The 220,282-nt window shown below is 63.6% G+C and carries 214 protein-coding genes, 4 tRNA genes, 2 pseudogenes and 1 riboswitch (1 of these 221 cut by a window edge); of the genes and pseudogenes, 133 read left to right on the forward strand and 87 right to left on the reverse strand.

Annotated features, from left to right (window positions below; all coding sequences use genetic code 11):
* From ftsY to Q1A71_RS00020, 4 genes are all read left to right on the forward strand, one after another.
* On the forward strand, positions 1-1,047 hold a 1,047-nt coding region (gene ftsY / locus Q1A71_RS00005), incomplete at its 5' end, for a signal recognition particle-docking protein FtsY (protein WP_299670424.1).
* A complete protein-coding gene (locus Q1A71_RS00010) occupies positions 1,037-1,432 on the forward strand; it encodes a GNAT family N-acetyltransferase (protein ID WP_299670426.1) in 396 nt (131 codons plus the stop codon). The genes ftsY and Q1A71_RS00010, both read left to right, overlap by 11 nt.
* On the forward strand, positions 1,429-2,331 hold the full coding sequence (locus tag Q1A71_RS00015; RefSeq protein ID WP_299670428.1) for an EamA family transporter: 903 nt from the start codon (positions 1,429-1,431) through the stop codon (positions 2,329-2,331). Before Q1A71_RS00010 ends, Q1A71_RS00015 begins: the two co-directional genes overlap by 4 nt.
* 9 nt (positions 2,332-2,340) lie before the next feature.
* Entirely contained in the window at positions 2,341-2,955 is a 615-nt protein-coding gene (locus tag Q1A71_RS00020; RefSeq protein WP_299670430.1) for an inner membrane-spanning protein YciB, read from the forward strand.
* Here the strand turns inward: Q1A71_RS00020 and Q1A71_RS00025 are convergent.
* Positions 2,927-3,661: a cyclic nucleotide-binding domain-containing protein gene (locus Q1A71_RS00025; RefSeq protein WP_299670432.1), complete on the reverse strand. Its 735-nt coding sequence runs from the start codon at positions 3,659-3,661 to the stop codon at positions 2,927-2,929. The genes Q1A71_RS00020 and Q1A71_RS00025 overlap by 29 nt on opposite strands.
* Before the next feature lie 152 nt (positions 3,662-3,813).
* Entirely contained in the window at positions 3,814-4,815 is a 1,002-nt protein-coding gene (locus tag Q1A71_RS00030; protein ID WP_299670434.1) for an alpha/beta hydrolase, read from the reverse strand.
* A 116-nt stretch (positions 4,816-4,931) separates the two neighbouring features.
* Positions 4,932-5,009, forward strand: a riboswitch (SAM riboswitch).
* A gap of 61 nt (positions 5,010-5,070) precedes the next feature.
* Between Q1A71_RS00030 and metZ the strand changes: the two genes are divergently transcribed.
* The 5 genes from metZ to Q1A71_RS00055 all read left to right on the forward strand — a co-directional run bounded on the left by metZ (position 5,071) and on the right by Q1A71_RS00055 (position 11,042).
* Entirely contained in the window at positions 5,071-6,252 is a 1,182-nt protein-coding gene (gene metZ / locus Q1A71_RS00035) for an O-succinylhomoserine sulfhydrylase (RefSeq protein ID WP_299670436.1), read from the forward strand.
* A 153-nt stretch (positions 6,253-6,405) separates the two neighbouring features.
* Positions 6,406-7,509 carry a GTP cyclohydrolase FolE2 gene (folE2, locus tag Q1A71_RS00040; protein ID WP_299670438.1) on the forward strand — a complete coding sequence of 368 codons (1,104 nt, stop codon included), beginning with the start codon at positions 6,406-6,408 and terminating at the stop codon, positions 7,507-7,509.
* Between the two features lie 160 nt (positions 7,510-7,669).
* Complete coding sequence (locus Q1A71_RS00045; protein ID WP_299670441.1) at positions 7,670-7,909, forward strand: hypothetical protein; 240 nt, start codon at positions 7,670-7,672, stop codon at positions 7,907-7,909.
* A 57-nt stretch (positions 7,910-7,966) separates the two neighbouring features.
* Positions 7,967-9,415 carry a TrkH family potassium uptake protein gene (locus Q1A71_RS00050; protein ID WP_299670443.1) on the forward strand — a complete coding sequence of 483 codons (1,449 nt, stop codon included), beginning with the start codon at positions 7,967-7,969 and terminating at the stop codon, positions 9,413-9,415.
* A gap of 1 nt (position 9,416) precedes the next feature.
* Positions 9,417-11,042, forward strand: coding sequence for a thiamine pyrophosphate-binding protein (locus Q1A71_RS00055; protein ID WP_299670445.1), 1,626 nt, complete (start codon positions 9,417-9,419; stop codon positions 11,040-11,042).
* Positions 11,043-11,048: 6 nt separating this feature from the next.
* Here the strand turns inward: Q1A71_RS00055 and Q1A71_RS00060 are convergent, their stop codons facing one another.
* On the reverse strand, positions 11,049-11,330 hold the full coding sequence (locus Q1A71_RS00060) for a hypothetical protein (RefSeq protein ID WP_299670447.1): 282 nt from the start codon (positions 11,328-11,330) through the stop codon (positions 11,049-11,051).
* 136 nt (positions 11,331-11,466) lie between these two features.
* Positions 11,467-13,272: a serine protease gene (locus Q1A71_RS00065; protein ID WP_299670449.1), complete on the reverse strand. Its 1,806-nt coding sequence runs from the start codon at positions 13,270-13,272 to the stop codon at positions 11,467-11,469.
* A 163-nt stretch (positions 13,273-13,435) separates the two neighbouring features.
* Between Q1A71_RS00065 and Q1A71_RS00070 the strand changes: the two genes are divergently transcribed.
* From Q1A71_RS00070 to glmM, 8 genes are all read left to right on the forward strand, one after another.
* A complete protein-coding gene (locus Q1A71_RS00070) occupies positions 13,436-14,377 on the forward strand; it encodes a glycine--tRNA ligase subunit alpha (RefSeq protein WP_299670450.1) in 942 nt (313 codons plus the stop codon).
* Positions 14,374-14,895, forward strand: coding sequence for a DUF6446 family protein (locus Q1A71_RS00075; RefSeq protein ID WP_299670452.1), 522 nt, complete (start codon positions 14,374-14,376; stop codon positions 14,893-14,895). The genes Q1A71_RS00070 and Q1A71_RS00075 overlap by 4 nt, the downstream gene beginning before the upstream one ends.
* Positions 14,895-17,123, forward strand: coding sequence for a glycine--tRNA ligase subunit beta (glyS, locus tag Q1A71_RS00080; protein WP_299670454.1), 2,229 nt, complete (start codon positions 14,895-14,897; stop codon positions 17,121-17,123). Before Q1A71_RS00075 ends, glyS begins: the two co-directional genes overlap by 1 nt.
* A gap of 55 nt (positions 17,124-17,178) precedes the next feature.
* Positions 17,179-19,743, forward strand: a complete 2,565-nt coding sequence (locus tag Q1A71_RS00085; RefSeq protein WP_299670456.1) for a putative PEP-binding protein — start codon at positions 17,179-17,181, stop codon at positions 19,741-19,743.
* Between the two features lie 180 nt (positions 19,744-19,923).
* Complete coding sequence (locus tag Q1A71_RS00090) at positions 19,924-20,538, forward strand: cell wall hydrolase (protein ID WP_299670458.1); 615 nt, start codon at positions 19,924-19,926, stop codon at positions 20,536-20,538.
* A 93-nt stretch (positions 20,539-20,631) separates the two neighbouring features.
* On the forward strand, positions 20,632-21,555 hold the full coding sequence (locus tag Q1A71_RS00095; protein WP_299670460.1) for a dihydroneopterin aldolase: 924 nt from the start codon (positions 20,632-20,634) through the stop codon (positions 21,553-21,555).
* 3 nt (positions 21,556-21,558) lie between these two features.
* On the forward strand, positions 21,559-22,572 hold the full coding sequence (folP, locus tag Q1A71_RS00100; protein WP_299670462.1) for a dihydropteroate synthase: 1,014 nt from the start codon (positions 21,559-21,561) through the stop codon (positions 22,570-22,572).
* Entirely contained in the window at positions 22,565-23,911 is a 1,347-nt protein-coding gene (gene glmM, locus Q1A71_RS00105) for a phosphoglucosamine mutase (protein ID WP_299670464.1), read from the forward strand. Before folP ends, glmM begins: the two co-directional genes overlap by 8 nt.
* A gap of 2 nt (positions 23,912-23,913) precedes the next feature.
* On the opposite strand, the gene Q1A71_RS00110 is transcribed toward glmM, so the two are convergent.
* Complete coding sequence (locus Q1A71_RS00110) at positions 23,914-24,834, reverse strand: DMT family transporter (protein ID WP_299670467.1); 921 nt, start codon at positions 24,832-24,834, stop codon at positions 23,914-23,916.
* A gap of 78 nt (positions 24,835-24,912) precedes the next feature.
* Here Q1A71_RS00110 and Q1A71_RS00115 point away from each other — a divergent pair, with 78 nt between their 5' ends.
* Complete coding sequence (locus Q1A71_RS00115; protein WP_299670469.1) at positions 24,913-25,083, forward strand: hypothetical protein; 171 nt, start codon at positions 24,913-24,915, stop codon at positions 25,081-25,083.
* Between the two features lie 45 nt (positions 25,084-25,128).
* Here the strand turns inward: Q1A71_RS00115 and ilvC are convergent, their stop codons facing one another.
* Positions 25,129-26,151 (reverse strand): ketol-acid reductoisomerase, encoded by a 1,023-nt coding sequence (ilvC, locus tag Q1A71_RS00120; RefSeq protein ID WP_299670471.1) that lies wholly within the window; start codon positions 26,149-26,151, stop codon positions 25,129-25,131.
* A 134-nt stretch (positions 26,152-26,285) separates the two neighbouring features.
* On the opposite strand from ilvC, the gene Q1A71_RS00125 reads away from it, so the two are divergent.
* The 3 genes from Q1A71_RS00125 to Q1A71_RS00135 all read left to right on the forward strand — a co-directional run bounded on the left by Q1A71_RS00125 (position 26,286) and on the right by Q1A71_RS00135 (position 28,450).
* Positions 26,286-26,741: an Lrp/AsnC family transcriptional regulator gene (locus Q1A71_RS00125; RefSeq protein ID WP_299670473.1), complete on the forward strand. Its 456-nt coding sequence runs from the start codon at positions 26,286-26,288 to the stop codon at positions 26,739-26,741.
* The gene (locus Q1A71_RS00130; RefSeq protein WP_299670475.1) at positions 26,738-27,196 is read left to right on the forward strand and encodes an Lrp/AsnC family transcriptional regulator; all 459 of its coding nucleotides are present in this window, start codon (positions 26,738-26,740) and stop codon (positions 27,194-27,196) included. The genes Q1A71_RS00125 and Q1A71_RS00130 overlap by 4 nt, the downstream gene beginning before the upstream one ends.
* 126 nt (positions 27,197-27,322) lie before the next feature.
* Positions 27,323-28,450: an aminotransferase class V-fold PLP-dependent enzyme gene (locus Q1A71_RS00135; RefSeq protein WP_299670477.1), complete on the forward strand. Its 1,128-nt coding sequence runs from the start codon at positions 27,323-27,325 to the stop codon at positions 28,448-28,450.
* Here Q1A71_RS00135 and Q1A71_RS00140 read toward each other — a convergent pair.
* The 3 genes from Q1A71_RS00140 to Q1A71_RS00150 form a co-directional block, all read right to left on the reverse strand.
* Complete coding sequence (locus Q1A71_RS00140) at positions 28,438-29,658, reverse strand: UbiH/UbiF family hydroxylase (protein ID WP_299670479.1); 1,221 nt, start codon at positions 29,656-29,658, stop codon at positions 28,438-28,440. The genes Q1A71_RS00135 and Q1A71_RS00140 overlap by 13 nt on opposite strands.
* 62 nt (positions 29,659-29,720) lie before the next feature.
* Positions 29,721-29,969 carry a hypothetical protein gene (locus tag Q1A71_RS00145; RefSeq protein ID WP_299670481.1) on the reverse strand — a complete coding sequence of 83 codons (249 nt, stop codon included), beginning with the start codon at positions 29,967-29,969 and terminating at the stop codon, positions 29,721-29,723.
* A gap of 78 nt (positions 29,970-30,047) precedes the next feature.
* Complete coding sequence (locus Q1A71_RS00150; RefSeq protein WP_299671927.1) at positions 30,048-30,692, reverse strand: pyrimidine 5'-nucleotidase; 645 nt, start codon at positions 30,690-30,692, stop codon at positions 30,048-30,050.
* 107 nt (positions 30,693-30,799) lie between these two features.
* On the opposite strand from Q1A71_RS00150, the gene Q1A71_RS00155 reads away from it, so the two are divergent.
* The gene (locus tag Q1A71_RS00155; RefSeq protein WP_299670483.1) at positions 30,800-31,453 is read left to right on the forward strand and encodes a GntR family transcriptional regulator; all 654 of its coding nucleotides are present in this window, start codon (positions 30,800-30,802) and stop codon (positions 31,451-31,453) included.
* Here Q1A71_RS00155 and Q1A71_RS00160 read toward each other — a convergent pair.
* Together Q1A71_RS00160 and carA are read right to left on the reverse strand one after the other, a co-directional pair.
* A complete protein-coding gene (locus tag Q1A71_RS00160) occupies positions 31,450-33,342 on the reverse strand; it encodes a glycosyltransferase family 2 protein (protein ID WP_299670485.1) in 1,893 nt (630 codons plus the stop codon). The two genes, Q1A71_RS00155 and Q1A71_RS00160, sit on opposite strands and share 4 nt — an antisense overlap.
* Before the next feature lie 103 nt (positions 33,343-33,445).
* Positions 33,446-34,606, reverse strand: a complete 1,161-nt coding sequence (gene carA / locus Q1A71_RS00165; protein ID WP_299670487.1) for a glutamine-hydrolyzing carbamoyl-phosphate synthase small subunit — start codon at positions 34,604-34,606, stop codon at positions 33,446-33,448.
* 218 nt (positions 34,607-34,824) lie between these two features.
* On the opposite strand from carA, the gene Q1A71_RS00170 reads away from it, so the two are divergent.
* Positions 34,825-35,283 (forward strand): GatB/YqeY domain-containing protein, encoded by a 459-nt coding sequence (locus Q1A71_RS00170; RefSeq protein ID WP_299670489.1) that lies wholly within the window; start codon positions 34,825-34,827, stop codon positions 35,281-35,283.
* Here the strand turns inward: Q1A71_RS00170 and Q1A71_RS00175 are convergent.
* Complete coding sequence (locus Q1A71_RS00175) at positions 35,280-35,429, reverse strand: hypothetical protein (protein ID WP_299670492.1); 150 nt, start codon at positions 35,427-35,429, stop codon at positions 35,280-35,282. The genes Q1A71_RS00170 and Q1A71_RS00175 overlap by 4 nt on opposite strands.
* 101 nt (positions 35,430-35,530) lie before the next feature.
* Here Q1A71_RS00175 and Q1A71_RS00180 point away from each other — a divergent pair, with 101 nt between their 5' ends.
* On the forward strand, positions 35,531-36,232 hold the full coding sequence (locus Q1A71_RS00180; RefSeq protein ID WP_299670494.1) for a YafY family protein: 702 nt from the start codon (positions 35,531-35,533) through the stop codon (positions 36,230-36,232).
* Here the strand turns inward: Q1A71_RS00180 and Q1A71_RS00185 are convergent.
* The 4 genes from Q1A71_RS00185 to Q1A71_RS00200 all read right to left on the reverse strand — a co-directional run bounded on the left by Q1A71_RS00185 (position 36,229) and on the right by Q1A71_RS00200 (position 38,963).
* Positions 36,229-36,711, reverse strand: coding sequence for a DUF2244 domain-containing protein (locus tag Q1A71_RS00185; protein ID WP_299670496.1), 483 nt, complete (start codon positions 36,709-36,711; stop codon positions 36,229-36,231). The two genes, Q1A71_RS00180 and Q1A71_RS00185, sit on opposite strands and share 4 nt — an antisense overlap.
* 428 nt (positions 36,712-37,139) lie before the next feature.
* Positions 37,140-37,721, reverse strand: coding sequence for a peptidoglycan-binding domain-containing protein (locus Q1A71_RS00190; protein WP_299670498.1), 582 nt, complete (start codon positions 37,719-37,721; stop codon positions 37,140-37,142).
* A 161-nt stretch (positions 37,722-37,882) separates the two neighbouring features.
* Complete coding sequence (locus Q1A71_RS00195) at positions 37,883-38,125, reverse strand: hypothetical protein (protein ID WP_299670499.1); 243 nt, start codon at positions 38,123-38,125, stop codon at positions 37,883-37,885.
* Between the two features lie 91 nt (positions 38,126-38,216).
* Positions 38,217-38,963 carry a LuxR family transcriptional regulator gene (locus Q1A71_RS00200; RefSeq protein ID WP_299670501.1) on the reverse strand — a complete coding sequence of 249 codons (747 nt, stop codon included), beginning with the start codon at positions 38,961-38,963 and terminating at the stop codon, positions 38,217-38,219.
* Positions 38,964-39,178: 215 nt separating this feature from the next.
* Here Q1A71_RS00200 and Q1A71_RS23630 point away from each other — a divergent pair, with 215 nt between their 5' ends.
* Positions 39,179-39,514, forward strand: a complete 336-nt coding sequence (locus Q1A71_RS23630; RefSeq protein WP_366140204.1) for a ClpX C4-type zinc finger protein — start codon at positions 39,179-39,181, stop codon at positions 39,512-39,514.
* A gap of 164 nt (positions 39,515-39,678) precedes the next feature.
* Here the strand turns inward: Q1A71_RS23630 and ctaD are convergent, their stop codons facing one another.
* Positions 39,679-41,349, reverse strand: coding sequence for a cytochrome c oxidase subunit I (ctaD, locus tag Q1A71_RS00210; protein WP_299670503.1), 1,671 nt, complete (start codon positions 41,347-41,349; stop codon positions 39,679-39,681).
* Between the two features lie 295 nt (positions 41,350-41,644).
* Here ctaD and Q1A71_RS00215 point away from each other — a divergent pair, with 295 nt between their 5' ends.
* Positions 41,645-42,907, forward strand: coding sequence for a PAS domain-containing sensor histidine kinase (locus Q1A71_RS00215; RefSeq protein WP_299670505.1), 1,263 nt, complete (start codon positions 41,645-41,647; stop codon positions 42,905-42,907).
* Positions 42,904-43,341: a response regulator gene (locus Q1A71_RS00220; RefSeq protein WP_299670507.1), complete on the forward strand. Its 438-nt coding sequence runs from the start codon at positions 42,904-42,906 to the stop codon at positions 43,339-43,341. Before Q1A71_RS00215 ends, Q1A71_RS00220 begins: the two co-directional genes overlap by 4 nt.
* A gap of 336 nt (positions 43,342-43,677) precedes the next feature.
* Here the strand turns inward: Q1A71_RS00220 and lipB are convergent, their stop codons facing one another.
* A complete protein-coding gene (lipB, locus tag Q1A71_RS00225) occupies positions 43,678-44,376 on the reverse strand; it encodes a lipoyl(octanoyl) transferase LipB (RefSeq protein ID WP_299670509.1) in 699 nt (232 codons plus the stop codon).
* A 157-nt stretch (positions 44,377-44,533) separates the two neighbouring features.
* On the opposite strand from lipB, the gene Q1A71_RS00230 reads away from it, so the two are divergent.
* Positions 44,534-45,844, forward strand: coding sequence for a peptidoglycan-binding domain-containing protein (locus Q1A71_RS00230; protein WP_299670511.1), 1,311 nt, complete (start codon positions 44,534-44,536; stop codon positions 45,842-45,844).
* Positions 45,845-45,967: 123 nt separating this feature from the next.
* Positions 45,968-46,053, forward strand: a tRNA-Leu gene (locus Q1A71_RS00235).
* 394 nt (positions 46,054-46,447) lie between these two features.
* Here the strand turns inward: Q1A71_RS00235 and Q1A71_RS00240 are convergent.
* Positions 46,448-46,873 carry a hypothetical protein gene (locus Q1A71_RS00240; protein WP_299670513.1) on the reverse strand — a complete coding sequence of 142 codons (426 nt, stop codon included), beginning with the start codon at positions 46,871-46,873 and terminating at the stop codon, positions 46,448-46,450.
* Between the two features lie 370 nt (positions 46,874-47,243).
* On the opposite strand from Q1A71_RS00240, the pseudogene Q1A71_RS00245 reads away from it, so the two are divergent.
* A pseudogene (locus Q1A71_RS00245) lies at positions 47,244-47,417 on the forward strand (IS5/IS1182 family transposase); the annotation flags it as partial.
* A gap of 31 nt (positions 47,418-47,448) precedes the next feature.
* Here Q1A71_RS00245 and Q1A71_RS00250 read toward each other — a convergent pair.
* A complete protein-coding gene (locus tag Q1A71_RS00250) occupies positions 47,449-48,219 on the reverse strand; it encodes a glucose 1-dehydrogenase (protein ID WP_299670515.1) in 771 nt (256 codons plus the stop codon).
* A 59-nt stretch (positions 48,220-48,278) separates the two neighbouring features.
* Here Q1A71_RS00250 and Q1A71_RS00255 point away from each other — a divergent pair, with 59 nt between their 5' ends.
* A complete protein-coding gene (locus tag Q1A71_RS00255; RefSeq protein WP_299670517.1) occupies positions 48,279-49,232 on the forward strand; it encodes a helix-turn-helix domain-containing GNAT family N-acetyltransferase in 954 nt (317 codons plus the stop codon).
* A gap of 366 nt (positions 49,233-49,598) precedes the next feature.
* A complete protein-coding gene (locus tag Q1A71_RS00260) occupies positions 49,599-49,919 on the forward strand; it encodes an ASCH domain-containing protein (protein ID WP_299670519.1) in 321 nt (106 codons plus the stop codon).
* 79 nt (positions 49,920-49,998) lie between these two features.
* On the opposite strand, the gene Q1A71_RS00265 is transcribed toward Q1A71_RS00260, so the two are convergent.
* From Q1A71_RS00265 to Q1A71_RS00290, 6 genes are all read right to left on the reverse strand, one after another.
* On the reverse strand, positions 49,999-51,186 hold the full coding sequence (locus Q1A71_RS00265) for an NAD(P)/FAD-dependent oxidoreductase (RefSeq protein WP_299670521.1): 1,188 nt from the start codon (positions 51,184-51,186) through the stop codon (positions 49,999-50,001).
* A 65-nt stretch (positions 51,187-51,251) separates the two neighbouring features.
* Positions 51,252-51,974 (reverse strand): isoprenylcysteine carboxylmethyltransferase family protein, encoded by a 723-nt coding sequence (locus tag Q1A71_RS00270; RefSeq protein WP_299670523.1) that lies wholly within the window; start codon positions 51,972-51,974, stop codon positions 51,252-51,254.
* A 128-nt stretch (positions 51,975-52,102) separates the two neighbouring features.
* The gene (locus tag Q1A71_RS00275; RefSeq protein ID WP_299670525.1) at positions 52,103-52,831 is read right to left on the reverse strand and encodes a hypothetical protein; all 729 of its coding nucleotides are present in this window, start codon (positions 52,829-52,831) and stop codon (positions 52,103-52,105) included.
* 184 nt (positions 52,832-53,015) lie between these two features.
* Complete coding sequence (locus tag Q1A71_RS00280) at positions 53,016-54,512, reverse strand: cytochrome c peroxidase (protein ID WP_299670527.1); 1,497 nt, start codon at positions 54,510-54,512, stop codon at positions 53,016-53,018.
* Positions 54,513-54,618: 106 nt separating this feature from the next.
* Positions 54,619-54,801, reverse strand: a complete 183-nt coding sequence (locus Q1A71_RS00285) for a DUF1127 domain-containing protein (protein ID WP_299670529.1) — start codon at positions 54,799-54,801, stop codon at positions 54,619-54,621.
* 68 nt (positions 54,802-54,869) lie between these two features.
* The gene (locus Q1A71_RS00290; protein WP_299670531.1) at positions 54,870-55,811 is read right to left on the reverse strand and encodes a homocysteine S-methyltransferase family protein; all 942 of its coding nucleotides are present in this window, start codon (positions 55,809-55,811) and stop codon (positions 54,870-54,872) included.
* A 118-nt stretch (positions 55,812-55,929) separates the two neighbouring features.
* On the opposite strand from Q1A71_RS00290, the gene Q1A71_RS00295 reads away from it, so the two are divergent.
* On the forward strand, positions 55,930-56,979 hold the full coding sequence (locus tag Q1A71_RS00295) for a helix-turn-helix domain-containing protein (RefSeq protein WP_299670533.1): 1,050 nt from the start codon (positions 55,930-55,932) through the stop codon (positions 56,977-56,979).
* A 103-nt stretch (positions 56,980-57,082) separates the two neighbouring features.
* Here Q1A71_RS00295 and Q1A71_RS00300 read toward each other — a convergent pair whose 3' ends face one another.
* Positions 57,083-58,018 (reverse strand): LysR family transcriptional regulator, encoded by a 936-nt coding sequence (locus tag Q1A71_RS00300; RefSeq protein ID WP_366140216.1) that lies wholly within the window; start codon positions 58,016-58,018, stop codon positions 57,083-57,085.
* A 67-nt stretch (positions 58,019-58,085) separates the two neighbouring features.
* Here Q1A71_RS00300 and Q1A71_RS00305 point away from each other — a divergent pair, with 67 nt between their 5' ends.
* The 3 genes from Q1A71_RS00305 (at position 58,086) to Q1A71_RS00315 (ending at position 60,611) form a co-directional block, all read left to right on the forward strand.
* Positions 58,086-59,069: an aldo/keto reductase gene (locus Q1A71_RS00305; protein WP_299670535.1), complete on the forward strand. Its 984-nt coding sequence runs from the start codon at positions 58,086-58,088 to the stop codon at positions 59,067-59,069.
* Positions 59,066-59,254, forward strand: coding sequence for a hypothetical protein (locus Q1A71_RS00310; protein WP_299670536.1), 189 nt, complete (start codon positions 59,066-59,068; stop codon positions 59,252-59,254). The genes Q1A71_RS00305 and Q1A71_RS00310 overlap by 4 nt, the downstream gene beginning before the upstream one ends.
* Positions 59,255-59,669: 415 nt before the next feature.
* On the forward strand, positions 59,670-60,611 hold the full coding sequence (locus Q1A71_RS00315; protein ID WP_299670538.1) for a tyrosine-type recombinase/integrase: 942 nt from the start codon (positions 59,670-59,672) through the stop codon (positions 60,609-60,611).
* Positions 60,612-60,698: 87 nt separating this feature from the next.
* Here the strand turns inward: Q1A71_RS00315 and Q1A71_RS00320 are convergent.
* Positions 60,699-60,772, reverse strand: a tRNA-Cys gene (locus Q1A71_RS00320).
* 146 nt (positions 60,773-60,918) lie between these two features.
* Between Q1A71_RS00320 and Q1A71_RS00325 the strand changes: the two genes are divergently transcribed.
* The 3 genes from Q1A71_RS00325 (at position 60,919) to Q1A71_RS00335 (ending at position 63,735) form a co-directional block, all read left to right on the forward strand.
* Positions 60,919-61,572, forward strand: a complete 654-nt coding sequence (locus Q1A71_RS00325; RefSeq protein WP_299670540.1) for a protein-L-isoaspartate O-methyltransferase — start codon at positions 60,919-60,921, stop codon at positions 61,570-61,572.
* Between the two features lie 45 nt (positions 61,573-61,617).
* Complete coding sequence (locus tag Q1A71_RS00330) at positions 61,618-63,060, forward strand: TolC family outer membrane protein (RefSeq protein WP_299670542.1); 1,443 nt, start codon at positions 61,618-61,620, stop codon at positions 63,058-63,060.
* A gap of 69 nt (positions 63,061-63,129) precedes the next feature.
* Entirely contained in the window at positions 63,130-63,735 is a 606-nt protein-coding gene (locus Q1A71_RS00335; RefSeq protein ID WP_299670544.1) for a hypothetical protein, read from the forward strand.
* Positions 63,736-63,772: 37 nt separating this feature from the next.
* Here Q1A71_RS00335 and Q1A71_RS00340 read toward each other — a convergent pair whose 3' ends face one another.
* Positions 63,773-65,242 carry a cobyric acid synthase gene (locus tag Q1A71_RS00340; protein WP_299670546.1) on the reverse strand — a complete coding sequence of 490 codons (1,470 nt, stop codon included), beginning with the start codon at positions 65,240-65,242 and terminating at the stop codon, positions 63,773-63,775.
* Positions 65,243-65,305: 63 nt separating this feature from the next.
* Here Q1A71_RS00340 and Q1A71_RS00345 point away from each other — a divergent pair, with 63 nt between their 5' ends.
* Positions 65,306-65,884 carry a cobalamin biosynthesis protein CobQ gene (locus tag Q1A71_RS00345; protein WP_299670548.1) on the forward strand — a complete coding sequence of 193 codons (579 nt, stop codon included), beginning with the start codon at positions 65,306-65,308 and terminating at the stop codon, positions 65,882-65,884.
* A 57-nt stretch (positions 65,885-65,941) separates the two neighbouring features.
* Here Q1A71_RS00345 and Q1A71_RS00350 read toward each other — a convergent pair whose 3' ends face one another.
* Positions 65,942-66,262, reverse strand: a complete 321-nt coding sequence (locus Q1A71_RS00350) for a DUF6280 family protein (RefSeq protein WP_263844874.1) — start codon at positions 66,260-66,262, stop codon at positions 65,942-65,944.
* Between the two features lie 220 nt (positions 66,263-66,482).
* Here Q1A71_RS00350 and efp point away from each other — a divergent pair, with 220 nt between their 5' ends.
* Positions 66,483-67,046: an elongation factor P gene (efp, locus tag Q1A71_RS00355; RefSeq protein ID WP_299670551.1), complete on the forward strand. Its 564-nt coding sequence runs from the start codon at positions 66,483-66,485 to the stop codon at positions 67,044-67,046.
* Between the two features lie 9 nt (positions 67,047-67,055).
* On the opposite strand, the gene Q1A71_RS00360 is transcribed toward efp, so the two are convergent.
* Complete coding sequence (locus Q1A71_RS00360; RefSeq protein WP_299670553.1) at positions 67,056-67,796, reverse strand: folate-binding protein; 741 nt, start codon at positions 67,794-67,796, stop codon at positions 67,056-67,058.
* 81 nt (positions 67,797-67,877) lie between these two features.
* Between Q1A71_RS00360 and Q1A71_RS00365 the strand changes: the two genes are divergently transcribed.
* Together Q1A71_RS00365 and Q1A71_RS00370 are read left to right on the forward strand one after the other, a co-directional pair.
* Entirely contained in the window at positions 67,878-68,552 is a 675-nt protein-coding gene (locus Q1A71_RS00365; RefSeq protein ID WP_299670555.1) for a TIGR04283 family arsenosugar biosynthesis glycosyltransferase, read from the forward strand.
* An 86-nt stretch (positions 68,553-68,638) separates the two neighbouring features.
* Positions 68,639-69,853: an aminotransferase class V-fold PLP-dependent enzyme gene (locus tag Q1A71_RS00370; RefSeq protein ID WP_299670557.1), complete on the forward strand. Its 1,215-nt coding sequence runs from the start codon at positions 68,639-68,641 to the stop codon at positions 69,851-69,853.
* On the opposite strand, the gene Q1A71_RS00375 is transcribed toward Q1A71_RS00370, so the two are convergent.
* Entirely contained in the window at positions 69,843-70,058 is a 216-nt protein-coding gene (locus Q1A71_RS00375; RefSeq protein ID WP_299670559.1) for a hypothetical protein, read from the reverse strand. The two genes, Q1A71_RS00370 and Q1A71_RS00375, sit on opposite strands and share 11 nt — an antisense overlap.
* A 54-nt stretch (positions 70,059-70,112) precedes the next feature.
* The gene (locus tag Q1A71_RS00380) at positions 70,113-71,216 is read right to left on the reverse strand and encodes a pyridoxal phosphate-dependent aminotransferase (protein ID WP_299670561.1); all 1,104 of its coding nucleotides are present in this window, start codon (positions 71,214-71,216) and stop codon (positions 70,113-70,115) included.
* Positions 71,217-71,329: 113 nt separating this feature from the next.
* Between Q1A71_RS00380 and Q1A71_RS00385 the strand changes: the two genes are divergently transcribed.
* On the forward strand, positions 71,330-72,118 hold the full coding sequence (locus Q1A71_RS00385; RefSeq protein WP_299670563.1) for a crotonase/enoyl-CoA hydratase family protein: 789 nt from the start codon (positions 71,330-71,332) through the stop codon (positions 72,116-72,118).
* A gap of 7 nt (positions 72,119-72,125) precedes the next feature.
* Here Q1A71_RS00385 and Q1A71_RS00390 read toward each other — a convergent pair whose 3' ends face one another.
* On the reverse strand, positions 72,126-72,455 hold the full coding sequence (locus Q1A71_RS00390) for a DnaJ family domain-containing protein (RefSeq protein WP_299670565.1): 330 nt from the start codon (positions 72,453-72,455) through the stop codon (positions 72,126-72,128).
* Positions 72,456-72,464: 9 nt separating this feature from the next.
* A complete protein-coding gene (locus tag Q1A71_RS00395; RefSeq protein ID WP_299670567.1) occupies positions 72,465-75,719 on the reverse strand; it encodes a valine--tRNA ligase in 3,255 nt (1,084 codons plus the stop codon).
* A 142-nt stretch (positions 75,720-75,861) separates the two neighbouring features.
* Between Q1A71_RS00395 and Q1A71_RS00400 the strand changes: the two genes are divergently transcribed.
* The 3 genes from Q1A71_RS00400 to Q1A71_RS00410 all read left to right on the forward strand — a co-directional run bounded on the left by Q1A71_RS00400 (position 75,862) and on the right by Q1A71_RS00410 (position 80,060).
* Positions 75,862-78,159, forward strand: a complete 2,298-nt coding sequence (locus Q1A71_RS00400; RefSeq protein WP_299670569.1) for a xanthine dehydrogenase family protein molybdopterin-binding subunit — start codon at positions 75,862-75,864, stop codon at positions 78,157-78,159.
* 16 nt (positions 78,160-78,175) lie between these two features.
* A complete protein-coding gene (locus Q1A71_RS00405; RefSeq protein ID WP_299671931.1) occupies positions 78,176-79,216 on the forward strand; it encodes a DUF2235 domain-containing protein in 1,041 nt (346 codons plus the stop codon).
* A 106-nt stretch (positions 79,217-79,322) separates the two neighbouring features.
* Positions 79,323-80,060 (forward strand): hypothetical protein, encoded by a 738-nt coding sequence (locus Q1A71_RS00410; protein WP_299670571.1) that lies wholly within the window; start codon positions 79,323-79,325, stop codon positions 80,058-80,060.
* Positions 80,061-80,172: 112 nt separating this feature from the next.
* Here Q1A71_RS00410 and Q1A71_RS00415 read toward each other — a convergent pair whose 3' ends face one another.
* Entirely contained in the window at positions 80,173-80,376 is a 204-nt protein-coding gene (locus Q1A71_RS00415; protein ID WP_299670573.1) for a hypothetical protein, read from the reverse strand.
* A 367-nt stretch (positions 80,377-80,743) separates the two neighbouring features.
* On the opposite strand from Q1A71_RS00415, the gene Q1A71_RS00420 reads away from it, so the two are divergent.
* Positions 80,744-81,271 carry a flavodoxin domain-containing protein gene (locus tag Q1A71_RS00420; RefSeq protein ID WP_299670575.1) on the forward strand — a complete coding sequence of 176 codons (528 nt, stop codon included), beginning with the start codon at positions 80,744-80,746 and terminating at the stop codon, positions 81,269-81,271.
* A 39-nt stretch (positions 81,272-81,310) separates the two neighbouring features.
* On the opposite strand, the gene Q1A71_RS00425 is transcribed toward Q1A71_RS00420, so the two are convergent.
* Both Q1A71_RS00425 and metF read right to left on the reverse strand, forming a co-directional pair.
* A complete protein-coding gene (locus Q1A71_RS00425) occupies positions 81,311-81,790 on the reverse strand; it encodes a PaaI family thioesterase (protein ID WP_299670577.1) in 480 nt (159 codons plus the stop codon).
* A 69-nt stretch (positions 81,791-81,859) separates the two neighbouring features.
* On the reverse strand, positions 81,860-82,729 hold the full coding sequence (metF, locus tag Q1A71_RS00430) for a methylenetetrahydrofolate reductase [NAD(P)H] (RefSeq protein WP_299670579.1): 870 nt from the start codon (positions 82,727-82,729) through the stop codon (positions 81,860-81,862).
* A gap of 87 nt (positions 82,730-82,816) precedes the next feature.
* On the opposite strand from metF, the gene Q1A71_RS00435 reads away from it, so the two are divergent.
* Positions 82,817-83,722: a LysR family transcriptional regulator gene (locus Q1A71_RS00435; RefSeq protein WP_299670581.1), complete on the forward strand. Its 906-nt coding sequence runs from the start codon at positions 82,817-82,819 to the stop codon at positions 83,720-83,722.
* A gap of 17 nt (positions 83,723-83,739) precedes the next feature.
* On the opposite strand, the gene Q1A71_RS00440 is transcribed toward Q1A71_RS00435, so the two are convergent.
* Genes Q1A71_RS00440 through ccmI form a run of 4 tightly spaced genes read right to left on the reverse strand, consistent with a single transcriptional unit; the run spans position 83,740 to position 86,135 of the window.
* Positions 83,740-84,132, reverse strand: a complete 393-nt coding sequence (locus Q1A71_RS00440) for a tautomerase family protein (protein ID WP_299670584.1) — start codon at positions 84,130-84,132, stop codon at positions 83,740-83,742.
* Positions 84,133-84,183: 51 nt separating this feature from the next.
* Positions 84,184-84,414, reverse strand: coding sequence for a DUF1289 domain-containing protein (locus tag Q1A71_RS00445; protein ID WP_299670586.1), 231 nt, complete (start codon positions 84,412-84,414; stop codon positions 84,184-84,186).
* Between the two features lie 3 nt (positions 84,415-84,417).
* The gene (ruvX, locus tag Q1A71_RS00450) at positions 84,418-84,906 is read right to left on the reverse strand and encodes a Holliday junction resolvase RuvX (RefSeq protein WP_299670588.1); all 489 of its coding nucleotides are present in this window, start codon (positions 84,904-84,906) and stop codon (positions 84,418-84,420) included.
* A complete protein-coding gene (ccmI, locus tag Q1A71_RS00455; RefSeq protein WP_299670590.1) occupies positions 84,903-86,135 on the reverse strand; it encodes a c-type cytochrome biogenesis protein CcmI in 1,233 nt (410 codons plus the stop codon). The genes ruvX and ccmI overlap by 4 nt, the downstream gene beginning before the upstream one ends.
* Before the next feature lie 218 nt (positions 86,136-86,353).
* Here ccmI and Q1A71_RS00460 point away from each other — a divergent pair, with 218 nt between their 5' ends.
* Positions 86,354-87,598: a sarcosine oxidase subunit beta family protein gene (locus tag Q1A71_RS00460; RefSeq protein WP_299670592.1), complete on the forward strand. Its 1,245-nt coding sequence runs from the start codon at positions 86,354-86,356 to the stop codon at positions 87,596-87,598.
* A 158-nt stretch (positions 87,599-87,756) separates the two neighbouring features.
* On the opposite strand, the gene Q1A71_RS00465 is transcribed toward Q1A71_RS00460, so the two are convergent.
* Positions 87,757-87,942 carry a hypothetical protein gene (locus tag Q1A71_RS00465; RefSeq protein WP_299670594.1) on the reverse strand — a complete coding sequence of 62 codons (186 nt, stop codon included), beginning with the start codon at positions 87,940-87,942 and terminating at the stop codon, positions 87,757-87,759.
* Positions 87,943-88,085: 143 nt separating this feature from the next.
* On the opposite strand from Q1A71_RS00465, the gene Q1A71_RS00470 reads away from it, so the two are divergent.
* The 9 genes from Q1A71_RS00470 (at position 88,086) to rarD (ending at position 95,505) form a co-directional block, all read left to right on the forward strand.
* Positions 88,086-88,268 carry a hypothetical protein gene (locus tag Q1A71_RS00470; RefSeq protein WP_299670596.1) on the forward strand — a complete coding sequence of 61 codons (183 nt, stop codon included), beginning with the start codon at positions 88,086-88,088 and terminating at the stop codon, positions 88,266-88,268.
* A gap of 216 nt (positions 88,269-88,484) precedes the next feature.
* Complete coding sequence (locus Q1A71_RS00475) at positions 88,485-88,694, forward strand: hypothetical protein (protein WP_299670598.1); 210 nt, start codon at positions 88,485-88,487, stop codon at positions 88,692-88,694.
* 90 nt (positions 88,695-88,784) lie between these two features.
* Positions 88,785-89,114 carry a sarcosine oxidase subunit delta gene (locus Q1A71_RS00480; protein WP_299670600.1) on the forward strand — a complete coding sequence of 110 codons (330 nt, stop codon included), beginning with the start codon at positions 88,785-88,787 and terminating at the stop codon, positions 89,112-89,114.
* 61 nt (positions 89,115-89,175) lie between these two features.
* Entirely contained in the window at positions 89,176-92,190 is a 3,015-nt protein-coding gene (locus Q1A71_RS00485; RefSeq protein ID WP_299670602.1) for a sarcosine oxidase subunit alpha family protein, read from the forward strand.
* Positions 92,183-92,752, forward strand: a complete 570-nt coding sequence (locus Q1A71_RS00490; RefSeq protein WP_299670604.1) for a sarcosine oxidase subunit gamma family protein — start codon at positions 92,183-92,185, stop codon at positions 92,750-92,752. The genes Q1A71_RS00485 and Q1A71_RS00490 overlap by 8 nt, the downstream gene beginning before the upstream one ends.
* A 118-nt stretch (positions 92,753-92,870) precedes the next feature.
* Positions 92,871-93,209 carry a hypothetical protein gene (locus Q1A71_RS00495; protein ID WP_299670606.1) on the forward strand — a complete coding sequence of 113 codons (339 nt, stop codon included), beginning with the start codon at positions 92,871-92,873 and terminating at the stop codon, positions 93,207-93,209.
* A gap of 124 nt (positions 93,210-93,333) precedes the next feature.
* Entirely contained in the window at positions 93,334-93,741 is a 408-nt protein-coding gene (locus Q1A71_RS00500; RefSeq protein ID WP_299670608.1) for a hypothetical protein, read from the forward strand.
* Between the two features lie 141 nt (positions 93,742-93,882).
* Complete coding sequence (locus Q1A71_RS00505; RefSeq protein WP_299670610.1) at positions 93,883-94,482, forward strand: superoxide dismutase; 600 nt, start codon at positions 93,883-93,885, stop codon at positions 94,480-94,482.
* A 102-nt stretch (positions 94,483-94,584) separates the two neighbouring features.
* Positions 94,585-95,505 carry an EamA family transporter RarD gene (gene rarD / locus Q1A71_RS00510; RefSeq protein WP_299670612.1) on the forward strand — a complete coding sequence of 307 codons (921 nt, stop codon included), beginning with the start codon at positions 94,585-94,587 and terminating at the stop codon, positions 95,503-95,505.
* Here rarD and Q1A71_RS00515 read toward each other — a convergent pair.
* Positions 95,445-95,996, reverse strand: coding sequence for a TIGR00730 family Rossman fold protein (locus Q1A71_RS00515; protein ID WP_299670614.1), 552 nt, complete (start codon positions 95,994-95,996; stop codon positions 95,445-95,447). The genes rarD and Q1A71_RS00515 overlap by 61 nt on opposite strands.
* 135 nt (positions 95,997-96,131) lie before the next feature.
* Between Q1A71_RS00515 and Q1A71_RS00520 the strand changes: the two genes are divergently transcribed.
* Together Q1A71_RS00520 and Q1A71_RS00525 are read left to right on the forward strand one after the other, a co-directional pair.
* Positions 96,132-97,586, forward strand: a complete 1,455-nt coding sequence (locus tag Q1A71_RS00520; protein ID WP_299670616.1) for a LysM peptidoglycan-binding domain-containing protein — start codon at positions 96,132-96,134, stop codon at positions 97,584-97,586.
* 69 nt (positions 97,587-97,655) lie between these two features.
* Positions 97,656-99,497, forward strand: a complete 1,842-nt coding sequence (locus Q1A71_RS00525; protein ID WP_299670618.1) for an ABC transporter ATP-binding protein/permease — start codon at positions 97,656-97,658, stop codon at positions 99,495-99,497.
* A 127-nt stretch (positions 99,498-99,624) separates the two neighbouring features.
* Here the strand turns inward: Q1A71_RS00525 and Q1A71_RS00530 are convergent, their stop codons facing one another.
* From Q1A71_RS00530 to Q1A71_RS00545, 4 genes are all read right to left on the reverse strand, one after another.
* Complete coding sequence (locus tag Q1A71_RS00530; protein WP_299670620.1) at positions 99,625-99,903, reverse strand: hypothetical protein; 279 nt, start codon at positions 99,901-99,903, stop codon at positions 99,625-99,627.
* A 126-nt stretch (positions 99,904-100,029) separates the two neighbouring features.
* Positions 100,030-100,485, reverse strand: coding sequence for a DUF302 domain-containing protein (locus Q1A71_RS00535; protein ID WP_299670622.1), 456 nt, complete (start codon positions 100,483-100,485; stop codon positions 100,030-100,032).
* A gap of 80 nt (positions 100,486-100,565) precedes the next feature.
* Entirely contained in the window at positions 100,566-104,378 is a 3,813-nt protein-coding gene (locus Q1A71_RS00540; protein WP_299670624.1) for an efflux RND transporter permease subunit, read from the reverse strand.
* Positions 104,375-105,646: an efflux RND transporter periplasmic adaptor subunit gene (locus Q1A71_RS00545; RefSeq protein ID WP_299670626.1), complete on the reverse strand. Its 1,272-nt coding sequence runs from the start codon at positions 105,644-105,646 to the stop codon at positions 104,375-104,377. Before Q1A71_RS00545 ends, Q1A71_RS00540 begins: the two co-directional genes overlap by 4 nt.
* Positions 105,647-105,862: 216 nt before the next feature.
* Here Q1A71_RS00545 and Q1A71_RS00550 point away from each other — a divergent pair, with 216 nt between their 5' ends.
* From Q1A71_RS00550 to der, 3 genes are read left to right on the forward strand one after another with little or no spacing between them, the layout of a single operon-like run.
* Complete coding sequence (locus tag Q1A71_RS00550; RefSeq protein ID WP_299670628.1) at positions 105,863-106,540, forward strand: hypothetical protein; 678 nt, start codon at positions 105,863-105,865, stop codon at positions 106,538-106,540.
* A gap of 60 nt (positions 106,541-106,600) precedes the next feature.
* Positions 106,601-107,950, forward strand: coding sequence for a PQQ-like beta-propeller repeat protein (locus tag Q1A71_RS00555; RefSeq protein WP_299670630.1), 1,350 nt, complete (start codon positions 106,601-106,603; stop codon positions 107,948-107,950).
* Positions 107,951-108,001: 51 nt separating this feature from the next.
* On the forward strand, positions 108,002-109,480 hold the full coding sequence (der, locus tag Q1A71_RS00560; RefSeq protein ID WP_299670632.1) for a ribosome biogenesis GTPase Der: 1,479 nt from the start codon (positions 108,002-108,004) through the stop codon (positions 109,478-109,480).
* 86 nt (positions 109,481-109,566) lie between these two features.
* Here the strand turns inward: der and Q1A71_RS00565 are convergent, their stop codons facing one another.
* Positions 109,567-110,286: a tryptophan-rich sensory protein gene (locus Q1A71_RS00565; protein ID WP_299670634.1), complete on the reverse strand. Its 720-nt coding sequence runs from the start codon at positions 110,284-110,286 to the stop codon at positions 109,567-109,569.
* 111 nt (positions 110,287-110,397) lie between these two features.
* On the opposite strand from Q1A71_RS00565, the gene Q1A71_RS00570 reads away from it, so the two are divergent.
* On the forward strand, positions 110,398-111,546 hold the full coding sequence (locus Q1A71_RS00570; protein ID WP_299670635.1) for a DUF2235 domain-containing protein: 1,149 nt from the start codon (positions 110,398-110,400) through the stop codon (positions 111,544-111,546).
* 33 nt (positions 111,547-111,579) lie between these two features.
* Positions 111,580-112,071 (forward strand): hypothetical protein, encoded by a 492-nt coding sequence (locus Q1A71_RS00575; RefSeq protein ID WP_299670636.1) that lies wholly within the window; start codon positions 111,580-111,582, stop codon positions 112,069-112,071.
* Here the strand turns inward: Q1A71_RS00575 and Q1A71_RS00580 are convergent, their stop codons facing one another.
* Genes Q1A71_RS00580 through Q1A71_RS00590 form a run of 3 tightly spaced genes read right to left on the reverse strand, consistent with a single transcriptional unit; the run spans position 112,072 to position 114,802 of the window.
* A complete protein-coding gene (locus tag Q1A71_RS00580; RefSeq protein ID WP_299670637.1) occupies positions 112,072-112,638 on the reverse strand; it encodes a hypothetical protein in 567 nt (188 codons plus the stop codon).
* Positions 112,638-113,213, reverse strand: a complete 576-nt coding sequence (locus Q1A71_RS00585) for a TadE/TadG family type IV pilus assembly protein (RefSeq protein ID WP_299670638.1) — start codon at positions 113,211-113,213, stop codon at positions 112,638-112,640. The genes Q1A71_RS00580 and Q1A71_RS00585 overlap by 1 nt, the downstream gene beginning before the upstream one ends.
* The gene (locus Q1A71_RS00590) at positions 113,210-114,802 is read right to left on the reverse strand and encodes a TadE/TadG family type IV pilus assembly protein (protein WP_299670639.1); all 1,593 of its coding nucleotides are present in this window, start codon (positions 114,800-114,802) and stop codon (positions 113,210-113,212) included. The genes Q1A71_RS00585 and Q1A71_RS00590 overlap by 4 nt, the downstream gene beginning before the upstream one ends.
* Before the next feature lie 344 nt (positions 114,803-115,146).
* On the opposite strand from Q1A71_RS00590, the gene Q1A71_RS00595 reads away from it, so the two are divergent.
* The 9 genes from Q1A71_RS00595 to rpoD all read left to right on the forward strand — a co-directional run bounded on the left by Q1A71_RS00595 (position 115,147) and on the right by rpoD (position 126,950).
* On the forward strand, positions 115,147-116,565 hold the full coding sequence (locus Q1A71_RS00595; RefSeq protein ID WP_299671933.1) for a Glu/Leu/Phe/Val dehydrogenase: 1,419 nt from the start codon (positions 115,147-115,149) through the stop codon (positions 116,563-116,565).
* A 78-nt stretch (positions 116,566-116,643) separates the two neighbouring features.
* Complete coding sequence (locus tag Q1A71_RS00600) at positions 116,644-117,228, forward strand: DUF6151 family protein (RefSeq protein WP_299670640.1); 585 nt, start codon at positions 116,644-116,646, stop codon at positions 117,226-117,228.
* A gap of 97 nt (positions 117,229-117,325) precedes the next feature.
* Positions 117,326-118,579, forward strand: coding sequence for a sarcosine oxidase subunit beta family protein (locus Q1A71_RS00605; RefSeq protein ID WP_299671935.1), 1,254 nt, complete (start codon positions 117,326-117,328; stop codon positions 118,577-118,579).
* Between the two features lie 62 nt (positions 118,580-118,641).
* Positions 118,642-118,914, forward strand: coding sequence for a sarcosine oxidase subunit delta (locus Q1A71_RS00610; protein WP_299670641.1), 273 nt, complete (start codon positions 118,642-118,644; stop codon positions 118,912-118,914).
* Positions 118,911-121,850: a sarcosine oxidase subunit alpha family protein gene (locus tag Q1A71_RS00615; protein ID WP_299670642.1), complete on the forward strand. Its 2,940-nt coding sequence runs from the start codon at positions 118,911-118,913 to the stop codon at positions 121,848-121,850. Before Q1A71_RS00610 ends, Q1A71_RS00615 begins: the two co-directional genes overlap by 4 nt.
* Positions 121,843-122,388 carry a sarcosine oxidase subunit gamma gene (locus tag Q1A71_RS00620; protein WP_299670643.1) on the forward strand — a complete coding sequence of 182 codons (546 nt, stop codon included), beginning with the start codon at positions 121,843-121,845 and terminating at the stop codon, positions 122,386-122,388. The genes Q1A71_RS00615 and Q1A71_RS00620 overlap by 8 nt, the downstream gene beginning before the upstream one ends.
* Positions 122,389-122,424: 36 nt before the next feature.
* Complete coding sequence (locus Q1A71_RS00625) at positions 122,425-122,730, forward strand: hypothetical protein (RefSeq protein ID WP_299670644.1); 306 nt, start codon at positions 122,425-122,427, stop codon at positions 122,728-122,730.
* Between the two features lie 66 nt (positions 122,731-122,796).
* Complete coding sequence (dnaG, locus tag Q1A71_RS00630) at positions 122,797-124,740, forward strand: DNA primase (protein ID WP_299670645.1); 1,944 nt, start codon at positions 122,797-122,799, stop codon at positions 124,738-124,740.
* Between the two features lie 227 nt (positions 124,741-124,967).
* Positions 124,968-126,950, forward strand: coding sequence for an RNA polymerase sigma factor RpoD (gene rpoD / locus Q1A71_RS00635; protein ID WP_299670646.1), 1,983 nt, complete (start codon positions 124,968-124,970; stop codon positions 126,948-126,950).
* Between the two features lie 23 nt (positions 126,951-126,973).
* On the opposite strand, the gene Q1A71_RS00640 is transcribed toward rpoD, so the two are convergent.
* Positions 126,974-127,432 carry a hypothetical protein gene (locus Q1A71_RS00640; RefSeq protein WP_299670647.1) on the reverse strand — a complete coding sequence of 153 codons (459 nt, stop codon included), beginning with the start codon at positions 127,430-127,432 and terminating at the stop codon, positions 126,974-126,976.
* A gap of 233 nt (positions 127,433-127,665) precedes the next feature.
* On the opposite strand from Q1A71_RS00640, the gene Q1A71_RS00645 reads away from it, so the two are divergent.
* The 4 genes from Q1A71_RS00645 (at position 127,666) to ribD (ending at position 130,051) form a co-directional block, all read left to right on the forward strand.
* Complete coding sequence (locus Q1A71_RS00645) at positions 127,666-127,935, forward strand: HlyU family transcriptional regulator (RefSeq protein ID WP_299670648.1); 270 nt, start codon at positions 127,666-127,668, stop codon at positions 127,933-127,935.
* Between the two features lie 11 nt (positions 127,936-127,946).
* Positions 127,947-128,357, forward strand: a complete 411-nt coding sequence (locus Q1A71_RS00650; protein WP_299670649.1) for a secondary thiamine-phosphate synthase enzyme YjbQ — start codon at positions 127,947-127,949, stop codon at positions 128,355-128,357.
* Positions 128,358-128,486: 129 nt separating this feature from the next.
* Positions 128,487-128,954: a transcriptional regulator NrdR gene (gene nrdR, locus Q1A71_RS00655; protein ID WP_299670650.1), complete on the forward strand. Its 468-nt coding sequence runs from the start codon at positions 128,487-128,489 to the stop codon at positions 128,952-128,954.
* Positions 128,951-130,051 (forward strand): bifunctional diaminohydroxyphosphoribosylaminopyrimidine deaminase/5-amino-6-(5-phosphoribosylamino)uracil reductase RibD, encoded by a 1,101-nt coding sequence (gene ribD, locus Q1A71_RS00660; protein WP_299670651.1) that lies wholly within the window; start codon positions 128,951-128,953, stop codon positions 130,049-130,051. Before nrdR ends, ribD begins: the two co-directional genes overlap by 4 nt.
* Here ribD and Q1A71_RS00665 read toward each other — a convergent pair.
* The 3 genes from Q1A71_RS00665 to Q1A71_RS00675 all read right to left on the reverse strand — a co-directional run bounded on the left by Q1A71_RS00665 (position 130,048) and on the right by Q1A71_RS00675 (position 134,636).
* On the reverse strand, positions 130,048-132,066 hold the full coding sequence (locus Q1A71_RS00665; RefSeq protein ID WP_299670652.1) for a capsular polysaccharide biosynthesis protein: 2,019 nt from the start codon (positions 132,064-132,066) through the stop codon (positions 130,048-130,050). The genes ribD and Q1A71_RS00665 overlap by 4 nt on opposite strands.
* A gap of 8 nt (positions 132,067-132,074) precedes the next feature.
* Positions 132,075-133,208 carry a polysaccharide biosynthesis/export family protein gene (locus tag Q1A71_RS00670; RefSeq protein ID WP_299670653.1) on the reverse strand — a complete coding sequence of 378 codons (1,134 nt, stop codon included), beginning with the start codon at positions 133,206-133,208 and terminating at the stop codon, positions 132,075-132,077.
* Positions 133,209-133,322: 114 nt separating this feature from the next.
* A complete protein-coding gene (locus Q1A71_RS00675; protein WP_299670654.1) occupies positions 133,323-134,636 on the reverse strand; it encodes a capsule biosynthesis protein CapA in 1,314 nt (437 codons plus the stop codon).
* A gap of 130 nt (positions 134,637-134,766) precedes the next feature.
* Between Q1A71_RS00675 and Q1A71_RS00680 the strand changes: the two genes are divergently transcribed.
* From Q1A71_RS00680 to Q1A71_RS00705, 6 genes are all read left to right on the forward strand, one after another.
* The gene (locus Q1A71_RS00680; RefSeq protein WP_299670655.1) at positions 134,767-135,360 is read left to right on the forward strand and encodes a riboflavin synthase; all 594 of its coding nucleotides are present in this window, start codon (positions 134,767-134,769) and stop codon (positions 135,358-135,360) included.
* A 75-nt stretch (positions 135,361-135,435) separates the two neighbouring features.
* Positions 135,436-136,560: a 3,4-dihydroxy-2-butanone-4-phosphate synthase gene (gene ribB / locus Q1A71_RS00685; protein ID WP_299670656.1), complete on the forward strand. Its 1,125-nt coding sequence runs from the start codon at positions 135,436-135,438 to the stop codon at positions 136,558-136,560.
* A gap of 3 nt (positions 136,561-136,563) precedes the next feature.
* The gene (locus Q1A71_RS00690) at positions 136,564-137,115 is read left to right on the forward strand and encodes a 6,7-dimethyl-8-ribityllumazine synthase (RefSeq protein WP_299670657.1); all 552 of its coding nucleotides are present in this window, start codon (positions 136,564-136,566) and stop codon (positions 137,113-137,115) included.
* Positions 137,112-137,594 (forward strand): transcription antitermination factor NusB, encoded by a 483-nt coding sequence (nusB, locus tag Q1A71_RS00695; RefSeq protein ID WP_299670658.1) that lies wholly within the window; start codon positions 137,112-137,114, stop codon positions 137,592-137,594. Before Q1A71_RS00690 ends, nusB begins: the two co-directional genes overlap by 4 nt.
* A 44-nt stretch (positions 137,595-137,638) precedes the next feature.
* Positions 137,639-137,944: a hypothetical protein gene (locus Q1A71_RS00700; protein ID WP_299670660.1), complete on the forward strand. Its 306-nt coding sequence runs from the start codon at positions 137,639-137,641 to the stop codon at positions 137,942-137,944.
* 487 nt (positions 137,945-138,431) lie between these two features.
* A complete protein-coding gene (locus Q1A71_RS00705; protein WP_299670662.1) occupies positions 138,432-138,890 on the forward strand; it encodes an MmcB family DNA repair protein in 459 nt (152 codons plus the stop codon).
* Here Q1A71_RS00705 and Q1A71_RS00710 read toward each other — a convergent pair.
* The gene (locus Q1A71_RS00710) at positions 138,887-139,084 is read right to left on the reverse strand and encodes a DUF6324 family protein (RefSeq protein ID WP_299670664.1); all 198 of its coding nucleotides are present in this window, start codon (positions 139,082-139,084) and stop codon (positions 138,887-138,889) included. The two genes, Q1A71_RS00705 and Q1A71_RS00710, sit on opposite strands and share 4 nt — an antisense overlap.
* Before the next feature lie 81 nt (positions 139,085-139,165).
* On the opposite strand from Q1A71_RS00710, the gene Q1A71_RS00715 reads away from it, so the two are divergent.
* The 3 genes from Q1A71_RS00715 to Q1A71_RS00725 all read left to right on the forward strand — a co-directional run bounded on the left by Q1A71_RS00715 (position 139,166) and on the right by Q1A71_RS00725 (position 140,522).
* Complete coding sequence (locus Q1A71_RS00715; RefSeq protein WP_299670666.1) at positions 139,166-139,648, forward strand: GNAT family N-acetyltransferase; 483 nt, start codon at positions 139,166-139,168, stop codon at positions 139,646-139,648.
* A 43-nt stretch (positions 139,649-139,691) separates the two neighbouring features.
* A tRNA-His gene (locus tag Q1A71_RS00720) sits at positions 139,692-139,768 on the forward strand.
* 355 nt (positions 139,769-140,123) lie between these two features.
* On the forward strand, positions 140,124-140,522 hold the full coding sequence (locus Q1A71_RS00725; RefSeq protein WP_299670668.1) for a DUF4149 domain-containing protein: 399 nt from the start codon (positions 140,124-140,126) through the stop codon (positions 140,520-140,522).
* A gap of 57 nt (positions 140,523-140,579) precedes the next feature.
* On the opposite strand, the gene Q1A71_RS00730 is transcribed toward Q1A71_RS00725, so the two are convergent.
* Positions 140,580-141,149 (reverse strand): hypothetical protein, encoded by a 570-nt coding sequence (locus tag Q1A71_RS00730; RefSeq protein ID WP_299670670.1) that lies wholly within the window; start codon positions 141,147-141,149, stop codon positions 140,580-140,582.
* 351 nt (positions 141,150-141,500) lie between these two features.
* Positions 141,501-142,262: a helix-turn-helix domain-containing protein gene (locus Q1A71_RS00735; protein WP_299670672.1), complete on the reverse strand. Its 762-nt coding sequence runs from the start codon at positions 142,260-142,262 to the stop codon at positions 141,501-141,503.
* Positions 142,263-142,417: 155 nt separating this feature from the next.
* Here Q1A71_RS00735 and Q1A71_RS00740 point away from each other — a divergent pair, with 155 nt between their 5' ends.
* From Q1A71_RS00740 to Q1A71_RS00755, 4 genes are all read left to right on the forward strand, one after another.
* Positions 142,418-143,797 (forward strand): FAD-binding oxidoreductase, encoded by a 1,380-nt coding sequence (locus Q1A71_RS00740; RefSeq protein ID WP_299670674.1) that lies wholly within the window; start codon positions 142,418-142,420, stop codon positions 143,795-143,797.
* 46 nt (positions 143,798-143,843) lie between these two features.
* Positions 143,844-144,488 (forward strand): hypothetical protein, encoded by a 645-nt coding sequence (locus Q1A71_RS00745; RefSeq protein WP_299670676.1) that lies wholly within the window; start codon positions 143,844-143,846, stop codon positions 144,486-144,488.
* A gap of 24 nt (positions 144,489-144,512) precedes the next feature.
* Complete coding sequence (locus Q1A71_RS00750) at positions 144,513-145,097, forward strand: hypothetical protein (RefSeq protein WP_299670678.1); 585 nt, start codon at positions 144,513-144,515, stop codon at positions 145,095-145,097.
* Positions 145,098-145,223: 126 nt separating this feature from the next.
* Positions 145,224-145,997, forward strand: coding sequence for a class I SAM-dependent methyltransferase (locus tag Q1A71_RS00755; RefSeq protein WP_299670680.1), 774 nt, complete (start codon positions 145,224-145,226; stop codon positions 145,995-145,997).
* A 160-nt stretch (positions 145,998-146,157) separates the two neighbouring features.
* Here the strand turns inward: Q1A71_RS00755 and Q1A71_RS00760 are convergent, their stop codons facing one another.
* Both Q1A71_RS00760 and Q1A71_RS00765 read right to left on the reverse strand, forming a co-directional pair.
* Entirely contained in the window at positions 146,158-146,367 is a 210-nt protein-coding gene (locus Q1A71_RS00760) for a helix-turn-helix domain-containing protein (protein WP_366140207.1), read from the reverse strand.
* Positions 146,292-146,810, reverse strand: coding sequence for a cyclic nucleotide-binding domain-containing protein (locus tag Q1A71_RS00765; RefSeq protein ID WP_299670684.1), 519 nt, complete (start codon positions 146,808-146,810; stop codon positions 146,292-146,294). The genes Q1A71_RS00760 and Q1A71_RS00765 overlap by 76 nt, the downstream gene beginning before the upstream one ends.
* Before the next feature lie 306 nt (positions 146,811-147,116).
* On the opposite strand from Q1A71_RS00765, the gene Q1A71_RS00770 reads away from it, so the two are divergent.
* The 7 genes and pseudogenes from Q1A71_RS00770 to narI all read left to right on the forward strand — a co-directional run bounded on the left by Q1A71_RS00770 (position 147,117) and on the right by narI (position 151,947).
* Positions 147,117-148,478 carry an MFS transporter gene (locus tag Q1A71_RS00770; RefSeq protein WP_299670686.1) on the forward strand — a complete coding sequence of 454 codons (1,362 nt, stop codon included), beginning with the start codon at positions 147,117-147,119 and terminating at the stop codon, positions 148,476-148,478.
* The gene (locus Q1A71_RS00775) at positions 148,475-149,287 is read left to right on the forward strand and encodes a 4Fe-4S dicluster domain-containing protein (protein WP_299670688.1); all 813 of its coding nucleotides are present in this window, start codon (positions 148,475-148,477) and stop codon (positions 149,285-149,287) included. The genes Q1A71_RS00770 and Q1A71_RS00775 overlap by 4 nt, the downstream gene beginning before the upstream one ends.
* Positions 149,260-149,784: a hypothetical protein gene (locus Q1A71_RS00780; protein WP_299670690.1), complete on the forward strand. Its 525-nt coding sequence runs from the start codon at positions 149,260-149,262 to the stop codon at positions 149,782-149,784. Before Q1A71_RS00775 ends, Q1A71_RS00780 begins: the two co-directional genes overlap by 28 nt.
* 12 nt (positions 149,785-149,796) lie before the next feature.
* Positions 149,797-149,994 carry a hypothetical protein gene (locus tag Q1A71_RS00785; protein ID WP_299670692.1) on the forward strand — a complete coding sequence of 66 codons (198 nt, stop codon included), beginning with the start codon at positions 149,797-149,799 and terminating at the stop codon, positions 149,992-149,994.
* Positions 149,994-150,326: pseudogene (locus Q1A71_RS00790) on the forward strand (molecular chaperone TorD family protein); the annotation flags it as partial. The gene Q1A71_RS00785 and the pseudogene Q1A71_RS00790, both read left to right, overlap by 1 nt.
* Positions 150,327-150,516: 190 nt before the next feature.
* Positions 150,517-150,699 (forward strand): hypothetical protein, encoded by a 183-nt coding sequence (locus Q1A71_RS00795; RefSeq protein ID WP_299671969.1) that lies wholly within the window; start codon positions 150,517-150,519, stop codon positions 150,697-150,699.
* A 12-nt stretch (positions 150,700-150,711) separates the two neighbouring features.
* Positions 150,712-151,947: a respiratory nitrate reductase subunit gamma gene (gene narI, locus Q1A71_RS00800; protein ID WP_299670694.1), complete on the forward strand. Its 1,236-nt coding sequence runs from the start codon at positions 150,712-150,714 to the stop codon at positions 151,945-151,947.
* On the opposite strand, the gene Q1A71_RS00805 is transcribed toward narI, so the two are convergent.
* A complete protein-coding gene (locus tag Q1A71_RS00805; RefSeq protein ID WP_299670696.1) occupies positions 151,833-152,258 on the reverse strand; it encodes an Rrf2 family transcriptional regulator in 426 nt (141 codons plus the stop codon). The genes narI and Q1A71_RS00805 overlap by 115 nt on opposite strands.
* Before the next feature lie 105 nt (positions 152,259-152,363).
* Between Q1A71_RS00805 and Q1A71_RS00810 the strand changes: the two genes are divergently transcribed.
* The gene (locus Q1A71_RS00810) at positions 152,364-153,578 is read left to right on the forward strand and encodes a GTP-binding protein (protein WP_299670698.1); all 1,215 of its coding nucleotides are present in this window, start codon (positions 152,364-152,366) and stop codon (positions 153,576-153,578) included.
* Positions 153,575-154,210 carry a DUF1826 domain-containing protein gene (locus tag Q1A71_RS00815; protein ID WP_299670700.1) on the forward strand — a complete coding sequence of 212 codons (636 nt, stop codon included), beginning with the start codon at positions 153,575-153,577 and terminating at the stop codon, positions 154,208-154,210. The genes Q1A71_RS00810 and Q1A71_RS00815 overlap by 4 nt, the downstream gene beginning before the upstream one ends.
* Before the next feature lie 607 nt (positions 154,211-154,817).
* Here Q1A71_RS00815 and Q1A71_RS00820 read toward each other — a convergent pair.
* The 7 genes from Q1A71_RS00820 to Q1A71_RS00850 form a co-directional block, all read right to left on the reverse strand.
* Positions 154,818-155,933 (reverse strand): serine hydrolase domain-containing protein, encoded by a 1,116-nt coding sequence (locus tag Q1A71_RS00820; RefSeq protein ID WP_299670702.1) that lies wholly within the window; start codon positions 155,931-155,933, stop codon positions 154,818-154,820.
* Between the two features lie 579 nt (positions 155,934-156,512).
* Positions 156,513-156,587, reverse strand: a tRNA-Gly gene (locus Q1A71_RS00825).
* A 75-nt stretch (positions 156,588-156,662) separates the two neighbouring features.
* Positions 156,663-157,061, reverse strand: a complete 399-nt coding sequence (locus Q1A71_RS00830; RefSeq protein ID WP_299670704.1) for a VOC family protein — start codon at positions 157,059-157,061, stop codon at positions 156,663-156,665.
* A 15-nt stretch (positions 157,062-157,076) separates the two neighbouring features.
* A complete protein-coding gene (locus Q1A71_RS00835) occupies positions 157,077-158,474 on the reverse strand; it encodes a potassium transporter TrkG (protein WP_299670706.1) in 1,398 nt (465 codons plus the stop codon).
* A 116-nt stretch (positions 158,475-158,590) separates the two neighbouring features.
* Positions 158,591-159,430 carry a cobalamin-dependent protein gene (locus Q1A71_RS00840; protein ID WP_299670708.1) on the reverse strand — a complete coding sequence of 280 codons (840 nt, stop codon included), beginning with the start codon at positions 159,428-159,430 and terminating at the stop codon, positions 158,591-158,593.
* 160 nt (positions 159,431-159,590) lie between these two features.
* Positions 159,591-163,031 carry a pyruvate carboxylase gene (locus tag Q1A71_RS00845; protein ID WP_299670710.1) on the reverse strand — a complete coding sequence of 1,147 codons (3,441 nt, stop codon included), beginning with the start codon at positions 163,029-163,031 and terminating at the stop codon, positions 159,591-159,593.
* A gap of 138 nt (positions 163,032-163,169) precedes the next feature.
* Positions 163,170-164,315: an alpha-hydroxy acid oxidase gene (locus Q1A71_RS00850; RefSeq protein WP_299670712.1), complete on the reverse strand. Its 1,146-nt coding sequence runs from the start codon at positions 164,313-164,315 to the stop codon at positions 163,170-163,172.
* Between the two features lie 149 nt (positions 164,316-164,464).
* Here Q1A71_RS00850 and Q1A71_RS00855 point away from each other — a divergent pair, with 149 nt between their 5' ends.
* Positions 164,465-166,816 (forward strand): UvrD-helicase domain-containing protein, encoded by a 2,352-nt coding sequence (locus Q1A71_RS00855; RefSeq protein WP_299670714.1) that lies wholly within the window; start codon positions 164,465-164,467, stop codon positions 166,814-166,816.
* A 242-nt stretch (positions 166,817-167,058) separates the two neighbouring features.
* On the opposite strand, the gene Q1A71_RS00860 is transcribed toward Q1A71_RS00855, so the two are convergent.
* Positions 167,059-168,309: a Hint domain-containing protein gene (locus tag Q1A71_RS00860; protein ID WP_299670716.1), complete on the reverse strand. Its 1,251-nt coding sequence runs from the start codon at positions 168,307-168,309 to the stop codon at positions 167,059-167,061.
* 522 nt (positions 168,310-168,831) lie between these two features.
* Positions 168,832-169,068, reverse strand: coding sequence for a DUF1127 domain-containing protein (locus Q1A71_RS00865; RefSeq protein ID WP_299670718.1), 237 nt, complete (start codon positions 169,066-169,068; stop codon positions 168,832-168,834).
* Positions 169,069-169,292: 224 nt separating this feature from the next.
* Between Q1A71_RS00865 and Q1A71_RS00870 the strand changes: the two genes are divergently transcribed.
* Positions 169,293-170,366 (forward strand): Mrp/NBP35 family ATP-binding protein, encoded by a 1,074-nt coding sequence (locus Q1A71_RS00870; RefSeq protein WP_299670720.1) that lies wholly within the window; start codon positions 169,293-169,295, stop codon positions 170,364-170,366.
* Here the strand turns inward: Q1A71_RS00870 and Q1A71_RS00875 are convergent.
* Positions 170,363-171,133 (reverse strand): hypothetical protein, encoded by a 771-nt coding sequence (locus Q1A71_RS00875; protein ID WP_299670722.1) that lies wholly within the window; start codon positions 171,131-171,133, stop codon positions 170,363-170,365. The genes Q1A71_RS00870 and Q1A71_RS00875 overlap by 4 nt on opposite strands.
* Before the next feature lie 104 nt (positions 171,134-171,237).
* The gene (locus Q1A71_RS00880; RefSeq protein ID WP_299670724.1) at positions 171,238-171,999 is read right to left on the reverse strand and encodes a hypothetical protein; all 762 of its coding nucleotides are present in this window, start codon (positions 171,997-171,999) and stop codon (positions 171,238-171,240) included.
* Positions 172,000-172,702: 703 nt separating this feature from the next.
* Here Q1A71_RS00880 and mraZ point away from each other — a divergent pair.
* From mraZ to murD, 9 genes are all read left to right on the forward strand, one after another.
* Positions 172,703-173,206: a division/cell wall cluster transcriptional repressor MraZ gene (gene mraZ, locus Q1A71_RS00885; protein ID WP_299670726.1), complete on the forward strand. Its 504-nt coding sequence runs from the start codon at positions 172,703-172,705 to the stop codon at positions 173,204-173,206.
* Positions 173,207-173,209: 3 nt separating this feature from the next.
* Entirely contained in the window at positions 173,210-174,190 is a 981-nt protein-coding gene (gene rsmH, locus Q1A71_RS00890) for a 16S rRNA (cytosine(1402)-N(4))-methyltransferase RsmH (RefSeq protein WP_299670728.1), read from the forward strand.
* A gap of 3 nt (positions 174,191-174,193) precedes the next feature.
* On the forward strand, positions 174,194-174,544 hold the full coding sequence (locus Q1A71_RS00895) for a cell division protein FtsL (protein ID WP_299670730.1): 351 nt from the start codon (positions 174,194-174,196) through the stop codon (positions 174,542-174,544).
* Positions 174,541-176,325 carry a penicillin-binding protein 2 gene (locus Q1A71_RS00900; RefSeq protein ID WP_299670731.1) on the forward strand — a complete coding sequence of 595 codons (1,785 nt, stop codon included), beginning with the start codon at positions 174,541-174,543 and terminating at the stop codon, positions 176,323-176,325. Before Q1A71_RS00895 ends, Q1A71_RS00900 begins: the two co-directional genes overlap by 4 nt.
* Before the next feature lie 295 nt (positions 176,326-176,620).
* The gene (locus tag Q1A71_RS00905; protein WP_299670732.1) at positions 176,621-178,102 is read left to right on the forward strand and encodes a UDP-N-acetylmuramoyl-L-alanyl-D-glutamate--2,6-diaminopimelate ligase; all 1,482 of its coding nucleotides are present in this window, start codon (positions 176,621-176,623) and stop codon (positions 178,100-178,102) included.
* On the forward strand, positions 178,099-179,535 hold the full coding sequence (gene murF, locus Q1A71_RS00910; protein WP_299670733.1) for a UDP-N-acetylmuramoyl-tripeptide--D-alanyl-D-alanine ligase: 1,437 nt from the start codon (positions 178,099-178,101) through the stop codon (positions 179,533-179,535). Before Q1A71_RS00905 ends, murF begins: the two co-directional genes overlap by 4 nt.
* Before the next feature lie 3 nt (positions 179,536-179,538).
* Positions 179,539-180,660 carry a phospho-N-acetylmuramoyl-pentapeptide-transferase gene (gene mraY / locus Q1A71_RS00915; RefSeq protein WP_299670734.1) on the forward strand — a complete coding sequence of 374 codons (1,122 nt, stop codon included), beginning with the start codon at positions 179,539-179,541 and terminating at the stop codon, positions 180,658-180,660.
* 230 nt (positions 180,661-180,890) lie between these two features.
* Positions 180,891-182,228: a tetratricopeptide repeat protein gene (locus Q1A71_RS00920; protein WP_299670735.1), complete on the forward strand. Its 1,338-nt coding sequence runs from the start codon at positions 180,891-180,893 to the stop codon at positions 182,226-182,228.
* 237 nt (positions 182,229-182,465) lie between these two features.
* On the forward strand, positions 182,466-183,854 hold the full coding sequence (gene murD, locus Q1A71_RS00925) for a UDP-N-acetylmuramoyl-L-alanine--D-glutamate ligase (protein WP_299670736.1): 1,389 nt from the start codon (positions 182,466-182,468) through the stop codon (positions 183,852-183,854).
* A gap of 62 nt (positions 183,855-183,916) precedes the next feature.
* On the opposite strand, the gene Q1A71_RS00930 is transcribed toward murD, so the two are convergent.
* A complete protein-coding gene (locus Q1A71_RS00930) occupies positions 183,917-185,092 on the reverse strand; it encodes an NAD(P)/FAD-dependent oxidoreductase (RefSeq protein ID WP_299670737.1) in 1,176 nt (391 codons plus the stop codon).
* 136 nt (positions 185,093-185,228) lie between these two features.
* Between Q1A71_RS00930 and ftsW the strand changes: the two genes are divergently transcribed.
* The 14 genes from ftsW to Q1A71_RS01000 all read left to right on the forward strand — a co-directional run bounded on the left by ftsW (position 185,229) and on the right by Q1A71_RS01000 (position 201,131).
* A complete protein-coding gene (gene ftsW / locus Q1A71_RS00935) occupies positions 185,229-186,398 on the forward strand; it encodes a putative lipid II flippase FtsW (RefSeq protein ID WP_299670739.1) in 1,170 nt (389 codons plus the stop codon).
* A complete protein-coding gene (locus Q1A71_RS00940; protein ID WP_299670741.1) occupies positions 186,395-187,498 on the forward strand; it encodes a UDP-N-acetylglucosamine--N-acetylmuramyl-(pentapeptide) pyrophosphoryl-undecaprenol N-acetylglucosamine transferase in 1,104 nt (367 codons plus the stop codon). Before ftsW ends, Q1A71_RS00940 begins: the two co-directional genes overlap by 4 nt.
* Positions 187,495-188,901: a UDP-N-acetylmuramate--L-alanine ligase gene (murC, locus tag Q1A71_RS00945; protein WP_299670743.1), complete on the forward strand. Its 1,407-nt coding sequence runs from the start codon at positions 187,495-187,497 to the stop codon at positions 188,899-188,901. Before Q1A71_RS00940 ends, murC begins: the two co-directional genes overlap by 4 nt.
* Entirely contained in the window at positions 188,901-189,149 is a 249-nt protein-coding gene (locus tag Q1A71_RS00950) for a DUF2484 family protein (RefSeq protein WP_366140208.1), read from the forward strand. Before murC ends, Q1A71_RS00950 begins: the two co-directional genes overlap by 1 nt.
* On the forward strand, positions 189,146-189,397 hold the full coding sequence (locus Q1A71_RS00955; RefSeq protein ID WP_299670747.1) for a DUF2484 family protein: 252 nt from the start codon (positions 189,146-189,148) through the stop codon (positions 189,395-189,397). Before Q1A71_RS00950 ends, Q1A71_RS00955 begins: the two co-directional genes overlap by 4 nt.
* Positions 189,394-190,323, forward strand: a complete 930-nt coding sequence (murB, locus tag Q1A71_RS00960) for a UDP-N-acetylmuramate dehydrogenase (protein ID WP_299670749.1) — start codon at positions 189,394-189,396, stop codon at positions 190,321-190,323. The genes Q1A71_RS00955 and murB overlap by 4 nt, the downstream gene beginning before the upstream one ends.
* A 120-nt stretch (positions 190,324-190,443) precedes the next feature.
* On the forward strand, positions 190,444-191,364 hold the full coding sequence (locus Q1A71_RS00965; protein WP_299670751.1) for a D-alanine--D-alanine ligase: 921 nt from the start codon (positions 190,444-190,446) through the stop codon (positions 191,362-191,364).
* Positions 191,352-192,227: a cell division protein FtsQ/DivIB gene (locus Q1A71_RS00970; RefSeq protein WP_299670752.1), complete on the forward strand. Its 876-nt coding sequence runs from the start codon at positions 191,352-191,354 to the stop codon at positions 192,225-192,227. Before Q1A71_RS00965 ends, Q1A71_RS00970 begins: the two co-directional genes overlap by 13 nt.
* A gap of 30 nt (positions 192,228-192,257) precedes the next feature.
* A complete protein-coding gene (gene ftsA / locus Q1A71_RS00975; protein WP_299671937.1) occupies positions 192,258-193,562 on the forward strand; it encodes a cell division protein FtsA in 1,305 nt (434 codons plus the stop codon).
* 354 nt (positions 193,563-193,916) lie between these two features.
* Complete coding sequence (gene ftsZ / locus Q1A71_RS00980; protein WP_299670754.1) at positions 193,917-195,536, forward strand: cell division protein FtsZ; 1,620 nt, start codon at positions 193,917-193,919, stop codon at positions 195,534-195,536.
* Between the two features lie 207 nt (positions 195,537-195,743).
* Positions 195,744-196,667, forward strand: a complete 924-nt coding sequence (gene lpxC / locus Q1A71_RS00985; RefSeq protein WP_299670756.1) for a UDP-3-O-acyl-N-acetylglucosamine deacetylase — start codon at positions 195,744-195,746, stop codon at positions 196,665-196,667.
* 168 nt (positions 196,668-196,835) lie between these two features.
* A complete protein-coding gene (locus Q1A71_RS00990; protein ID WP_299670758.1) occupies positions 196,836-197,702 on the forward strand; it encodes an outer membrane protein assembly factor BamD in 867 nt (288 codons plus the stop codon).
* Positions 197,703-197,728: 26 nt separating this feature from the next.
* Positions 197,729-199,378, forward strand: a complete 1,650-nt coding sequence (recN, locus tag Q1A71_RS00995; RefSeq protein WP_299670760.1) for a DNA repair protein RecN — start codon at positions 197,729-197,731, stop codon at positions 199,376-199,378.
* A gap of 67 nt (positions 199,379-199,445) precedes the next feature.
* Positions 199,446-201,131 (forward strand): chloride channel protein, encoded by a 1,686-nt coding sequence (locus Q1A71_RS01000; protein ID WP_299670762.1) that lies wholly within the window; start codon positions 199,446-199,448, stop codon positions 201,129-201,131.
* On the opposite strand, the gene Q1A71_RS01005 is transcribed toward Q1A71_RS01000, so the two are convergent.
* The 6 genes from Q1A71_RS01005 to Q1A71_RS01030 form a co-directional block, all read right to left on the reverse strand.
* A complete protein-coding gene (locus Q1A71_RS01005; RefSeq protein ID WP_299670764.1) occupies positions 201,132-201,476 on the reverse strand; it encodes a DUF427 domain-containing protein in 345 nt (114 codons plus the stop codon).
* 73 nt (positions 201,477-201,549) lie between these two features.
* Positions 201,550-203,340, reverse strand: coding sequence for an aminopeptidase P family protein (locus Q1A71_RS01010; protein WP_299670767.1), 1,791 nt, complete (start codon positions 203,338-203,340; stop codon positions 201,550-201,552).
* 49 nt (positions 203,341-203,389) lie between these two features.
* Positions 203,390-205,267 carry a cobaltochelatase subunit CobT gene (gene cobT, locus Q1A71_RS01015; RefSeq protein WP_299670769.1) on the reverse strand — a complete coding sequence of 626 codons (1,878 nt, stop codon included), beginning with the start codon at positions 205,265-205,267 and terminating at the stop codon, positions 203,390-203,392.
* The gene (locus Q1A71_RS01020) at positions 205,267-205,968 is read right to left on the reverse strand and encodes an aspartate/glutamate racemase family protein (RefSeq protein ID WP_299670771.1); all 702 of its coding nucleotides are present in this window, start codon (positions 205,966-205,968) and stop codon (positions 205,267-205,269) included. The genes cobT and Q1A71_RS01020 overlap by 1 nt, the downstream gene beginning before the upstream one ends.
* A gap of 21 nt (positions 205,969-205,989) precedes the next feature.
* Positions 205,990-206,976 (reverse strand): cobaltochelatase subunit CobS, encoded by a 987-nt coding sequence (gene cobS, locus Q1A71_RS01025; RefSeq protein WP_299670773.1) that lies wholly within the window; start codon positions 206,974-206,976, stop codon positions 205,990-205,992.
* 125 nt (positions 206,977-207,101) lie between these two features.
* Positions 207,102-207,728 carry a J domain-containing protein gene (locus tag Q1A71_RS01030; protein ID WP_299670774.1) on the reverse strand — a complete coding sequence of 209 codons (627 nt, stop codon included), beginning with the start codon at positions 207,726-207,728 and terminating at the stop codon, positions 207,102-207,104.
* A 74-nt stretch (positions 207,729-207,802) separates the two neighbouring features.
* Here Q1A71_RS01030 and Q1A71_RS01035 point away from each other — a divergent pair, with 74 nt between their 5' ends.
* On the forward strand, positions 207,803-208,060 hold the full coding sequence (locus Q1A71_RS01035) for a BolA family protein (protein ID WP_299670776.1): 258 nt from the start codon (positions 207,803-207,805) through the stop codon (positions 208,058-208,060).
* A 9-nt stretch (positions 208,061-208,069) separates the two neighbouring features.
* Here the strand turns inward: Q1A71_RS01035 and Q1A71_RS01040 are convergent, their stop codons facing one another.
* From Q1A71_RS01040 to Q1A71_RS01055, 4 genes are all read right to left on the reverse strand, one after another.
* Positions 208,070-208,498 carry a DUF4177 domain-containing protein gene (locus Q1A71_RS01040; protein ID WP_299670778.1) on the reverse strand — a complete coding sequence of 143 codons (429 nt, stop codon included), beginning with the start codon at positions 208,496-208,498 and terminating at the stop codon, positions 208,070-208,072.
* A gap of 139 nt (positions 208,499-208,637) precedes the next feature.
* Positions 208,638-210,149 carry an Asp-tRNA(Asn)/Glu-tRNA(Gln) amidotransferase subunit GatB gene (gatB, locus tag Q1A71_RS01045; protein ID WP_299670780.1) on the reverse strand — a complete coding sequence of 504 codons (1,512 nt, stop codon included), beginning with the start codon at positions 210,147-210,149 and terminating at the stop codon, positions 208,638-208,640.
* Positions 210,150-210,233: 84 nt separating this feature from the next.
* Positions 210,234-210,716: a hypothetical protein gene (locus Q1A71_RS01050; RefSeq protein ID WP_299670782.1), complete on the reverse strand. Its 483-nt coding sequence runs from the start codon at positions 210,714-210,716 to the stop codon at positions 210,234-210,236.
* A gap of 26 nt (positions 210,717-210,742) precedes the next feature.
* Complete coding sequence (locus Q1A71_RS01055) at positions 210,743-212,014, reverse strand: hypothetical protein (protein ID WP_299670784.1); 1,272 nt, start codon at positions 212,012-212,014, stop codon at positions 210,743-210,745.
* 220 nt (positions 212,015-212,234) lie between these two features.
* Between Q1A71_RS01055 and Q1A71_RS01060 the strand changes: the two genes are divergently transcribed.
* On the forward strand, positions 212,235-212,885 hold the full coding sequence (locus Q1A71_RS01060) for a transglycosylase SLT domain-containing protein (RefSeq protein ID WP_299670786.1): 651 nt from the start codon (positions 212,235-212,237) through the stop codon (positions 212,883-212,885).
* A gap of 137 nt (positions 212,886-213,022) precedes the next feature.
* Here the strand turns inward: Q1A71_RS01060 and Q1A71_RS01065 are convergent, their stop codons facing one another.
* Genes Q1A71_RS01065 through pepN form a run of 3 tightly spaced genes read right to left on the reverse strand, consistent with a single transcriptional unit; the run spans position 213,023 to position 216,743 of the window.
* Complete coding sequence (locus Q1A71_RS01065) at positions 213,023-213,490, reverse strand: hypothetical protein (protein ID WP_299670788.1); 468 nt, start codon at positions 213,488-213,490, stop codon at positions 213,023-213,025.
* On the reverse strand, positions 213,450-214,190 hold the full coding sequence (locus Q1A71_RS01070; RefSeq protein ID WP_299670790.1) for an SDR family oxidoreductase: 741 nt from the start codon (positions 214,188-214,190) through the stop codon (positions 213,450-213,452). Before Q1A71_RS01070 ends, Q1A71_RS01065 begins: the two co-directional genes overlap by 41 nt.
* Positions 214,191-214,193: 3 nt before the next feature.
* Positions 214,194-216,743 carry an aminopeptidase N gene (gene pepN / locus Q1A71_RS01075; protein WP_299670793.1) on the reverse strand — a complete coding sequence of 850 codons (2,550 nt, stop codon included), beginning with the start codon at positions 216,741-216,743 and terminating at the stop codon, positions 214,194-214,196.
* A 105-nt stretch (positions 216,744-216,848) separates the two neighbouring features.
* Here pepN and Q1A71_RS01080 point away from each other — a divergent pair, with 105 nt between their 5' ends.
* From Q1A71_RS01080 to Q1A71_RS01100, 5 genes are all read left to right on the forward strand, one after another.
* The gene (locus tag Q1A71_RS01080; protein WP_299670795.1) at positions 216,849-217,040 is read left to right on the forward strand and encodes a hypothetical protein; all 192 of its coding nucleotides are present in this window, start codon (positions 216,849-216,851) and stop codon (positions 217,038-217,040) included.
* A gap of 5 nt (positions 217,041-217,045) precedes the next feature.
* Positions 217,046-217,207: a DUF2256 domain-containing protein gene (locus tag Q1A71_RS01085; protein ID WP_299670797.1), complete on the forward strand. Its 162-nt coding sequence runs from the start codon at positions 217,046-217,048 to the stop codon at positions 217,205-217,207.
* A gap of 85 nt (positions 217,208-217,292) precedes the next feature.
* Positions 217,293-219,434, forward strand: coding sequence for a malate synthase G (locus tag Q1A71_RS01090; protein WP_299670799.1), 2,142 nt, complete (start codon positions 217,293-217,295; stop codon positions 219,432-219,434).
* Between the two features lie 47 nt (positions 219,435-219,481).
* Positions 219,482-219,907 (forward strand): heme-binding protein, encoded by a 426-nt coding sequence (locus Q1A71_RS01095; RefSeq protein WP_299670801.1) that lies wholly within the window; start codon positions 219,482-219,484, stop codon positions 219,905-219,907.
* Between the two features lie 99 nt (positions 219,908-220,006).
* A protein-coding gene (locus Q1A71_RS01100; protein ID WP_299670803.1) for a gamma-glutamyl-gamma-aminobutyrate hydrolase family protein crosses the window boundary here: on the forward strand, positions 220,007-220,282 show its 5' end (the start). 501 nt of this gene lie beyond the right edge of the window; the window shows 276 of its 777 coding nt (coding positions 1-276); the start codon lies at positions 220,007-220,009; its stop codon lies beyond the right edge, outside the window.

Below are 220,282 nucleotides of genomic sequence, written 5' to 3' on the forward strand. Positions count from 1 at the left end.
GAACCCGAACCCGAACCCGAACCCGAACCCGAACCCGAACCCGAACCCGAACCCGAACCCGAACCCGAACCCGAACCCGAACCGGTCGTGCTGCCGCGCACTCCGGCGCCCGTTGCGGAGGATCTGACGGAGCCGGAGCCGAGCCCAGGCGCGGCCAAACCCGGCCTGCTGGGGCGGTTGCTGGGCCGGTCCGGCGAGCAGACCGTGGTGCGCCGCGTTCTCGATGATGCGATGCTCGAACAGCTCGAAGAGCTGCTGATCACCGCCGACATGGGCGTCGATACCGCGCTGCGCGTGGTGGCCAATATGGCCGAGGGGCGGTTGGGCCGGAAGCTTTCGGTTCAGGAGATCAAGGAGCTGATGTCCGCCGAGATCGCGCGGATCATGGAGCCGGTCGCCAAACCGTTGCCGCTTTACCCTCAGACGCCGCAGGTGGTGCTGGTGGTGGGCGTGAACGGATCGGGCAAGACGACGACCATCGGCAAGCTCGCGAGCCAGTTCCGCGCGGCTGGCAAGAAGGTTGTGATTGCGGCGGGCGACACCTTCCGCGCCGCCGCCGTGGAACAGCTCCAGGTCTGGGGCGAGCGCGCGGGCGTGCCGGTGCTGACAGCCCCTGAAGGCTCTGACCCCGCGAGCCTTGCCTTTGACGCGATGACCCAGGCGCAGGCCGATGGCGCGGACCTGCTGTTGATCGACACCGCGGGCCGGCTGCAGAACCGCACCGACCTGATGGAGGAGCTCGCCAAGATCGTGCGCGTGATCCGTAAGAAGGACGAGAGCGCCCCGCACAACACCCTGCTGGTGCTGGATGCGACCACCGGGCAGAACGCGCTCAATCAGGTCAAGGTCTTCAGCGATATCTCGGATGTGTCGGGGCTGGTTATGACCAAGCTCGACGGCACCGCCAAGGGGGGTGTGCTCGTGGCCCTGGCCGACAAGTTCGGCCTGCCGATCCACGCCATCGGTGTGGGAGAACAGATCGACGATCTGGACGCCTTCGATCCGGATGACTTTGCCAAAGCGCTCATGGGCCTTGATGCGGCCTGACTTCTCCGCGCAGGCGCCGGACCTGGCGGCCTTTCGAGCTTTGCGCCGGGCGGCGGGCCTCAGCGTTGTCGGGGAGGAGGCCACGCGGATTGCGCTGCGCAACACGCTTCACGGTGTCTGGCTCTGGGAAGGTGATCAACTGGTCGGCATGGCCCGGCTGATCGGGGACGGCGGCAGCTTTGCCCAGGTCACGGATGTGGCTGTGCATCCTCGCCTGCAACGCCAGGGATGGGGCCATCGGATCATGGCGCGGCTGATGCGCTGGGCCGATGACACGCTCCCCAGTGGCTGCTACATCAGCCTGATTGCGGACCCCGGGGCAGAAGCGCTCTATGAAAGACACGGCTTTGCCCTGCGCACCGGCATGGCGCGCCGGGTCCCATGACCGAGTGGCTGCTCTCCATCGAAGGCACCGAGGTTGGCCACCAGGTGGCGCTTGGCCTCGCGCTGATGGCCGCTTTTCTGCACGCGGTTTTCGGTGCGCTGCAGAAGGGGCGGCACGATCCGTGGCTCACGCGGGGGGCCATCGACATCAGCTATATGGTGATGGCGATCCCCTTCGTGCTCTTTGTGGTGCCCTGGCCCGAGCCGCATATGTGGCCCATCTTTGCCGCGGTCTGGGTGATCCACGTGATCTACAAGCTGCTGCAGGCCTGGGCCTACAGCAAAGGCGCCTACACGGTCGTCTACCCGGTGGTGCGGGGCACCGGGCCGCTCTTTACGGTGATCGGGGCCCATCTGATCTTCGGCGAGACCTTCACCGGCGCGCAGTGGGTCGGCGTCGCCGTCCTGCTTGCGGGCATCTTCGGCCTTGCGATTTACAACATGATCTTTCTGGTCTCGGAGCGCGAGACACTGCATGCGGCTCTGGGTCTTGCAGTGCTGACCGGCCTTTTTGTGGCGCTTTACACCACCTATGACGCCTATGGCATCCGCGCCACGGCGGACCCGTTCACCTTCCTTGCGTGGTTCTTCATGATCGACGGGTTTTTCATGCCCATTGTCGCCGCAGTCCGCTGGTCCCGTCTGGCGCAGCGCCCGGCGTTGGGCCCGCTGATGGCACGCGGTGTGATCGGCGGGCTGATCGCGCCGCTCAGCTTCGGGGCGATCATGCTGGCCACGCGGCTCGACAAGGTGGGCGAGGCGGCGGTGCTGCGCGAGACCTCGACGGTCTTTGCGGCCATCATCGGATGGCTGTTTCTGAAAGAGACCGTGGGCCCGCGCCGGATCGCACTTATGGCATTGATTGCACTGGGGGCCGTGATAGTTGAGAAGGGGGGCTAGGAAGAGACGATGTCAGACACGAAACCGATCAATCCGATTGTAAAACAGGTCCTCGAACTGGGGCCCACAATCCTGTTTTTCCTGATCTATCTGCGGATCAAGGACGACAGCTTCGTCATTGGCGGCGTGGAGTACACGGGCTTCATCGTTGCGGCTCTGGTCTTTGTGCCGATCCTGCTGGTCGCCATGGCAGTGCTGTGGCGGCTGACCGGACAGTTGAGCCGGATGCAGGTCTTCACCGCCTTCATGGTTGTCTTCTTCGGCGGGTTGACGGCGTGGTTCAACGACGAGCGCTTCTTCAAGATGAAGACCAGCATCGTCTATGGGCTGTTCGCGGTGCTTCTGGGCATCGGGCTGCTGCGCGGGCAATCCTATCTCGCCTATGTGATGAACGAGATGATGCCGATGCGTCAGGAGGGCTGGATGATCCTGACGCGCAGGCTGTGTGCTGCCTTTGCCGCCCTCGCGGTGGCGAATGAGATCATCTGGCGGACCATGTCCACCGATGCCTGGGTCAAGATAGAGACCTTCGGGTTTCCGATCGCGTTGATGGCGTTTCTGATGTGGCAGTTCACAACGCTGCAGGGCTATCTGATCAGCGACGAAGACGAAGACCGGAGTTGACGAGCTCGGGCGGCTGCGCGCGGTCGGGTGGCCGCGGGCGGACCGCGTTCGGCCCGACGGCGCGCGCCACTTTGCGTGCCAGATCGACGGAAATGGCCGCCTCCAGCGCCAGACGAAACCGCGTGCTGCGTTTGCATTTGCGGTGCAGGTCGTCGAACCGCCATTCAAGGACTTCAGCGCCGGGCTCCAGCCAGGTCGATGCGGAGCTGGGCTCTCCGATCAGGAAGGCGATCTCGCCCAGAAAGAAATGCGGGGGCAGGATGAACTCATTGTCCCCCTTCTGGACACGGGTCGCACCGGAGATGACGTAGTAGAGGCGCTCGCCCGCCTGCCCCTCGACCGTGAGTTGCCGTTCGTCGTCGACCCGGTAGCGGTGGGCGAGCTTCATCAGCCCCCGGAAATCGCCCGGTGGCAGCGGCGGAAAGTCGGCGTAGAGATCGGCGTAGGCGCGCGGGATGGCCAGGCGTGATTTGCGGGCGAGCAGGCTGCTGAGGCCGATCAGATTCGCCGTTCCGATCAGAACGCTGACGTAGATCGCCTCCCAGAGCGGGCTTTGCGCGACGGTGGAGTAGTAGATGATATAGACGCACGTGCCGCTGAGGATCAGCAGGCGTAAGAGGATCTGATTGATCGTGATCAGCCCGAAGACGTAGAGGGCGCCCGCAACATACACCAGCACACCGGGCGAATACAGATACTCAGTCATGGTCAACGTCAAAAAATCCCTTACGCGCGCGGAGTTTGCGCGAGATGCGCGGCGTTATGCAAAGAAAATCACGCTTGCCTCCGCATTTTAGGGCGATGTCGCGCGGTGCGTGTGTCATAAGGGCGGCTGATGGGGCCGCCCGGCCGCGCCTTTCAGTAGGCCGGCGTGTTGCGCTTCGGGTCGACCGGGGCGCCTGTGAGCAGCGCGGCCTTGCGTTTCAAGACGCGGGGGGCCTGCGCCAGTGTGCTCGACGCCCTCTCCCACAGTGAGATGACGGACGGTGGCTGTGGCAGGCGCGACCAGCGCGGGTCCATGCGGTCGGGCAGGGCGCGGCGAAGCGCGTCGAGCGGCAGGCTCTCGGGCCGGCGGAGCATCTGCGCATAGAGCGCCATCACGCCCGGTCTTTTGTAGCTGGACCAGTGGCAGATGCGCCGCTCTGCCGCAGCGATGTGCACATCGTACCGGGCCAAAGCTGCGAGGGTCTGATCACAGTCGAGCTGGAGGTTGGTCACGTTTGCCGCCCGGATCCCCTGACCGATTGCGCGGTCGCCGGGACGTTCAGGGCGGACCAGCGTTTCGAAGGCCAGATCGAAGAGATCGTTTTCGCGGCTGACGATGTTGAAGACATCGGCGGTCCGCCCCGCGGGGCTCGCCAACATGGCCTCGGCGTGTCCGGTGAAGCTCGCACCCGTGAGCAAAAGCATGCGGTCGATGGCCCGGCATGGCAGATGGGGAAGCGCGGAGAGCGCGATTTCCGATCCCAGCGAATGGGCGATGACATGCACCGGGCGGCGCGGTGCGGCGGTTTTCAGGCGGCACAGCAGCCGCGCCAGGGACGGGCCGAGGCCGGAGGCGCGGCGGTGAATGCGGTGCAGCGGCCCGCGGGCGGACCAGCCGAAGGCCACGCCGAGGCCTTCGGACGGCAGGGGCCCGCCGTAGCCCAGGGCGCGCGGCCAGTCGGCCCCCGCCGGGCCGAAGAGTTTGGCATGCGGGCAATGGAGCGGGTCGCCGGGGCTGTACTTGTAGCCATGGATCATGACGATGGTGGGGGCATTGCCGTTGTCGGTGGCCCGGGCCACCCGCGGCAGCGCGTCGGAACGGTCATGATGAAGCAGCAGGCCACTGTCGGTTGCGTTGATCCTGAGCAATGGCATCCTCTGCCCCTTCTACAAGATGTTGTGGCTGTGCTATCTCAAAGACATACGACGAGAGGATGAATTTAGTGTTACAGCACCGTGACGGTGTTGACGCGCAACACACGTTGTCTTAACGGTTCGCGCGTGGCGATTTGTTACCGGATTGCGGGCCACGTTAAAGATTCCGCTAAAGAGGTCACCGATGAGGAACCCCCGTCGCGTTGGCCGCGTCTGGGGTTTTTTTTGTGCCCGCTGGGGCTGGAGAAGAGAAGAATGACAGGTCAGTTGAAACCACGCACCCGCGCCGTGCATGCCGGCACCCGCCGCAGCCAATATGGCGAGGTCTCGGAGGCGATTTTCCTCACGCAGGGCTTTGTGTACGAGACGGCCGAGGCAGCCGAGGCGCGCTTTGTCGAAGCCGGGCCGGATGAGTTCATCTATGCCCGTTACGGCAACCCGACGGTGGCGATGTTCGAAGAGCGTATGGCTGCGCTGGAGGGTGCGGAGGATGCCTTTGCCACGGCTTCGGGCATGGCGGCGGTGTCGGGCGCGCTGATGTCCATGTTGAAGGCGGGCGATCATGTGGTCTCGGCCCGGGCGCTTTTCGGCTCCTGTCTTTACGTGCTGGAGGAGGTGCTGACCCGGTTCGGCGTCGAGGTCACCTTTGTCGACGGCACTGATCTGGAGGCCTGGGCGGCAGCCATCCGCGATGACACCGCGGCGGTGTTCTTCGAATCCATTTCCAACCCGACGCTGCAGGTGGTCGACATCGACGCGGTGTCGAAACTGGCCCGTGACAAGGGCGCCAAGGTGTTGGTCGACAACGTTTTTGCGACGCCTGTCTGGTCAAAGGCACTGGTCCAGGGGGCGGATGTGGTGATCTATTCGACCACCAAACACATTGACGGGCAGGGCCGGGCGCTGGGGGGTGTGATCCTCGGAACGCAGGAGTTCATCCGCAAGACGGTTGAGCCCTACATGAAGCACACGGGCGGGTCGATGAGCCCGTTTACCGCCTGGGTTATGCTGAAGGGTCTGGAGACGCTGGATTTGCGCGTGCGGGCGCAGACCGCCAATGCCACGGCGATTGCCGCAGCCTTGGCGGAGCACGAGAAGATCGCCCGCGTGATCTATCCCGGATCGAACAACCATCCGCAGCACGCTCTGGTCGCGCGTCAGATGGGACAGGGGGGCACGGTTCTGTCGATTGATCTCAACGGCGGGAAGGACGCGGCCTTCCGGTTCCTCAACGGGATCGAGGTCGGTGTGATCTCGAACAATCTCGGCGATGCGAAGACGATCATGACACATCCGGCGACGACGACGCACCAGAGGCTGCCGCAGGATCAGAAAGATGCGCTCGGGATCAGCGACGGGTTGGTCCGCATCAGTGTCGGGATCGAGGATGAAACCGATCTCGTCGCCGACATACTGCGCGCGCTGGAGCGTGTCTGAGGCGCGGGTGGCGCGCGCGTCTGGTCGGCCGGCTTGCGCACTTTTGTCAAAGACTGATCCTGTTCCGGTCGTCTGACGTATCTGTGAGAGGAGTTGGTCCGGGCCACCGCGCGCCCTATCTGACACCTGCACGCCGTCATGAGGGACATAGCGATGAACATCCACACACCCGTACTTGATGCCACGCCAGACCGCGAGGAGGCCGAGACAGCGCTCGCGGTTCTGCGCAATTGGGCAAAAGGCGCGACTGCAACAGAGATTCTTGAGCTGGATCCGTCGGTTGCCCGGCTGATCCCCGGCGACGCCGCCGTCGATTATCCGGCATTCTGCCGCGACTATCCGGAAGATTTTTTCACGGATGAAGGCTACAAGGCGACCCTGCCCGATCTGCAGAACGGGCCGTCCAGCCTGATCCGCGGGGCCAAACAGCAGATCCAGCATGTGGGTATTTCAAACTTCCGGCTGCCCCTGCGGTTTCAGACGCGCGACAACGGACCGCTGACGCTTGAGACGTCGATCACCGGTTCCGTCAGCCTCGAGGCCGACAAGAAGGGCATCAACATGTCCCGGATCATGCGGTCGTTCTACAAGCACGCCGAGGAGACGTTCAGTTTTGGCGTGATCGAAGCGGCGCTGGACGACTATATCTCGGATCTCGAGAGCTTTGACGCGCGTATTCAGATGCGGTTCAGCTTTCCGATGAAGGTGGACAGCCTGCGCTCGGGACTGTCGGGTTATCAGTACTATGACATCGCGCTGGAACTGGTGGAACAGTCCGGTGTGCGCAAGAAGATCATGCACCTCGATTATGTTTATTCCTCCACGTGCCCCTGCTCGCTGGAGTTGTCGGAGCATGCGCGCGCGACCCGGGGGCAACTGGCGACACCGCATTCGCAGCGCTCTGTGGCGCGGATTTCGGTGGAGATCGACGAGGACGCCCAGTGCCTGTGGTTCGAGGACCTGATCGAAGCCTGCCGCCGCGCTGTGCCGACAGAAACACAGGTGATGGTCAAGCGCGAGGACGAACAGGCCTTCGCCGAGCTGAACGCCGCCAATCCGATCTTCGTGGAAGATGCCGCCCGGCTGTTCTGCGAGCAGTTGCAGGCCGATGTGCGGATCGGTGATTTCCGCGTGATCGCCAGCCATCAGGAGAGCCTGCACAGCCATGATGCGGTGAGTGTTCTGGTCGAAGGCGAGACCTTTGCCACTGAAAGCCTGGACCCGCGACTCTTCAACACCTTGTTCCACGTCGGTTAAGAAAAAACGTTAACAAACCATTGAAAGCGCTGCATTTTGCGGCGCTTTTTATGCTGTGGTGCCCATAGCGGCCATGCAGAAACTGCAATTCTCATCCGGCGCGCCATGCCCTATGTAAGGGACGACGGGAGGAGATGGACGTTTAACGTAAGGATCTCCGATGGCTTACCATTCTACTGAATTCGACACCGGCCTTGGCCGGTTTGCCCACCAGATCTTCGGCGCTGTGCGCGGCTTTCTGTCCTCGATCATGAAAGCGATGATCGTCTCCAGTTCCTACACGGGGCGCGTGCAGAGAGTGCAGGCGCTTCAGGCGAAATCCGATGAGGAACTGGCCGCTATGAACATCAAGCGCGACGACATCGTGCATATCGTCTTCCACGATCTCTATTACGTCTGAGCCCGCTCTGACGCCACCTGCTTGACAGCGGCTGGGCGCGCGGCCAACCCTGCGCCCATGCTGGACTTGCGCCCTGTCGGATATGTGATCGGATTGCTGGTATCCGTTCTGGGTGCCACGATGCTGCTGCCGATGCTGGTCGACATCGCCGAAGGGCGGGAGCACTGGCCGGTCTTCATTCAATCGGCGTTGATCACCGTTCTGTCCGGGAGCCTGATCGCGCTGGCCTGTGCCAACGGTGTCAAGGAAGGTCTGACGATCCAGCAGACCTTTCTGCTGACCACGGGCGTGTGGGTGGCCTTGCCGCTTTTCGGCGCGCTGCCCTTTATCTTCGGGGCGACGGAAGCCCGGTTTGTCGATGCGTTCTTCGAGGCGATGTCGGGCCTGACCACAACCGGCTCGACGGTTCTGTCCGGCCTTGAAGAGCTGCCCAAGGGGCTGCTGTTGTGGCGCGGTATCCTGCAATGGCTGGGCGGCATCGGGATCATCGTGGTCGCGATGGTCTTTCTGCCCGAACTGCGCGTGGGCGGCATGCAGATCTTCAAGTCCGAATCCTTCGATACGATGGGAAAGATCCTGCCGCGCGCGGGGCAGATCGCGAGCCAGATCTCCAGCATCTACCTGGGCCTGACCATGGTCTGTGCGCTGACCTATCTGGCGCTCGGGATGAACGCCTTTGACGCCACGGTGCATGCGCTCACGACCGTTTCGACTGGGGGGTTTGCGAACTACGACGCCTCTTTCGGGGTGTTCAAGGGCAATATCGAGGTTGCGGCGGCCTTCTTCATGGTCCTCGCGGCGTTGCCTTTCGTGCGCTATGTCCAGCTGATCAACGGCCAGCCCAAGCCGCTCTGGCGCGACAGCCAGATCCGGGTCTTTATCCTCACTCTGCTGGCCATCGTGACCATCATGGCCGTTGCGCTCTTCCAGCTGTCCCCGCAGGCGTGGGGCACGTCTTTGCGCGAAGCGCTATTCAACGTCACCTCCATCATGACCGGGACGGGATATGCCTCGGCCAACTACATGACCTGGGGGCCACTGCTGATTTCGATGTTCTTCTTCATCGGTCTGATCGGCGGCTGTGCGGGTTCGACCACCTGCTCGATCAAGATTTTCCGCTACCAGCTGCTCTTCGCCTCCATCCGGATGCAGCTGCGGCGCATCCGCTCGCCCAATGGTGTGTTCGTGGTCCGCTATGACCGCCGGCCGGTGAGCGAGGACGTGTTGAGTTCGGTGATCTCGTTTTTCATGTTTTTCGTGGTGACGCTTGGCCTGCTGGCCGTTGCCCTCAGCCTGACCGGCCTTGATTTCATCACCTCGCTTTCGGGCGCCGCCACGGCGCTGTCCAATGTCGGGCCCGGACTGGGTGACGAGATTGGGCCAGCGGGGAACTTCGCAGGGTTGAACGACACCGCGAAATGGCTGTTGTCGGCAGGCATGTTGCTGGGACGGCTTGAACTGCTGGCCGTTTACGCCATCCTGACCGTTAATTTCTGGAGAGACTGAGATGCAGCGACCCCTGGGTGCACAGATTTCGCATATGCTGAAGGATCGGGGGGTCGACGTGATTTTCGGCATCCCGGGTGTGCACAATCAGGAACTGTACCGCGGGATCGAGGAGGCGGGCATCACCCATATCCTGGCGCGCCATGAGCAGGGCGCGGGCTTTATGGCGGACGGCTATGCCCGTGCGACCGGCAAGCCCGGCGTGGCCTATGTGATCACTGGTCCGGGGCTGTGCAATATCATGACGCCCATGGGGCAGGCCTATTCGGATTCCGTCCCGATGCTGGTCATCTCAAGCTGTCTCGACGATGTGGCCGCGACCAAGGGGCAGCTGCACCAGATGCAGGATCAGCGCGCGGCGGCGGAAACGGTCTGCGACTGGTCCGAAGAGGCGCGGTCCGCAGCGGCGGCCTACAGGCTCATCGACAGGGCCCTGGTCGAGTTTTTGACCAACCGCAAACGGCCAAAACACATCCAGGTCCCGATTGCGTTGCTGGAGGGCCATGCGCCGCCCGCGACGGCGCGCCCGACACCGAAGACACCCTCGAGGGCATCGCGCAACCTGCTCGAAGGCGTGCAGCGCCCGGCGCTTGGGGCCCATCAGATCAAGAGCCTGGCGCGGCGCATCATGGAGGCGGACCGCCCGCTCTTCGTGTTTGGCGGCGGGGCCGCAACCCCAGGGGTGGAGCCATTGGTCAGCAGCGTGCTGGCCAAGAGCAAGGCCGCGTCGTTCACCACCTACGCAGGCCGAGGCGTGGTGGCCCCGGACAATCCCCGCGCCTTCGGCGCAAGCCTCGCGCGCCCGGAAAGCGCGACCCTTCTGAACTCCAGCGATTGTGTGATCTACCTCGGGACCGATCTCGCAGAGGTGGATTTGTGGCGCGCGGACCCCGGACACCGGGCAGGGGCGGTGCATGTGAACCTGGATCCGACCGTGCTGGCAGCGGCAGATGCGGACGATACGCGGTTGCAGGCGGATGCCGTTGATGCGCTGGCGGTCCTGGACGGGGCCCTGGAAGGGGAGCCCGCCTCGCGCTGGTCGTCGGAGATTGTTGCAGATTACCGCATGCGGTGGCGCGCGGAGGTTGATGCGGAGCGTCCGGGGATCGTGCCGGTCTGCGACGCGTTGAAGGCGGTCGTGCCGCCGGATGCCATGATCTATTCCGATATGACCCAGCTGGCCTATGTGGCCAAGGAGGTCTGGGACATGGACCGGGCCTGCCACTGGCATCATCCCTATGGGTTCGGCACCTTGGGCTATGCCACGCCGGCGGCCATCGGTGGTGCCGTGGCGCGGCGCGGGCAGCCGACGATGGCGATCATCGGAGACTACGGGTTTCACTACACCATGCAGGAGTTGGGCGTTGCGGTGGAGCTCGGTCTGTCGCTCCCGATACTGCTGTGGGACAATGCCAAGCTGAAAGAGATTGAGGAAAGTATGGTGCGGGCGCAGATCGCGCCGAATGCCGTCATCGCGCGGAACCCGGATTTTTGCAAACTGGCCGAGGCGTTTGGCGCCCATGCGGCGGCTCCGAAGAGCATGGAAGCTCTTCAGAACGCCGTCACAGAAGCTTTCACGGCCCAGGGCCCGACGTTGATCCACATCACGTCCGACCTCTCCGCCTAGCGCCGGTTACTGGTAGTCTGAATAGGCGCGCTGGATCAGGCGCCGCGCGCATGCGTCATGCGCGGTGTTCACAATCAGATACCAGACTGTCTCACCCGGGCGGCCTGCGCGCGAGTACTGACAGTTGTCCGGCGATGTCCACCACTGCCCGCGATGGTTTGCGGGCGGCAGATCCGGCGAAGAGTAGGTCACCAGCTTTGCGTTGTTCTTGCCGGTCGCGGCCTGATCGGCAGCGGCTGGCAGCGCAAGCGCTGAGCCCAGGGCAAGCACCATAAAGTGTCTTAGCATTCCACTCACTCCATGTTCGCACCGAAGCACGAGGCGCCCCCACGCCAGGAGAAGATGGCGTCCGGGTCTTAATGCATCGCAAACAGATGCGCTGGAGTGCGGTTTTCTTTAGGTCGGATTTGTCGCGCTTTTGTCTTTATTCCCAGCAGCTGACCAGAACCGTCATATCGACGGCCTGTGCCGTGATATCCTCAGGCGCGAGGGGATCCGTGCGGCCCGGCCCGCCGGTGGAGATACCGGCGGTTTCGAGCACACGCGCAATGGAACTCCCGGCCAGCGCGAAGGTCACCTCCTGTGGCAGTTGCCGCTGCCCGCTGCCGCGCGGCAACAGCATGCCAAGGACGTTGCCGCGGGCATCGAAGACGGGCCCACCCGCGTCTCCGGGCAGGCTTTCAAGGTTCAGGCGGGTGACGTCCTCTTCACCCTGAAGGCCCTGCAGATCGGCCAGGGTCCCGAAGGTCATGCTGGGCGCTTCGAGTACTCCCTCGTAGGAATAGCCCGCCACCGCGACGTCCGACTTCAGCCGGGGCGGCACCGGGCTGAATTGCGCGACCTGCGCGGGCGCCAGGATCTGCGCGGGGGTCAGGACGGCGACACCAAGATCCGCGTCAACGGTGCTCAGCTCTGCTTCGATGTCATCATCGAGGGTGATGCGCGTGCAGCTCTGCACCGCCTCCGATGTGGTCACGACCGCGCCGCGGGTGTCGACATAGAAGCCCGAGCGGGACAGCCGTGGCTTGCGAACGCTCAGACCGGCCACCAGGTCGATCTGCTGATCGGCTGCGTTGCCGGCGGCAGGGTCCAGCACACCCGGAAGCCGCGTGAAGCTTGCCTGCATTTCCGAGATCACACGGGTGCGCCGCTCCTCATCGCCCGCGGGCCAGATCAGGGTAAAGCCCTTGATCTGCCCATCGTCCAGCCGCGCCCGGGTCTCGCTGACGATGCTGTCGTTTCGTCCGATCAGCACGAAGCTCGACCGATCCAGCGACCGTTCTCCCTCCAGCGGGACGATCTCCAGCGTCTGCATGATCTGGTAGAGCCCTGCCAGCGTGGCGCTGTCGCCCTGCTGGCTGATCAGCAGAGCCCGGGGCAGATCGCCGTCGATGCTGTTGTACTGAGCAAAGGGCGGCTCGTAGGTCTCAAACGCGACCAGGGACATGGGCAATTTGACTTCGATCCCGATCTTGGTGTCCGTCACACGGCGCAGGTCGAGCCCTTCGAGCACGGCGTTGTACTGCGCGAACAGCGCCGCGCGCTGCACTGTGGTGAGGACGCCGGTGGGCTCGAACCCATTGGCCGTCTGCCAGGCTGCCATGGAATTGCGCGTGCCGCGCCCGAAAGATCCGTCGATCGCAGCATTGTAGAAACCGGCCCATTGCAGCGCGGTCTGCAGTCCGCGCCGCTCCTCTGCGGTCAGAAGACGCTCGCTCTGCCGGGCCTGGGCGGGCGTTTCGTCGGGAACTGCGACTGCCTGGCTTGGCGCGGGTCCCGCGACATCATCTGCATCCGGATCGCTGGTGCCGTCCAGGGCAGTCCGTGGCGCCTCCTCCTCGGAAGGCTCCGGCGTCGGTGCGGCCTGGGCGGTGAGTGTCCCGCGCTGCAGCAAATCCGCCCCGCGCGGGAAGAATTGTGCGCCAAGCGCGGTGCTGAACGCGATGTAGCTGTCACCGGGGATCAGCCTCTCGGCGCGATACACCTGCAGGACCTGCTGTGCATCCTCTGGTGCATAGGGTCCCAGCAGGATGCCGTACCAGCCGCCACCCAGGGCGAAGCCGTTCACATCCTCCAGTGTCTGCGCGTAGTCCTGAGCCCGTGTGAGCCCGTCCTGGAGGTTGGGCTGCGCCTCGATCTGCACCCAGACGACATCATTTGCCGATTGCGCAATCGCACTGACATTCCACGTGGCAAAAACCGCCACACACACCGCAAAAAACCGGATCATTTCCTTGCCCACCCTTGCCTCAAATTATCCGGCACAGATAATCAGGAAATGCGCGCCTTGACCATAAGCCAATGGGCCAAAATAACAGCAAAGCGCTGATTGACGCTTCCAGCCCACACACGTAGGTAAGGCGCGCAAGATCAGCCCGAGGCCGCGTTTTCCGATGTCCCAGACAAGCGATGCTCCGAAGTCCTTTCAGGAGATCATCCTGAGGTTGCAGACGTATTGGGCGGCCAAGGGCTGCGCCATTCTGCAGCCCTATGACATGGAGGTGGGCGCGGGCACCTTCCACCCGGCCACCACGCTGCGCTCACTCGGCACGCGGCCTTGGGCAGCGGCCTATGTGCAGCCGTCGCGCCGCCCGACCGATGGGCGTTATGGCGAGAACCCCAACCGGCTGCAGCATTACTATCAGTATCAGGTGCTGATCAAACCCAGCCCGCCCGACCTGCAGGAGCTGTATCTCGGCTCGCTGGAGGCGATTGGCGTCGACATGGCGCTGCACGACATTCGCTTTGTCGAGGACGACTGGGAAAGCCCTACCTTAGGCGCCTGGGGTTTGGGCTGGGAGGTTTGGTGCGACGGCATGGAAGTCAGCCAGTTCACCTATTTCCAGCAGGTCGGAGGGCATGATTGCCACCCGGTCTCGGGTGAGCTGACGTACGGGTTGGAACGGCTGGCGATGTATATTCTGGGCGTCGATCATGTTATGGACATGCCGTTCAACGACCCGCAAACGCCCATTGCGCTGTCCTACGGCGATGTTTTCAAGCAGACCGAAGAGGAATACGCCCGCTGGAACTTTGACACGGCGGACACGGAGGTGCTGCTGCGCCAGTTCAACGAGGCCGAGGCGCACTGCCGCGAGATCCTCCAGGCGCCGCATGAAGATCCGAAGACGGGCAAACGCATCATCATGGTGCATCCCGCCTATGATCAGTGTATCAAGGCCAGCCACATGTTCAATCTGCTGGACGCGCGCGGCGTGATCTCCGTGACCGAACGGCAGGCCTACATCGGGCGCGTGCGCACCCTGGCCAAGCTCTGCGCGGATGCCTTCGTGCAGACGACGGCGGGCGGCTGGCAACCGGACAGTGCTGCATGAAGGGCAAGATCGTGGGGATTGTGATCCTGAGCTCCGCGCTGATTGCGGGTGCCGCGCTCTATTATCTGCAGATTTACGGCTTCTATGAGGAGGTCACGGCGGAAGTGAGCGAGGTGCGGCTGGTCTCGCTGACCACCGAGCAGCCGGAGCCGATCCGTGCGGAGGCCATTGAGGCGATTGATGCGGACAGCTCGCCCATTCGCTTCCGCGCTTGTTTCCGGACCTCTGCCAGCCTGCCGATGCTGACGGAAACTTACGTGGGGCTAGAGCGTGCGGCACCGCGCAATGCGCCACCGTGGTTTGACTGTTTCGATGCCGACGCCATTGCCGCCGAGATGCGGACTGGCACGGCGCTGCCCTTTCTGGGCGAGAAGAACGTGGCCTTCGGTGTCGACCGGATCGTGGTGATCACCGATGACGGCCGCGGCTATATCTGGCACGAGCTGAACGATTGCGGCGAAAAAGCCTATGACGGAACGATTGTGGGCGAGGAATGCCCGAAGCGGGATGACAGCTGATGCCTGACTTGCTGATTGAACTCTTCTCCGAGGAGATCCCGGCCCGGATGCAGCGCCGCGCCGCGGAGGATCTGAAAAAGCTGGTCACCGACGGGATGGTCGAGGCTGGGTTGACCTACGCCTCCGCCGCAGTCTTTTCGACGCCGCGCCGTCTGACGCTGACGGTCGAGGGGGTGCTGGCGGCGAGCCCTGCTACGGTCGAGGAGCGCAAGGGTCCGCGGGCCGATGCGCCTGACAAGGCCATCGAAGGGTTTCTGCGCGGCGCCGGGCTGACCCGTGATCAGCTGGAAGAACGCGAGACGCCAAAAGGCCCGGTGCTCTTTGCCCGGATCGAGAAAGCGGGCCGCCCTGCGGCGGAGATCATCGCTGAGGTGCTTGAGAGAACCATCCGCAATTTCCCGTGGCCGAAGTCCATGCGCTGGGGCGCAGGCTCCTTGCGCTGGGTCCGGCCGTTGCAGTCGATGCTGTGCATTCTGAACGATGAGGCGGGTGCTGAGGTGGTGCCGCTGGAGGTGGGCGGCATCACATCCGGTGACACGACTGCGGGTCATCGTTTCATGGCACCAGCGCGGTTTTCTGTCGTGAGTTTCGAGGATTACACGTCAAAGCTCAAGCGTGCCTTTGTGGTGCTCGACCCGGAAGAGCGGGCCGAAGCGATCTGGCATGACGCGACCAACATGGCCTTTGCCAGCGGGCTGGAGGTGGTTGAGGACAAAGGCTTGCTGGCCGAGGTGGCAGGGCTGGTGGAATGGCCCGTGGTGCTGATGGGCCGGATTGCCGACGATTTTCTGGAGTTGCCTCCCGAGGTTTTGCAGACCTCCATGAAAGAGCATCAGAAGTTCTTCTCCGTCCGCAATCCGAAGACGGGGCGGATCGAACGCTTCATCACCGTGGCCAACCGCGAAACGGCGGACAATGGCGCGACCATTCTGGCGGGGAACGAGAAGGTGCTCTCGGCCCGGCTGGCGGATGCGAAGTTCTTCTGGGAGAACGACCTGCGCGTGGCCAAGGCGGGGATGGAACCGTGGTTGGAGCAGCTGAAAAACGTGACCTTCCACGCCAAGCTCGGCACCCAGGCGGAGCGCATTGATCGTATCGCCGCGCTGGCCCGAGAGCTGGCGCCGGTCGTCGGCGCCGACGCCGACCAAGCCGAACGCGCCGCGCGGCTGGCGAAGGCGGATCTGAGTTCGGAGATGGTCTATGAGTTTCCTGAACTTCAAGGGCTTATGGGGCGGTATTACATCGAGGCGGCGGGCGAAAGCGCGGATATCGCGGCAGCGGCAGAGGAACACTACTCGCCGTTGGGACCGGCCGATAATGTGCCCACCGCTCCGGTTTCTGTTGCAGTGGCGCTCGCGGACAAGATTGACACGCTCACGGGCTTCTGGGCGATTGATGAGAAGCCGACTGGTAGCAAAGACCCCTTCGCACTGCGTCGTGCAGCGCTGGGTGTAATCCGCCTTGTTCTCGACAATGACCTGTCACTTAGCTTCAGAATGCTACTTGTTGAGCGGATCACATTTCACGAGTTGGGCAAAGAACTGCGTAGTGTGACTGACGCCGCAAGAGAAATCGACAGCCTAGTCGCTGATCAACTGCACAACTTGGTTCCAAAGGATTTCACAACGGACTTTCTTAGGCAGCAGCTTTCGGATGAGATTGAAGCAAACCACAAGAAAGCTTGGGAAAACATGAGGCGGTCGGCAGAGCTTCTTTCCTTTTTCTACGACCGCCTCAAGGTTTACCTGCGGGACCAAGGTATCCGGCACGACATCATCGACGCCTCTATCGCGATGCAGGGCAATGACGATCTGACGCTGCTCGTGAAACGCGCGCGGGCGTTGTCAGACGTGTTGAAAACCGAGGACGGCGAGAACCTCATCCAGGGGTTCAAGCGGGCCAACAACATTTTGACGCAAGCGCAGGAGGCGGATGGGGTCGAGTATTCCTATGGCGCCGATCCGAAGTTTGCGGAAACCGATGAGGAGCACGCGCTCTTTGCCGCGCTCGATCAGGCTGAGGCAAAGATCGCACCGGCGATGGCACAGCAGGACTTCGCCACAGCTATGGCGGCGCTGGCCGCGCTCCGCGCGCCGATTGATGCGTTTTTTGAAGCCGTGAAAATCAACGCCGACAACGCCACCGTGCGGCGCAATCGTCTGAACCTGCTCAGCCGGATCACCACGCTCTGCACCTCGGTCGCTGACCTGAGCCGGATCGAGGGCTGAAACCGGGCGCGTCAGGCGCCGTGCACTAAGCCTTGCCAGCCGCGCAAGACTGCCTATGCTGCATCCGAACCAAAGGAATGCCGCAGTGCAGAATAACCCGCATACCACGCTCGTAACCTCCACCGCGCCGATCGCAAACGAGACGCATGGGGGGCGGGCGAAATGCCTGCAGCGGCTGGTCCGGCTTGACTTACCGGTACCGCGGACGGTGGCGCTTTCTTTCGACGCGGTCCAGCGCATCGCCCGAGGCGAGATGCCCGATGTCGCGGCGATCATCTCGCAGTTTCCGGACGAGGCCTTGCTGTGCGTGCGGCCGTCATCGGAAGACCCGGACTGGGGCGGCCCCGGTGCCGTGCTCAATATCGGCATGAACGAGGCAAGGTTCGAAGCGCTGAGTGCGCACCTTGGAGCCGAGGCGGCCCGGGCGATCTACACGCGCTTTGTCGAGAACTATGCGGTTGATGTCGCACGTCTCGACCCGGATGTGTTCGACGATGTGCAAGCTGATGGGCCGGACGGGCTGGCGGAGGCCCTGCGCGCCTATGAAGCGGAGTTGGAGGAGCCTTTCCCGAGCGAGCGGGCGGACCAACTTTCGGCGGTTTTGAAATCCATGGCCCGCGCCTGGGATGGAACCTCGGCGCGGCTGCTGCGCCAGGCCAAGGGCGCGCCTGCGGATGCAGGCCTCGGCCTTGTGGTGCAGCAGATGGCGCTGGGGCTGGGACATGGCGAATGCGGATCCGGCGTTCTGCAACTGGTCGACAGCGAGACCGGCCTGCCGCAGATCACGGGGCGATATCTGAGCCAGAGCCAGGGACGGGATGCGCTGGAGGGCGATGCCGCAGCGCTCTATCTGAGCCGTGATCCGCGCGGACCGTCGCTGGAGGATCTTGCTCCGGCGGCTTTTGAGGCTCTGAAGTCGCAGGCGGCGCTGATGCGCATGAAACTGCGCGAGGAGATGCAGGTCGAGTTCGTGATCGAAAAAGGGACGTTGTTCATTCTCGATGGCGTGCGTGTTGGGCGCTCCAGTCAGGCTGCGGTGCGCATCGCCGTGCAATTGGCCGAGGACCGGATCATTTCGCAGGCGGAGGCGTTGATGCGCGTGCAGCCGCGGACCTTGTCGGAGCTTCTGCACCGTCAGGTGAGCCCTGGTGCCAAGCGCGATGTCATCGGGCGCGGGATCGCGGCTAGCCCGGGCGCTGCGACAGGTCACATCGTGTTCACCGCCGCCGAGGCACAGGCCAGCGCGGCCAGGGGTGAGCCCTGCATCTTGGTACGCCGGGAAACGTCGCCGGAAGACATTCGCGGGATGCACGCCGCCCACGCCGTCCTGACGGAGCGTGGGGGCATTACCAGTCACGCCGCCGTCATTGGACGTGGGATTGGTCTGCCCTGCGTGGTTGGTGCGTCCAACATGCGGTTCAATCGCAGTAAGAAGCAGTTGCTGGCGATTGATGGGCGGGTCTTCGCGACCGGCGATATCATCACCGTCGATGGCTCCAGCGGAGAGGTTCTCGCCGGCGCGCCCGAAATGCGCGAGGCCGCATTGGATGAGAGTTTCCAGAAACTCATGGAATGGGCGTCCGCTCACTGCGACATCGGGATCCGGGCCAACGCAGACACGCCGACCGATGCGCAAACCGCTCGCAACTTCAACGCTGAAGGGATCGGGCTCTGCCGCACCGAACACATGTTCTTCGAGCCAGGGCGGTTGACGGTCATGCGCGAAATGATCTTCGCGGAGACATCAGAGGACCGGCGGGCGGTGTTGGAACGGCTTCTGCCGATGCAACGGGATGATTTTACGCAGCTTTTCAGAATCATGGAGGGCAAACCGGTCTGCATCCGTCTGTTCGATCCGCCCTTGCATGAATTCCTGCCGACTGATCGTGCTGGGCAGCGAGAACTCGCCGAGGCTTTGGATCTGCCTCTGTCGGATGTCACGCGCCGCATTGACGCGATGTCCGAGTACAATCCGATGCTGGGGCTGAGGGGCGTCCGGCTCGGTGTGACCGTGCCTGAAATCTACGAAATGCAGGCGCGTGCGATCTTCGAAGCGACCATTGCGGCGACAGCAGAAGGGTCCGTGGTGGTGCCCGAGATCATGATTCCTCTGGTGTCCGCGCGCCGCGAGGTCGAGTTGGTCAAAACCTGTATTGATGCGGTTGCCGCTGCCGTGCGGATGGAGCTTGATGCGACCTTCGACTACCACCTGGGTGTGATGGTGGAGACGCCACGGGCGGCCCTGCGCACGGCGGAAATCGCGCCGCATTGCGCGTTCTTGAGCTTCGGCACAAACGATCTGACCCAGATGGCCTATGGGCTCTCGCGCGACGATGCGGGGCGGTTCATGTCGGACTATGTGCAGCAGGGTGTCTTTCCGGAAGATCCGTTCCACGTCCTGGATACCGATGGCGTGGGCGAGCTGCTCAAGCTTGGAGCAGAGCGGGGGCGCGCGGCCCAGCCGGATGTGACCTTGTCGATTTGCGGGGAGCATGGGGGCAACCCCGAATCAATCTCCTTCTGTCGTGATGCAGGATTTGACTATGTCTCCTGTTCACCTTTCAGGGTCCCGGTGGCGCGACTAGCTGCCGCACAACTCGCGATTGCAGGCAATATGTAGCGCATTTACCGAAGTCGGACACAATATGTAGCGCCTTCTCGGATGACGTGTTGAGCGGGAGCGTGCCGACGTTAACCATCTTTACCGCCGTAAACTTTACGTCAACTTTTAGAATCGGTAGAGCACCGCCACCGAAATGCCGTTGGGGGACGCATTGTGCGTAGGATCTGCAAAGCGATTTTGTCGTTAACATTAGGGTTGCTTCTGGGCTTTTTTGCGGCCGAGTCAGGGCTCGCGCGCCAGGACGACCAATCCAAGAAGAGCGTATCGAACGACCTGCAATCGGTCACGATGCGCCGGATGAAGGAGACGACGCTGAGCACGAACACAGTCGTGCCGGTGGAATTCTCGAAGAGCTGGCTGGATGATCAGCCTATGCCGAAGGGTGGGGACGAGCTCCAGTGTCTTGCGGAGGCGCTTTATTTTGAAGCGCGGGGCGAGACCGTGAAAGGCCAGTTCGCCGTGGCCGAGGTCATTCTGAACCGGGTCGAGTCCGAACGCTTCCCAAGCTCGGCCTGCGGCGTGATTAATCAGGGCACGGGCAAGAAATATCAGTGCCAGTTCACCTACACCTGCGACGGACACAAAGAGATCATTGCCGAGCCGCGTGCGTTCGAGCGGGTCTCAAAAGTGGCGCGCGCAGCCTTGGACGGGATGGCGCCGGAACTCACCGAGGGGGCAACGCATTATCACACAACCGCAGTGAACCCGCGGTGGAGTCGGGTCTATACCAAGACCGCAGCGATTGGAGATCACATCTTCTATCGTCACACCTGGCGCACGGCGAGCAACTGACGCTTTCGGGGCTTTGCGCGCCGCTGCAAGGGCTGTTAAAGGGCGAGCGTTCTCTATCTTGGCGATTGCCAAAGACGACGAAAGGCCCGGCCCATGAGCTCAGAGATCAGACTAGCCTTCGCGCATCCGAGTGAGCGGTCGGAAGCCACCGCCGAGAGCGGCCCGCTCGACCGCATTTCGCTGCGCGATCATATTGTCGAGATCGAGATCGGAGCGTTTCAGGCCGAGCGCGGTGTCACGCAACGCATCTGCTTCAATGTTGTCGTCGAGGTGCGGCCTCTGACCGGGCCCATTGACGACGACGTGGACCGCATCCTGAGCTATGACAGGGTGACCGAGGCCATCGCTTTCGAGCTCGCCGATGAGCGGCTCAACCTGCTTGAAACCCTGGCAGAGCGGGTGGCCGAGCGCATCCTGTTGGAACCTCAGGCGATGCGGGCGTTTGTGCGGATTGAAAAGCTCGATCGTGGTCCGGGTGCGCTCGGCGTCGAGATCGTGCGCGCGCGACAGCAGAGCGCGCCTGTGCGCACCGAAGAAGACCCGGCACCACAGCCTGAGCTGGTATATCTGAGCAATGCGGCCATCGCCTCTCCTCATCTCAAGGGTTGGATTGATCAGTTGGAGGCCAGCGGCAGACCGCTGATTTTCTGTGTCGGGGCGTCGGATGCGCCGGCACCGCAGACGGCACATAAAATGGCGCAGCGGCGGATTGATCTTCTGGCCATCGAACAGAATGCCTGGGTGCTGGCGTCCAAGGACGATCGCTGCGTTGTTGTCGACACGCGGACGGAGCTGGATTGGACCATGAAGAATGGCCAGACCTGTGTCTGGGCCCCGTCGAAGATCGTTCTCGATGCCGTGGATGGCCCGTCGGCGCAGCCGCGGGATTCCGTGGCGCTCGCCGCCTGGTTCGCGGCCACCTTCGACGCAGGCGAGATGATTGTGATCGGCGCCGATCTGCCGCACGACAGGTCGGTGCCTCTGCGGTCCATTTCCGTCGACACGGCGACCCTCTGACGAATGCGGGAGTACCTTCGCCCGCTGGTTCAAACCGATCCCGCGCGTCCATCCCGTGCCATGACCCTGGCGGGCGGCTGGGCTTGGTTCACTCACGTTGAGATCGTGTCCCGTGACCGCCCCGCCGTAGTGGTTCCCGCGTCCGAGATAGACGCGGCGCGTCTGGCGCCCTTTGTCTCGCCCCGCCCAACCGTGGCTGGCTTGACGATGGACCGCCCGCGGATCATGGGCATTCTGAACGTCACGCCGGACAGCTTCTCCGATGGCGGCAAGCACCTGTCTGCGGACAGCGCGACAGCTGCCGCGATGGCCATGTCCGCGGCGGATATCATCGACATTGGCGGTGAATCGACACGACCGGGCGCGGCCACGGTTCCAGCTGAGGACGAGATTACCCGCACCGTGCCCGTCATCGCAGCGCTGCGGGCGTCCGGTCTGATCCAGCCGATCTCCATCGACACTCGCAAGGCCGCCGTCGCGGACCAGGCGCTCGCGGCAGGCGCGGCTCTGGTCAATGATGTGTCCGGCTTTACATTTGACCCGGCTCTGGCCCCGCTCTGCGCCGCGCGCGGAGCACCTGTCTGCGTGATACATGCGCAGGGCGATCCGGAAACCATGCAAGAAAACCCCCATTACGAGAATGTGCTGCTCGACGTCTATGATTTTCTCAACACCCAGATTGGCACGCTGGACGATTTGGGTATTCCGCGCACGCGGATCGTTGCCGATCCCGGCATCGGGTTCGGCAAGACGCTGGAGCATAACCTCGCGCTTCTGGCGCGATTGTCGCTGTTTCACGGGCTCGGTGTACCGCTTCTGTTGGGGGCGTCGCGCAAAGGCTTCATCGGCACGCTGAGTGGTGCGTCCCAACCGGACCAGCGGATGCCGGGCTCTCTTGCGGTTGCGCTCGCGGCCTTGAAACACGGGACACAATTTGTGCGCGTGCATGACGTGTCGGAAACGTCGCAGGCCATTGCACTTTGGCGCGCCAGCGTGGCAGGTTCTGCGGATGGATAAGCTTTTCGGAACGGATGGCGTGCGCGGCACGGCCAACACGCACCCCATGACCGCGGAGATGGCCCTGCGCATCGGCGCGGCTGTGGGGCGCTACTTCAGTCGGGACGGCTCCAGCGTACATCGCGTGGTGATCGGGAAAGACACGCGGCTGTCGGGCTATATGTTCGAGAATGCGCTCACCGCCGGGCTGACCTCGACGGGCATGAATGTGCTGCTTCTGGGGCCGGTGCCCACACCGGCGGTGGGTCTGCTGACACGGTCGATGCGCGCGGATCTCGGCGTGATGATCTCGGCCAGCCACAACCCGGCAGTGGACAATGGGATCAAGTTCTTCGGACCGGACGGGTTCAAGCTCTCCGATCAGATGGAAGCGGATATCGAGGCGCTGATCTCCGCGGGTGTCTCTCCCGCCGAGGCCAAGGATATCGGGCGCGCCAAACGGATCGACGATGGGCGGTTCCGCTATATCGAGCGGGTGAAGTCGTCTTTCCCGCGCCAGCAATCGCTGGACGGCTTGAAGGTCGTGGTCGATTGCGCAAATGGCGCGGCGTATCGTGTGGCGCCCGAGGCGCTTTGGGAACTCGGTGCAACGGTGATTCCTGTCGGCGTTTCGCCCAACGGCCACAACATCAACGACGGCTGCGGTTCGACACATCCCAGGATGGCGGCGGAAACAGTGGTCGCCCATGGGGCCGATGTGGGTATCTGCCTCGATGGCGATGCGGATCGGGTGATCCTGCTGGATGAGAACGGCGAGATCGGGGATGGCGACCAGTTCATGGCGCTGATGGCAGCCCGCTGGGCCTCCGAGGACCGGCTCGCCAACAAGGCGCTGGTGGCGACCGTGATGTCGAACCTCGGCCTCGAAAACTTCCTTGCGGACAAGGGGCTGCGGTTGGAGCGCACCGCGGTGGGCGACCGGTATGTTGTTGAGCGGATGCGCGCGGGCGGCTTCAACCTCGGTGGCGAACAGTCGGGCCATATCGTGATGTCGGACTATGCGACAACCGGCGATGGGCTGATGGCGGGCCTGCAGTTTCTCGCAGAGATGATGCGGTCCGGCCAGCCGGCCAGCCGCCTGCTGCACAATTTCGAGCCTGTGCCGCAATTGCTCAAGAATGTCAGGTTTTCCGCCGGCCAGGCGCCTCTGGATGTTGAGAATGTGAAAGCGGCCATTGCCCAGGCCGAAGCGGAGCTGGCGGGTCGCGGACGGCTTCTGATCCGCAAATCGGGGACCGAACCGCTGGTTCGGGTGATGGCCGAGCACGAGGACGCCGCACTCATGGAGCGGGCGGTGAACAGCGTGGTCGAAGCCGTCGCCGATGCTGTCTCCGCCTGATCTCAGCGCCCGCGAAACAGGCGTGTGAGCGCACCGTATTGGCTCAGACCCACGCCCGTGAGGATCAGGCACATGGCCCAGAGAAGTGACGGGGGCAGCGGCTCGCCAAGGATGAGCGCGCCAAGGATGACCGACCAGACGGGGACCTGGTAGTTGGTCAGGGACATGAACACCGGCCCCGCGGTCCGGACAACCAGAACCCGCAGCAGATTTGCGGCCGCTGTCGGAATGAGGCCCAGAGCTATCACGACAAGGATTGTTTTCGTGTCCGGTAGCGGCGGCGGGCCTTCGACGATCAGCGCCATGGGCAGCACCAGAAGGGCGCCGATCAGGAGAAGCACCGTCGAGAGCCCGATTGTGTCGACCGGCGGCAAGCGCCGCATGAGAATGGACGAGACCGCATAGCAGCCTGCGGCGCCCAGACAAGCCGCCCGACCTGCCGGCTCCATCGACGCTCCGGTCGTTTCAAAGGCTTGTGCTCCGATCAGGACACACACGCCCACAAATCCGATGACAAACCCCACACCCTTGCGGGGGGTCAGGCGCTCTCCGGGCACCAGAAAATGCGCAAGCGGCAGCACGATCAGCGCAACGGCCGCCATGGAGACGCCAGCGAATCCCGATGTGACAAACTGCTGCCCCCAGGCAAGCAGCATAAAGGGCACCGCTGAGCTCAACGCCCCGATGATGGTGGCCGCTGTCCAGTCGGCGCGGGTCACCGGCTCTTCAAAGAGGCGAAACCCTCCGGCGGCCCAGATGGTGGTCATCAGGCAGGCGGCAAAGGTGATCCGCCCCGCAGCCAGCCAAAAGGGGGTCAGCCCTTCGAGTGCGATCTCGGTCACGAGGAACGTTCCGCCCCAGGTAAACCCGAGCAGGCCGACCATCAGCCAACTCTGCAGAGTGATCACCGGCTGTTGCGTCATGCGGCGTTCTGCCTCCGCGGAGGTTCGGAACCGTCGGGCCACTCATCGGTTGTTTCCATATGCACAAAGGAGAGAAACATGGACTTTACCTATCTGATTGTCATCCTGGCCCTAATGACGATGCTCGCGGTCATCGTCTTTGCGATGGTTAGCAAAGCGAAAGTTGAAAATCGCCGCGAAGATTCGGACAGCAAGAAGTCCACGTTGGCCCCGGACAAAAGATCTGACGGCGAGCCGGTGGACGTATAAGAACAGGCTGAAAGGGCCCGGCGCGGTTGCCGGGCCTTTCCGTTTTTAGTTTTTCGACTTGTCGACCATTTTGCCGGCCGAGATCCACGGCATCATGCCGCGCAAGGTCTCGCCTGTGCGCTCGATCTGGTGCTCGTCGTTGATCCGCCGCGTCCCCTTGAAGAAGGGCTGGCCAACAGCATTTTCCTGCATGAAGTTCCGTACGAATTTGCCGGTCTGGATGTCGGTCAGGATGGCTTTCATGCGCGCCTTCGTCTCGTCGTAGGGCAGCACACGCGGGCCGGAGACATATTCGCCATACTCAGCGGTATTGGAGATCGAGTAGTTCATGTTTGCGATGCCGCCTTCGTAGATCAGGTCGACGATGAGCTTCACCTCGTGCAGACACTCGAAATAGGCCATTTCTGGGGCGTAGCCCGCCTCGACCAGCGTCTCGAAGCCCATGCGGATCAGTTCGACCAGACCACCGCAGAGCACGGCTTGTTCGCCGAAGAGGTCGGTTTCGCATTCCTCGCGGAAGTTGGTCTCGATGATGCCCGAGCGGCCACCGCCGATGGCGGAGCAGTAGCTGAGCCCGATCTCCAGCGCCTTGCCGGAGGCGTCGTTGTGCACTGCCACAAGGCAGGGCACGCCGCCGCCTTTGGTGTATTCGCCGCGCACCGTATGGCCGGGGCCCTTGGGTGCCATCATGACCACGTCGACGGTGTCTTTCGGCTCGATCAGGCCGAAGTGCACGTTCAGACCGTGGGCAAAGGCGATAGCCGCGCCGTCACGGATGTTGTCGTGCACGTACTTTTTGTAGGTCTCGGCCTGAAGCTCATCGGGCATGGTGAACATGATCAGGTCGGCCCAGGCCGCGGCTTCCGCGATGCCCATGACCTGCAGGCCTTCGCCTTCGGCTTTCGCTTTGGACGGCGAGCCGTCGCGCAGGGCGACAACCACGTTCTTGGCGCCTGAATCGCGCAGGTTCAGCGCGTGGGCGTGGCCCTGGCTGCCGTAGCCCAGGATCGCCACTTTCATGTCCTTGATCAGATTCACATCGCAATCGCGATCATAGTAAACGCGCATTTCTGCATCCCTTCGTTGATCTTGTTCGACGCGCACTGTACTGGGCGTTTTGCGGGATGCCAGTGATATGGTGATGAGTATTTTGGGAAGAATGAAAGTCATCATGCGCCAAATGGCCAAATATTGGACAAATCATGCTTGATGATCTGGATCGGCGCCTGCTGCGTCGTTGGCAGGCGGATGCCAGCCTGAGCCCGGCGGAACTGGCCGAAGCGGTTGGGGTCTCGGCGGGCAAGGCGGCGCGGCGGCTCGCACGGATGCAGGATGCAGGTGTCATCGAGGGTGTGTCCGCCGTCATCGACTGGGCGGCCCTCGGCTATGCGGTGGAGGTCTCATTGCGGATCACGCTGGACAAGACACAGTCGCGGGCCTTTGACGAGTTCATCGAGGCGGCGCGGGAGGTCGCGGAGGTCACCGAGATCCAGACATTCCTCGGCCGTGTGGACGTGCGGCTGACCATCATTGCGCGGGACATGCGGCACTATCAGGAGATCTATCGACAGCAGATTCTGACCCTGCCGCATATCGCCGACATCGAAGCGCTGATGCAGATTGCGCGGATCAAGGCCGAGCAGGCGCTGCCTCTATGATCGATCTTGACGACATCGACCGGGCGCTGGTCCGGGCGCTGGCCGAGGACGCCATGCAAAGCGCCGGCGCCTTGGGGCGGCGGTTCGGGTTGTCCCAGCCTGCCGCCTGGCGCCGCATTCGCAAGCTTGAGGAGGCGGGCGTGCTGCGCGGGCGGCGGTTGCGGCTCAATGCGGAGAAGCTGGGGTTTGGCGTGACAGTCTTTCTGGGCGTGAAACTGGCGACCAAGGGACGCGTCAGCCTGGAAGATTTCGAGCGCGCGGTCAGCGCCATCCCGGAGGTGCAGCGGGTCGAGCATGTGCTGGGGCTTTACGACTACCGCTTGCGTGTCGTCGCCCGGGACTTGCCGGATTTCGAACGGGTGCTGCGCCGCAGGATCATGACTCTGCCGGGTGTCGGGGAGGTCGAGGCCAATGTGCTGTTGAGCGAGGAACGCCGGATGGGTCCCATCGGCTAAGGTCGGCGACGCCGGTTTCCGATCATGCGCATCGCGACCGCGCGTGTGGGCCCGGTATACCGAAGTAGACTTTGCCAAGCTTTGTGCGGCAGGCTAGGTCTGGCCCAATTCAAGGGAGATCACGCTATGGCTGCACTACTCGACACCGTTGATCCGGCGGGGCTGGAAGAGTTTTCCGTCGTATTCACGGACCGGTCGCTCAATTCCATGAGTGCCGCGTTCCAGCAGGTGATGAACGACATGTCCTCCATGTTGAAGGAGGTCTATGCCGCTGACGCCGTCGCGGTGATCCCGGGCGGGGGCACCTACGGCATGGAGGCGGTGGCGCGTCAGTTTGCGCGCAATGCCGATGTCCTGGTGGTGCGCAACGGGTGGTTCTCGTACCGCTGGAGCCAGATTTTCGAGACAGGCGGGCTGACGGCCAATACCACCGTTCTGAAGGCGCGGCAGACGGCAAATGCGAGCCCGTCGCCCTTTGCTCCGGCGCCGATTGATGAGGTGACTGACGCCATTGCCGCGCAGAAACCCGACGTGGTCTTTGCGCCGCATGTGGAGACGAGCGCCGGGGTCATCCTGCCCGATGCCTATATCAAGGCGATGGCGGATGCGGCCCACGACGTCGGGGCGCTGATGGTGCTCGACTGCATCGCCTCGGGCTGCGCCTGGGTCGACATGCGGGCGCTGGGGATCGATGTGCTGATTTCCGCGCCGCAAAAAGGGTGGTCGGCCTCGCCCTCGGCTGGGCTGGTCATGATGTCGGAGCGCGCGGTGCAGCGCCTGGGAGAGACACAATCCGACAGCTTCTCCATTGATCTGGGCAAATGGCACAACATCATGAAAGCATATGAAGACGGCGGTCATGCCTATCACGCGACCATGCCGACGGATGCCCTGCGCGCGTTCCGGGATACGATGCTGGAAACGCGCGAGTATGGCTTTGCGCGGCTGAAGGAGGCGCAGTGGAAGCTGGGCGATACGGTGCGTGGCCTGCTGGCGGCGAAGGGGATCACCTCGGTTGCGGCGGAGGGCTATGGCGCGCCGGGTGTGGTGGTCAGCTACACATCGGATCCCGAGATTCAGAACGGCAAGAAGTTCGCGGCAGAAGGCATGCAGATTGCGGCGGGTGTCCCGTTGCAATGTGACGAGCCGGCCGATTTCCGGACCTTCCGGCTCGGCCTCTTCGGGCTCGACAAGCTTTACGATGTGGAGGGGACCGTGCGTCGCTTGCAGCGGGTGCTGGATCAGGTGCTCTGAACGCCGGCGCCGCGCACGCCGAGGCCCATTTGCATGAGCGTCTTGCGCACCGGTCCCAACGCATAAAGGGCATTGAGCGCGTTGGCGCGCGCGTCGCGCAGCGCAGGTGTGCGGACCTGGCTTGCCCGGTTCAGCATGTCGATCCCCTGCACCCGCAGGGTGATATCGCCATAGCGGGCGGAGTGATAGGCGTCCAGCATTGCCTGATCGCCCAAGCCTTCGGGCCGCGCCTGGGCCAAGGACAGAAGGGTTGCGATATCCGCGAGGCTCATGTTCAGACCCTGTGCGCCTATGGGCGGTACCACATGCGCCGCCTCGGCAATCAGCGCCAGACGCTCACCGGACAGGCGCGCGGCCTGCTGGCTGATGATGAGCCAGATCGTGCGGCGGGACACGAGCGTCAGCGGTCCGAACAGATGGCAACTGCGGGTGCTCATCTCGGCTTCGAAAGCGGGCACATCCATGTCGTAGCGGGCCTGTGACAGCGGCCCGTCGTCCATCCAAACCACCGCGGAGCAGGGCAGCCCGTCCTGATCGGGCAGCGGCACCAGCGTGAAGGGCCCGCCGGTGCGGTGGATCTCGGTCGACACATTCTCATGCGGGATCGGATGTGTGACGGCGAAGGCGAGGGCTTTCTGGCCATAGCGCGTGGTGCGGACGTCGATCCCGGCGGCCTGACGCATGGGCGAGCTGCGGCCGTCTGCAGCAATCACAAGCCGGGCTCGGATCCGGCTGCCGTCGCTCAGGGTCACGCGCGCCTCGCGCTCGCGGGTGAACAGACGCGTGGCGCCGAGGCCGGGACGGAACTCTACCCCAGGCAATTCCGAAAGCCGCGCAACCATCTCGCGCCGCAAAAGCCAATTCGGCAGGTTCCACCCAAAGGGCAGGTCAGAGACGTCGGAGGCGTTGAAGTCCCGGGTCAGGCGCGGCTCCGGCGTCTCTCCGCCCGCATCGACGATACGCATGACGTGCAGGGGGGAGGCGTGATCGTCCAGCTTCTGCCAAAGACCGGCGTCCTCAAGCACCGTGCGCGCGGGCTGCAGCACCGCCGTCGTGCGCATGTCCGACCCTTCTGCGTCACGCTCCGTGACCGGGGGTGCCGGATCCACGCAAACCACCGAGAAACCGGCGCTCCCGAAGGCCGCAGCAGCTGTCATCCCGGCGATGCCGCCGCCCGAAATGAAAATGTCGCATTCTTTGTCAGACATGCTCAAGCCTCTGGTTTGCCGAGAGATTAAGATGCTGATCCGGGATTGGCCAGCGCGCCGGTTTACCCCTTGGTGATGAGCAGGAGCAACACGAAGATAATCGGCACCATCGCGAGGGCGGGCAAGTAGAGACCGGGTAGGCCGAACGTCAGCGCGGAGGTCATCCAGAGGCTGAAAAACCCGATCAGTGCAAACCAGATGTTGTTTTTGTCGCCGAAGAGCAGATCGCGGGCGACCCAGCCCAGCACGGGCACTTTGAAAAACAGGCGCTGCCAGAGCGGCAGGTCGGGGGTATTCACGGCAATCGACATCGCGGACTCCTTGCTGGGTTTCGCAGAGAAATAGGATCCGCCCTTCGCTTTCCCAGAGGCCCGATTGTCGCAGGCCGCTCAGATCAGACGCGCGAGAAACCCGCTCAGATCATCGGTGTGAAAATGGATGTGACGGCCGGTGCCACGGGCTTCTGCCACATGTACCGTGCGCATACCCATGTCATGCGGCACCTTAAGATTTCGTGCATCATCCTCGAACATCGCGGCGGTTGCCGGTGTCAGCCCGTCCTTGCGAAAGACGGTGTCGAAGGCGGCCTGGTCGGGCTTGGGCTGGAAGCCGGCGTCCTCCACGCCATAGACCGCATCGAAGACGCCCGAGAGCCCGCGTGCGGCCAGCACCCGCTCCGCGTAGGGCACGCAGCCATTGGTGTAGACGATGCGCCGCCCGGGCAGCGACCGGATCTGAGCGGCGAGGTCCGGATCGGGCGTGAGGCTGTCCATGGGGATATCGTGCACGTCGGTCAGATAGGGGCCCGGGTCCACGTCATGCTCGCGCATGAGGCCAGCCAAGGTGGTGCCATGGGTGGCCCAATAGTGCTTGCGCAGCCGATCCGCTTCCGCCCGGTCCACCCCGAGCGCGTCCATCACATAGGCGGTCATGCGCACTTCGATGAGATCGAAAAGCCGGGCGGAGGGGGGATAGAGCGTGTGGTCGAGGTCGAAAACCCAGGCGTCCACGGCGGTGAAGGCATCTTTTGGCATGGCGCTGAGATAGAGCGGTGAAGCCTCTTGCGCAAGCCGGCGCGGGGTTGCGCGCGGGCCGCCCGCGTCGTTAAGGTGGCGGGACCGGAACGACAAGGGCGATGGCCATGGGCTTGCAGAAACCGCAGCCGACCGATGCATATTCCATGATACTCGAGGCAATTGACCTGGGCGTCTACCGCCCCGGAGATCGGTTGGTGGAGAGCGAACTGGCGGAACGGTTTGGCGTATCGAGAACCCCAATTCGTGAGGCATTACAAAGACTTGAGACCCAGTCGCTGCTCGCGCGGGACGGGCGCAGCCTGATTGTTGCATCGCTTGATCACAACCAGATGGCCGAGCTCTATGTGGTGCGGCGAGAGTTGGAGGGGCTGGCCGCGGGCCTGGCCGCTCAGCACGCCACAGAAGAGGAAGTCCGCATACTGCGCGAGATGGTCGAAGCCGACAACGCGCTGACCGACAACCCGGCGGCCCTGGCCCGCGCGAACCGGCGGTTTCACAAACAGATCCATCTGGCATCGCACAACCGTTATCTGGTGCAGCAGCTCGATCTGGTGCATCGGACCATGGCGCTGATGGCCACCACCTCGCTGGCCGCAGACGGGCGGGGCAAGATCGCACAGGCCGAGCACGACAGCATCGTCAAGGCGATCGAAGCCAAGGATTCCGAAGCGGCCCATGACGCGCTGCGCGAACATATCTCCGTGGCCTTCATGACCCGGCTCAAGCAGGATGCGGCGCGCCGCGAGGAAGACGGCTAGCGGTCGGTTTGCCGTGAGACGCCGTGCTGGGTCTTGTCCCAGAAAAACGGTGCGCGGATCATCTCCCACAAGGCTTTGTAGGCGGCGACGGCGCCGAGGGTAAAGTAGACCATCATCGTCGGCACACATGGAGTGAGGTGCCGATGCGCGCGTCCGGAGACCGCATAGAGCCCCATTGCGAGGCTGAGCAGTTCTGAGACAATGAAGAGCCCTGCAAGCGTCCAGACCGCCTGAACCCCGAGGGTCAGCTCCACCGGGTGCGTCACGCCCGCGAATGTCAGCCAGAAGGACCACAGAAGAGGTGCTGCGGCAAACTGCGAAAAGGTGGCCAGGAAGAGAGTTTGCACCCCCAGAAACCGTTTGACGCCAAGATCGCGCAGCAATTGGCGCGGCTGTCGCATATGAACGAAATAGGTGATCATGAACCCTTTGAGCCAGCGCGAGCGCTGCCGCACCCAGGGCCAGACCTGGCTGGTGGCCTCTTCGTGGGTCACGGTTGGCAGCAGTTCGGTCACGTAGCCGTGGCGGGCAAGGCGGATGCCGAGATCCGCGTCTTCGGTGACATTGTGCGCATCCCAGCCGCCGAGCTTTTCCAAGGCATCGCGGCGGAAGAACAGCGTCGTGCCGCCGAGCGGCAGCACCAGCCCCAGCTTGGCAATACCAGGCAGAACGACCCGCCACCAGGTCGCATATTCAATCGTGAAACAGCGGGACAGCCAATTGGTTCGCGAATTATAGTAGTCCAGGACGCCTTGTAAACAAACGACATTATTGGGGGCGGCGTGGAAGCGTGTGACCACGCGCTCGATCTGATCCACCTCGGGCCGGTCCTCCGCATCCCAGACCCCGACGATGCTGCCGCGGCAGAAATCCAGTGCGTAGTTCAACGCGCGTGGCTTGGTGGTGAGGCTGCCTGCGCCCGGGACTTCGATCACGCTCATCCAGTCGGGAAGCTCCGTGCGGGCGATGGTCTCCCGGGTGGTCGCGTCGCCTTCTTCCAGCACCAGCACCACATTGAGCAGCGATTTCGGATAGGTGAGCCGGCTGAGCCGCGCGATCAACTGGCCCGCGATTTCCTTCTCCTTCAGCAACGGGACCAGCACGGAGACCCGCGGCAGGCGGAACCGGCCGGTCTTCAGGCTTTCGGCGCTGACATGCCGCGCTGGCGGCTGCGTCAGCTGCGCAAAGAAGGCCGCCCCCTTCATCGCCGTGGTCATGGCCAGCGTGAGCACGGCCCAGAGCACCGCGATGGTGATGGTCCAGGCCGGTGCTATAACCAGCGCGGCGATCAGAGCCGCGCAGACCGCCCCAGCCCAGAGCGACCGCTGCTGTGCCCGGGCGCCCCAGGTGCGGCAGCTTTCAGCTTCAGGAACCCGCACCTCAGCTTTTTGCGCCAGTTCGTCACCGTAGAGACGGCTCAGATGAGACTGGATTTGCAATTCATCGACGATCACGGGGAACAGCGAGAGGCCGCGCCGTTTCATCGTCTGGCAGAGTGCCGCGAAGTCCGCCGGGCTGCTGGTCGCCACCAGAATGCGCAGGCCGTCCCGTTTCCAGGGGATGACCCCGTGGCGCAGGCAAACCTCGGCAGGCAGGGTCGCGGCGATCTTTGCGGTCGGGGGCTCGAGATCGAGATCAGCCTCTTGCGCGTGGCATTGTCCGGCCAGGGCCTCGAGCACGTCGCGCTTGTCGAGCAGGCCCTCGGACACCATGATTTCGCCCAGCGGCGCATCGACGTGGCCCTGGATTTTCAGCGCGTGTTCCAGATCGGTGGGGCCGATCTTGCCCCGCTCCACCAGCATCCGGCCAATCGGTTCATAGCTGATTGCGGGCGCCGCCAGATCTGGCTCTGGCACCGGTTCCGTTACAACCAGCCGCAGGGTGTTCATGGGTGACAGCCTTGCCTAAACTCAACCCGCGGCACGCTGTCAGAACAGGGTTAATTCTCTGTTAAATTAACGTTTTTTCAACTTAGAGGCGTGTTGCCGGGGATCACGCCGCGCGGTCTGCCATGGCCTTGGCGAAGCGCTCGAAGAGGTAGTAGCTGTCCTGTGGACCGGGGCTGGCCTCCGGGTGGTGCTGCACCGACCAGACCGGGCGGTCTGCCATGCGGATGCCACAGTTCGACCCGTCGAAGAGTGAGGTGTGCGTCTCGATCACGCCCTCGGGGAGGGTCTGCGCGTCAACGGCGAAGCCGTGGTTCATCGAGGTGATTTCCACCTTGCCGGTGTCGTGGTCCTTCACCGGGTGGTTGGCGCCGTGGTGACCGTGGTTCATCTTGATCGTCTGCGCGCCAAGCGCCAGGGCCAGCATCTGGTGCCCGAGGCAGATACCGAAGACCGGCAGGGTGGTGTCGGAGAGGATCTGCTGGATCATCGGCACCGCGTAGGTGCCGGTTGCCGCCGGGTCACCGGGCCCGTTCGACAGAAACACGCCGTCGGGCGCGTGCGCCATGACCTCGCCATAGCTGGCCGAGGCCGGCAGCACGGTCACATCGCAGCCCGCCGAGGCGAGGCAGCGCAGAATGTTGCGCTTGGCACCATAGTCGATGGCGACCACCTTGTGTTTCGGGTCGGTCTGCGGGGCATAGCCCTCGGGCCAGGCCCACCGCATCTCGTTCCAACGATAGGATTGTGCGCAGGTGACCTCCCTGGCCAGATCGAGGCCTTCGAGGCCCGAAAACCCGCGTGCTGCGGCCAGCAGCGCCTCCACATCGAAGTTGCCTTGCGGATCATGGGCCAGCGCCACATGCGGTGCGCCCGCGTTGCGGATCGCGCGGGTCAGGCGGCGGGTGTCGACGCCGCCCATGGCCACGCGCCCCCGCGCCGCGAGCCAGGCATCGAGGTCCTGGGCCGCGCGCCAGTTCGAGGGATCGGTGGGCATCCATTTCACGATCATGCCCTCGGCCACCGGATCGCCGGTCTCGTCGTCCTCGGGGTTTACGCCGACGTTGCCGATATGCGGGAAGGTGAAAGTCACGATCTGGCCCGCATAGGAGGGATCGGTCATGATTTCCTGATAGCCGGTCATTGCGGTGTTGAAGCACAGCTCGGCCACCGTCTGGCCGGTGGCGCCGAAGCCCGTGCCGTAGAACAGCGTGCCATCAGCCAGCGCCAGACAAGCGGTGGGGCGGTCGGGCGCAGACGGCGGCATGGGCGGTCCTTTCGGGCGGGCAGGGCAGACAAATCTGGCGATACCTAGACCCGGTCCGAGAGCGGGTCAAGGCCGTTTCAGACCTGCGTCTTACGCCTGCGTTCGACGTGACGCGGCGGACCGTGTTGCGGCGCGCGGCCATGTTGGATATGGTCCATGGCTTGAACATGCAGGGCCCGGAGGACGAACCGGGCCGCCAGGGCAAAGGATGCAACAGCATGGAATTGCGTGCAAAGGTTTCGGCTGCGTTGAAACAGGCGATGAAGGACAAGGCGGCAGATCGGCTGTCGACCCTGCGCCTCATCAATGCGGCGATCAAGGACAAGGACATTGCCGCCCGCGCGGAGGGCAATGAGGACGGCGTCGGCGATGCCGAAGTGCTTGCCATTCTTGGGAAAATGTCAAAGCAGCGGATGGAGAGCGCGCGCGCCTATGAAGAGGGTGGCCGGCTCGACCTGGCCGAGAGCGAGCGCGCCGAGATCAAGGTGATCGAGGAGTTTCTGCCGCAGCAACTCAGCGACGAAGAGGCGGAGCAGGCGGTCGCGGCTGCGGTTGCCGAAGTCGGTGCCGACAGCATTCGCGACATGGGCAAGGTCATGGCGGTGCTGAAGTCGCGATACACCGGTCAGATGGACTTCGGGACGGTTGGGCCCAAGGTGAAGGCGCGTTTGAGCTAGCGCATCGCGCGCAGCCAACCCCGCAATCTGCCCAGCCATCCCGGGGTGGGTCGGTGCCGTCTGTCGCTGCGGGTGAGGTCGGTCTCGTGACTGGACCAGCGCCCGAGACCGAGCCGCAACATCGTATAGTGATCATAGGACGCCATCGCGTTCCTCCCTCTGTTTTACCCGGTATCGCCGAAGCCTGCTGACATGACGCTGTCAGCGGCGGCTGCTAGGGTGTCAGCAGTCAACGAGGGAGGCGGTGATGCCCCGGTCTGATCGGCTGTTCGAGATCATCCAGATGCTGCGCGTCGCGAAGGCGCCGATGACGGCCGACGCGCTGGCGCAACGCCTGGAGGTGTCCAAGAGGACGGTCTATCGCGATATTGCGACGCTGCAGGCGCGGCGCACGCCAATCGAAGGCGAGGCGGGCATCGGTTACATGATGCGGGCCGGCTATGACCTGCCGCCGCTGAATTTCGACGCGGAGGAGATCGAGGCGTTACGGGTGGGGCTCGCCATGCTCGCGCGCACGGGCGACAGCGGGCTGCAGGCGGCTGCGTTGCGGATCCACCGCAAGGTCGATGCGCTGCACGGTCCTGCGGACTGGCTGCAGGTCTCTCCCTGGGGGGCTGCGCTGGACGATCCGCGGGCGGGCTGCGTCTCGGTGGCGCTGCTGCGCGGGGCGATCCGGCGCAGTGTGAAGCTGCAGCTCAGCTACCGCGACGCGGCGGACCTGCAGACCACCCGTGTCGTGCGGCCACTGGCGCTGGTCTATCATGTCGAATGCGTCCTGCTGGCCGCCTGGTGCGAGCTGCGGGGCGGGTTTCGGCACTTCCGGCCCGACCGGATGGAAGGCTGCACCGTACTGGAGGCGTCCTTTGCGGAGCAGGTCGAGACCTTGCGGGCGCTTTGGCGCGAGGAGAACCGGTGGGACACCTCTGGGGTGGCCATTGCAGAGGCCTAGCGGCGCCAGGCGATCTGCAGCTCATCATAGAGCGAGACGCGTTCCTCTTCGCTCAGAAAGGCGCCAATCTCGACTTCGCGGCCCATGCCTTTCAGGGTCACGTAATGCGGCACGGGGCCGTCCTTTTCGTATTTGGTGATGGTGGTCCAGTAGCGGTTGCAATCCCAGGTCTGCACGGCCCCCGAGGGCTCCTCGCGGACCAGATGCGCCGCTTCGTCGTCCAGTGTCAGCGTCTCGAGGATCTGGCGGGCGCGATAGTTGCGTTGCAGCGCGAAGTAGATGCCCCAGACCGCGGCCAGCAGAAACGGCAGCAGGCCCCAGAGGATCGGTGAGCCCAGAAGCGGGAGGGCCGGGATGCAGATCAGCGTGAAGGTGGTCAGAACGAAGGCGGCCATGCCGCGCGCCGGCAGCGAGTTGTGCGGCCAGAGCTTGAGCGTCTGGAGGCTGTCGCCGGGGTCGGAGATCCACTTATAGGGCATGCCCGCAACTCTAGCCAGCTGACCGATGTCAGGCAATGCGACAGGTCGGCTCTGGCAGCGCTCATGGCACCACCGCGCGGTGCCACGGGCGAATCGGGGGTTAACGCCTGTTTTTATGGCGAAACCGTGATCTGTATCACGTCGGTATTACGTCGGTATTGCGTCGGTGCCGACGTCGGTATCCCCCATCGTTAACGCGGCGCGCGACGCGCAAAGCCCGCCGGACGGCGGGACGCACGAAGCCCGCCGGATGGCGCGACGCACAAAGCCCGCCCGGCGGCGGGACGCACAAAGCCCGCCCGGCGGCGGGCCGCAAAAAGCCCGCCGGGCGGCACGAGGCCGGCCACGGCGGTCAGGTGAGCCGTGATGCCAAAAGGGACATTGGGCCGCGCCGAAGGCAGAACGGCGCCGCCGGCATCACGAACCTCTCAGAAACCGTTGGTCAGGGCGCCCTGGTTGTAGCTGCCCGGCGTGGTCGTGCTGGCGCCGCTGGCAAACTCCGCCCGGTAGGTCTTGAGCAGCCCGCGGGTGCCCTCCGGATTGGCGGCGATCTGGCGGAAGGTCTGATCCCCCCCGGCCAGGGCCCGGTTGTGCGAGCGCAGCAGCAGCTCCTTTTCAAAGGATGTCAGCTGCCCGGTGGGCTGATAGCCCATATAGCTCTGGTAGTCGGAAATCGCCGACCGGCTCTGGCGCCCGAGCTGGCCGTCCACGGTGCCGGCGTTGAACCCGAAATAGTTCAGCGAGGTCTGGATCTCGCGGCCTTCCTGCGTGGCGGGAATGGACGAGCGATAGCTGCGCTTGGTTGTGCCGCTCTGGCGCACGGCGGGGGCGCGGTAGACCGGCTGTTGCTGGGCGCGGTTGCGGTCGACGTTCTTCTGGATCTGCGAGCCCACGACGCCGCCGATGATGGCACCGGCGATGAAGTCTTTCCCGTCGGCAGCCACCCGGGCAGCCGGGGCGAAGGCAATGGCCGCGGCGAGCGCGGCAGATGTCATACGTGTCGAGAACATGGGTCTCTCCTTTTAAAATCACTGGCAGACAAACGCTGGAATAGGGGGAGCTGTTCCATGACGCGGCCTCACAACCGCTCACGGGCCCGTTCCGGCGGAGATATGCTGCATTTGGCGGCCCGGATCGGCAGAAAAGCACCAAACGGAGACTCTACTGCGGCTCAACCCTGCTCGTGCATCCGCCGGGCGCGCAGGGCCAGCCGTTCCAGATCTGCGGCCAGCGTGATCAGCTGCGCAATCAGACTTGCATCGCGATGCATGGCAATGGCATAGGCGCGATCCTGCACCTCGCTGGCACAGCGCTCCAGGCAGAGGGCCACATCCTCGAGCATCTCGCCTGGCTGGTGATCCGGGGCATGCCCCGGCGCATCTGGTTTGTCATTGTCCGACTCGTAACCGGTCATATTCCACTCGCGCACTCTTACCGTCTTGTGCAGGTGTGGGTAGCGGTCGGGGCGGGCCTGCGCATGTCACGTAGGTGCGCCACAGAAGGCGTCAGGTGACGGTGCCTTTTGTGTATTTCAGCACGCCGGAGCCGAGGCCGCGGATGGCGGCAGAGGTGCGGTCGCTGACATCCAGCTTGTCGAAGATGCGACGGGTGAGCGTGTCGACCGTATGGGGCGAGATGCCCAGGATATCGGCAATGACCGAATTGCTCTTGCCGTGGGCGATCCAGCGCAGGATTTCGCGTTCACGGGGCGAGAGGTTGGCGGCGGCGAGGGTATCATCGGCGGTGATCTCGCAATAGCGGATATGCGCAACCTGGGCCGCGCACTGCAGCTCGAAGACCTGTTCGGGTGACGGGTCGAGATTGCGATGACCAAAGCCCATGCCGACGTAGGCATGGCGCATGTTGGGGCCGAAGACCTGTACCGCGAGCCCGTCGCCCAGATCGGCTGCTTCCAGATCGTCCAGGTAGTCTGTCTGCGCGGGCATCAGTTCGGTGATCTGGTCGGCGTGAGACCACAGGAAAGGCTGAGAGAAGCGGGCGGCCAGATCGGGGATCGGGTCCACCTGCACCAGATTGTCGCCGAGGTAGTGGCAGACCCAGTCCTCGGGGAAGCCGAAGGTGGCGATGCCGCGGGTATCGGTGTGGCCGTCACGCTGGTCATCGCTGTGATAGCTCACCCGCTGGATGCCGCAGGCGGTGAAATGGTCTACGGTGTAGTGCCAGAGATCGGAGAGATGGTCGGTGGATTTGCACTGCTGGGCAAACTGGCTGAGTGACTGGCGTTTGATCATGGAGCGGACCTCCCCCTGCGGCGCAGAATACCGCGGAGGCCCGCACTGTCGAGAGGATCTCGGAAAGGCCGCAATGCCGATATTCACTGAGGTTGAATGACTGTCGGGTTCCGGATTGCCTCGGGGGCAGTGTCTTGGGCGCGCCGGCCGGTCTTGACATAGGCGATGTCAGGGATTACCTGACTGTCAGGGTAAACCTGACGGAGTATTGCGCGATGGGAAACCTGCATTGTTCGTTCTGCGGCAAGTCTGACCAAGAGATTTCCAAGCTCGCTGCCGGACCGGGCGGCTTGCATATCTGCAATGAGTGTGTGGAGGTGTGCCAATTGATCATGAATGGCGCCGAAGCACGTCCAGCCTCCTTCGATCCCACGCACTGGCCGACGGAAAGACTGATCGGCGCGTTGGGCGCGCTCGATGCAACCGCTGAATCCTACAAGGAACACCTTGCTCGCGCTGTAGACGCGCTGCGCGAACGCGATGTCAGTTGGGCAAAGATCGCTGAACCGCTTGGGATTTCGAGACAATCCGCATGGGAGCGGTTCAATTGAAACCGGATGGCCCGCCTTCGCGGCATCGGGGCCAATTCCCCGTTTGGCTCTAGCCGGAGATCATGCGGCCGGCCTTCCACAGAGATTTCTATTCTATAGGTTTGGCACGTTTGCATAGAAAAAGGCCCCGGCGGAGAACCGGGGCCTTGTGGATGCTTTGGCTGTCAGTGGGCCGGGTGCTTGTCCCAGTCTTCCCGCTTGGGCAGCTGCTCGAACGTGTGTTCGGGCGGCGGGCTGGGCAGGGTCCACTCCAGCGTGTCGGCGTATTCGTTCCACGGGTTGTTCTCACGCGCGGGTTTGCCGCGTGTCAGCGCGTAGGCCATGACGCCGAAGAAGAACAGGAAGGACGCGAAGCTGATGAAGGCCCCGATGCTCGACCACCAGTTCCAGTAGGCGAAGGCGTCCGGGTAGTCGATGTAGCGGCGTGGCATGCCCTGACGGCCCAGGAAGTGCTGGGGGAAGAAGGTCAGGTTTGCACCGATGAAGAACGCCCAGAAGTGCAGCTTGCCCGCCCATTCCGGGTACATCTTGCCGGTCATCTTGGGGAAGTAGAAGTAGATACCCGCGAAGATGGCGAAGACCGCACCGAGCGACATCACGTAGTGGAAGTGCGCGACCACGTAGTAGGTGTCGTGGTAATAGCGGTCCACAGCGGCCTGCGACAGGACGATGCCTGTGACGCCGCCCACGGTGAAGAGGAAGAGGAAGCCGAAGGCCCAGAGCATCGGTGTTTCGAACGTCACCGACCCGCCCCACATTGTGGCGATCCAGCTGAAGATTTTCACCCCTGTCGGCACCGCGATGACCATCGTCGCCAGCATGAAGTAGGCCTGCTGGTTGAGGCTCATGCCCACGGTGTACATGTGGTGCGCCCAGACGACGAAGCCCAATGCTCCGATGGCGATCAGCGCCCAGACCATCGGCAGGTAGCCGAAGATCGGCTTGCGGGCGAAAGTCGCGATCACGTGGGAGATGATGCCGAAGCCGGGCAGGATCACGATGTAGACTTCCGGATGGCCGAAGAACCACAGGATGTGCTGGTAGAGCACCGGGTCACCGCCGCCTGCGGGGTCAAAGAAGGTGAAGCCGAAGTTGCGATCCATCAGCAGCATGGTGATGGCACCGGCCAGTACCGGCAGCGACAGCAGGATCAGCCAGCTGGTCACGAAGATCGACCAGGAGAACAGTGGCACTTTGAAGAGCGTCATGCCCGGGGCGCGCATGTTCAGGAAGGTGGTGATCATATTGATCGCACCGAGGATCGAGGAGGCGCCGGAGACATGCACCGCGAAAATCGCGAGGTCCATCGAGAAGCCGCCCTCAAGCGTGGAGAGCGGTGGGTAGAGCACCCAGCCCACGCCCGAGCCGGACTGGTCATTGCCGCCCGGTGCCAGCACCGAACAAACCGCCAGTGTTGTCCCGGCCACATAGAGCCAGAACGACAGGTTGTTCATGCGCGGAAACGCCATATCGGGCGCGCCGATCTGCAAGGGCATGAAATAGTTGCCAAATCCGCCGAAGAGGGCAGGGATCACGACAAAGAACATCATCAGGATGCCGTGTCCGGTGATCAGTACGTTCCACAAATGCCCATTGGGGGTGCAGGTCTCGCCGGATGCGAATACGCGTGCGCCTTCCATGCACATATATTGAACGCCCGGGTCCATCAGTTCCAGCCGCATGTAGACGGTGAATGCCACCGAGATGAAGCCGGCGAGGGCCGAGGTGATCAGGTAGAGAATACCGATGTCTTTGTGATTTGTGGACATGAACCAGCGGGTGAAAAACCCGCGTTCGTCATGGTGTTCGTGGCCATGAACGGCTGCGTCTGCCATGCTCGAGCCTCCTGAGTATGCAGTTGGTGCCGCGTGGCGGTTCCCGGGCCGCGCGGCAGAATCTCCTCGGTTTTAGAGGGTGTTGTTGCGGCAGGCAATGATCGTATTGACGCAGCCGGACAAAAATCACGGCAGGGCCGCTGCGGAGGGTTCGCTATGTCAGATGACATAGTGGTTCGAATTTGACCGATCCCCGCTGAGGTTTACCGCCAGTTAAGCTTCCTCGTCCATATTTTGTTAAGTGGTGAGGCTTCCGGGTGAGGCCGTGGTCGGTACTTGGGTTGGTAAAGGAGACATGGGGACGATGCAGGTGGAGGTGCAGCAGCACAGTCCGGACCCCTCTTTGCAGGTGGATGAGACGAGCGCGGCCTTTCTGAGCCGCGTGGTCGGCCTGGTGCCGGGCATCATCTATGTGTTCAACCACAAGACCAAGAGCAATGAATACTCCAACCGGTCGATGGCGGAGCTCCTCGGCTACACCTCCGACGAGGTGATCGCCATGGGGGACACCTTGGTGGAGCGTGTGGTGCATGAGGACGACCTGCCCGGCCTGGTGGCCTATTTCGACAGCATGGCCGAGCTGCTGCCCGGTGACTACAGCAGCCATGAGTACCGCGATTATGCCAAGGACGGCTCGATCGTCTGGCTGCGGAGCATCGACACGGTGTTCGAGCGTGCCGAGGACGGGTCTGTCGTGCGGCACATTGGGATCGCCTTCGATATCTCGGCCGAAAAGGAGGCAACCGAAGAGCTGCAGCGTGTCAACCGGGAGCTGGAGCGGCGCGTCCAGGCGCGCACGGCCCAGCTGGAGGTGGTGAACCGCGACCTGGCCGCGCTGGTGGCCGAGCGGACGGCAGAGCTGCGCGACGTGAACCGTGACCTCGAGAACCTCACCTATGTGGCGACCCACGATCTGCGCGTGCCGGTCAACAACCTGAGCAGCCTGACCCATATGTTGCAAGAGGAGGCGGCGCCGCTGCTGCCGCCCGAGCATGTGGAAACGCTGGACTGGATGCGGGACGTCTCGGATCAGGCGAGCGAGAAGCTCGACGCGCTGATCTGCGTGGCGCAGGCGCATTCCGGTGCCTTGCAGGATTTTGAGGCGGTGAACCTGGCGCAGGTGACCGAACGCGCGCTGGTCAATCTGCACTTCCAGATCAGCCGGGCGCGCGCCGTCATTCATACTGCCTTCGACCAGCCGACGGTGTGGTTCGTCCCGCGGGAGATGGAGAACATCCTGCAGTCGATGATCGGCAATGCGATCAAGTATCATGCGCCGGGACGGCGGCCCCGGATCAACCTGCTGTCACGGCAGCTGGACACCCATGTGGAGGTGTCGATCCGCGACAATGGCACCGGGCTCGATCTGCCCCGCGACGCCGAGAAGGTCTTTGGCCTCTTCAAGCGCGCGCACAGCACGCCGGAGGGCGCGGGCGTGTCGCTCTATTCGATCCGGCGGGTGCTGGAGCGCGTCGGCGGCAGCATCGATGTGAGCAGCACACCCGGGGTGGGCAGCTGTTTCTCGATCCGCCTGCCGAACCCGCCGGAGGGCCCATGACCACCGCTGCGCCGGAACCCGCCATCGAGACCGTTCTTCTGGTCGATGACGACAAGGTCACCAACCTGATGCACGGGCGGCTGATCAAGCGCACGGGGCTGATCGGCCAGATCGACGTGGCCACCGATGGGGTGGCAGCCCTCAATTACCTGCAGGCGCGCAGCGATGCCGGCGACGCCTGGCCGGAGCTGATCCTGCTCGACATCAACATGCCGCGCATGGATGGGTTCGAATTCCTGGAGCACTACGCGCGGCTGCCGGAGGAGGTGCGCTGTGCCCGGACGCTGATCATCATGCTGTCGACATCGGTGCTGCGCGCCGATCACGAGCGGGCGGAGGCGGATCCAAATGTGCACGCCTTTGTCAGCAAGCCGGTGCAAAGCGCGCATATCGAGGCCTTCGTCACCGCCTGTCAGGCGCGACGCGGTCCGTAGTTTCGCCACCCTCGCAGCCTGACGGCTTGGGTCCGGCGGGAGCATGACGTGCGGTCGTGTGGCCGCGCTTTCGAGGTGTTGTTGCGGGACCGGAGCGGTTGCTCGGCAGATCTGGCGCGGACATGCAGAGACGGTGGCGGCTGTTCCTGATCAAGAAAATTGACGGTGCCGGGTCGGCCCGGGGAACCGAGTGCGAACGTATCGGGCGGCACCGCGGCTTTGTCACAATGGCGCTGTCGCTGCGGTCCGGTTGGCGGGCGGGTTACGAGCCCCAGCGTCCGGCGACTGCCACAGAGGCCTGTCGGGCCTTCGGGCAGGCGGACGGAGACGTAAGCGCTAGTCTGGAAGCACCGGAGCCGCGGCGCGGTCGGGCTGGTCCTGCGGCGGGTCGCCGAAGACCTCTGTGAAGGCCGCGCGCAATGCGAGATCCACATCGGGCATCTGCACAGGCAGGCCCAGATCCACGAGGCTGGTGACCCCGTGCTCGCGAATGCCGCAGGGCACGATGCCGTCGAAGTGGCTGAGATCAGGGTCCACATTCAGCGAAATCCCGTGATGGCTGACCCATTTGCGCAGGCGGATGCCGATGGCGGCGATCTTGTCTTCCGCGGGCGCGCCGCTGGGCTGCGGCGGTTTCTCGGGTCGCTCTACCCAGACGCCAACGCGGCCCTCGCGCACCACGCCGGTGACGGTGAAGGCGTCGAGCGTGGCGATGACCCAGGCCTCCAGCTGCTGCACGAAGCGGCGCACGTCGCGTCCGCGGCGGCCCACATCGAGCATCACGTAAGCCACGCGCTGGCCGGGCCCGTGATAGGTATACTGTCCGCCACGGCGGGTGGGATAGACCGGGAAGCGCCGTGGATCGGTGAGATCCTCCGCGCGCGCGCTGGTGCCGGCGGAATAGAGCGGCGGATGCTCGAGCAGCCAGATGCACTCCTGCGCGGTGCCGGCGGCGATGGCCTCGGCACGGGCCTCCATCCAGGTCTCGGCTGTGCGATAATCCGTCAGCCCGTCGGTCACGATCCAGTCCACCATGGCGCCGGTCTAGCGCAGCGCGCGCGCGGCGAAAAGCCCCTGCCGCGGCGGCCTCTTTTGATACCGGCGGGGCCTTGTTTGATGGAGGAAAGCCTTCGGTCGAATCAGATCCTGTGCTAGCGTTTGAGAATCAGATTTTTATCCCCGGAGATTTTTCATGTTTTCCAAGTATTTGACCGCCGCAGCACTGGCCGCCTCCGTTGCAGCGATCCCCGCCTCGCGGGTGACTGCCGACGCGGGTGACTTCGTTGCTGGCGCCCTGATCGGTGGGATCGTGGGCCACGCGGTGACCAAGAACAACCAGAAGAAGAAGCGCGTGTACCGGTCTGGTATCCCGTCGACCCATGAAGGCCGCCAGATCCAGTCGTCGCTGAACTACTTCGGGTTCAATGCAGGCCGGGTGGATGGCCAGCTGGGGCGGCAGTCGCGCAATGCGGTCGCGGCCTATCAGGCCTATATGGGCTATCCGGCGACCGGCCAGCTCACGCCGTTTGAGCAGGATTTGCTGATCACGTCCCACAACCGCGCGCAGGCGGGTGGATATCAGACCACGCAGCTGATCGCGTCGAACCCGGAAGGCACCCGCGGTCTGCTGAAGACCTACCGGGCCGAGATGGCCGGTCAGGCGGTGCCACAGCAGCAGGCACCGGTGATCGTCGCCGCGCCGCAGCCAGCACCGGTCACGACTGTGGTGACCCCGGCGCCGAGCGTCGTGGCGCCTGCGCCCGCACCGGTCGCCGTGGTGGCGGCAGCGCCTGACGCGGAGGCGTCCTCCGCGGCGCTGCCGAACTTCTTCCAGAGCGGTGCGCCTGAAGCCTCCCTTGCGTCGCATTGCAACACCGTCTCCCTGCTCACCAGCACCAATGGCTACACCACCGCGGCGTCGATGACCGACCCGACCGCGGCGCTGAACGAGCAGTTCTGCCTTGCGCGCACCTATGCGATTGCCCGCAGCGAAGAGCTGATCAGCCAGGTGAACGGGCTGACGCCGCAGCAGGTGGCGGCGCAGTGCGACGGCTTTGGCCCGGTGGTGCAGCCCTATGTGGCCAGCCTGTCGCAGAAATCGCGGGACGTGCTGAACAAGGAGGTGTCGGATTTCGTGATCTCCACCGGCACGACGCCGCAGCAGTTGGCCGGCACGGCCAAGATCTGCCTGGGTGTCGGCTATCGCACGGACAACATGAACGTCGCGCTGGGCTCGGGGCTCATTCTCTATGCGCTGGGCGAGACGGTCTATGGCGAGTTGATGGGGCACCATCTGGCGCTGGGCTTTGGCACGCAGAAGAACCTGACCCACGCGGGCCCATGGTATCAGGCCGGACTGGCCGCGACGGATGCGGGGGCCGATGCGGTCTTTGTGCCCGGTCAGCCGGAACGCGCTGAGATCCTGCGCAAGGCATCCATGCAGGTGACCGCTGCGGCCCCGTCCCAAGCCGGCGTGCTGCCGGTCTTCTCGGTCACCGAATAGGCATATCGCCAGCCTGACAGTCTGCACGCGCCCCGGCGGGACATCTCGCCGGGGCGTTTTGCTGAAAATGGCTCTTCACAAGCGTGGGCGGGCAGGCTAAAGACCTCACACCTTCCTAAGCGTGCGGATGTGGCGGAATGGTAGACGCGCAGCGTTGAGGTCGCTGTGGGGTAACACCCGTGGAAGTTCGAGTCTTCTCATCCGCACCATCTGGCCAGACTGGTCGCGATTTCCCACTAAAGCCTTGAATGGAAACGCTATTTCTGGAGTTCGAGCTCCTGTTTCACGGTGGTAGTGAAACGGTGCCAACAGGACCAGTTTAAGCGCGACCCGACGGAACTCGAAGTTCCCCTTTTCCCATATTTTCCAAGGGTTTGCCAAACACTCCAGCGAGAGTTCGAGATGGTCCTCGAAGGCGCGCTTTTCAGCGGCCTTACTTGATGATTTTTCCTGCAAAACAGCGCGCCTCAATTCCATGTCGGTGTACCTTTTCTCCAGGGCACTCGCCACAGCGGCAGACTCGGCCCCTACGATCCGGTCCAATACTCTCTGCATATTCGCTCTAAGATCGTCGAGTTCAGACTTCACAGCCTGTCGCTGCGCTTAGTCTTTCATCAGGTGCTTGTCCCAGAGCGACCGGAACATCTTACGTGCGATGGTCATCATGCTCTCCGCAGGAGTGATCTCTTGCAGCAGCTCTTCGAATGCACCTTCGATCTTCGCGCGCGGGATCGATTTGCCGTAGCTGTCGCAGGATTTCGTCTGGCACACATAGTAGGCAATGGCGGTTGCGGATGCTGCGATCAACATCGCTTTGATGTAGTCTCCCGAGTGTTCGGCACCGATCAGGTCCGGCATGGCTGCCCCCAACAAAAGCTCCGACAAGATCGCCAGCAGCGGCAGCAGCACATCCACAAAGGGTGGTTTGGGTCTTTTCCTGAAGCGCGCCAGTCCGGGCGCGCTGTTGTCATTTGAGGCATCAAGACCTTTCGATCTGCGTTGTTCGGCAGGTGTTTTGCGCGAAGTCATCACTCTCTCCTTTGAAGTTGTCCTTCAAAGGTGTTCGAGTTGCCTCCGAGATGTGGGGCGTTTCCGGGCGGATTTGAGCTGCCAGTTATAGATCTCCCCGATACCACTTGGTCTTCTGTCGCTTGAAGAATTCAATCCTCGTAGCATTGCCGCCAACAGCTTGAATAATTCGGCCATTTCGGCTGTGGGTGACGACATGGTGGTATGAGTCACCGGGGCATCGTGCTGCGCTTCGGAGGAACGTCAGCGACGCGCAGAACGCAACACCTCGCCCCAACGGCAACAAACGCGCCTATTCCGTTGAAAAACTCATCGTTGATCGAGACGTAATTGGCTGATTCAATTGCCTCAACGGGTGGAGGGATCAGCCATGATGGGACCGAGGCAGGAAGCACAGGCCGCGCTGTTCTATGAGTTTTCCCTCGAGGGCCGCGTTCCCCAAGACCATCTGCTTCGTTCGATTGATCGCTTCGTTGATCTGACCAGTATCCGAGCGCATCTCGCAGATTTCTACAGTCACACGGGCCACCCATCTGTCGATCCTTGGCGTATTGAACGGCGACTGACCGGTCATTCTACGTCGCCATGAAGCCGCCATCGACGGCAAGGACATGGCCGACAACGAAGGATGCCGCATCTGAGGCGAGCCAGACGACCGCGTTGGCCACTTCCTCCGGCTCTCCCATACGACGGATGGGCAGGCCGGCTGCGACGGCTTTCATGTCCATGACTTTGGACGACAACATCATGTCCGTTACGACCCGTCCGGGCGCGATCACATTGATACGCACACCCTGTTCGGCCGCTTCCATCGCTGCCGATTTTGTAAGTGAAATGACAGCGGCCTTCGACGCGGAATAGATCGAAAAGCCCGGATTGGGGTTCTTCATTCCGCTGACCGAAGCATTCACCACGATCGCACCGCCGCGTCCCTTCATCGCCTGTATCTGGCGGCGCAGCGACAGAAAGACGGCACGGACATTGGTGTCGAAGACGCGTGCGTAAACGTCTGGCGTCTGATCGACCAGGTGTGCCTTGGCTTCCTGATATCCGGCGTTGTTGAAGGCAATGTCGAGCCGTCCGTATGCGTCCAGGATGCCATCGTGAAGAGCCTCGATCTGGGTCGGATCGGTCAGATCCGTCTGGATGAACGCGGCGCGTCCAGCCTGTGCCTCTATTTTGGCAATCGTTGCCTCTGCCTTGTCCCTGCGCCGGGCTGCGATGATCACCTGTGCGCCACGTGCCGCAAAGGCCCGCGATGCCGCCGCTCCGATCCCGGTCGCGCCGCCCGTGACGAGGGCGACCTTTCCAGTGAAGGTGTCTTGAGGGTCAGCGATGCCGTTCATGCTTGCGTCCTCGTATCTATGAGAGATAGTTGTATCATACAACTATATGGGAAGCCAATATGGATGCCGACGCCGCAACCGACATCGAACGAATCCGTTCGGCCTCTCGCAGGCTGGTGCGGGAGCTCGGTTTCATGGAGCAGACCCTGGCGGGCACCAACCTGTCTCCGTCTGCGGTTCATGCCCTGATCGAGATCGCGGAAGGCCGCGCGACCACGGCGCGGGATTTGTCAGATCTTTTGCGCCTTGAAAAATCTTCGGTCAGCCGATTGTTGAAAAAACTGATCGAAACCGGAGACGTCGTCGAAACGCAGGACAAGGACGACTTTCGCGTCAAGCGATTGACCCTGACGACAAATGGCTGCGCGCTTTTTGCTGCCATCGCCAAATCGGCACAAACGCGGGTTGGTCAGGCGATTGCGCCGCTTTCGGAAGACATCATTTGTACCTTGATTGCCGGTCTGGAAGGGTATGCCGAGGCTTTGGAGCGCTCGCGCTCGGACACCATGGCACCTGACCAACCCGGGATCGCCGAGGGCTACCGTCCCACGGTGCTGGGGCGCGTTGTCGAGATGCACGCGCACTACTACAGCGGGCTGGTCGGGTTCGGACTGCCGTTCGAGACCAAGGTGGCGTCGGAACTGGCCGAATTCATGACACGCCTTGATGCACCGACAAACGGCATCTGGCATGTGGCCTCGGGTGGGCGGATCAGCGCATCGATCGCGATTGACGGCCAGGACCTGGACGGCGACGTTGCACATCTGCGGTGGTTCATCGTGGACGACACGCTGCGCGGCACCGGCATTGGCAAGCGGTTGCTGGACGCGGCCATCGCCTTTTGCGATGCGCAAGGGTTTTCGGAAACACATCTTTGGACATTTCAGGGCCTCGAGACCGCCCGCGCCCTCTATGAACGCGTCGGTTTCCAACTGGCCGAAGAAAACGCGGGCCGACAATGGGGCGCGGAAGTGATCGAGCAGAGGTTTGTGAGGGTTGGTCAACGCGATTGATAGAGCTTCACAAGCCGCCGCGCTGACCGGTGTCGAATCGCCTTCGTGGTGAGACGACGTCTGCACGGAGATCCTGCTCTTATGGTTCTGAATTTGAGGGAATTAAATGCAAGGGGTCTCCGGCCTGACCATCCAGCAAGCGAACAGTCTTGGTGAGCGCGGCGAAGGGTAGAGGGGAGCCCCAACCTTTGAATTCGGTTTTCTCGCTGCATGCGCTCGCAGTATGAACAAGTCTGCGATTGCATAGATTCAATTGCTGCGCTGCAGCGATAAATCCAGCCGCTCATGCCAATCGCAGCGAATGAAGTCGGTCTAGGATCGGGTCTCGGTCATTGCGCTGTTCGCGATTCAACCTAGATCTTGGGTATGGTCGAGAAAACCCAGAGTCTTGGCGTCGTTGATCGCCTCTTCCCGCAGATACTAAGCGGCGAAAAGCTTTCTACAATCCGCTGGCAAGAGCCCGACATTGTACCAGGACCGATGAGGTTTGTTTGCGACGAGGATCAGGAGCAAACTATTGACGTCGAAGTCATTCGATCCACGCACATGCCGTTGTTCGAGGTTGCATCCTTTGTTGGAAAGACCGACGAATGGCCCGACCAGATCATGCTCGAAGGCATGCGCGAGCATTATCCCGACATCAAACTTTCAAGCATCGTCCAGGTCATCGAATACAGGCTGCCGTAGTCGATTGGACCAGTCGCAAAGAGCCGGACCTCTTCGCCGTCGGAGACCACTAGTGCAGCCGACAGTACGCCGGTGAAGGTCAGATTTTTTCAAGGGCGATCGCATGGAATGTCGCGCTCCCTGGGGAGCGGCCCAAGTCAGCGGAAATGGCATCACCTATGCGGACGCCTGCAACGATTGCGGCGTCAAAGTAACCGGTCAAGAGAGACTTATAGCCCGTGAACCAAAGCCCTGGATGGCCGGGATCTGCCTCGCCTGTCGGGTGTTTTGGCCGCCCTTCGGCATCCAGGACGCCCAGGTGTTCTACCAGTGGCTCAAGATCGGTTTGATAGCCCGTCGCGCAGATCACGACATCGGGCGCATAACGGTGCCCGTTTACAAACGAGACATCCGACCCCGACACGTCGCGGACTGCTCCGACAACCCTGAACCGACCCGTCTTGATGGCTGCGACGAAGCCGTCGTCGATTGCAAAAGCGGTGCCGTCTTGAGCCAGTCGGGTGCCCCCGCCCAGCGGATGTGACGTGAGACCGTGCCGTGTCAGGTCCCCGAAGAAGAGGCGTTGGGTGAGTGCGAATGCCCGATCCACCAGCGGCAGCGGCATCGCCTGAAACAACCGCGCCGCGCGGTGAAGGGGAAAGCCCAAAACCCGTTTTGGAACGATGGCCGGGCCATGGCGGACCGAGATCACGACCTCCGCAGGTGCGTGGCGGGCCAGATGGTTGAGCACGTCAGCTCCGGAGTTTCCAGCGCCGACAACCAGAACCCGCTTTCCGTCGAACCGGGAAACATCACCGAGGTCGGCCGCGTGCAGCAGATCGCCCTGGAAGGTCGCCAATCCGGGCCAGTCGGGAATGTGCGGAACGCGGTCCCGCCCGGTCGCAAAGACCACATGTGCCGCGTGATAGGTCTGATCCGCGGTGCGAATTGCCCAACCGGCCGTCTTGCGTTCGACGGCTTTGACCTCTGCGCCGAAATGGATTGCAATACCGATCTGCCGGGCATAGCGCTCGAGATATTCGACGACGCTGTCGCGTTTGAGGAACGCACCGTCCTTTCGCGGCGGGTGCAGTCCCGGGAGTCTGGCAAAATGCCGGTGAATGTTCAGCCGCAATGCCGGATGACGATTGCGCCAGGGCTCCGCTATCCTGTTTTGTGCCTCCAGGATCGTGACCGGAATGCCGCGTATTGCAAGGCCCCGGGCCGCGATGAGGCCCGACAACCCGGCGCCGATCACCAGAACATCCTGGCACTCTTTTTCATCCATGATTTCATCTTTCGTTTTGTAGTCTGTGGTCGATCTCTGGACGGCCATCACTCTGCGGTCTGTCGTCAGCGTGCACGGCGGAACGGATGCGGGATGAGCATTGGCACGTCGCGTCGATAATTTTCGTAGTCCGCCCCGAATTCGCGTAGCAAAGCGCGTTCCTCTAGGCGCAGGCCGATCATGATGTAGAGTGTCATCGCGGCCACAAAGAGCAGGTGCCCGGCCGTCATCACCGGCGTCGCGGTCATCGTGACGATCAGACCGAACTGGAGGGGATGGCGCACCAGACGATAGAGGAACGGCGTGCGAAACTGCGGTGGTTTTTTCGCGACACCGCGCAGGTTGTTCCAGGCCTGTGACAGCCCGACGAATTCGCCGTGGCCAAGCAGAAAGGTCGAGACGAGAATGATGGCGGTCCCGAGGAAAAACGCGCCGTAGACGATCCATGCGGCAAGCCCGTCGATATCCCAGATCACGACCGGGATCGGCTGCCAGCACCAAAAGATCAACGCCAGCAAGAAGGACGACTGAAGAACATAGGTTGCCCGCTCGGCAGCATGCGGGATGATCCGTAACCAGACGCGCTTGAAGGCTGGGCGGGCCATGACGCTGTGGGCGATGCCAAAGGCGGCGATGAGCGTCAGATTGATAGCGGCGGCACTCGCGGGCGCGCTCTTTGCGGGGCCGCGCAGATCGCCGATGTTCAGCAGGAAGGCGGCGAGCCAGACGAAGACGATGCCAAAGAGGCCGTAGCAGCCAATGGCGTAGACAAATATGATGCGTTTCATGTCGAACCTATTGGTGAATGGCGATGTCGGCCTGGTCAGCCAAAAAAACCAGTCTGAGAAACGGGGAAAGTCAGGCGCTATGGGTGTCGGGGGCTGGGACGGCAGCGAACCACCGCCCCAACGACACGTCAGAGGCCGGTCCTTGGTGGCAGGGTCACGTACATCTGCACGTGGGTCACGGTCGAAAACTCACCGGGCAGTGGTCCATACGTCTTTCCGTTGGAATGCCAGGCGAGCGCAAGGTCGGCGACCAGATGCTCACCGGTCAATTGCAGACAAGGCGTGATTGTACGTTCGAACCTGGCCGACCCGGAGGCGTCCGCGACGAATTCATTCTCTGATCCGTCACGTGCACCGAATGGCAGATCGTAAGTGCCGATGAACGGATCGGTCGGCGGCCAGACCATGAAGTCGTGCCAAATGGTGTATACCCCGTTCGGGACAAGATGGCTGAACTGCAAATCCAGCTTGCCCGTACCGTCCTTGCAGACATACGTGCCGTGGCCCTCCGCCGCGAACCACTCGCCAAGGGTCAGCCCCAGAGCCGGACCTTTTGGATAGGGACCGGTGTCGAACGTATCGAGAAAATTGTGTGGTACTTCGACGGCAGGTGCGTAAAGAGGCGCGTCCATGTCCCTGGTCGCCGCCGTCGGACGGAAAACTTCGCCCGAGCCGGGCACCTTTTCGTAAAACACATCCTGCTCGGCCATGCCGTCGTCGATGTGGAAGATGAAGCTGAGCGTCATCTGCTCCACCGGATCGTACGGGACCGCACCCTCCGAGCCGCTGGACTCTGCAAAGGCGATCCCGCCTTGGGCCAGAACAAGGAGTGCGATTGTCGGTAGTTGAGGTTTCATTTTGAGCGTCTTTCCTGTTTTCCGGCCCTCAAGCCGATTGGGAGTATGATCCGCCATGCCCGTTCGGATCGGATGTGGCGGTTCGGTCCTGAACGTGCGTGTCGCGTATCAGGGGTCTTTGACCCCCGGAGAAATCCTCCGCATGGGCATATGTGAGATTTCTTTTTTCCTTCTCTCCCGCGCGCTATCCCCCGTGATCGCCGGAGCGCGCTGGCGTGGGTTGAGGCGGCAGGCCGGATGGAACGTGCATCGGGACAAGATCACTGCGGTCGATCGCGGACGGGTCCGTAAGGCTTTCGAGGAAGGCCACCAGTGCGGCGACCTCGGCCTCGCTACGGGATTGCGGCGCCAGCGTATTGGCCGCAGCGATACGCGCCCGAAGGGCGTGGCTTTGCTGCACCCAGACATCCCGCAACGCAAACGCCTCGCGACGGGCAGGGTTGAGCGGACGAAAGATCAATTCCGATCCAAACCCGGTTGCCTCGATCACGTGGTCGAGCGGTGGCAGATCGGCCCCCGCCACATCATACTCAGCCAGCGAAGTCACCGGATCGAAGTGATGGCGCACCACATCTTCCAGTTTGCCGAAGGCGCCGTCATGTCCCCAGGGACCGGTCAGCGAGACATTGCGCAGCGAAGGTGTGCGAAAGGCAAAGAGATCGTCGGCATCGAACGTCACACGGTACCGCCCTTCATCCTCAAGCCGCGCCATGAAGCCGGACGCCCGCCAATAGCCGGTGTCTTCGCCATGCCCCTTGCCCGGTCCGATCTGCGGCATCGCAATCGCGTGAAACCCATGATCGGTCAGCAAAGGTCCGGAATGACACCCCGAACAGCCGGCATCGCCATAGAACAGTTGCATGCCGAGCTTTGCCTCGGGGCCGAGGGCGTCGGCCTCACCGGACAGCCATCGGTCGAACGGGCTCGCGTCAGAGCGGAAGGCGACCGATTGGAACGCCGCCAGCGCGCGCGCTGCATTTACGAATGTCACGGTATCGGCTGGCACCAGCCCGTCGTATTCATCCGCAAGGGCCCGCATGAACATCTCGACATAGGCGGGTGTCTTGGCGAGCCGCGCGGCAAGCAGGTCCCAAGCATCCTGGAGACGATCCTCGGCGACAGCCGTGGCAACCGCGTTCTCGCCCTTCTGCCCCGCCATCTCCTTATGCGAGATGACCGGGAACATCGCCTGTGCCGCGAGCAGGCTGTCGAGACCCACTGGCAAATCTTCCCGCGCCGGGCTCCAGAACCCGCTTGCGAAGGTTGCAGCCGGATCAGGTTCCAACCTGCCGTCGTGGAACATGGCGGTGTATTCCTTTGCGCCAATGTTCCAAAGTGGCTGGGCGTTTCGCGGTATCCGGCTGACGACGCCGTCTTCAGTCCGCCGGTCGCGGCCAAACCCGGTTCCGCCTTCGCCGATGGACAACGACAGGTCATCTCCTGTGCCGCGGGCCGGATCGTGACAGGTGCCGCAGGAAATGTTTCGATTGCCCGAAAGGATCGGGTCGAAAAACAGGGCGCGACCCAGATCCACCAGGGCATCGGGTGGCGCGCCCTCGTACAGAAAATCGGAGTCCACCAATGGTCTGGGCAGGTCGATCTCGCTGTGACCGCCGCCAGCCCTGACCGGGTCCAGCGGTTTTGTTGCAAGCACCAGCCCGATGGCCACACTGGAAAGCAACGAGACGCTTATCGGGCCGCGAAGCATGGATGGTTTTGAGTTCTGTCGAGACATGGGTTGCTTTCGCTTTTCGGATGGGAGATGCGACAATTCACGTGGCGCGGTTTTAGAATTTGGCGTCAAAATCGACCCAGTCGCTCTCGCGCCGCAGTCCGATGTCGCGCAACATGTGATCGGATAGTTTAGACAGAGCGCCGGAACGCCACCGACGACCCCAGCCGGTTCCAGCTTGGGCGTAGGCACAACGGATGGCTGCGCGGAGACGGTTCGCAATGGTCTTGTAGGTCATTGTTTCAAAATTCTTTCCAGGTATCAGGCCACAGCGGCAGAAACCGCGGCTGCGTGCCGGCAGGTTGGTCAGGCTGCGTCGAGCGCCTTGCAGATCTGGTCGAGATGTCGATAGTCGGTGCCACAACAGCCACCGACGACCGACAGGTTCGGCAGTTGATCCGCAAGCGCGCGATAGAGTTGACCAAGCTCGACAGGATCGCCGTCATCGAGGTCTTCGGCCACATCGAGTTCCGCGTGCGAAAGACGGGACGCATTCGCCCGCAGGCCGCCGATCCGTTTGATCCAGTCACCGCCCCCCGCTAGGGTTTCCTTGAAGTGATCGGGATGCGCGCAATTGATCATGAAGTATGCCGCCGCTGCATTCGTTGCTGAATCGACCTCGCGCACAGCGTCGGCCAGTGTTTCGCCGGACGGCAAGTGGCCGTCGGTTTCGAGCGTGAACGAGACCACCGAGGGGATGTCCTCATCGCGGGCGGCGCGCACGATGCCGATCGCTTCGGAGACGGAAGTGATGGTAATCCCGGAGACCATGTCGGCCCCGAGCTCGCTGAACCAGCGGATTTGCTCGGCGTAATACGCGTGCGCTTCGGCTGCGGTGAGTTGAGTTGCAGGCGCATAGCCGTCGTCGTGCGGCCCGACGACGCCGTTGATCACGAAGGGTGAGGCGGGCGTTTCGAAATCCTGGCGCAGAGCCGCCAGCGTGGCGATCGCCTCGCGGTGGATCTCCTTCAAATCCGCGCTGTCGAGGCCCAGTTGCGCGCCCCATTTGGAACTCGCGCGCCAGGTGGGCGTGTCCATGATGAAGCCGCGTCCGGTTTGAACCGCGAGCTTCGCGAGTTGCCGCATGTAGCGTTTGATCGCGTCTGCCCCGGCGTCGGTTTCGAGTGCCTTGAACGCGGCAAAGAGCGGCAGATCGATCCCCTCGTGAAAGACCAGAATGGTCTCCAGGCCGGCTTCGGTCAGCATCTTGTGGCCATTCAGCTGTGGCAGAGCGTGTCGGTATTTCATGTTCGGGTCCTTCGATGACTGAGCCCCTGCGGGCCTTTCTTGCAAAGGCTTGTGGACCAGGAGGCATGAGTCGTGATATGGCAGAATCTTCCCGAAACGGTGAATTTCAGACAGGTCTATGGCGGTACCCACATCTTTGAAAACGGTTGTTCTGGCGCTGCCCTGCGCGGGCACGTCGACGCTGTTCGGCATCCTTGACGTGATGGGATCCGTGGGGCGTGACTGGGAGATGCTGCATGGTCTTGCGCCCCGGTCGCCGCTCTTTGATGTGAGTCTTCTGTCGCCGGACGGGCGGGCCTATTCGGATGTGAATGGACGTGCGGTCGTTCCTGAAGGAGGTCTTGCGGATGCATTAACCGACCAACCGCCGCCCGATCTGGTGATCATCCCGGATCTGCATATCGATGTGCATGCCCCTTTCCCGACAGAGCTGGAACCAGTGGCAGAATGGCTGCGGGACGTGGCAGCCCAAGGCGCCCTGATGACATCGGTCTGCTCGGGTGCGTGGCTCTTGGCGCATGCCGGCCTGCTCGACGGCCTCGACGCGACGACGCATTGGGCTTACGCGGACAAGATTGCGCGATTGCACCCCAAGGTCAGGATCCGGCGCGAGCGCATCCTCGTCCCGGCGGGAGAAGGGCATCGCATCGTCACGGCCGGCGGCGCCTCCGCTTGGGGAGATCTGATGCTGTATCTGATCGCCCGCTTCGGTGGGCAAGAGGAGGCGCGGCGGATCTCCAAGATCTACTTGCTACAGCCCCATACCGACAGCCAGCTTTGCTATGCTTCCTTGCTTGCCGGCCGCCAACACGAAGATGCCCTTGTCGCCGAGGCTCAGGTCTGGGCGGCCGGCAACTATGCGCACCCGGCGCCGGTGGCGGCGATGGCCAAAGTGGCGGGTCTGAGTGAGCGCAGTTTGCTGCGCCGTTTCCGGCGTGCCACCGGGCAGACACCGGTCCAATACATTCAAACCCTGCGTGTCGAAGAGGCAAAGCAAATGCTGGAGACGACGGGCATGTCAATTGAGGACATCGCCGAAGAGGTCGGGTATACCGAAACGTCCAGCTTTCGTAGCGCGTTTCGCCGCAACGTCGGCATTTCGGCCTCCGTTTATCGACGAAAGCACGCAGTCGTGGCGCCGCTGACTGATACCAACCGCATGGCCTGACATCCATTTGGGTTTCGGCGGCAGACCCGCAGATCTGTCGGGCAGGTCTCAAATCGTTGAAGATCGCCCACCGCGGCATCACCGCAAGGCCGCTCAGAGTCCATTATGATCCAGCCAAGGGCTTAGCGTTCCGTTTGACTAGATCGCGAAGAAAGTCTGCAACGGCGCCAACGCGACGGGAGTGCGCCAGGTCGGATTGGGTCACCAGCCAAATCGACTGGTCGATGCCTAGGTCGGAGTCGAGACAGATCAGATCATGGCGCCGTGCCAGAAAATGCGGCAGAACGGCAAGTCCGAGACCGCGCGCACAGGCGACAAGTTGCGTGGCCAGCGAGGTTGTCACGACCACAGGTGCGCGGTCTTTCAATATCCGCTCGGCCCATTGAGCGGCGGGAAGGTGCGCGTAGGCGTCGGACCAGCCGATGAGGTCGTCTGCGTCAAAGACACCGACATCTGTCGGCTGACGTCGCGTTGCGACGTAGTCAGGCGCTCCGTATAGACCGTAACCGAGCGTGCCCAGCCGTTGCAGCGAAACATTGCCGCGCTCGGGCCTGACCATTCTGAGCGCGATGTCTGCATCGCGGCGATGCAGGTTGACGGTGGCAATGTCCGTCACGATCTCCAGCGTCAGTCGCGGATGCGCTGCCCTGAGACGGGGCAGCTCGGGTATGATCAACCCGGTGGCCAGGTTCTCGGCCGTTGCGAGCCTTACCGTGCCGGACACGGTCGCTTCCTGGCGTATTCCTGCAGTCAGCGACCGGGCCGCTGCCTCCATCTCTTCGGCCCGCTCGATGAGTGCCGCGCCATCGTCGGTCAGCCGATAGCCGGACTGCTGACGCAGAAAAAGTGGCTGGCCCACCGCCGCCTCCAGTCGCTCGATCCGACGCGACACGGTGGCAAGACCGATGCCCATGCGCGCGGCCGCACCGCTCAACGTGCCAGCGCGTGTCACCGCCAGAAACGCGCGGATGTCGTCCCAAACAAGGGCGTTTGTAGGCTGTTTTCCGATTTTGGAGACCCACTTCCCGATTTCGGTGATGTTTTCCTATATTGGGAAATGCCACATCTCGCCCGCAAGGACAACGCAATCGGCAAAGGAGAGCGGCATGGAAAAACGAACATTGGGACGGGGCTTCGAAGTGTCGGCCATCGGGCTCGGCTGCATGGGAATGAGCGAATTCTACGGCCCGCGCGACGACGAGATGTCCATGCGCGTGCTGCACGAGGCGATGGATCTGGGGATCGACTTTCTCGACACCGCTGACATGTATGGACCGCATCACAACGAAGAGCTCATCGGCGCGTTTCTGGCGCAGTCACGCACACGGCCAAAAGTCGCGACCAAGTTCGGCATCGTCCGGACCCCCGGCGAATACCGGCGCAGTCTTGACAACAGCCCGGCCTATGCAAGAGCGGCCTGTGAAGGATCGCTGAGGAGACTCGGCGTGGAGCGGATTGACCTCTACTACGTCCACCGGATTGATCGCGCGCAGGAGATTGAGGAGACGATTGGCGGCCTCTCCCGGCTGGTCGAAGAAGGCAAGATCGACCGCATCGGTCTTTGCGAAGTCAGCGCCGGGACGTTGCGGCGCGCGCATGCTGTGCATCCGATCACCGCCGTTCAGACGGAATACTCCTTCTGGTCGCGCGAGGTCGAGGCGCAGGTTTTACCGGCCTGCCGGGAATTGGGTATCGGTTTCGTGCCGTATTCACCGCTGGGTCGCGGCTTCCTGACCGGACGGTTCGACAAAGGAAGCGCATTCGAGGAGGGTGATTTCCGCGCCTCGCTGCCTCGGTTCCAAACGGAAGCCGCAGCTTCCAATAAGCGCATCGCCGACCTTGTGGGCGGGATCGCCGCGCGCAAGGGCTGCACGGCTGCGCAGCTCTCCTTGGCCTGGTTGCTGGCGCAGGGCGACGACATCGTACCGATCCCCGGGACGAAGCGATTGGACTATCTGCGTGACAATGCAGCGTCCGTGAACGTGGCACTCAGCCATGCGGATAGTCGTGAGATCGAACAAGGTCTCGCGGCGCTCCCCGTCTCTGGTGCCCGTTACACCGAAGAAGGTATGAAGGGCGTGGATGTATGAGTAGGACTGCCGAACCGCTCTTGCAGGCCCTGGCGCTACTCCAAAAGCTGGAGCCAGGCGCACCGGCGTCGGTGCAGACCAACCTGGACGCCTTCTCGCCGGGCTCGGCTGAATTGGTCCTGGCCTATGCTCTTGTGGAAATCCTCGGTCGTGACGGGCTCGATCTTCGAACCCGCGAGTGCTGACAGTGGCAATGCTTGCCGTTATGGCACCGCACAGAGCCAACTGGATTTTCACATGCGCGATGCAATGAAGACGGGTGTCGCGGGAAGAGATGGTTGAACTTGTCCTGCAGGCGTCCAACTAGGCGGGTGTTCCGGCCTGCATGAACGCAATCACGGCTGCAAAAAAGCGTTCCTGGTTGTGGAGGGGAGCTAATCTGCAAGCGCCTTGCGTAAGATCACTCCGATGATAGTCCGGATCCCTGAGCTGGCAGTCATCTGACGTTGTGCCGCCAATCCGCATCATCTTGCATGCATCCGTATCCTCACGGTGCTTGTACCAATTGCTTCTGAGCGGCGGCACATAGCGCATCGAAAACGGTATCTGTGGCAGCATCCTTCTGGGCGGTGGTACGTCCGTAAGTGCATCAACGGCAAGATGATCTATCTGGGGCGCATCGCGGCGGAAGTTGGAACGGCTGCGTTTGACCACCTGTATTGGGAGATTGTGAGCGGGAAGTCCTCCGTTTCAAAGACTTCATGGGCATTGCTCATCGATGAGATGATGCAGACCGACAAGTGGGCTAACTATTCCCCGCGCTACCGGGCCGACCTTGAAGAAGTCTTTGAGTATCTTGTCGAAAAGATTGGCAAGGCAGATGTCGCACGCCTCACACAGGCGGATATCTATGACGCGATGGACAAGAACCGTCACCGGGTGCGTTTCGCTAACTATATCCCAACTGCAATCAGCATGTTGTCGAAGCTGGCGATCCGAAAGCGCTGGCGCAAAGACAACCCAGCGACGGACATCGAGCAACTCAAGGTTCCGAAAGATCGACAGAAACCGCACCTGCCGTGGACAGACGGGGCGGTCAAGAAGATGCGAGAAGACGGGGAGCCGTTACCGCTACTCATCTTTGAGATTGGCGTAGGCAGCGTCCAGCGTCCCGGGGATTGGGTGGATTTCCAATGGGGCGACTATGACGGCGATATGCTGAAGCTGCGCCAGAACAAGACGGGCAAAGCACTTCAGTTGCCTGGTACCAAGGCGCTGAAAGCTGCACTGGATCGAGCAAAAAGTGATCTGGGGTTCTCCCCACATCCGTCACGGCACATTCTAACGCGCTCAGATGGTTCGGCGATGAGCTATCACACCATGGCACGGGTGATGGTCAAAGAGCGTAAGCGTCTGGGATTGATGGCTTTTGACCAGCACGCGCTACGCTACCGAGGCGTCATGGAGCTTGCCTGGGCGGGTTGCACAGACGACGAGATTGCCAGCTACAGCGGCCACACATCCAAGAAGATGATCATCAAATATGCCGGTGAAGCGCGCCAGGTCATGCGAGCGCGGCAAGCCGCAGCCAAACGGAAATAGCCAAGAACAGAACCGGCACAGAACGAGAAACTGATACCCGAGGTGATACCCCAATGAGCATAGCAGGTCATAAGTTATTGAAAAAATTGGAGGCGAGTACCGGAATCGAACCGGTGTACACGGATTTGCAATCCGCTGCGTCACCACTCCGCCAACTCGCCTCGCATGGTGTGGACGCACTGCTATCCCATTCGCAAGGGTGCCGCAAGTGTCACAAACCGGCAAAATCCCACGTATGAGCGTTGCCGGACGCCCGGGAATGTGGCACATCTCGGACACTGGTAACTGAACGGACGAGTTTAGCCACATGATCGATTTCGCCACGCGCCGCACGATGATGGTCGATACCCAAGTCAGGCCCTCAGACGTCACGAAATTTCCGATCATTGATGCGATGCTGAGCATCCCGCGTGAGAGCTTCGTGCCTGCGGCACAGCGCGAGGCGGCCTATATGGGAGAAAACCTCAATCTGGGAGGTGGCCGGGTTCTTCTGGAGCCGCGCACGCTCGCCAAGATGCTGGACGCGCTCGATATTTCGAACGATGAGCTTGTGCTCGATGTGGGCGCGGCGCTTGGCTATTCCTCAGCTGTGATCGCGCGCATGGCTGAAGCGGTCGTGGCGGTGGAGCAGGATGAGGACATGGCGCGGGAGGCGCAGGATGCGCTGGCGGAGGCGGGCGCCGACAACGTCATTCTTCATGTGGGACCGCTGGTTGAGGGTGCGGCGCAGCACGGTCCTTATGATGTGATTGTCATTCAGGGCGCCGTTGCCGAACTGCCCCAGACATTGCGGGATCAGATCAAGGAGGGCGGGCGCGTCGCCTGCCTCTTCATGGATGGCGCGCTCGGCGAGGTCCGGATCGGTCACAAAACGGGCGATACGCTGTCCTGGCGCATGTCTTTCAATGCGGGCGCGCCCGTTTTGCCGGGATTTGCAAAGGAAGACGTTTTCGAATTCTAATTCACCCCGAGGCCCGAGCAGGGCGGAACAGGAAGAGGCAAAACAATGGCCCAAGCAGAGAAACCCAAGCGGCTGACGGCGTGGTGCCGCGGCCTGACGCTGTCGGCGGGGCTGGTTGCCGTGCTCGCAGCCCCTGCAGCAAAAGCCGAGACGCTGGCGGACGCCTTGGTTGCGGCCTACAAGACCAGCGGTCTTCTGGACCAGAACCGGGCGCTTTTGCGCGCGGCGGATGAGGATGTGGCGACAGCGGTCTCGGCCCTGCGGCCGATCCTGAATTACACGGCCAGTCTGACCCGCGATTTTGGAGACCGCAGGGCCTTCAATACCATCGGCGGCCAGACCACCTCGAATCTGGAGTCGACCACCGGCACCATCGGTCTCGCGGCATCGTTGCTGCTTTACGACGGCGGTGCGACCTCGCTGGGCGTCGATGCGGCGAAAGAGACCGTTCTCGGCACTCGGCAACAGCTGATCAGTCTCGAACAGTCGGTGCTGCTGCGGGCGGTGTCGGCCTATCTGAATGTCGTCGCTGCGCGGGAGTTCGTCTCTTTGCGTCAGAACAACCTGCGGCTGCTGACACAGGAATTGCGGGCCGCCCAGGATCGTTTTGAAGTGGGCGAGGTCACGCGCACCGATGTCGCACAGGCCGAGGCGAGCCTGGCAGAGGCCCGCAGCGGCCTCGCGACGGCGCAGGGCGATCTGTTGCAGGCCGAGGAGGAATACCGCAGCGTTGTGGGCAATGCGCCGGGCAATCTCTCCGCCCCGCCGTCGTTGCCGCGGTTGGAGACCAATGTGGAAAGCGCGCGCGCGCGGGCCATCCAGAGCCATCCGGACCTGCTCGCCGCGCAGCACTTCGTGGCGGTTGCCGAGCTCAACATCATGCGCGCCAAGGCGAGCCTGAAACCGACCGTGTCGGCGGTTGGTTCGCTGGGGTTGACGGAGAACCTGGGCAACAGCAACTACACGCGCTCGGGCGATATCGGGATTGAATTGAGTGGGCCGATTTATCGCGGTGGCGGGCTCTCGGCTGGAATTCGCTCTGCGATCGCGTCACGGGATGCGCAACGGGGCAATCTGATCGAGGTGCGCAAGCAGGTCTCCCAGGACGTGGGATCAGCCTATGCGTCGCTGGCTGCGCAGCGCGCCAGCCTCCAGGCCAGCGAAGAGCGAATCCGCGCGGCACGGATCGCCTTTGAAGGCGTCCGGGAGGAGGCGACCCTGGGTGCGCGCACCACCTTGGATGTTCTCGACGCGGAGCAGGAATTGCTCGATGCGGAGACCTCGCGCATTTCGGATCAGGCCAACCTCTATGTGGCGGCCTATGCTGTCCTGCAGGCGACGGGGCGGCTCACGGCGCAAGATCTGTCGCTTGGGGTGCAGCAGTACGACCCCAATGCCTATTACAATTTGGTCAAGGACGCGCCTCTGCCCTCTTCAACCCAAGGACGGAAGCTGGACCGGGTGCTGCGCGCGCTGCAGAAACAATGATCTGGCCGGCGCGCCATTGTCTCGATGCGGCGTGGCAGGTACAATCGTACCGTGTAGATCCGGAGCGATATGCCGAAGACCGATACAAATTCAGATGTGGAAGACATTCTGTCATCCATTCGGCGCCTGGTGAGTGACAAGGCCACACGAGGCACCGTGCGCGCTGCGTCGGATACCTTGGTGCTGTCTCCGCAGCAGCGGGTGTCCGAAGCCGACGTCCTGAAACTGCGCCCATCCGATGCGGTGCACCTGCCGGAACCGCAGGCGGGTCAGCAGGGGGACCAGACCGCAGGATCGGACCTCGGGCTCGATGAGCTGTCCGCCAAGATCGCAGCGCTTGAGACGGAAATTGCGGAGACTGCAGATCAGTGGGAACCCGACGGGACCGGCAGCGATGACTATGCCGGCACTGCGGGCGCGGACATGGAGTGGTCGCAGGAGGGCGCGCTAGACGCGACAGGTGCGTCGCTGGATCCGGATGAGGCGGAGACCCCGGAGGCGGACGACCTTCAGAGTGCGGATCAAATTCTCGATGAGGCGGCGCTGCGGGATCTGGTGGCCGAGATCGTCCGGTCCGAACTGCAAGGGCCGCTTGGCGAGCGCATCACACGGAACATCCGCAAACTTGTGCGCCGCGAGATTCACCGGGCGCTGGCGGCGCGCGATCTCAACTGATCAGCCGAAGGAAGAACCGGCGGCGTGAGAGCGTCCCTCAGGGCGTGCGCGTCGGGGGTCGCGCGATGGTCAGCATATGGTCGAGGTCCATATGCCGCTCCAGATGGTCGGCCAGATCGTCCAGCGTTTGCTCCACCAGGGCATCATAGGCGGCGCGTGACGTCAGGCCAAACTGCGCGAGCCAGGCGCGTCGGAACGCGTCGGATGTAAAGATGCCGTGCAGGTAGCAGCCCTGGACACGCCCTGCGTAGGCGCTTGCCCCCTCCGGGCGGCCATCGACCTCGAGCCAGGGATGGGCGCAGTCCGGTCCGGTGGTCTCACCCATGTGGATCTCATATCCCGTCAACGCGGCCCCGCTGCTGCGGTGCGTTCCGGTGCTCAGGCGCAGTGTCTTGCGCGGAAGCAGGTCGGTGTCGATGTTCAGGTAGCCAAGGCCCTCCGCGCGTCCGGGTGGGCCTTCGATGCCCTGCGGGTCGGCAATCGACCGTCCCAGCATCTGATAGCCGCCACAGAGACCGAGAACGTGACCGCCCCGGCGCACATGGGCGGCGATGTCCACATCCCAGCCTTCGCGGCGAAGGGCTGCGAGATCGGCCAGCGTGGCCTTGCTGCCGCCCAGAAGCACCACGTCCGCCTCGGCGGGCAGGGGGGTGCCGGGAGGCACGACGATCAACCGGACCTCCGCTTCTGCGGCGAGGGGGTCGAGATCGTCGAAGTTGGAGATGCGCGGCAGCTGTGGCACCACAATGGTGAGGCCGCGCCCGGCGGAGTTGGCACGCGCTGGCAGATCGGCGACGTCTTCGGCGGGCAGGTGCCCTGCGCTGGAAAACCAGGGGATGACGCCCAGGCAGGGCCAGCCCGTCCGGGCGCAGATATCGTCGCGCCCACCGTCGAAGAGCCGCACATCGCCGCGGAACTTGTTGATGGCAAAGGCCTTGATCAGGCTCTGGTCCTCTGTGTCCAATACCGCCTGCGTGCCTACGATTTGCGCGATGACGCCGCCCCGATCAATATCGCCCATGAGCACCACGGGCACATCTGCGGCCCTGGCAAAGCCCATGTTGGCGATGTCGCGGGCGCGCAGGTTGGTCTCGGCCGGACTGCCGGCCCCCTCCACCAGGATCAGATCACAGGTCTGACCGAGGCGGTCGAAGCTTTCCAGCACATAGGGCATCAGCTGGTCCTTGGCCTCGCCGAAGGCGCGGGCCTCCTGTGCGCCAAAGACCTGGCCTTGCACGATGATCTGGGCGCCCGTGTTGGACTGTGGCTTGAGCAGAACCGGGTTCATATCCGTGTGTGGCGGCACGCCGGCGGCCTTCGCCTGCAAGGCCTGTGCGCGCCCGATCTCGCCACCGTCGACGGTGACCGCGGCATTGTTGGACATGTTCTGCGGCTTGAACGGGCGGACCGTGAGGCCGCGGCGTGTGTAGGCGCGCGCAAGCCCTGCCACGATGACGGATTTGCCGACATTGCTGCCGGTGCCCTGGATCATGAGTGCCCGCGCCATGGGTCTTCCTCTTCCCGTTTGGCGCAAGGTGACGCATGATCGGCGGAAGGAAAAGGAGCAAATATGAACACGCCGGCGCATTTGCTGATCGGAGCCGCCGTGATGGGGCGCAAGGGCAACCTCACCGTGGTTGGAGCGGCAATGATCGGCGCGCTCCTGCCGGACCTGTCGCTCTATCTGCTGGCGGGGAGCGCGCTTTATGTCTTTGGTATCCCGCCGCAGATCGTCTTTGACGAGCTTTACTTCTCGGAGGCGTGGCAGACCATCTTTGCCATTGACAATTCGTTTGTGGTCTGGGGGTGTCTGTTTGCCTTGGGGTTGTGGCGTGGTGTGCCCTGGGCGGTTGCGCTGACCGGCGCCGCGCTGCTGCACCTGTGCCTCGACTTTCCGCTCCATCACGACGACGGGCGGGCCCATTTCTGGCCTCTGTCAGGCTGGATCTTCGAAAGCCCTCTGAGCTATTGGGACCGGGACCACGGCGCGATGTGGCTGGCGCCCATCGAGGCTTTTCTTGCGACGCTGGCGGCGCTCGCCCTCTGGCAGCGCAGGTTCGGCTGGGGCATGCTGATGCTGGTCACGGCGCTGCTGGTCATGGAGATTTGGGTGGTACGCCAGTGGCTGTTTTTCTTCACAGACAGCTGAAAACACAAAAGCGCGCCTGCAGAGAGGCGCGCTTTTGTCGGGTTGGACGTCGGTAGGTCAGGCCGCTTCGGCTTGCTGGGCCGCGTTGCGACGCTCGGATTCTTCGCGCGACAGTGCCACCGAGGTGCGCACACCCTTGCCGACGAATTCCATCAGGCCGGCCACAACCCGTTCATTGGGGTCGATCCCGGCACAGCTAAGCACTTCGCGACCATCGCGCGAGCGCGCCCAGCGGGCAATCTGTTCCGGACCATTGCCATATTTCTTGTCGTCCGCTATGGCGTCGTCCAATGCAGCCAGTACCACGGCTGCGAAAAGTTTACGTGCACGGTTGCCTTGCTCATTGTTAAAGGCTGTGCCGTCAACGAAATCCTTCATTCGTCGTCCTTTCCATTATTCTTGCTCTTGTCTTTCCGGCGTGACGTCCCTTATGGCGAAGTCGAGGCGATTCGGATACCCTGTAATTGCATGGCTTGTATGCAAAATGCGCATGGCATTCTGCACCCGCAGCACGAGATATCGTTGTCTTGTCACCACCCATCCCGCCAGATATAGGGAGCGTCAACAAATCATCAACCTTTCGCCATGGTCCGCCTAGATGCCTAAAATCAACGGAAACGAAATCCGCCCCGGAAACGTTCTGGAGCATAACGACGGTCTGTGGGCGGCTGTCAAAGTCGATCATGTGAAACCTGGCAAGGGCGGGGCTTTCGCTCAGGTGGAACTGCGCAACCTGCGAAATGGTTCCAAATTGAATGAAAGGTTCCGCAGCGCCGACAAGGTCGAGCGGGTACGTCTGGAGCAGAAAGACCAGCAGTTTCTCTATGAAGATGCGGGCATGCTGATCGTGATGGACACCGAAACCTATGAGCAGGTGCAATTGCCGGTGGAGCTATTGGGAGAGCGCCGTCCGTTTCTGCAGGACGGAATGACCATCGTTGTGGAATTCTACGAAGACGAGGCGCTGAACGCCACATTGCCGCAGAAGGTGACCTGCAAGGTGGTCGAGACCGAACCGGTGGTGAAGGGCCAGACGGCGGCCAATTCCTTCAAGCCGGCCGTGCTGGACAATGGCGTCAAGGTCATGGTGCCGCCGTTTGTCGGTCAGGACGAAGACATCGTGGTCAATACTGAAACCATGGAATACGCCGAGCGCGCCTGATCTGTCCGCTCAGGCGTCTGTCCGCGTGACGGTGGCGTCGCCGGCGGCCATGTCGCCCACGGCGCGGTCATAGCGCAGGTAGGCCAGCCCCCTGTCCGCCGACCGGCTGAGCAAGGTACCTGCGACCTTCCCGTTCGAGAGGATTTCGGTGCCCACCTCTGCCGGACCCGAAACGCTGACCTGTGCAAGCCCTTTGCGCAGGTCGGTTTTGTGCTTCATCCGTGCGGTCACCTCTTGCCCGACATAGCAGCCCTTGCGGAAATCGACGCCCGAGAGGCGTTCGAACCCGACCTCGAGGATGAAGGTGTCAGGTGTCAACTCCACCCCAGTCTCCGGGATCAGATGGGCGACCCGCAGTGCTGTCCAGTCGATGCTGTCGTCCTCCTGCGGTGTTTCGCGATACGCGCGCCAGCCGAGGGCCGGGTGCCGGGGGTCGGCGAACCCGTCTTCCGGCATGTCCTCCACACCGCGGTGCAGATGGAGCGGGGCCGTTTCAATCGTCACATTGGCCCGCAGCTTGTACATGGTCAGTCGCTGGCTCAGCATGTCGCCCAGGCTTTCCGCGACGTCGAGCAGAATGCCTTCTTCCGCAGGGACCAGGAAGAAGTCCGCAATATATTTACCCTGCGGTGTCAGAAGAGCGGCATAGACGAGGCCTTCGGTGAGCCGCTCGACATCATTGGTGATCAGCCCCTGCAGGAAGTCCCGCGCGTCGGGGCCGGTGATCTTCAGGATGCGACGTTTGGTCATGTGGGCCTCCTCTTTGGGCGATGAATGTCATATAGAGAGCCCGCCGCCAAGAAGAAGAGGGTGGGCGAGAGGGAAAGACGCATGCGGGCACCGATCTCGGTGGTGATACCAACGCTGAATGCCGAAGCGCAGCTGGGCGGCTGCCTCGCAGCACTTGTGCCGGGGCTGGAGGCTGGCCTGATCCGCGAGCTGATCGTGAGCGACGGCGAGTCCGAGGACGCGACGGTTGCGGTGGCCAGGGCGTGGGGCGCCGAGGTGGTGACCGGCCCGCCCTCACGTGGGGGGCAGCTGGCGCGGGGCTGTGATACGGCGCAGGGGGCGTGGATCCTGATCCTGCATGCGGATACGCAGCTGCGGAGTGGCTGGGTCGGGCCTGTTATCCTGCATTTGGATACGCGGCGGGCCGGCTGGTTCCGGCTGGCCTTCGCCCGTGGCGGTCTGGCCGGGCGCATTGTTGCCGGCTGGGCCAACCTGCGCAGCCGCATGGGGCTGCCCTATGGCGATCAGGGACTGTTGCTGCCCAGGGCGCTCTATGCAGATGTTGGGGGCTATCCGGACCAGCCACTCATGGAGGATGTGGCCCTGGCGCGCGCGCTCAAGGGCAAACTCATGGGCATTGACGCGGTGGCTGAGACCAGCCCTGCCCGCTATCACGCACAGGGCTGGCTTCGGCGGGGGGCGCGCAACCTCTGGACCCTGCTGAGGTATTTTTCCGGTGTGTCGCCGGACCGTCTGGCGCAGAGCTATCGACGTTGAAGAGCGCCTCGCGCAGCGGCGGTCTTCGTGATTGACCACCTGCGTTTCGGGGCTAGAGTGGCAGCACGCCAAAAAGGACAGCCCTTATGCCCCAAATGCCCAACGTCCCTTCCGGACGCGGATATCTTGCGATACCGGGACCCTCGGTGATGCCCGAGGCAGTGCTCTCCGCCATGCACCGGCCCGCGCCCAATATCTATGCGGGTGAGCTGCCTGAGATGATGCCGGGCATTGTGGCTGATCTGAAACGGGTGGCGCGGACCGATGGCCATGTGGCGATCTACATCGCCAATGGGCACGGGGTCTGGGAGGCGTCGCTTGCCAATGTGATCGCGCCGGGCGACAAGGTGCTCGTGCCCTCCACCGGCCACTTCGGCATGGGCTGGGCGGGCATGGCCGAAGGGCTCGGCGCAGAGGTCGAGGTGATTGACTTCGGCAAGGCGGCCCCGATGGAGATGGCGCCCATCGCCGAGGCGCTGGCAGCCGACACCATGCATCGGATCAAGGCGGTGCTTGCGGTGCATGTGGACACCTCTAGCTCGGCCCGCAACGACATCGCGGCCCTGCGCGCGACCCTGGACGCGGCAGGGCATCCGGCGTTGCTGATGGCCGATTGCATCGCCTCGCTGGGCTGCGATGTCTTCGAGATGGATGCGTGGGGTGTCGATGTGATGGTGGCAGGCTGTCAGAAGGGGCTGATGGTGCCGCCGGGCGTCGGGTTCGTCTTCTTCAATAACAAGGCTGCCGATGTGCGCGCCGCGATGCCACGGGTCAGCAACTATTGGGACTGGCACCCGCGGGCAGAGCCGGATGACTTCTGGCAATACTGGAACGGCACCGCGCCCACACATCATATCTATGGGCTGCGGGCGGCGCTCGATCTGATCCACGCCGAGGGTATGGAGGCTGTCTGGGCGCGGCACGAGCGACTGGCGCGCGCCATCTGGGCCGCCTGTGACGCCTGGGGCCGCGAGGGGTCATTGCGGATGAACATGGCGGACCCGAAAGACCGCAGCCGTGCGGTCACCTCGCTGCGTCTTGACCCGCCGCTGGCCAGCGACCTGCGGGCCTGGACCGAGGCGCATCTGGGCCTGACGCTCGGCATCGGTCTGGGCATGGTGGACAAGGCGGATCCCGCCTGGCACGGCCATTTCCGGCTCGGTCACATGGGACATGTGAATGGGCAGATGATCATGGGGCTTCTCGGCGGGATGGAGGCGGGCATGTGCGCCCTCAACATCCCGCATGGACCCGGCGCGCTTGCTGCTGCGGCTGCGGTGATCGGCGAGGTCAGCGCTTAGGCGCGATGGCCCAGCGGGCCTCCTCGGCGCGGCGGCGCTGGTCCAGCCAATCCACCCAGCGGTTCACCGCGAGGCCCAGGAATATTGCCGCGATCAGCCCCCAGATCGCGAAGAGAAACAGCAGGATCCAGGTCAGATTGACCCCAAACATCACGATGCAGGCCGTGGTGTAGTTCGGCGCCCGCCCGAGCTTGTCTCTGTCCATATCGTGTCTCATCCGTTGCCGCTTCTGCGGAGTATAGACCACCAGTGGCGCGCGTCAGCCCATTTCTACGGCGCGGACGGCGACGGGCAGGATCTCGGTCAGGATGTCGAGCTGCGCGGGCGTGCCGCAACTGATCCGGATGCAGCGGTTTTGCGGCGCGGCGAGCGGCATGCGGATGAAGACCCCGCGTGACACCATCTCGTAGAGCACCGCCTTGGCGTACTCCGGGCCACCGCCGCAGTCGATGGCGACGAAGTTGGCCGCCGACGGGATCGGCTTGAGGCCGTTCTTGCGGGCGATGTCCGCGATCCGGTTGCGCGAGGCCACAATCCGCGCCTGCACCGATCGCAGCCAGGTCTGATCATCGAGGGCCGCAAGCGCACCTGCCTGTGCGGCGCGGTTCATGCCGAAATGGTTGCGCACCTTGTCGAAGGCCGCAATCAGATCCGGTGCACCGATGGCATAGCCCACACGCGCGCCTGCCAGCCCGTAAGCCTTTGAAAAGGTGCGCATCCGGATCACACGCGGGTCATCCATCGGAAGCGGCAGGGCGACGCCTTGCGGGGCGCACTCCAGATAGGCTTCATCCAGCACCAGAAGCGTGCCCTCCGGCAGATGCTGAAGTGCAGCCACGATATCCGTGCCGTCATGTGCGGTGCCCATCGGGTTGTCTGGGTTGGCGAGGTAAACGAGCTTGGCATCGACCTCGGCGGCCTTTTTGAAGAGTGCGTCAACATCTTCCTTGTCGTCGCGGTAGGGCACCTTGTGCAGGACACCGCCATAGCCTTCCACGTGATAGTTGAAGGTCGGATAGGCACCATCGGATGTCACCACCGCATCGCCCGGGGCCACCATGATCCGGACGAGATAGCCCAACAGCCCGTCGATCCCTTCGCCCACCACGATCATATCCGGCGTGATGCCGTGATGATCGGCGAGTGCCTCGCGCAGCTCAAAGCTTTCGGGATCGCCGTACATCCAGTGCTGCGTCTCAGCCATGGCACGGATCGCGATGGGCGAGGGGCCGAATACGTTTTCATTGGCCCCGAGCCGCGCGTCGAAGAGCCGCGCGCGCGCGCGCTCCTGTGTTTCGGGGCCGACGAAGGGCACGGTGTCGGGCAGGGATTGGGCAAGGGAGGTCAGGCGGAATTCAGTCATGGCGTCACATAAAACGGTGCTGCCCGGTTCGGCAAGAGCGTGACTTCCCCAACGTTTGTCTGGCTATTGCAGCGCTGCAACGGTCAAATGGGTCAAACAGCAGGAGGCTTCCGATGTCGCGTGTGACCGTCACTGTGACCGACCATATCGCCCACGTGCAATTGAACCGTCCGGAGAAGCGCAATGCGGTCGATCCGGAGATGTTCGAGGCGCTGATCGCCGCTGGCGCGGCGGTTGCGGGCTCAACGGCGCGGGCGGTTGTGCTCTCGGGGGCGGGTGAGGGGTTCTGCGCGGGCATCGACGTCGGCAGCCTGGGCGGGATGATCGGCAAGGACATCGAGGCGATGATCATGCCGCGCACCCATGGCGAGGGCACTACCAACCAGTGGCAGGAGGCGGCCATGGTCTGGCACCGGCTAGAGATCCCCGTGATCGCCGCGCTGCATGGGGTCTGTTTCGGAGCGGGCCTGCAGATTGCGCTGGGGGCGGATGTGCGGATTGCGGCGCCCGAGACGAGGCTGGCGGTGATGGAGATGAAATGGGGCATCGTGCCCGACATGGGCGGCATGGTTCTGCTGCCGCGGCTGGTGCGCTCGGATGTGTTGCGCAGGCTGGTCTATACCGCCACGCCGATTGACGCCGCACAGGCCGAGCGTTGGGGGCTGGTGACCGAGATTGCAGAGGATCCCCTGGCGGCGGCTATGGCGCTTGCCGGAGAGGTCGCCGGCAGGAGCCCCAAGGCGATCCGCGCGGCGAAGGCGTTGATTTCTGTTGCGGAACAAGAGGATACAGAGGCGGTGTTGCTGGCCGAGTCGCGCCTGCAGGCGGGGCTCATTGGCACACCGGAGCAGATAGAGGTGATCGCGGCGCAGTTTGCAAAACGCGCGCCGGTCTTTGACTAGGCAACGCTCAGGACATGAACTTGCGGCGCGCCTCCCTCGCGATTTCATAGCGGAGTTCGAGATCGGCCAGGATGCGCATGGCCGCCTTTCGGGCCTCGTCATCGGCGGCTTTGGCATAGGTCTGCCGCGCCGCGTCGAGCTGTTTTTTCAACTTGAATTCCGCCGGCAGCACGCCCGCTTCGGCCATGATCCGCATGCCGGTCGAGAGGGCTGCGTCTTCGGAAGCCTCGGCGGGGCGGTCGGGCAGGGGGACGCCTTCGCCTTTCAGCCCGCGCAACTGACCTGCGGCATGGGCCTTGGCGATCTGCCGTTCGACGAGAGAGCGAAAGCTGCGCATGCGCGCATCTTACCCCAATTCGGCGAGCCGCGCGAAGGCTTCCTTCAGCTTGCCCTCTTCTTCCTCGCGCAGGGCGAGGTTGGCGCGCGTTTCTGCGACGACCTCGGCCGGGGCCGAGGCGGTAAATTTCGGGTTGTTCAACCGCCCGCGGAGGCCACCAAGCTCTTTGCCCAACTTGTCGAGGGTCTTTTGCAGGCGCGCCTTTTCCTCAGCGATATCAATGATATCCGCTAGCGGCAGACCGAAGGTCGCGCCCGGAAGAGCGAGGGTCACCGTGCCTTTGGGGAAGCTATCCGTCTTGTCCAATGCCTCGACCCGGGCAAGACGTTTGATCATGGTCTCGTTGCGGTCCCAGGCCGCCCGGCCAGCGGCATCGAGATCGCTGACCAGCAGGGGCACATAGAGACCGGCGGGCACGTGCATCTGCGCCCGCGCCGAGCGGATCGCCTCGATGAGCGAAATCACCCAATTCAGTTCCTGATCCGCCGCCTCATCGACCAACTCGGCGGCCGTGTACGTGGGCCAGTCCGCATGCACCAACATCTTGTTTCTCTTGCCGGTTTCGCCCCAGAGCTCTTCGGTGATGAAGGGCATGATCGGGTGCAGCAGGATCATGCACTGGTCCAGCACCCAGGCCATCGTGGCGCGGGTTTCCTCGGCCAGATGCGCATTCGCCTCATCCTGCAGAAGCGGTTTCGACAGCTCCAGGTACCAGTCGCAGACCTTGCCCCAGACGAAGCTGTAGGCGGCGTTCGCAGCGTCATTGAACCGGTAGTCCGACAGCGCCGCGTCGATCTCTTCGCGCACCCGCCCGGTCTCGCCGATGATCCATTTGTTCACCGTCTGTGTCACGTCGGTATCGGGTCGGTTTTGCGTCGGTATTACGTCGGTGCGCGCCGCGCGCTGGGCAAAGACTTCGTTCATCTCTGCAAAGCGGCAGGCGTTCCACAGCTTGGTGCCGAAATTGCGGTATCCGGCGATGCGCTGGGTCGAGAGTTTCAGGTCCCGCCCCATGGCGGCCATGGCCGTGAGCGTGAAGCGCACGGCATCGGCGCCATATTCATCGACAAGGTCCAGCGGGTCGAGCACATTGCCCAAGCTCTTCGACATCTTCTTGCCGGTCTCGTCGCGCACGAGGGCGTGGACATAGACGGTGTCGAAGGGCTTCTGGCCGACCACGGCGTATTGCATCATCATCATCCGCGCGACCCAGAAGAAGATGATGTCGAAGCCGGTGATCAGCGTCGAGGTCGGGAAGTACTTCTGCAGCGCGTCATTGGCGGCGTCCGCTTCCGCATCGCCCGTCCAGCCAAGCGTGCCGATGGGCCAGAGCCCGGAAGAGAACCATGTGTCGAGGACGTCGGGGTCTCGTTCGATCTGTAGCGCAACGGTCCCTTCGCCGTCATTCAAAACACGGACCCACTCAGCTTGTGTTACATATGTACCATCGCCAGGGCGGTGCTTGCTCCCCTGCATAACTGTTGGGATATGAACCGAGATGTTGAAATTCGATCCGTAGATTTCGGCCGCTTTCTCGAGCGCTTCAGCCTCCGTCGCCGCGCAGATAGAAATCTTGCGCATCTTTGCCATTGCTTCGGCACGCGCAAGAAATGCGTTCCCGACAGCCGAAGGCTTCGATGCTTCACCTCGAAACTGCTTAGCCATATGCTCACGGAATGCTGTTCCAGGCTCAGCCAATGCCGAAGCGACCGCATCAATGTCTTCGGGGTGTGGCCCATACCAAACCGGAATCTGATGCCCCCACCAGAGCTGGCGCGAGATGCACCAGGGCTCGATGTTTTCCAACCAGTTGAAGTAGACCTTCTTGTCTTGCTCGGGGAAAATCTCGACCTCGCCCGAGCGCACCGCATCAATCGCGGGCTGCACGATCTTGGAGGTCTCGACAAACCACTGGTCGGTCAGCATCGGCTCGATGACAACCTTTGACCGATCGCCAAAGGGCTGCATGATCTTCTTGGCCTCGACGAGCGGCTCAAGGAACGGCTCCTCGACCGGCAGGAAGGCATCTTCGGGGTCCGGATTGGCGACCGGCACCATGACCGCCAGCCCCTCGCGGGTGATCTGTTCGACCACGCGTTTGCGCGCCTCGAAGCGGTCAAGCCCGCGCAGATCGTCCGGCACGAGGTTGACCGCATCGGCCTCCGCCTCGCTGAGCTCCCGCTCCCCCTGTGCCACGGCCATCGCAATCGCGGCGGCCTCAGCGTATGGCGCGCCGTCGTCGCGCATCGCGCCCTTCGTGTCCATCAGGCGGTACAAAGGAATGCCACCGCGCTTGGCGACCGCATAGTCGTTGAAGTCATGCGCCCCGGTGATCTTGACCGCACCCGAGCCGAAGTCCGGGTCCGGATATTCATCGGTGATGATCGGGATCAGGCGACGGTGCTCTTTCGGGCCCACCGGGATTTCACAGAGCTTACCGACAATCGGTGCATAGCGCGCGTCTGACGGGTGCACCGCAACCGCGCCATCCCCCAGCATCGTTTCGGGCCGCGTGGTGGCGATGGAGATGTAGTCGCGCTCCTCCCGCAGGACCACCTCCCCCTCTTCATTCTTCTCCAAATACTCATAGGTCTCACCGCCGGCCAAAGGGTACTTGAAATGCCACATGTGCCCGTCGACCTCGATATTCTCCACTTCGAGGTCCGAGATCGCCGTCTCGAAATGCGGGTCCCAGTTGACCAGCCGCTTGCCGCGGTAGATGAGGCCCTTTTCGTACATCTCGACAAAGACCTTGATCACGGCGTCATGAAAGTTCTGCCCGCCCGGCGTGTCACCCGGATCGCCCGGCGCACCCGACATGGTGAAGGCCTCGCGCGACCAGTCGCAGGAGGCCCCGAGCCGTTCGAGCTGGCTTCGGATATTGCCGCGGGATTTCACCTTTTGTTGCCAGACCCGCTCCAGAAAGGCATCGCGCCCCATCTCGCGGCGGCCGATATTGCCCTCTTTGGCGAGCTCGCGCTCGACCACCATCTGCGTGGCTATCCCTGCGTGATCCGTCCCCGGCTGCCAGAGCGTGTCGAACCCGCGCATGCGGTGCCAGCGCACCAGGATGTCCTGAAGCGTGTTGTTGAAGGCATGGCCCATATGCAGTGCGCCCGTCACATTGGGCGGCGGGATCATGATGCAGAAGGTCTCGGCCCCCGGGGCGGCATTGGCGCCCGCAGCGAAGGCGCCTGCCTGTTCCCAGGCGGCGTAGAGGCGGGCTTCGGCTGTCTGTGCGTCGAATGTTTTTTCCATCGGCATGGGCTCGTCCGTCCAAGATCTGATCAAGACGTGCTCTAACGAATGTCGCTGGCAAGGGGAAGGGGCGGGTCCCGCGTGACTGGACAAGTGAGCCGCCGCAGCTAAGGTCCGCTCAAACGCTAGTGCCCAAAGGAGCCTTTCCATGGAAAAATTCGGCCGGTCCCAGTCTGTCAAACGTGTTGAGGATGTGCGGTTTCTGACCGGGCAGGGGCGCTATGTGGATGATCTCGCTCCGGCGGAGGCGCTGCGGGCTTTTGTCTTTCGCGCGCCGGTGGCGCATGCGGTGATCACCGGGCTCGATGTCAGCGCGGCGCGCGCGGCGCAGGGCGTGCAGGCTGTGCTGACGGTCGAGGATCTGGAGGCGGCGGGGCTGAAGATCGACATGTTCGCGGCGACGGTCAAGAACCGCGATGGCAGCCCCGGGGCCGCCCCCGATCGGCCCCTCCTGGCCAAGGGCAAGCTGCGCTTTGTGGGCGAACCCGTGGCGTTCATCGTGGCCGAGACGCTGGAGCAGGCGCGCGATGCCGCCGAGCTGATCGAGCTGGAGTATGACGATCTGTCGGCCAAGATGGATCTGGCCGCAGGCGGGCCACTTGTGCATGAGGATGTGCCGGACAACCTGGCCTTCGACTGGGGCATGGGGGATGAGGCGGCCACGGCGGCTGCGTTCAAATCCGCGGCCAAGACCGTCAGCCTGGAGGTGGGCGACAACCGCATCATCGTCAGCTCTCTGGAGCCGCGCGGCTGTTACGCCGAGTGGGACGGCGACCGGGTGCATGTGTCGCTGGGCGGCCAGGGCGTCTGGGAGCAGAAAAACGCGATTGCGCGCGCGCTGGGGCTTGAGGCGGATCAGGTGCGTGTGACCAACCCCGATGTGGGGGGCGGCTTTGGCATGAAGGGGTTTCCCTATCCCGAGTATCCGCTGGCCGCCTATGCCGCGCGGCTGACCGGGCGCCCTGTGCGCTGGATGTCGGAGCGGACAGAGGCCATGCTGACCGACAACGCGGGCCGCGATCTGACCTCGACCGCCGAGCTGGCCTTTGACGAAAGCAATAAGATCATCGCCTATCGGGTGCACAGCCGCTGCAACATGGGCGCCTACAACAGCCACTTCGGGCAGTTCATCCAGAGCCAGCTGTTCAGCCGGGTGTTGATGGGGGTCTATGACGTGCAGACCACCTGGCTGCAGGTGGAAGGGATCTATACCAACACAACTTACGTGGATGCCTATCGCGGGGCGGGGCGGCCCGAGGCGATCTATGTGCTGGAGCGGCTGATCGACCGCGCGGCACGTGAGCTGGGCGTCGACCCGGTGGAGCTGCGGCGGCGCAATTTCATCAGGCCGGACCAGTTTCCCTATGCCACCGCGACGGGCGAGACCTATGACGTGGGCGACTTCGACAAGGTGCTCGACCGGGCGCTGGCGCAGGCGGATTTCAGCGGATTTGCGGCGCGGAAACAGACTGATGCAGGCAAGGGTCTACTGCGCGGCGTCGGTTTGTGTTACTATATCGAAAGTATTTTGGGTGATCCTAGCGAAGGCGCGAAGATCACGTTTAACGAGGACGGTACGGTGACGATTTTTGTGGGCACACAATCCACGGGCCAGGGGCACGAGACGGTCTTCGCGTCTTTCCTGGCCGATCAGACCGGTATTCCAGCAGAGAAAATCTTTGTGGTGCAGGGCGACAGCGACCTCATTGCGCGGGGGGGCGGCACCGGCGGCTCGCGCTCCGTCACCGTGCAGAACAATGCGACGCTGGCGACGGTGGCGCAGATCACGCAGGCCTTCACCGATTTTCTCGCCGATGAGATGGGCGTGCCCGCCTCCGAGATCGCCTTTGACGATGAACGCTTTCGCGCCGAGGGCTCGAACCTCACGCCGACCATGCTGGAGGTCGCCGAGATGGCCCGCGCCCAGGGCCGCGACGATCTTCTGATGCACGAGGCGCGCGAGACGCTGCCCGCGCGCAGCTTTCCCAACGGCTGTCATGTTTCAGAGGTCGTGGTGGACCCGGAGACTGGCGTCGTGATGGTGGACCGCTATACCGTCGTCGACGATTTCGGCAACCTTATCAACCCCATGCTGGCGGAAGGTCAGGTGCATGGCGGGGTGGTTCAGGGGATCGGGCAGGCGATCACCGAGCATGTTGTCTTCGATGAGGACGGTCAATTGCTCACGGCATCGTTCATGGACTATGCCTTGCCGCGCGCCGATGACGTCCCCAATATTTCATTCACATCGGAACCGGTGCCGTCGACCGCCAACATCATGGGGATGAAGGGGTGCGGCGAGGCCGGTACGGTGGGCGCGCTGGCTGCCGTGGCAAACGCGGTGCAGGACGCGCTCTGGGAGCGGGGGGTGCGGCAGGCGGATATGCCGTTCACGCCGCACAAGGTCTGGGAGTTGTTGAACGGTGAGCCCATCGCGGCGGAATAACAGATGGCTCGGCTGGCTGCGCAGCAGGTTCTGGCGCCGGCCCGACAGCGATTTCGGCCCGCGCCGGGGGCCTGTCGTTCATGTGGTGATCCTCGATGGCACGATGTCCTCGCTGGAGCCCGGGTGCGAGACCAATGCGGGGCGCGCCTATCATCTCTGCCGCGAGGTGGGCAGCCCGCTGTCGATCTACTATGAACCCGGGCTGCAGTGGAGCAGCTGGCGCTCGGCCATGGACGTGATGATGGGGCGGGGCATCAACCGGCAGATCCGGCGGGCCTATGGCTATCTCGCGTCGCGCTACCGTCCGGGCGACAAGATCTTCCTGATGGGCTATTCGCGCGGGGCCTATGCGGTGCGCAGCCTGGCCGGTGTGATCGACCTGATGGGCCTTCTGAAGGCCGAGGACGCAACCGAGCGGAACATTCGCGACGTCTATCGCCATTACGAGGGCGACCCGTCCAGCCCCTGCGCGCAAGCCTTTGCCGAGGCTCATTGCATGCGGGGCATCGAGATCGAGATGATCGGGGTGTGGGACACGGTGAAATCGCTGGGGTTCAATGCGCCGGTGCTCTGGCGGTTCAGCGAAAAGCGTCATGCGTTTCACAACCATCAGCTCAGCCACAACGTTAAGGCGGGGTTTCACGCGCTGGCGCTGGACGAGACGCGGGTGGCCTACAAGCCGGTGCTCTGGTCCTCGCCCGAGGGGTACCGCGGCCGGGTCGAGCAGGTCTGGTTCGCAGGCACCCATGGCGATGTGGGCGGGCAACTGGGTGGCTATGAGGCGGCGCGGCCTCTGGCGAATATCCCGCTGGTCTGGATGCTGGAACGGGCGCAGATCAACGGCTTGCCTCTGCCCGAGGGCTGGAGCGCGCGGTTGGCCCAGGACGCGACCGCCCCGATGCTGGGCACCTTCCGCGGCAATGGGAAATGGTTTGTGACCCGGCGTGCGCGCAGGATGCTGCTGGACCCGTCGGAGCGCGTACATGACAGCGTGACCCTGCGCCAGATGGCGCAACCGGCGCCGCGCGGCTGGCTGGGGTTTGGCAAGACCGTCTGAGCCGCCGTTCTTGCCTTGACCGGCAAAACCCATAGACTGAGGCGCAGGCGGTGCGAGGGGCGGGCTCGGTCCGGCGTCTCTGTGTCCGGGTCAGGGAGGGACAGGTATGCGTGAACGGGCTGAAAGACGGCGTGCTGCCCTGCCTGCGGGCCAGCGACCGGCGCGGCCCGAAGAGGGCGGACGCCATCAGAACGGGCAGGCGCCGGTTCAGCGTCGGCTGGCCCATCTGCAGGGGCTGGCAGATGCCTATGTCGCGCGGCAGCAGACGCGCGCAGTACCAGGGACGGCTGTGATGCAAGCCAAGCTGACGATCGTGGACTTCGACGACCCGAACACGTTCGATGCAAAAACGAAAACCAGTGAGCTGGAAGAGATCGCCGAGTATCTGCTGGAGGAGTTTGGCCTTGATTTCGAGGATGCGGGCGTCGGGAAAGGCGATATCGCAAAGGTTTTGAGGGAGTTGGCAGACAGCGGTGAGCACACGATGCGGGACTACGAAATCAAAGACCAAGTCCTGAGTTCTGTCGGCCATGTCTCCGGTGGTCTGAACGATGCCAACCTGCTCGAGGAGGCGCCGTCGGAAAATGCGGTGACAGGGACGGGTCAGCGGATCGGACACCGGTTCTTTCCTGGCGATGACTACCATCTGGTGGTCAAGCCGGCGATCAAGAGCGGCATTCCGATCAAGCATCTGAGGAGTCTGGTCAAGGACAAGACGGCGAAGAACTTTGATTTCTGGATCGACAAGGATGGTGAGATCTTTGTCGGCTCGAACGGGTCGGGCGGGCATGAACATGCAACCGGTTATTACCTGACACAAGACGACAAGGTGATAAAAGGGTAGGAGCCTCTGGATCTAATTGCGCCCGCCCGGCGCCATAAGGGTGCTGCGGGTGCAGCCGCGCGCGTGCCCGCCGGGCCGGGGCAGCTGGCTGCCCCGGCCCGGCGGGCCCCCCTCAGAACGGAAACCGGTGCAAATCGGGCGGCGGACGTTCGACTTCGGGCAGAAGCCCCACGTCCGCGCGCAGATACTCCGGCAGTTCGGTGCGGCCCCGCAGATAGGACCGGTGCCGCCGGGGTGGTCGCGCCAGGATGGCCACCAGCCGCAGCAAGAGGCCGCGCGACCGGCTGACGGGGATGTAGAATGATAAACTTGGCATCTTTGCTCTCCATGGATGATGGAAAGCCGCCACATGAGGGGGATTCATTAAAAAAGGCCGCATCATGAGGCGGCCTTCAGATTGGAAACCTGTCAGACCGCGTTAACGGATCATCGCGCCTACCCGGCGCAGTGGTGTAAACTGACAGTTCTTCATGTCTGACCTTTCAGGTTCAGGGTTTCCGTGCCGGGGGGAATAGCAGGCAACGCCGAGTCGCTCAACTGTCAATTGCAGCTTCGGTGCAAATACGCCGGCCATGGGAGGCGGGACTGGGCCACAGACCACACCACCGCCCTTTGATCTGGAACAAGGCCCGGCGCACGCGGCTGGTCTAGGCTGCGCGCGGATGCACGACATGGAGGGCGTCATGACCGTTCTGGTGGCCTATGCGAGCCTGGAGGGGCAGACCGGCAAGATTGCCGGTTTTGTGGCCGATCACCTGCGTCAGGCGGGTGTCGCCGTCGAGGTGTTCGACACCGCCGACAAGACCGCGCCGCTGGATGTGGACGGCTTTGAGCGGGCCGTGCTGGCCGCGCCGGTGCATGAGCGGCGTCATCCGCTGACTTTCGAGGTTTTTCTGGGTGCGCATCGAACGGAGCTGGAGGCGCGTCCGACGCTGATGCTGTCGGTCAGCCTCAACGCGGCCTTCGCGGAGGGGCAGGCGGAGGCCCAGGAGTATGTGACCGAAATGGAGATGCGCGCCCGCTTTGCCGCGACCCGCACGCTGCTGGTGCCGGGGGCGGTGCAGGCGGGCAGCTATGAGTATTTCGAGACGCAGATCCTGCGCCACGTGGTGCTGCGGGATTTCGATTATGATGTGAGCGACGGTCCGAAGGAGTTCACCGATTGGGCGGCGCTGCGCCAGGAGCTGGACGCGTTTGCCACGGCACCTTGATCGTGATGGGCCGGGCCTGTGCAGTCCGGTCGTGCGGGCTCAGCCCCGGGCCATGATGATGCAGGTGGTTGAGCCGGTGGCGTAGAGCTTGCCGTCCTCGATGCCACGGATCTCGCCATGGGCGACCCCGGTGGAGCGCCCGGTGTGATCCACCTCACCCAGACAGTCAATGGGCATGCCCAGCGGGATGGCCCGGGTGATGTTGATCTTGAATTCAAGCGTCGTATAGACCGAGCCGCGCGGCACTTTGGTCATGACCGCGCAGGCCATCGCGGAATCGAGCAGCGTGCCGTACCATCCGCCGTGGACCGTGCCCATCGGATTGGTCACGTTGAATTCCGGCGTGCCGCGAAAGACCACGCGGCCGCCCTGCACCTCATGCAGCCGGTACCCCAGGGTCTGGCCGATGGGCGGGCCGGGAAAGCGTCCGTCGAGGATGCCCTGCATGAACTCCAGCCCCGACATCGACAGGATTTCCGCCTGGCTGAGCAGATCGGCGGGCGAGGTGGCACTGTACATGGGGTGGCTCCGACACGGACGAGATGACGTGCGGGCAGCTAAGCGGCGCCGAAGCGCGGAGACAAGAGGTTACGCGACGTCGCGCACGCCGGTCGTGGCCAGGGTCACGCCGAGCGCGTGGCAGATCTCGCGCGTCATGTCGGGGCGGTTGAGCGTGTAGAAGTGCAAGCTTTCCACGCCCTCATCGACCAGATCGGAGCAAAGCTCTGTACAGACTGCTGTCGCCAAGAGGTCGTGCCGCTCGTCGCGGATCGCCGCATCGAAGGCCTGGTCGAGCCAGGCGGGGACGGTCGCGCCGCAGCGCAGGGCGAATTTCCGGGCGCTCTGCCAGTTGATGATCGGCAGGATGCCCGGGGTGATCGGTGCGGTGATGCCTGCCGCGGCACAGGCATCGCGGAAGCGAAGAAAGCTTTCGGCCTCGAAGAAGAATTGGGTGATCGCTTCGGCTGCACCCGCGTCGATCTTGGCTTTGAGCCAGTCGATGTTGGCCGCTTGCGTGGCGGCCTCAGGATGCTGTTCGGGGTAGGCGCCGACGCGCAGGGTGAACTGGCCCGATTGCGCCAGAGCCTCGATGAGCTCGACTGAATTGGCGAAGCCGTCCGGATGCGGGGTGAAGTGATCCTGTCCCTCGGGCGCATCGCCCCGCAGGGCGACGATATCGGTGATTCCGGCTGTCGCGAAGCGCTGGGCGATGGCAAGGGTTTCGGCCTTGGAGGCGCCCACGCAGGTCAGATGCGCGGCCACCGGCAGGCCGGAGGATTTGTGCAGTGTGTAGGCCGCGTCATGGGTCAGATCGCGCGTGCTCCCGCCCGCGCCGTAGGTGACCGAGAAGAAGCGCGGCTCCAGCGGCGCGAGAGCCTGCGCGGTCTCCCACAGCTTGAAGGAGGCGTCGATGGACCGCGGCGGAAAGACTTCGAAGGAAACGGAAGGGGTGGGCATGGCGATATCCTCTGGGGTTGCGCATCTTGTGCCACAGGCCGCTTCGTGAGACAAACTCATAACTCTCATCTTTAACATGAGCGCGCTATGCATATAGAATTTCGTCATCTGCGCACCATCCAGGCGATCCACGAGGCGGGTGGGCTGTCGCTGGCGGCGGAAAAGCTGCACATCACGCAGTCTGCGCTCAGCCATCAGATCAAGGGTCTCGAGGATCAGGCGGGGGTCGAGCTCTTCGTGCGGCGCTCAAAGCCCTTGAAGCTCTCGCCGGCGGGGCTGCGGCTCCTGAAGCTGGCGCAGCAGGTGCTGCCGCAGGTGCAGGCGCTGCAGGAGGAGTTCACCGGCTTGCGTGAGGGCAGCGCGGGGCGGATGCACATCGCCATCGAATGCCACGCCTGTTTCGAGTGGCTGTTTCCCGTGCTGGAGCGGTTTCGCAAGAACTGGGGCGAGGTGGATGTGGACATCCGGCCCGGGCTTGCCTTTGACGCGATGCCGGCGTTGCTGAAGGAGGAGGTGGACTTGGTGGTTTCCTCCGATCCGGAGGAGCTGCCGGGGGTGGAATTCATCGAACTCTTTGATTACGCGCCGGTTTTTGTGGCGGCGCGCGCGCACCCGTTGGCGCAGAACGCCTATGTCGAAGCGGAGGATTTTCGTGGCGAGACGCTGATCACCTACCCGGTGGAGCGCGCGCGGCTGGATGTCTTCAGCCAGCTTCTGATCCCGGCCAAGGTGGAGCCTGCGTCGATCCGGCAGGTGGAGCTGACGGCGGTGATCCTGCTGCTGGTGGCGTCGAATCGCGGGGTCTCGGTGCTGCCCGATTGGGTCGTGCGCGAGGTGAAATATTCCTCCGATTACATCACGCGGCCTCTGACCAGCGACGGCATCACCCGCAGGCTCTATGCGGCGGTGCGCAGTGACGATCTGAGCAAACCCTTCGTGCAGCAGCTTCTGGAGTTTGCGGGCGAGGAGGCGCGCAAGCTGCAGGCGGTCTGACCCACAGGCGGCCTGTCTCAGTCGAGGCCGAGCACCGACTTCACCGATCCCGCCGGGCTGAAGGACCAGTCGATGGGCGCGTTCTCCAGCAGGAACATGATCGAGTTTTGCGGCGGCAGCCCGATCCGCCCGAGCCGCTGCCGGACGTCGGTGTAGAGGGCCTCTTTCTGCGCCTCCGTCCGGCCGCCGAGCAGAGCGATTTCGATCACGATCGTCGCCCTGGGGTCGCGGTCGCCGAGAAAGCTGGGGTGGAAGATCATGTCCTCCGGCGCATAGCGGCAGATCAGGCAGAAGAAGTCATCCGGGTTGACGCCGCAGGTCTCGACCAGGCTGGCGTGCAGTTCGTCATTGATGGCGTGGCAGAGATCGCTGGGCAGGGTCTGTGGCACGTGGATCTTATTGAAGGGCATTGGGCGCTCCTGTTGCGGGAGGGGTGGGCAGGGGCCGCGCGGCTTGTGGTGCTATTTTGCCAGACGGGCGGCGCGTCCGCCGCGCCGTTTGCTCAGCTGTCCCTGGCGGGCGGGCAGTTCGGCCATCACCGCACGGCGCGCCTCGGGGCTCATCTTCGACCAGGCGGTGATCTCGTCAATCGAGCGCAAACACCCGGTGCAGAGCCGCGCGTCCGGGTGGATCACGCAGATCTTGATGCAGGGGCTTTCGACCTCCTCGCGGCGCCAGATGTCGTCTGTCATGGTCTATCCCTCACTGGCGGTGCGGATCACGCGCAGGCGGTCCAATGCGCCTTGCAAGATATATCCGGCGGCGACGTGATCAATGACCTCGGCGCGACGTTTTCGCGACGTATCCGCCTCCAGCAGTGCGCGTTCAGCGGCGACGGTGGAGAGGCGTTCGTCCCAGAAGGTGATGGGCAGGTCGAACCCCTCGGCGCGGTGGAGGTTGCGGGCAAAGGCGCGCGTGGACTGGCAGCGCGGGCCTTCGGTGCCGTCCATGTTGCGCGGCAGGCCGAGCACGAGGCCGCCGATGCGGCGTTCGGTCAAGATCGCCATGAGGCGGGCCGCATCCCGGGTGAACGTCTTGCGTTTGATCGTTTCCAGCGGCGTGGCGATGGAGAGGAACGTGTCAGAGACCGCGACGCCGATGGTCGCGGTGCCCAGATCGAGCCCGGCGAGGCTCTGCAGGGGGGGCAGGGCGGCGGCGAAACCCTCCAGATCGTCGTGGATCATTCGACGACCTGCGCCCGCTGACCGGCGCGCAGCAGCAGATCGAGCGCGCGGGTGTCATCGGCGAAGACCTCGACCGCATTGTCATAGACCGCGCGGGCCTGGCCCTGCTGGCCGAGAACGCCAAGCGCGGTGATGAGCTGCGCCCAGTCCTGCGCCGGCCCGCCTTCGGTGGCGAGCCGCTCCGAAAGGCCGGTGACCATACCTTCGATCATCTGCATCCGTTCGACGGGCGAGAGGTTTTCCGCGGCCTCGACGTCGGCGGCGGAGGGTCCGCGCCCGCTGCCAATCTCGGGGAGCTGATAGTTTACGCCGGCGCGGACCGCCATGTCTTCGATCTGGGCGAGGATCGGCGGGATCCAGGGCGCATCCTCGGGACCCGCGCGCAATAGCGCGTCCCAGGTGCGAAAGGCGGTGTCGGGGCGGCCCGTCTGTGCCATCATCAGCCCCATGTAGTAGCGCGCCGTTCCGTTTTGGGGCTCAAGCGCCAGGGCGCGTTGCAGCGCGGCCTCCGCTTCGGGCGAGACATAGCCGCCCGCGGCCACCACCAGCATATCGGCGAAGTCCGTGTGATCCGCTGCGGTGACGGCGTCGCCCTTGATGCGGATGACCTCCTGCTGAGCTTCGGCGGCGGCCCGGTAGTTGCCCAAGTTGGCCTCGTTCTGGGCGAGCAGGATATGGCCTTGCAGGTCGTCCGGGCGTTGCGCCACCGTCTCGCGGAGCTGTTTGACGAGGGCCACGTAGTCGGGGCTAGCGTCCTGTGGCAGCTGCGGTGCGGGCAGGCTGGCTTCGGCTTCGGCCTGGCTGGGGCGTTGGGTGCGGGCTTCTTCGGCAAAGGCGATCCGGTCGGCAAGGGACAGATCGCCGTAACCGGGTGCGCCAAGCTGCAGATACATGGCAATGCTGCCCGCCACGAGCACCAGGGCAATGAGGCCTGCGACCACGCCCGGCGCGCCCTTGCTGGCATCGGCGGCCACGGTGTCGGCCTGCAGGGCGGCATCGGCGGCGAGGATCCGGCGGGAGACTTCGGCGCGGACGCGGTCAGCATCCTCGGGGCTGATCACGCCGCGGGCGAGGTCCTTGTCGATCTCCTTCAACTGGTCGCGATAGACGCGCAGATCATAGGCGGCGGGCGGCACAGCCGCACCGCTGCGCGGTGCGCGCAACCCCAGGGCCAGCAGAACCGCGATGACCAGCGCGAGACCGCCCGCGAGGATCCAGAAGACTGTCATATGTGCCTCCTCCTTGGCCTCTTCACTTAGTCAACAATGGGCGCACACAAAAGGGGCAAACGCGCAAGTATGGCGGCCGCTGCCTGCGCGATTGTGCCGCGTGTCGCAAACCTGTTAGAAAGCGGCGCGCGCAGTCTCTCCTTTTTCCGCCAGTTCCGCAGAACAGGAGCCATCCGGCTGCGGGTTCGCAGGGGTGTGTGACAGGGGGTGATCCGGCCATGAAACGTTATTCCGTCTTTGCCGTGGCGCGCGAGGCTGCACGCTATCACACCGGCTGGGAGCGGGCGTGGAAGAAGGCGGAGCCGAAAGCCCGCTATGACGTGATCATCATCGGCGGCGGCGGGCACGGGCTGGCCACGGCCTATCACCTGGGCAAGCGCTTCGGCATCAAGAATGTCGCCATCCTGGAGAAGGGCTGGCTGGGCGGCGGCAACACCGGGCGGAATACGACGATCATCCGCAGCAACTATCTGCAGGATCCGTCGGCGGCGCTCTATGAAAAGTCACGCGCGCTCTACGAAACGATGAGCCAGGATCTGAACTATAACGTGATGTTTTCGCCCCGGGGCGTGATCATGCTGGCGCAGACCCACCACGAGGTGCGCGGCTATCAGCGCACGGCGCATGCGAACGCGCTGCAGGGCGTGAAAACCGAATTCATCGGGCCGCGCCGTGTGAAAGAGCTGGTGCCGATCATCAACATCGACGGTCCACGCTATCCGGTGATGGGCGGTCTGTGGCAGGCGCGGGGTGGCACGGCGCGGCATGATGCGGTGGCCTGGGGCTATGCGCGGGCCTGCTCTGACATGGGCATGGATGTGATCCAGCAGTGCGAGGTGACCGCCATTCGCCGTGAGGGCGGCAAGGTGGTGGGCGTCGACACCACGAAAGGCGCGATTGACTGCGACAAACTCGGCATCGTGGTGGCGGGCAATTCGGGCCATGTGGCGAGGCTGGCGGGGTTCCGGCTGCCGATCGAGAGTGTGGCGTTGCAGGCGCTGGTCAGCGAGCCGATCAAGCCCTGCATGGATGTGGTGGTGATGGCCAACACGGTGCACGGTTACATGAGCCAGTCCGACAAGGGTGAGATGGTGATCGGTGGCGGCACCGATGGCTACAACAACTACACCCAGCGCGGGGCGTTTCACCATATCGAGGAGACCGTGCGCGCGCTAGTCGAGACCTTCCCGATGGTTTCGCGGCTCAAAATGCTGCGCCAATGGGGGGGCATCGTCGATGTCACCGGGGATCGCTCCCCCATTCTGTCGAAAACGCCGTTGGAGAATGTGTTCATCAACTGCGGCTGGGGCACGGGCGGCTTCAAGGCCACGCCTGGCTCAGGCTGGGCGATGGCGGAATTGATGGCCAAGGGCCACGGGCCGCTGACCGATGCCTTCGGGCTGGAGCGCTTCCGCGAGGGGCGTTTCATTGACGAAAGTGTGGCCGCCGGGGTGGCGCATTGATGTCGGTCGCTGCCGCCACGATCTGCGGGTCCGGCCCTGATGCCGGCGCGGTTCGGTCCCCCGTTGGATCCGTGCGTGGTGCTGTGCCCTGCAGTGACCGCTGCGGCGGTGATCAGTCTCGCCGGAGCGGTCAGACCAGGACCGCCCGACAGGTGCCGTCAGTCGTGCGTTTTTTCACCCTGGCCGGCGGCGCTGCCGAAGGCGATCAGGCTGCCCACGTCCACCTCGCGCCCGCCGCGTGCGGCCTTGCGTTCGGCAATGCCCCGGCGCTCCCGCACCAGCATGACGATCGCGACCGCCGCGATCAGCCCAAAGACCAGAACGGCCATCATTTCCTTGCTCATCCGAGCCTCCTCTCATCCCGACTTGAGCCAAGCATACCGCGCTTGGCCGGTTTTGGCGATATGCCCCGCCTCTGGATTTTTTGGAACAAGGGACAGGCCTGCGGTGTTTCTTCTGCAAGCGTAAAGCAAAGAGGAGAAACATCATGTCGGATCAGACACAACAGAACTCGGGTGGTGGCAGCATGGGCCTCGCCTTTGTGGTCGGTATGCTCGTCGTTGTCGTGGGCATTCTGGCCTATTTCATGCTCGCGGGTGACGCAGGGCTGTCTGTCGAAGGGCCCGATACGGCCATCGAAGGGGCTGCGGAAGCCGTCTCTGGCGACTGACACGCGCGTCAAAGCTCAAGACAGCGCCGTGTGGACCATTTTGCGTCCGTGCGGCGTTTCACGTTTTTTGACCGGAATCCGGCCATCGGCACCTTTTGGCCAGCGTTTTTGCGGCGCTCCGGCTTCGCACCGCCCAAATGATCCGGGGATTTCTGCCGATATTGTTCCCGCGGCGCCATTGGCGACACTGGCCTCCCGTAACAAGGAGACTGACCAATGGCTGACTATACGACCCACAACTCTGATGGTGTCAGCGGCAAGGGCATCTTTATCGCGCTCGTGGTTATCGGCGCGTTCGTCTTCCTGCTGGCCGTTCTGGGCACGAGCACCGTTCCGCCAGATGGCGAAGGCGCTGCCGACCCGGCTGCCATCGAAACGGCTCCCGCAGCACCGGCTGATCCAACAGCCCCGGCTGTCGTGGAATAATAAAGACTTTCCTCCCCTGACCGCAGCAGGCGGGCGTCTCTTGGCGCCCGCCTTTTTGCTGCGCGCGCGCATGTCCCCCGGAGCCTGCCCATGCTGATCCTCACCTGTCCTGTCTGCGGTGTGACCGCCGAGGAAACCGAATTCCACGGCGGCGGCGAGGCGCATCTCACCCGGCATGGCCCCGGCAGTTCCGACGATGACTTCGAGGATTACCTCTTCATGCGGGAAAACCCGCGCGGGGTGCATTTCGAGCGCTGGCGTCATGTCTATGGCTGCGGCAAGTGGTTCCACGCCGCGCGCTGTACAACCACGCTCGAGGTCTTCGGCACCTACCCGGCTCAGACCACCGAGCCGCCCAAGGATCTGCAAAAAACGATCTCGAAGAAACGCCCCGGCTGGACGTGGAGAGATCTCGCATGATCCTTCATTCTTCTAAAAATACTCAAATCCCGACACCGACCAACCTGCGGACCTCTCGACCATGAGCACACGTCTGGCCACCGGCGGCCGCCTTCTGAACAAGGGCAAGCCGCTGCAATTCACCTTCAACGGCAAGCGTCTGCGCGGCTTTGAGGGCGATACGCTCGCCTCGGCTTTGCTGGCCAATGACCAGGTGCTGGTGGGGCGCTCGTTCAAGTACCACCGCCCGCGCGGGATCGTCGCTTCGGGCGCCGAAGAGCCGAACGGGCTGGTGAACCTCGGCGAAGACGGCACCTTCGAGCCCAACCAGCGCGTCACCACAACCGAGCTCTTCGAGGGCCTTTCGGCGGAGAGCCAGAACCACTGGCCGAGCCTCGAGTTCGACGTGGGCGCGATCAACACCAAGCTCAGCCGGTTCCTGCCCGCGGGGTTCTACTACAAGATGTTCATCCATCCGCGGCCGCTGTGGAAACATGTTTACGAGCCCTTTATCCGGCAATCCGCAGGCCTTGGGCGCGCGCCGAAAGTACCGGACGCGGACACCTACGAACACTTCCATTTCTTCTGCGATGTCATGGTGATCGGCGGTGGCGTGGCGGGGCTGCAGGCGGCGAAGGCCGCCGCTGTGACAGGCGCGAAGGTCCTGCTCGTCGAACAGACCGCCCAATGGGGCGGGCGCGCGCCGGTCGATGGTGGCACCGTCGACGGCAAGCCTGTGGACAACTTCGTGGACGAAATGATCGCTGACCTCGAAGCCATGCCCAATGTCACCCTGCGCAAGCGGCTGATGGGAGCAGGCGTCTATGACCACGGCTATGTGCTGGGCTATGAGCAACTGCGCGATCACGCGCCGGAGTCGTCCGGCCCGCGCCACCGCCTCTGGCGCGTTCGGGCGGGTCATGTCGTGACCGCCGCAGGGGCCATTGAGCGGCCTTTGTCCTTTGCGGGCAATGACATCCCCGGGGTGATGCTGGCCTCGGCGATGCGCGACTATGTGGTCAATTACGGCGTCTCTGCGGGCGACCGTACCGTGGTGGTGACCAACAACGATGACGCGTACCTGACCGCCTTTGCGCTCGAAAATGCAGGGCTGCGCGTGCCGGTGATCCTCGATGCGCGGGTTCTTGCGACGGACAGCCCGGCGATGGCCGAGGCCAAGGCGCTGGGCATCCGGGTGATGATGGGGCATGGCATCGCCAAGGTGCAGGGCGGCAAGCGTGTGACCGGTGTGGGCATCTGTTCCCAGGCGGGCGAGGGCGCGGTGTTGGAAGAGGTGGCCTGCGACGCGGTGGCGATGTCGGGCGGTTGGTCCCCGGTGGTGCACCTGTGGTCGCATTGCGGTGGCAAGCTTGTTTGGGACGAGGCGCAGGCCCACTTCCGTCCGGATGTGGACAAAGCGCCCACCGGAGCCGCGGGCGAGGCCTTTGTGAGCCCTGCGGGGGCGGCGGCGGGCGACTTGCGGCTGGCCGCTGTGCTGGGGAGTGCGGATCAGGCGGGCAAGGCGGCGGCCGAAGCCGTCGGCTTCAAGCACACGCGCGCCAAAGCGCCCGTCGGCGAGACGCCGGAGGAGGCGCCGATGATGCCCGTCTGGCTGATGCCGCAGGGCGCGGGCGCGGCGCTGCGCAGCAAGGCCTGGCTCGACTATCAGAACGACGTGAAGGTTTCGGACGTGCAACTGGCCGCGCAAGAAGGGTTCGAGAGCGTCGAGCACGCCAAACGCTATACGACCCTCGGGATGGCGACGGATCAGGGCAAGCTGAGCAACATCAACGGGCTGGCGACCCTCGCGGGCGCGCTGGGGAGCAACATCCCGGACGTGGGGACAACCACCTTCCGCCCGCCTTATACGCCGATCTCCATGGGCGCGATTGCCGGCGAGGCGCGGGGCGCGGTGTTTCAGCCCATCCGCCGCACGCCGATGCACGACTGGCATGACGCCAACGGGGCGGAGTGGGAGCCAGTGGGCCAGTGGCGGCGGCCCTATGCTTATGTGCGTGAGGGCGAAAGCACCCATGACGCGGTGATGCGCGAGACGAAGAATGCGCGCGAGAACCTCGGGCTGCTCGATGCCTCGACGCTGGGCAAGCTGATCGTGAAGGGGCCGGATGCGGGGCGCTTCCTCGACATGCTCTACACCAACATGATGAGCACGCTGAAACCGGGCAAATGCCGCTATGGGCTGATGTGTTCGGAAAACGGCTTCCTGATCGACGACGGTGTGGTGGCGCGCATCGACGCGGACACCTTCCTTTGCCACACCACCACCGGCGGCGCCGAGCGTATTCACCAGCATATGGAGGAATGGCTGCAGACCGAGTGGTGGGACTGGAAGGTCTGGGTTGCCAATGTGACCGAGCAATATGCGCAGGTGGCCGTGGTGGGCCCGAACGCGCGGAAAGCCTTGGAAAAACTTGGCGGTATGGATGTCTCGAAAGAGGCGCTTGGTTTCATGGAGTGGGCTGACGGCGAGTTGGCGGGCTTCAAGGTCCGGGTCTATCGCATCTCCTTCTCGGGTGAGCTGAGCTATGAGATCGCCGTCGACGCCGGGCAGGGACAGGCCTTCTGGGATGCGCTCATGGTCGTGGGCCACGATCTGGGCGTGATGCCCTACGGCACCGAAGCGCTGCACATCCTGCGCGCCGAGAAGGGCTTCATCATGATCGGGGATGAGACCGATGGCACGGTGATCCCGCAGGATCTGGGCCTCGACTGGGCGATCTCGAAGAAGAAGGACGATTATCTGGGCAAGCGCGCGCAGGCGCGGACCCATATGACCGACCCGGAGCGCTGGAAGCTGGTGGGCCTTGAGACGCTCTCGGGGGCGGTGCTGCCCGATGGGGCCTATGCGGTGGGTGAGGGTGTGAACGCCAACGGTCAGCGCACTGTCATCGGGCGTGTGACGTCGAGCTATCATTCGCCGAACCTCGGAAAGGGGATCGCCATGGGGCTGGTGCTGCACGGGCCGGACCGGATGGGCGAGGTGCTTGAGTTTCCGGGGACGGAAGGCGCGACCTTCAAGGCGCGGATCGTCGATCCGGTGTTCTATGACAAGCATGGGGAGAAGGCGAATGTCTGAGCCAGTGACGGCGCTCGGGGGTGTTGCTTCCGATGCAGGGATCGCGGCGATTGCTGAAGCGCCCTTGCAGGGCATGATCACCCTGCGTGGAGACCTCTCCGCCAGTGCGGTGAAGAAAGCGGCCAAGGCCGCATCGGGCGTCGATCTTCCGGGCGCGGGGATGGCGCATATGGACGGCGAGAGCGGTCTCTGCTGGATGAGCCCGGACGAGCTCCTGGTTCTGTGCCCCTATGCGGAAGCTGCGGAGAGGCTGGAGCGCTTGCAAACGGCGCTGGCCAAGACCCATGCGCTGGCGGTCAATGTGTCGGACGCGCGGGCGTCTTTCACGGTGAGCGGACCGCGTGCGCGTGAGGTGATGGGCAAGCTCTGCCCGGTCGATCTAGCGCCAGATCGGTTCACGCCGGGCATATTTCGACGCACCCGGATGGCGCAGGTGCCGGCGGCCTTCTGGATGGACGATACTGAGCGCTTTCGGATCGTTTGTTTCCGATCCCAGGCCCAATACGTCTTTGATCTGCTGACTGTCGCGGCGCAGCCCGGATCTGAAGTATTTTGTTATTGAAATACAGCGCCGTCGGGTTGACCTCCCCCGCCGTTCCCGAGACCTTAACCCCGGCGCGCATCAGGCCCGAGAGCCTGTGATCACGCGGCGCGTGGGTTTTGTTGGGGGCATTCAGATCATGAAACATATTGCAGGCGCAGCCTGTCTTCTTGCGATATCCGCGATGGCGGCACCGCTGGCGGCGGCGGAGAGGGTCTATGACTGCACCGCCTCTTTCAACACCACACGGGGGTTCATCGCCCCGCGGGTCATCTTCTTTGTGGATGCGCAAAAGGGCACGGTACGGGTGCTGGACGGCATCATCCAATCGGCCGCGGGTGAGCCGCTGGCGGCGAAGCTGGCCAAGCGGTCGGACAAGGTGCATCGCATCGACTGGGAGGTCAGAAACCTGCCCACGCAGGCCGGGGCGATCAATGTGAAATACCGGGCCAATCTGAACCATGCGGCGCAGACCTAAACCATGGAGGCAGGGGTCGCCGGCTATGACAACGATGCCCGGGGCCAGGGCAGCTGCAAACTCGCGAACTAGGCCAATGCGGAGGTTTCGTCTGCCCGTGGGGCGTTTTGTGAGGGCGGTCCTGATGGTGGCTGGTCTTGTCGGGGCAGAGGGGTCCGACGCTGCCGCGCGGGGGGTGCTCTATGACTGCGATATGAACCCGAACCAGCGCAATGACTTCTGGATCTCCACCAAGATCGGGATTGTTCTGCTCGACAGCGGGGGTGTGGTGGTGTCGGACGGGGTGACGCTGGCCTATGGGGTCGGCACCGTTCCCGGCACGCTGGTGCGCCAGTCCGAGCGTGAACTCCGCGTGTCCTGGCGGTTGGAGGGTGGGTTGCGGCAGCGTGACGACCGGGAGGTCATCCTGCCCACGGCGGAATATGCCGCGACAATCTCGAAACCGTCGCACCGGATTACGGTGCGGGGCAAGCTGCCCGGTCATCGCGGCAGCTTTCACGGGCGTGGGCAGTGCAAGCCGCGGGCGGAGTGAGCGCCTTGCCATGAGGTTCGGGGCCCGGCAGCGGTGAAAACCGCTCCTGCGGAACTTTTTGAGCCCGTTAACACTTGATCTCCGGAGCGGCTGCGCTTCATGTGCAGTACACCCAACTGAAATGACCAAAGGGGGCCCGACATGGCTTTTTCACTTCCTGATCTTCCTTATGCGCATGATGCCCTGGCATCCAAGGGCATGTCCAAGGAGACGCTGGAGTATCACCACGATCTGCACCACAACGCCTATGTCACCAACGGCAACAAGGCCATCGAGGGCACCGAGTGGGAGGGCAAATCGCTCGAAGAGATCATTACCGGGACCTATGACGCGGGCGCTGTCGCGCAGAACGGAATTTTCAACAACATCAGCCAGTTGTGGAACCACAACCAGTTCTGGGAGATGATGGGCCCCGGCGACAGCGCGATGCCGGGCGAGCTGGAGAAGGCGATCACCGAGAGCTTCGGCTCCGTCGACGCCTTCAAGGATGAGTTCAAAGCGGCAGGTGCCGGCCAGTTCGGGTCGGGCTGGGCATGGCTTGTGAAAGACAGCGACGGCAGCCTGAAGGTCACCAAGACGGAGAACGGGGTGAACCCCGTGTGCTTTGGCCAGACCGCCCTGCTGGGCTGTGATGTGTGGGAGCATTCCTATTACATCGATTTCCGCAACAAGCGGCCCGACTATCTGACCAACTTCCTCGACAATCTGGTGAACTGGGAGAATGTCGCCTCCCGCATGTGAGCGACGTCGCAACCTGGTCCAAGGCCTCGCCCTTTTGGCGGGGCCTTTTTGCTTGTGATGGTCCGCGTTTGAGATCACACCTGTGCCGGAAGGAGGGTCGTGATGCTCAGTGAGCCAGCCAAGGGCGTTGCGGCGATGGTCGGAACCTGCACGATCTGGGGGCTCTCCTCGCTCTACTACAAGCTGCTTGCGGATCTGCCATCGGCGGAGGTTCTGTCGCACCGGATGATCTGGTCGCTGGTCTTCTTCGGCATCGTTCTCGCCGTTCAGCGGCGGTTGGGCGCCGTGATCCGGGCGATCAATAGCTGGCAGGCCTTTTGGCGGGTGGCGCTGGCCGCGCTGATGATCGGCATCAACTGGTGGCTCTTCATCTGGTCGGTGCAAGTCGGGCAGATCACGCAGAGCTCGCTGGGGTACTATATCTTTCCGCTGGTGGCCGTGGTGATCGGGCGCGTGGTCTTTGGCGAACGACTGTCGCGCCTGCAATGGCTGGCCGTCGGGCTGGCGACGGCGGCGGTCGCGATCCTGACCTTCGGCCTGGGAGTGTTTCCGTGGATTGCGCTGACGCTGGCGGTGACGTTCGGGATCTATGGGCTTCTCAAAAAGCAGCTGGCGGTGGGGCCGGTGGTGTCGGTCACGGCGGAAGCGCTGCTTCTGGCGCCCCTCGCCGTGGTGGTTTTGTTGCAAACCCATCACAATGGCGGCACCTTCTGGGGCGGCGATGTACAGCGGTTTCTGCTGCTGACGCTCTCCGGGCCGCTGACCGCCGTGCCGCTCATCCTCTTCTCTTACGCCGCGCGACGGCTGACCATGACGAGCATCGGGTTGTTGCAATATCTCAACCCGACGCTGCAGTTTGCCTGCGCGGTTTTTGTCTTCGCCGAGCTGTTCGGAGCGTGGCATGTGGCTGCCTTTGCGCTGATCTGGACGGCGCTCGCGCTCTACTCCGGGGTAGCCTGGCGTCAGGACAGGGCGCGGCGCAGCGCGGCGCGTGCAGCCGCCGTGTCCGGCACGGCGGTGTAGAAGTCATGCAGGCTTGCATCGGCAAAGCCCTGATCGGTCACATGCTGCATCAGCGACATTAAGAGATCCCAATAGCCGTTTGTATTCACGAGAAAAATCGGCTTCTTATGTAGTCCGAGTTGACGCCATGTGAGCACCTCGAAAAGCTCGTCGAGCGAGCCTGCACCGCCCGGCAGGACCACCACCGCATCGCAGTTCATGAACATCACTTTCTTGCGCTCGTGCATGGTTTCGGTGACGACATAGGAGGTCAGATCGGTCTTGCCGACCTCCCAGGCCACAAGGTGTTCAGGGATGACGCCGAAGGTCACGCCTCCCGCTGTCTGGGCCGAGCGGGCGACTGCTCCCATCAGCCCCACATCACCGGCGCCGTAGACAAGCCGCCAGCCTTCCTCGGCCAGCGCCGCGCCTAGATTTTCGGCCTCTGCAAGGTAGGCGGCGTCGTTGCCGGGGCGGGAGCCGCAGTAGACGCAAATGGATTTTGGCTGCATTGATAGGGTCCTTGCCTTTGAAATGAATAGCAAAACGGCGAGCGGGGTTTTGACCGGTGATAGAGCAGTTGATATGTAGGCTCAACGCCCACGCCGGGCCCCGGGCGGGCAACATCTGTGAAAGAAGAGAACGGTATGCAGGACGAGGGCACTGAGGTCGGATCAGGTGGGCCACGACGGTGGCTCGCCGGTGTCGTCGTGATCGGCGCGCTTGCCGCCGGGCTCTTTCTGACAACCAGCCGCGAGACCGGACCCTCGGGCGAAGAGCCTGTGGCAACGGTTGTGCCGGAGGCCTCGGCGCCGGGGGAGGCGGCGGTTCCTGCACCAGTGGCGGAGGCCCCCGTGACAGAGGAGCCGGCGCCTGCCGAGGTGGCGCAAGCGCCCGAGACCGTGGCACCGACAGTCGACGAGGTGCGGTTGGAAAGTGACGGGATCGCGGTCATTGCCGGGCGCGCAGAGCCGGGCGCAGAGGTTTCGGTGCGTGTGGATGGCGAGGAAGTGGCCACGGCGGTGGCGGATTCGGGCGGGGCCTTTGCCGCTGTCGGCGTGGTTGCGCCCAGCGACGCGGCCCGGGTTCTGACGCTGGAGGCGCAGGGCAGCGGCGAGGCGGTGATCTCGGAGGAGGACGTGATCCTCGCGCCGATGGCGCCGCAGGTGGCTGAAGTCGAGCCTGCGCCCCAGGAGAGCCCGGCCGAGACAGTGCGCCAGGACGGCGAGGCGGTCGCGGCCGCTGAGCCCGCCGCCGAGGATGCGCCGGATCAGGTGGCGCGGGCCGCGGATGCGCCTGCTGATGCGGGCGATCAGATCGCCACGGCGCCCACGGATGCCCCCGGTGCGGCGGAGCCTGCAGGTGAGGTGGACCAGAGTGCCGCCGGGACCGCACCTGAGCCGGTGGACGAGGCCCCGCAGAGCGCCGCGACTGCCGAGACCGAGCCGGCCTCCGCCACGCCGGAGGTTGCCGGTGTGGCGGAGGCCGATCCTGCAGAGGCCGCGCCGGAGGTTGCCGGTGTGGCGGAGGCCGATCCTGCAGAGGCCGCGCCGGAACCCGGCGCATCGCAGTCCGTGGCGGTGTTGAAGTCCACCGCCGAGGGTGTGGAACTGTTGCAGGCGGCGCCGGAGGTGATGACCTCGGTGGCGATTGACACTATCGGGTATTCCGATGCGGGAGATGTCCAGTTGTCAGGGCGCGCCGTGGCGGGGACCTCCGAGGTGCGGGTCTATCTCAACAACCGCTTCGTCGCGGCGCTGCCGGTCGATCCCGAGGGGGCGTGGCGCGGCAGCATTCCGGAGATCGACGCGGGCCTCTATCAACTGCGCGTGGATGAGGTGAACGTGATCGGCAATGTGACAAGCCGTATCGAGACGCCGTTCAAGCGCGAGGCGCCCGCGGTGCTGTCGGAAGCGGATGCGGCGGGGGCGGGCCCTGTGCGGGCGGTCACGGTGCAAACGGGCGATACGCTCTGGGCCATTGCGCGCGACCGCTATGGCGAGGGGGTGCTCTATGTGAAGGTCTTTGAGGCCAATCGCCGGGATATTCGCGACCCGGATCTCATCTACCCCGGTCAGGTGTTCGATCTGCCCGTGGAATAGTCGCGGGTGCGACTGGCCAAAGCGGGTTTGGTGACTTAGGTAACCCGGTGAACGCACACGGGATACTTGATGCCAGCGGATACGACGACCACCCCAGAGGCAGATGCCGCGGGGGCCACGCCCAAAACCGACGCCGAAGAACGCCAGTCCGGTCTGCGCACCATCCGGAAGGTCGCCCCTTACCTGTGGCCCGAGGACCCTGACTGGGTGCGGCGCCGCGTGGTGGGGGCGATGGCGTTCCTGCTGCTGTCCAAGCTGATCTCGGTCGCGACGCCGTTCTTCTATAAGGGCGCGGTGGATGCGCTGGCCGAGGAGGGCGTGCCGATGCTGGCCTTGGGGGCGGTGGGCCTGACGGTGGCCTATGGGATGGCGCGGCTGATGACCGTTGGGTTCCAGCAGCTGCGCGATGCGGTTTTTGCGCGCGTGGGGCAGCGGGCGCTGCGGATGCTGGCCTTGGAGACGTTCCAGCACATTCACCGATTGTCGATGCGCTATCATATCACCCGTAAAACCGGGGGCCTGAGCCGGATCATCGAACGGGGCGTCAAGGGTGTCGATTTCCTTCTGCGCTTCCTGCTGTTCTCCATTGGGCCGCTGATGCTGGAGCTTCTGTTGGTCGGCATCATTCTCGCGGTGGTGTTCGACATCTGGTATCTGGTCGTCGTGGCGGGAACCATCGCGCTCTACGTCTGGTTTACCTTTGCGGTAACCGAGTGGCGCGTGAAGCTGCGGCGCGAGATGAACGATCAGGACACCGACGCCAACCAGAAGGCCATCGACAGCCTGCTGAACTTCGAGACGGTCAAGTATTTTGGCGCCGAGGCACGCGAGGCGCGGCGCTACGACGCCGCCATGGCCAAATACGAGGTGGCGGCGATCAAGACGAACTATAGCCTCGCCTTTCTCAATTTCGGTCAGTCGCTGCTGATCACCGGCGGGCTCGTGGGCGTGATGGTGATGGCGGCGATGGGCGTGCAGAATGGCGATCTGACCGTGGGCGATTTCGTGATGGTCAACGCCTACATGATCCAGATCACCATCCCGCTGAACTTTCTCGGCACCGTCTATCGAGAGATTCGGCAGGCGTTGGTGGATATGGGCGAGATGTTCGATCTGCTGGAACAGCCCGCAGAGGTCACCGATGCGCCGGGTGCGCGCGATCTGGTGGTCGATGGCGGGCGGATCGAGCTCGATGACGTGCGGTTCGGCTATGACAGCGACAGGATGATCCTGAAGGGGGTGAGCGTGACAGCGGAGCCCGGCGAGATGGTGGCAATTGTGGGGTCGACCGGGTCGGGCAAATCCACCATCGGGCGGCTGCTCTTCCGGTTCTATGATGTGAACGCCGGCGCGCTGCGCATCGACGGGCAGGATGTGCGCGAGGTCACGCAAGACAGTTTGCACGCGTCCATCGGCGTCGTGCCGCAGGACACGGTGCTCTTTAACGACACGATCCGGTACAACATCGGCTATGGCCGCGACGGGGCCACACAGGACGAGATCGAGGCCGCGGCGAAGGCGGCGCAGATCCACGAGTTCATCGAGCAATTGCCTGACGGCTATGACACGACCGTTGGCGAGCGGGGCTTGAAGCTCTCAGGGGGCGAGAAGCAGCGCGTGGGCATCGCGCGCACGCTGCTGAAGGACCCACCGATCCTGTTGCTGGACGAGGCGACCTCGGCGCTTGATTCCGAGACCGAGCAGGAGATCAAGGAGGCGCTGATGCAGGCAGGCCGCGGGCGCACGGTGCTGACCATCGCGCACCGGCTCTCCACCATTGCCGAGGCGGACCGGATCATCGTGTTGGAGCAGGGTGAGATCATCGAGCAGGGCCGTCATGAGGACCTGCTCGAGAAGGGCGGGCGCTATGCGCAGCTCTGGACGCGACAACAGTCGGACGAGGCCGCCTGACGGTTGTCCGGTCCGACGCGGTGGCCTGGAAGCCCACCCCACCTGCCTGTCCCGACGTCTGTGCTGGCAGGTGGGGTGGGCTTCCAGGCCACCCCTTGTTGCCATTGAGACAGGACCTGCCGAGTTTTTAGAACACGAATTCGTCGTAGTCTTCGATCAGCCCGCGTGCGATGCGCTCGCAGTCGTTCGGGCTGTCGCGGATACAGGTGCGGGCCAGCCCCTTGTAAACGACGCTGGTCTGCTCGAAGCTGCCGTCCGGTCCTTCAAGCAGGCGCGTCCGGATTTCGTATCGCTCACCGTCCAGAAATCCGCCTTCAAGGGTCGCCGGGGTTCGGGTTTCGGTGCTGACACTGGCACAGGCGCTGAGAACAACAGCCACTGCGGGGAAGAGACGTGCAAAAATCATAAACTATACTCCTTGTGATATGTCTTCAATATAGGTCGACTTTGCTGTGGCGCAGCCCCGGAAATTGCGAGGCCACGACAAGTTGATCACACGCGGGCAAACCCGCGGAGCCAGGGCGAGCTGGCGCTACTCCGCCGCTGTTGCGGCTGTCGTGAGCTTGTCCAGCGCGCCGGTCATCATCTGGATGTATTTCGCATCCCCCGGAAGCCCATGGGCTGCGGCGAAGCTGGCGGGATCATGGTAGGTGACATGCACGGTCCCCTCGCCATTCTCATAGGCCAGCACGCGCAGCGGCAGGTCGAGCCCGGCGGTCTGCCCGTCCAGCATCGCAGGTGTGCCGAGCTTTGGATTGCCGAACATCAGCATCTGCGTGGGCCGCAGCTCCATATCCACATTGGCCGCCCCTGCGGCATGGTCCACACGGGCAAAGACCGTGGCGCCCGCAGCTTCCACGGCGGCCTCCAGGCGGTCGATCGTTTCGGCGACGGAATGGGGGCTGGTCTTTTCGATCATATCGGCGGCCCATGCGGAGGATGCTGTGGCGAGGCCCAGAAGGCCCGCAAAAAATGCGTGACGGATCATTGGTTTCCCTTGTGAAAATGTTGCCCTGCAGTTTCTAGCATGAATCGCCGGGATGTCCTGTCACGCCCGCGTGAGAGCCGCTATTCAGCGGCTTTCAGCGTAGCGGTCCGCTCCGGGCTCGTGGAGGCGAGCGCCTCCTCCTCCCAAAGGATTTCACCGGAGACCACGCGATGGGCATCTTTCTGCAGCGCCCAGTCGCGGGCGGCGCGGCTGGCCCGACCCATGGACATCTTGGCCAGCAGCGTGGCGATCCACTGGACATAGGTGGTGGCCCAGACCCGGATGGCGAGCATCGAGGGTGTGATCACCAGCGTCAGAACCGTGGCGATCCCCAGCCCGAACACGACCGCGGTGGCCAGCTGTTTCCACCACAGCGCGGTGGGGCTGTTGAACGTATAGCCCCCCTCAGCGAAGTTGAGGCTGAGGCCGATCATCATCGGCGCGAGGCCCGCCATGGTGGTGATGGTGGTCAGCAGCACGGGCCGGATGCGGGCCTGCGCGGTGCGGATGATCGCCTCGATCCGCGGCATGTACTGGCTGTATTCCTGATAGGTGTCGATCAGGATGATGTTGTTGTTCACCACGATCCCCGCCAACGCCACGATCCCGGTGCCTGTCATGATGATCGAGAAGGTCTGGTCCATCACCAGCATCCCGATCAGCACCCCGGTGGTGGAGAGCACCACGGCGAGCAGCACCAGGATCGCGTTGTAGAAACTGTTGAACTGCGCCAGCAGGATGATGAACATCAGCCCCAGCGCGGCGGCGAAGGCCGAGGAGAGGAAGGCCTGGCTTTCGGCCTGCTCTTCCTGATCGCCGGTCCATTCGAAACTGATGCCCGCGGGGAGCGGGTTGGTCTCCAACCAGGTGCTGAGCACACCGATGCGCTCATTGGCGTTGATCGGCACGAGGCGCAGGGTGCCTGCGTCGATCCCGGCTTGCAGGTCGCGGTCGGCCTCGGCCATGCGGTTGGTGATCTTGTAGGCGGTCTGATCGGGCGCGCTGAGATCGGCGTCAACGCCGGCGGGGCGCAGCACGGCGAGGGTTTCATCCACGTCGACGCCGTCCACACGGCGGGTCTCGACCAGCTTCATCAGACCCGCGCCCACATCGGCCTTCACGTCGAAGTAGCGTTTCTGCTCGATCCGGTTGATCTCGTCGAGTTTCGGCACGGGCGTGCGAGTGATGAAGTTCGACAGCGGCACGAGCCCGTCCTCGGTGCGCACCTTCAGCGTGTCGAGTGTGGAGAGCACGCGGTTCTCTTCGGGCAGGCGCACGCGGATGTCGATCTCCTCGTCCGAGCTGTCCACGCGCATGGTGTCGAGCATCAGGCCGCGGGTGACCAACTGCACCATGGCGCCCACGGTGGCCACATCGGCGCCGTAGCGACCGGCTTTCTCCACATCCACGTCAATCTGCCAGTCGATGCCGGGCAGGGGGCGGCTGTCCTCGATCAGAGTCAGGCCGGGCGTGCGTTCGAATTCCTTTCGGGCAATGGCGGCCGCTTCGGCCAGCACCTCGAAGTCGTCGCCCTTGAGCCGCAGATGCACGGGTTTGCCCGAGGCCGGGCCATCCGCCACTTCAAGCACTTCGGTCTTGATGCCGGGGAGCGTGGAGAGCTGCTCGGTCAGCTCGGCGATCACGATGTTGCCATCGAGATCGAGACGGCCCGCGCGATCTTCCCAGGGGATGGTTTCGAACTGCACCTGACCGATCAGGTCCTTGGGTGTGGACCCGCCAGAGGTGTCGGTGTTGAGCCCGCCTGCGCCCGCGAAGGAGAAGGCGTTGCTGATGCCGGGGTGGGCCAGCACGATCTCTTCGGCCTGGCGCACCAGGTCATCCTTCTCTTCCAAAGAGAGGTTGCCGCGGGCAAGCACATAGACGACGCCCTGTTCGGGCTCGGACTCGACGAAGAACTCCACACCGCGGCTGTTGTTGGTGAAGTACATCAGAACGCTGCCGACGAAGATGAAGACCGCGCCCGCCATCACCAGCGGCATCACCGGGTTGCCGGCGATCCCTGCGATCACGCGGCCGAAGGGGGAGCGGCGGTAGCCTGCGTTGATCCTGTCGGGCTCCGGGCGGAAGACCCGGCCCGCCAGCCAGCGCCCGAACCGGCCAAGACGCGTGAGCAGGGCAAAGGTCGACACCAGCAGCAGCAGGAAGCCGCCGAGCGCCACGAAGAGGCAGGCCGTGGCGGCGAGCAGCAGCAGGAACACGAAGAAGAGCGTGGGGATGACAGAGGACAGGATTTGCAGGCTGTCCATGGCGGCGAATTGTGCGCCCACGACCCCGAAGATGGGGTTCATGAGGCCTGCCACGCTGATCATCAGACCGCCCACGGGAAAGAGGGCCAGATGCAAATACCACCGCAGCCCGGCAATCGCGGTCATGTAGTCGGCCATCCAGCGCTCCAGCCGCCCGGTCACGCCGCCCATCACAGGCAGGTAGATCAGGGCGACCACCAGCGAGGCGGAGAGCACGAAGATCAGCGTCACGGGCAGCATGCCCATGAACTCGCCGGGCACACCCGGCCAGAAGAGCATCGGCAGGAAGGCGCAGAGGGTTGTGGCGGTCGAGGAGATGATCGGCCAGAACATGCGCTTGGCGGCCTCCACATAGGCGCGCATGGGGCCTTCGCCCTCCTGCTGGCGCTTGTCAGCGTATTCCACCACCACGATGGCGCCGTCGACGAGCATCCCCACGGCCAGGATCAGCCCGAACATCACGATGTTCGAGATTGAGATGCCCATCAGTGCCAGAAAGGCAAAACAGAGCAGGAAGGAGGTCGGGATCGCAAAGCCCACCAGCAGGGCCGCGCGAATGCCCAAGGCGGCGAGCACGACGATCATCACCAGTGCAATCGCGGTAAAGACCGAGCCCTGCAGCTGCTGGACCATGCCGTTCACGATGCGGGACTGGTCGTTCGATGTGCCGACCTGGACAGCGGCCTGCAGACCCTCGGGCCACTCCGCTTTCTTCTCGTTCACGATCTGCTTCACGATGTCGGCGGTGTCGATCAGGTTGAAGCCCTTGCGCTTGACCACCTGCAGCGCCACGGTGTTCTCGCCATTGAAGCGGGCGGTGCCTTCGCGGTCCTCGAAAGTGGGGTTGATGTCGGCCAGATCGCCCAGCGTGACGACGCGGTCTCCGTTGATCTTGACCGGCAGGTCGTAGATGTCGCGCGGTTCGTCGAAGGAGGAGGGGATCTTGACGGCAAAGGTCCCCTGCGCGCTGTCCACCTCGCCGGCGGCGATGAGCTGGTTGTTGTTGCGGACGGTGTTGATCAGCTCGCTTGCCGTGACGTTGTAGGCCTCCAGCCGGAGCGGATCGATCAGCACCTCGATCATCTCGTCGCGGCTGCCGGCGATCCCGGCTTCGAGAATCGCGTCGACGGCTTCGAGATCGTCCTGCAAGTCTTTGGCAATGCGGACCATCGTGCGTTCCGGCACCGGCCCGGTCAGGTTCACGATCACGATTGGGAATTCGGAGAAGTTGATCTCGTTGATGGTGTATTGGTCGGCGCCTTCGGGGAAATCGGCTTCGGCCTTGCCCATGGCGTCGCGCACATCCGCGAGCACCTTGGTCTTGTCCCAGCCGAACTCGAACTCCAGCGCCACCCCGGCATAGCCTTCCGCGGCGGTGGCGGACATCTTGTCGAGCCCGTCGAGGTCCGCAAGCTCGGTCTCCATCGGTTTGACCAGCAGTGTCTCGCTGTCTGCAGCCGAGATGCCGGGGAAGGGCACGGAGACGAAGAGCGCAGGGATTTCAATGTCCGGCTCGCCCTCTTTCGGCAGGACGGAATAGGCGTAGCCGCCCACCACGATGCTGAGCAGGATGAAGGCGATCACCATCCGCGCGCGGCTGGCCGCCCAATCGACGATACCGGTCATTGGCTGAGCTCCCGGAAGGTTGGCGCCACCCGGACGCCTGCGATCACGAATTCCTGGCCGAGCACGATCACGTTCGCGGTGTCGTCGAGGCCGGTGACCCAGACGCCTTCGGGCGTGTCGCGCATGAGCGAGATCGGGTGGAACGCCACAATTGCCTCATCGTCTATGGTGCGCACGCCGAGAGTGCCCTCGTCATTCAATGTCAGGGCCGATTGCGGCAGCAGATGCGCCGTTGCGCCTTCCGCCGCGATTTCGATTTCGGCGGTCTGGCCATCGCGGATGCGGTTGTCGGGGTTGGGCACTTCGATCTCCACGCGGAAGGTGCGGGTGGTCTCGTCGGCCGAGTTGGACAGGAAGGTGACCTTGCCCTGCAAGTCGCCGGCGCGATCGTCCGAGCCGCCGGCAAGCACGCCGCTGCCGCGCACAAGGCGGGCTGAGGCCATAGCACCAAGTGACACGCGGCCGACTTCGGTTTCCGGCACGAAGGCCACCAGCTTGATCGGGTCGAGCTGGATGATGGTTGCGCAGAGCGATCCGGGTTGCAGCAGGGAGCCGAGTTCGGCGGTGTCGCTTTCCAGAACGCCGCCGAAAGGGGCCCGGATGGTCAGGCGCTCGATTTCCTTTTCTGCCGTGGCGACTGCGGCCTGTGCGCTCTGAATACCCGATTGCGCGCCTTGCAGACCGGCACGCGCGCTTTCGACCCCGGCTTCGGCGGTGGCCAGCGCCGCTTCGGTATTGGCAACCCGGGTCGTGGAGGCAAAGCCGCCTTCGCTGAGCTTGGAGGAGGCGTTGAGGTTGATCCGGGCCTCTTCCAGCTGGGCCAGCGACTGGGTCAGCCGGGCCTCGGCCTCGGGCACCCGGGCGCGGGCCTCGTTCAGCTGTGCCCGGGCCTGGGACAGAGCCGTGCCGCGGGTGCCTTCATCGAGGCGGCACATTTCCTGACCGGCTTCCACGCGGGCTCCTTTGCGCAATGGCTCGGAGACCACGATGGCCGAGGTTTCCGCACGCACGTCGACGGTGCGGGCCGCCTCGGTCTGCCCGCGCAGCATCACCGCCGTGTCCACCTGGCGGGCCAGCGAGCGTTGCACCACGACTTTGACGAGGCCGGCCGCGTCGTCTTCGGCTGCGGGATCGGCGGGTGTGGTGTCGGCGGGTTCCTCTGTTGCGTCACCGCCGCCAAACAGCGCCATCAGGCGGGGTCGATCCAGGATGAACAGAGCCAGCAAACCCGCGACGGCGAGGGCCGCCAGAACAGAAAAGATACGCATGTCGGTCGCCTTGCAATGAACCCCTGAAGCACACGCTGGCTTTGACGTGCCGTCACGTGGCGCGCGCTCCATACGACAGTTACGCTAAACTGACCAGTTCAGATTAGTAATTTCTTCCCGCGATGGCAATGGTTGCCTCAGTCAGCGGCGCGCCAGGTCTTGGCTTGCCTGCGCTGCCACGGTAAGAGGGGCGAAATTCGACATCGGCAGGGGCCCATGAGCGACACAGACAGTTTTATCAACGAGGTCAACGAAGAGGTTCGGCGGGACCGGCTCTACGGTTACTTGCGGCGCTATGGCTGGATCGGTGTTCTGCTGGTCGTGCTGCTGGTTGGCGGTGCGGCCTTTTCCGAATACCTCAAGGCGCAGGCACGCGGCGAGGCCCAAGCGCTCGGTGACGGCATGTTGGCGGCGCTCAGTGCGAGTGCGCCTGAGGCGCGGGCGGACGCATTGTCGCGGCTGACCGCCGATGGGCCGAATGCGCGGGTGCTTCTCGCGATGCTGCAGGCGTCCGCGGCGCAGGACGTCGGCGACACGACCGAGGCGGTCGAGGCGCTGAATGCGGTGGCGATCACGCCGGATGTGGATCCGATCTATCGTCAGATCGCCAGCTTCAAGGCGCTGACCCTGCAGGCGGACACGCTGGAGCCCGACGCACTGCGTCAGCAGTTCGAGGCTCTGGCGGCGCCCGGTGCGCCCTTGCGTCTTCTGGCGCTGGAGCAGCTGGCCTTGATCAACGTGGCCGCGGGCGAGACGCAAGCGGCCATCGACGGCTACCAGGACATCCTGCAGGATGCGGCCGTGACCCCGGACTTGCAACAACGCGCCTTACAGGTGATTGTGGCGCTGGGAGGCGAGCCCGATCTGAGTAATCTGCCGAACGCGGGGAACTGACGCCCGGAGCAGGCAGGTGAGGGAGCGCAGCGGTCGAAGTATGGGTAAGGCGAGCAGGGTATGATTCAGTTTCCGACAACCTTTGTGCGGGGGCACTTGGGCCTTGCTCTGCTGGCTGCGACACTGCTGCTGACGGCCTGTGCCGAGGATGACATCATTCTGCCGGGCAAGCGCGAAGACATCCGGTCTGTGTTGCAGGATGGCGAGGCGGTGCCGCTGGCGGCCGAGACCGTCGATGCCGCGCGCGGCATTTCGCTGCCTGCCGCACAGATCAACAGCGATTGGACGCAAGGTCCGGGCTCCCCAGCGTTTCGGGTCGCACACCCGGCCCTGAGTGCAACGCCTCAGCGGGTCTGGTCCGCCAATATCGGCGCCGGAGATGCGCGGCGCCAGCGCATCACGGCTGATCCGGTTGTGGCCGGAGGGCTCATTTACACGCTCGACGCGGAGACGCAGGTCACCGCCACCTCGACCGCGGGCGAGACCGTCTGGCGGCGCAACATCACCTCCGTGCGGGATGATGCGGGCGCGGCGACGGGCGGCGGTCTGTCGTTCAAGGATGGGCGGCTCTATGTTTCGCTGGGCTATGGCGCGCTGGTGGCACTGGACGCGGCCACCGGCGAGGAGATCTGGCGGCAGAACCTTGAGGGCACCGGCTCAGGCCGTCCCACGGCCTTTGGTGATCTGGTTTATACCACCTCGGGCGATGATACCGGTTGGGCCTTGCGGGCCGAGGATGGCCGTGTCGAGTGGCAGCTGACAGCCTCGCCGGATGTGAACAACGTCCTGGGCGGGCCGGCGCCTGCGGTCGCCGACGACTTGGCGATTTTTGCGTTTGGTTCGGGCGAGGTTCAGGCGGTCTTCCGGCGCGGCGGCCTGCGGCGCTGGGATGCCTCCGCTCTGGGTCGGCGCTTTGCCCGGGCGCTTGGTACGGTTGACGATGTGACCGGCGAGCCGGTGATTTCAGGCAATCGGGTCTATGTCGGTAACCAGTCGGGTCGGATCGTTGCGCTGAACTTTGCGTCTGGTGCGCGGGAATGGACCGCGCGGGAGGGGGCCGTCGGGCCGGTTCTGCCCGCGGGCGACAGCGTTTTTGTGGTCTCCGATCTGGGCGAGCTTTTGCGTATCGATGCCTCTGACGGGACGCGGATCTGGGGCACGCAGCTGCCCAACTTCGTGAAGGACCGCCCGCGGCGCCGGGCCGAAGTGTTCGCCCATCATGGGCCGATTCTCGCGGGTGGGCGCATCTATGTTGCGTCAAACGATGGTCTGCTGCGTGGGTTCGATCCCGAAAGCGGCGCGCTGGTCAGCTCCACCGAGATCCCCGGCGGGGCAACGACGGCGCCGGTCGTGGCGGGTGGTGTGCTCTATGTTGTGTCGACGAATGGGCAATTGCACGCTTTCCGTTGACGCGCGCTTCGGGTAAAGCGCGGCGTTCCTTCTGGCTTTGGAGCCTGTGACATGTCCTTTACCCTCGCCATTGTGGGGCGTCCCAACGTCGGAAAATCCACGCTGTTCAACCGGCTGGTGGGCAAGCGGCTCGCCTTGGTCGACGATCAGCCGGGGGTCACCCGTGATCTGCGCGAGGGGGCCGCACGGCTGGCCGATCTGCGCTTTACCGTGATCGATACCGCGGGGCTCGAGGAAGTCACCGACGACAGCCTGCAAGGCCGCATGCGGCGGCTGACCGAGCGTGCGGTGGATATGGCGGACATTTGTCTCTTCATGGTGGATGCGCGGGTGGGCATCACGCCGTCCGATCTGGTCTTTGCCGATATTCTGCGCAAACGCTCGGCCCATGTGATTCTGGCTGCGAACAAGGCGGAAGGCGCTGCGGCGGATGCCGGTGTGCTCGAGGCTTATTCGCTGGGTCTGGGCGAGCCCATTCGCCTGTCGGCGGAACATGGTGAGGGTCTCAATGATCTCTACGCGCAGCTGATGCCGCTGGCCGATCAGTTTGCGGAACGCGCCGCCGAGGACGCGCCTGAAACGGATATCACCCTCGATGAGGACGAGGGGGATATGGAGGCCGAGATCCCGATGCCGACGGCCAAGAAGCCGCTGCAGGTCGCGGTGGTGGGTCGCCCGAATGCGGGCAAGTCGACATTGATCAACCAGATCCTGGGGGAGGAGCGGCTTCTCACCGGGCCGGAGGCGGGGATCACGCGGGATGCGATTTCGTTGCGGACCGATTGGGTGGGCCCTGATGGGGTGGTCTTGCCGATGCGGATTTTCGACACGGCAGGGATGCGCAAGAAGGCGAAAGTTCAGGAGAAGCTGGAGAAGTTGTCGGTGGGCGATGGCTTGCGGGCGGTGAAATTCGCCGAGGTCGTGGTGGTGCTGCTGGATGCGGCGATCCCCTTCGAGCAGCAGGATTTGCGCATTGCCGATCTGGCGGAGCGCGAGGGGCGCGCGGTCGTGGTTGCGGTGAACAAGTGGGACATCGAGGCAGACCGGCAGGGCAAGCTGAAAGAGCTGAAGGAGAGTTTCGAGCGGTTGCTGCCGCAGCTGCGCGGGGCGCCGCTGATCACGGTGTCGGCCAAGACCGGGCGCGGGCTCGACCGGCTGCATGGCGCAATCCTGCGCGCCTATGAGGTGTGGAACCGCAGGGTGACGACAGCGCAGCTCAATCGTTGGCTTTCGGGGATGGTCGAGGCGCATCCACCGCCCGCGCCACAGGGCAAGCGCATCAAGCTGCGCTACATGACACAGGCCAAGACGCGGCCGCCAGGGTTCGTGGTGATGTGCAGCCATCCCGACAAGGTGCCGGAGAGTTACAATCGCTATCTGGTCAACGGGCTGCGGCTGGACTTCGATATGCCGGGCACCCCGATCCGGCTGTGGATGCGCGGGCAGAATGAGGCGAACCCTTACAAGGGGCGGAAAAAGGCGGCTCCGTCGAAGCTGCGCAAGCACAGCGAGGGGCGGCGCAAGGAGTGATGCGACCAAGGGTGGCCTGAAAGCCCACCCAACCTGCCAATTCGGATGTCAGCAGCAGGCAGGTAAGGTGGGCTTTCAGGCCACCTCTAGGGGCTTTTGCGCTCAGCCCGCCAAGCCTTGAACGCGGGCATCACCAGGGCGATAGCGCCGCCGGCGGCCAGAGCTGCGACGATCTGATCGCCGGCGAGGTTTTGCACCACGACTGCCACCAGCGCCCAGATCACCGCCACCGCATAAGAGGGCGCGCGCGCCAGGGTCGACTGCACTGCCGAGGCCAGCACCAGCGCCACAAACACGAAGATCAACGCGGCGGGCGAGGCCTCAAGATAGCCGTAGCTGGCGGAGACCAGCCCCAGCGATACACAGCTCGCGGCACTCAGCCACCCGGCATAGAGCCCTACGGGATAGGCAGCCCATCCGCGATCCGTGCGCGGGGCGCGGTAGAGCGCGGAGAGCGCGCTGATCAGCATCACCCAGATCAGCACCGCGGCCCAGACCGGGCTGCGCACGGCCACGGGCAGCCAGATCGTTCCCACGGCGAGCGAGATGCAGAGAGGTGCACGCATCGCCTGCCACTCTGGGTCGTCCGCGCGGCGCAGCAGGCCGAACCCCATGCCCACAATCAGCCACAGATAGATCACCCCCCAGATCGAAAACGCATATCCCGCGGGCTGCACCGGTGGATCGACCTGGGGTATCGGGAACTGATCGGGCTCAAACCCGCCGAAATCGGTCACCAGCAGAGGCGATGCTGCAAAGCTGAGCGTCAGCACCGAGGTCAACAGGGCAAGCAGGCGTGGCGACATCAAGGCATCCTTTCGTCGGGTTGTGTGACACCGCCTTACCGGTGCGTACGCCGCGTTAAGCGGCTGCGATGACCCTTCTGTCATCTCTAGGGCAGCGAAGGGAAATGGCAAATGGCACATATCGCGATTTTCTGCGACGGCACCTGGAACTCGGCGACAGCGGGCAGCGCGACCCATGTTTTAAGGCTGTCCACGGCCTGTGCCCGCGACCTCCAGCAGAAGGTGATGTACTTCGAAGGCGTCGGAACCGGTACCGGGCGTGTCAGCGATCTGGGGCGCTGGCTCAGCAAATGGGGAGGCGGGCTTTTCGGATGGGGGCTCAACCGCAACATAAAGGCGGCCTATCTCGCGCTCTGCCGGTGCTATCGGCCGGGTGACAAGATCCTGATCTTCGGGTTTTCGCGGGGAGCCTACACCGCCCGATCGCTGGCCGGGATGATCCGAAAATGCGGTATCCTGGCGGATCCGACCCCGGCAAACCTGCGCCGGGCGTTTCGGCTCTACCGGCGGCGTGGGCCGCAAAATGCGCCGGATGCACCGCATATTCGGGCCGCACGGCAGCGCCTGTCGCCGAAATTCGCCACTAGCCAGGTGGACGCAATGGCGCGTGGCGGTGAAAGCTGCCTGGTGCGGATCGCTTACGTGGGCGTCTGGGACACGGTAGGCGCGCTCGGCATTCCAGAAAGCCTGTTTGGCCGGTGGGCGGCGCGGTGGAATATGCGATATGCCTTTCACGATACTCGGCTGTCGCATCTGGTCGAATCCGCCCGCCATGCCGTCGCTCTGGATGAGCGTCGGCGCCCCTATGCACCGAGTCTTTGGGACAATCTCGATGACGGCGATGCGGGGCCCGGTTTGAACCGTGGCGCCGAGGGGCCGGACCGCCCGTATCAGCAGATGTGGTTTGTCGGCGACCATGGGGTCGTGGGCGGCTCTGCCAGGACGCGCCAGTTGACCGAGCTGACACTGGCCTGGATCTGGCAGGGCGCTGCGGCACAGGGCTTGCAGCTCAAACCGGGCCTCTCTCTTCCGCAGATCGTCCCTGACCCAACCGTTGCAACCACCGAAATCGGAGACCACGGCTGGATTTACCGGTTGCTTCCCATGGGCCTGCGTTGGCGCGAGGGGCCGCGGCGGGCCGGTGATCTGGATGACAGCGCCCGGCTGCGCATTGCAGCGCGACCTGATTATCGCCCGGGCAGTCTTCGGTGGCTGATGCCGGGGTTGTCACGGCTGGACGTGGATCGCACCGCGCGGTAGGAGGCCGGGAGGCAACCGACGAGGCGTGCGATCATGCAGAGCGAAACAGAGCCGGAGGTGCTGGCAACCGTGCAAGCATCCCTGGGACGGCGCGTGTTGGGCATTGGAATGCTGGGGTTTCTTGGCGTTCTGGTGATCTATATCGCCTTCCTCACGCCACCGAGTTTTGGCTGGCGGATGTTTCTCATCGCTTTGGGTGTGACGGCACTGTTGGTTGCGGATGCGATGCGGCGCTCGACAGGGCATGTGCTGGAGCTGACCCGAACGGAGCTGCGCGAGCGCGGCGGCCTGATGATTGCTCAGGTCGATAATATCATCGGGATCGACCGGGGTGCCTTCGCCTTCAAGCCATCGAACGGCTTTCTGCTGCGCCTCGACACACCGGATGCGCGAAAGTGGCGTCCGGGCCTGTGGTGGCGCGTCGGGCGCCGCGTGGGGGTCGGGGGTATGACACCGGGGCGGCAGACCAAATACATGGCCGAGATCATCGCCGTGATGCTGGCCGAACGTGAGGCTGAGGGCTGATCAGGCGTCCGGATCCCAGGTGTTGCTGCCGCTGCTGCGGTGCCGAGTGAAGATGAAGTTGTGGATGTCGTGATCAATGATGCCAACGTTGAAGGGGGCCGCATAGCGCGCCCAGGTTTCCACCACAGTGATCTCCTCGTCATGCGGCATGATCGGCAGCCGCACGTTCCAGCCCTCGACCTCGTCTTCGGTGGCCGCTGCCACCGGCCCGACACGCTCTGACCAGCTTCTGAGGTAGCGGTTGTTGACCGCATCGTAACGGACGGAGGTGATCCGGATGCTGGACGGCTGCGCCGATCGTGCCAGGCTGTCAAAGAGCTGCCGGGCGCCGTTGAGATAGGCAGGTGTCAACGCGCGGTCCTCACGTGAGACCATATCGCCAATCGTATAGGCTGCCTTCTGGTTGATGCTGTGTTGGCGGTAGGCGTCGAAGATGGTTACCGTGGCCATGAAGGCCCAGAACAGGATCGGGGCGATGATCACCGCTTCGAGCGCGACATTGCCATGCTCTTGCCGCGAGAACCGCCGCAGCACCCGGCGTACCGGTATCAGGGCGGGGCGGCGCATCAGATCGGCTCCTGCACGAAGGCGGACATGGAGATCATCTTGACCTTGCCGGCGCCGTCCGCCTCAAAGGCGCGGCCCAGGCCGGTGGTGGGGAAGACCGGATCGAATTTCACGCAGGCGCGCATGATCATCAACTGGTGCTCCACCCCGTTGGTGAAACCGCGGGGCGGGTTGATCGGCTCAGAGATATCGACACAGTCGACGTCGGTGGACAGGCCGACATAATTGTAGGGGTCAATTGGCTCCATTTCGAGGCGCAGGGTGTTGTCGCAGTTGTTGGACACACCGGTGTTCAGGAAGCCTGCGTAGTCGCAGACTTTCTGCTTCACGGCGTCATGGTCGAGGTCGATGACACCGTCGTCGTCCACATCAATGCCCGTGTTGAGGCGAATTTCGCGCACGGCGAGGTCAAGCCCGCGGTCGAGAAACATCTGCCGCATGGAGTAGATGCCAAATTCAACCGAGGCGAGGAACAGGCTGAAGACAGCCGGCACTATGAGTGCGAACTCGATGATCATATGGCCTTCTTCGTCCTTGCGGAAGCGCGTCAGGCAGGAAGAGATACGGCCAATCATTGGGTCAACCTCAGTTCGTTGATCTGGCGTGCGATGGTCGCGAAGGCCGCGGCGATTTCAGCCTTGCCGGTTGCCGGGAAGAAATGCCCGGGGCTGGAGGCGCAATACCTCATCTGATCCTCGGGTGTGCCGGGCGCCTCGAAGGCGATGGTGTAGATCACCACGTTTCGGTCAGCGGCTTTCGCCAGGTCGCACTGCCTCTTGAAGTTCGTCACGTTGGTCGACTGCGACGTGATCTGCTTACGGTCGGATTTCCGGTCGTTCAGTTCGACGGTCGGGTTCTCCTGGTGCATCGTGTTTTTCGGGCGGACTTGCTCGGTGATCTGGCCATCTGTCATCAGCACGATGTATTTGACGGTTTCGGTGTCGTTGTAGGGCAGCGGACGGTCCGCGAATTGCGGCGGCACGAGGTTGTTGGCAGGCCGCGCCATCTCTGCGAAGTCCGGTTGCGAGTCTGGGTTTAGCAGCGCGAGCGCCCATTTCATCGCATAGTGCGTTCCAGTGCCGTCGTGCATGCGCATGGTGTCGATGCGCTGCTTCAGCTGGGTGGCGTTGTTGGAGGCGTAGATGATCGAGGTCTGATCCTGCGGGCACCAGCCCCAGTCCATTACCTTACGGGGTGTGCCACCCGGCTGGCCTTCCTCGATCGGCTCGTCATTCTCGTCAAAGAGAATCGGATCGCCGTCTGCGTCGCGGATGATCTCGCTGGCGATGCGCCAGTTCATGAAATGCGCGGTCTGTTCGTAGTTGTTTTGCGAAGGCAGCTCGTCGTGCAGGAAGTCAAGGTTGTTGTAGAGGTCGAAATCAATGCAGGACGAGACATTCGGATAGACATACCGGACGTCCGGATCGCTGCCCTCGCCAGCATCTTCGTCAGCGGGCAGCCGTGTGTTGTTGAAGAGTTCGTTCCTGCCGCCCTCATCCTCGTCGAGGGCTTCTGCGGAATAGCGAATGCCGCCCAGGCGATCAAACATGAACGGACCGGGATTGGTCTGACCCGCATAGGGGATGAGGTTGATCGAGGTGGTGTTGGCAGCGGGTCCGAGAAGGACGATGTCGATGAATTCCTTGGCTGCGGGGCGCAGGTTCTGCATGCGGTTCGAGAAGCGCATCGAGCCCGAGATGTCGAGCACGAGGGAAATCTCCACGTTGGGGACATCTTCGACCGCCTGGCTGAAGGCAGGGACGGGGAGCGTATCGACCCCCAGCAGCGACATGAATTGCGTATTGGTGCGCATGAAGGCTTCGGCGGTGACGGTGCGGTAGTTCAGCCCGGCCTGCGGGTCGACATCGGTCAGAAACTCGCGGAGCCCGGTTTTGTCGAAATAGTCCTCGACCACCGCGGTCGGCGGGCGGGTCTGGTCGAGGTCAGCGGCGGCGAGGACGGCACGGTCAACCGTGTTCTGCAGAGCGGTCCGGCGCATCTCGTTCTGCATCAGGTCGACGCCGATACCTGCGACCATCAGCATCATCAGCATGATGAAGATCGAGAAGATGGTCATGACACCATCTTCGTTCCCGGCGAACTCCAACAGGCCCTCTGGCCCTGTCTCGTGGTTATCCTGTCTCTCCTGCGACATCTGTGTCATGCGGGTCCAACTCGTTTCATTGCACGGCCATTGGCCATTGAGAATTGACCTTTGGTTATGCTGGGCCAATGTGGCGAAAAGCGGGCGGAAGCACGGAGGGTGGCGCAAAGAACGTAAAACTTTAGCGGATCGACGGGCTTCTGGGGGGTCTGCCGGAAACGATCCGAAGGCGTAGCGTCAGACTGTTTCCGTAGCCTGGACTATGATCGCCACGGTTGTGTTTATTCGAAATTCACACTTCGCCCAAAAAACTGGCAATGAACGACTCACCGTCCTAGGGTGCGATTGTCACCGGATGCAGAACAGTGACGGCCAACAGGAGAAAGACAGTGAACAAGCACAGCATGGAACCGGGCTTCAGAGACAGCGTCGATCAGATGTTCAATCGGGCCGTTGGCCTGATGGATCTCTCTCCGGGGCTGGAGGAGAAGATCAGGGTCTGCAATGCAACCTATACGGTCCGGTTTGGTGTGCGGCTGCGGGGCAAGATCCACACGTTCACCGGCTACCGGTCCGTGCATTCGGAGCATATGGAGCCTGTCAAAGGCGGGATTCGCTATTCGCTGAACGTCGATCAGGATGAGGTTGAGGCGCTGGCCGCACTGATGACCTACAAATGTGCCTTGGTGGAGGCGCCGTTTGGCGGCTCGAAGGGCGGGCTCTGCGTCGACCCCCGTGACTGGGACGAACATGAGCTGGAGCAGATCACGCGCCGCTTTGCCTATGAGCTGATCAAACGGGATCTGATCAACCCCTCCCAGAACGTGCCTGCGCCGGATATGGGCACGGGCGAGCGCGAGATGGCGTGGATCGCGGATCAGTACAAGCGCATGCACACCACCGATATCAACGGCAACGCCTGTGTGACCGGCAAGCCGCCTAATGCAGGCGGGATCGCAGGCCGTGTCGAGGCGACGGGCCGTGGCGTGCAATATGCCCTGCGCGCCTTCTTCCGCGATAAGGAGGGCGTGAAGAAAGCGGGCATGAGCGGCGATCTCGATGGCAAGAGGGTGATCGTGCAGGGCCTCGGCAACGTGGGGTATCACGCCGCGAAATTCCTGCGCGAAGAAGATGGCAGCATCGTCACCGGCATCATCGAACGCGATGGCGCGCTCTTCAATCCCGACGGATTGAACGTCGAGCGGGTGCGTGAGTGGATTGCTAAACATGGTGGCATTTCGGGCTATTCCGACATGCACCACGTGAAGGACGGGGCCCAGGTTCTGGAGGAGGATTGCGACATCCTGATCCCGGCGGCGCTGGAAGGGGTGATCAACCTGCGCAATGCTGATCGGATCAAGGCACCGCTGATCATCGAGGCGGCGAATGGCCCCGTAACCGCCGGGGCGGATCAGATTCTGCGAGAGCGCGGGGTGGTGATGATTCCGGACATGTACGCCAACGCCGGTGGTGTGACGGTCAGCTACTTCGAATGGGTGAAGAACCTCAGCCACATCCGCTTTGGCCGGATGGGACGGCGGCAGGAAGAATCGCGCCACCAGCTGATCGTGAGCGAGCTCGAGCGGTTGTCACGTGACAAGGAATTCAACTGGGAGCTCAGCCCGGACTTCAAGGAAAAGTACCTGCGCGGCGCGGATGAGCTGGAGCTTGTGCGCTCCGGCCTCGATGACACCATGCGCATCGCCTATCAGGCGATGGCCGAGGTCTGGCATGCGCGAGATGACGTCGAAGATTTGCGGACGGCCGCCTATCTGGTGGCCATTGACCGGGTGGCAGCCAGCTATCGCGCCAAGGGCTTGTGACGGCTCCGACACCGCCGTAACGTCTCGCCGAGCGCGGCGTGGCCCGAAATCGCCGCGCCGCTTTTGCGAAGAGGTGGGATGATGACGACGGTTGGGTTTTCCTGTTCCTGCGGTGCGCTGAAAGGTGTGTTGCACGAGGCATCTCCGAAGACGGGGTGCCACCTGCTGTGTTATTGCAAGGACTGTCGCGCCTTCGCGCGGCATATGGGCCAGATGGAGGCCCTCGAACCCGGGGGTGGCAGCCCCTTGGTGCAGGTTCTGCCTGCGCGGATCGAAATCACCGATGGGGCGGACCAGATCGCCTGCGTGCGGCTGTCGCCCAAGGGGCTTCATCGCTGGTATGCGGCGTGCTGCAACACGCCGCTGGCCAATACGGTTGGGTCGTCGCGCATGCCGCTTGCCGGCATGTGGCGACCGCTCTTCGAGAGCACCGAGGCCTTCGGTCCGGTGACCACCCACGGCTTTACCAAGGCCGCGCTGCCAGGCGGGCCGCGGCGCGACAAGGGTCTCGGTCGGATGTTCGGTGGGCTGCTCAAGCGGTCTCTTGCGGCCTATCTGAACGGCACCGCGCGTAGGAGCCCGTTTTTCGACGCGTCGGGCGCGCCGGTCGCCGCTCCCGTCATCCTCGCTCCGGAGCAGCGGGCCGCCGCCTACGCAGAGTAGAGCCGAGGGTCTTTCCGCGACATCATAGGTCGGATTTGGTCGCGGAGCGGTCAATGGGCTGCTGCTAGGGTCGGGCCGGTAATAAGGGGAGCACATGGTGAAGTTTTCGGGCCTGCGCGTTCTGAAGGAAGGTCTGACCGGCAACACAGGCTGGAGCCCTCACTGGCGCGATCCGGAGCCGAGGTCCGAGTACGATGCCCTGATCATCGGCGGGGGCGGGCACGGTCTGTCGACCGCTTACTACCTGGCCAAGAACCACGGCATGACAAACATCGCCGTGCTGGAGAAGGGCTATATCGGCGGCGGAAACATCGGCCGCAATACGACGATTGTGCGTGCGAATTACTTCTTGCCGGGAAACTCGGAGTTCTACAGCCATTCCCTGAAACTCTGGGAGGGGCTGGAGGAGGATCTGAACTACAACGTGATGCATTCGCAGCGCGGCATGATCAATCTCTTCCACTCAGACGGGCAGCGCGACGCCTTCGTGCGGCGCGGCAATGCGATGGTCAATCAGGGGGATGACGCCATCCTGCTCGACCGCGAGGGCGTGCGGGACCATCTGCCCTATCTCGATTTCGAGAACACACGGTTCCCGATTTATGGCGGGCTCTACCATCCGCGAGGTGGGACGGCCCGGCATGATGCGGTCGCCTGGGGGTATGCCCGGGGTGCCGATCAACGGGGCGTGGACCTTCTGCAGAACTGTGAAGTCACTGGGATCGACATAGAAAACGGCGGTGTGCGCGGGGTGCAGACAACCCGTGGCGTCATTCGGGCCAGGAAGGTGGGGATCGTGGTCGCTGGACGCTCGGGGCAGGTGGCGGCGATGGCGGGCCTACGCCTGCCGATCGAGAGCCACATTCTACAGGCCTTCGTGACCGAGGGGCTGAAGCCCTGTATCGACCATGTGGTTACCTTCGGTATGGGACATTTCTATATCAGCCAATCGGACAAGGGTGGCCTCGTGTTCGGCGGCGATCTGGATTTCTACGCCTCTTATGCCAGTCGGGGGAACCTGCCCACGGCGGAGCATGTGATGGAGGCGGGCATGACGCTGATGCCGATGATCGGCAAGGCGAAGCTGTTGCGCAGTTGGGGTGGGATCATGGACATGACGCCCGATGGCTCGCCGATCATCGACCGTACGGATACGAATGGATTGTTCCTCAACTGCGGCTGGTGCTACGGCGGCTTCAAGGCGGTGCCTGCATCGGGCGATGCTTTTGCGCATCTGATGGCGACGGGGCGGCATCACACGGACGCTCAGGCGTTTCGGCTGGACCGGTTCCGCACCGGGCGGGGCATTCTGGATGAAGAGGGCACGGGCTCTCAGCATAATCTGCATTAGGAGCGGCTGAACGTGCGTGGTGCGCTGATAGATCTGGGTTGGACGACAGGAGGGACGCACCCATGCGGTTGACCTGTCCGATCTGCGGCGCGCGGGATCGTCGCGAGTTCTACTATCAGGGAGACGCTGTGGCGCTCTACCGCCCGGCGCCTGACGCCGGGGTGGACGCCTGGGACGATTATGTGCACCTGCGGGATAATCCCGCGGGCGTGCGGCGCGAGCTCTGGCAGCACGAGGCCGGGTGTGGCGCCTGGCTTGTGGCGGAGCGGAACACCACAACCCACGATGTGCTCAGCGTGTCTTTGGTCACCGACGGGACGGAGCGCGGCGCATGAGAATTGAGGGCAAAGGGCTGATTGATCGCGCAACACCTGTGCGCTTTCAGTTCGACGGTGTGGGGCACACCGGATTTGCGGGTGACACCCTGGCGTCGGCGCTCCTGGCCAAGGGTGTGCGGCTGATGGGGCGCTCGTTCAAGTACCACCGCCCGCGCGGGGTTCTGACCGCGGGCAGCGAGGAGCCCAACGCGCTGGTCACCATCGGCCGAGGTGCCGCTCAGGAGCCCAATGTGCGGGCCACGGTGCAGGAGATCTATCCCGGGTTGGAGGCGCGGCCCCAGAACGCCTGGCCATCGCTGAAGGCGGATGTGATGGCGCTCAACGATCTGGCCTGGCCGGTCCTCGGGGCGGGGTTCTATTACAAGACATTCATGTGGCCGCGCGGCTTCTGGGAGCGGCTCTATGAGCCGATCATCCGCCGGGCCGCAGGTCTGGGGGCGCTCAGCGGCGCGCACAACCCGGATCGGTCCGAGAAAGTCTATGCGTTCTGCGATCTTCTGGTCATCGGCTCTGGCCCTGCGGGGTTGATGGCGGCGCTGACGGCGGGACGGGCTGGCGCCGACGTGCTGCTGGTCGAGGAGGACAGCGTCTTTGGCGGGCGGCTAAATGCGGAGACCTTTCTGGTCGATGGTCTGGCAGGGTCGGATTGGGCAGCGCAGGTCGTCGCGGAACTGGGTGAAATGGAAAATGTGCGGCTGATGCGGCGGACGGCGGCGGTCGGCGCCTATGACCACGGCACCTATGCCGCGGTGGAGCGGGTGAACGGGCACCGAGGGAACCGGCCCGAAGGCGCTGTTCTGGAGACGTTCTGGCGGATCGTGGCCAAGCAGGTCATCCTTGCGGCGGGCGCCATTGAGCGACCGGTGGCGTTCGAGAACAACGACCGGCCCGGGATCATGACAGCGGGCGCCGTGCGGGCCTATCTCAATCGCTGGGGCGTAAGCCCGGGGCGGCGGGTTGCCGTCTTTGGCAACAACGATGACGCGCACCGCACCGCCGCCGATCTGCATGCGGCAGGGGTCGAAGTGGCTGCGCTGATCGACAGCCGGGCTGACGCTCAGGTCAGGGACGCGGACTATCCGGTCTATGCTGGGGCCGTTGTGACCGGCAGCGCGGGGCGGTTGGGACTCAAACGCGTCTCGGTCAAGACCTCCGGTGGCAGCAAGGACATCGAGGTGGATTGCCTGGCCATATCGGGCGGCTGGAACCCCACGGTGCATCTGACCTGCCATATGAATGGGCGTCCGACGTGGCGGGATGACATTGCGAGCTTTGTGCCGACGCCGGAGAGTATCCCGGGGCTCGTGGCTGTGGGCGCGTGTAACGGGGCCTTCAGCACATCAGCCTGTCTGGCCGACGGGGCCGCAGCGGCGGGGGATGCCTTGAAGGTCCTTGGTTTGACCCCGCCGCGCAGCCGGGCCGTACCCACGGCGGAGGATGATCCCTACCAGCTCGCGCCGCTCTGGGCGGTGCCGGGGAAGGGGCGCGCCTGGATCGATTTTCAGAACGACGTGACGGTGAAGGATATCAAACAGGCGGCGACCGAGAACTTCTCGTCGGTCGAACACATGAAGCGCTATACCACTCAGGGAATGGCCACGGACCAGGGGAAGAACTCCAACGTGGCGGCACTCGCGGTGCTGGCGGACGCGACCGGGCGGGGCATTCCGGAGACCGGGACGACGACCTTCCGCCCGCCGTTCTCGCCCGTCTCGCTCGCGACTTTCGGTGCGGGTGCGCAAGGTATGGGGTTTGCGCCCCAGCGGTTCACCACCTCCCATGCGGAAAGCCTCGCGCGCGGCGCACCGATGATCGAGGCGGGGCTGTGGTACCGGCCCAGCTATTTCCCGGCAGAGGGCGAAACCCATTGGCGCGAGTCCTGCGACCGTGAGGTGGGCTATGTGCGCAACGCCGTGGGCATCTGCGATGTGTCCACGCTTGGCAAGATCGACATTCAGGGCGAGGGTGCGGCTGAGCTTCTGGATTTTGTCTATACCAACACCTTCTCGACGCTGAAGGTGGGCCGGGTGCGCTATGGTCTGATGCTGCGTGAAGACGGCTTTGTGATGGATGATGGCACCACCGCGCGGCTTGGTGATCAGCATTACGTGATGACCACGACCACGGCGGCGGCGGGTGCCGTGATGCGACATCTGGAGTTCGTGCATCAGGTGCTGTGCCCGCACCTGGATGTGCGTTTCACCTCCGTGACGGAACAATGGGCGCAGTTTGCCGTCGCGGGGCCTGCATCGCGTGATCTCTTGAATGACATGCTGGAGACGACGGTCGACAATGCCAACTGGCCCTTCATGGCCTGTGGGCCAGTGACGGTTTCCGGCGTGTCCGGGCGGCTCTTTCGGATCTCCTTTTCGGGTGAACATGCCTACGAGATCGCCGTGCCCGCACGCTATGGCGAGAGCCTGTTCAAATGCCTTGTGCAGCGCGCCGAATCGATGGGAGGCGGGGCCTACGGGATGGAGGCGCTGAACGTTATGCGGATCGAGAAGGGTCACATCACCCATGCGGAGATCCATGGGCGCACGACCGCCTTTGATATTGGATTTGCAGGGATGGTGAGTGCAACGAAAGACTGCATCGGCAAAACGATGGCCGCGCGCGAGGGGCTTGTTGCCTCTGATCGTGAGCGACTCGTGGGGTTGAAGCCCGTGGGGCGGGATGCGGAGCTGACGGCTGGTGCGCATCTCTTTGATCTTGGGGTTGAGTTCAGGCGTGACAACAGCCGAGGTTACACGACCTCAGCGGCCTTTTCCCCGACGCTGGGCCATCATATCGCGCTCGGCTTTCTCCAACGCGGCCCCGAGCGATTGGGCGAGGTGATCCGCTGTGTGGATCACATGCGCGGTCTGGAGGCGGAGGTCGAGGTCTGCGCGCCCGTGTTCGTGGACCCCGAAGGAGGCCGCACCCGTGGATGAGCTTGTTGCCAAGAGCCCATGCGCCGGCCTGTTGCCGCTTGAGATCGGTGCGGTCAGGGTCGAGGAGGTCGATCTGGGTGTGCTGACCACCATTGCACCCTATGCCGGGCAGGCCGCCGCGACGTCCGACGCGCTGAAAACCGCGCATGGCATGGCGTTTCCCGGCGCGAACCGCATGACTGGCAAGGAGGGCGCCCGCGCGATCTGGTTCGGGCGGGATATGGCCCTGTTGGCCGGGCCGTCTTGCGATGCGACGCTTGCGGTGCACGCGGCGCTGACCGATCAGTCCGATGCCTGGGCCTCCGTGACCGCGTCGGGGGCAGGGGCCGAGGCAGCGTTGGCCCGTCTTGTTCCGGTTGATCTGCGGGCCGCGACCTTCAAGCGCGGGCACAGCGTGCGAACCCTGGTCCAGCACATGAATGGATCGGTGACGCGCCTTGGTCCCGACAGCTTCCTGATCCTCGTCTTTCGCGCGATGGCGCCGACGCTGGTCCATGACCTCAAACTGGCTATGGAAGCCGTCGCTGCGCGGGGGTAGACTACGCTCAATCGACATTGAGGCGGAGATATCGACATGGTGCGTTTTGTTCTGGCGGGGGCGCTGGCCCTGACGGCGGTCCCGGCCCTTGCCCAAAGCGAAAAGGAAGTGAGCTGCGGCTATCAGGCCGACGTAGTTGGAGCAATAAAGCAAGCTCGACTTGATGGTGTTAAGGAACGTGAGCTGCCGGCAGCTCTTTCCAAAGACGCGCCTTGGCCGGAAAAGTACAACAATATCATACCTTTGCTTGCACCCGCGATCTATGAGAAAAAGCGCGCGGATCTTAAAAAGGAGGATCTGAAGGGCTGGTGGTATCAGGAGTGCCTTAAACTCGATCAGTAAGTGGTTATGGCGAATTGAGCGGCGGTGCCACTAGACTCTGTCGGCTCACCCACGGATACTTCCGGGATGAGTCTGCCGCCCGGATTTCTCGATGAATTGCGTACTCGTTTGAGCCTGACCTCGGTGGTCGGGCGCAAGGTCATGTGGGACATGCGCAAGTCCAATCAGGCGAAAGGCGACATGTGGGCGCCTTGCCCGTTCCATCAGGAGAAATCGGCCAGCTTCCATGTGGATGACCGCAAGGGGTTTTACTACTGCTTCGGCTGCCATGCGAAGGGCGATGCCATCTCCTTTGTGCGCGAGACGGAGAATGTGGGCTTTATGGAGGCCGTTGAAATCCTTTCCCGCGAAGCCGGGATGCAGATGCCCGCGCGCGATCCGCAGGCGCAGCAGAAGGCCGACAAGCGCAGCCAACTGGCCGAGGTGATGGAACTGGCTGTGAAGTTCTTTCGCCTGCAGCTCAATACCGGGGCGGCCGCGGAGGCCCGCGCCTATCTTGACCGGCGCGGATTGGACGCAGAGGCATTGGAGCGCTGGGAGATCGGCTTTGCGCCCGATCAATGGCAGGGGCTTTGGGACCACCTGAAGGGTAAGGCTGTCGAAGACAAGCTGATCCTCGACGCGGGTCTTGCCAAGCCATCGAGCAAAGGCGGCAAGCCGTATGACACTTTCCGCGGGCGCATCATATTTCCGATCCGTGACGCGCGGGGGCGTGCGATTGCCGTTGGCGGGCGGGCGATGGACCCGAATGACAATGCCAAATATCTGAACTCCCCGGAAACGGAGTTATTCGACAAGGGGCGCAGTCTTTACAATCAGGGCCCTGCACGCACTGCGGCGGGCAAAGGGCAACCGCTGATCGTGGCTGAAGGCTATATGGATGTGATCGCCTTGGCCTCGTATGGATTTGAAGCGGCGGTGGCGCCTCTGGGCACAGCGATCACGGAAAACCAGCTGCAGATGCTTTGGCGGATAGCGCCAGAACCGATCGTGGCGCTGGATGGGGACACGGCCGGTTTGCGGGCGGCGATGCGGCTGATCGATCTAGCCTTGCCGCTCCTGCAGGCTGGACAGTCATTGCGCTTTGCCATCATGCCAGCGGGCAAGGACCCCGATGATCTGCTGCGCGCAGACGGCGCGCCCGCGTTGCAAAAGCTGCTGGAGGACGCCTTGCCGATGGTTCGACTGCTGTGGGAGCGGGAGACAGAGGGCAAGGTGTTCGACAGCCCGGAGCGGAAGGCCGCGCTGGACAAGGCGCTGCGGGACAAGATCATGCAGATCAAGGACCCGTCGATCCGCAGTCATTATGGCCAGGAGATCAAGGACTTACGTTGGCAGTTGTTTCGCGCCAATCAGGGCGGTCGCGGGCGCCGTCACTGGACGTCAACACCGGCATCGGCTTTGGCCTCGACGAAGGCGTCGATACTGGCGACGGCGGACGACGCGCACACGCCTGAGCACTTGCGCGAAGCCGTCATTCTGGCCGTTCTGGTGAGTTGCCCCGAGATCATTGAAACGTTCGAAAGTGGTATCGAACAGATGCGCTGCGATGACCCCGTTCATGCCGGCCTGCGCGCATTGCTTCTGGAGAACATGGCGCTGGATTCGGAAGCGCTGCGCAATCGTATCGCTGATGCGCTTGGGGCCGAGGTACTTGAAAAGCTGCTGACGCAACGCCATGTCGCCATCGTGCCCTGCATCCGCGTTCCGGGCGATACAGAAAAGGCGCGGCTCACAGTCGCCGGAGAACTGGCGAAACTTCACAGTGAACGCGGATTGGATGCCGAGATAATCGACGCGATGGAAGATCTCGATGGTGTGGCCGACGAAGGGCTGACATGGCGGTTGTCGGAAGCCGCGCAGGCGGCAGATCGTGCGCGACGCAGCGGCCAGGAAGACAAGGCGGAGTACGATGTCGCGGACAATGGCGCCGTCCTCAGCCGCGATGAGAGGCGCAGATTGGATGATCTGTTGGGCCAGATCGGGATCGAGAAGACGGAGAAATCCTAGGCAGGTTGGCAGATATGAGGCGTCGTGTCGCGAATCACACCGCGATATTGGTGGTCTGAAAGGGCGTTGCGTGGTGCGGGAAAGCACCACAAACCGGAGGGTTAACCATATTTGAACGGGAAACCTCCAGAAAAAGAAGGTAAACGGGTGGCCGAATCACCCAAAACCACTAGATGATTCCCTAGTGATTCGGGCAAGCGAATCGACAGATGCGTGAGGAGTACTGAATGGCCGCCAAAGACAGCAACACCGACTCCAAACCTGACGATCAGGACGCCGGCCACTCTCTCGATATGAGCCAGGCCGCCGTCAAGAAGATGATCGGCGAGGCCCGCGAGAAGGGCTACATCACCTACGATCAGCTCAACACCGTGCTGCCGCCGGATCAGGTGAGCTCCGAACAAATCGAAGATGTGATGTCGATGCTGTCCGAAATGGGCATCAACATCATCGAGGACGAAGACGCCGAGGAGGAAGAGGCGAAGGGTTCAACCGAGCTGACCACGACCGAAGGAACGCGCGAGGTCGCGCTTGGCTCCGGCACCTCCGAGAAGCTCGACCGCACAGACGACCCAGTCCGCATGTATCTCCGCGAGATGGGCTCGGTCGAGCTGCTGTCGCGCGAGGGCGAAATCGCCATCGCCAAGCGCATCGAGGCGGGCCGCAACACGATGATTGCGGGGCTCTGCGAGAGCCCGCTGACGTTCCAGGCGATCACGATCTGGCGTGACGAATTGTTGTCGGAAGACATCCTCCTGCGGGATGTGATCGATCTGGAAGCCACCTTCGGCAATCAGATGGATGAAGACGGCGCGGTGGAAGAGCCCGTTGTGGCCGCTGATGGCAGCACCGCAAAGAAAGAAGACGAAGGCCCCGAGCTCGATGCCGATGGCAACCCGATCGCTCAGGACGATGATGATGACGACGACGATCAGGCCAACATGTCGTTGGCCGCGATGGAAGCCGCCCTCAAGCCGCAGGTGCTCGAAGCGCTCGATACCATCGCCGAAGACTATGTGAAGCTGAGCGAGATGCAGGACAGCCGCATTTCGGCGACGCTGAACGAGGACGGCACGTTCAGCGCGTCGGATGAGGAACTCTATCAAAAACTGCGCTCCGAGATCGTGCTGCTGGTGAACGAGCTGCACCTGCACAACAACCGTATCGAAGCGCTGATCGACCAGCTCTACGGCATCAATCGCCGCATCATGCAGATTGACAGCTCGATGGTGAAGCTGGCGGATCAGGCGCGGATCAACCGGCGCGAGTTCATTGACGAATACCGCGGCTATGAGCTCGACCCGAACTGGATGGAGCGCATGGCCGAAAAGCCGGGGCGCGGCTGGCAGATGTTCATCGAGCGCTCGACCGACAAGGTCGAAGAGCTGCGCACGGACATGGCACAAGTCGGCCAGTACGTGGGTCTCGATATCTCGGAATTCCGCCGCATCGTGCAGCAGGTCCAGAAGGGCGAGAAAGAAGCCCGTCAGGCCAAGAAGGAAATGGTCGAGGCGAACCTGCGATTGGTGATCTCGATTGCCAAGAAGTACACCAACCGCGGGCTGCAATTCCTTGATCTTATTCAGGAAGGCAACATCGGCCTGATGAAGGCGGTAGACAAATTCGAGTACCGGCGTGGATACAAGTTTTCCACTTACGCCACCTGGTGGATCCGTCAGGCGATCACCCGGTCCATTGCGGATCAGGCGCGCACAATCCGTATCCCGGTGCATATGATCGAGACGATCAACAAGCTGGTCCGCACCGGACGTCAGATGCTGCACGAGATCGGCCGCGAACCGACGCCGGAAGAACTGGCAGAGAAGCTGCAGATGCCGCTGGAGAAGGTTCGCAAGGTGATGAAGATCGCCAAGGAGCCGATCTCGCTGGAGACACCGATTGGTGACGAGGAAGACAGCCAGCTGGGCGATTTCATCGAGGACAAGAATGCCGTGCTGCCTTTGGACAGCGCCATTCAGGAGAACCTCAAGGAAACCACGACGCGCGTGCTGGCCTCCCTCACGCCGCGCGAGGAACGCGTTCTGCGGATGCGGTTCGGCATCGGCATGAACACCGACCACACGCTCGAAGAGGTCGGCCAGCAGTTCAGCGTGACCCGCGAACGTATCCGCCAGATTGAAGCCAAGGCCTTGCGGAAGCTCAAGCATCCGAGCCGGTCACGGAAGCTCAGGAGCTTTCTGGATCAATAGGTCGGGTCGAACTGCTCCCGATCCTAGCCAATTAGCGCGCCAGGATCGGGACAGATATCTATACCACGCAGTACTTTGGTGACGACGAACCGGCTGGTGGCACCGACAGCGTCGAACACATAGCCATCTCCATATCGAAATACCCGAAAGCAGGACGGATTTGGGTCGTTGTCGGGGGGATAGGAAAAGCACGCCTGCGCCAGCGGAGTGATGACCATCTGTCCGGGGTTCGAATACCCAATCTCGGCTGACTCCGGCGCAAAGCGATAGACTGTTTCGCCGTCAGGTTCGATGCATTCGTCAAACGAAAGGTCGCTGCCCATCAGGTGACCAAAAAGATGTGTGCCGGGCAGCTCCGCTTCAAGGTCCTCTGATGTCAGCATCTGCATGGGCTCGGCTGGGCAAGAACTGCCAAGGCAGATCAGCGTGAGGAGCAACAAGGGCCTTGATGCATACTCAGAGAATTGCACCATCAATGTCATGTTCCATTTGCTTTCGCATCTTGCGGCGCAGCCCCCGGCATGGCGGCTTGTCGCTCCTGGCTGGTTGTCGCATGATTGCAGGCAGGCTGGAAGTCGACGTGCCCCATTGGGGGGGAAAGAGCGACAAAACATGCGCGGCTGTCATCCGAAATTTTTATGCAAAGTGTGCCGGACCGATGCATAATACGCCCGGGCGTCTTGCGACACAAACTCCACCGGGCAGAGGAGATCATATGTCAATTTTCAAAAAACTGTTTGGCGGTAGCGCTGAAGCCAAGACGCTCACAGAAACCTACGAAGGGTTTGAGATCACCCCCACGCCCATTGCCGAGGGCAATACCTACCGTGTCGCCGCGACCATCGAGAAAGAAGTCGACGGAGAGAGGCTCAGCCACAAGCTGGTGCGGGCGGATACGCTGCAAGGGTTGGGGGAGGCGCAGAAGGCCTGCATCCGCAAGGCCAAACAGGTCATCGATGAGCAGGGTGAGAGGCTCTTTCGGTGACTGGCGGCCAGTTGGCCGAGATCTCCATCGCCACTCACGGCCCGGGACTGTATGAATTTACCAATCAGCTGTCCCCGCACACCACCGGCTCGGGGCTGCTGACGCTGTTCATCCGCCACACGTCCGCCAGCCTGCTCATTCAGGAAAACGCCGACCCCGAGGTGCGAACGGACCTCGCCAATTTCTTTGCGCGCCTGGTGCCGCCGAGCACCGATCCGTCCATGTCCTATCTCACCCATACCTACGAGGGTCCCGACGACATGCCCGCGCACATCAAGGCCGCGCTCTTGCCGACGCATCTGTCGATCCCGGTGACCGATGGACGCCTCGCCTTGGGCACATGGCAGGGCGTCTACCTCTTTGAGCACCGCGACCGGCCGCACCAACGACAGGTCGCGGTGTCCTTTCTGCGCAACGGATGAGCTTTGTGACCGCCTACCACATTTCGGCAGTGATTTCCCCCCTACCCAAAACTTAGTTGCGCGCCTATAAGTGTGGATAAGTGGGGCGGTGATCCCACAAAGAGGCGGAAAAACAAGGGGAGACGGCCCATGCGCTGCCCGTTTTGCGGAAATATTGACACCCAGGTGAAAGACAGCCGGCCAGCGGAGGACCATGTCTCGATCCGGCGGCGGCGGTTCTGTCCGGCCTGCGGGGGGCGCTTTACAACCTATGAGCGGGTGCAGCTGCGGGACCTCGTCGTGATCAAATCAAATGGAAAACGCGAGGACTTTGACCGCGACAAGCTGGAGCGGTCAATCCGGATTTCGATGCAGAAACGCCCCATCGACCCCGACCGGATCGACCAGATGATTTCGGGCATCGTGCGGCGGCTGGAGAGCATGGGCGAGACCGATATTCCCTCCAAGACCATTGGTGAGATCGTGATGGAGGCGCTTGCACGGATAGATACGGTGGCGTACGTTCGCTTTGCCAGCGTCTACAAGAATTTCCAGGCAGCTGATGATTTCGACAAATTCGTCAGCGAGTTGCGGCCAGACGTTCCTACAGAAGAGTGAGCGCTGACGCGCGATACATGGCGCTTGCGCTGTCGCTCGGGCGGCGCGGGCTTGGCCGCACATGGCCGAACCCGGCCGTCGGATGTGTCATCGTTCAAAAGGGCCGCGTCGTCGGGCGCGGCTGGACACAGCCGGGCGGACGACCACATGCGGAGACCGAAGCACTACGGCAGGCGGGTTCGAACGCACAGGGCGCGGATGTCTACGTTTCGCTGGAACCTTGTGCGCATCACGGCAAAACCCCGCCCTGCGCACAAGCGCTGATTGACGCGGGCGTGAGGCGCGTGGTGATCGCAGCCGAGGATCCGGATCCGCGCGTGAGCGGGCAGGGCGCAGAGATGCTGCGCGCTGCCGGGATCCCCGTCGAGAGCGGCGTGATGGCCGATGAGGCCCAACTCGATAACGCGGGTTTCTTTGCCCGGGTCGAGTTGGATCGGCCTTTGGTGACGCTGAAGCTCGCCAGCAGCTTTGACGGCCGTATCGCGACTGCCAGCGGAGAGAGCCAATGGATCACCGGACCTCACGCGCGCCGTTACGTGCATGGGCTGCGCGCACGTCATGATGCGGTCATGGTCGGCGGTGGCACGGCGCGCAAGGACGATCCCAGCCTGACGGTGAGAGATCTCGGCATCTCCTGGCAGCCAGCGCGTGTCGTCGTGAGCCGGCGTCTCGACCTGCCGTTGATGAGCAAGCTCGCCCGCACCGCCAAGGAGGTGCCAGTGATCCTGTGCCACGGGCATGATGCGGATGCGACGCTGAGGCAGACCTGGCAGGATCTGGGAGCGACCTTGGTGTCATGTGACGCCTCCGGAGGCCAACTCGACCCGCGGGATGTGGTGCGGCAACTGGCCCGCCGCGGCGTGACACGCATCTTCTGTGAAGGGGGCGGCGCCTTATCGGCGAGCCTCATTGAGGCGGATCTGGTCGACACGCTGATTGGCTTCACCGCCGGGGTGATTATTGGCGCGGAGGGGGGGCCGTCCATTGGGGCCCTCGGCCTCGGGCATCTGGACGAAGCGCCTCGGTTCGTATTGGCGGAAAGCAGACGGCTGGGCCGAGACATCCTGCACGTCTGGCGGCGTCGGATGTCGGCCTAGCGCCGCCAAAGGTAAGCGTGACCAGCCAGCAAACCCTGCAGTTTCGACAGCAACCGATTGGCGGCGAAACGGTGGTGCACGTCGCCGCCGGCCAGACGGTCAATCGCGATTTCCACCGGGCAGGGCAGGCCCGTTGTCGGATCGATATAACGGGGGTAGTCGATGAGCGTGGCGTGAACCAGCCCGGCCAGGCTGGGCCTGGCGCGCCTGCGCGGCGGCACCTCACCGAGATCCGTGGTCAACCCCCAGCCCGCATAAAACGGCACACCAAGGGTGGTCACAGGCAGACCGCGCAACAGAGCCTCAAACCCGAGCAGAGAGGTCATTGTCCAGACCTCCTGGACCTGATTGAGCAGGACCGCCGGATCGGCGCCGGAGGCGACATGGTCCGCCAGCGCGCTGGCATCGCAGGCCCCCGCCCGGAGCCCGGCCTCGACATCGGGATGGGGCTTGTAAATCAGTTGGCCGGTCGGGTGTGCGGCGCGCGCGGCTTCAAGCAGATCGGAGTTGCGCCGCACCTTTACAGTACCTTTGGTGATGGACGCGTCGTCTTCCACCTGCCCGACCACGAGGATGCGATGCCCGCCGGGCAGATCACCGGCGTTTCCGGACAGGTTGTACTTGGTGACCTTCTTGTCGATGAGCTGACGGATCACGCCATTGGCGCGGGCCTCTTGGTCGGGTCGCAAGTTCACGCGCTGGGTGATCAGCTGTTCAAGGCGGCTCGGTCCGCTTGGGTCGTAGTAGATGCCCAGATCGTCCAGCACCAGCGAGAGCGGCGGCACGAGCTCAGCGCCAAGACCTTTGGAGCGCAAGAACCCGTCCTCCACACGGGTGGCATCGCGGTGGTCGTCTGTCGCCTTGCTGGCCCAGACCATCCAGGGCCGCTGCATCGCTCGGGCCTTTGCGGGGGTCTTTTCGAAGCGCAGCGGTATGTATCGCCCGAAGATCTGCTGCAAGGGCTTTCGCTTCCAGAGCCGCATGCCGGAGGCGACCCAGCCTCTGCGATCTTCGCGCCATCCGCGCGCGTGGGCCGCCAGTGTCTCGATCGCCATGTTCAGGTCGCAGAGTGCGTCGTTGTAGGGGTCATACCAGGTCGGATAGAGCATCATCGTGGCGGCGAAGAGTTGTGCACGGGTCAGACTGCGCTGGCGACGTTGGACCGGGAACTCATCCACGGTGAGCCCCCAGCCCGCATAGAATGGCTGGCCGAACACCCGCGGTTTGTGACCCGCAAAGATGGCCTCGAAACCCAGCTGTGACGAGACGGTGTAGACACCGACCGCACCGTCAAAGAGCACCCAGGGGCTGATCGGACCGGTCAGAAAGGAGATGCGGTCCGAAAGATTTCTCTCGTCGAAGTAGCCGGGCCGAAAGCCGGCGACAGACTCAGGATGGGTCTTGATCAGGATGGGTGCGCCCGGATGCTCTTCCTGCGCGATGAACAGCATCTCGAGAAAGCGGTTCCGGTCAGCGCCGGATGCGATCACCGAGGCATCACCTTGCGTCTGGTCCAGAACCAGCACATAGCCGGGCGGCGGGGCTGGATGCGCAGGATCGACCGCACTGAATTTCGTCAAATGGGCCTCTTTGATCCGGTCAATCAATCCGCGCGCCGTGTCGAGCAAAGCCGTGTCATCGAGCGGGTGCGTGCTCAGCAGAGCCTCCAGATCCGACACGGTGGAAGGATCATAGTGCACACCGTTGTGATCAATGAGGAGACCCAGCGGCGGCTCTTTCAGACGTCCGGGGTGCAATGAGCGCAGCCATGCGTCTTCCACCCGCACGAGGCCTTTGCCCCGCCGAGATGCGACCGCCTCGCCGCGGTGGGCCGTTGGGCTCATGCCCCAGACGCCGACAAGATCCTCCGGCCCTGGGGCTCCCAGTTTGATGTGATATCCACTGAGCGCCAGAATGCGGCGAATGCGCGGCTGTGTCAGGAAACCGCCATTGTAAACGAAAAGCCGCCGGGCAGTGTCCTGTCCGGCGGCGCTCGGGTTGCCTGACGGCGCCATGCGGCAGGTCAGTTTGCCAGTTGGTCGATTGAGGCGGCCGGACTGACGAGGGAGCCGAAGACGGCAGACACGGCCTTGTTCCACTGGGCCAGTGGCGCCTCGGTCACATAGATCGTATCGCCGTCGCGGATCACGAAATCACGCGCCACGAACATTCCGTTGGGCTCGGTCAGGTCCAGCAGATAGATCATCCGCTGTGCTCCTATCAGGTCTTCTCGGCCAAGCACCTGTGCGGCCACCTCGGGAGGCTCATTGCGGAAAATGAAAACTCCGGTCGCGTCTGAGGTTGCCGACACCAGGCCGCCAACCTGCGCAATCGCTTCGAGGGCGGACAGGTTCTGCGACTGGAACGGCACTCGGGCTTGCGCGCCGGTGGCGCCCAAAGCGGTAAATGAGCGTGTGTCCTCTTCGACGAGGATGCGGTCGCCCCCGCGCAGGGCGATATCGAGCTCCGGGTGGTTGTAGAGATCCTGGAACCAGATGCGGCTGCGTTCGTGCCCGCGGATCACGGTGATCTGCGCGATCTCCGGTTCGATGGTGACGCCGCCTGCGCGGGCCAGCATGGTGGCAAGCGTGCGGGTGGGCCGCTCGATGGCATAGACACCTTGTCCCCCCACAGCGCCGGTGAGCGAGACGGTGGACCCGTCGCCGGCCTCGCGGCGGACTTCCACCTGTGGATCCGGGGTTTGGTCTTCGAGCTTCGAGGTGATGATACGGCGGATCGCTTCCGGAGAGTTCCCGGCGGCACGGATCCGGCCTGCATAGGGTACGAAGATAAAGCCGTCACCGTCGACCTGAACGGTTTCCAGCAGCGTGGCGTTGCCTGTCTCACCGGCCAGAAGCCCGTCATCGACGTTCTCCCAGATGGTCAGACCGAGGATGTCGCCGGGACGGATCGTATCCGATCCGATGGGGGCCGAATTCTTGAAACTGTCGGAGAACCCAAGTGCAGGGACGACCGCTGTCGCACGGGTGACCCTGTCATTGACTGTCACCACGAAGGCATCGCCTTCCTTTTGCACGGAGCCTTGGAAGATCTGTCGCTTGTTGGGTCCAACATGAGGCAAGCCGCACGACGCCAAAACGGCCAAGGCCGTCACCAAAGCGATAGGCCGAGCCCACCGATAAGCTGAAGTTGTCACTTCGCGGTCTCCTCGACCTGTTCGAATTCTGCCTCGTCTCGCCGGTTTTCCCGGGCTATTCGCGCCAGAGTAGTCGTTTATCGGTGGAAAATCCAGCACTTGAGCGGCTGGGCGCTAGCTCACCACTTTCAACTGTTGCGGATCAGTCGCGGTCCGGTTGCGGTCGAACACATAGGGGTCGCGGTCTGACAGCATCATGTCGATCACAGCGCGCAACAATTGGCGACGCCCGCGGCTGGCGTAGAAGCTGCCCGGCAATTGGCTGGTTTTGAGGAGGAATGCGCGAAAGTCTCGATAGGCCATGCGATCCGGGCGCTTGGGATTGGCGAAAAACCGCGAGAGCGCTTGGTCGGAGACCAGTTCGGGCTTGTTGTAGACGGCGGCTCCAAACGCTCTCAGGGGGATGCCACGCCAGAGCGCTTGCTGACCCGACGTCGAATTGACCGTGACCGCGCTTCGGGCTTCCTGGAGGATGCCGGCGAGCTTGCCGCCGCGCAGGTAATGCACGCGGTCCGCGATCCCGGCTGCGCGGGCAAACCGGCGAATGTCGCGGCGTAGGGGCGCGCGCCCATCTTCGAGCGGATGGGCCTTGAACACCAGATGGTGATGGGCGGGCGCTCCGGCGGCGAACTGCGTGATGACGAGTTGCAGGAAGTCCGCCTGCCGCTCGAAGGGGGCGTGCATCTGGAAGGCGCTGTCATGCTCGAGCTGCAGCAGCGCGACGTGATAGGGAAAGCCGCCTTTCTGGATGCGAAAGGTGGCCCATCGCCGCTCAAGCGCCTGCAGGGGCATCAGAAGCAGCCGGTGGAGATAGAGGCGAAATTCCTGCGCGACGTTCAGCGACCGATGGGGCCGGAATTGCCCATAGCGCTGGTTCAGCAGCATGACGAAGCCATGATAAAGCGCCCCGTAAAACACGTGTTGACGCATATCGCCCCAATGGCAGGGGGGAACGGGTGGGTCGCGCAGGGCATCGGCCTGCGCGTTTCGCATCTGGGCCAGCGGCATATCCATCAGCGGCGAGTGGCCGTTTGAGCCGCCGCGTTCATAGCTCACCCAGTAGGGACGCAAATAGCCCTCTTCGAAGACGTGTATGCGGATACCCCGCTGCCTCGCTGCCCGCACGGCGGCAGCATGCATCCACCGTGTATCGGCGTAGAGCACGATGTCGGTGACGCCCTTCTCCTCCAGAACGCCGCTCAGAAAGTCCTCCCAGGCCTCCTGCGCAGCGCGAAATGGAATATAGCTGCCTCTGCGCGGCCAGAAGATGCTGTCCCCCATGTTGAACCCGATGCGCCACACGGTGGCGCCGGTTTGGGTGAGTTTCTCTCCAAGTTGGAAAAAGAAGGGTCCGTGCGGCCCTTGCAGGAACAAAAACACGCGTTTGGGTGTCAGGCGGCCCGATGCCGCGATGGGGGTCGTCGTCACAGTCGCGTTTCACTCTCTGCTGTCACCCCACCGGCGTTATGGCACTTTGCGGGCGATCCAGCAAGCGCGGGGGCTTGTCACTGCCCGGGCGCCCGGCTAACTGACGTCGAAGACGACAGGAAAGCACCCCATGTTCACTGGCATTGTCACCGATATCGGCGAGATTACCGCACTTACCCAAGAGGGCGACCTTCGGGTTCGGATTGCAACCAGCTACGACACACGGAGCATCGACATGGGCGCCTCGATTGCGTCGGACGGTGTGTGCCTGACGGTCGTGGACCTTGGCCCGGACTGGTATGAGGTGCAGGTCAGCGCAGAGACCGTGGACAAGACCAATCTGGGCACTTGGACGGTTGGCAGCCGGGTGAACCTCGAGCGGGCGCTGCGCGTGGGCGATGAGTTGGGCGGCCATATCGTCTCCGGCCACGTGGACGGTGTGGCCGAGGTGATCTCGGTGACCGAGGAGGGCGACAGCACCCGTGTTGTGCTGCGCGCGCCGGAGGATCTGGCGCGCTTCGTCGCGCCGAAGGGGTCTGTCGCGCTCAACGGCACGTCTTTGACGGTGAATGAAGTCGACGGCGCCGAGTTCGGGATCAACTTCATTCCGCATACGAAGCTGGCGACGACCTGGGGCGATGTGGCTGTTGGCGATCAGGTGAACCTCGAGATCGACACGCTCGCGCGTTACGTCGCGCGCCTTGCGGAGATGCACAGCAGCTGAGCGTCTCCTGCGTCTGGTCAAGGCCGCTGCGCTGCGATATGAGCCTGCGCAAGTGGAACGAAAGGCGCATGCGCGATGAGCTTTGAAACCCCCGGGGCAATCGAGACGGATTTGCGCGCCAAGATTGCGCCAATCGAAGACATTATCGAGGATGCCCGGAAGGGCCGGATGTTCATTCTGGTCGATCACGAAGATCGGGAGAATGAAGGCGATCTGGTGATCCCTGCGCAGTTCGCCGATGCCGAGGCCATCAACTTCATGGCGACCCACGGGCGCGGGCTCATCTGCATGCCGCTGACGGCGGAGCGTGTCGAGACGCTTGGGCTGCCCATGATGGCTGTCAACAATTCCTCGCGGCATGAAACGGCGTTCACGGTCTCGATCGAAGCCCGGGAGGGCGTGACCACCGGGATCTCAGCTGCGGATCGCGCGCTGACGGTTGCGGTGGCGATCAGCGAACAGGCGGGTGCTGCGGATATCGCGACGCCTGGCCATGTCTTTCCCTTGCGCGCGCGGCAAGGTGGGGTGCTGGTGCGGGCCGGGCATACCGAAGCCGCTGTCGACATCAGCCGGCTAGCGGGGCTGCATCCCTCCGGTGTGATCTGCGAGATCATGAAGCCTGACGGCGATATGGCGCGTTTGCCGGATCTGATCGCGTTCGCCGCCGAACACGGGCTGAAAATCGGCACGATCAGCGATCTGATTTCTTACCGTCTCAAGCATGACAACCTGCTCCGCCTTCGGGACGAACGGGAGGTCACCTCGGCTTACGGTGGCGACTGGCACATGCGTGTGTTCGCGGATGAGATCACCGGCACCGACCACGTGGTTCTGAGCAAGGGGGATCTGAGCGACCACGCGCCCATTCTGGTCCGGACCCATGCGCTGAACGCGCTGGAAGACGTGCTGGGCCTCGGCCCGAGCCCTGCGGATGAACTGCCGCGGGCGATGGAGATCATCGCGCAGGAAGGGCGGGGCGCCGTGCTGCTCTTCCGCGAACCGCACCCCAAGCTGCGGCTTGATGGAGACGAAGACGAGGGCCCGCGTACGATCAAGCGCACCGGGGTCGGTGCGCAGATCATGTCCAGCCTCGGGTTTCGGGATCTGATCCTTCTGACCGACAGTCCTCAGACAAAGTATCTGGGTCTGGAGGCTTACAATCTGTCTATCGTGGGCACGCGCCCGATCACCAAGGAGTAGCGCATGGCCGTGAATGAAGAGCACTATGTCCTGCCGCGGCCGGAGTTCGACAAGCCGGTGAAAATCCTGATTGTCGTGGCGCCTTACTACAAGGATATCGCCGACAACCTCGTCGCCGGGGCGAAGGCCGAGATCGAGGCCGCGGGTGCAACCTGGGAGCTGATCGAGATGCCCGGTGCGCTGGAGGTTCCGACGGCCATCGGCATTTCGGACCGGCGCAGCAATTTCGACGGCTATGTCGCACTGGGCTGTGTGATCCGGGGGGAGACCACGCATTACGAGACGGTCTGCAACGACAGCAGCCGCGCGCTGCAGTTGCTGGGCCTGCAGGGGCTTTGTATCGGGAACGGTATCCTGACGGTCGAAAACCGGCAGCAGGCCGAAGTGCGGGCGGATGTACAGGGCCAGAACAAGGGGGGCGGAGCAGCGGCGGCGGCCTTGCATCTGGTTGCGATGGCTCGTAAGTGGGCGACCCAATCGAAGGGCATCGGCTTCAAGCCCGCGGGACAGGACACCGTGATCGCCGGCTCAAGTGACGGATCCAGGACGGCATGACATCGCTGCACAGCAACCTCTCTGGCAACCAACGCCGGAAAATGAAGTCCGCGACGCGGCTCTATGCCGTTCAAGCGCTGTTCCAGATGGAGCACTCCGCCCAGACTGTGGACGCGGTGCGCGCCGAGTTTCTCGATCATCGGTTCGGAGCCACCTACGACGGCGAAGAAATGCTCGACGGCGATATCTCCCTGTTCGAGACCTTGCTCGAGCGGGCGGTGAACGACCAGGCGGCCATCGACCAGATGACAGATCGGGCGCTGGTCGCGAAATGGCCGCTGGGCCGGATCGACCCGACTCTGCGGGCGCTGTTCCGGGCTGCGGGAGCGGAACTGCAGGACAGGCAGACCCCTCCCAAAGTTGTGATCACTGAATATGTCGATGTGGCGCGCGCCTTCTTCCCAAATGGTAAGGAGCCGAAGTTCGTGAACGCCGTGCTTGACCATATGGCGCGGGAAACTGCACCAGAGGCGTTTTGAAACCGGCGATAGTTGCTCTAGCTTTATCTCCCAAGGAGGCAGACATGCCACGGGTTGTCAGACTGTATGTGAAAAGTGCCCTGACCGGTTTTGCCGCGGCAGGCGCGTTTGTCGCCCTTGTTTTATGGCTCAATGTCGCGAACCTGTGGCACCTTGTGTCGACCTCGGACGTGGCGATCATGGCAGTGGCTGTCTTCTGGGTGTTGAACGGAATCGTCTTTTCAGGCGTGCAATTTGCCTGGGCGATCACCGCGATGGCCGCGAGACAGGACAGCAACACCGGCGGCGGTGGTCCCCGGCAGGCCGTGCCCGTTCTGGTTGCGGCGCAGAAGCGCAAACCGGACCGTTAACGCTAATATTGCCGGAATGCCTCTGGACATTTCCGCTCCAAGTGCCATTTTTATATCAAAGGAGACTGGCAATGTATGATTACATTCTTCGTTTTATCCGCAGTGTTTTTGCACAGCCTCAGCAGAATGAATTGCTTATTCCGGTTCGGGTCGAGCAAAAACAGCCGCCGTTCAAAAGCCACTAAGGCATTTGCGATCTCACTCTGACGTCGATGTGTCAGCAGCGGTGTGACGGGCCCGCTGCGACCGTTTGGTTTTTTATTCCCGAGGACCTGTATTTACAGGTGGGCGCCAGGTAACTTGACCAGGGTCAGGACAGAGCCAGCTCCCTCGGATTTGCTTAAGGCCACTGGAACGTAACCAGTCACGCGAAGAGCAGCACCCGTCACCCCCGACATCTAAGTGTCAGCACAGCCAAGGACAAGGGCGGCGCATCGTGGTCAAGAATATTCTTGAACGGTGTTCTTGATATGTTCATACTTCCGACATGGCGCATGACGATCTGCATAAGGTTTTGCCCGGGCAACTTCTCGCACGTGGCGCGGGCCGCCTCTTGTCCAGCTACGGGTTTGTGAGTGTCGAGGAAGTGGCGCCCACCCGGGGTCTGCGGGTCGATGTGATGGGGTTGGGGCCAAAGGGCGAGATCTGGGTGATCGAGTGCAAGTCAAGCCGGGCTGACTTTCAATCCGACGCCAAGTGGGATGGTTATCTGGAGTGGTGCGACCGCTTTTTCTGGGCCGTGGACGAGCACTTTCCCACCGATCTTCTACCTGTGGATACCGGTTTGATCATCGCCGATGCCTACGGCGGAGAGGTCATTCGCATGGGACCCGAAAGGAAACTGGCCGCTCCGCGGCGGAAGGTCATGATCCAGAAGGTGGCGACGACTGCGGCGCGCCGGCTGCAGGGGCTGCGCGACCCGGAGATGGCTGCCGTGTGGGGTTAACGGCCTTTCGGCATGATCTTGCGGGCGCGGTTGGCCGCCGCGACGATTTCTTCGGCGATCTCATCCGCGTCATCGGGCGAAAAATCCATGGGAATCTCAACTCCGTCCGACTCGACGTAGATCCGCACCATGCCCTTGTCGGTCGGCCCGATCTGAAGGTTCGCTTCGATCTCACGTTCCGTATCGATGCCCATGGGTGCCCTCTCGCTTGACGTGGGTGCATCGCTAGCCCGCACCGGCTTGAAAGGCAAGCTGTCCTGCGGTTTGCTGTCACTATGACAGAGGTGACACTCCGACAGTTTGATCGCTCGGACCGGGACTGGCTGGTGGAGCAGCATGGTGTCCTTTACGCGCGGGCAGAAGGGTTCGATGCAAGCTTTGGCGAGTTGGTGGCCGAGATCCTCGATGACTTCATCGCGGATCATGACGCCCGTGCCGAGCGGGGCTGGATTGCCGAGGAAAACGGCCAGCCGTTGGGGTCGATCTTCTGTGTCAGACTGTCTGAGACCACCGCCAAACTGCGGCTGTTTCTGCTGGTTCCCGAGGCCCGTGGCAAAGGGCTCGGCAAGCGGCTTTTGACCACCTGTATGGAGTTTGCGGAGACGCGCGGCTATGCCGGTATGCAGCTCTGGACGCACGAGAGCCACACGGCAGCCGGTGCGTTGTACCGCGCTGCAGGGTGGGATCTGATCAGCGCAAAACCCGTGCATTCCTTTGGTCAGGATCTGGTGGAGCAGAGCTGGACCTATCGGTTTTAACCCTCTTGCAATCCGAATACCGGGCGGATAAATCCAAACCAGTGCCGCCTTAGCTCAGTTGGTTAGAGCGCCTGATTGTGGATCAGGAGGTCCCTGGTTCGAGCCCAGGAGGTGGTACCATCAATTCAGCAGATTATCAGATATCTTGATGCGCTTGACGTGCTGCGCGCCGACTCTCGGTGGTCAAGACATCGGACCGAAGGACATGCTTGTTCAGGCTGCATCGTGGATCCTCACAATATCTCTATGGAAGCGTGCCCGGACCACGACGCAATAGGCGAGCGTACCGCGTTGTCGAAACCGTTCGGAGTTGAAGCGGTGAGGGCGCACAACCCACCGCAAGGCCTTGGCAAAGATGACCTGGTTCATGGGCCAATGTTGTCTGCCGCGCGTGCGGCGCATCGTCATAGGGTGTGGAGAGCCCGCCCAAGCCAGCTAGCTTTGGGCGATCACACGGAAAACAGGTGCATTCACCATGATTGAAATCGCTCTTTTGATCACCGCTCTCTTGTTTGGAGGCATGGTCCTCTACGCTTTTGGTTTCGCGGCATTCGTCTTCACCGCACTGCCCGCCGAAACCGCTGGCCCACTGATCCGCAAGGCCTTCCCGCACTTCTATCTCTTTGTCTTCGGGTCCTCCGTGCTGGCTGGCTTGGTTGCAGTATTCCTGGACCCGATGTCGGCTCTCATCCTGGCTGCAATCGCTGCGACCACGGTGTTTGCGCGGCAAGCCCTCATGCCCGCCATCAATCGAGCGACCGATATGAAGCAGCCCCAGCGCTTCAAGATGCTGCACACGCTCTCCGTGGTCGTGACCTTGTGTCATATCGTCGGCGCCGCCTTTGTTCTGCTGCGCCTCTCCGGAGCGACCTAGCCACTCTTCCAGAGTCCAGGCCCGCTGGACACACGCAAAGCTCAAAGACGCCCGCCGCTATTTCGTCGACGAGAGGTGAATATGCTCAATCGACAGTTCGGTAACGGTCAGGGTGATCTGAGAGATAATATCCTGACCCGAGAAGAGGCCCGTCACGGCGAAAAAATGGCCTGCGAGGTCTTCACTGCTCAATCTGCCACCTGAAATCGTAAAATCGGGTGACGCTCCAAAGATCTGTTCGATCTGCTCTGCCAGACCATCCATTTGCCCCGAGGAGATGGGCGCGCTTCTGTAATCTATGACCTGGCAGGATTGCTCGATGAGCCCGCCACCTCTTACGCTGACAATGCCATGGGACCGTTCGACGCCCCCTTGCTGAAGGTTGGTGCTGACGTAGTAGTCCACATTTGCGAAATCCTCAGTGTGATGGAAGTCCTCCTCCCCCTGGATGCCGAAACTGGCCCTGGGATCCTGATGAAAGGCATCCGGCGCGTTGATCATGCGACTGCAGTGCTTCTGATACTCCTGCACAAGCAGAAGAAAGTGGTTCTGATCAAAGGCGCTTGCGGATGTGGGGCAGGCCATCACGGCTAGTAGGCAGAGCGTGCTGGAAAATGTGCTTTTCATATATGTCTTTCGAAGAGAAGTGTTTCGAGGTGGTTCTTGTCTGGCCGAGACATTTGGCCGTGTCAAAGGCCAGATGTTTCGGATTGCAAGTCGTCGCAAACGCAGTTCGCGGACGGCAGCCATTGAAGGAGCGCCGAGCCGGTCCAAAAGCAGCAGGGCCTAGTGTCGAAGTGGTTCCCCGAAGGCACGCAAAGCAGCGGGGTTCGACAGTTTGAGATCATGCCGACGCCTCCTGGCCAAGAAGAGCGATCCCCGCACGTCTGCAACCCATTGGGTTTGTTTTCCGAGCCTCGGCGAGAGGGACGGCTACCTTGCCGTCGACGCCTCGGCGTCCACCGGGCGCCGAAGCGGTCAGCCGACGGTCACATCGGGCGCCGGCTTTTCAGATGCCGCGGTCGGAGCGCGTTTGGCGATCTCCGCTTCCCGTCCCACCGCGCGCGGAAACGGAGAAAGCGCGCTGAGCAGGAGCCAGTTCGGCAGGGCCTTTTGCAGGTCGCGCGGACCCTCAAGGCGTATATGCCCAGCCGCTATCTCCTGTCGCAGATCGCGAAAGCCGCGCCAGGCCTCGATAAAGCGCCGGATCTCGGCATGGACAACTATGTCTGCCTCGTAACCGGGATACTTCAAACACATGTCGGCATGCCCCTTTTCGACCACAAGCCAGAACCGAAAGATGCCCTTCTGATAGCCGCGAAACGCAAACTCCATGACCGTCCGTTGCTCCGGCATCGCCTCGATATTCAACCTCGTGTGCATGCTCCAGGCAAGAAAGGCGGGGTCCAGATCTTCGTGCTCCATGTCGCGGGACCACTTCTGGCCCCACACGGCGAGGTTCATGATGATCGGGTCCAGATCGCGCCCCGCGTCGGTCAGGTCATAGGAGTAGCCGCGTTCGTTCTCCAGGGGGTGCCGCGTGATCAGACCTGCATGTTCCAGTTGTTTCAGCCGCTGGCTCAGCAGCGTCGCCGAAATCTTTGGGACCCCCCGATGAATCTCATTAAAGCGCGTGCAGCCGTCGATGACCCGGCTGATCACCAGCAGAGTCCAGCGTTCGCACAGCAACTCTGCTGCAAGGGCGAAAGGGCAGTATTGCCCGTATCCTTTATAAGGCATGGGAGCACCCCTCTGTCTTTCATTGATCGCGATGAGCATTGGCCAAACCTCGACGCCGTTCAACTACAGAATCTGTAGTGCTGCATATTTCTTAGTTTAAAGCGCGGACGAAATGGCGATCCTTGTTGCAAACGCAAGGAGACGGAGGCACCATCATGGCGCCAGATGATCATAGCGGCCTAAGCTTTGCCCTTGGGGACATCGCGATCTTTCCGGGGTGCGACGCGTATGACGCGCGCAGAACCGTGTGGAATGAGACGGTCGACCGTTGCCCGGCCGCGATCTGCGCCTGCAGAACACCTCAGGACGTTCAACAGGTGGTCTCCCATATGTCGCAGCGGGGCGGCCCGGTGTCTGTCCGCGGAGGCGGCCACAACATCGCGGGAACCGCTGTCGCCGATGATGTCGTCATGATCGACCTCTCAGATATGCGGCAGGTCACGGTCGATGCGGAAGCCCGCCGTGTTCGGGTCGCGGGCGGGGCGACATTTGCCGACGTGGATGCCGCGACACAGAAACATGGGCTTGCAGTCGCAGGCGGTGTGGTGTCGTCCACCGGCGTTGGCGGGCTCACACTTGGCGGAGGGATCGGATGGTTGGCCCGCCGGCATGGGCTGAGCATCGACAATCTGCTCTCGGCCGAAGTTGTGCTGCCGGGTGGGCAGCGCATCACCGTCTCGGATCAGGAACATTCGGATCTGTTCTGGGCACTGCGGGGTGGTGGTGGCAATTTCGGTGTCGTGACCGCATTTGAGTTTCGCGCCCATCCTGTGGGACCAAATGTCAGCTTCGGGCCGACATTCTTTGATCTCGATTGTGCCGAAGCTGTCCTGACCGCTTATGCGCAGCAATCACAACACCTCCCCAATGAGGCCTGTGTCTGGGCCAACCTGATGACGGCGCCCCCGTCTCCCGCATTGCCTACGCGCTGGCATGGGAAGAAAGTTCTGACGCTGATGCAGTTTCATGCGGGGCCGCTCGACGCTGCGCGGACCGATCTGGCGCCGCTGTATGGCGGGGTGAAACCGCTGGGCAGCGCCTTTGCCGAGCGTCCCTTTATCGAAGCCCAGAGGTTTTTGGATGACGCCTATGCATTTGGCGCGCGGAACTATTGGCGGACCCACAACCACACGAAGCTGACTCTGGGTCTGATCTCGACGCTGGTGGATCTGGCTGCGGACCTGCCGACGCGGGCCTCCGAACTTCTGATCTGCCAACTGGGCGGCGCCATCCAGGATGTGCCAGCCGACGCGACGGCCTTCGCGCATCGGCATGTGCAGTTCGTATCGACGCCCGGCGTGCGGTGGCAGGACGCCGGACAGGACGCGCAGATGATCGCGTGGCTCAGGCGCGCGTCCGAGCGGATCGCCGAGCACGCGGACCCGGGTGCCTACGTCAACTTCATCGCAGAGCAGTCTGGCGCCGACATTGCATATCAGCACCACATGGAGCGCCTTCGCGGGATCAAGCGTCGCTACGACCCCAACAACATGTTTCGCATCAACCAGAATATCCGACCCGCGGCGCCGCCCTGACGCGCGCGACCCCGAGACACGCACACACAAAAAGCAGGAGACGGATATGTCACATTATCGACGCCCCGCCAGAGCTGCCCTGGCGGCGACGCTCACGGCGTGCCTGACGGCGGGCACGGCCATGGCCGACGAGATGTCGCACGGCATGGAACATATGGCGACGGATACGCAGCCAGCACGGCCCATCGCCGATTCTATCGCGCGTCTGGAGGCGGACAAAGAAGGCCTGCGCATGTCGCTGGAGACGCGCGAGCTCACACCAGGCCATGTCACGACCGCATGGTGGGTGATCATGACGAACCCGTCCGCGTGCAGCGCCACGCCTTGTCCGGCAGACGACGTGATCGGGCGCGCGGCGGAGGTCGGCACCCAGATCGCCTTTGCCGATGGCGCGGTCAACGCCCCGGATGGAACCGCCAGTTTTGCAGCCTATCTGCCCGCGGGCGCGGTTCCGCACGGTTGGTATAACCAGGACGTCCCGGACCCCACCAAGGCCGAAATCCACTTGGTTCTCAATGACCACGGTCCCCTTATCGCGGAGATCACATCTTCGATGCTCACGTCGTACAGAGGCGGATGTTCGGATGCCAGCCTGCCGCCACCGTTCCCGGACCGGGCCAAGGCCGACGGCATCGCGGGGCCAAATCACTGCGCGCTCATTCAGGACGCGATTTTTGTTCAACCCAAGTAATTCAAAGAAATGAGGATTAGTATCATGAAAACTCTATGTGCCGCTGTTGTTCTTCTGTCTGCGCAAAGCCTGCCCGCCGCTGCTTTGACGGTCAATTCTGGTGACATTCTCCGCGGGTCCTATACCTTTCCAACCTTTGGCGCGACCACGCTTGAGCCCATCTCGTTCCTCCTGCGCGTGTCCTCTCAGGACCTCTTTGGCGCGGGCGACTCTGTTGGGGTTCGGTATCTGGACGGCGCCTTGACACCGGTGTCATTCACACGATTTGACAGCGTTGGCACAGGTCTCGACCCCACCATCGGCATCATCTTCGACCCGAGCGATGTTCTGCCGCCCGCGACCATGCCCGTCGTGCCGCGCTCCGGCTTTTTGGAGATCGAGGGCCTGTCAGGGTCCTTCGATGTCCTCTCGCTCGATCTTTCGGCGCTTGAACCTGTCTCAGGAAGCACACTGCTGCGCCGGACCACTGTCAGCGACTTCGAAAGGGTCGAACAATCCCTAGCCCCGGTGCCATTGCCCGCGGCAGGAGCCTTGCTCGCGCTGGCTATGGCTGGAGCATTCGGAGTGAGCCGTCTGGCGCGGGGCAGACCCTGTCGCGCCGCCGCATGATCGCCCCATGCGGCCAAGGCATTGGGTTTTGCGCCGCCCGCCCGCCAGCCGTTCGCGACCGGACCCTTTCATTCGGATCCGCACCTGTCGCATGGTCTGCGCATTGACGAGACAGGAGATACAGCGATGACGCGTGACTACGTCGCCATCAATCGCGACATCTGGGAGGAGGATGCCAGCAACTGGGTCGAGACCGGTGAACGGCTCTGGGCGGCCAGCGATCCCGAGTGGGGCAATTGGGGTGTGCCGGAGGCAGAGCTCGGTCTGCTTCCGGATGATCTCTCCGGCCAGGACGCCATCGAACTGGGATGCGGCACGGCATATGTGGCCGGTTGGATGGCGCGGCTGGGCGCCTGTGTCACGGGGATCGACATTTCCGCCGCGCAGCTGTCCACGGCACGGCGCCTTGCAAAGCGCCATGACGTGCCGATCACCTTGTTGGACGGCAATGCCGAAGCCACGACCTTCGCAGACGGCTCCTTCGATTTCGCCATATCCGAATACGGCGCGGCAATATGGTGTCGACCGGACCGGTGGTTGACCGAAGCCTGGCGCCTGCTGCGACCCGGCGGCCGGCTTGTGTTTCTGGGAAACCACCCCTTGTCGCTGATCTGCACGCCCGAAAATGGCGCGCCGTGTGACACGGTGATACACCGACCCTACCGCGGGATGTGGGGGGCCGACTGGACGCAAGTCGAATTCGACCCCAGCGGGATCAGTTTCAATCTGACCGTCGCGGATTGGTTCGCCCTTTTCAAAGATATCGGTTTCGACGTGCAGAATTATCAGGAACTCTACGCCCCGACGCATGCGCGCCATGTCAGAGCCGGGATTCCAGCCGAATGGGCAAAGAGGTATCCCGTCGAACAGGTCTGGCACCTTTCAAAGGGGACGGCGTGATTGCCCTGGACCCGAGGCCGCCAAGACCTCTTCGAGCACGCGCACTGCCGTCCGACCTTGAGTTGAATACCACGCACATCCGCACATCTAAGTCGCGGGTCATCTTGGCACGACCGATCAGCGGGAGCACGATGCTCAGATCCTCTGCCATCTTGCCGCTTTATGGCGCGTGCCGGTCCGCCCGTCCGTCGAGGCCGACTGATGCACACCCCTCCAGATCTTTCTGGTCGGAAATCGTGACGCGATGCCCATCGACCTTCACGCCATAAGATTGCAGGCTCTTGAACGCGCGGCTCAGGTTTTCAGGCGCCATCCCGAGCGAGGACGCAAGCCGGCATTTTTCCAATCGGAGCTCGAAATCAGATGCCATATCGGAATATTTCTGTTAGCGCAGAAGATAATCGCGAGGCGTTCCAAAGACGTCCGCAGTTTCAGGTCTTTCGTGTTCTTGACCACCGAGCGATAGCACTGCGCCAGTTCGGCCACGATCGCGCGCGCGAACTTCGCATCGATATCGAAGACGCCGCGCACATCCTGGCTGGGGATCAGGGCGATCCTGCTTTTTTCTAGCGTGCGGGCGGACATCAGGTAAGGCGCGTCCCTGATCGTTGCCGCCAGTATGAAGGTCGAGACCGGGCGAACGGTCGCCATCGATGTTTCCTGCCTGTTCCAGCTTGAGAAGAGCTCGACCGAACCAGAGAGGACGATGTGCAGGAAATCGCTTGGATCGCCCTCTTCGATAAGCTCGATTTGCGGCGGGAAGTTCTGCACGTAGGATCCGCGCATGAGCGCCTGGAAATGCGCCTCTTCCATCTCTGCAAACAGATGCAGACTGCGAATATCGGGAAAATCCGACTAGGGCATTCCCAGGTACACCGGGCAACTCCAGTTGATATTTGTTCAACAACCGATTGATAAATGTCAATCAAGGGTTCGATGTCCTTTGGCTTTGCGATTGACGTGGCGCTGCACCCGACGTGACAGCCTTTGATAAGCCATTTGTTTTACTGCACTTTCCGTCAGGTCTTGATCCAGATCACCCGGTGCAGGAGCAAAGCCGCGCACACGGACCCCAACGCGCAGGCGCCCACATCCGGGCGCCCGAGAACGGAGGGACCCATGGAAATCATGCTTGCGTATGACCATTCCCGCAATGCGCGGAGTGCGCTCGATGCCATCAAGCAGATGTTCGCGCCGTTGAATCCCAGTGTGACGCTGGTGTCGGTCGTCGAAGACATCGGCAGCGCCACGGCCGGGGCCGACGCGCTGTTTACCGAACAGTATCTGGACCAGAAGGCGGGCATAGACGCGGCCGCCGCCGAGCTCATGGCGGCAGGTTACGACGCCAGGGTCATGCTGGCCGAAGGGGATGCGCGCAAGATGATCTTGCGTGCCGCCGAAGAGCGCCAGCCCGATCTGCTGGTCATGACGCGCCACTCGCATCAGGCGGATGGTGGAGCATTGGGGTTCATCACCCGCAAGCTTGACGCCATCGCGGAGGAATTCGACCACATGATCTTTGGGTGGTCTCGGCCTTCCTCGCACGGCGTGCAAAATGCCCGATCCTCATCATTCCCACCCACGTTCCCGCATCCTCGATGTGGGCGGCTGAATAGACCCCGGGCGCCAGAAAATGAAAATATCCAGCCTGTTCCGAGTTCAGGATCGCGCAATTCGCGCGCTGCACCGACCTGGATCGCCTTCTCCATCACTTCTTATTTCTGGTTCAACATGGCGCCGCTGGCATCCTCGATGCTGGCCGCAAACGATTGGCTGACCCGCGACGACATCCGCCTCTTCGCAATCGCAAACGTGGCGCTGACGATCCCCGCGCGGATCCCCGTAGGCCTCGCGCTCGACAACTTCGGGCCGCGCCGGGTGTTCTCGGTCCTGATGGTCGTCATGGCCATTCCAATCCTTTTCTTTGCCTTTGGCGACACAAAGATGCAGCTTTTTGTCTCGCGTCTGATCATGTCCTCCGTGGGCGCGGGCTTTGTTGTCGGCATCCACATGACCGCGCTGTGGTTCAAGCCGCGCGACATCGGCTTTGCCGAGGGCTTCTATGCGGGGTGGGGCAACTTCGGCTCTGCGGCCGCCGCGCTGACCATCCCGACCATCGCGCTGAATGTGTTCGGCGGCGCTGACGGCTGGCGCTATGCCATCGCGATGTCAGGCCTCATCATGGCCGCCTATAGCGCGTTCTATTGGTTCGCCATCACCGATGGCCCGAACTCTGGAACCCACACGAAGGCCAAAGGCTCCGCTCTGGAGGTCTCCATATACAAGGACCTCGTGATGCTGGTGATCTTCACGGTGCCGCTGATCGGGATCTTGTCGATCCTCGTCTACGCCCAGCAGTCCTACGGCTTCAACTACTGCGGCACCGTGGGCTGCAACCGGGATGAGTTTGTCGTCGTGCGGAAGATGAAAAAGGTCGACTGGCTCGACCGGGAAGCGACCAAAGTGGAGGCAGCAGAATGAGAGTACGTGCGCAAATCGGCATGGTGCTGAACCTCGATAAATGTATCGGGTGCCACACCTGCTCTGTGATCTGCAAGAACATGTGGACCACACAGGATGGGGTCGAATACGCCTGGTTCAACAACGTCGAGACCAAGCCCGGATTGGGCTATCCGACGCATTGGGAGAACCAGGCCAAGTGGAAAGGCGGCTGGAAGCGGACGAAATCTGGCAAGCTGCAGCCCAAGCAAGGGTCCAAGTGGCCGATATTGTCCAACATCTTTGCCAACCCCGACCTGCCCGAGATCGACGATTACTCCGAGCCCTTTGATTTCGACCATGATCACCTGAAATCGGCGCCTGAGATGGAGGCGTTCCCCACGGCGCGCCCCTATTCCACGATCACCGGCGCGCGGATCGGGAAGATCGAGAAGGGCCCGAATTGGGAAGAGATCCTCGGCGGGGAATTCGCCAAGCGCTCGGAAGACTACAACTTCGAGGGCATCCAGAAGGAGATCTACGGCGAGCATGAAAACACCTTCATGATGTATCTCCCGCGCCTCTGTGAGCATCGCCTGAACCCGGCCTGCGCGGCCTCGTGCCCCTCCGGTGCGATCTACAAGCGCGAGGAGGACGGCATCGTCCTGATCGATCAGGAGACATGCCGCGGCTGGCGCATGTGCGTCTCGGGCTGCCCCTACAAGAAGGTCTACTACAACTGGGAAAGCGGCAAATCCGAGAAATGCACCCTGTGCTATCCCCGGATCGAAGGCGGAACCCCACAGTGTGTTCGGAGACCTGCGTGGGGCGCATCCGCTATCTGGGCGTGATGCTCCATGACGCGGATAAGATCGACACAGCCGCCAATGCGCCGACCGAGCAGGAACTCTATGACGCACAGCTGGATGTCTTCCTCGACCCGAATGACCCGGTGGTGATCGAGGCCGCCCGCGGGGATGGCATCCCCGAGGATTGGATCACCGCCGCGCAAGAAAGCCCGATCTGGAAGATGGCGATGGAGTGGAAGGTGGCCTTCCCGCTGCATCCGGAATACTGGAGGCTGCCGATGGTGTGGTATATCCCGCCGCTCAGCCCGATTCAGAACGCCGCAGAGGCGGGAAAGATCGGCACCGATGGCGCGATGCCCAATGTGCACGACTTGCGCATCCCGGTGAAATACCTCGCCAATATGCTGACAGCCGGGGACGAGGCCCCTGTGGTCTCGGCGCTGGAACGGATGCTGGCCATGCGCGCCTATATGCGGTCGAAAACAGTCGACGGTGCCATTGACGAGGCCATCGCGGCTCGTGTGGGACTCAGCGGTTGAGCCACCGAAGAGATGTCCAACATCATGGTCCTGGCGGACTATGAAGACCGGTTCGTGATCCCGACCACGCACCGCGAACAGGTCGAAGACGCCTATGACCTCAAAGGCGGTTGTGGATTTACCGATGGCAACGGCTGCTCCACCGGCAAGTCCAAGGCCTCGCTCTTCGGCAAAGCCAAGAAACCCCTGAAAATGCCGGAGGCCCTGTGATGGACCGTACATTCAAAGGCCTCTCCTTTAGTCTGAGTTGCCCGACGCGCGCGCTGCAGCATGCCGTGCCCGAGATCGGAGGCGTCCTGGCCTCGGACACGCGATTGACAGCAGCAGCCCGTCGGGCGTTGCGCCCGCTCATGGAGGCGTTGAGTGGGGGCGACATCTATGACCTGCAGGAGAGATACGTGGGGCTCTTCGACCGGTCGCGCACGCTCTCGCTCAACCTCATCGAGCATGTGTACGGCGAAAGCCGCGACCGGGGCGGCGCCATGGTTTCACTGGTCGAGATGTACCGCGACGCAGGCTTTGACCCGGTCACGTCTGAGTTGCCCGATCACCTGCCGATGCTTCTGGAAATCCTGGCCACGCGCCCCCTCCACGAGGCACAGGGCGCCCTTGGCGGACGCGGCTCATATTCTGGAGGCCCTGAACACGTGACTTCTCCGTCAGGAGAGCCCCTATGGCGCCGTCTTCGCCGCGCTCTTGCAGCTGTCGGGCGCGCAGGCCGACCAGGACGCAGTGGCCGACCTGCTGGAAGAGCCGGACGTGGATCCGAACGACCTCGTCGCACTCGACAAGGTCTGGGAGGAGACCGAAGTCCGCTTTGGTCCCGATCCCGACGCGGGATGCCCACAGGTGCGCGACATGCTCGCGCGCATGGACGAGCCCATCAATCCCACCCCGCCACACGCCGCTGAATAGGGAGTATCCAAGATGTTTCCCAATCTCGATACCGACTTCATCATTTTCGGCGTCATGCCGTATGTCGCCTTGGCGGTGCTCCTGGTGGGCTCCGTTGCGCGGAAGGAGCGTGATCCCTTCACCTGGAAAAGCTCCTCCAGCCAGCTTCTGCGCCGCAAGCAGCTCGTCTCGGGCTCCATACTGCTCCACGTAGGCATCCTGACCGTGTTCTTCGGGCTCCTTGTCGGACTTTTCACGCCGGTCCGGGTGCTGGATACGCTTGGCATTCCCTACGCGCTGAAGCAGTGGATGGCGGTTCTCATCGGAGGGCCCGCGGGCATTTCAGCGCTCATCGTCGTAACCCTGCTGTTGCACCGGCGGCTGTTCGATCCGCGGATCCGGATCACGTCGAGCTATCCGGACATCCTCATCATGGTGCTGATCTGGCTGCAGCTCGTCATCGGCCTGCTGACCATCACCCAGACGCTCCAGCACATGGACGGCGCCGAGATGGTGCGTTTCATGACCTGGTCGCAAAGCATCGTGACTTGGAACATCAATGCCCGGGCGACCGTCGTCGATGTCCATTGGCTCTACAAGCTGCACATCTTCCTCGGCCTGCTGATCACCATGCTGTTCCCCTTCACGCAGCTGGCGCACATGATCTCGGGCTTTGCGGCACCCGTCCGGTATCTGGCGCGCTCGGGCTATCAGATCGTGCGCTCACGTCGGCAAGCGCCCTTGGCGCGCCTGGCCCTGGCGCTGTCGATGCCGCCGCCCCCGCGAGACGACTTGCAGGCGCTTGCCGGTACGATCCGCCGACACCTCATCCTGGAAAATGCCGTCCTGCTGCCTTTGGCACGCGCGCGGCTGACAGGGGGCGATCTGCGCGGCCCCAGGGCCGGAATGCTCGGGCGCCGTGGTCTTAAACCTCTTTGCGGACTGACACTGGCCCAGCGATCCGCGCGAAGAGAAGACCCGATCACACGGGATATAGATCTGCAGACCAACCCATCTGGATTTCTGGAGATTCACCGCGCCCATACGGACGGACGCGAATCCTGCGCCGACGAGCCTCCTCGCGCAGGTCTCACAAATGCCCCGAAAGGGGGCCTGTCTCCGCGCACTTCGCATCGCGCAGAGGACCGCAGGTTTCAGGCAGTGTCCGCCTTGTCCTTCGGGCTGCAGATTTCCGTGATCGTCATCGCACGCAGACGATCAATCAGGCTTTGCTCTATGTCCCTCATGACACCGGCAACACGCCGGTGAAGCGCATGCTCAACCGAGCACTCAGAAGCATGCGCCTCCTCCTCGGACGCAATGAGGCTTTCATCCAAAGCCACATAGACATCCGCCAAGGTGATGCCGTCCGGGTCTTTTGCGAGGCGCCAGCCCCCGGCGTGCCCCTTCTCAGATGTCAAAAGGCCGGCCTCTCTCAACCGTCCCAGAACGCGGCGGACGACCACCGGGTTGGTGCCTGCATGGTCCGCAATGTCGGCAGATGTGCGCACACGCTCGGGGTCCCCGGCCATATGGCTCAGGGTGTGAAGGGCAAGGGACAGGCGGCTGTTGCGCTTCATTCGTGATTTCTCCCCGTGTGAGAGGCATACGTAACAATTGGTGTTGCATTCGTCTAGTAACTGCGTAAGTTACGTGACTCTCAAAGCAGTTGTTGGAGAGCAGTCATGCCAGATACGCGCCTTCCCGTCACGGTTCTTTCCGGTTTCCTCGGTGCAGGAAAGACCACGCTTCTGAACCGTGTGCTCAACAATCGCGAGGGCAGGCGGGTCGCGGTGATCGTCAATGACATGTCCGAGGTGAACATCGACGCTGATCTGGTGCGCGCTGACACCGCGTTGAGCCGGACGGATGAAACCCTGGTCGAGATGTCGAACGGCTGCATCTGCTGCACCCTGCGCGACGATCTTCTGGAGGAAGTCCGACGCCTGGCCGCCGAGCGCCGCTTCGATTACCTGCTGATCGAATCCACGGGCATCTCCGAACCCCTGCCCGTGGCGGCGACCTTCGACTTTCGGGACGAGTCCGGAGAGAGCCTGTCCGATGTGGCGCGGCTCGATACCATGGTGACGGTCGTGGATGCGGTGAACCTGCTGAAGGATTTTTCAAGCCATGATTTCCTTCGCGACCGTGGTGAGGTCATGGGGGAAGAGGATGAACGGACGCTGGTCCACCTCCTGACCGATCAGATGGAGTTTGCCGATGTGGTGGTCCTGAACAAGATCGCGGATGCAGCACCCGGCCAGGTGGACGCCGCGCGCAAGATCATTCGCAGCCTCAATGCCGATGCCGAGATCATTGAGACCAATCAATCCGAGGTTGCTGCCGAAAAGATCCTCGATACCGGCCTCTTTGATTTCGACAGGGCGCATGAACATCCGATGTGGGCCAAGGAGCTCTATGGCTTCGCCGATCACGTGCCCGAGACCGAGGAATACGGCGTAACCTCCTACGTCTACCGCGCGCGCCAGCCCTTCATACCCGAGAAGATTCTCTCCGTTCTCAATGACGACATGCCCGGCGTGATCCGCGCGAAGGGGCATTTCTGGATTGCCACCCGGCCCGAGTGGGTCGCCGAGTTCTCGCTGGCTGGCGCGCTGTCGAGCGTCAAGCCCATTGGCACATGGTGGGCCTCCGTCCCGAAAGAGCGCTGGCCGGAGCACGCCTCGGCGCAGGCCTACATACAGCAGCATTGGGCAGAGCCCTGGGGCGACCGGCGGCAGGAACTGGTGTTCATCGGGTCCGATATCGCTTGGCCTGCGCTCAAGGCCAGGCTCGACGGTTGCCTTGTCCCACAGGTGGTTGCTGAAGGGCCCGACGCCTTGCCGCTGGACCTTCCGGACCCGTTTCCCGGATGGCGGCGGATCGAGGACGCGGCATGAACTTCATCCGCAAGATCGCCCGGGATGCGGCCATCGGCGTGGGGGTCGCGGATGATCCGGCATCGCTCGACGTCTTCCTGCGTCCCGGTTGCGCGGCGGCGATCTGGCGGCGGCAGACCCCACCGGATGTCCAAAGCTGGATAGAGGACCTCGACCCGGACGTGCTGCCGCGCGGTCGCACTGTTCTTCGTCCGAACGCCGTGCCGGAGACCTTTGACAGCCTTTGCGAAATGTCCGGCCTGCCCGAAGGACCGGCGCGGGACTGGCTTCGCGAAGACATCGCAACTCTGGCATCTGTTGTCTCGGAACTCCTGAAGGCCAGCGTCTTGCGGTTTCGTCTAGATGTCGTGACGACCAACGCCTGCCGGAAATTCCACATCGACGCGATTACGGCCCGGCTGGTCTGCACCTATCGCGGGACCGGAACCCAATATGGGATATCCCCCGACGGTCGTGATCCGAGCCGGGTGTTCACGGTCCCGACGGGCGCGCCCATTCTGTTGCGTGGCACGCTTTGGCCTGCCGAGCCCCCATCCGGCTTGCTACATCGTTCACCCCCGATTGAAGGCACGGACGAGACTCGGCTTGTCCTGGTGCTGGACCCGGTTTTTGACCCGGACGACGACGCATAATCGGCCAAGAACCGGCCCTCGCCCAGCCACCGCCAGGGGCCGCCCCGACGCAGGCGCAATTGGCAAATACGCCCGTCGTCTGCTTCGTGCGTCCCGCCGCCGGCGCGGGCGACGACACCTCCGGAGAAGCCGTCGGCGCGCAGCGAAACGATCCCGTCCCGGGCCTGTCGGCACCCGCGCCGAACAGCTTGGCCAGATCTTTGAGGCGACGGAGAACGGAGAGCCCGCGCGTTGATCTGACGGACCGCATGACCGAAACATGGCTGCGGCACGCGTGCCACCGGTTCCGCTGACGGTTGCCTCGCCGTTGCTGGCGGTGTCCTTGCACACCTGAGCGGCGCAGCAGCGTGACACAGCGCGCGCCACCCTCAGGGCTCTCTAGGACAGAGTATCGCTCCCAACGGTCGGGTCAGTGTGACCGATCAGACCGGCACGCGCGCTCTCCCCATGACGATCTCGACCGGCCTCATCGCACAGCGTCTCATGGTTCCCGGTTCCCGGCCTGGCGACCCCATGGTCGCAGAGGCGACGCTTACGCAAACACAACGGCGGGCCACGTCACCACGGGGGGCTGGCGCCGGGGTTTCAGAGACCCCGGGCCATCTGCCTAGGCCGCATAAACCGCACGTTCGAACGCGTCATACAGCGCCAGGAACGGCGGCTCGACGAAGGGCAGCGTCTGGGTCATGATCACCGCCGCCACGTTCTTCTTCGGATCTACCCAGTAGTGCGTGTTCAGAACCCCCGCCCAGCTGTTGGTGCCCGCAGAGCGTTTCCCAGGCACGTCCGCGCGGTGCAGGACGGCCATGACGCTGTGGGTCGGATCTCCCTCCAGCTCCACATCTGCAGTCAGAGGCGAGACGGAGTTCATTTTCTCGAACGCCAGGCCCTGCATCTGATCGGCCAGCATCGTTGCCACTGCGTCCTCCGACAGCAGTCTGGCACCGTCCAGCGTACCCTTGTTGAGGATCATGCGCAGGAAACGCATGTAGTCCCCCGCTGTCGAATAGAGCGCATGCCCCATGCCATAGACCTCCGGCTGCGGTGGAGGCGCGATCTCCATGGGGCCAAATGCACCATCTTCGCCACGGATCGCGACACTGGCCAGCCGATCCTCCAGACCGTCAGGCTCAAAGGCGGTGCTGGTCATGCCAAGTGGTTCAAAGATCTCTTCGGTGCAGAATGCGTCGATGCGCCGCCCGTCCACCGCTTCGACGACTTGCCCCAGCCAATCCGTGTTGGGACCATAGCCCCACCGCGTTCCAGGGTCGGTGGTCAGCGGATAGTTCAGCGATGACGTCAGGCCGGACAGGATGCTCGGGTGGCCGGTCTTCTCCATGAAGTCCGGAACATCGCTGTTCCAGAACTCGTATTCCATGCCCGAGGTATGGGTTGCCAGGTGGCGCACGGTGGCAACCGTCTTGGGCGCGCGCAGGATGGGTTTGTCCCCCTCATAGCCGTCCAGGACCTTCACGTCGTTCCAGGCAGGAAGCACCTCCGCCACCGGCGTGTCCAAACTCAGCTTGCCGCGGTCCACCAGGATCATCGCGGCGAGGCTTCCGATGGCTTTGGTCATGGAGAAGATCCGAAACACCGTATCCTCGGACACATCGCCGGCCTTGCCGACGTAGCGGATACCCTCCGCGTCTCCGTGCATGGCGAGCACAAACGGCACGGCACCCTCCGTGACCCCCTGGTCCAGAATTGAATCGATGTCTGTCATGTATCGGTCCTCCCTTAGAGTTTCGCCTGAGCTTGCAACAAGAAGGGTCGGTGTCTTTGGCGCTCGGCGCAAGCCCCGGTATGATGCGCGCGCGTCACGGGGTGGCGAAAGACGAACCGGCGCCGCCTGCAGGATCTGCCGAACGAGGTTTTCCATATCGCGGAGGGGGCGGACCGATGGCGCCGCAGCGCCACGCGGACGTCAAAGCCAATTGGCCGGACGGACAGGCCGCAGGCCTCTCTTACGCCGAGCCGCAGCACCCCTCTGCGGGTGTCGAACGACCGGGTGAGATGCAGGTCCGGCAAAGCGGGGCCGTGGTTGCGGGTCGGCGAAGGGATGGTCTCCGGCAGGGTGGGGTGTCAGAGCGCTGGCGGCCCCCGCAAAGCCCCCACCACCCACCGGCATCACGGGCGCGCGGGAGGAGGCTGCTCCTGCCGAAGTGACGCGTCGCGCAGCTTGCCCGGACCGGCAAACTTGCACATGCCGGGTCCTTTCATGGATGAAAGGCGACACACAATATGACTAAAGATTCTGACCCGAAGCCCTGCTGGATCAAACCGGCTGCAGGGCTGTGTGTTTTGGAGCGGGCGAGGCGATTCGAACGCCCGACCCTAACCTTGGCAAGGTTATGCTCTACCCCTGAGCTACGCCCGCTTCCTTGGGTAAGGCGTCAGATACTAGCGCGCGCCGGTACCTGCAAGTGAAAAATCCCGTTCTTGGCTGAAAATTTCAGTCCGGCGTGACAGGGGCGGCAGCGCTTTGCAACAGGTCCCAGCGGTTGCCGAACGGGTCGCGGAAGACGGCCACCGTGCCATAGCTCTCCTTGCGCGGAGCCTCCTCGAACACGACACCCTTGGCCAGAAGTGCTGCGTGGTCGCGGGCAAAATCGTCGGTCTCCAGAAAAAGCCAGACGCGGCCTGCGCCCTGATTGCCGATCTGCGCGCGCTGCCGGTCGCTCGCGGCGCGCGCCAGCACGATGCGGGTCTGCGCGCCGGGCGGGGCCACGGTGACCCAGCGCTTGTGCCCCAGTGGGATATCCTCGCGAAGGTCGAACCCCAGCACGTCGCAGAAAAACGCAATGCCGGCGTCATAGTCCGGCACGATCACGGAGAGGGCGGCAAGATGCATGGGCAGGCTCCGGGCTCAGAGAACGAGATCGTTGTCCTGCTCCTCTTCGCGGCTTTCGTCATGGGTGGCAAGGGCGATGCCGAAGGTCAGAATGCCCACGCGCCCCGCCGTCATCAGCCCCACCACGATGAGCTTGCCCAGATCGCTGAGCTCACCCGTGAGCCCCATGCTCAGCCCCACGGTTCCCAGCGCCGAGATCACCTCGAACATCACCACATCGAAGGCCGCGTCCGCTTCGGTCAGAAACAGCAGGAACATCGCCCCCGCAAGCAGCACCAGATAATAGGCCAGACCTGCGGTGGCATCCTGCAGCCGCTGCAGCGGGATCTCGCGCTTGAAGAACCGGATGCGGTCGCGCCCCTTGAGGGTCGAGCGGACCAGACCGATCAGCGCCGCAAAGGACGTGGTCTTGAGCCCGCCGCCGGTGCCCGCGGGCGAGGCACCAATCACCATCAGGAAGAAAAACACAATCAGCACCGAATGGCTCAGCGCGCTGATGGGATAGGTGTTGAAGCCCACCGTGGTCGATGCGGTCATCACCTGGAAGAACGCGGTCAGCAGACGCTCGTTCGCGGGCAGGGCGGCGATGCCGGGCTCGACCACCATCAGGATCACCGTGCCGATCAGCAGAAAGAGCAGCGTCAGCCGGATGATCACCTTGCTGGTGAAACCGAGATGCGGGCTGCGGCCCGACAGGGTGCGTGAGGCGTCCACAACGATCAGAAAGCCCATGGCGCCCAGGATGCTCAGCGCGCTGATCGTCAGCGTGATGCCCGCATGCGCGCCGAAGCTTTCGAAACTGTTGGAAAAAAGGCTGAAGCCAGCCGTGCAGAATGCCGAAATCGAGTGGAAAATCGCGCTCCAGAGCGCGTCTTCCACGCCCTGCTGGCGGAACATCACATAAAGCACCGCCGCGCCGATCACCTCGCAAATCAGAGTGAAGCGCACCACCGAGCGGATGAAGAGCTTGGGCTTGACATCGTCCGGCAGGTTGAAGGCGTTCTTGGTGGCCTCCCGCCGCAGGCGGCTCATCCGGTCTTGCGCCGTCAACACGACGAAGGAGCCGACGGTCATGTACCCTAGGCCGCCCAACTGGATCAGCAGCAGGATCACCAACTGCCCAAAGAAAGTATAGCTGCTGCCCGGATCGACCGACACCAGCCCCGTGGTCGACACCGCCGAGGTGGCGATGAACAGGTTGTCGATGGCCGGGACTGCCGTGGCCTGCGCAAACGGCAGGCTCAGCAGGATCCAACCCAGAGCGATATAGCTGAGATAGCCCAGCAGCAACAGCTTGGCCGGTGTGGTATGGGTCAGCACCGCGCGCAGCCGGATCCACCGCGCACGCAGGCTGCGATCTCGGGAGACAGTCTGGTCGTCGGCCTCGCCGCTGTCGTCTGGCTCGTCGGACATGCGCGTCTTTCGTTCGGATCAAAAAGAGCAACGCGCAAAGGCGCGCTCGGTTCCGGACATAAGACGGATCGGTTGCCTGTCCAGATCCTGCCGAACGCGGCTTGGCCCTGGCGCGCTCAGCGCGGGCCCGCCTGCTTATCGAGGCCGGACCACAGCTGCTGGAGGACTAGGCGCGCCTCGTCGATATCCGACGTGGCCCCGTCGAGCTCCATCATTTCCACCAGATCTGACGCGACCTGGGTGATCTGCCCGCTGAGAAAGATGCGCAGATCGGGCCGGCTCACCCGCAGGGCCATCACCAGCCGGGCGAGCGCCGGAGCGGAATGCGCCCCACCCGCGGAGAGGCCGAGAATGCGGCAGGGGTCCGCGGTGATTTCCGCCATGAGCGCCTCATGCGAGCGCCCGGTCTTGACCACGACGTTCCAGCCTTCCTCGCCGAAGAGATCCGCGGCCATGCGCACGCCAAGAGTGTGGATTTCCCCCGGGACGGTGGCGAAAATCGCCGATTTCACCTCGACGGGATGGCGCGGCACGAAGAGATAGCTGTATTCGCGCAGGATCGCATAGATGCGGCTGCTGGCGATGGTGACTTCGTGGAAGCTCACATGGTCCGCGTCCCACCATTCGCCGAGAATGACGGCCGCCTCCGCCAGATAGTTGAGGTAAATGGCATCCAGCGCCGCGCCGTCGTCGCGCGCATCATGAATGAAGGCCGCGCCCTCGTCGGGATCGTCGGAGATCAGCGCATAGCAGAGCGATTCCACCTTGCGCCGACTGGGCTGGTTGACAGGGTCCCGATTGGTCGGGCGTTCGGCCGCGACACGGTGCAAGACTTCGCGCACGATGTCGCTGACAGCCTCTTCGGGCAGCTGGGCTTTGAGTTTCAAAACATCCGACTGCACTTGTGTATATCGCTCCGAAACCTGTGGCTCGGGCGATCCGTCGGGCTCGGGCATGGCTCCCCCCTGGGCTTGGCTCGGTCGTCCCTCGTGTCTTCCGTGAATCTCTCCTCAAGCGTAATGGACACGCCATGCGTGTGTCAACGAAAGTTGACAGGTGAATCGCCCGATGGTGATGACAGGCGCCGCAGAGCGCGCGCCTGATCAAAACCGCCCGTCAGTCCAGCTCGACCAGCAGGTCCTTGGCGTCGATCTGCCCGCCCGGGCTCACATGCACGGCTTTGACCGTGGCGTCGCGGTCGGCGTGAATACCCGTTTCCATCTTCATTGCTTCGATGGTCAGCAGCAGATCGCCGGCCTTGACCGGTTTGCCTGCCTGTGCGGCCACCGAGGCCACCACACCCGGCATCGGCGCGCCGATATGATTGGCATTGCCGACTTCCGCCTTGGGCCGCTGCGCCGTGCTGGATTTCACCAGACGGTTCGGCACGCGGATCACCCGCGGTTGGCCGTTGAGCTCGAAGAACACACGCACTTCGCCGTCCTCGGTGGTCTCGCCCACGGCTTGCAAACGGATCTCCAGCGTCTTGCCGGGGTCGATCTCGGCGCTGATCTCTTCACCTGGCTCCATGCCATAGAAGAAGGTCTTCGTCGGCAGGCTGCGTACCGGACCATAGATGCGGTGGCGCCCCATGTAGTCGAGGAAGACCTTGGGATACATCAGATACCCGCTCAGGTCTTCGTCATCGACCTCCTTGCCCTCCATCGCCTCCGAGGCCTCCTTGCGCAACGCTTCGAGGTCCGCAGGCGGCAGGTGCTTGCCCGGGCGCTCGGTGTTGGGCGCCTCGTCCTTCAGCACCTTCTTCACGATCGCCTCAGGAAAGCCACCGGGCGGCTGTCCCAGATTGCCGCGCATCATGTCGATCACGCTGTCAGGGAAGGCCACATCAGTGCTCGGGTCCTCCACATCCGCCCGTGTGAGGCCCTGGCTGACCATCATCAACGCCATGTCACCCACCACCTTCGACGAGGGCGTGACCTTCACGATGTCACCAAACATCTGGTTCACATCCGCATAGGTCTGGGCCACCTCGTGCCAGCGCTCCTCCAGCCCCAGCGACGCCGCCTGCGCCTTGAGGTTGGTGAACTGCCCGCCCGGCATCTCGTGCAGATAGACCTCGGAGGAGGGCGCCTGCATGCCGGTCTCGAAGGCCTTGTAGTGGCTGCGCACCTCTTCCCAGTAATCCGAGATCTCGCGGATCGCCTTGGTGTCGAGCCCGGTGTCCCGGTCGGTGTGCTTGAGGGCTGCGACCACCGAGCCCAGCGTTGCCTGCGAGGTATTGCCCGAGAGCGCATCCATCGCGCAGTCGACCGCATCGACACCCGCCTCCGAGGCGGCGAGGATCGTGGCACAGGCCACACCGGCCGTGTCATGCGTATGGAAGTGGATCGGCAGCCCCACCTCGGATTTCAGCGCCCGCACCAGTTGGCGCGCCGCGGCGGGCTTCAACAGCCCCGCCATGTCCTTCAGCCCCAGCACATGGGCGCCCGCGTCCCGCAGCTCTTTGCCCATGTCCACATAGTACTGAAGGTTGTACTTGGCGCGGTCGGGATCGTTGATATCGCCGGTGTAGCAGATCGCCGCTTCGCAGACCTTGCCGTTCTCGATCACCGCGTCCATGGCGACGCGCATGTTCTCGACCCAATTGAGGCTGTCGAAGACGCGGAACACATCGACGCCCGTCTTGGCCGCGACGCGCACGAATTCCTGCACCACATTGTCGGGGTAATTGGTATAGCCGACGCCGTTGGAGGCGCGCAGCAGCATCTGCGTCATCACATTGGGCATCGCCGCGCGCAGATCCCGCAGGCGCTGCCAGGGGCATTCCTGCAGAAAACGATAGGCCACGTCGAAGGTTGCCCCACCCCAGCATTCCACGCTGAAAAGCTGAGGCAAGTTCGCCGCATAGGCAGGCGCGACCCGGATCATATCAATTGACCGCATCCGCGTCGCGAGCAATGACTGATGCCCGTCGCGCATCGTCGTGTCGGTGATCAGAAGCTGCCGCTGCTGCCCCATCCAGTCGGCGACCGCCTGCGGGCCCTTCTGCTCCAGCAGGTTGCGCGTGCCCATCATCGGCTCCGCCTTGAGCTCCGGCGGGCGCGGGTCGCGCACCTGCGCGCCGGGGCGCGGGTGGTCCTTCGTCTCTGGATGCCCGTTCACCGTCACATCCGCGATATAGGTCAGCACCTTCGTGCCCCGGTCCCGACGACGCGAGAACTGGAAGAGCTCCGGCGTCTCGTCGATGAATTTCGTATGATAGGTGTTGTCGAGGAAGGTCGGGTGCTTCAGCAGGTTCTCGACAAAGGCAATGTTGGTGCTGACGCCCCTGATCCGGAACTCCCGCAGCGCCCGATCCATCCGGGCAATCGCTGCCTCGGGCGTCTGCGCCTTGGCGGTCACCTTCACCAATAGGCTGTCATAATACCGCGTGATCACCCCGCCCGAATAGGCTGTACCGCCGTCGAGCCGAATGCCCATACCGGTCGCCTCGCGGAAGGCGGTGATGCGGCCATAGTCAGGGATGAAGTTGTTCTGCGGGTCTTCCGTTGTGATCCGGGTCTGCAGTGCGTGACCGGTGAGCTGCACATCCTCCTGGGTCGGCTTGCCCGTGGCCTCGGCGATGGTTTTGCCCTCAGCGATCAGAATCTGCGCCTGCACGATGTCGATGCCAGTCACCTCTTCGGTGACCGTATGCTCCACCTGCACGCGCGGGTTCACCTCGATGAAGTAGAACTTGCCATCGTCCATATCCATCAGGAATTCGACGGTGCCCGCGCATTCGTAATTCACGTGCTTGCAGATCTTGTAGCCCAGCTCGCAGATCTCTTCGCGCTGCGCGTCGGTGAGGTACGGGGCCGGGGCCCGCTCCACGACCTTCTGGTTGCGCCGCTGCACCGAGCAATCGCGCTCATAGAGGTGATACATCCCGCCATGCTTGTCGCCGAGGATCTGCACCTCCACGTGGCGGGCCTTGAGGATCATCTTCTCCAGATAACCCTCGCCATTGCCGAAAGCGGCCTCCGCCTCGCGGCGGCCTTCCAGCACCTTCTCTTCCAGCTCCGCTTCCTTCTGAATCGGCCGCATCCCGCGCCCGCCGCCACCCCAGGACGCCTTGAGCATCAGCGGATAGCCGATCTCCTTGGCCTCCGCCTTGATCGCTTTCATGTCATCGCCCAGCACCTCGGTCGCCGGAATGACCGGCACGCCCGCATCCATCGCCACACGCCGCGCGCTGGCCTTGTCGCCAAGCGCGCGCATGGTCTCGGCTTTGGGGCCGATGAAAGTGATGCCGTTTTGCTCGCAGGCATCCACAAAATCCGGGTTCTCGGAGAGCAACCCATACCCGGGATGGATCGCATCCGCACCGCTCGCCTTGGCCACTCGGATCATCTCGTCAATCGAGAGATAGGCCGCCACCGGCCCCAACCCTTCGCCGATGCGGTAGGCCTCATCCGCCTTGAAGCGGTGCAGCCCTAGCTTGTCTTCCTCCGCATAGACGGCGACCGTTTTCTTGCCCATCTCATTGGCCGCGCGCATGATGCGGATGGCGATCTCACCCCGGTTTGCGATCAGGATTTTGCGGAATTCTGGCATCAGGGGCCTCCTCTCACTGCGGCGGATGCGTCTCTTTAGGAAGTATTACCCCTCCCGTAAACGCGTACTATTGGGTACGTGACCGCGAATTCTGCCGCACCGCAGCATTTTGGCGCCGGAATGTAAAGCGGCCTTTGTTTACCCGGCAGGCAAGGCAACCGGGGTCGGCAGGTCCCGCAGGGTGCGCGCGCCGAGCTGTCCCATGTTGGCCGCGAGGTCCTTGTCGAGAATGTCGATCAGATGCGCGGGCCCCTGCGCGCCGAGCGCGGCCAGCGCATAATGGAAGCCGCGCCCCAGCATCACGAAATCCGCCCCCGAGGCCAGCGCCCGCAGGATGTCGAGCCCGCCTTCGATCCCGGAATCGAAGATCAGGGGCAGGGCGGTGGCTGCGCGGATCTCGGGCAGCAGGTCAATCGCTGCGGGCGCCCCATCAAACTGGCGTCCCGCGTGGTTCGACACCCAGAGCCCGTCCACACCGATGGTCTCCAGCCGCGACGCATCTCCGGCGCGCAGCACGCCCTTGACCACGAAGGGCCCGTCCCAGGCCTCGCGCAGCCAGGCGACATAGTCCCAATCAGGCGAGGTGCGCAGCAGATAGCCGACATGGGCGGTGGAGGAGAGCGCGGTGTCCACCTCGGCGGCGTATTTCTCCAGCGTGCGCATCTTGGGCAGCCCGCGCCGCGCCATGCCCAGGGCCCAGGCAGGCTTTGCCGCCACCTGCGCCATGAGGCGTGGCGTCAGCCGGGGTGGCAGCGTCAGTCCGGAGCGCGTCTGCCGCTCGCGCCGCGAGGCCACGGGCACGTCCACCGTCAACACCAGCGTGGAAAACCCGGCAGATTTGGCACGCGCCAGCATGTCGCTGCGGATCGCCTCGTCGCGCGGCGGATACATCTGGAACCAGGCTTGGTTTCCCAGATGCGGCGCGAGATCTTCCGGTGATTGTGTCGCGACGGTGGAGAGCGTGTAGGGGATATGGGCTTTCGCGGCGGCGCGCGCCAGACTGCCCTCCGCATCGGGCCACATCAGCCCGGACATGCCCACGGGCGCAATGCCATAGGGCCGGGGCAGGGTCTGGCCGAAGAGGCGCACGCTCAGGTCGGGGTCGACCTCGCCGTGCAGCACGCTTGGCAGAAAGCCGATCCGGTCGAGGCCCACGCGGTTCCGCGCCTTGGTGCGCTCCTCGCCAGTCGCGCTGTCGAGATACTCCCAGACAAAGCGCGGCAGGCGGCGGCGCGCTTTGTCGCGCAGGTCGCTGAGGGCGGGATAACGACTGTGCAGGTCCATGGAGGCCTTGGTGACCCAAATGCGTGTCGGTGTCTATTGTGGCACGCCGGAGGATTTTGAGTATTTTTGGAAGGGTGAAGAGCCAGGGTGCGCGGAACAATATGAGAACGTGTCTTTATCTTGGGGCGGGAGGATTGTAGGGTGGTGTCATGAGCAGTTTCGATGAAATGGATGCCTTCGAGGGTGCCTCGCTGTCGGCGCGGGCGATGGCGGCGCGGCCGCAGCCTTACCTGGAGGGGTTGAACCCGGCGCAACGCGAAGCGGTGGAGCAGCTGGAGGGGCCGGTTCTGATGCTCGCAGGCGCGGGCACGGGCAAGACGCGGGCGCTGACCGCGCGGATTGCGCATTTGTTGATGACCGGCACGGCGCGGCCCAATGAGATTTTGGCGGTGACCTTCACCAACAAGGCCGCGCGCGAGATGAAAAACCGTGTGGGAGCTATGCTGGGGCAACCCGCCGAGGGGATGCCGTGGTTGGGCACCTTTCATGCCGTCTGTGTGAAGCTTCTGCGCCGGCATGCGGAGCTGGTGGGGCTGAAGTCGAACTTCACCATCCTCGACACGGATGATCAGCTGCGCCTGTTGAAACAGCTGGTGGCGGCGGAGAACATTGATGACAAGCGGTGGCCCGCGCGGCAGCTGGCCTCGATCATCGATGGCTGGAAGAACCGTGCACTGACGCCGGAGAAGGTGCCAGCCGCGGATGCGGGCGCCTACAACCACCGGGGCGTGGAAATCTACGCGCAGTACCAGACCCGCCTGAAGGAGCTGAATGCGACCGATTTCGGCGATCTGCTGCTGCATATGGTCACTATCTTCCAGACGTATGCGGACGTTCTGGAGCAGTACCAGCGCTGGTTCCGCTATATCCTCGTGGACGAGTATCAGGACACCAACGTAGCGCAGTACATGTGGCTGCGACTGCTGGCGGGCGGGCATAAGAACATCTGCTGCGTCGGCGATGATGATCAGTCGATCTATGGCTGGCGCGGGGCCGAAGTCGGCAATATCCTGCGGTTCGAGAAGGATTTTCCGGGCGCCCATGTGGTGCGGCTGGAGCAGAATTACCGCTCGACCCCGCATATTCTGGCTGCCGCCTCGGGCGTGATTGCGGGCAATGAGGGGCGGCTTGGAAAGACACTCTTCACTGACCTGACCAAGGGTGAAAGGGTGCGGCTCATCGGCCATTGGGACGGTGAGGAGGAGGCGCGCTGGATCGGTGAGGAAATTGAAGCCGCGCAGAGAGGCACGCGGGGCATGGCGCCTTATGGGCTTGATCAGATGGCCATTCTCGTTCGGGCGTCACAGCAGATGCGCGCTTTCGAGGATCGGTTCCTGACCATCGGTCTGCCCTATCGCGTGATTGGCGGGCCGCGGTTCTACGAGCGGATGGAGATCCGCGATGCCATGGCCTATTTCCGCGTCGTGGTCAGCCCGGACGACGATCTGGCGTTTGAGCGAATTGTGAACACGCCGAAGCGGGGCCTGGGCGACAAGGCGCGGCAGACGATCCAGCGGATGGCGCGCTCGAACGGGGTGAGCCTCGTGGAAGGCGCGCGGCTCTGCGTGCAGACCAAGAGCATTGGTGGCAAGGGTGGCAATGAGCTCGGCAAGCTGATCGATGGGATCGACCGTTGGGGCCGGATGCTCGGCGACACGGACCTCAGCCATATGGAACTGGCCGAGATCATCCTCGATGAGTCGGGCTATACCGCGCATTGGCAGAACGACAAGACGCCCGAGGCGCCGGGGCGGCTGGAGAACCTCAAGGAGCTGGTGAAGGCGCTGGAAGGCTTTGAGAACCTGCAGGGATTCCTCGAACACGTCAGCTTGATCATGGACAATGAGAGCGATGACGGCGGCGAGAAGGTCTCGATCATGACGCTGCACGCGGCCAAAGGGCTGGAGTTCCCGATGGTCTTCCTGCCGGGCTGGGAGGACGGGCTCTTCCCCTCGCAGCGCTCGATGGACGAGAGCGGGCTCAAGGGCCTCGAAGAGGAGCGGCGGCTGGCCTATGTGGGCATCACACGGGCCGAGGAGGTCTGCACGATCTCCTTCGCCGCCAATCGCCGGGTGTTTGGGCAATGGCAATCCTCCATGCCCTCGCGCTTCATCGATGAGTTGCCGCAGGAGCACGTAGAGGTGCTGACGCCACCGGGCCTTTACGGCGGCGGCTATGGCGCGGCGGGGATGCAGCCCCTGCGCTCCGATCTGGCGGAGCGGGCGGCGGAGGCCAATGTCTATAACTCCCCCGGCTGGCGCCGGTTGCAGGAGCGCAGCCAGCAGCGCCCGGTGAGCCAGCCGCGGGAAGCCAAGAATACCGTGATCGACATGAACGCCGTCTCCAGCTTCACCGTCGGCGAGCGCGTGTTCCACCAGAAGTTCGGCTATGGCGCCATCCAGGGCATCGAGGGCGACAAGCTCGAGATCGCGTTCGAGAAAGCGGGCACCAAGAAGGTGGTGGCAAAGTTTGTCACCGGCTGTGACGATATTCCGTTTTGAGCCGCGTAGCGGGTCGCTGCGAAGACACCTCTGACCACGCATCAAGGCCAGCACCCAACCCTGGGTGAGGGGGGGGTGCGCCCTCGCCCCCCATCGAGGGGGGATCGGGCGCGGCCCGGCGGTGCCCGCCGGGCGTGGCAGCTGCACCCGTCACGTCGGAGTTTGACGGCGAGGGGCAGGAGAGCGCTCCGCCTCTCGGGAGTGGCACCGGTCGCGGCGTTCTGGTGGAGCGTACCCGGCGCTCAGGCGAGCGGCAGCAATGTACGCGCCTCGAACCCCTTCACGATCGGCCGCGCGGCGCGGGGCAGGCCCGGGCCACCCAACTCGGGAAACAGCGCCATCACCTCGTCATGGGTTGCGCGGTCGGCCTCCAGGATGTGATCGCCCGCATAAAAACTCTCCAGCCGCGCGCCATGGGCAAAGACCACCTCATGCGCATCGAACATCACATGGTAGTAGGTGACCGCGGCGCAGGGCGCAGTGAAGACCTGATCGCCGTCACACAGGTGCTTGGCGGCACAGAGCACCTCGTCGGTCTCGAACATCAGCTGGCACTTCCACCCGCTCAACAGAATGCGATGCTGCGGCGAGACGCGCAGCACCTCGCGGTTGCCGATGCTGCCCGGCCGGAAGGTCACAGGCGCCAGCGCACCGCGCCCCGGCACCGTCCGGCGGCCGATCCAGCGCACCTGGCCCGCGCCATGATCCAGTGTCTCCACCAGATCGCCCACCGCCAGCGCCTCGACCGGCACATCGCCGCGGGGGGTCCGCAGGGGCGTGCCTGCGGTGAAACAGGCGACCGTCACCGCCGCGATGTTGAGATAGGTAAAGCTGTTGCCGTTGGGCAGCTGCACCTGGCCGCCGGTCTGCGAGAACGGGTTCACGACCGACCCCTGCGGTACGGTCAGAGTGTTGTCGCCATTGCCGCCCTGCACGAAGGTGGTGTTCAGCCCGGCAAAAATCTCATCGTCACCGCCACCCCCGTTCAGGTTGCCGCTGCCGTCCTCCGCAAAGAGCGTGTCATCGCCGCTGCCGCCGCGCAGGTTGTTGTTGCCGCCGCCCCCGCGCAGCACGTCATCGCCGCCGTTGCCGTCGATATTGTTGCTGCCGCTGCCGCCCTGCAGCACGTCATCCCCGCTGCCCCCGCGCATGGTGCCGCCCAGCGTGCCGTCGTCGGTGAAGGTGTCATCGCCGCGCCCGCCACGATATCCGGCGGCATTCAGCCCGACCGACCCGCTGACGTCATTGTCCGCGTCATTGCCGCGAAACTCGACGAACTCGCTGAACGAGCCGGAGCTGATATCGGCATCGGTATAAGTGGTGACGGCCCCACTGCGGCTGTCGGTGAAGGTGATCGAATTCGCATCGAGCGTGATCTGGAACCGGTCGCTGAGACTGCGCGCGTCAATGGTGCTGTTGCGTGTGATATCGAGCGCCGCCCAGAAGGACGGATCGGTGATATCCGCATTTGTCAGCCTGAGAAAAACCGGCATCCCATCTCCACCAGACGCGCGCGTCGTCCCGAATTTGCAGGAGACACATGCGCCACACCACCCCAGGTGACCCAAACCTTAACAAAAACCTGCCGCAAGTCACCGGGATCCCGACAAGTTGAACGATTTTGGGCTGAAGCGCGCCGACTGCAGGCCCCGTCAAAAGAAGCCAAAAGAAAAGGCGGCACCCGGGAGGAGGGCACCGCCTTTAACTTCGGTCGCCGCGGTCAGGGAGGAGGAAGACCGTTGCAACCTGTCACAACCAGCCAGGCTGGTCTTGGTAATAGGGACAGCGGCATCCGGGAGGAGGATGAATGCCGCTGCTTGGTCACAGACGCCCTAGGGAGGAGGAAAGGCACGCCTGATCTGATGGCCCTGACGCGGAGCGTTGTGGCTCCGGGCGAGGGGCGCACGGGTGTGCGCTTGAAGTTGTGGCGACGGCATCCGGGAGGAGGATGAATGCCGCCGCACAAGTCACAGGCACCCTAGGGAGGAGAAGCGGGGCCTGTTCCTGACGCGGCCTTACTTGGCCGCGAAGTTTTCGGCTGCCTCCAGTGCGATGCCGCGGATCATCGACCGGCTGAGGCCCAGGTCGTTCAATTCGCGCTCGCCCAGGGCGGCCAATTCGGTGTAGGTCTGCCGGTACACGCGGTGCTTGGCATAGCGGGCCTTCGCAGCGTTCAGCAGGTTTGCGGTGGCGACCAGCGCCCGTTCGATCAGGCTGCCGGATGCGGTGTGTGTTTGTGTGTAATAGGCCATGTACGTTGCCTCTTCGTTACCAGTCTCACTTGCTTGTGGCCTTTATGTAGGAAGATGCTGCAGCTGCACAATAGCCGCCATTACAATGCTGCCATGCAGCAAACGCATGGGCGCCCTAGCGTAAATTTATGCGTGTTGCTATAGGGTTAAGCAGCTGGAGACCCTATTTACTGTTAGCGGAAACAGGCGCTTAGCAAAGTGGCGCGGATGAGGAGAAATTGAGCATGTCTGTGACGAAAGCCGAAGTTGAGGCCGCGCTCGCCCGCGTGGCCCTGCCGGACGGAAAAAGCCTCATTGCGCATGATTTGATTCGAGCGCTCACCATAGACGGCGGCACCGTGCGCTTCGTGATCGAAGCGCCCAGCCCCGAGGTCGCGCGCCAGATGGGTCCGCTGCGCGATGCTGCCGAGCAGGTGGTCAGAGAGCTGCCGGGGGTCGAGACAGCACATGTGGCGCTCACCGCCCACGGCCCGGCCGAGACGAAGCCCGCGCCCCCCAGCCTCAAGATCGGCGGGCATCCGAAACCGCAGGCGGGGCCGACCAAGCCCACCGGCGTGAAACGCATCCTTGCCATCGGCTCCGGCAAGGGCGGCGTGGGCAAATCGACCGTGTCGTCGAACCTCGCGGTGGCGCTGGCCAAGGCGGGTCGCAAGGTCGGCCTGCTCGATGCCGATATATACGGCCCCAGCCAGCCGCGCATGATGGGCGTGAACAAGCGCCCCGCCAGCCCCGACGGCAAGACGATCATTCCCCTGCACGCCCATGGGGTCACGCTCATGTCCATCGGCTTCATGCTGGAGGAGGGCAAGGCGGTGGTCTGGCGCGGGCCGATGCTGATGGGCGCGCTGCAACAGATGCTGGGGCAGGTGGAGTGGGGCGAGCTCGACGTGCTGCTGGTCGACTTGCCCCCCGGCACCGGCGACGTGCAGCTCACGCTCTGCACCAAATCCGAGCTCACCGGCGCCATCGTCGTCTCCACGCCCCAGGATGTGGCGCTGATCGACGCGCGCAAGGCGCTTGATATGTTCGACACGCTGAAAACGCCGGTGCTTGGCCTGATCGAGAACATGTCGATGTTCATCTGCCCCGACTGTGGCGCCGAGCATCAGATCTTCGGGCAGGGCGGTGTCGCGGCGGAGGCACAGAAGCTTGGCGTGCCGCTGCTCGGCGCGCTGCCCATCGACTTGGACACCCGCTTGGCAGGCGATGGCGGCACGCCGGTCGCCGCAGGCGATGGGCCGATGGCCGAGGCCTATGCCCGCATCGCCCAAGGGCTGATCAAGGGCGGCATGGCCTAGCTCAGCGCGCGGCCCTGCACCAGATGGCCGTAAAGCGTGCTCAGAACGCTCACATAAAGCAGCGCGCTGATCACCAGCTGCGTCACGTCGAAAATCAGCGCATAGCCGGGCAAGGCAGTCGCCAGCCCGATGGCCAGCTGTTCCATCACCGTGTTCAGTATGGCCAGCAGAACGGCGGTCCAGAAGACATCGCGGGCGATACGCTGCGTCGCCTGCCAGCTGTCCGAATATGTCATCGGCTGCCCCATGGCGGCGGCGGGCAGGATCAGGCTGATCCGCAGCAGCACCCAGGAGAGCCCGGTCAGAAAGATCATGAACACGCCCACCGAGGCGAGCTGGCCCAGGGCAGGCCCGAGCGCCGTGACCAGGATGAGGCTGACGATGCCGACGGCCATGCCTCCACCCAGAGCCAGCACCACCATGATCAGCCCGATCATCAGCGCACATCTGAAATAGAGCCCATAGACCGCCGAGCCCGGCCGCATCACCTGCGTCCGCGCGGCTCCTTCGAGCAGCGCATGACGGTGCCACAGGATGGCAAAGCTCATCCAGCCGAGCACAAGAACGGCAATGGCCAGGATCAGCAGCGGCACATTCTCAATGGTATCAGAGCCCTCCGGCCCCGCCCCTTGTGCAAAGCTCAGGAAGAGCAGACCGCCCGCAATCCCATAAAGCAGCGCGCCGGGTGCGATCACCGTCAGCGTTCTGAGAGGTTCGGCCACGATGAGCCGTATCGAGCGGCCAAGGATCTGCAGAGGGATATTCACGGGACCACATCTGACACTTGTTACACCACACCCCTCTATGTCGGCATGGCGCGCCGGGCGCAATGCTTCAGGTCAGAAAGGGTTAACCCTGTTGCGGGCTCGGCTCAGCCCAGATCGCGCCCCTCGATCAGATGCGCATAGAGCGTGCTCAGCAGGCTCAGGAACGCCAGCATCTGCACAAAGCTCAGGCCGAACTCGATCGGAATGGCCCAGAGCGGGAAGGCATGCACCACCGGCGTCAGCGCCACATTCAGCCCGATGCTCAGCAACCACAGAAGCAGGATCAACCGCAGGATCATGAACTGCGCGGGCCGGGTCGCCTGCCAGCTCCGCAACAGCCCGATCGGCTGGTTGAGCGCCGCCGAGGGCAGGATCAGACCGAGACGGAAGATCAGCCACATGGAGACCATCACCAGCACCAGCCCCATCAGCAGGCCCGCCACCAGCTGCGCGTTCGAGAAAAAATCGAAAGCGTAGGTCCCCACCATGCCGACCCCCCAGCCCAGCGGCAGATAGACCGCCAGCACGATCAGCCCGATCAGCACACTATACCCGATATAGCGCCCATAGGCGGCGAGCGGCGGGCGCATCACCCCGGCGCGCCGCTCGCCTTGCAACAGCGCATGCCGGTGCCACATCACCGCCACCAGAACCGCCGCCACCAGCGTCAGCAGAAACTGCAACAGCAGCGCGGTGGAAAACAGCGCATCGGTGTGCAGCGCCCCGCCGGAGAAGATGGCAGGCCCGGTCAGGAAGATGGCGCCCACAAAGACCAGCACGCCGGGGGCCACCACCTTCAAGCTTTGCAAAGGGTGCGCAAAGATCAGCCAAAGGCTGTGTTTGAGAATAACAAGATCGGTCTTCATACCAGGCTCCACATGAACTGCCCGTGTGGTAGGTCCGGGCCGGGCGCCCCGCAAGCGGCTGCACCGCGGCTCTGCCGGTCTGATATGGGAGATCATGGGATATTTGCCGGATCACGCCCTCTGATCCGGGACGGGATGGGCGAGTGTGCAGGTCCGAATCGCGATTCTGTCCAAATTCTTCTTGATTTTGAGAACATATATAGAACATATAGCGGATATGCGCGGCGCTGTACGCTTTCACCAGCAAATCGCCGCTGTGATCAAATTCAATATCTTGGGTATAAGCGGATTTTGCCCTCTACAAGTTGATTGGGGATACAGCTGAAACCACAACATATTGTGTTGGTTAACGCGAAAAACAAGATTTAGGAATTTGGTAACTAAAAATCCCTTGCCGTACCATGTTTTCCCACGTTATACCTTTTCACATCAGATGAGAACGAGCAGGGGCACCAAACGACCCCACGCACAATAAAAACTCTAGCAGGTTTCATACAGGCACCTCGCTTTCATCAGACCAAAGAGATCCGGCGCGCGAGCGAGCAGACATCCCCCCAGGTGGCGCGCGCAGCTGGACTTACCGCCAAGCGCGGAACGAGGACGGCGGGTTGATCAGTGGCAGCAGATCAACCCGCCGTTTCGATTTCAAGAGAGGGGGATACGCGCCGGAATTGAAGTGGCGTGACCGGATTGGGATGAGGCAGTGAGCCGCAGGTTCAGAGGCGAAAGCCAGCACAAGGTGGATACGAAGGGGCGGGTGTCCATCCCGGCTTCGTTTCGCCGTGTGATCGAGGCCGCCGACCCCAACTGGTCCTCCGGCGACGCCCCCGAGCTGGTCATCGTCTATGGCGATCACCGCCGCAATTACCTGGAATGCTACACGATGGAGGCGATCGACGAGGTCGACGCCAAGATCGACGCGCTGCCGCGCGGCGCGATGGAGCGCAAGATGCTCCAGCGCCTCTTTCACGGCCAATCCTTCCCCACCTCCATCGACGAGACGGGCCGCCTGGTCCTGCCCGCCAAGCTGCGCACCAAGATCGGTCTGGAGGGCGAGGCCTTCTTCATCGCCGCCGGCGACACCTTCCAGATCTGGAAGCCCGAAACCTATGAGGCCGAGGAGGCCGCCAAGACCGAGGCCTGGCTCGACGATCTGCCCGACGATTTCGATCCGCTCGAATTTCTGGACGCCAAGAAGGGGGAGTAAGCCATGGCTGCGACAGCCTCCTCTGATGCGCCCGCCCCCCATATCCCCGTCTTGCTGTCCGCCATTCTCAAGGCAGTGGCCCCGGTGCGTGGCACCTGGCTCGATGGCACCTTTGGCGCCGGCGGCTACACGCGCGGGCTGCTTGAGGCGGGCGCCGACAGGGTCATCGCGGTCGACCGCGACCCGCTGGCCTTCGAGATGGCCGCAGACTGGGCAGAAGCCTACGGCGACCGGCTGGTGCAGCAACAGGGCGTCTTTTCGCAGATGGACGACTATGCCGACGCGCTCGATGGTGTCGTGCTCGATCTCGGCGTCTCTTCGATGCAACTCGACCAGGCCGAGCGTGGGTTCTCCTTCCTGCGCGACGGCCCCCTCGACATGCGCATGAGCCAGGAGGGCCCCTCGGCGGCGGATATCGTGAACGAGGCTTCGGAAGAGACGATCGCCAACATCCTTTTTCAATACGGCGAAGAGCGCGCCAGCCGTCGTATCGCCCGCGCCATCATCCGCGCCCGCCCGATCACGGGAACGCTGCATTTGGCCGAGATCATCGAGGGCTGCCTGCCGCGCGCCAAGCCGGGCCAGTCGCACCCTGCCACCCGCAGTTTTCAGGCGCTGCGCATTGCCGTGAATGACGAGTATGATGAGCTTTTCCAAGGCCTTATGGCTGCCGAACGCGCCCTAGCCCCCGAGGGTCAACTGGCTGTGGTGACCTTCCACTCCGTCGAGGACCGCATGGTGAAGCGCTTCCTCACCGCGCGCTCAGGCGCGGGTGGCAACGCCAATCGTTACGCGCCGCAGGCCGAGACCGCGCCGCCCGGCTTCACGCTCAAATCCCGCAAGGCGATCCAACCCGATGCCGCCGAAGTGGCTGCAAACCCCCGCGCGCGCTCGGCCAAGTTGCGCGTGGCCACCCGCACGGACGCGCCCGCCGCCCCCGTGGACGCAAAAACCCTCGGTATGCCGATTGTGAAAGAGGTCTGACCCATGCGCACCGTTCTTTATATTCTCACAACGATGGCCGTGATTGGCCTCGCCTTCTGGGCCTACCGCGAGAATTATGCGACCCAGGCCGCCCTGGCCGACACGCGCGACCTGCGTCAGGACATCCGCGCCGCACACGAGCGGCTGGCCGTGCTGCGCGCCGAATGGGCCTATCTCAACCGCCCCGACCGGCTGCGCGATCTGGTCGAGATCAACTTCAACCGGCTGGAACTGCTGGAGATGCGCTCCGAGCAGTTCGGGCTGGTGCGCCAGGTGGCCTATCCGCCCGACCCGATCCTGCCGATCACCAACCCCGTTGACGTGATCCATATCGAAGACGAGAGCAGCCCATGATCCGCACGCCCCTGCGCCCGCTCGCGCGCATTCTGGATGCCCGCGCCAAGGGCGAAAACCCCGATGTGATCGAGCGCGAGAACATCCGCATCCGCCACGAGCAGATGCGCGACCAGGCCCGCCAGCGCGCCGAAGGGCGCCTTCTGGTGCTCGGCCTCGTCTTCGTGGCGGCCTTCAGCGTGATCGGTCTGCGCATGGGGGTGCTCGCCACCGCCGAGCCGATGGAGCCGCGCGCCGAAGCCCCGGGTGCCGTGATCCATGCGGGCCGCGCCGACATCGTCGACCGCCACGGGCGCCTTTTGGCCACCAATTTCGAAACCCATTCGCTCTACGCCCAGCCGCCGCAGATGGTCGACCCGGCCGCCGCCGCCCGCGGGCTGGCCGAGGTCTTCCCCGATCTCGATGAGAAAGAGCTCTTCGAGGATTTCACCGGCCCCCGCAAATTCATCTGGATCAAGCGCAAGATCAGCCCCGAACAGATGCAGGCAGTGCATGAGATCGGGGATCCCGGCCTGCTCTTCGGCTCGCGCGACATGCGGCTCTACCCCAACGGGCGGCTCGCCTCCCACGTGCTGGGCGGCGCGAGCTATGGCCGCGAGGGCGTGCATGCGGCTGAGGTCATCGGCGTCGCCGGCATCGAGAAATACTTCGATGCCCGGCTGCGCGACCCAGCCAACGGCAACCAGCCGCTGGCGCTCTCACTCGACCTCACCGTGCAGGCCGCCGCCGAGCGCGTGCTCGCGGGCGGCATGATGCTGATGAACGCCAAGGGTGCCACCTCCATCCTGATGGATGTGCAGACCGGCGAGGTGGTCAGCGTCGTCTCGCTGCCGAACTTCGACCCCAACGACCGCCCGCGCCCCGCGGTCAAGGGCGACCCGTCCGACAGCCCGCTCTTCAACCGCTCGGTGCAGGGCGTCTATGAGCTCGGCTCGACCTTCAAGATCTTCACCGTCGCCCAGGCGATGGACCTCGGCCTCGTGAACCCCGGCACGGTGATCGACACCAAGGGCCCGCTGCGCTGGGGCAAGCACCGCATTCGCGATTTCCGCTTTTACGGCAATGAGATGACGGTCTCCAAGGTGATCGAGAAGAGCTCCAACATCGGCACTGCGCGCATCGCCCAGCAGATCGGCGCCGCGCGCCAGCGTGCCTTCCTGAAGGAGCTGGGCATGCTCGACACCACCGGCTTCGAGATCGTCGAGGCCGCGACCGGCAAACCGCTGATGCCGAAAAACTGGTCTGAAATCAGCACGATGACCATCTCCTACGGCCACGGGCTCTCGACCTCGCCGATGCATCTCGCCGCAGGCTACGCTGCCATCGCCAATGGCGGGTACAGGGTGAAACCCACGATCCTGAAGCAGGACGGCCCGCAACTGGGCCCGCGCGTCTTCTCCGAGCAGGCCTCCCGCGCCGCGCGCAAGATGCTGCGCCGCGTGGTCACCGATGGCACCGCCAGCTTCGGCGATGTGGCGGGCTATGCGGTGGGCGGCAAGACCGGCACCGCGGATAAGCCGCGTCGTCGCGGCGGCGGATACTACGAGGACAAGGTCATCGCCACCTTCGCCTCGATCTTCCCCGCGCATGATCCGAAATACGTGCTGATCGTGACGCTGGACGAGCCCGTGGACACCATCGGAAAGGAGCCGCGCCGCACCGCGGGCTGGACAGCCGTGCCCGTCGCCGCCGAGATGATCAAACGCGTAGCCCCCCTGCTGGGTCTGCGCCCGACCGTTGAACCTGTGGAATTGACCGATATAAAGCTGGCGAACAACTAGAGCACGAGCCTGACGATATGCCTCGAACCGCTGATCTGGTTTGCCCTGCGGGTACAGCGGGGCGGCGTCTCCTTCCTAAGGGGAGAGTGGGGGGATGCCGTTTGGCGCGGCGTCCCGAAAACCCGCAAGGGGCGTGCATCGCGGTGAGGGCAGCGTCCGTCCGCGGGCGTCACGCTGAAAGCGCCCGCCCGGGGGGGCGGACGGGCGCTGCCCGGCGGTGCCCGCCGGGCGGGACATATCTGCGGGCCTCCGAGGCGTTCTCGCAAGGGTCGTCACCCCGCCGGAAGGCGCGCCCATGACCGGCGCCGCCAAACCCCTCTCCTCCCTGGGCCTCACGGCGCAAGGCGGGCGCAACCCGCAGGTCACCGGCCTCGCCGTGGACAGCCGCGAGGTGCAGGAGGGGTTCCTCTTCGCCGCCATGCCCGGCGCCAAGATGCACGGCGGCGAGTTCATCCGCTTTGCCCTGCGCATGGGCGCCGCTGCGGTCCTCACCGATGCGGACGGCGCCAAGATCGCCGCTGAGGAACTGGCGCAAAGCGACGCCGCCCTCATCGTCACCACCGCCCCGCGTGAGGCGCTCGCCCGCGCCGCCTCGCTCTTCTACGAGCGCCAGCCGCCGGTGATGGTCGCCGTCACCGGCACCAACGGCAAGACCTCGGTCAGCACCTTCGTGCGCCAGATCTGGCAAAAGCTTGGCCACGCGGCGATCAACCTCGGCACCACCGGCATCGAAGGCGCATGGAGCGCCCCGCTCGCCCACACCACGCCCGAGCCCATCACCCTGCACCGCGCGCTCGCCGAGGCCGCGGAGGAGGGCGTGACCCATTGCGCCATGGAGGCCTCCAGCCACGGGCTCGACCAGCGCCGCCTTGATGGCGTCACGCTCAAAGCTGCGGGCTTCACCAACCTCACGCAGGATCATCTCGATTATCACAAGACCTTCGAGGATTATTTCGACGCCAAGGCCGGGCTCTTTGCCCGGGTGCTGCCCGAAGACGCGAAGGCGGTGATCAACATCGAGGCCGAGCGCGGGGTGGACATGGCTGCCATCGCCAATGCGCGCGGCTGCCCCGTGGTGTCCGTGGGCCGCGACATCGGTGATTTTCATCTGGGCCGCATCCAGGTCGATGCCACGGGCCAGACCGTGCAGTTCTTTCATCTGAGCAAATCCTACGTCCGGCGGCTGAACCTGATCGGTGATTTCCAAGCGGAAAACGTGCTGCTGGCGGCGGGCCTCGTGATCGCCTGCGGCGAAAAGCCGAACGTGGTCTTCGACACCTTCGAAGACCTGCGCACCGTACGCGGCCGCATGCAGCTCGCCGCCACGCGCGACAATGGCGCGACCGTGTTTGTCGACTACGCCCACACGCCCGATGCCATCTCCACCGCGCTGAAAGCCCTGCGCCCGCATGTGGTCGGCCGCCTCATCGCGATTGTCGGCGCGGGCGGCGACCGCGACGCCACCAAGCGCCCGCTGATGGGGCAGGCGGCGGCGGAGAACGCGGATCTGGTGATCGTGACCGACGACAACCCCCGCACCGAGGACCCGGGCGAAATCCGCGCCTCGGTGCTGCTCGGCGCGCCCGAGGCACAGGAAGTCGGCGACCGCGCCGAAGCCATTCTGCGCGGGGTCGATGCGCTTGGGCCGGGCGATGCTCTGCTGATCGCGGGCAAAGGCCACGAGACCGGCCAGACCGTCGGCACCGATGTGCTGCCCTTCGACGATGCCGAACAGGCCAGCGTCGCCGTGGCCGCGCTCGACGGGCGCATGGCATGACCCTCTGGACCGCCTCCGACGCCGCCGCCGCCACAGGCGGGCAGGCCACGCGCGACTGGACGGCCACCGGCGTTTCCATCGACACCCGCACGCTGGAGCCCGGGGATCTCTTTGTCGCTCTGAAAGACCAGCGCGACGGCCATGAGTTCGTCGCCCAGGCGCTGGAGAAGGGCGCCGCCGCAGCGCTTGTGTCTCATCGTCCGGCGGATGTCGCGGAGGATGCCCCTCTGCTGATCGTCGAGGATGTGCTCGCGGGTCTCGAGGCTCTGGGCCGCGCCGCGCGGGCCCGCATGCAGGGCAAGGTCGCCGCCGTCACCGGCTCGGTCGGCAAGACCTCCACCAAGGAAATGCTGCGCGAGATGCTGCGCGTCCAAGGCCGCACCCATGCCTCCGTGGCCAGCTATAACAACCACTGGGGCGTGCCGCTCACCCTCGCGCGCATGCCGCAGGACACCGACTATGCCGTGATCGAGATCGGCATGAACCACCCCGGTGAGATCGCGCCGCTGGCGAGGATGGCGCAGCCCCACGTGGCGCTGGTGACCACCGTGGCCGCCGCGCATCTGGAAGCCTTCGACGACATCACCGGCATCGCGGTGGAGAAGGCCTCGATCTACGAGGGCGTGCTGCCCGGCGGCACCGCGATCCGCAACGCCGACATCGACACCGCCGAGATCCTCACCGCAAGGGCGCGGGACTGCGGCCTGGCCGACATCAGCTTCGGGGCAAACGGCGCGGATTTCACCCTGCTCAGGGCCGATCTTCAGGGCGACATGACCGTGGCGCAGGCGCGCCTGGGCGAGGTGCCACTGCTTTACAAAATCGCGTCGCCGGGGCGGCACTTTGCCATGAACGCCCTCGGTGCCCTGGCCGTGGTCTCTGCTCTGGGTGCCGATATCGCCCTGGCCGTGGGGGCCTTGGGGCGCTGGCGCCCCTACAAGGGCCGGGGCCAGCGCGAGCGCATCCACCTCGACGCCATCGAGCCCGGCATGACGCTCGACCTCATCGACGACAGCTACAACGCCAACCCCACCTCCATGGCCGCCGCCCTCGACGTGCTCGCCGCCGCCCCGGTGACCAACGACATCGGCCGTGTGGCGCGCGGGCGCCGCATCGCTTACTTGGGCGACATGAAGGAACTGGGCCCCGACGAGCACGCCCTGCACGCCGACCTCGCCAGGCTGCCCAGCCTGCAGAGCCTCGACGTGGTGCATTGCATCGGCCCGCTCATGCGCGCGCTCTACGATGTGCTGCCCGAGGCGCAACGCGGCGACTGGTTCGAGACCTCGGAGGAGGTGCTGCCCCTGCTGAACCGCCGCCTCGACAGCGGTGACGTGGTGCTCGCCAAGGGCTCGCTCAGCATGAAACTCGGCCTGATCGTTGACGCGATCCGCAAAATGGGGCACGCCCCGCTCGACGAGGAAGAAGGATAAGGCATGCTCTACTGGCTCACGCTCTGGTCCGACGGGGGGGATGTCTTCAACCTCTTCCGCTACATCACCTTCCGCGCCGGCGGCGCCTTCCTCACCGCGCTGGTCTTCGGCTTCCTCTTCGGACGCCCGCTCATCGCCGTGCTGCGCAAGCGCCAGGGCAAGGGCCAGCCCATTCGCGATGACGGGCCGGAAAGCCACTTCGCCAAGGCCGGCACCCCCACCATGGGCGGTCTGCTGATCGTGGGCGCGCTGGTCACCTCCACCGCCCTCTGGGCCCGGCTCGACAACCCCTTCGTCTGGATCGTGCTCGGGGTCACGCTCAGCTTTGCCGCCATCGGCTTTGCCGACGATTACGCCAAGGTCTCCAAGGGCAACCACAAGGGCGTGCCGGGCAAGGTGCGGCTGCTTCTGGGCTTCATCATCGCAGGGGTTGCGACCTATGCGGCGATGTATGTGCACGGGCTCAACGACATCGACCTCGCCGCCCGGGTGGAGAACTACGACCCGCTGGCAGGCCGCCTCGCGCTGCCCGTCTTCAAGGACGTGCTGCTCAACCTCGGCCTCTTCTTCATCCCCTTCGGCATGTTCGTGATCGTGGGCGCGGCGAACTCCGTGAACCTCACCGACGGGCTCGACGGGCTTGCCATCATGCCGGTGATGATCGCCGCAGGCACCCTGGGCGTGATCGCCTACGCCGTGGGCCGGGTCGACTTCACCGAATACCTCGACGTGCACTACGTGCCCGGCACGGGCGAGATCCTGATCTTCTGCGCGGGCCTCTTCGGCGGCGGCCTGGGGTTCCTGTGGTACAACGCACCCCCGGCGGCGGTCTTCATGGGCGACACCGGCTCCCTCGCGCTCGGCGGCGCCCTCGGCGCCATCGCGGTGAGCACCAAACACGAGATCGTCCTCGCCGTGGTCGGAGGCCTCTTCGTCGTCGAGGCCCTCTCCGTGATTATCCAGGTGCTCTACTTCAAACGCACCGGCAAACGCGTCTTCCTGATGGCGCCGATCCATCACCACTACGAGAAGAAAGGCTGGGCCGAGAGCACCATCGTCATCCGCTTCTGGATCATCTCTCTCATCCTCGCGATGATCGGCCTGGCCACGCTGAAAGTGCGGTAACCCTCCCGACTTCGATCAAAGGGCGGCCCCCGACCCTGGGTGGGGGTGAAGCCCCCTCCCGAGGGGAGGGTCGGGGGCTGCCCGGCGGTGCCGGGCGGGGCTTCCATTTCAAGGTAATCCGCCTAAAGTTGCTCTCGTATTTGGAGTAACTCGAATTGCTTGAAGACTTAGTTTCAATTCTGGAGCCGTACGGAGGGGCAGGAAGCGCCGTCGGCGGATTGATTGCAATCGTGCTTCTTATCTGGGGCATCTTGAAATGGCCATTTCAAAGAAACCGCCCGACCGATCTCAGCCCCGAAACAATAGAGAAGATCGCTGCCCCCAAAGCCAAGGACGGCCCCGCCCTCACGACCGCCGAATTCATCCGCATCCGCCGCGAGCTGAAAGCTGACCTTGAAGCTGAACTGGCCCAAGCCGCCGATGCAGAGAAGGCCCAGCTCACCGCTCGCATCGCCGAACTGGAATCCCAGATCGCCAACCCCGACGAGGCGCTGGCCGCCGCCAACAGGCGCATCGCCGATCTCGAAGCGCTGCTTGAACGCGAAGGCAACGAAATCGCCCCCGACCGCATCGCCGAGGCCCGCACCGCCCTTGAGGCGGGTGACTTCTCCCTCGCCGATGACCTCTTCGCTGAAATCGAAGCCCGCGCCGAGATGGAAGTCCAACGCGCCGCCCGCGCCGCCTTTGGCCGAGGTGAGGTTGCCGAACAAGAGGTGCGCTGGGCCGACGCCGCCGGGCACTACGCCCGAGCGGCGCGGTTATCGCCCACTTATGCTTCTTTGTACAAAGCCAGTCGCTTTGCGGAACGCTCTGGCGACTATAGCGCTGCCGCAGGCCACAGCGGCGCCTTGCTATCGCTCGCCCAAGCGGAAAACAATCAGGAACGGCTGTCAACTGCACTGAACGAACACGCTTTGAATACTAGGAAGCTTGGCCGGTTTGAGCAGGCGGAAGGGCTTTACCGCGAGGCGCTGGAGATTGACCGGGCGACCATCGGGGAGGGGCATCCGTCCTATGCGACCCGCCTCAACAACCTCGCGGGTGTGGTGGAGGCGCAGGGCCGGTTTGAGGAGGCGGAAGGGCTCTATCGCCAGGCGCAGGAGATTACCCGAGCGACCATGGGGGAGGGGCATCCGTCCTATGCGATCCGTCTCAACAACCTCGCGTTGGTGGTGCAGGCCCAGGGCCGGTTTGAGGAGGCGGAAGGGCTCTACCGCGAGGCCCTGAAGATTGACCGGGCGACCATCGGGGAGGGGCATCCGGGCTATGCGATTAACCTCAACAACCTCGCGGGTGTGGTGGAGGCGCAGGGCCGGTTTGAGGAGGCGGAAGGGCTTTACCTCGAGGCGCTGGAGATTGGTCGGGCAACCATCGGGGAGTGGCATCCGGAATATGCGGTCCGCCTCGGCAATCTCGGGCAGCTTCTCGGCCAGCAAGGCAAAGCCGCAGACGCACGCGAGATGCTGCAGCAAGGAATGGAGATTTTTCGCGCGACCCTGCCGCCGGATCATCCATATATTGCCGAGGTGCAACGCCGGATCGACGCATTGCCCCCGGACGAAGATTAAAGCCACCCACCGCGCGCTCTCTTAACCCCGCCCGAAACCGACCCTCGCACCGACGCAATACCGACAAAATACCGACGTGATACCGACGTGGCTTTTCGTGCCAGACCCCCTGTTAAGCATGGCGCGCGGTGCTGAGTCGCCGCAAACGTGGCCCGCATCCCCAGACCGCAGCGTTAACCACCTTGCCCCCGGGCGTTCCGGGCGGCAGTGTCGCGGCACCAGTGAAGGAGCCTGCGCGTGATTCCGGTCAGAGGTTTGCAAAATCACACCGTTGCCGTTCTGGGCCTGGGCCGGTCGGGGCTCAGCGCCGCGCGGGCGCTCGCGGCCGGGGGGGCTGTCCCGATCTGCTGGGATGACAACCCCGCTGCCAAGGCGCGCGCCGAGGCCGAAGGCTTCACCTGCCGACCCTTCAAATCAGCGCGCGATTTCGACGAGATCGCCCGGTTGATCGTCAGCCCCGGCATCCCGCATCTCTACCCCGACCCCAACCCGGTGGTCGCCGCGGCACTGGAGGCGGGCGTGCCGGTCGACAACGATATTGGCCTGTTTTTTCAATCCTTTGCAACAGAGGCCTGGGCCAGGTTCGACGTCGCTCCGCGCGTCGTTGCGGTTACCGGATCGAACGGCAAATCCACCACCTCGGCGCTCATCCACCACATCCTCGAGCACGCCGGGCGCCCCTGTCAGCTTGCGGGCAACATCGGGCGCGGCGTGCTCGATCTCGAGCCGCCAGTGGAGGGCGAGGTGGTGGTGCTGGAGCTCTCCAGCTATCAAACCGAGCTGGCCCGCAGCCTGACCCCGGATGTGGCCGTCTTCACCAATCTCTCGCCCGATCACCTTGACCGTCATGGCGGTATGGGGGGCTATTTCGCGGCCAAGCGGCGCCTCTTCGCGGAGGGTGGCCCGGACCGCGCGGTCATCGGGGTCGACGAACCCGAGGGGCGCTATCTCGCGGGCCAGCTCAGCGAGGGCCGTGCGGACGACCGGGTGATCCGCATGTCGGTTGACCGAAAGCTGACGGGGCCTGGCTGGCAAGTCTTTGCCCGAAAAGGGTTTTTATCCGAATACCGCAAGGGCAAACAGGCCGCGTCGATCGACTTGCGGCAGGTGCCGGGTCTGCCGGGCGCGCATAATCACCAGAATGCCTGCGCCGGTTATGCCGTCTGCCGGGCCTTGGGTCTTGGGCCGAAAGTGATCGAGGCGGCGTTCCACAGCTTTGGGGGCCTGCCCCACCGCAGCCAGTTGGTGGGGGAGAAGGACGGGGTGCGGTTCGTCAACGACAGCAAGGCCACCAATGTGGATGCGGCCGCCAAGGCGCTTGCCGCTTTCGAGAACATCCGCTGGATCTGCGGCGGGCTTGAGAAGGAGGGCGGGCTGGCCGCGCTCGACACCGCCACGGTGCGCAAGGCCTATGTCATCGGCCGCGAGGCGGCGGGCTTTGCGCTGAAGCTGCCCGTGGAGGCGGAGGTCTGCACCACCATGGCCCGCGCGGTGGAACAGGCGGTGGCCGAGGCCGAGCCGGGCGATGTGGTGCTGCTCGCACCTGCCGCGGCGAGCTTTGACCAATATGACAACTTCGAGCGGCGTGGCGACGATTTCGTGGCCGAGGTGGCGCGGTATCTCTGACCGCCGTGCGGGCTGCACCGTCGGACGCCTCCGGCGGGAGTATTTTTCGAAGAATGAAGGGCTTACGCGCTCAGCGCCCCGGCGGCGGCCATGGCCGAGGACCACGCCCACTGGAAGTTGTAACCGCCCAGCCAGCCGGTCACATCCACCGCTTCTCCGATGAAGAAGAGGCCCGGGACGGTCTTCACCTCCATGGTTTTCGCCGAGAGCGCATCGGTGTCGATGCCGCCCAGCGTCACCTCGGCGGTGCGGTAGCCTTCGGTGCCGCCGGGCTTCAGACGCCAATCCGAGAGCCGGGCGCAGATCTCGGCGAGGCGACTGTCGGATTGATCCGCGAGGTTGCCGCAGAGTTGCATCTCGGGCGCGAGATGATCGACGAGCCGGGCCGGAAGATGCGCGGCCAATGCGGTGGTCAGGCTGCGGCGACCCGAGGCGGCGCGCTGAGTTTTCAGCGCAGTGAGCAGGTCGGCCGTCGGGCTCAGATTGACGGAAATCTCTTCGCCCTCGCGCCAGTAGGACGAGGCCTGGAGGACCGCGGGGCCCGACAGCCCACGATGTGTGAAGAGCAGCGCTTCGTCGAAGCTCTGCGCCCCTGCCGTGACCCGCGCCGGAGCGGCTACGCCGGAGATTTCTGCAAAGCGCCTTTCTGGGAAAGTGAAGGGGACCAGCGCGGGGCGCGTCTCGGTCACGGCGAGGCCGAACTGGGTGGCGACTTCATAGGCGAGGCTGGAGGCGCCCATTTTAGGAATGGATTTGCCACCGCTGGCCATCACGAGGGTCTTGGCCAGCACCTCGCGCGTGCTGGCATCCTCGGTCAGAGTGAAGCGGAAGCCGTCGGGTGTCTTGGCAAAATCGCTGGCGGTGGCCCTTAGCCGCAGGTCCACACCGTTTTGCTGCATCAGCCTGCGCAGCATGGCGATGATCTCCTTCGCAGAGGTGTCGCAGAAGAGCTGGCCGAGGGTCTTTTCGTGCCAGGCGATGCCGTGCCGGTCGACGAGGTCGATGAAGTCCCACTGGGTGTAGCGGGCCAGAGCGGATTTCGCGAAATGCGGGTTGCGCGACAGGAACGCATGCGGGGCGCAATGCAGGTTGGTGAAGTTGCAGCGCCCGCCGCCCGAGATGCGGATTTTCTCGCCCGGCGCCTTGGCGTGATCGACGATCAGCACGCGCCCCGGCGCGTGGGCGGCACACATCATGCCAGCGGCGCCTGCGCCTATGATTGCCACATCCACTTGCATCGCCGCCAACTGGCGTGAAATGCGCGGGATGGCAAGCCTTCAGGCTAGCGCAGTGGACAAAATGACGCTAGGGTGCGGCCAGCAGACCTCGAACAACGGGGCGCTTGAGGCAGTGTAACGATCTAAGGCAGACCCCATGACGGAAATGGTCTATGGCGCAGTCCCGGTTCGCGATGGCGAGCCTATTCTGCCCAAATGGTGGCGCACCATCGATAAATGGTCGATGTCCTGCATCCTCATGCTCTTCGCCGTGGGGCTTCTGCTGGGTCTTGCGGCCTCACCGCCGCTGGCGGCCAAGAACGGGTTCGAGCCCTTCCACTATGTGCAGCGGCAGGCGGCCTTTGGCGGGATCGCCCTGATGGCCATGATCATCACCTCGATGATGTCTCCGGTGCTGGTGCGACGGCTGGCGGTGCTGGGCTTTCTGGTGGCCTTTGTCGCCTTGGCGCTTCTGCCCTTCTTCGGCACCGACTTCGGGAAGGGTGCTGTGCGCTGGTACGGTCTGGGATTTGCCGCGATCCAGCCGTCGGAGTTTCTCAAGCCCGGGTTTGTGATCGTCGGCGCCTGGATGATGGCCGCGTCGATGGATCTCAACGGCCCGCCCGGGCGCACATGGTCCTTCGCGCTCTGCCTTGTGATCGTGGCGCTGCTGATCCTGCAACCGGATTTCGGGCAGGCGTGCCTGGTGCTCTTCTCCTGGGGCGTGATGTATTTCGTGGCCGGCGCGCCCATGGTGCTGCTGGTCGGCATGGCGCTGCTGGCTGTCTTCGGCGGCACCGTGGCCTATTCCAATTCCGAGCATTTCGCGCGGCGGATTGACGGCTTTCTGAACCCAGACATCGACCCGCGCACACAGTTGGGCTATGCCACCAACGCTATTCAGGAGGGCGGCTTCTTCGGTGTCGGCGTTGGCGAGGGGCAGGTGAAATGGTCTCTGCCTGACGCGCACACGGATTTCATCATCGCGGTCGCGGCCGAGGAATACGGGCTCATCCTCGTCCTGGTGATCATCGCGCTCTACGCCACTGTGGTGGTGCGTTCGCTCATGCGCCTTGTGCGCGAGCGGGATCCGTTCATCCGCCTCGCGGGCACCGGCCTCGCCTGTACATTGGGCGTGCAGGCCATGATCAACATGGGCGTTGCCGTGCGCCTGCTGCCGGCCAAGGGCATGACATTGCCGTTTGTCAGCTACGGCGGGTCCTCCGTCATCGCCAGCGGTCTGGCCGTGGGGATGCTGCTGGCGTTCACCCGGACCCGACCCCAGGGTGAAATCAGCGACCTGCTGGTGCGAGGCCGCAACCGATGAGCGCGCAGCCCCTCCTGATGATCGCCGCGGGCGGCACCGGCGGGCATATGTTTCCCGCGCAGGCGCTGGCCGAGGCGATGCTCCAGCGGGGCTGGCGCGTGAAGCTCAGCACCGATGCGCGCGGGGCACGCTATACCGGCGGGTTCCCCCATAGCACCGAGATCACCCAGATCAACAGCGGCACCTTCGCGCGCGGCAATATCCTGGCCAAGGCCTTGGTGCCGTTCCAGATTGCCGCTGGCGTCGCGGGCGCGCTCTGGAGCATGTGGCGCGACCGGCCGAACGTGGTGGTGGGGTTCGGCGGCTACCCGACCATCCCCGCCCTGTCGGCCGCAGTGGCCCTGAAACTGCCCCGGATGATCCATGAACAAAACGGCATCCTGGGGCGGGTCAATGCGCTTTTTGCGTCGCGCGTGGATGCCTTCGCCTGTGGCACCTGGCCGACCGATTTGCCGGAGGGGGTCGAGGGCTATCACACCGGCAACCCCGTGCGCCGCGCGATCCTCGACCGGGTCGAGGCGGGCTATATCTCGCCGGGGGACTACCCGATGGAGCTGCTCGTGATCGGCGGCAGCCAGGGCGCGCGCGTCTTGAGCGATGTGATCCCGCCTGCGATTGCCGCCTTGCCCATGGCGATGCTCAAGAACATCCGCGTCAGCCATCAGGCTCGCGAGGAGGATCAGGAGCGCGTCGCCGCTTTCTATGCCGACAGTGGCATCCAGGCCGAGGTACAGCCCTTCTTCCACGATGTCCCCCGCCGTATGACCGAGGCGCAATTGGTGATCAGCCGGGCAGGGGCCTCGTCGGTGGCCGACCTCACGGTAATCGGGCGCCCTTCGATCCTCATTCCCTTCGCCGCCGCCACAGGCGATCACCAGACGGCAAATGCACGCGGGCTGGTTGAGGCCGGGGGGGCCATTATGATCCCCGAAAGCCGGCTGGAGGTGGATGCCGTGGCGGAACAGATCCTCGCGGTACTGGACAATCCCGACGGGGCGATGCAGATGGCGCGCTCGGCGGCAAAATGCGGCAAACCGGATGCCACCGAGGCGCTGGTGGCCATGGTCGAACAGCTGGCAGCAAAGGGGCAAGAGACATGAGCGCAGCAACCAAACTGCCCGGTGACGTCGGGCCCATCCATTTCGTCGGCATCGGCGGTATCGGCATGTCAGGCATCGCAGAGGTGCTGCTGAACCACGGCTATACGGTGCAGGGCTCGGACCTGAAAGCGACCCCCATCACCCAGCGTCTGGAAGAGCTGGGCGCTCAGGTTTTCGAGGGCCAGAGCGCTGAGAATGTCGTTAATGCCGAGGTCGTGGTGATCTCCTCTGCCATCAAGCCGGGCAATGCCGAGTTGGACGCCGCCCGCGCCCAAGGTCTGCCCATCGTGCGCCGGGCCGAGATGCTGGCGGAGCTCATGCGGCTGAAATCCAATATCGCCGTCGCCGGGACGCACGGCAAGACCACGACGACCACGATGGTGGCCACGTTGCTTGATGCGGGCGACTTCGACCCCACGGTCGTGAACGGCGGCATCATCCACGCCTACGGCTCGAACGCCCGGGCGGGCGAGGGTGAGTGGATGGTCGTCGAGGCCGATGAGAGCGACGGCACTTTCAACCGCCTGCCCGCGACCATCGCAATTGTCACCAACATCGACCCCGAGCATATGGAGCACTGGGGCGATTTCGACACGCTGCGGCAGGGATTTCTGGATTTCGTCTCCAACATCCCCTTCTACGGCGTCGCGGTCTGCTGCACCGATCACCCGGAGGTGCAGGCGCTGGTGGGCAAGATCACCGACCGCCGCGTAATCACCTATGGGTTCAACGCCCAGGCCGATGTGCGCGCGGTCAACCTGACCTACAAGAACGGCATCGCGCATTTCGACATCGCCCTGCAGGCCGAAGACATCGTGGTGGAAGATTGCTCGCTGCCTATGCCGGGTGATCACAACGTCTCCAACGCGCTCTCAGCCGTCGCCGTGGCCCGGCATCTGGGCATGAAGGGCGAGCAGATCCGCACGGCGTTAGCCAACTTCGGCGGCGTTAACCGGCGCTTTACCCGGGTCGGAGACGTTGAGGGCGTGACGATTATTGATGATTACGGCCACCATCCGGTGGAGATTGCCGCGGTGCTGAAAGCCGCGCGGCAGGCGACGGACGGCCGCGTAATCGCTGTGCATCAGCCACACCGCTATACGCGTCTGTCGAGCCTCTTTGACGACTTCTGCGCCTGTTTCAACGACGCTGATGTGGTCGGTATCGCCGAGGTCTATGCCGCCGGCGAAGACCCCATTGAAGGCGCCAGCCGTGACGATCTGGTCGCGGGCCTCATCCGCCACGGCCACCGTCACGCCCGTGCCGTGGTGGGCGAGGACGACCTCGAACGCCTCGTGCGCGAACAGGCGAGCCCCGGCGACATGGTCGTCTGCCTTGGCGCAGGCACCATCAGCACCTGGGCCAACGGCTTGCCAGCCCGTTTGCGCAAAGGGGCCGCATGATGCTGCTCTGGGCCTGCATTGCCTGGGTCCTTGCCTCGGCGCTTGTGGCCATGCTGCCCATGCGCCACCAGTATGTGCCGGGCGTGGTCCTGCTCATCGCAGCGCCTGTTCTGATCCTCTGGGTTGCCGCGGCGTACAGCTGGTGGGCCGCCGCCCTCGCGCTTTTTGCCTTTGTATCCATGTATCGTAACCCGTTGCGCTATTTTGTTGCGCGCGCGCGCGGTCAAAGACCGGAGATCCCGAAATGAGCCTGTCTCTCATCCTGGCGGCCGTCTGGGCCGTGGTCGCCAATGTGCTGGCGATGACGCCGAGCAAGGACCAGCACTGGCGCAACGCCTATATGCTGATCACCGTGGGCATCCCGATTGTAGGTTACGTGACCTGGCAGCATGGGCCCTGGGTCGGCATTCTGGTGATGGCGGCGGGCATGTCGGTGCTGCGCTGGCCGGTCATCTATCTGGGGCGCTGGATCAAACGCCGCACCCTTCACCGATGACGCAGATGCCTGACGTGCGGGGCCGCCTGACGCCCAACCGCGCGCTCAGCGATCTGACCTGGTTGCGCGTGGGCGGCCCGGCAGACTGGTTCTTTCAGCCCGCGGATCTCGACGACCTCCGCCAGTTCCTGGCCGCGCTGCCGGACGAGGCGGCGGTGTTTCCCATGGGCGTCGGCTCCAACCTGATTGTGCGCGACGGGGGGCTGCGCGCGGTGGTAATCCGGCTCGGGCGCGGGTTCAACGGCACTGAGATTGATGATGCCCGTGTCACGGCCGGGGCGGCTGCGCTGGATGCGCATGTGGCCCGGAAAGCGGCGGATGCGGGCCGCGACCTGACCTTTCTGCGCACGATCCCCGGCAGTATTGGCGGGGCCCTGCGCATGAATGCGGGGTGTTATGGCAGCTACATCGCGGATGTTCTGGTCGAAGCGCAGGCGGTGACGCGCAGCGGGGAGGTCACAACGCTGACACCTGAGGATCTGGACTTCGCCTACCGGCATAGCGCGCTGCCTGACGGCTGGGTGTTGACCGCGGCCACTTTCGACGCGCCTGCCGGTGATCCGGGCGCTCTGCATGCCCGCATGGACGAGCAGCTTGCCAAGCGCGACGCCACCCAGCCGACAAAGGACCGCAGCGCGGGCTCCACCTTCCGCAACCCGGCGGGATTTTCCTCGACAGGCCGGACGGACGATGTGCATGACCTGAAGGCCTGGAAGGTGATCGACGACGCCGGATTGCGCGGCGCGCGGCAGGGCGGGGCGCAGATGAGCGAGAAGCACCCCAACTTCCTGATCAATACCGGTGACGCCACGGCCGCAGACCTGGAGGGATTGGGCGAGGCGGTCCGAAAAAAGGTTTACGCTCAAAGCGGGATCACGCTAGAATGGGAAATCATGCGCGTGGGTGAGGCTGGCCCCGTGGATTAACGGCGCGTTAACCACGATCCACCCAGACTGCGGGCAAAAGAGAGACGGTGAACCGGCGCAAAAGCCGGACGCATGAGGCAAAATCAAGGGCACGGAAAGGCCCGGCAAAGAGGCACGAACGTGGGTCAGTCGAGCAGGACACCCCAACGCGTGGCGGTATTGATGGGCGGCCCTTCGGCGGAGCGCGAAGTGTCGCTGTCGAGCGGGACAGCCTGCGCTGCCGCCCTGCGGGGAGAAGGATACGAGGTGGTCGAGGTCGATGCGGGCCCCGACCTCTGTTCCGTTCTGGCCGATCTCAAGCCCGACGCCATCCTGAACTGCCTGCACGGCCGCTGGGGCGAGGATGGCTGCGTCCAGGGTCTGCTCGAATGGGTCGGTATCCCCTATTCCCACTCCGGTGTTCTGTCCTCCGCGCTGGCCATGGACAAGCAGCGCAGCAAGGCAGCCTTTGCCGCCGCTGGCCTGCCCGTGGTCAGCAGCGTCATGGCGCCCGCGAACGAGGTCCGCACCCGCCACGTGATGAAGCCGCCCTATGTGGTGAAGCCCAACAACGAAGGCTCCTCGGTCGGCATCTATCTGGTGCACGACTGGGCCAATGGCCCACCGCAGCTTTCCAAAGATATGCCCGCGCAGGTGATGGTCGAAACCTACGCCCCGGGGCGCGAACTGACGACCACAGTGATGGGCGACCGGGCGCTGACGGTGACCGATATCCTCACCGAGGGCTGGTACGACTATGACGCCAAGTACAAGCCCGGCGGCTCGCGCCACGTGGTGCCAGCCGATGTGCCGTCCGAAATCTTCGATCTCTGCATGGACTATGCCCTGCGTGCGCATGAGGCTTTGGGCTGCCGCGGTGTCAGCCGCACCGATTTCCGCTGGGACGAAGCTCGGGGCACAGACGGCCTGATCCTGCTCGAGACCAATACGCAACCCGGCATGACCGAAACCTCGCTCACCCCCGAACAGGCGCAGGCCTGCGGCATGAGCTTTGGCCAGCTTTGCGCCTGGATGGTGGAGGACGCCTCATGCGATCGCTGAAACGGCGCCGCCCCGGGCCCTGCGATCCCGCCCCCTCCCGCTGGGCCTGGCGGATGCAGCGGCTGATGCTGACGCCGGCGTTCCTGGTGATGCTGCGCGCGGGCGTACCGCTGGCACTGACCCTCGGAGCGGCGATCTGGTGGCTCTCGGACGCCGCCAACCGCCAGATGATCCACGACACCGTGGCCGAAGCCCGCGCCAGTTTCGAGACACGGCCTGAGTTCATGGTGCAACTGATGGCCATCGACGGAGGTGACGACGCGCTCGCCGAAGATATCCGCGAGGTCGTGCCGCTGGATTTCCCCATCAGTTCCTTCGATCTCAACCTCAAGGACATCCGCGACACCATCGCCGGGCTACCGCCTGTGAAGACCGTTGGCGTGCGCATTCGACCCGGCGGGATTCTGCAGGTCGACGTGACGCCGCGCACGCCGGTCGCGATCTGGCGCAGCGCCGCCGGGCTCACGCTGATCGACATCACCGGGGCCCATCTGGGCAAGCTTGGCAAACGCATGGAGCGCGCCGATCTGCTGGTCGTGGCGGGCAAAGGGGCCGAGACCGAGGTCAGGGAGGCGCTGGATCTCTACCGCGCCGCGGCCCCCCTCGGCGGACGCCTGCGCGGCCTCGTGCGTATGGGCGAGCGGCGCTGGGATGTGGTGCTCGACCGCAACCAGCGCATCCTGTTGCCCGAGGAGGGCGCGGTGGAGGCGCTCGAACGGGTGATCGCGCTCGACGCCGCGCAAGACATGCTGGCCCGCGACATCGCGCGGGTCGATCTGCGGCTGGGCGCGCGGCCCACGGTGCAGATGAGCGAACAGGCCGCCACGCTGTGGTGGGAAATCAAGAAAGTTTCAGGGCAGTAGACAATGAATTTTTACGAAAGCCAGCGCCAGATGCGGAACATGCGCAAAGCGGCCATGCAGCGGGGCGTGGTCGCTATTCTGGACGTGGGCAGTTCGAAGATCTCCTGCCTTGTGCTGCGGTTCGACGGCAGCGGCGATCTGGGCGAAGAGGGTGAGATCGGCTCGCTCGCCGGTCAGTCGCAGTTCCGCGTCATCGGGGCGGCCACCACCCGGTCTCGCGGCGTCCGGTTCGGCGAGATTTGCGCGATGCCCGAGACGGAGCGTGCGATCCGCACCGCCCTTCAGGGCGCGCAGAAGATGGCGGGCATCCGGGTCGATCACGTGATCGCCTGTTTCGCGGGGGCCGATCCGCGCTCCTACGGCCTCGACGCCGAGATTGCACTTGAGGGCGAGGCGGTCGACGAGCAGGACGTGGCGCGCGTGCTCGCCGCCTGCGATGTGCCGGACTACGGCGCGGGCCGCGAGGTGCTGCACGCCCAGCCGGTGAATTTCGCGCTGGATCATCGCTCCGGCCTCAGTGACCCCCGCGGCCAGTTGGGCAATGCGCTCTCGGTGGACATGCACATGCTGACGGTCGACGGCGCAGCCATCCAGCATCTCGCCCATTGCATCAAGCGCTGCGATCTGGAGCTCGCAGGTATCGCCTCCTCGGCTTATGTCAGCGGGATTGCCGCGCTCGTGGAAGATGAGCAGGAACTGGGGGCGGCCTGCATCGACCTCGGCGGTGGCGCCACCGGCGTGTCGATCTTTATCAAGAAGCACATGATCTATGCAGACAGCGTGCGTATGGGGGGCGATCACGTGACCGGCGACATTTCCATGGGGTTGCAGATCCCCATGGCCATGGCCGAACGGATCAAGACGATGCACGGCGGTGTACATGCCACCGGCATGGATGACCGCGAGATGATCGAGATCGGTGGCGACACCGGCGATTTCGAGCATGACCGCCGCACCGCGAGCCGCGCTGAAGTGATCGGCATCATGCGCCCCCGGGTCGAGGAAATCCTCGAAGAGGTGCGCGCGCGGCTTGATGCCGCCGGGTTTGACCATCTTCCGAGCCAGCAGATCGTGCTCACGGGCGGCGGCAGCCAGATCCCCGGCCTCGACGGGCTCGCCAGCAAGATCCTCGGCCAGCAGGTCCGCCTGGGCCGCCCGCTGCGCGTGCACGGGCTGCCGCAGGTGGCAACCGGCCCGAGCTTTGCCTCCGTTGTGGGGCTGACGCTGTTCGCGGCCCATCCGCAGGACGAATGGTGGGATTTCGACATCCCCGCCGAGCGCTATCCCGGCAGGTCCCTCAAGCGCGCGGTGCGCTGGTTCCGGGACAACTGGTGAGAAGAATCACGGGTGACGCACCAAAGCCGGTGTGTTACCAAAGAGTTAAGGCCCGAGAGAGGTCCAAGGCGGTCGAGCAGTCGTCCGTATGTGTAAACCAAGCGCGACTCGCGCAACGCAGGTCCGGCCTGCGACCGATTCCCTTGCGCGCAATCTAGTGCCTGCCTGGCGCAATTGCGCGACATCTTGCCGGTCTGCCCCGCCAACAGGGGGAGGAGACCGGTTTTGGCCCATATTTTGTGGCAAATTTGCGTTTTTTGCGTGACCCTAGGGCGGTCAACAGCTAGGGTTGAGCTGGAATAGGCACCCAAAAAAGCCCGCGAATGCGGGGCAGCAGCACAGGCGGATATACTCATGACCCTTACCCTTTCCATGCCCGGACAGACCGACCTCCGGCCCCGCATCACAGTCTTCGGTGTTGGCGGTGCGGGCGGCAACGCGGTCAACAACATGATCGAGAAAGAGCTGGACGGGGTGGAGTTCGTGGTGGCGAACACCGATGCGCAGGCGCTGCAGCAGGCGAAGTCGGACAACCGCGTGCAGCTGGGCATCAAGGTGACCGAAGGGCTCGGCGCGGGTGCGCGCGCCTCCGTCGGCGCCGCGGCTGCGGAAGAGAGTATCGAGCAGATCGTCGACCATCTGGCTGGCGCCCATATGTGCTTCATCACGGCGGGCATGGGCGGGGGCACCGGCACGGGTGCCGCCCCGATCATCGCGCAGGCTGCGCGGGAGTTGGGTGTGCTGACCGTCGGTGTGGTGACCAAACCCTTCCAGTTCGAAGGCGCCAAGCGCATGCGGCAAGCCGAGGACGGTGTGGACGCGCTGCAGAAGGTGGTCGACACGCTGATCATCATCCCGAACCAGAACCTCTTCCGCCTCGCCAATGAGAAGACGACCTTCACCGAGGCCTTCTCCATGGCCGATGACGTGCTGTACCAGGGTGTGAAGGGCGTGACCGACCTGATGGTGCGCCCCGGCCTGATCAACCTCGACTTTGCCGACGTGCGCGCCGTGATGGACGAGATGGGCAAGGCAATGATGGGCACCGGCGAATCCGATGGCGAGGATCGCGCGATCCAGGCGGCGGAGAAGGCGATCGCCAACCCGCTGCTCGACGAAATCAGCCTGCGCGGCGCGAAAGGCGTGCTCATCAACATCACCGGAGGCCATGACCTCACACTCTTCGAGCTGGACGAGGCCGCGAACCGCATCCGCGAAGAGGTCGACCCCGATGCCAACATCATCGTTGGCTCGACGCTCGATACCGATATGGGCGGCACCATGCGGGTGAGCGTGGTGGCGACAGGTATCGACGCCACGGACGTGAACACCGACGTTCCCGTGCCGCGTCGCTCCCTCTCGGAGCCGCTGAAGCAGATGGTCTCGGTCGAGGAAGATGCGCCAGTTGCCGCCATGGCCGACATGCCGGAGCCTCAGCACAGCGTTGCCGCTGAAGCAGCGGAGGAGCCTTCGCTCTTCAGCCAGATGGATGAGGACCGCAGCGTCACGTCCGAACCAGCGGAGCCCGAGTTCACACCGAGCCTTGTGGATGTCGCTGACGACGATCTGCCTGCACCGGCCTATCAGCCACAGGTCGCCGCATTCGAGCCCACCCGCGTCGACGCCCCCGCCGAGCCTGACAGCTTTGTCGCGCCTCGCGCCCCGGCGCCCGGAACCCCCTCGCCCGAGGCGATGGCCCGCCTTCGTGCGGCAGCTCAAAAGGCAGCACCACAGCCGGCACCGCGCCCGGCTCAGGTGCCAACTGCAGCGCAAGGGGACCGTCCGCGCTTCGGGATCAACTCGCTGATCAACCGGATGACGGGCCAGGCCGAAGCGGGCTCCCCCGCCGCGCCGCGCCAGCAGCCGCCCGTGCAACAGCGCGCAGCAGAGCCTGCGCAGGTGCCTCAGGATCAGGTCGATCCGGATCAGGAACGGATCGAAATCCCTGCATTTCTGCGTCGGCAAGCGAACTGAATCCTTCACGAATTCAGGATAGTGGGTCGCCATCGGGCGGCCCCTTTCTTTTTAATCTCAGGGAGTTAGGTGGGTACAGGCGTGTTTGCGCTCAATTGTAACAGTAGTGTTTCAGTCCGTTGCAAAGATTGAGTTGAGCCCGCAGGGCGCAATCCCTAACTACGATGCCAATGGGGCCGAAGGGCTCAGAGGAAGTGTGGGACAATCGTGCAGACAACTATAAAATCCCCCATCAGCTTTTCGGGCTGTGGTCTTCATACCGGTCGCAAGGCTGTCGTGACCATCCGTCCGGCAACAGCCGAGCATGGCATCTGGTTTTCGCGGGCGGACGTTGCCGTCGGCGACAGACTGATTCCGGCCCGCTGGGATGCGGTGCTGCGCTCGCCGCTGTGTACCAAGATCGAAAACGCCGCTGGCCTGCAGGTCTCGACCGTCGAACATATCATGGCGGCGCTGGCAGGTTGCGGTGTGCACAATGCGCTGGTTGAGATTGACGGACCCGAAGTGCCGATCCTTGATGGCTCCGCGGCGCCCTTCGTGCGTGGCATTATGCAGCGCGGCCTGCGCATTCTGCCCGCACCGGTCCGGGCCTTTGAAGTCTTGAAAACCGTGACGGTCACCGATGGGGAAGCCTCGGCCACGCTGGCTCCGGCGCAGACGTTGCGGATTGATTTTGAGATTGATTTCGCCGACGCCGCCATCGGGTATCAGAAGAAATCGCTGACCATGAACAATGGCAGCTTTGCACGGGAACTCTGCGACAGCCGCACCTTCTGCCGCCAGGCGGATGTGGATGCGATGCGCGCCAATGGTCTTGCTTTGGGCGGCACCTCGGGGGAAAACGCGGTGGTCTTTGACGGCGACCGTGTGGTGAGCCCCGGTGGCCTGCGTCACGAGGACGAACCCGTGCGCCATAAGATGCTGGATGCGCTCGGCGATCTGGCGCTGGCGGGAGCTCCGCTCATCGGCCATTACACAGGTGTGCGCGCCGGTCACTCGCTGACTAACACGCTGCTGCGCCGCCTCTTTGCCACGCCCGATGCGGTGCGCATGGTGGTTTGTGACCGCAGCACGGCGAGCCGCCTGCCGGGCTATGGCCTCGTCTGGGACGAAATTCCAGCCGTTGCGTAATTGGCCACCGCCGTATGCGCGACCCTGCGGCCAGACCTCGCTTGCACAGATATGACACCTGCGGTCACAAAGCGCGCAATGGGCGTTTTGCCCGGGAATTTTCTATGCTAGGACCTCGAAGGTGCACGCAGCGGGCTGCGTCGGGGTTTGAGACGAAGGTGGCAAAGCATGAGTAGGCTTGGGTCGCGAAAGCGGGTGATCACGACACTTCTGGTGGCAGCACTGGTCGCAGGGTGTGGGGGTGGCGACAGAGGTGCTCCGCGCAACTTCTTCAATCCCGAAGAGATCCCTCTCGAGACATATTCCGCGGAACAGATTTTCGAACGCGGTGAGTTTGAGCTGAACCGCAGCCGCCCTGATGATGCCGCCTTCTTCTTCTCCGAAATCGAGCGACTGTATCCCTATTCGGACTGGGCGCGGCGCGCATTGATCATGCAGGCGTTTTCCTATCATCGCGATCAGGACTACCCCAACAGCCGCTCCGCCGCGCAGCGGTTTATCGACTTCTACCCCGAAGACGATGATGCAGCCTATGCACAGTATCTGCTGGCACTCAGCTACTATGATCAGATCGACGAAGTTGGCCGCGACCAAGGGCTGACCTTCCAGGCGCTGCAGTCACTGCGCGAGGTGATCGAGCGCTATCCGGAGAGCGACTATGCCCGCTCCGCCATTCTGAAATTCGACCTCGCCTTTGACCATCTCGCCGGCAAGGAGATGGAGATCGGACGCTACTATCTGCGTCGCAATCACTATACAGCAGCGATCAACCGCTTCCGCGTCGTGGTAGAGGATTTCCAGACGACCACCCATACGCCCGAAGCCTTGCACCGGCTGGTCGAGGCCTATCTCTCGCTGGGTCTGACCGACGAGGCACAGACGGCGGGGGCAATCCTGGGGTTCAACTACCGCTCGACCGACTGGTATGAGGACAGCTTTGCGCTGCTCACCGGGCAGGGTCTGACGCTTGAAGCGGCGGGTGACAGCTGGCTGCGGCAGGTCTATCGCCAGACGGTGAAGGGCGAATGGCTCTGATCCCATGGTCATGACGGGTGGCGGACATGCTGCGCGGACTTGATATCACCGACATGCTGATCATCGACCGGCTGGAGTTGAGAGTTCAACCGGGCCTCAACGTGCTCACGGGCGAGACCGGAGCGGGTAAGTCGATCTTGCTCGACGCTCTCGGGTTTGTCTTGGGGTGGCGCGGGCGCGCAGATCTGGTCCGCCAGGGTGCGGAGCAGGGCGAGGTGACCGCATGGTTCGATCTCACTGCGGATCACCCGGCCCGCGCCGTTCTGCAGGAGGCGGGGTTGCCGGTTGAAGATGAGCTGATCCTGCGGCGTATCAACACGGCGGACGGCCGCAAGACCGCCTGGGTGAACGACCGGCGCTGTTCCGGGGAGGTGCTGCGGCAGCTCTCGGATACCCTGGTGGAATTGCACGGACAGCACGATGACCGTGGCCTGCTGAACCCCCGCGGACATCGCGCCATCCTCGACGATTTCGGTGATCTGGATGATCTGCGTGCCGCCTGTCGTTCCGCCTGGTCGGCGAAGGCGCAGGCGGCCAAGGCCTTGAAGGCCGCCGAAGCAGCGGTGACCGCGATCCGCGAAGAAGAGGACTACCTGCGACATGCGGTTGCTGAACTCGATGCGCTGGCACCGGAGCCAGGAGAGGAGGCGACACTGGATGCGCGCCGCCGCACCATGCAGGGGGCTGAAAAGATCCGCAGCGACGTGGTGCGCGCGCATGAGATCCTTGGCCACCAAGGGGCCGAGGCTGCTCTGGGCGAGGCGCTGCGCTGGCTCGATGGAGTGGCCGAGCAGGCGGACGGAGCCTTGGAGGCGCCGATGGCCGCGCTCTCCCGGGCCATGGTGGAGCTGGATGAGGCCACCTCCGGGATCGCAACGGCGCTCGATAGCCTGTCCTTCAATCCAACGGATCTCGAAGACACCGAGGAGCGGCTTTTTGCAATCCGCGCCCTGGCCCGCAAACATGATGTGTTGGCGGATGATCTCGCGGGCTTTGCCGAGACCTTGCGGAGCAAGCTGGCGGCACTCGACGCGGGCGATGCGGATGTCGCAGCATTGGCGGTGGCGCTGCGCTTGGCGGAAACGACCTACGAGACAGCCGCCGCAAATCTCAGCGCTGCGCGGCACGCGGCCGCCAAGGCGCTCGATGCAGAGGTCGGCACGGAACTCGCCCCGCTCAAGATGGAGCGGGCGGTCTTCGAGACACAGATCACCGATGACACCCCCGGCCCGGAGGGCGTGGACAACGTGGCCTTCACCGTGGCGACAAACCCCGGCGCGCCGGCAGGCCCTTTGAACAAGATCGCATCGGGTGGTGAACTCAGCCGGTTTCTTCTTGCGCTGAAAGTCTGTCTGACCAGAGGCCAATCCGGCCTCACCATGATCTTCGACGAGATCGACCGCGGTGTGGGCGGCGCCACTGCTGATGCGGTCGGGCGCCGCTTAGCGGCGTTGGCGTCCGAGGGGCAAGTGCTGGTCGTGACGCACTCGCCACAGGTCGCCGCGCTCGGTGCGCACCACTGGCGGGTGGAAAAGCGGGTCGCAGGTGGCATGACCACCTCGACCGTCACGCCGCTCCCATCCCCGGACCGCGTGGATGAAATCGCCAGGATGCTGTCAGGCGACACGATCACCGAAGAGGCACGGGGCGCTGCGCGGGCCCTGCTCGCGGGATAGTGGGTGCCAAAAGGCTTTCCCCGGTGAACGGCTTGCCCTAGACAGGGATCAGCCAGAGTTTTTAGCAATGTCCAGCACGTCGCGATCCCGCCTTTCCCAGCAGCTCGATGTTGCGCTGACCACCTGCCGGGACGGGCTGCGGCTGTTGCGACACCGGGGACCGAACCAGATCCAGTTCTGGTTCATCGCACTGGCCATCGGCATCGCCGCCGGTTTTGCCGCGCTGTTCTTCCGCAAGGGTGTCAACGCGCTGCAGACCTACCTCTACGGGACGGAAGACGTCCGCCTGCTGCACAGTTTTGCGGAGTCGCTGCCGTGGTATCTGGTGCTGATCATCCCGATCTGCGGCGGCCTCGTGGTCGGGATCATTCTGCACATCTTCACCAAGGATGCGCGCGCACGGTCGGTCGCCGACGTGATCCATGGGGCCGCGATGCACGACGGGCGCGTGGAGACGCGCGCGGGCCTCGCTTCGGCACTGGCCTCGATGATTACGCTTGGCACCGGAGGCTCGACCGGGCGGGAAGGCCCGGTGGTCCACCTCGCCGCCGTGATCTCCACCTGGGTCAATCGTCGCATCCACGCCGATGGGATCACAGGGCGCGACCTGTTGGGCTGCGCGGTGGCCGCCGCCGTGTCGGCGAGTTTCAACGCTCCGATTGCGGGCGCGCTCTTCGCGCTGGAGGTCGTGCTCCGACATTTCGCAGTGCACGCCTTTGCACCCATTGTGATCGCCAGTGCGGCGGGCACGGTGATCAACCGGCTGGAGTTCGGCGGCGTGACCGAGTTCAGTCTTACCACGGTCAATGAGGTTCAGTTCTATCAGGAGATGCCCGCGTATCTGCTTCTGGGGCTGGTGTGCGGTGTCGTTGCCGTCGCCTTCATGCGCGCAATCTTCTGGGCAGACGATTTTGGCAACCGGGTGCAGGAGAAAACCGGCATTCCCCGCTGGCTGCGCCCGGCCATTGCAGGGGCGATGCTGGGCACAATCGCCATCTGGTTCCCGCATATCATCGGCGTCGGATATGAGACCACGTTTCTGGCCATGGATGGCCAGCTGCTGCTGCACGAGGCCATCATCTTCGCCATTCTGAAGGCCATCGCCGTGGCGATCACTATGGCGGGCCGTATGGGCGGCGGGGTCTTCTCGCCCTCGCTGATGGTGGGCGCGCTGACGGGGCTGAGTTTCGGTCTGATCGCGACGGGCATCTTCCCGGAGGTCTCGGGCTCCATCTCGCTTTACGCCTTGGCGGGCACGGGGGCCGTGGCGGCTGCGGTGCTCGGTGCGCCGATCTCGACCACGTTGATCGTTTTTGAGCTGACAGGCGACTGGCAAACCGGTCTCGCCGTCATGGTCGCGGTGTCCATGTCGACGGCGCTGTCGTCCCGCCTGGTGGACCGCAGCTTCTTTCTGACGCAATTGGAGCGTCGTGGCATCCACCTCGCTGCCGGTCCGCAGGCCTATCTTTTGGCGATGTTCCGGGTGGGGCCGGTGATGCGCCCCATGGATCATCCACGCGCCGCGTCGGAGGATGACTGCTGGGCGATGATCGGCGAAGGTGTCTATGTGGACAGCAACGCCACGCTGGAATCTGCGATGCCGATTTTCGAAACGGGTGTGCGCTTCATTCCGGTGGTGCGGCTCAGCGCCGATGCCGCCCCCCCGGAGTTGCAGGGCGCCCTGTTCCACGTGGATGCGCTGAAGGTCTACAACCGCGCGCTAGCCGCCACCGCCGCCGAAGAGCACTCCTGATCAGATCTGCTCCACCGTCACGTCGCCACTGGTGTAGAACGCCAGATGGTCCTTGATCCGTGCAACAGCCTCTTTGGGGTCCTCGTAGGACCAGGCCACGTCCGTCAGAGTTGTGCTCTTGGTCACCACCGAGAAATAGCTTGCGTCCCCCTTGTGCGGGCAATGTGTGGATGTGGCGGTCCGGTCCAGAAACGCCATCGCGATGTCAGTGCGGGGAAAGTAGACCACCGGCGGATAGTCGCCCTCCGACAATTCAAGCGCCTCCGCGCTTTCACCGAGAACCGCGCCCCCCGCCCGGACGCTCCAGGTTCCTTCGGCTTTGCGGATGGTGATGTGATCGGCCATGGCTGCGTCTCCCCCTCGTGACGATGCATTCTATCCGCGCCACCTGTAACGACAAAATGACGACAGAGCGGCATCACAGGGGCGCAGTGGCGGCATCCAACCATGTTTTTGCAGCAGGCGATAGGCGTGGGCCGATTTTTTCTGCAACCTCAGCGTGATAGCTGTTCAGCCAGTCGCGCTCGGCGTCGGTCAGCATCCCGACCACGATCAGGCACCTGTCGATGGGCGCGAATGTGAGGGTGCGCCAGTTGAGCATCTCCCGATGCGCGTCGCCGGCGGATTCGGGCGGTGCGTTCTGTGCAACGACGAGGTTTTCGATCCGAATGCCGAAGGCACCCTCCCGGTAATACCCAGGCTCATTCGACAGGATCATACCGGCCTCCAGCGGCACATGGCTGACGCGGCTGAGCCGCTGCGGGCCCTCATGCACGCTCAGATAGGCACCGACCCCGTGACCAAGCCCATGGTCGAAGTCCTGCCCTGCGAGCCAGAGCGGCATGCGCCCGATGGCTTCGATGTCGCGCCCGGCCAGCCCGACGGGCCACCGCAGGCGGCTCATCGCGATCATCCCCTGCAGCACCCGCGTGAAAGCCGCGCAGGCCTCCTCTGGCGGTGTGCCGATGGCGATGGTGCGGGTGATATCGGTGGTGCCATCCAGATACTGACCGCCGCTGTCGAGCACGATCAGCTGGCCGTCTTCCAGCCTGCTGTCGGTGTCTTCCGTCACGCGGTAATGCATGATCGCGCCGTTCGACCCGGTCCCGGCGATGGTCTCGAAGCTGATGTCCTGCAGCGCGTTGTCGCTGCGGCGCAGGGCTTCCAGCTTGGTCACCACATCGGTCTCCCGCAGGCTGCCCCCCGGTTGTGCATCGAGCCAGGCCAGAAGCTCCACCACCGCTGCACCATCGCGCAGATGCGCGGCGGCCGCTCCTTCGATCTCGGCGGGGTTTTTCCGCGCCTTGGGCAAAGCGCAGGGATCCCCGGCGAAATCCGCCCGATCTCCCAGCAGGTCAGCCAGGACAAACGGCACCGTGTCCCGGTCCACGCGCACCGAACCCTCGAGGTCCGCCAGCACCGGCATCAAATCGTCAGGGGGACGGATCTGGATCTCGGCGCCCAGATGCTCCCGCACCTCGATGAGTTTGCTGTCGTCCATGAACAGATCGACGGCACCGCTGTCGTGCAGGATGGCGAAGCCCTGTGCGACCGGGTTGCGCGGAATGTCAGAGCCGCGGATGTTCAGCAGCCAGCAGAGCGAGTCCGGCAAGGTGATGAGCGCCGCCCTTTGCCCATCCTCTCGCAGATCATCAGCCAGGCGGGCGCGCTTGGACTCATGGGTTTCGCCAGCAAATTCAAGCGGATGCACCTTCACCGGTCCCTGAGGCGCCTCCGGCTGATCGTTCCAGATGCGATCCACCAGGTTGTCTGTCGAGCGCATCTCGATACCTGTCTCCCGCAGAGCCTTGCGCAGCGTTTCAATCTGTCCGGCGCTGTGCAACCACGGATCAAATCCGACCACCCCACCCTGAGGCAGTTGCTCTGGCAGCCAGGCCCCAAGGGCCACATCGGGCCAGGGTACGGGCGTGTAGACATCCGCAACCTGCGCCTTGACCTGTGTGCGGTAGCGCCCGTCGATGAAAACACCGGCCACATCCGCCAGCACGGCACAGAACCCCGCCGATCCGGTAAAACCGGTGAGCCACGCCAGCCGCTCATCACGCGGTGCGACGTATTCGCCTTGATGCGCATCTGCACGCGGCACCAAAAAACCGTCCAGTCCCGCGGCCTGCATCACCTCGCGCAAGGCCTTCAGCCGGGGTGGTCCCTGTTCGGGCCGCGCCGTCACCTCAAAGGATTGAAACATGGAAGGGCCCCTTCATTGTTCCGAAAAATATGCCCCCGGAGGACCGGTCTCAACTGGCGCGCTTCATTCCCATGACTCGCGCCCGGGCGCGCGGGTCACTGTCGAACAGTGCTGCGAGCTGCTCGGTCATGGCGCCGGCGAGTTGATCCACATCGGTGATGGTCACCGCGCGGTCATAATACCGCGTCACGTCATGGCCGATCCCAATGGCCAGCAGCTCCACCGCCCGGCGTTTCTCGACCATGGCGATCACGTCGCGCAGATGCTTTTCCAGGTAGTTCGCCGGGTTCACCGACAGCGTGCTGTCATCGACCGGTGCGCCGTCCGAGATCACCATGAGGATCTTCCGGGCCTCGCCGCGCATCAGCATGCGCCGGTGCGCCCATTCCAGCGCCTCGCCGTCGATGTTCTCTTTCAGCAGGCCCTCCTTCATCATCAGCCCGAGATTGGGCCGGGTCCGCCGCCATGGGGCATCCGCGGATTTATAGATGATGTGCCGCAGGTCATTCAGCCGCCCGGGTTGCTGCGGGCGCCCGTCATTGAGCCAAGCCTCGCGTGCCTGGCCACCCTTCCACGCGCGTGTGGTGAAGCCGAGGATTTCCACCTTCACATTGCACCGTTCCAGCGTGCGCGCGAGCACATCCGCACAAATCGCCGCAATCGAAATCGGGCGCCCGCGCATGGAGCCGGAGTTGTCGAGCAGCAGCGTCACGACCGTATCGCGAAAGTCGGTATCCTTCTCGACCTTGAACGACAGCGGCGTGGTCGGGTTCGCCACGACCCGCGCAAGGCGGCCTGCGTCCAGCATGCCTTCTTCCAGATCGAATTCCCACGAGCGGTTCTGCTGTGCCTGCAACCTCCGTTGCAGTTTGTTGGCAAGGCGGCTCACCGCGCCCTTGAGCGGTTCGAGCTGCTGGTCGAGATAGGCGCGCAAGCGTTCCAGCTCAATCGGCTCGGCCAGCTCTTCGGCGCCAATTTCCTCATCGTGATCAGACATGTAGACGAGGTAATTTGGATCGGCGTCGGAGGCGGGCGGCGGGGCCGGCGGCTCCATCGGCGCCTCGCCCTCGGGCATCTCGGCCTCGTCGCCCATCTCCTGATCGGCCATGTCGTCCATGGAGACCTGGGCCTGGCTCGCGTCCTGCTGCTCTTCCTGGCTCTGCTCCGGCGAGCCTTCGGCTTCTTCCTCGTCCTGATCGTCCTGCCCGGTGCTGTCCGGCTCGGCGTCGTCCTCAGAGCCGTCCTCTGCCTCGTCTTCCTGATCCTCGTCGATCTGATCCGGGTCATCGCCGAGCTGATCGCCATAGCCAAGGTCGGAGATCAGCTGCCGTGCGAGTTTGGCAAAGGCGGTCTGATCGCTCAGCGTCTCGTCGAGCGTGTCCAGTGTGCCGCCGCATTGCTCCTCGATGAAGCCCTGCCAAAGCTCCATGACATTCTGCGCGCCCGGGGGAAGGTCGCGCCCCGTCGCCAGATGGCGGATCAGATAGCCAGCCGCCGTCGCCAGCGGCGCATCCGCCGCCTGCGTGACCTGATCATAGCCCTTGCGCATCGCTTCATGGGCGATCTTCGCGTCGATGTTGCCGGCCGTCCCCGGCATGTCCCGCGCGCCCATGGCTTCGCAACGTGCCGTCTCCATAGCCTCATAGAGATCGCGGGCCATATCGCCCTGCGGCTGGTAGCGCGCGTGGGTCTGGCCGTTGTGATAGCGCCGGTTGAGCGCCAGCGCATCCGCCGTGCCGCGGGCCAGCAATACCTCGTCGCGGGTCATGCGACGGCTGACCTGTGGCAGGCGCATGGAGTCGCCCGACATGCCTGCGGGGTCCACCGAATAGGAGACCGACAGCTCGGGATCATTGGCCATGACCTTGGTCGCTTCGCCCAGAGCCTTCTTGAAGGCGTCGGCCGGATTGTCGGAAGGTTTGCTCATCAGCTGCCTTTCATCGCGGTGTCCAGCGTGATGCGTCCGGCGGCCAGATCGGCCAGCAGCGCCACATGCACGTCCAACGCGTCGATCACTTTATACCCCGGGTCGTGCCCGTCAAATGCAAGGTTGAGATCGGTGCCCGCCATCACCACGGCTTCGGCGCCCTGGTCCTCGACCATGCAGCGGCCCGCGTCGAAGAACACCGCGCGATCTTCTTCGGTGCAATGGCCGCGGACGGCCATCGCGATATAGGTCCGGGCCACCTCCTCGCGGTTGCCCGCCGGAGCAACTGCGTGGGTTCGCGTGAGCTGGCCGTAGAGCTGTGTACGCATGACGACATCCGTCCCCAAAAGCCCAACTGTGTCAAAGCCTTGCGCAGCAAAGCTGGAATCGAGCGGCGCCACTGCGCTGATCAGAGGCAGAGCCGAAATCTCCTCTGTCTCGGTGAAACAGAAGTGCCCACCCAGAGATGTGATCGCAGCGCAATCGGCACCTGCCGCGCGGAGCCGGTCGATCAGACCGCGGTAGATTTCGGCCTGCGCGTGACGGTCATCGGCGAGATTGTTGCGCACCAGCGTATCCGCATCCGCATTCACGATGGTCAACTCGAGCGGCTGGCCGAGATCGCGCACGCGTGCTGCGAGCCGCTGGTAGTAGGCGACGGTGGCGGCGGGCCCGATACCTCCGATCAACCCCAGATGCATGGCGATTGCCCCCGCATTGAATCAGCCGAGGCTGACGCTCGCCGCGCTCTCCGGCAGCTCCTCATCGAACAGACGCTGGTAGAACTCCGCCACCGTCTGCCGTTCCAACTCGTCGCATTTGTTGAGGAAGCTGAGGCGAAAGGCATAGCCCACATTGCGGAAAATTTCAGCATTCTGCGCCCAGGCGATGACCGTCCGCGGCGACATCACGGTCGAGAGATCGCCGTTCATGAAGGCCGTGCGAGTGAGGTCGGCCACGGTGACCATCTGCTTGACGATCTTGCGGCCGCGCTCGGTGTTGTAATGCGGGTTTTTCGACAGCACGATCGCGGTCTCGGCGTCGATGCTGAGGTAGTTCAGCGTGGCCACCAGTGACCAACGGTCCATCTGGCCCTGGTTGATCTGTTGGGTACCGTGGTACAAACCTGTGGTGTCGCCCAAGCCCACAGTGTTCGCCGTGGCGAAGATGCGGAAGTAGGGGTGTGGTTCGATGACCTGGTTCTGGTCGAGCAGCGTCAGCTTGCCGTCCACCTCCAGCACGCGCTGGATCACGAACATCACATCGGCGCGGCCGGCATCGTATTCATCAAAGACAATCGCAGTCGGATTCCGCAGAGCCCAGGGCAAAATACCTTCTTGAAAATCAGTGACTTGTTTTCCATCCTTCAACTTGATCGCATCCTTGCCGATGAGATCAATCCGGCTGATGTGGCTGTCCAGGTTGACGCGCACGGCGGGCCAGTTCAGGCGCGACGCCACCTGTTCGATATGGGTCGATTTCCCGGTCCCGTGATAACCCTGGATCATCACGCGGCGGTTGTGCTGGAACCCCGCCAGGATGGCGAGCGTGGTGTCTGGATCGAACTTGTAGGTGGTGTCGAGCTCGGGCACGCGGTCGCTGGCCTCGGCGAAGCCTTTCACGACCATATCGCTGTCGATGCCAAAGACGTCGCGGACGTGAATCTCTTCGGTGGGCTTCATGTTGATGTCCAATGCGCCGTCGGCCATGAGGTGTCACCTCTCTAAAAAAAAAGAAAACCGGGTCCTCCTCGGGCCCGGCCCCTCTGGTGCAACATATATGGATCAGGCGCAAGGGAAAGGGGCGGTCCAGATGCCCAAAAGCGATAACGCCATCAATCCTTGAAGTTGCGGCTGCCCTTGATCTGATCCCAGGCCCAGACGACCTCCTGCAGCTGCTCTTCCTGGCTGCGGTCGCCACCGTTCATGTCGGGGTGCAGCACCTTGATCAGCGCCTTGTAAGCCTTGCGCACTTCGGGCTTGGTCCAGCTGTCCTTGGCCTCCAGGATTTCCAGCGCGCGGCGTTCCGTCGGGGGCAGGCGGCGACCGGCCTGCGCGCCGCGCCCGGGGTTCTGCGTGGCATTGGCGCCCAGCACCTGGTGCGGGTCTTCGATGCCCAGCCGCGCCCAGGCGCGCGCCTCGGGATCGCCCAGCGGTTTCGTGGCGCGTTCCCACACCTTATCCTTCGACATCTGGGCGTTCATCTCCGCCTCGGTGGTGCCGTCGAAGAAGTTCCACTTGAGGTTATACTCGCGCACATGCTCCTGACAGAACCAGTAATAGTCGTCCAACACGTCGGGCGCTTTGGGCGCGCGGTACTTGCCCGGCTCGTTGCAGCCGTCCTTGTCGCAGATCCGCGTCGACGTCTCGGACGCGCCCGACATGCCACGCCGACCGCGCGGGTTCTTCTTCTTGGAAGAGGACACGGACATATCGAAGCCGAAAGGATCAGGTTTGGACATATTGGCACCTATACGAGTCGAGGCCGCTTAGTTTAAACTGCACGTTGAAAGAAGGAAGAGGCATCGGCAAAAAAATGTCTAGACGTCAGCAGATTGAGGACCGGTTGCGCGCTGCGTTTTCGCCGCGCGAATTGCAGGTGGTGGATGACAGCGAAAGCCATCGCGGCCACGCAGGATATCAGGAGGGTGGTGAAAGCCACTTTAACGTGGCGATCCGGGCAGAGGAGTTCAAGGACATGAACCGCTTGGCGCGGCATCGGGCGATCCACGCGGCGCTGGGGCCGGAGCTCATCGCGGAGATTCACGCTCTGGCGCTGGATGTAGACGCCTAGAGGCGGACGCTAGGCACCTGATTTTTCTGAATTTAATTTGGAAGGTGGCGTTTCGTGGCCGGTCTGTGGGGTGTCGGCGCCGTTTGCCGCTCCGCTCTCTGCGGTTTGATCCGCTTCGCTGTCGGACGCAGGCGCGCTGATCGGAGGATCGGCGCGGTGTTCGGCGGCGGGCACCACGACAGACGCGGGCTCCGGCACCGCCTCCTCCATGGCTTTGCGGAAGACCAGCACGTTGCGCCATTCGGTCTTGGTCGACGTCAGGCCGGCGCGTTCTATCGAGGGCAGCGTCTCGGCGCGCTGATAGGCCCAACCCTCGGCGGCCATCTGGTTCATGACCTCTTCCAGCGCGTGGGAAAACCGATCTTCGGGCGACTTGATCCCCTTGGCCTTCACACCGCGGTTGGGGGCGGGGATCACCCGGTACTGGTACTGTGGCATGGGCCGGTCTCCACTCTTGAAGCCCTGTCTATACCAAAGCCGCGAAGGGCGGCAAATGGGCGTCGGTGGGCTGTCGGTATCGCGTCGGTATCACGTCGGTATTACGTCGGTGCGCGGAGCGCTGTGCCGCAGGCTGCTGTTAACCTTTCAGCTTTTGCGCAACGAGCTGGTTCACGGCCTTGGGGTTGGCCTTGCCGCCGGTGGCTTTCATGACTTGCCCCACGAACCAACCCGCGAGCTTGGGGTTCTCCTGCGCCTTGGCGACCTGATCTGGGTTGGCGGCGATGATCTCGTCGACGGCGGCCTCAATGGCGCCTGTGTCGGTGACCTGCTTCATGCCGCGCGCCTCGACGATCTGCGCCGGATCGCCGCCTTCGGTGTAGACGATCTCGAAGAGCTCCTTGGCGATCTTGCCGGAGATGGCATCGGAGGCGATGAGGTCGATCACGCCGCCCAGTTGAGCCGGGGACACCGGGCTGTCGGCAATGTCTTTGTCGTCTTTCTTGAGGCGCCCGAAGAGTTCGTTGATCACCCAGTTCGCGGCCATCTTGCCATCGCGGCCCTGTGCCACAGCTTCGAAGTATCCGGCGCTGTCCAGATCGGCGGTGAGCACCGAGGCATCATAATCGCTCAGGCCAAAGTCACCGATAAAGCGGGCTTTCTTGGCGTCGGGCAGCTCGGGCAGGGTGGCGCCGATCTCATCCACCCAGGCCTGCTCGATCACCAGCGGCAAGAGGTCCGGGTCGGGGAAATAGCGGTAGTCATGCGCCTCTTCCTTGGAGCGCATGGAGCGGGTTTCGTTGCGGTCCGGATCGTAGAGGCGGGTCTCCTGATCGACAGTGCCGCCACCCTCGACGATGGCGATCTGGCGGCGGGCCTCGACCTCGATGGCGGCCTGGATAAAGCGCATGGAGTTCATGTTCTTGATCTCGCAGCGGGTGCCGAGATGGCTGAAGTCCTGCGTCGCCTGATATTTCTCATAGTCGCCGGGGCGGCAGATCGAGACGTTCACATCCGCGCGCAGGTTGCCGTTCTGCATGTTGCCGTCGCAGGTGCCCAGATAGCGCAGGATCTGGCGCAGCTTGACCACGTAAGCCGCCGCCTCTTCGGGGCCGCGGATGTCGGGGCGGGAGACGATTTCCATGAGGGCCACGCCGGTGCGGTTGAGATCGACGAAGGACATGTTCGGGTCCATGTCGTGGATCGATTTGCCTGCGTCCTGTTCCAGGTGAATGCGTTCGACCCGGACCAGACGCGCCGTGCCGTCACCCATCTCAACGAGCACTTCGCCCTCGCCGACGATGGGGTGGTAGAGCTGCGAGATCTGATAGCCCTGCGGCAGGTCGGGGTAGAAGTAGTTCTTGCGGTCAAACGCGCTTTCCAGATTGATCTCGGCCTTGAGCCCCAGCCCGGTGCGCACCGCCTGTTCCACGCAAAATTCGTTGATCGTGGGCAGCATGCCGGGCATCGCCGCATCGACGAATGAGACGTTGTTGTTGGGCTCGGCCCCGAATTTGGTGGAGGCGGCGGAGAAGAGTTTCGCCTGTGAGGTGACCTGCGCGTGCACCTCCATGCCGATGACCAGCTCCCAGTCATGCTTGGCGCCCGCAATCACTTTGGGCGCGGGGGTGTCGTAGGTCAGATCCAGCATCAAAGGTCCCTCGTCAGGCAGGTCAGCGTGTGCGAGGGGTTTAGGGCAGCGCAGGGTCTGGGGCAAGCCCTGCCGCAGAGGGCGTCAGCGCGCTTTCGGCATGCCGCGCCAGCTGACCTCGACCGTGCCCTCGGTGCGGTCGGGCAGGCGCCAGCGCGGCAGCATGCGGGCGTCGCTGGTGAAGTCGTCTTTGATGCGCACCACGATGAGGGAGCTGAAGGGGATGGAGAGATCGACGGTCACGATCTCGTGGCCGACATGCGGTGGCAGCGCGATGATCTGAGCGGGGTCGAGGTCACTCTCGCCGAGGACCGGATCGGTTGTGGGCAGATCGAAGGCGATGGCGGCCTGGAGGCGGGCGATTCCGTCGTAGATGGGCAGGTGCAAACCGGTCATCTCGAAGTAGGCGCGGGCGCATTGCAGCATGCGCATGTGCAGCGTGTAGAGCCGGGCACGGGGGTCCTCGGACGGGGCGGAGCAGGGGGCGGGGCCGGGCACCGGCTGGCGGTGCCAGTCGATCCAATCGCCGCTGTCCCAATGGGTGGCGTCTGCAGGAATGTTGCTCATGATGCGTCCTTTCCGTCCCGTTGTCGTCAGACCGCTTCGGCCAGGGGGCCGTCGTCGGTGAAAATGATGTGGTGGCCCTGTGCGATCTCGCGCCGGAAGAGGCCGGCGAGGGTGCGCAGGGCGTCGGCCCGGCCCGCGGCGGCGAACCCGCGTGCGGACCGGACCCGCAGGGTGTTGTCGAACCCGGTGGCGGCATGGGCCCAGATCAGCGGGTGCAGCTCGGTCATATGGGTGCGCACGATCCAGTCGGCACAGTCGGCGATCAGGGCGCGGGTCTGGTCGGCGGCGTCATGGCCGGTGCGGGTGCCGCCGATGATGTTGGCGCAATAGGCGGCGAGCAGATTCACGGTGTACTGATGCGGGCTGCGGGTGAGGATGTCGTGCAGCCCGTCGACAAAGAACTGCACATCCAGCTGGGCGCAGGTGTCGTCATCACTGCACAGCACATCGAACATCACCCACGCGTAGGCGCCGGCGCCCCAGACGTCCTGCGTGCGGGCCGCGGTGCGGCGGGCTTCGAGCTCAAGCCGCGCAGGGCTGCCGGCCCGGCGGGGGCTCAGGCGGGTGCCAAGCGCGCGCATCGGGCCGGGGGTGTGGGGGTCGAGGTCGATCAGCCGGGCGTAATCGTCGGCGATCTGGTCGAGAGAGCTGCCGCCTGCGCCATGCAGCGCGCATCTGGCGAGGGCGAGCGTCGGCAAAGCGTGGTGCGGCGCGTCGAACGGGCGGAGCAGATCGCGCGTGCGGTCGAAATGGGCTGTGGCGGCGGTGCGGTTGCGGGCGGGCAGCTCTCTGTCGGGGACGGTGCCGCGCCAGGCCCAGGCGATATCCACATGCGTCTGGGCGACGATGGCGCTGAGGTGCATGTCGTGCCCGGTCTCGGCAAGCACGGCCTCAAGCGCTTCGATGCCGCTGAGCAGCGGCGCATCCGGGGCCGGCGGCCCGTCGAAGAGCGCATGTTCGACGGCGAGGACCACATCGGCGCGCGCACCATAGCTGAGAAGGTCGGCCACCGGCATGGCGGCGGGGGTGCTCTGGCGCTCCGTCTCGGCGGTGCGGATCTCAGTCAGCAGATCCTCCCAGCGCTCCTGCCGGGCGAGGAACTGGCCGCGCGCCTGGTGCCGATCGCGGGTGGTGTCTTCTTCGGTCGGGCTCGGGCAGGCGATGGTCAGCCTGTGTTCGGGGTGGGCAAGGTGCGCTGCCCTCCGAGATCCGTGATCGCGTCCCCGCGCTGGCAGGCGCGGCTGGGAGCGGCGGACGGAGGCCAAACCACGTTTGGCGGGGCGAGACAACAGCAGCATTCACAAGGTCCAGGTTGATACGGACGAAGGTCGCCAAACTTTGGGGCTGAAACATGGCGCTGCCGGGAAGATATCTCGGTGATTCCAGCGCTGCCTAGAGACAATGGGACGCAGTTTGGATGAATTCGGCGGGAGCGTTCACCCGGCGGTTGAGCGAACCCGTGCCGTGTCTATTTCCGGTCGGTTGCGCGACAGGGCAAAACCGTCGCATAGAGGCAGGATGAGACTGATCGTGATCCTGATGGCGGCGCTTGTGGGCCTCCTGCCCGCTGCCGTTGCCGCCCAGTCCGAGGCGCGAGAGCCGCTGCCGCGGATGCGGTGGAGCCACATGGAGAACCACAGGCTGTGGCACGCCGCGGCCTTGCAGGCGCTGCAGACCCACGGGCGCCCGCTCGTCGATATGGTGCCGGGCGATATTGCCGACTGGTGTCCCTATTATGAAGTGGCGGGCCGCGCCGGGCGCGAGGCCTTCTGGGTCGGGTTCATGTCGGCGCTCGCCAAGCATGAGAGCACCTACAAGCCCTGGGCCGTGGGGGGCGGGGGCCGGTGGTACGGGCTGTTGCAGATCCTGCCGGCCACGGCCCGGGGCTATGGCTGCCGGGCGGGCAGCGGGGAGGCGCTGAAGAATGGCGGCGACAATCTGAGCTGTGCCATCCGTATCATGGCGGTGACGGTGCCGCGTGACGGGGTGATTGCCGGGCGCGACACCAAGTGGCGCGGGGTGGCCGCGGACTGGGGGCCGATGCGGGTGCCCTCGAAGCGGCGCGATATCGCGAACTGGGTGAGCGCCCAGCCCTATTGCGCGGCGCCCCCGGACCCGGTGAAGCCGCAGCGCAGACGCCCGCCGCGCACCCATGGTGAGGACCGGTAGGGCGTCGGGCTGCATCTCTGGCCGGACCCGTTGAAACCGCCCGTCCGTTCGGGCCCTCTCGAGGCCAGGAGGCCAGGAGGCCAGGAGGCCAGGAGGCCAGGAGGCCAGGAGGCACGGGGCGAGCCCGATCCCGTCGCTCAGCCGATCAGCGAGAAATGGTGTCGCTCCGTGCGCACGCCGAAGTCCTGCAACGCAGCCTCAAAGGCCGCGTGGGGCGGCGTGGCCTCATAGGGCAGGCGGATCTTGCGCCCGGAGGTCAGCACAGCGGTGGCGCGCACCGAGAAGTCGAGCCGGGTGTCGAGGCGCATGTGATCGACCTCGGCCCATGTCAGCGTGGCCTCGCGCTTGCCGGTGAACCAGCGCAGGCCATGGTCGTCCATCTGCAGGCCCGCCGCGGGGTTGGCCCAGACCTCCCAGAGCGCGGGCAGGGTGAAGAGCGCGATGATCCCCATGAGCCAGGGCGCGGCCTGCACGACGAGGATCGCCAGGATCAGCAGAGCCCAGATGGCGAGCACCACGCCGAGCGCGGTCCAACTGCGGCCCTGACGGTGATAGGTGAAGGGCTCAGCGGCCACCCGTGACGTCCAGCGTCGAGCCGGTGACATAGCTGGCCTCCTCCGAGAGCAGCCAAAGGGTGGCGCGGGCGACCTCCTCGGCGGAGCCCTTGCGTTTCATCGGGACCATATGGGCGAGCCGGTCGGCGCGCCCGGGCTCGCCGCCCTTGGCGTGCAGCTCGGTCTCGATCAGGCCGGGGCGGATCGCCATGACGCGGATATTGTCTGCGGCAACTTCGTCCGACAAGCCTTTGGTAAAACAGTCAATTGCGGCCTTGGAGGCGGCGTAGTCGACATATTGGTTGCCGGAGCCCAGGCGGGCCGCAGCGGAGGAGATGTTGACGATGGCGCCGCCGTCGCCCTGGGCCTGCATGCGGACCACTGCTTCCTTGGCGACGAGCATGGCGCCGATCACGTTGATGTCGAACATGCGGCGCAGGCGGGCGTGGTCCATATCGGTGAGCTTGGCGGTCTGGTCGACAACGCCCGCGTTGTTGATGAGCGCGTCGATGCGGCCGAATTCCGCGTCGATCTTGGCGAAGACGCCGGTGATCGCCTCCGGGTCGGCCACGTCGCCCTGGCAGAGAATGACCTTGGCGCCCGCCGCGCGGCAATCATCCGCCACGGTCTCGGCGCCAGCAGTGTCGGAGCGGTAGTTCAGTGCCAGATCAAAGCCCTCCTTGGCGGCAATGCGCGCGCAGGCGGCACCAATCCCGGCGGAGCCGCCGGTGATGAGCAGAACGGGTTTCATGGGTCAGGTTCCTCGGATCCGGGTGAGCATTTCGGTGGTGTCGCGCGACAGGTCCGGCAGGGCGAGGATGCGGTCGAGCTCGGCCGCGATCTTGGTCTTGCGGGCATCGTCGTACCGTGTCCAGGTCTGGAAGACCGAGCACATGCGCGCGGTGGTCTGCGGGTTGACCGGGTCGAGCTTGATCAGCCAGTCGGCCAGCAGGGTGTAGGCAGCCCCGCTGGCGTGGTGGAAGCCCGCGTGGTGGCCTGCCATTGCACCGATCACCGAGCGGAACCGGTTGGGGTTCTTCCAGTTGAAATCGGGGTGCTCGGTGAGCTTTTGTGCGGTGGCGGCCACTGCGTCCGGCTCCGCCTGCATGACCTGCAGGCCGAACCATTTGTCCATGACCAGACGGTCGGACGACCACTGTTGCTCAAAGGCCTGCAGGGCCGCGTCGCCCGCGTTCTGGCGTAGCAACACGGCAAGGGCTGCCAGCTGTTGGGTCATGTTGTCGGCGGCGTCGTATTGCGTCTGCGCTCGCTCGGGGCCTTCGGTGCGGGAGAGCAGGGACAGGGCCGCGTTGGCGAGGCTGCGGCGGCCCGATTGTTCTGCATTGGGGGCGTAGGGTTCGGTGACCTGATGGGTCTCGTAAAGGGTGGGCAGCAGGTCGGCGAGATGCTTGGCGAGCGCCTCACGCATCGCCTCGGAGGCATCCCAGATGGCCGCCGGATCCGGGACCTCGCCCAGTTCGTGCAGCGTTCGCGCCAGGTCGGACTGGCCGGGCAGCCCCAGCATCAGCGCGCGATACGCAGGGTCGAGGCTGTCGTCGGCGAAGACGGCCCGGAGCCCGTCCAGATACTTGGCATCCGGTTTGGCGCCCTCGCGGATCATCGCGAGCAGGCTGCTGCGGGCGAGGTCGCGGCCCGCTTCCCAGCGGTTGAAGGGATCGGTGTCATGGGCCAGCAGGAAGGCGGTGTGCTCGTCCGGCAGCTCGCGTTTGAGCACCACAGGGGCGGAGAAGCCGCGCAGCACCGAAGGGATAGGGCGCTCTGGCAGCCCTTCGAAGGTGAAGGATTGCGAGGCCTGGGTGAGCTCAAGCACTTGGCTGGCCACAAGCTCTTCGCCGGAGGGGGAGAGCAACCCGGTGACGATGGGGATGACCTGTGGCTGCGGGTCGGGCGTGGTCTCCGATGGGGCGAGGTCTTGCGTGAAGGTCAGGATGTAAGCGCCTGAATACCAGGCATCTTTTACAGTCACCGTTGGCGTGCCGGCCTGGCTGTACCAGCGCTTGAACTGGCTGAGATCGCGGCCGGTGGCGTCTTCGAAGACCTTGAGCCAGTCCTCGATGGTGCAGGCCTGCCCGTCGTGCCGGTCGAAATAGAGGCTGAGCGCCTTGTCGTAGGCCTGTGCCCCCACCAGACGGCGCAGCATGCCGATCACCTCGGCGCCCTTTTCATAGACCGTGGCGGTGTAGAAGTTGTTGATCTCCTGAAAACTTTCGGGGCGCACGGGGTGGGCGAGCGGGCCCTGGTCCTCGGGGAACTGCCGGGCGCGCAGGTCGATCACGTCCGAGATGCGTTTCACCGGGGCCGAGCGCATGTCGGAGGTGAACTGGCTGTCGCGGAAGACGGTCAGGCCCTCTTTCAGGCAGAGCTGGAACCAGTCGCGGCAGGTGATGCGGTTGCCGGTCCAGTTGTGGAAATACTCATGGGCGATGATCGCCTCGATGCGCTCGAAATTGCCGTCTGTTGCGGTTTCGGGCGAGGCGAGCACGGCGGCGGAGTTAAAGATGTTCAGCCCCTTGTTCTCCATCGCGCCCATGTTGAAGTCGTCGACGGCGACGATGTTGAAGACGTCGAGGTCGTATTCGCGGCCATAGACCTCCTCATCCCATGTCATGCTGTCTTTGAGCGCCTGCATGCCGAAGGCGCATTTGCCCTCGTCGCCGGGGCGGACGTAGAGGTTGAGATCGACGGCGCGGCCCGAGCGGGTGGTGAAACTGTCGGAGTGGGCGACGAGCTCGCCTGCGACCAAAGCGAAGAGATAGGCGGGCTTGGGCCAGGGGTCGTGCCATTCGGCGCGGCCCTCCGAGGCCTTGACCGGGTTGCCGTTCGACAACAGCACCGGATGCGGGCCGTTGATGGTGACGGTGAAGACGCTCATCACGTCGGGGCGGTCGGGGTAGTAGGTGATCTTGCGGAACCCTTCCGCCTCGCATTGGGTGCAGTACATGCCGTTCGACATGTAGAGCCCTTCGAGCGCGGTGTTGTTGGCGGGATCAATCTCGACCTCCGCCTCCCAGGTAAAGGGGGTGTCGGGCACGGTGCAGGTGAGGCCCTCGTCCGTGATCTCCGGATCGACCGCCGTGCCGTCGATGCGCGCGGAGATCAGGGTGAGGTTTTCGCCGTGCAGGAAGATCTGCCCTCCGGCATCGGGCTTTGGAGCAAAGGCAATCCGGCTTTTGACCCGCGTGGCATGGGGATTGAGATCGAAGGTCAGCGCCACCGATGTGACATCAAAGCCGAAGGGTTTGTAATCCTTGAGATAAATCGTCGTCGGGGCCGCGTCGCGCATCGGGTCACCTGCCTTGGATCTGGAACCTGAGAGATGGTTCGGACGTTAGACAGTGAACTGCGCGCTCGCAACCCGGCTTGCGCGCCCTAGATGAAAGGAATGATCATGTCAGCACCTGACACGAATATCGACCGTCAAACACGTCGGCACTGGCCGGCGATCCTCGGCATATCGGCGGCGATTCTTTTGGGGATTGTCATCGGTCTCTTCATCGCTTCGGTGATGGACGTGGAAGACGGCCCGCAGATGAGCGAGATCGAACTGCAGAACGGCGTGGCCGTGATGTCGGACGGCTAAGGCGCGTGCGCCGGAAGGGGGATTTGCCGCAAAAGACCTGTGTGGTCTGCGGCCGACCATTCACCTGGCGAAAGAAGTGGGACAAGGTCTGGGCAGAGGTGCGCTATTGCTCGGAACGGTGCCGTCGCAACGGGAAAAGCGGCGGCACCGGTCAATTGGTAAAGTAAACTGACCGGCTTTATTGCCTCTCGAAAATTTTCCTCGTACATCTTCGCATACGAGCCCCTGGGGCAGCATCGAGGAGCGTGTGAGATGGCCGGGTATCAACAGAAAAACGAGTTGCAGGTCGCGGATGCGCTTGTCGCGTTTCTGGAGGAGCAGGCGTTGCCGGGCACCGGCGTCGATCCGGCCGCCTTCTGGCAGGGATTTTCCGCTCTGGTGGCCGAGACCGCGCAGGAGAACCGCGATCTGCTGGCCAGGCGGGAGGATTTGCAGGCGCAGATCGATGCCTGGCATCTGGAGCGGCGCGGGCAGGCGCATGACCACGAGGCTTATTGCGCTTTTCTGCGCGAGATCGGTTATCTGGTCGACGAGGGCGATGATTTCGAGATCGACACCGCCAATGTGGACCCGGAGATCGCGTCGGTGCCGGGGCCGCAGCTGGTGGTGCCCATCACCAACGCCCGCTATGCGCTGAATGCGGCGAATGCGCGCTGGGGCAGTCTGTATGACGGGTTTTATGGCACGGATGCGATGGGCAGCGCCCCGCCCGGCGGCGGCTATGATCAGGGGCGCGGGGCGCGGGTTGTGGCACGGGCGCGGGTGTTTCTGGACGAGGCCTTTCCGATCACGCGCACCTCTCACGCCGATGCCAAGCGCTATTATGTGCACAAGGGCGCCCTTCTGGTGGATGACCAGTTCCTCGTTCACCCCGAGAAATTCGTGGGCTACACCGGGCATCCCAAGGCGCCCTCGACCGTCATGCTGCGCAACAACGGGCTGCATGTGGAGCTGGTCTTTGACCGCACCCATGCGATCGGCAGCCGGGATCAGGCGGGGCTGACCGATGTGCGGCTGGAGAGTGCGATTTCGGCCATCATGGACTGCGAAGATTCGGTGGCCTGTGTGGACGCCGAGGACAAGGTTGTTGCCTACGCCAACTGGCTGGGGCTGATGAAGGGCGATCTGGAAGACACCTTCGAGAAAGGCGGGGAACAGATCACCCGTGCCCTGAACCCAGACCGCGAGTTAATTGCACCCGACGGCACCAAGCTGACGTTGAAGGGCCGGGCGCTGATGCTGGTGCGCAACGTGGGCCATCTGATGACCAATCCGGCGATCCTGGACAAGGACGGCACCGAGATTTTCGAAGGGGTGATGGATGCGATGATCACCACGCTGATCGCCATGCATGATCTGGGAAGAGAGGGGGGCAACTCGCTCACCGGGTCGGTCTATGTGGTGAAGCCCAAGATGCACGGGCCCGAGGAGGTTGCCTTCGCCGACCGCACGTTCACCCGTGTCGAAGAGATCCTGGCGCTGCCGCAGTACACCGTCAAGCTGGGCATCATGGATGAGGAGCGCCGGACCTCGGTGAACCTGAAGGAGTGTATTCGCGCCGCGAAGTCCCGGGTTGCCTTCATCAACACCGGGTTTCTGGACCGCACCGGCGACGAAATTCATACCTCCATGGAGGCGGGGCCTTTCAGCCGCAAGGACTTTATCAAGCGCAAGACCTGGATCGGCGCTTATGAGAACCAGAATGTGGATATTGGCCTTGAATGCGGGCTGAGTGGCAAGGCCCAGATCGGCAAGGGCATGTGGGCGATGCCGGACCTGATGGCGGCGATGCTGGAGCAGAAGATCGAGCATCCGAAATCGGGCGCCAACTGCGCCTGGGTGCCGAGCCCGACGGCGGCAACGCTGCACAGCCTACATTATCACAAGGTGGACGTCTTCGCCGTGCAGGAGAAGCTGCGCGCGGGCGGGCGGCGCGCCTATGTGGACACGGTTCTGAACATCCCGCTGGCGGAGTACCGCAAGTGGAGCGAGGGCCAGATCATCCGCGAGATCGAGAACAACGCGCAAGGCATCCTGGGCTATGTGGTGCGCTGGGTCGATCAAGGGGTTGGCTGCTCGAAAGTGCCGGATATCAATGATGTGGGTCTCATGGAGGACCGCGCGACCTGCCGGATTTCGGCGCAGCATATTGCCAACTGGCTGCATCACGGGGTGGTGGACGCGCAGCAGGTCATGGGGGTCATGCGCAAGATGGCCGAGGTCGTGGACGGGCAGAATGCGCATGATCCGCTCTATCAGTCGATGGCGCCCGGCTTTGACGGGATCGCCTTTCAGGCCGCCTGCGATCTGGTCTTCAAGGGCCGGGTGCAGCCCTCGGGATATACGGAGCCGGTGCTGCATGCACGGCGCCTCGAATTGAAGGCCGCGGGCTAGGATCTGCTGTCCTTCGTGTTACGTCGCCTTTGAACTCAGGAGAACTCATGACCATCAGTTTACGCCGGGCCCGCACGATCATTCGCAAGACCTTTGAGAAGGGGCGCGAGATGGAGTTGAAACCGCTGTCTGTGGTGGTGCTGGATGCCGGCGGCAACGTGCAGGCGTTCGAGCGCGAGGATGGGGCCGCGCCCGGGCGGTTCGAGATAGCGTTCGGTAAGGCCTATGGCACCGTCATGCTGGGCATTCCGGGTTCGGCACAGATGGCGCGGGCGGAGAGCCAGGCCTATTTCATGGGCTGCGTGAACGGGGCCTATGGCGGCAAGGTGATCCCGGTGCCCGGTGGCATTCTCATCCGCGACCGCAAAGGGGCTGTGGTCGGCGCCATCGGTGTGACGGGCGATACGTCCGACAATGATGCGGCGGTGGGCAGTGCCGCCATCGAAGCGGTGGGGCTGGTTGCTGAAAGCTGAGGCAGTTTGCAATTGCGCACAGGTCTTTGCGCGGTCATGGACTGTTAACCCGGCCCGTGCGAGGGTATGGTCTCGCAAAGAGATCTGAAGGGAAGAGCAATGGCGCGGCCGGTCGTTGGCATCATCTGCAACCGCTATCTGATCAATGACGAATACCCGGTGCATGCGGGCGGGACGATGAACTCCGACGCGATCGCCGGAGTGGCGGAGTGTGTGCCGATGATTGTGCCGTCCAATCCGGATTACGTGTCGATCAACGATCTGTTGGAGGCCTGTGACGGCTTCCTTCTGACCGGGGGCCGGCCCAATGTGCATCCCGAGGAGTATGGCGAGGAGGCGACCGCCGCGCATGGCGACTTTGATCGCGCGCGCGAT

Origin of the sequence: uncultured Roseobacter sp. (assembly GCF_947493125.1) — a bacterium.
Taxonomy (GTDB): domain Bacteria; phylum Pseudomonadota; class Alphaproteobacteria; order Rhodobacterales; family Rhodobacteraceae; genus Roseobacter.

What these genes read in the sequence shown, in the direction of transcription:
- Q1A71_RS00045 (WP_299670441.1), top strand. Translation starts at nt 7,670, where the DNA reads ATGGCTTACCATTCTACTGAATTCGACACCGGCCTTGGCCGGTTTGCC.
- Q1A71_RS01040 (WP_299670778.1), bottom strand. Translation starts at nt 208,498, where the DNA reads ATGCCACAGTACCAGTACCGGGTGATCCCCGCCCCCAACCGCGGTGTG.
- Q1A71_RS00715 (WP_299670666.1), top strand. Translation starts at nt 139,166, where the DNA reads ATGACAGAGGTGACACTCCGACAGTTTGATCGCTCGGACCGGGACTGG.
- ctaD (WP_299670503.1), bottom strand. Translation starts at nt 41,349, where the DNA reads ATGGCAGACGCAGCCGTTCATGGCCACGAACACCATGACGAACGCGGG.
- Q1A71_RS00870 (WP_299670720.1), top strand. Translation starts at nt 169,293, where the DNA reads ATGTCTGTGACGAAAGCCGAAGTTGAGGCCGCGCTCGCCCGCGTGGCC.
- Q1A71_RS00305 (WP_299670535.1), top strand. Translation starts at nt 58,086, where the DNA reads ATGGAAAAACGAACATTGGGACGGGGCTTCGAAGTGTCGGCCATCGGG.
- rpoD (WP_299670646.1), top strand. Translation starts at nt 124,968, where the DNA reads ATGGCCGCCAAAGACAGCAACACCGACTCCAAACCTGACGATCAGGAC.
- der (WP_299670632.1), top strand. Translation starts at nt 108,002, where the DNA reads ATGTCCTTTACCCTCGCCATTGTGGGGCGTCCCAACGTCGGAAAATCC.
- Q1A71_RS00025 (WP_299670432.1), bottom strand. Translation starts at nt 3,661, where the DNA reads ATGACTGAGTATCTGTATTCGCCCGGTGTGCTGGTGTATGTTGCGGGC.
- Q1A71_RS00565 (WP_299670634.1), bottom strand. Translation starts at nt 110,286, where the DNA reads ATGTCGCCACGCCTGCTTGCCCTGTTGACCTCGGTGCTGACGCTCAGC.
- pepN (WP_299670793.1), bottom strand. Translation starts at nt 216,743, where the DNA reads ATGCGCGACGCGGCCCCGACGACGATTTATCTCAAGGATTACAAACCC.
- narI (WP_299670694.1), top strand. Translation starts at nt 150,712, where the DNA reads ATGTTTCCCAATCTCGATACCGACTTCATCATTTTCGGCGTCATGCCG.
- Q1A71_RS00220 (WP_299670507.1), top strand. Translation starts at nt 42,904, where the DNA reads ATGACCACCGCTGCGCCGGAACCCGCCATCGAGACCGTTCTTCTGGTC.
- Q1A71_RS00570 (WP_299670635.1), top strand. Translation starts at nt 110,398, where the DNA reads ATGGCACATATCGCGATTTTCTGCGACGGCACCTGGAACTCGGCGACA.
- Q1A71_RS00785 (WP_299670692.1), top strand. Translation starts at nt 149,797, where the DNA reads ATGTCCAACATCATGGTCCTGGCGGACTATGAAGACCGGTTCGTGATC.
- Q1A71_RS00580 (WP_299670637.1), bottom strand. Translation starts at nt 112,638, where the DNA reads ATGCGCCGCCCCGCCCTGATACCGGTACGCCGGGTGCTGCGGCGGTTC.
- mraY (WP_299670734.1), top strand. Translation starts at nt 179,539, where the DNA reads ATGCTCTACTGGCTCACGCTCTGGTCCGACGGGGGGGATGTCTTCAAC.
- Q1A71_RS00200 (WP_299670501.1), bottom strand. Translation starts at nt 38,963, where the DNA reads ATGATCAAACGCCAGTCACTCAGCCAGTTTGCCCAGCAGTGCAAATCC.
- Q1A71_RS00700 (WP_299670660.1), top strand. Translation starts at nt 137,639, where the DNA reads ATGCCACGGGTTGTCAGACTGTATGTGAAAAGTGCCCTGACCGGTTTT.
- Q1A71_RS00155 (WP_299670483.1), top strand. Translation starts at nt 30,800, where the DNA reads ATGGGCTTGCAGAAACCGCAGCCGACCGATGCATATTCCATGATACTC.
- Q1A71_RS00160 (WP_299670485.1), bottom strand. Translation starts at nt 33,342, where the DNA reads ATGAACACCCTGCGGCTGGTTGTAACGGAACCGGTGCCAGAGCCAGAT.
- Q1A71_RS00525 (WP_299670618.1), top strand. Translation starts at nt 97,656, where the DNA reads ATGCCAGCGGATACGACGACCACCCCAGAGGCAGATGCCGCGGGGGCC.
- Q1A71_RS00970 (WP_299670752.1), top strand. Translation starts at nt 191,352, where the DNA reads ATGCGATCGCTGAAACGGCGCCGCCCCGGGCCCTGCGATCCCGCCCCC.
- Q1A71_RS01000 (WP_299670762.1), top strand. Translation starts at nt 199,446, where the DNA reads ATGTCCAGCACGTCGCGATCCCGCCTTTCCCAGCAGCTCGATGTTGCG.
- metZ (WP_299670436.1), top strand. Translation starts at nt 5,071, where the DNA reads ATGACAGGTCAGTTGAAACCACGCACCCGCGCCGTGCATGCCGGCACC.
- Q1A71_RS00265 (WP_299670521.1), bottom strand. Translation starts at nt 51,186, where the DNA reads ATGGATGAAAAAGAGTGCCAGGATGTTCTGGTGATCGGCGCCGGGTTG.
- Q1A71_RS01035 (WP_299670776.1), top strand. Translation starts at nt 207,803, where the DNA reads ATGTCTAGACGTCAGCAGATTGAGGACCGGTTGCGCGCTGCGTTTTCG.
- Q1A71_RS00350 (WP_263844874.1), bottom strand. Translation starts at nt 66,262, where the DNA reads ATGAAGGATTTCGTTGACGGCACAGCCTTTAACAATGAGCAAGGCAAC.
- Q1A71_RS00070 (WP_299670450.1), top strand. Translation starts at nt 13,436, where the DNA reads ATGTCCCAGACAAGCGATGCTCCGAAGTCCTTTCAGGAGATCATCCTG.
- Q1A71_RS00710 (WP_299670664.1), bottom strand. Translation starts at nt 139,084, where the DNA reads ATGGGCATCGATACGGAACGTGAGATCGAAGCGAACCTTCAGATCGGG.
- Q1A71_RS00745 (WP_299670676.1), top strand. Translation starts at nt 143,844, where the DNA reads ATGTCACATTATCGACGCCCCGCCAGAGCTGCCCTGGCGGCGACGCTC.
- Q1A71_RS00060 (WP_299670447.1), bottom strand. Translation starts at nt 11,330, where the DNA reads ATGCTAAGACACTTTATGGTGCTTGCCCTGGGCTCAGCGCTTGCGCTG.
- Q1A71_RS00590 (WP_299670639.1), bottom strand. Translation starts at nt 114,802, where the DNA reads ATGACACAGATGTCGCAGGAGAGACAGGATAACCACGAGACAGGGCCA.
- metF (WP_299670579.1), bottom strand. Translation starts at nt 82,729, where the DNA reads ATGCCCACCCCTTCCGTTTCCTTCGAAGTCTTTCCGCCGCGGTCCATC.
- Q1A71_RS00015 (WP_299670428.1), top strand. Translation starts at nt 1,429, where the DNA reads ATGACCGAGTGGCTGCTCTCCATCGAAGGCACCGAGGTTGGCCACCAG.
- Q1A71_RS00585 (WP_299670638.1), bottom strand. Translation starts at nt 113,213, where the DNA reads ATGATTGGCCGTATCTCTTCCTGCCTGACGCGCTTCCGCAAGGACGAA.
- Q1A71_RS00480 (WP_299670600.1), top strand. Translation starts at nt 88,785, where the DNA reads ATGCTGATCCTCACCTGTCCTGTCTGCGGTGTGACCGCCGAGGAAACC.
- gatB (WP_299670780.1), bottom strand. Translation starts at nt 210,149, where the DNA reads ATGCTGGATCTGACCTACGACACCCCCGCGCCCAAAGTGATTGCGGGC.
- ruvX (WP_299670588.1), bottom strand. Translation starts at nt 84,906, where the DNA reads ATGATCCACGACGATCTGGAGGGTTTCGCCGCCGCCCTGCCCCCCCTG.
- Q1A71_RS00690 (WP_299670657.1), top strand. Translation starts at nt 136,564, where the DNA reads ATGGCCGTGAATGAAGAGCACTATGTCCTGCCGCGGCCGGAGTTCGAC.
- Q1A71_RS00395 (WP_299670567.1), bottom strand. Translation starts at nt 75,719, where the DNA reads ATGCCGATGGAAAAAACATTCGACGCACAGACAGCCGAAGCCCGCCTC.
- Q1A71_RS00535 (WP_299670622.1), bottom strand. Translation starts at nt 100,485, where the DNA reads ATGATCCGTCACGCATTTTTTGCGGGCCTTCTGGGCCTCGCCACAGCA.
- Q1A71_RS00820 (WP_299670702.1), bottom strand. Translation starts at nt 155,933, where the DNA reads ATGACAGACATCGATTCAATTCTGGACCAGGGGGTCACGGAGGGTGCC.
- Q1A71_RS00195 (WP_299670499.1), bottom strand. Translation starts at nt 38,125, where the DNA reads ATGACCGGTTACGAGTCGGACAATGACAAACCAGATGCGCCGGGGCAT.
- Q1A71_RS00940 (WP_299670741.1), top strand. Translation starts at nt 186,395, where the DNA reads ATGAGCGCGCAGCCCCTCCTGATGATCGCCGCGGGCGGCACCGGCGGG.
- Q1A71_RS00600 (WP_299670640.1), top strand. Translation starts at nt 116,644, where the DNA reads ATGATGACGACGGTTGGGTTTTCCTGTTCCTGCGGTGCGCTGAAAGGT.
- Q1A71_RS00370 (WP_299670557.1), top strand. Translation starts at nt 68,639, where the DNA reads ATGCCCCAAATGCCCAACGTCCCTTCCGGACGCGGATATCTTGCGATA.
- Q1A71_RS00500 (WP_299670608.1), top strand. Translation starts at nt 93,334, where the DNA reads ATGGTGGCTGGTCTTGTCGGGGCAGAGGGGTCCGACGCTGCCGCGCGG.
- Q1A71_RS00125 (WP_299670473.1), top strand. Translation starts at nt 26,286, where the DNA reads ATGCTTGATGATCTGGATCGGCGCCTGCTGCGTCGTTGGCAGGCGGAT.
- Q1A71_RS00550 (WP_299670628.1), top strand. Translation starts at nt 105,863, where the DNA reads ATGAGCGACACAGACAGTTTTATCAACGAGGTCAACGAAGAGGTTCGG.
- Q1A71_RS00050 (WP_299670443.1), top strand. Translation starts at nt 7,967, where the DNA reads ATGCTGGACTTGCGCCCTGTCGGATATGTGATCGGATTGCTGGTATCC.
- Q1A71_RS00475 (WP_299670598.1), top strand. Translation starts at nt 88,485, where the DNA reads ATGGCTGACTATACGACCCACAACTCTGATGGTGTCAGCGGCAAGGGC.
- ftsZ (WP_299670754.1), top strand. Translation starts at nt 193,917, where the DNA reads ATGACCCTTACCCTTTCCATGCCCGGACAGACCGACCTCCGGCCCCGC.
- Q1A71_RS00490 (WP_299670604.1), top strand. Translation starts at nt 92,183, where the DNA reads ATGTCTGAGCCAGTGACGGCGCTCGGGGGTGTTGCTTCCGATGCAGGG.
- glmM (WP_299670464.1), top strand. Translation starts at nt 22,565, where the DNA reads ATGGATAAGCTTTTCGGAACGGATGGCGTGCGCGGCACGGCCAACACG.
- Q1A71_RS00310 (WP_299670536.1), top strand. Translation starts at nt 59,066, where the DNA reads ATGAGTAGGACTGCCGAACCGCTCTTGCAGGCCCTGGCGCTACTCCAA.
- Q1A71_RS00830 (WP_299670704.1), bottom strand. Translation starts at nt 157,061, where the DNA reads ATGCATCTTGCCGCCCTCTCCGTGATCGTGCCGGACTATGACGCCGGC.
- Q1A71_RS00530 (WP_299670620.1), bottom strand. Translation starts at nt 99,903, where the DNA reads ATGATTTTTGCACGTCTCTTCCCCGCAGTGGCTGTTGTTCTCAGCGCC.
- Q1A71_RS00145 (WP_299670481.1), bottom strand. Translation starts at nt 29,969, where the DNA reads ATGTCGATTGCCGTGAATACCCCCGACCTGCCGCTCTGGCAGCGCCTG.
- Q1A71_RS00385 (WP_299670563.1), top strand. Translation starts at nt 71,330, where the DNA reads ATGTCGCGTGTGACCGTCACTGTGACCGACCATATCGCCCACGTGCAA.
- Q1A71_RS00255 (WP_299670517.1), top strand. Translation starts at nt 48,279, where the DNA reads ATGGATGCCGACGCCGCAACCGACATCGAACGAATCCGTTCGGCCTCT.
- Q1A71_RS00375 (WP_299670559.1), bottom strand. Translation starts at nt 70,058, where the DNA reads ATGGACAGAGACAAGCTCGGGCGGGCGCCGAACTACACCACGGCCTGC.
- Q1A71_RS00135 (WP_299670477.1), top strand. Translation starts at nt 27,323, where the DNA reads ATGGCTGCACTACTCGACACCGTTGATCCGGCGGGGCTGGAAGAGTTT.
- Q1A71_RS00360 (WP_299670553.1), bottom strand. Translation starts at nt 67,796, where the DNA reads ATGACCAAACGTCGCATCCTGAAGATCACCGGCCCCGACGCGCGGGAC.
- Q1A71_RS00240 (WP_299670513.1), bottom strand. Translation starts at nt 46,873, where the DNA reads ATGACTTCGCGCAAAACACCTGCCGAACAACGCAGATCGAAAGGTCTT.
- Q1A71_RS01080 (WP_299670795.1), top strand. Translation starts at nt 216,849, where the DNA reads ATGTCAGCACCTGACACGAATATCGACCGTCAAACACGTCGGCACTGG.
- Q1A71_RS00075 (WP_299670452.1), top strand. Translation starts at nt 14,374, where the DNA reads ATGAAGGGCAAGATCGTGGGGATTGTGATCCTGAGCTCCGCGCTGATT.
- Q1A71_RS00815 (WP_299670700.1), top strand. Translation starts at nt 153,575, where the DNA reads ATGAACTTCATCCGCAAGATCGCCCGGGATGCGGCCATCGGCGTGGGG.
- Q1A71_RS00540 (WP_299670624.1), bottom strand. Translation starts at nt 104,378, where the DNA reads ATGACCGGTATCGTCGATTGGGCGGCCAGCCGCGCGCGGATGGTGATC.
- Q1A71_RS00425 (WP_299670577.1), bottom strand. Translation starts at nt 81,790, where the DNA reads ATGTACAGTGCCACCTCGCCCGCCGATCTGCTCAGCCAGGCGGAAATC.
- Q1A71_RS00900 (WP_299670731.1), top strand. Translation starts at nt 174,541, where the DNA reads ATGATCCGCACGCCCCTGCGCCCGCTCGCGCGCATTCTGGATGCCCGC.
- Q1A71_RS00470 (WP_299670596.1), top strand. Translation starts at nt 88,086, where the DNA reads ATGTCGGATCAGACACAACAGAACTCGGGTGGTGGCAGCATGGGCCTC.
- Q1A71_RS00345 (WP_299670548.1), top strand. Translation starts at nt 65,306, where the DNA reads ATGAACACGCCGGCGCATTTGCTGATCGGAGCCGCCGTGATGGGGCGC.
- Q1A71_RS00775 (WP_299670688.1), top strand. Translation starts at nt 148,475, where the DNA reads ATGAGAGTACGTGCGCAAATCGGCATGGTGCTGAACCTCGATAAATGT.
- Q1A71_RS00410 (WP_299670571.1), top strand. Translation starts at nt 79,323, where the DNA reads ATGCGTGAACGGGCTGAAAGACGGCGTGCTGCCCTGCCTGCGGGCCAG.
- Q1A71_RS00735 (WP_299670672.1), bottom strand. Translation starts at nt 142,262, where the DNA reads ATGCCTTATAAAGGATACGGGCAATACTGCCCTTTCGCCCTTGCAGCA.
- murB (WP_299670749.1), top strand. Translation starts at nt 189,394, where the DNA reads ATGACGCAGATGCCTGACGTGCGGGGCCGCCTGACGCCCAACCGCGCG.
- Q1A71_RS00845 (WP_299670710.1), bottom strand. Translation starts at nt 163,031, where the DNA reads ATGCCAGAATTCCGCAAAATCCTGATCGCAAACCGGGGTGAGATCGCC.
- Q1A71_RS00130 (WP_299670475.1), top strand. Translation starts at nt 26,738, where the DNA reads ATGATCGATCTTGACGACATCGACCGGGCGCTGGTCCGGGCGCTGGCC.
- Q1A71_RS01020 (WP_299670771.1), bottom strand. Translation starts at nt 205,968, where the DNA reads ATGCATCTGGGGTTGATCGGAGGTATCGGGCCCGCCGCCACCGTCGCC.
- Q1A71_RS00545 (WP_299670626.1), bottom strand. Translation starts at nt 105,646, where the DNA reads ATGCGTATCTTTTCTGTTCTGGCGGCCCTCGCCGTCGCGGGTTTGCTG.
- Q1A71_RS00340 (WP_299670546.1), bottom strand. Translation starts at nt 65,242, where the DNA reads ATGGCGCGGGCACTCATGATCCAGGGCACCGGCAGCAATGTCGGCAAA.
- Q1A71_RS01055 (WP_299670784.1), bottom strand. Translation starts at nt 212,014, where the DNA reads ATGCTGCTGTTGTCTCGCCCCGCCAAACGTGGTTTGGCCTCCGTCCGC.
- Q1A71_RS00730 (WP_299670670.1), bottom strand. Translation starts at nt 141,149, where the DNA reads ATGAAAAGCACATTTTCCAGCACGCTCTGCCTACTAGCCGTGATGGCC.
- Q1A71_RS00465 (WP_299670594.1), bottom strand. Translation starts at nt 87,942, where the DNA reads ATGAGCAAGGAAATGATGGCCGTTCTGGTCTTTGGGCTGATCGCGGCG.
- Q1A71_RS00485 (WP_299670602.1), top strand. Translation starts at nt 89,176, where the DNA reads ATGAGCACACGTCTGGCCACCGGCGGCCGCCTTCTGAACAAGGGCAAG.
- Q1A71_RS00865 (WP_299670718.1), bottom strand. Translation starts at nt 169,068, where the DNA reads ATGGCCTATTACACACAAACACACACCGCATCCGGCAGCCTGATCGAA.
- Q1A71_RS00950 (WP_366140208.1), top strand. Translation starts at nt 188,901, where the DNA reads ATGCTGCTCTGGGCCTGCATTGCCTGGGTCCTTGCCTCGGCGCTTGTG.
- nusB (WP_299670658.1), top strand. Translation starts at nt 137,112, where the DNA reads ATGACATCGCTGCACAGCAACCTCTCTGGCAACCAACGCCGGAAAATG.
- Q1A71_RS00390 (WP_299670565.1), bottom strand. Translation starts at nt 72,455, where the DNA reads ATGCGCAGCTTTCGCTCTCTCGTCGAACGGCAGATCGCCAAGGCCCAT.
- Q1A71_RS00505 (WP_299670610.1), top strand. Translation starts at nt 93,883, where the DNA reads ATGGCTTTTTCACTTCCTGATCTTCCTTATGCGCATGATGCCCTGGCA.
- Q1A71_RS01090 (WP_299670799.1), top strand. Translation starts at nt 217,293, where the DNA reads ATGGCCGGGTATCAACAGAAAAACGAGTTGCAGGTCGCGGATGCGCTT.
- Q1A71_RS00575 (WP_299670636.1), top strand. Translation starts at nt 111,580, where the DNA reads ATGCAGAGCGAAACAGAGCCGGAGGTGCTGGCAACCGTGCAAGCATCC.
- Q1A71_RS00460 (WP_299670592.1), top strand. Translation starts at nt 86,354, where the DNA reads ATGAAACGTTATTCCGTCTTTGCCGTGGCGCGCGAGGCTGCACGCTAT.
- Q1A71_RS00290 (WP_299670531.1), bottom strand. Translation starts at nt 55,811, where the DNA reads ATGAAATACCGACACGCTCTGCCACAGCTGAATGGCCACAAGATGCTG.
- Q1A71_RS00805 (WP_299670696.1), bottom strand. Translation starts at nt 152,258, where the DNA reads ATGAAGCGCAACAGCCGCCTGTCCCTTGCCCTTCACACCCTGAGCCAT.
- Q1A71_RS00760 (WP_366140207.1), bottom strand. Translation starts at nt 146,367, where the DNA reads ATGGCATCTGATTTCGAGCTCCGATTGGAAAAATGCCGGCTTGCGTCC.
- Q1A71_RS00445 (WP_299670586.1), bottom strand. Translation starts at nt 84,414, where the DNA reads ATGACAGACGACATCTGGCGCCGCGAGGAGGTCGAAAGCCCCTGCATC.
- Q1A71_RS00315 (WP_299670538.1), top strand. Translation starts at nt 59,670, where the DNA reads ATGATCTATCTGGGGCGCATCGCGGCGGAAGTTGGAACGGCTGCGTTT.
- Q1A71_RS00335 (WP_299670544.1), top strand. Translation starts at nt 63,130, where the DNA reads ATGCCGAAGACCGATACAAATTCAGATGTGGAAGACATTCTGTCATCC.
- folP (WP_299670462.1), top strand. Translation starts at nt 21,559, where the DNA reads ATGCGGGAGTACCTTCGCCCGCTGGTTCAAACCGATCCCGCGCGTCCA.
- Q1A71_RS00275 (WP_299670525.1), bottom strand. Translation starts at nt 52,831, where the DNA reads ATGAAACCTCAACTACCGACAATCGCACTCCTTGTTCTGGCCCAAGGC.
- Q1A71_RS00175 (WP_299670492.1), bottom strand. Translation starts at nt 35,429, where the DNA reads ATGGCGTCCTATGATCACTATACGATGTTGCGGCTCGGTCTCGGGCGC.
- Q1A71_RS00285 (WP_299670529.1), bottom strand. Translation starts at nt 54,801, where the DNA reads ATGACCTACAAGACCATTGCGAACCGTCTCCGCGCAGCCATCCGTTGT.
- nrdR (WP_299670650.1), top strand. Translation starts at nt 128,487, where the DNA reads ATGCGCTGCCCGTTTTGCGGAAATATTGACACCCAGGTGAAAGACAGC.
- Q1A71_RS00750 (WP_299670678.1), top strand. Translation starts at nt 144,513, where the DNA reads ATGAAAACTCTATGTGCCGCTGTTGTTCTTCTGTCTGCGCAAAGCCTG.
- Q1A71_RS00625 (WP_299670644.1), top strand. Translation starts at nt 122,425, where the DNA reads ATGGTGCGTTTTGTTCTGGCGGGGGCGCTGGCCCTGACGGCGGTCCCG.
- Q1A71_RS00435 (WP_299670581.1), top strand. Translation starts at nt 82,817, where the DNA reads ATGCATATAGAATTTCGTCATCTGCGCACCATCCAGGCGATCCACGAG.
- ribB (WP_299670656.1), top strand. Translation starts at nt 135,436, where the DNA reads ATGAGCTTTGAAACCCCCGGGGCAATCGAGACGGATTTGCGCGCCAAG.
- Q1A71_RS00260 (WP_299670519.1), top strand. Translation starts at nt 49,599, where the DNA reads ATGGTCGAGAAAACCCAGAGTCTTGGCGTCGTTGATCGCCTCTTCCCG.
- Q1A71_RS00190 (WP_299670498.1), bottom strand. Translation starts at nt 37,721, where the DNA reads ATGTTCTCGACACGTATGACATCTGCCGCGCTCGCCGCGGCCATTGCC.
- Q1A71_RS00270 (WP_299670523.1), bottom strand. Translation starts at nt 51,974, where the DNA reads ATGAAACGCATCATATTTGTCTACGCCATTGGCTGCTACGGCCTCTTT.
- Q1A71_RS00665 (WP_299670652.1), bottom strand. Translation starts at nt 132,066, where the DNA reads ATGGCGCCGTCAGGCAACCCGAGCGCCGCCGGACAGGACACTGCCCGG.
- Q1A71_RS00765 (WP_299670684.1), bottom strand. Translation starts at nt 146,810, where the DNA reads ATGGAAGAGGCGCATTTCCAGGCGCTCATGCGCGGATCCTACGTGCAG.
- Q1A71_RS01095 (WP_299670801.1), top strand. Translation starts at nt 219,482, where the DNA reads ATGACCATCAGTTTACGCCGGGCCCGCACGATCATTCGCAAGACCTTT.
- Q1A71_RS00030 (WP_299670434.1), bottom strand. Translation starts at nt 4,815, where the DNA reads ATGCCATTGCTCAGGATCAACGCAACCGACAGTGGCCTGCTGCTTCAT.
- Q1A71_RS00515 (WP_299670614.1), bottom strand. Translation starts at nt 95,996, where the DNA reads ATGCAGCCAAAATCCATTTGCGTCTACTGCGGCTCCCGCCCCGGCAAC.
- Q1A71_RS01065 (WP_299670788.1), bottom strand. Translation starts at nt 213,490, where the DNA reads ATGTCACCGGCTCGACGCTGGACGTCACGGGTGGCCGCTGAGCCCTTC.
- Q1A71_RS01050 (WP_299670782.1), bottom strand. Translation starts at nt 210,716, where the DNA reads ATGAGCAACATTCCTGCAGACGCCACCCATTGGGACAGCGGCGATTGG.
- Q1A71_RS00840 (WP_299670708.1), bottom strand. Translation starts at nt 159,430, where the DNA reads ATGCCCGAGCCCGACGGATCGCCCGAGCCACAGGTTTCGGAGCGATAT.
- Q1A71_RS00095 (WP_299670460.1), top strand. Translation starts at nt 20,632, where the DNA reads ATGAGCTCAGAGATCAGACTAGCCTTCGCGCATCCGAGTGAGCGGTCG.
- Q1A71_RS00860 (WP_299670716.1), bottom strand. Translation starts at nt 168,309, where the DNA reads ATGCCGGTTTTTCTCAGGCTGACAAATGCGGATATCACCGATCCGTCC.
- Q1A71_RS00990 (WP_299670758.1), top strand. Translation starts at nt 196,836, where the DNA reads ATGAGTAGGCTTGGGTCGCGAAAGCGGGTGATCACGACACTTCTGGTG.
- Q1A71_RS00810 (WP_299670698.1), top strand. Translation starts at nt 152,364, where the DNA reads ATGCCAGATACGCGCCTTCCCGTCACGGTTCTTTCCGGTTTCCTCGGT.
- Q1A71_RS00295 (WP_299670533.1), top strand. Translation starts at nt 55,930, where the DNA reads ATGGCGGTACCCACATCTTTGAAAACGGTTGTTCTGGCGCTGCCCTGC.
- Q1A71_RS00725 (WP_299670668.1), top strand. Translation starts at nt 140,124, where the DNA reads ATGATTGAAATCGCTCTTTTGATCACCGCTCTCTTGTTTGGAGGCATG.
- Q1A71_RS00170 (WP_299670489.1), top strand. Translation starts at nt 34,825, where the DNA reads ATGGAATTGCGTGCAAAGGTTTCGGCTGCGTTGAAACAGGCGATGAAG.
- Q1A71_RS00755 (WP_299670680.1), top strand. Translation starts at nt 145,224, where the DNA reads ATGACGCGTGACTACGTCGCCATCAATCGCGACATCTGGGAGGAGGAT.
- ftsA (WP_299671937.1), top strand. Translation starts at nt 192,258, where the DNA reads ATGCGGAACATGCGCAAAGCGGCCATGCAGCGGGGCGTGGTCGCTATT.
- Q1A71_RS00325 (WP_299670540.1), top strand. Translation starts at nt 60,919, where the DNA reads ATGATCGATTTCGCCACGCGCCGCACGATGATGGTCGATACCCAAGTC.
- Q1A71_RS00930 (WP_299670737.1), bottom strand. Translation starts at nt 185,092, where the DNA reads ATGCAAGTGGATGTGGCAATCATAGGCGCAGGCGCCGCTGGCATGATG.
- Q1A71_RS00770 (WP_299670686.1), top strand. Translation starts at nt 147,117, where the DNA reads ATGGAAATCATGCTTGCGTATGACCATTCCCGCAATGCGCGGAGTGCG.
- Q1A71_RS01060 (WP_299670786.1), top strand. Translation starts at nt 212,235, where the DNA reads ATGAGACTGATCGTGATCCTGATGGCGGCGCTTGTGGGCCTCCTGCCC.
- Q1A71_RS00020 (WP_299670430.1), top strand. Translation starts at nt 2,341, where the DNA reads ATGTCAGACACGAAACCGATCAATCCGATTGTAAAACAGGTCCTCGAA.
- Q1A71_RS00895 (WP_299670730.1), top strand. Translation starts at nt 174,194, where the DNA reads ATGCGCACCGTTCTTTATATTCTCACAACGATGGCCGTGATTGGCCTC.
- Q1A71_RS01070 (WP_299670790.1), bottom strand. Translation starts at nt 214,190, where the DNA reads ATGAAACCCGTTCTGCTCATCACCGGCGGCTCCGCCGGGATTGGTGCC.
- Q1A71_RS01010 (WP_299670767.1), bottom strand. Translation starts at nt 203,340, where the DNA reads ATGTTTCAATCCTTTGAGGTGACGGCGCGGCCCGAACAGGGACCACCC.
- Q1A71_RS00880 (WP_299670724.1), bottom strand. Translation starts at nt 171,999, where the DNA reads ATGAAGACCGATCTTGTTATTCTCAAACACAGCCTTTGGCTGATCTTT.
- Q1A71_RS00415 (WP_299670573.1), bottom strand. Translation starts at nt 80,376, where the DNA reads ATGCCAAGTTTATCATTCTACATCCCCGTCAGCCGGTCGCGCGGCCTC.
- Q1A71_RS00115 (WP_299670469.1), top strand. Translation starts at nt 24,913, where the DNA reads ATGGACTTTACCTATCTGATTGTCATCCTGGCCCTAATGACGATGCTC.
- Q1A71_RS00150 (WP_299671927.1), bottom strand. Translation starts at nt 30,692, where the DNA reads ATGCCAAAAGATGCCTTCACCGCCGTGGACGCCTGGGTTTTCGACCTC.
- ccmI (WP_299670590.1), bottom strand. Translation starts at nt 86,135, where the DNA reads ATGACAGTCTTCTGGATCCTCGCGGGCGGTCTCGCGCTGGTCATCGCG.
- Q1A71_RS00835 (WP_299670706.1), bottom strand. Translation starts at nt 158,474, where the DNA reads ATGTCCGACGAGCCAGACGACAGCGGCGAGGCCGACGACCAGACTGTC.
- Q1A71_RS00850 (WP_299670712.1), bottom strand. Translation starts at nt 164,315, where the DNA reads ATGGACCTGCACAGTCGTTATCCCGCCCTCAGCGACCTGCGCGACAAA.
- carA (WP_299670487.1), bottom strand. Translation starts at nt 34,606, where the DNA reads ATGCCGCCGTCTGCGCCCGACCGCCCCACCGCTTGTCTGGCGCTGGCT.
- efp (WP_299670551.1), top strand. Translation starts at nt 66,483, where the DNA reads ATGCCTAAAATCAACGGAAACGAAATCCGCCCCGGAAACGTTCTGGAG.
- Q1A71_RS00645 (WP_299670648.1), top strand. Translation starts at nt 127,666, where the DNA reads ATGTCAATTTTCAAAAAACTGTTTGGCGGTAGCGCTGAAGCCAAGACG.
- Q1A71_RS00140 (WP_299670479.1), bottom strand. Translation starts at nt 29,658, where the DNA reads ATGTCTGACAAAGAATGCGACATTTTCATTTCGGGCGGCGGCATCGCC.
- glyS (WP_299670454.1), top strand. Translation starts at nt 14,895, where the DNA reads ATGCCTGACTTGCTGATTGAACTCTTCTCCGAGGAGATCCCGGCCCGG.
- folE2 (WP_299670438.1), top strand. Translation starts at nt 6,406, where the DNA reads ATGAACATCCACACACCCGTACTTGATGCCACGCCAGACCGCGAGGAG.
- Q1A71_RS00055 (WP_299670445.1), top strand. Translation starts at nt 9,417, where the DNA reads ATGCAGCGACCCCTGGGTGCACAGATTTCGCATATGCTGAAGGATCGG.
- Q1A71_RS00250 (WP_299670515.1), bottom strand. Translation starts at nt 48,219, where the DNA reads ATGAACGGCATCGCTGACCCTCAAGACACCTTCACTGGAAAGGTCGCC.
- rsmH (WP_299670728.1), top strand. Translation starts at nt 173,210, where the DNA reads ATGGCTGCGACAGCCTCCTCTGATGCGCCCGCCCCCCATATCCCCGTC.
- Q1A71_RS00010 (WP_299670426.1), top strand. Translation starts at nt 1,037, where the DNA reads ATGCGGCCTGACTTCTCCGCGCAGGCGCCGGACCTGGCGGCCTTTCGA.
- Q1A71_RS00610 (WP_299670641.1), top strand. Translation starts at nt 118,642, where the DNA reads ATGCGGTTGACCTGTCCGATCTGCGGCGCGCGGGATCGTCGCGAGTTC.
- Q1A71_RS00380 (WP_299670561.1), bottom strand. Translation starts at nt 71,216, where the DNA reads ATGACTGAATTCCGCCTGACCTCCCTTGCCCAATCCCTGCCCGACACC.
- lipB (WP_299670509.1), bottom strand. Translation starts at nt 44,376, where the DNA reads ATGGTGGACTGGATCGTGACCGACGGGCTGACGGATTATCGCACAGCC.
- cobT (WP_299670769.1), bottom strand. Translation starts at nt 205,267, where the DNA reads ATGAGCAAACCTTCCGACAATCCGGCCGACGCCTTCAAGAAGGCTCTG.
- Q1A71_RS00180 (WP_299670494.1), top strand. Translation starts at nt 35,531, where the DNA reads ATGCCCCGGTCTGATCGGCTGTTCGAGATCATCCAGATGCTGCGCGTC.
- cobS (WP_299670773.1), bottom strand. Translation starts at nt 206,976, where the DNA reads ATGGCCGACGGCGCATTGGACATCAACATGAAGCCCACCGAAGAGATT.
- Q1A71_RS00085 (WP_299670456.1), top strand. Translation starts at nt 17,179, where the DNA reads ATGCTGCATCCGAACCAAAGGAATGCCGCAGTGCAGAATAACCCGCAT.
- rarD (WP_299670612.1), top strand. Translation starts at nt 94,585, where the DNA reads ATGCTCAGTGAGCCAGCCAAGGGCGTTGCGGCGATGGTCGGAACCTGC.
- dnaG (WP_299670645.1), top strand. Translation starts at nt 122,797, where the DNA reads ATGAGTCTGCCGCCCGGATTTCTCGATGAATTGCGTACTCGTTTGAGC.
- recN (WP_299670760.1), top strand. Translation starts at nt 197,729, where the DNA reads ATGCTGCGCGGACTTGATATCACCGACATGCTGATCATCGACCGGCTG.
- Q1A71_RS00615 (WP_299670642.1), top strand. Translation starts at nt 118,911, where the DNA reads ATGAGAATTGAGGGCAAAGGGCTGATTGATCGCGCAACACCTGTGCGC.
- Q1A71_RS00420 (WP_299670575.1), top strand. Translation starts at nt 80,744, where the DNA reads ATGACCGTTCTGGTGGCCTATGCGAGCCTGGAGGGGCAGACCGGCAAG.
- Q1A71_RS00740 (WP_299670674.1), top strand. Translation starts at nt 142,418, where the DNA reads ATGGCGCCAGATGATCATAGCGGCCTAAGCTTTGCCCTTGGGGACATC.
- Q1A71_RS01030 (WP_299670774.1), bottom strand. Translation starts at nt 207,728, where the DNA reads ATGTCCAAACCTGATCCTTTCGGCTTCGATATGTCCGTGTCCTCTTCC.
- Q1A71_RS00905 (WP_299670732.1), top strand. Translation starts at nt 176,621, where the DNA reads ATGACCGGCGCCGCCAAACCCCTCTCCTCCCTGGGCCTCACGGCGCAA.
- Q1A71_RS00330 (WP_299670542.1), top strand. Translation starts at nt 61,618, where the DNA reads ATGGCCCAAGCAGAGAAACCCAAGCGGCTGACGGCGTGGTGCCGCGGC.
- Q1A71_RS23630 (WP_366140204.1), top strand. Translation starts at nt 39,179, where the DNA reads ATGGGAAACCTGCATTGTTCGTTCTGCGGCAAGTCTGACCAAGAGATT.
- ftsW (WP_299670739.1), top strand. Translation starts at nt 185,229, where the DNA reads ATGACGGAAATGGTCTATGGCGCAGTCCCGGTTCGCGATGGCGAGCCT.
- Q1A71_RS00955 (WP_299670747.1), top strand. Translation starts at nt 189,146, where the DNA reads ATGAGCCTGTCTCTCATCCTGGCGGCCGTCTGGGCCGTGGTCGCCAAT.
- murC (WP_299670743.1), top strand. Translation starts at nt 187,495, where the DNA reads ATGAGCGCAGCAACCAAACTGCCCGGTGACGTCGGGCCCATCCATTTC.
- Q1A71_RS00215 (WP_299670505.1), top strand. Translation starts at nt 41,645, where the DNA reads ATGGGGACGATGCAGGTGGAGGTGCAGCAGCACAGTCCGGACCCCTCT.
- Q1A71_RS00595 (WP_299671933.1), top strand. Translation starts at nt 115,147, where the DNA reads ATGGAACCGGGCTTCAGAGACAGCGTCGATCAGATGTTCAATCGGGCC.
- Q1A71_RS01005 (WP_299670764.1), bottom strand. Translation starts at nt 201,476, where the DNA reads ATGGCCGATCACATCACCATCCGCAAAGCCGAAGGAACCTGGAGCGTC.
- Q1A71_RS00110 (WP_299670467.1), bottom strand. Translation starts at nt 24,834, where the DNA reads ATGACGCAACAGCCGGTGATCACTCTGCAGAGTTGGCTGATGGTCGGC.
- Q1A71_RS00440 (WP_299670584.1), bottom strand. Translation starts at nt 84,132, where the DNA reads ATGCCCTTCAATAAGATCCACGTGCCACAGACCCTGCCCAGCGATCTC.
- Q1A71_RS00520 (WP_299670616.1), top strand. Translation starts at nt 96,132, where the DNA reads ATGCAGGACGAGGGCACTGAGGTCGGATCAGGTGGGCCACGACGGTGG.
- Q1A71_RS00705 (WP_299670662.1), top strand. Translation starts at nt 138,432, where the DNA reads ATGGCGCATGACGATCTGCATAAGGTTTTGCCCGGGCAACTTCTCGCA.
- Q1A71_RS00680 (WP_299670655.1), top strand. Translation starts at nt 134,767, where the DNA reads ATGTTCACTGGCATTGTCACCGATATCGGCGAGATTACCGCACTTACC.
- Q1A71_RS00400 (WP_299670569.1), top strand. Translation starts at nt 75,862, where the DNA reads ATGGAAAAATTCGGCCGGTCCCAGTCTGTCAAACGTGTTGAGGATGTG.
- Q1A71_RS00855 (WP_299670714.1), top strand. Translation starts at nt 164,465, where the DNA reads ATGAGCAGTTTCGATGAAATGGATGCCTTCGAGGGTGCCTCGCTGTCG.
- Q1A71_RS00065 (WP_299670449.1), bottom strand. Translation starts at nt 13,272, where the DNA reads ATGATCCGGTTTTTTGCGGTGTGTGTGGCGGTTTTTGCCACGTGGAAT.
- Q1A71_RS00185 (WP_299670496.1), bottom strand. Translation starts at nt 36,711, where the DNA reads ATGCCCTATAAGTGGATCTCCGACCCCGGCGACAGCCTCCAGACGCTC.
- Q1A71_RS00640 (WP_299670647.1), bottom strand. Translation starts at nt 127,432, where the DNA reads ATGACATTGATGGTGCAATTCTCTGAGTATGCATCAAGGCCCTTGTTG.
- murF (WP_299670733.1), top strand. Translation starts at nt 178,099, where the DNA reads ATGACCCTCTGGACCGCCTCCGACGCCGCCGCCGCCACAGGCGGGCAG.
- ilvC (WP_299670471.1), bottom strand. Translation starts at nt 26,151, where the DNA reads ATGCGCGTTTACTATGATCGCGATTGCGATGTGAATCTGATCAAGGAC.
- Q1A71_RS00230 (WP_299670511.1), top strand. Translation starts at nt 44,534, where the DNA reads ATGTTTTCCAAGTATTTGACCGCCGCAGCACTGGCCGCCTCCGTTGCA.
- Q1A71_RS00365 (WP_299670555.1), top strand. Translation starts at nt 67,878, where the DNA reads ATGCGGGCACCGATCTCGGTGGTGATACCAACGCTGAATGCCGAAGCG.
- Q1A71_RS00555 (WP_299670630.1), top strand. Translation starts at nt 106,601, where the DNA reads ATGATTCAGTTTCCGACAACCTTTGTGCGGGGGCACTTGGGCCTTGCT.
- Q1A71_RS00495 (WP_299670606.1), top strand. Translation starts at nt 92,871, where the DNA reads ATGAAACATATTGCAGGCGCAGCCTGTCTTCTTGCGATATCCGCGATG.